This window comes from Streptomyces sp. PL-29 (assembly GCF_058344425.1).
The window spans coordinates 6,451,933-6,678,970 of sequence record NZ_CP136996.1 but is presented as its reverse complement, the minus strand read 5'-3'; the positions used below and the strand labels follow the sequence as shown (position 1 = coordinate 6,678,970).

Genomic DNA, 227,038 nt, shown 5'->3' with positions numbered 1-227,038 from the left:
GGTACGCACCGCGGAGGGCTGCCGCCTCCCTCGACCCTGTCGACGGCGCTCCGCTCGCTCCCGCGGGAGGCAACCGAGGCTGAGGATCCTGACGGTCGGCGCCGGAAGGGGAACCGATCCCGGCCGGGACCGGCCGCCCTGCCACCGAAGGTCCGCGAGCACCGGCGGGCCTCGGGACACCCCGCGGCCCGCCGCTCGGCCCCCGCGACCCTCACCCGGATGCCCCGTCAGGTGGGCATCCGGGCCGCCGGGCCGTTGACTGGAAGGCCCCGGAACACTCTTGGAGGCGTGGTGGCGACGGTCGTGTGGGCGCGTGGGGCGGCAGGGATGGTGCTGGCTGCGGCGGTGCTCGGCGCCGCGGGATGCTCGGGCGGCGACGGCAGCCCGTCCGGCGCCGTCTCCAGTGCCGCGTCCGCGGTGAGGTCGGCGGGCGAGGCCGTCTCCTCGGCCGCCTCGGAGGCGGCGAAGGCCGCCGAGTCCGCGGCCGCCGTCGCGAAGGACAAGCTCGCCGAGGTCAAGAACGGGGCCGACGCCAAGGACCAGGTGTCCCTGGGCACCGTGTCGACCGACGCGGACGGATACACGACGGTGCCGGTCACCGTGCGCAACACCGACGACGGCGCGAAGTCCTTTGCCGTGCAGGTGGAGTTCAAGGACGCAAGCGGCAACCTCGTCGACACGGTGGTGGTGACGGTCTCCGACGTGGCCGGCAAGGACACCGGGGAGGGCACGGCCCGCAGCACCCACAAGCTGTCCGGCACGGTGACCGCGCAGACTGGCGCGGCCCTGCGCTACTGAGCCACCGAGGCACCGAGGCACCGAGGCACCGAGGCACCGAGGCACCGAGGCACCGAGGCACCGAGGCACAGGGTGGCCACGCGGCCGCCGGAGCGCCCGCAGGGCGGGGAATCCCGGGCCTCCCGGCACGGCGCCGGCGGTGGCCCGGGCGGCCCGACCGCCGTTCGTCGGCGCGGGACCACACGGCCCGCTCCCGCCCATGCCCCCAGGCCGCTAGGGTCGGACCCATGGCTTCGACGGATGTCTCCCTGCGTCCTGTGCGCCCCGGCGATCTGCCCGCGTTCTTCCGGCACATGAGCGATCCCGAGTCGCATCGGATGGCGGCCTTCACCGCGCAGGACCCGACGGACCGGGCGCACTTCGACGCACACTGGAGGCGCGTCCTCGCCTCGCCTCAGATCGTCAGCCGCACGGTACTGGTGGACGGCGCCGTGGTCGGGCACGCGGCCGTGTACGGCGATCCGGGCGAGCGGGAGGTCACGTACTTCATCGATCGCCCCCACTGGGGGCGCGGCATCGCTACCGCGGCGCTGCGGGCGCTGCTCACCGAGGTTCCCGAACGCCCGCTCCTGGCCAGGGCTGCGGCGGACAACGTCGGATCGGTGCGTGTCCTGGAGAAGTGCGGTTTCAAGGTCGTCGGCGAGGACCGGGGTTTCGCGAACGCCCGGGGAGCGGAGATCGACGAGTTGGTGCTGCGGCTGGACGGCTGATCACCCGCGCCCCGGTCGTCTGCGAGCTCCACGTGATTCCGCGGAAGGTTCCCGGCCGGAGCCGCGGCGGAGGCAACCTCCCGGGCGCCCGCCACGTCCTCTCCTGCAGGACCCGCCGGCCCGGACGGCGCGTGCACTGCGGAGAGGACATCTGATGAGTGAGAAGGCCCGGCGGCTGTTCGACGCCCTCGACCTCGACCAGGACGGCACCCTGACACGGGCCGAGGTGATCGGTGCGCTGCGCTCCAAGGGACCGACCCTCGCCGCACAGGGGGCGATCCCCTTCTGGGGTGTGGGCGACACCGAGGCGTCCTCGGCGCTGTTCGACGCGGCGGACCAGAACGGCGACCGGGTGCTGAGCTTCGAGGAGTTCGCGGCCGTGGTCGACCGCCGCTTCGGCTGGTAGCCGCCGCACCGCCCGGCGGGCGGCCGTCCCGCGTGCGGCGCCCGCCGGGCGGCGGGAGAATGGCCTGGGCGGCGGGGCGCCCAGCGGGCGGTTACGGCCCCGGCCGGCCCGCGGCAGGGCCGACCGGACGGGGCGGACGAGTCAGGTGATCGCACATGTGCCGGTGGCTGGCGTATTCGGGAACCCCCGTGCTGCTCGACACCATCCTGTACAAACCCGCCCACTCCCTGATCGACCAGAGCCTCCACTCGAAGCTGGGTGTGGAGACGACCAACGGCGACGGCTTCGGTGTCGGCTGGTATCCGGACGGCGGCGGCGACGGAACGCCCGCCCTCATGAAGGACGTCGGTCCCGCCTGGAACAACCGCAATCTGCGGGAACTCGCCGACCACGTCACCTCCCCCGTGTTCTTCGCCCACATCCGGGCCTCGACGGGTACGGCGGTGCAGCAGACGAACTGTCACCCGTTCCGGTACGGCCGCTGGATGTGGATGCACAACGGGGCCATCGCCGGCTTCCACGCCATGCGGCGGGACCTGGCCATGCTCGTCGACCCGGCGCTGTACGGGGAGATCGAGGGCACGACGGACTCCGAGCTGATGTTCTACCTGGCGCTCACCCACGGCCTGGAAGAGGACCCTCCGGCCGCGGTCGCCAGGATGGTGGGCGTGGTCGAGCGCGTCGGCCGCGAGCACGGCGTGGAGTTCCCGATGCAGATGACCGTGGCCGTCACGGACGGAACGGCCGTGTGGGCCTTCCGCTACTCCAGCCAGGGCGCCTCCCGGTCGCTGTTCTACAGCAGCCGGGTGGACACGCTGCGCAGGCTGCACCCCGACATCCTCTTCCTGCAGGAGGCCTCCGACGAGACCCGACTGGTGGTGTCCGAGCCGCTCGGCGACCTGCCCGGCGCGTGGAACGAGGTCCCGGAGAGCAGTTACGGCGTAGTGCGGACGGGTGAGGATGGGCTGTACCCGTTCACCCCGCTGGCGGCCTGACGTCGGCGGCCGCTGCCGCGCCGGCCCGCATGCCGGACTCGGTGCGCGGCGACGGCACGGCGGCGGCGGTGACGACCCGGGGCAGGGCGTAGGGGTGCTTCTCGGCGAGCCAGGCGACCAGTCGCTCCCGTACCTCGCAGCGGGCGGTCCACAGCCGGTCCGGGTCCTTGGCGGTGACGATCGCCCGTACCACGATGGTGGTGGGCGTGGTGTCGGTGACGGAGAGGCCCCAGCCACGGCCGTCCCACGCCTCGCAGCTGTCCAGGATCTCCTTCAACTGCTCGCGCATGAGGGCGACGGGGGCGGTGTGGTCGCAGTGCAGGAAGACCGTGCCGGTCATCTGGATGCCGCCGCGCGACCAGTTCTCGAAGGGCCGCGAGGTGAAGTACGAGACGGGCATGGTGATGCGGCGCTCGTCCCAGGTCCGCACGGCGATCAGGGTGAGTGTCACCTCCTCCACCACGCCCCATTCGCCGTCGACGACGACCGTGTCGCCGATCCGCACCATGTCGCCGAACGCGATCTGGAATCCGGCGAAGACGTTGCCGAGGGTGGACTGTGCCGCGACGCCCGCGACGATGCCGATGAGGCCGGCCGATGCCAGTACGGACGTGCCCACGGCCCGGAAGGCGGGGAAGGTGAGCAGCATCGCGGCCGCCGCGACCACGGCGACGACGGCGGTGACGATCCTTCTGATGAGCGTCACCTGGGTACGGACCCGGCGCACCCGCGAGGGGTCGCGGGTGCCCAACGCGTAGCGGGCGTAGGAGGATTCGACGACGGCCGAGGCCACACCGACGACGCACCAGGCGCCCGCACCGATCAGGACGAGCGTCAGGGTCCGCCCCACGGCGGTCTCGTGGTCCCGCAGCGGCTGCCACGCGATCTGGCGGTAGGACCCGCGCAGCACCGCCGTGAAGAGCAGCACGCGAACCGAGGGCCCGCAGCGGCGCAGCATGTTCCACAGCGGTGTCTCGGGGTGGCGGGCGTCGGCCCGCCGCAACAGCATGTCGGTGAGGCGGCTCAGTACGAGGGTGAGCACGACGGAGCCGCCCAGGACGGCCAGCAGTCGCAGGAAACTGTTCATGACTCCCCGGTGTCCGGTTTCGGGAACGGTTGGGGGCGGCCGGGCTCGACGCAACATCCGGCCCGGCCCCCCGGGTCCTCGGACCGCGGGTCAGTCGTGCAGCATCTCCTCGCGCAGGCTCTCCAGCGTGCGGGCGAGCAGACGGGAGACGTGCATCTGGGAGAGGCCGACCTCCTCGCCGATCTCCGCCTGGGTCATCTCCTGGCCGAAGCGCAGCTCCAGGATGCGGGTACTGCGCTCGTCCAGGCCGGCGAGCAGGGGTGCCAGGGCCTGCCGGTCCTCGACGGCCTCCAGGGCGGGGTCGGGGCCGCCGACGGTCTCGGCCAGGGAGCGGGCGGGCTGTCCGCCCGCGGCGGCCCCGGTGCGGCCGGTGTCGGACTGCTGGGGCGCGTCGAGGGACTGGGTGGAGTAGCCGTTGGCGGCGAGCAGGCCCTCCCGGACCTCGTCCTCGGTGAGGCCCAGGTGGGTGGCGAGTTCCCCGGGAGTGGGGGCGCGGTCCGTCTCCGAGGTCAGTTCCTCGGTGGCCCTGGCCAGCACCAGGCGCTGCTCCTGGAGCCGGCGCGGGACCCGTACGGCCCAGGTGGTGTCGCGGAAATGGCGCTTGATCTCACCTGTGATGTACGGCATGGCGAGCGTGGTGAACTGGATGTTGCGCTCGGGGTCGTACCGGTCGATGGCCTTGATCAGGCCGATGATGCCCACCTGGACGATGTCCTCGTTCTCGGGGCCGCCGGGGCGGTCGCGGAACGGCCGTGCGGCGAAGTTCACCAGTGAGATGTTCATCTCGATCAGCGTGCCGCGCACGTACTGGTACTCGCGGGTGCCCTCTTCGAGGCTGCGCAGGCGCTCGAAGAACACCCGGGTCAGCTGCCGGGCGTCGCAGGTCGACAGCTCCCGCGGACAGGGCACGTCGGGCAGCCCGCTGAGCGCGGGTCCGGCCACGGCGCCGCCGTCGGGGGCGGCGGCCGCGGTGGGGGGCGTGGTCGGGGCCGTGGCCCCGGTCGTGGCCTCGGTCGTGGCCGTGGTGGTCATCGTCTTCGCTCCTTGGGCACAGGTGCTTGCGGCGCGTTGTGCGATTGCTCGCTCGTTGCTCGGTCGGTGCGGAAGTCCCCTTCCGCTCCCCTGCACCCTGCCCGGCGCTCGTACACACGTCAAGTTATACCGGAAAGACTTTTCGGGATTTGCTTTTCGCGAGTCTCCACTCAAGAATGTCGGGGTGGAGAACGAGCACACGGGGTCCCGCCGGAACCACTGGACCTTCCTGACGAACCACGCCCGGGTCCTGATCGCCATCGCGCGCGACCCAGGTGTCCGGCTGCGCGACATCGCGGCGGGCTGCGACCTCACCGAGCGGACCGTGCAGGCCATCGTCACCGATCTGGAGACGGACGGGTACCTCACCCGCACGCGGGACGGCCGCCGCAACCGCTACGCCATCGCCCCCGGTGCGCGCTTCCGCCACCCGGCGGAGGCGGGCCGCGAGATCTCCGGCCTCCTGGCCTTCCTCGCGGGGCCGCCGGACCCGCCGCCCGCCACCGGCTCCGCGGACGGCGCACCCGACCACGACGGGGTCCTGCCCCAGCGGTGACCCCGGTCTAACGGTCCGCGAGCAGTCCCTCGAAGAACTCCCAGTCCAGGCGATCCGCCTCCGCGCCGGCCGGGACGGCCGCCCACGTCCTCTCCAGCCAGGACGCGAGCCCCGCCCGGTTCAGCACGAAGAGGGCGTACGGCGGCGCCGTCCCCAGCCGCAGCAGGACGTGTGCCCCGCGGTCGGGCCCGGCGGTCGGCCGGATCCGCACCTCCCCCGTCCCCGCCAGGGTGCGCAGCCCCCTGGCCAGGAGGTCACGGCCGATCACCCAGGCCACGGGATCGGCGCCGACCGGGTGGAAGGTGAGCTCGACGTCCAGTGGGGCACGGGCGGACCAGTGGAACGTGGCGCGGAGGGGGAACCGCAACCGGTTCCGGACCTGGTGGATCCCGGTCGTCCAGGTCAGTTCCTGCTCGGGGCGGCGGGGCCGGTGGTCCATGACGACTCGTCTCTGCAAAGGGGCGGCGGGCGGCCGGGACGGGAGAGGATCGGTCCGGCCGGAACGGCACCGGCGACACCGGCTGCCATGGCTCGTCTGCTCCCCCGCCCGCATCCGAAACAGCAGTGCGGGCCATTGGAGGGAACGGCGGACGTGTCGGCCCGGACGGGCCCGGCCCCGCGCGGATAGTCGTACCGGGCACCCTCGGCCGGCCGCGGTCCGTTGTGGCATGCCCCAAGCGACAGCGCCGAAGAACGGGGCCGGAGATGAAGAAGTCCGTAGTGTTGTGCGCACTGGTGGCGGGCCTGGCGCTCGGCCCGTTGGGCGGCGTGAGCTGGGCCGCCCAGCAGCAGACCGCCGCTGAGCCCGACTCGGCCGCGCCCCGGGCCGCGTATCCGGTCGGCGAGGTGGTCTCGGACGCACCGCTCCACGTGCGCCAGAAGCCGACGGTGTACTCGGGCATCGTCAAGTCGCTGCGCCCGGGTCAGCGCGTGCTCCTCAACTGCCAGACGCGCGGCGGGTGGGTGGACGGCAACCCCGTGTGGTACCGCCTCCAGGGCTCCAAGGGCTGGGTCTCGGCCCGCTTCGTCCACAACCACCAGCCGGTCCGCCCCTGCTGACGCGCCCTCGGCCCACCGGCCCCGTCACGGCCCCGTCACGGCCTCGGCTCGCCGGCCTCCCGGCCGTCGACGTACGTGGCCACCACCTCGATGCCTCCGATCCGCGACACGTCGACGTGCCGCGGGTCGTCCCCCAGCACCACCAGGTCGGCGCGCTTGCCAGGAGCGAGGCTGCCCGCACTGTCCTCCCAGCGGCAGGCGCGGGCTCCGGCGACCGTGTAGGCGTACAGGGCCTCGTCGACGGTGATGCCCTCGCCCGGGCCGATCAGACGTCCCGACCCGGAGGCACGCTCCACCATGAACTGGACGCCGCGCAGCGGGGAGCCGTCCGCCACCGGGCGGTCGGAGCTGCCGACCAGCGGGATGCCGTGGTCGAGGAAGCCCCGGCCGCGGTACAGCCACGGCGCCCGCTCCTCGCCCGTGATCGCCGCGTAGTCGTCGCCGAAGCAGCGCAGGAAGTGCGGCTGGACCACCGCGCTGAGCCCCAGCCGGGCGAAGCGCGGGAGCTGGTCGGGGCGGATCAGGCCGGCGTGCTCGATGCGATGCCGGGCGTCGGGCCTGGGTCGCAGGCGCTGGGCGTGCTCCAGGGCGTCCAGCGCCACGTCGGCCGCGCGGTCGCCGATGGCGTGCACGGCGAGCTGCCAGCCGGCGAGGTGGCCGTCGACGATGGACCGTGCGAGGACCTCGGGATCGTCCTGCAGCCCGCCCGCGTGCCCCATGCCCTCGTACGGGGCGCTCAGGGCGGCGGTACGGGCCATCATCCCGCCGTCAGTGAAGATCTTGAGGGCCCCCACGGACAGCCAGTCGTCGCCGAAGCCGGTGCGCAGGCCGAGGTCGAGGGCCCTGGGGATGCCGTCGGCTTCGTGCGCACCGACCGGCCGCAGCACGTCGGCGGAGACCATCAGCTGAACCCGCAGCGGCAACAGTCCCTTGTCCCTGGCGAGTTGGTAGGCGCCCAGTTCGACCGGGGTGTGCCCGAAGAGGGCACCGCCGATGCCCGCCTCGGCGCAGGCGGTGACGCCCTCGGCCAGACAGGTGCGGGCCGCGCGCCCGATGGACTCGGCCAGCTCCTCCTGGGAGTACGGAAGCCGCAGCGCGCGGGCGGCCCCCATGGCGGCCTCCACGAGGAATCCGTTCTCGTGCGGGACGTCCGCGGCGAGCAGGTCCAGGACGGCGGTGTTGACGACGCAGCCGTGCCCCGAGTCGTGCAGCACGTACAGCTTGTGCCCCTGACTGACCTGGTCGAGCTCGGCGGCGGTCAGGTGGCGGCCCAGGGCCCGCTGGTCGTAGCCGACGACGCTCACCCAGGATCCGGGCGAGTTCCTGGCCGCGACCGCCCCGGCCACGACGGCGAGGGCGTCATCGATCCGCGTGCAGCCCGTCATGTCGGGGGCGTTCTGCCGGAATCCGGTCCAGGGCAGGTGCACGTGGGAGTCGATGAACCCGGGGAGCACCGTGGCGCCTTGGAGGTCGATCACCTCGCGGGCGGGCAGGGAGGCCACGGCCTCGTCCAGGCCGACGATGCGGCCCCGCCAGATGCCGAGCTCGCGGGCGAGCGGGCGGTCCGGGTCCATGGTGAGAAAGCGGGCGTTGGTCAGCCTGGCGCAGAGCATGATGTGGTGCCCCCGGAACGTGGTCGGTCGGCGCCTCCGGCATGCCGGAGGCGGGGGGAGGTCAGGCATCCATCGAGCGGGCGAGGGAACGGGGGCGCAGATCGGTCCAGTTCGCCTCGACGAAGTCCAGGCACGCCTCTCGGGTGTCCTCGCCGAGGGCGACCGTCCACCCGCCGGGCACGTCGGCGAAGGACGGCCAGAGCGAATGCTGGCCCTCGTCGTTGACCAGGACGAGGAATCGACCCTCGGCGTCGTCGAAGGGATTGGTGCTCACGGCCATCGCCTCCCCGGAACGTCAAGATTAGGTTAGGCTCACCTCATTGCGTGGAGCCTAGCCCCTCCCCTTGCCGCCCACAAGGAGGCCCGCATGCGCCGGACCGAGGACGTCTTCGCCGCCTACGGACTGCCGGGCGAACCGGGTTGCGAGGCGTTCTGGGCCGCGGCGGGGGCCCCCGCGTCCGTCCCTGCGCGGGACGGCGGATGGACGACCCTGTTCCTGTGGCGCGGCTGCCCGGCGAGCATCGGCTTCGAGAGCTGGTCGGAGCCGGTGGCGCTGGACCGGTGGGGCGAGACGGACTGCTGGTACGCGGAGGTCCCCATGCCCGCGCGGCTGCGGGTCACCTACCGGTTCCTCTCGGACGGCGCGGCTTTCGCCGACCCGCTCAACCCGATCGGGGCGGGCGGCGAGCGGTCCATCGCCGCGACCCCGGACGCACCGGCCCAGCCGTACTGGCCCGTCCTCGGCCCCGGCGCCGGCCAGGTGCTGCCGCTTCCGCGGACCCGGGTCCGCTGGACGAGCACCCGCCTGGGCGGGCGGCGCACCGTACGGGTCCACCCGGCGGGCGGCGGCGGACCGGTGGTGCTGCTGCTCGACGGGGACGACTGGCTCTACCTGCATCCCGCCATGGCGGCGTTCGACGCGGCGGTCACGGCCGGCGCGATGCCGCCCGTCACCCTCGTCTTCCTGCCGACCAGGGACCGGGAGGCCGAGTTCGGATGTCGGCCGGCATTGTGGGAGGCGGTACGGGACGAGTTGCTGCCGCTGGTCGCGCAGACGGGCCTGCCCGTCCGCCCGGACGGCCTGGTGGTCGCCGGACAGAGCCTCGGCGGGCTGAGCGCGATGTACGCGGCGCTGGAGTTCCCGGACCTGGTGTCCCGGATCGCCTGCCAGTCCCCGTCGCTGTGGTGGGCGCCCGGCGCCGAGGCCCTGCCGGACCCCCTGTCCGGCCCGCTCGGCGGCGCGGTCGCGGCGCGCCTGCGCGAGCGCGTGGACCTGTCGGGACTGCGCGTCGCCTTCGACGTCGGGGAACACGAGACGCGGATGCTGCCCCACTGCGCACTGGTGGAGGGCCTGACCGCCCGCGCCGGTGCGACCGTGCGCGTGTCGCGGTCCCCCTCGGTCCATGACCGCGCCTCCTGGCGGCACGCCCTGGTCCGGGACGTCGCGTGGGCGCTGGGTCACCACCACGATCCGGCGGACGTCGACTCCGGTCGCCCGCGCCGTACCTGACCGTTGGTCATGGTGCCCAGAGGTGCCCGGAGGTACCCGGCGGCATCCGCGCCCCGACCGTCCGGCCCGTCTGACGGCTCGGCGCCCTGGCGGCCCGCCGGTCGTCCGGCGACCCATCATCGGGCCACCGCCCGGCAGTAGTCCCGGTCGGTGGCGAGGAGGTTGCGGTGGGTGTCCTCGGCCGTGACGCGGCCGTCGTCCAGGACCAGGACCCGGTCGGCGGCGTCCAGGAGGGCCGGGCTGCTCGTGATCACGAGGGTGGTCCGGCCCCGGCGCAGCCGCGCGATGTTGCGCGCGATGAGCTGCTCGGTGACCGCGTCGACCGCCGTCGTCGGGTCATGGAGGACGAGGACGTCGGTGTCGGCGGCCAGCGCCCGGGCCAAGGACAGCCGCTGGCGCTGCCCGCCGGAGAGGTTGGCGCCGCGGTCACGCACGGCGTGGTCGAGCCCCTCGCGGTGCAGGGCGACGACGTCGGTCAGTACCGAGGCCTCGACGGCCTCCGGGACCGTCCGGCTGCGACCGGACGGGTCGATGTTCGTCCGGAGCGTCCCCGCGAAAATCTCCGCGTCGTACGGGTTCACCAGCAGGTGCTCGCGGACCGCCTCCACCGACAGCCCGGCGAGCTCTTGGCCGCCGAGCCGCACCGTGCCCTCGTAGGCACGGGGCGGGACCCTGACGGCCAGGACGTCGGCGAGATCTGCGGCGGCGCGCGGCTGGTAGGCGGCGATCGCCACGAACGCGCCCGCCGGGACGCGGAACGTCAGGCCGTGCAGGGCCCCGTGACGGATGCCGTCGACCTCCAGGCCGCCGTCGGCGGCCGGGCGCCGCGCCCCCGGTACCGCAACTGGGGGCGCGGTCAGCACCAGCGCCATGCGTTCGGCCGACGCCCGCGCCGTCATCACGTACTTGGGCATGTCCGAGAACATCCTGAGCGGCTCCATGATGAACTGTGCCAGCCCCACTGCCATCACGAGCTCGCCGAGGGTGATGCGGCCGTCGAAGGCCAGCCCGCCGGCCGTCAGGGTCACGGCGACGGCCAGGGCGGCGTTGAGGGCCGCGGCCGTGCCCGCGTACACGCCGTTCACCCCGGCCACCGTGACCGCCTGGTGCTTCGCCTCGGCGCTGACCTTCCGGTACGAGCGGAAGGCCGCATGGTTGCCGCCGAAGCCGTGCAGCGGGCGCAGGCCCGTGATCAGGTCGGCGACCTTCGCCCCCGCCCGGGCCACCCGGGCCTGCTGCTCGCGGGTACTGCAGCCGATCCGCCGGGACATCACCGACAGGACCGACAGGATCGTCACGGTGCCGACGATCACCAGGAGCCCGAGCCCGGGATCGGCGAGCCCCAACGCGACGGCGGCGACGAGCACCGCGACCAGCGAGCTGATCAGCAGGGGCACGACCTCGATGATGTCGGCGGTCTGGTCGGCGTCCTCGGTGGCGATCGTGAGCACCTCGCCGGACCTGAGGCCGGCGTCCCCGGCCACGGGCTGGAGGCCGCAGTCCGCGACCCGCACCCGCCAGCGGTGCGCCTCCGTGGTGTTGGCCTTCTGCAGGATGCGCATGCCGAAGCGCCACGACAGCGACACCGTCGTGATGATCACCGCCAGTGCGGCGATCGACAGGACCAGTGCTCCGGGGCCGCGGTCCCGCATCGTGTGCTCGACGATCAGGCCGAGGGCGATGGGGAAGGCGGTCTCGCCGGCCTGGTAGAGGCCCATGAGGACGGTGCCCCGGGCCATGGCGCCGACGTTGCGGCGCAGCGCGATGCGCAGGATGTCGGACCCCGAGCGGGGCCGCTGCGGGTCAGGAATCGTCATCGAGGTGGCGGGCAATCGCTTCCGGGGTGCGCAGGGTGAACAGGTCACGGATCGTGATCACTGGACCGTACTCCCGGCGGAGCAGGCCGATCAGCCGGACCGCCAGCATCGAGTGCCCGCCGAGGGCCACGAAGTCGCCGACCGCGCTCACCTCGTCGTCCTCCAGGTCCAGCGCCTCGGCGAAGAGCGCGCAGACGGCCGTCTCCGTCCCGGTCCGGGGGCGGCGCTCGCCCGCCGTGGTCAGCGTTCCCAGCGGACTGGCCTCCGGCAGCGCCCCGGTGTCGGCCTTGCCGTTCACCGTCAGCGGGATGGCGTCGACTTGGGCGTAGTGCGTCGGGCGCAGGAAGTCCGGCAGGGCGGGGGCCACTTCGGCGGCCACCGTCGCGAGGTCGGCGTCGCCGTCCAGTACGAGGTAGGCCGCCAGCCGGTGGGCGCCGTCGACCTGCGGATCGGACTGGGCGACCGCGGCGGCGAACCGGACCCGCGGGTGCGCCGCGAACGCGGCCTCCACCTCACCCGGTTCGACGCGGTGCCCGCGGATCTTGACCTGCCGGTCGGTGCGGCCAAGGTACGCCAGGTTGCCGTCGGACCGGCGCACCACCAGGTCTCCGGTGCGGTACATGCGCTCGCCGGGCGCGCCGAACGGGCAGGCGACGAACCGGTGCGCGGTCAGGGCGGCCTGCCCGAGGTAGCCGCGCGCGATGCCGATGCCCGCCACGTACAGCTCGCCTGGAACCCCGTCCGGCAGCGGGCGCAGCCACGGGTCCAGGACGTACGCGTCGGTGTTGTCGACGGCCACGCCCACCACCGGGTCCGCGCACTCGAAGGTGCCGACGCCGAGGGTGTTGATGGTGTACTCGGTCGGGCCGTACAGGTTGTAGCCGGCGGTGCCCTCGGTCTCGGCGAGCCGGCGCCACAGAGCGGGCGTGACGGCTTCGCCGCCCAGCAGGACGAGGGCGGGCCGCCGGTCGGGGTCGTCGAGCAGTCCCTCGGCCACCAGTTGCAGGGCGTAGGTCGGGGTCACGTTGACGACGTCGATGCCGTGGTCGGCGCAGTACTCGGCCAGCCGGGGGGCGTCGCGCCGCAGTTCCTCGTCGCAGACGTGCACCTCGTGTCCGTCAGCGAGCCACAGCAGTTCCTCCCAGGACATGTCGAAGGCGAAGGACACGGTGTGCGCGATCCGGAAGACCCGGTGGCCGTGCTCCGCCAGCACCGGCTCGAAGATGCGGCGCTGGTGGTTGATCAGCATGTTGGTCAGGCCCGCGTATGCAGTCACCACGCCCTTGGGCCTGCCGGTCGATCCGGAGGTGTAGATGGTGTAGGCGGCGTGCCGCAGCCGGTGCGGGTCGTCGGGGGTGAAGGTCGTGAAGGGCTCGGTCTCGGGCAGGGGCCGGTCCAGCTCGATCAGTTCGCCGGGCAGCCGGTCCAACCGGGGTGACACCGCGGCGACGGTGAGGATCACCTCCGGGCGGGCGTCCGCGACGATCGCGGCGATCCGCTCGTCCGGGTGGTCCAGCTCCAGCGGCACGTACGCGGCGCCGGTGCGCAATACGGCGAACAGTGCCACGATCGCGTCGGTGGAGCGCGGCACGGCGAGGCCCACGGTCGCCTCGGGGCCGATGCCGCGGGCGGCGAGTACGCCCGCGACGGCACGGCTGCGGTCGCGGAGGTCGGCGAAGGTCATGACGTGTCCGCGGGCGACGAGGGCGGTCCGGTCGGGGGCGCGGTCCGCCGCCCGGTCGAACCGGTCGACGACGGTGTCCGTGCCGATGTCGGTGCGCTCCGCCGGCACCGGCCACGGCCCGGGGCCGCGCAGGGCGCCCACCGGTCCCCTGCTCCGGGCGAGGTCGTCGAGCAGGCGCAGGTAGTCGTCCAGGAGCTGCCGGGCCGCCGGGGTGTCGTGGTGGCGGTACTCCAGTTTGACCGCGATGCGTTCACCGGGGGTGACCACCCAGGTGAACGGGTAGTGCGTGGAGTCGTCGGCGCGTACGGCGGTGATGCCGTGGCGGGCGTTCATCTCGGCGAGGGCTTCCAGGTCCAGGAAGTTCTGGAGCACGAACAGGTTGTCGAAGAGCGTGTCGTGTCCGGCGGCCCGCTGGATCTCCCCCAGCCCGATGTGCTCGTGCTCCATCGCCTCGACCCGGGACGCCTGCACGGCCGCGAGGTAGGCGGCGACGGTGTCGTCCGGCCGCGGCCGTGTCCACAGGGGCACGGTGTTGAGCAGGACGCCGACGATGCCGGACCGGCCCTCTCCCTCCCGGCCGGAGACGGTCACGCCGAACACGGCGTCGCCACGGCCCGTCCGGGCGCCCAGCAGGAGGCCGAAGGCGCCGGTCAGCAGGGAGTTCAGGGTGACCCCGTGGCCGCGGGCCGCGTCCCGCAGCAGCTGGGAGCGATCCGCGCCGAGCGTGTGCACGAGGGTACGCGGCGGGCCGTCTGCAGGGGCCGGGGCCGGTCCGGCCAGCAGCGTCGGGCCGGACAGGCCGGTCAGGTGCCGTGCCCAGAACAGCTGCGCCGGCGCGGAGTCCCGGGCGGCGAGCGCCCGGGCGTGGTCCTCGAAGCTCGGGGAGGCCGGGGCGGGTGCCGTCAGCCCGCCCCCGACGGCGGCTTCGTAGGCGGCGAAGAGGTCGCGGAGCACGATCTCCCGGGACCAGCCGTCCCACAGCAACAGGTGGTAGCTGAGCAGCAGGCCGTCGCGACCGTCGGGGCGGCGTACCACGGTGAGCCGGATCAGCGGCGGCCGACCCGTGTCGAATCCGGCGGCGCGGTCGCGGGTGAGCAGGTCCTCGACCTCGGCGTCCGTCGTGAGGTCCACCGTGCGGACGCCGAGGCGGCGCCCGGCCGCAAGGACCTGCACGGCGCTGCCGTCCTCGTCGGTGGCGAAACCGGCGCCCACCGCCGGGTGGCGTGCGAGCACCCAGGCCATCGCCTCGGCCAGGGCGCCGGTGTCCAGGCGCCGGTCGAAGGTGAACCAGCTCTGCGCGACGTACTGTCCGGCCGGTCCGGCCAGCTGGGCCTGGAAGAACAGGCCGCGCTGGAGCGGGGTGACCGGCGCGGTGCGCTCTGCGGTCGTGGTGGCCTGCGCGATGCGTTCCAGTGCGTCCCGCCAGTACCCGGTGATTGCGTCGGGGACGCCCTCGGCGAGGGTGAAGGCGGCGTGCAGGCTCCCGGTGGCCGCGTCCGTCCAGGCGTTGACCTCGACGGCGTAGGGGGTGCTCCGGTCGCCGCCGGTGATGTGCAGGGCCTGTGACTCGGCGCCCCGGCCGAGGTAGTTGAACAGCACCTGTGGGTGGGTGTCCAGCAGGGGGGCCGTCTGCGGGTCGAGGTGGCGGAGCCGGCCGTAGGCGCGGTGGGCGCGCTCGTCCGGGCGCCGTGCGGCGATCTCGCGGGCCGCCGCCACGGGATCGGTGTGCGCGGAGAGGCGTACGGGTGCGACGGAGGTGAACCAGCCGACGGTGCGGGTGTAGTCGTGATGGGGCAGTACCGGGTCCCGGCCGTGCCGCTCCAGGTCGACCGCGAGGTCGGTGGGTACGGGCTGGATGCGGGTCAGTGCGGTGCGCAGCGCCCCGCACAGCAGCTCGGTGAGGCCCACGCCGAGCGCAGCGGGCGCGGTGCGGGTGACGAGGTCGCCGATGCCGGGCGGGAGCACGACGGTCGTGTCGCGCGTCGCCCGGACGGCGGGCAGCAGCGCGGGCGCCCGGAGCGTGCCGATCCAGTGCCCGAGGCCGTCGTGGTCCGGGTGGGCCGACGGGTCGGCCAGCGCTCGCGCGTACGCGGCGTACGACGTGGTCGCCGGCGGCACGGGGGCTGCGCGCAGGGCCGCGTCCAGGTCGTCCAGCAGGATCAGCCAGGACACCGTGTCGACGGCGAGGTGGTGCACGGCGACCACGAGGGTGCGGGTCGCCTCCAGCCAAGCGAACGCGACGACTTCCCCCGTCTCGGGATCGAGACGTCCGGCGGCCTCGTCGGCCGCGGCCGACGGGTCGGTGGTGTCCGCGCGGACGACGGTCACCCGGCGGGGTGGTCCGATGCGCAGGGACCAGACGCCGTGCTCGACGCGCAGGCGCAGCCGCAGGGCCGGGTGGGCGGCCACGACGGCGTTCGCGGCGCGCTCGACGTCGGTGAGTCCGGCGCCCTCGGCGGCCGTCACCGCCCTGGCCTGGGCGAAACGGGCGAGCGAGCCGCCCAGACTACGCTGGCGCAGGACGATCGGGGTCACGGTCAGCGGGCCGTCCTCGGGAGCGGCGGGCCCGGTGGGGGGTAGCGGTGCCGCGCCGTGCGGGGTGGCCGCCGCCAGGTGTGCGGCGAGAGCGCGCGGGGTCCTGAGCAGGAACACGTCCCGCGGTGCGATCGTGAGGCCGCGGGCCCGGGCCCGGTTGACGACGGTGATGGCGAGGATGCTGTCACCGCCGGCGCGGAAGAAGTCGCAGTCGGCGTCCGCGGCGGTGCCGGGCAGCGTGTCGGTGAAGATGCCGACGAGGACCGCGAGTGCAGTGTCGGCGCCCGTCGCGGGCGCCTTGCGCGCCGCGTCGGCGGCGTGGGCGGCGTGGGCCCGTTCGGCCCGGGCCGCCCACTCGGTGAGGGCCCTGCGGTCCAACTTGCCGTTGGCCGTCAACGGCAGGGCGTCGACGGGCAGCACCCTCGCGGGCACCATGTGCGCGGGCAGCCTCGGGGCCAGCAGACCGGGGAGGTCGCCCGGCGGCCGGCCGACAACGTGCGCGACGAGATGGTCACCGCTGTCGGCGACGGTGACGACCGCGTCGACGACGCCGTCGAGTTCCCTGATCACGGCCTCCACCTCGGCCGGCTCGATCCGGAAGCCCTTGAGCTGGACCTGGTCGTCGGCACGGCCGGTGAACTCCAGGTCCCCGTCGAGGGTGCGGCGGGCGAGATCGCCCGTGTGGTACATGCGGGAGCCGTCGCCCGCGAACGGGTCGGCCACGAACCGGCCCGCGGTGAGACCGGGGCGGCCCAGATAGCCCAGCGAGAGCTGGCCGCCCGCGACGTAGACGGCGCCGACCCGGCCCGGCGGCACCGGCCGGAGCCGGTCGTCGAGGAGACGGACGGTCAGGCCGGGGATCGGGCAGCCGATCGGGACGGCTCGGCCGCTGCGCTCGAAGTCCCGGTCGGTCAGGGCCCGGTGGGTGACGTGCACGGTGGTCTCGGTGATGCCGTACATGTTGACCAGCTCGGGCGAGGCGGTGCCGTGCCGTTCAACCCAGCCCAGCAGCCGCCCGAGGTCCAGCGCCTCGCCCCCGAGGACGATGCGGCGCAGTGCGGGCAGCGGCTCACCGGAGTGCCGGTCGGCCTCGATGAACTGGTAGAAGGCGGAGGGGGTCTGGTTGAGCACGGTGACGGCGCGTTCGCGCACCAGCCGGTGGAAGTCGACCGGGGAGCGGGTCAGCGCGTAGTCGGGCACCAGCAGCTCACCGCCGTGCGCCAGGGCGCCCCACAGCTCCCAGACCGCGAAGTCGAAGGAATAGGAGTGGAACTGCACCCACACGTCGCGAGGCCCGAAATCCATGGCGGGGCGGGTGTTGGCGAGCAGGGCCACCACGCTGGAGTGCGGGACCACGACGCCCTTGGGCCGGCCGGTGGAGCCGGAGGTGTGGATGACGTACGCGGGATCGTGCGGGCCGGGAGGGGGTGCCGGTGCGGCGGGTGCCGCGGGGTCCTGCGGCAGCGGCTCCCCCTGGACGAGCACGCGGGCGGCGAGTTCCGCCCGGGCCACCAGCCGGGCCAGGCGGTCCCGTTGCCCCGGGGCGGCGAGGACCACCCGTGGAGCGGTGTCGGCGAGGACGTACTCCAGCCGGACGTCCGGGTGGGCCAGGTCCAGGGGTACGTAGGCGCCGCCCGCGGTGACGACGGCCACCAAGGCGGCGACCTGCTCCACGGAGCGTGGGACGGCGACGGCGACGCGCTCCCCCGGTCCGACGCCGGCGGCGCGCAGGGTGGCGGCCAGTGCGTCGCGTGCGGAGGACAGTGCGCCGTAGGTCAGCGAGCGGGTGCCGCCGTCGAGGGCGCACTGGGTGACGGCCGTGGCGTCCGGGTTCCGGCGGACGGCGGCGTCGAAGAGGGCGTCCAGTGTGGTCGCCGCGGCCCGCGCGACGGGGGCCGGGTGCCGGGTGAGGCCGGGTGCCGGGCCGTCGACCGGGGCGTCCGGACGGGTGAGGAGGCCGGTGAGGGTGTGGGTGAAGTCGGACAGGATCGCGCGGGCGCCCTCCTCCCGCAGGAGCGCGCCGTCGTGGATCAGGTTGAAGCGGGTCCGGCCGTCGGGCGCCCGCTCCACCACGAGGGTCAGCGGATAGTGCGGGGCGCCCTCGTTCACCACGCCGGTGATGGACAGCGGGCACCCGGGCACCCGTAGGGCGGCGGTGTCGGCCTCGATGTCGAAGACCACCAGGGTGTCGAACAGCGGGCCTGCACCGACGTGGCGGCTGATGCGAGCGAGTGAGACGTGCTGATGGTGCAGGACGGCGCCCTGGTGCTCGCGGACCGAGGCGAGCAGCTCGCGGGCGGTGGTGGCGGCGGTCCATCGGGCGCGGACGGGAACGGTGTTGATGAAGAGGCCGACCATGTTCTCGATACCGGGGACGTCCGCGTCGCGCCCCGACACCGTGGACCCGAAGACGACGTCCCGGCCGTGCAGGAGGCCGCCGAGGGTCACCGCCCAGGCGCAGTGCACGGCAACGCTCAGCGGCACGCCGGCCGAGCGGACCGCCTCGTCGAGACCGTCGTCCGCGTCCACGGCCGTGTCGGCGAACCGGTCCGACGGCAGGTGTCCGTCGGCGACCAGCGAGGGGCCGGGCAGATCGGCGAGCTGTTCGCGCCATACCCGGTCGCTCTCGCCGTCGTCGCGCGCGGCGAGCCGGCGCAGGTAGTCGGTGAAGGCGCCGACGGGGTGCACGGTGCCCGGTGCGTGGTATTCGGCGAGCAGCGCGCGGAGCATCGGCGGCACCGACCAGCCGTCGGCAATGATGTGGTGCACGGTCTGGACCAGGATGGTCCGGCCGGCTCCGGCCCGGATCAGCGTGTAACGCATGAGGGGGCCGGTGGCGAGGTCGAATCCGGCGCGGCGGTCCCGTTCGGCGTGTTCGCGGATCTCCCCGTCGGTGATGCCGGGCCGGTCCAGGACGGTGAACGGGGCCTGCAGGCCGCCGTCGAGCACGCAAACCACGCGGCCGTCGGCGAGGGGTGTGAAGCGGGCGGCGAGGTTGGGGAAGAGGGCGAGCAGGCGGGTGGCCGCGGCAGCGAGCCGGTCGGCGTCCGCCTCGCCCTCCAGGGTCAGCAGTTGCTGCTCGACGTAGCGGCCCGCGGAGTCGTCGTCGAAAACGGAGTGGAAGTACAGGCCTTCCTGGAGCGGCGTCAGGGGCAGGACGTCGCGCAGGGCGGGGCCGTCCAGTTCGTCGACGTCGGCCTGGGTGAGGGCGGCCAAGGGGGAAGTCGCCGGGCGAGTGGCCGCCCGTGCCGAGCGCCGCGATCGCGGCCAGGGCCTGCTGGAAGTACCCGCCGATGGCCGCGCCGTCCTCGTCGGTGAGCAGTCCCTGCGGCCAGGAGAGGGTGGTGACGAGTTCGTGGGCGCCGGTCGGGCCCGGTTCGGCGGCTGCGTTGAACTCCAGGGCGCGCGGGAGCCGCATCGCCGGGTCCCGGGTCTCCCCCAACTGACGGGTGGCTCCGCACGGTTCCCAGTCCCGTGCTGATCCTGAGTCGAGGCGGCCGAGGTAGTTGAAGAGCACCTGGGGTGCCGGTGTGTCGAACCGGGCGCCGGACAGGTGGCGCAGGACGCCGTGGGAGAGGCCGCCGCGCGGGACGCGGGCGAGGTCTTCCTTGACGGCCTTGAGGGCGGCCGTCAGGTAGCCGGGGTCGCCGGGATCGGCCGCCGTGCCCGGGTCGACGGTGACCGGGTAGAGGGTGGTGAACCAGCCCACGGTCCGGGCCAGTTCCGGTTCGAAGCCGGCTTCGTCCGCGACGAACCGGGACTCGCGGCCGTGCCCCTCCAGTTCGACGTGGGCGAAGGTCTGGTCCTGGCCCAGGTCTCGGCGCCACCGGGCGAGCGTGATCGCGAGCGCGGTCAGCAGCACGTCGTTGACGCCCGTGTGAAATCGCGCGGGGATGTCGCCGAGCAGGGCGGCCGTGGCCTCGGGGCCGACCGAGACGGTCGTCGTGCGCTCCCGGGCGACGGTGTCGTCCGCGCGGAGCGCGCGCCGGCCCACGGGTGCGTCCGGCCCCGGCAGGGCGCGCCCGAAGTGGGCGCGGTCCTCGTCGAAGGCGGCGCGCTCCAACAATTGGGTCCAGCGCCGGAACGAGGTGCCCACCGGAGGCAGTTCGATCGGTTCGCCGGACGCGTACTGCCGCCACGCGGTGGCGAGGTCCTCCATCAGGATCCGCCACGACACGCCGTCGACCACGACGTGGTGGGCGACGAGGACGAGTTGCCGGGCGGCACGGCGCCACACGGCGCGCAGCATGACGCCGCCCGCCGGGTCCAGCGCCCCGGTGGCGAGCGCGACGCACGCGTCGAGCGGCTGGTCGCTCTCCTGCCACCCCGCGGCGTCCCGGTTCGCGGGGGCCGGGACGTCGAAGCCCCAGCGGTCGCCGCGGACCAGTCGGGCCCGCAGCATGTCGTGGCGTTGCACGACGGCGGAGAGGACCGTGTCGAGGGCGACGGCGGTCAGGTCCGCGGGGGTGTTCAGCACGACGGACTGCACGAAGCCGTCGACCGCGTCGGTGGTCTCGCCGAGCCAGCGCACGATGGGCGAGCCCGTCACGGAGCCGGTCGCGACGTCGTCGTGGTCCTCGGCGGCAGCCTCGACGGGGCTCGCCACCGCGGCCAGCGCCCCGATCACGCTGTGGGTGAAGATCTGCCGCGGTGTGACGTGCAGGCCCGCCCCGCGCAGTGTGCCGAGCAGCGAGATGGCGAGCAGGCTGTCGCCGCCGAGCCGGAAGAAGTCCTGGTCGACGCCGACCCGGTCGAGCCGCAGGAGCGTCGCGACCGCCGCGCAGACCAGGCGCTCGTTCTCGGTGACGGGCGGAGCGAGCGGGGCCGGGCCTTCGCCGGGCTCCGGCAGCGCGCCCCGGTCGAGCTTGCCGTTGGCGGTGAGCGGGAACTCCTCCATGACGACGACGCGGGCGGGCACCATGTGCTCCACCATGTGCTCGGTGGCCCAGTCCCGGACCTCCTCCGCCCGCAGGTCCTCGCAGCCCGCGGCCGGGATCACGTAGCCGACGAGGCGGGTGCCGCCGGCGGCGTTCCGCTGCGCGACGACGCAGCTGTGGCGCACCCGCGGATGTTCCGCGAGGCCGGCCTCGACGTCCTCGATCTCCAGCCGCATGCCGCGGATCTTGATCTGGTGGTCGGCCCGGCCGAGGAAGTCCAGCGATCCGTCCGGCGCGTACCGGGCCAGGTCACCAGTCCGGTACAGCCGTGAGCCGTCCCGGGCGAAGGGGTTGGCGACGAACCGGGAGGCCGTCAGGCCGGGGGCGCCGGCGTATCCGCGGCCCAGGAGGAAGCCGCCGACGTACAGTTCGCCGCCGACGCCGACCGGGACCGGGCGCAGTTCGCCGTCGAGGACGTAGAGCTGGGTGTTGGGGTTGGCCCGGCCGATGGACGTGGAGAGGCGTTCCGCGGCACCCCGGTAGATGACGTGGGAGACACCGATCGTCGTCTCGGCCGGGCCGTAGCCGTGGTACATGGGTATGTCGAGTCGGGTGCGGAAGCGTTCGTACAGTTCCGGGGTCAGGACCTCGCCGCCGCACCAGACGTGCCGGAGGCTGTCGAGCCGGCCGGAGTCGCCCGTGATCTCCAGCAGCACGTCCAGCATCGACGGCACCAGGTAGGTGAAGGTCACGCGCTGGTCGGCGACCACACCGAGCAGGTGGTGCGGGTCGCGTTCGCCGCCGGGCCGCAGGACGACCAGCCGGCCGCCGGACACCAGCGGCAGGAAGATCTCGTTGATGGAGATGTCGAAGGACAGGGGTGCCTTGAACAGCGCCGCGTCGTCGCGGCCGAGGCCGAGGACCTCCCCGGCCTGCCACAGCAGGCGCTCGCTGATCGCCTCGTGCCGGATCATCGCTCCCTTGGGCCGGCCGGTGGAACCGGAGGTGAAGATCACGTAGGCGAGGGCGTCCCCGGGTGTGGTGACGCCCGGATCCCCGACGGGGTGGCACCCGTGGCGCCAGTCGCCGAGGCCCACGGCCACGGCGGCGGGTTCGCCCGGATCGTGCTCGCCCGAACCGTTGAGCTGGAGCACGACACCCGCGTCCTCGATGACGGCGGCCCTGCGCGCGGCGGGCCACTGCGGGTCGAGCGGTACGAATGCGGCGCCCGCCCGGAGCACGCCGAGGAGCCCGACGACCATGTCCGCGGAGCGCGCCAGCGAGATGCCGACGACCTGTTCGGCTGTGACGCCGCGGTCGAGGAGGTGGTGGGCCAACTGTCCGGAGAGCTCGGCGACCCGGCGGTACGTCAGGCTCCGGTGCTCGTCGACGACGGCGACGGCGTCGGGGCGGGAGCGGGCCTGCTCCAGGAACAGCTGCACGACGGTCGGGCGGATCCGGTCCGCGCCGGTGTCGTTCCACTCGGCCAGGGTCTCGATGCGCGCCGCCGCGCTGGAGGGGGCGATGGTGCCGAGGGGCCGGTCGGGGAAGTCGGCCAGGTCGTCGAGGGCGAGCTGTGCCTCGGCCGGCGGGACGCCTTGCGGGAGGGTGATGCTGCGGGCGTCCGCGCCGACCTCCCAGCCGGGCGCGCCGGGGCCGCCGCCGTCGACCCATCCGAGGACGTCGGTGAAGGCGGTGGAGGGCGTGAGTTCCACGCCGTCGGGGCTGCGGCCCGTCGCCCAGTAGGCCAGCCCGACCGAGCACGCCGAGGCGATGGTCCGGTCGCAGTAGTCGCCCGCTCTGCGGCGTACTGCGGCCAGGCGCGTGGGGGACAGCCGTACGAGACGAGCGATCGGTTCCTTCATCGACGACTCAACGCTCCTTCGGTGTCCGCGGGTCGGCCCACCCGGACCGGGTGGGCCGGGCCCAGGCCGTGTTCCGGCTTCCCTCGCGCCAGGCACGCCACAGGTGCGCGTACCGGCCGCCCAGGGCCACCAGTTCCTCGTGTGTGCCGTGCTCCACGACGCGGCCCGCGTCGAGGACGGCGATCCGGTCCGCCGCCATGGCCTGTGTCAGCCGGTGCGCGACGAGCAGCGTGGTGCGGCCGGCGCACGCGGCGAGCACGGCCCGCTCCAACCCGGCCGCTCCTTCGCTGCCGGCCTCGGCGGTGGACTCGTCGAGCACCACCACGGGCGAGCGGGCCAGGACCAGCCGGGCGAGCGCGATCTGGGCGACTTTGGTGGCGTCCAGGCGTTCGCCGCCCTCCCCGACCGGGGTGTTCGGGCCGTCGGGCAGGGCGTCCACCCAGCCGTCGGCGCCGACCGTGCGCAGGGCGTCCGCCAGTTCGTGGTCGGTCGCCTCCGGTGCGGCGAGCCGCAGGTCGTCGGCGAGCGGGCCGCAGAACACGTGCGTCTCCTGCGTCAGGATGCTCACCAGGGCGCGCGCGCCGGCCTCGTCGAGGCCGGCGAGGTCGGTCCCGCCGATGCACACTGATCCGGCCTGCGGGGTCCCGATGCCGGCGACCAGCGCGGCCAGGGTCGACTTGCCGGCGCCCGTCGCCCCCACGAGGGCGAGGGAACCGCCGGCCGGGATGGCCAGGTCGACGTCGCGCAGGACGGGCTGCTCGGAGCCGGGGTAGCCGAAGGTCAGGCCCTTCACGGTGACCGGATACGCCGCGTCGGCCGCCGGGGCGTCGGCCGGGACGCCGACGAGCCGGTCCTCGGCGTCCTCCCCGAGCACCCCGACCAGCCGGGTCAAGCTCGCGCCCGACTTCTGCGCCTCGTCGAAGGTGAACATGATGGATCCCAGCGGGGTGAAGAGCCGGTGGAAGAGCAGCGGGGCGGCCGACACCTCGCCGAGGGTCGCGGCCCCGGCCTCCAGCAGGGCGTACCCGGTCACGATGATGAGGACGAGTCCGATGTACTCGGCACGGTTCTCCCGGCCGACGAACCGGCCGAAGAGCCGGAAGACCTCGATGCCGAGCTCGCGGACCCGCCACGACTCGGTGGTGACCTTCTCCCGGAAGGCGTCCTCCAGGCGGTAGGCGCGGACCGTGTCGATCCCGTTCAGCCCGCTGATGAGCGCCTGTGCGCGGTCCGCCTGGACCGCCCGCTGCCGCCGGTAGAGCGGGGCGGAGCGGGGCAGGTACCAGCGCAGGGCCAGCGCGTACGCGGGCAGCGCCCCGGCTCCGGCCAGACCGAGCCGCCAGTCGAGGCCGAACATGCCGAGCGTGGCGATGACGACCAGTACGCCCGCCGAGAACACGGTGGGAACGGCCGTGCGGATGCCCCGGGACAGGACGGCGACGTCGTCGCCGACACGGGACAGCACGTCGCCCCGGCCGACCTGTTCGATCCGGGCGCTCGGCATCCCCAGCACCGCCCGGACGGCGCCTTCCCGCAGGCGGGCGAGGAGACCCGCGCCGAGCCGCCCGACCAGGTGGGTGGACAGGCCGGTGGCGGCGGCGCCGAGGAGCGCGGCGGCTGCCATCAGCGCGCCCGTGGTGACCAAGACCGAGCGCGGTCCGCCCGCGACCACCCCGTCGACGACCCGGCCGAGCAGCAGCAGCGGGAGCACCTGGAGCGCCGCCCCGGCCACTGTCGTCAGGACGGTGGCGGCCGTCAGCCAGGGCACCTCGCGGCAGTGTGCGGCCACCCAGCGGGCGGCCTCCCGTCCGGTCGTGGTGCGCAGGGCGACCGGGGCGGCGAAGGTGTCCGGGGCGCCCACCGTCAGCCGGCCGACGTGACGAGTTCGTCGATCGCGTAGGGCAGGGAGAGCAGGGTGCCCTGGGACATGGCCGCGCCGACGGCCGGGCCCTCGCTGTCCAGGAGGTAGGAGACCCGGCCGTTGCGGACCGCGTTCAGGTGGGTGAAGAGCTCGGACTTCTTCAGCGCTTCCTGGTCCGCCCGGTCGGCGATGACGAAGATCCGGTCGACGTCGACGAGGTCCATGCGCTCTGGGGAGAGCGTGGTGTAGAACCTGCCGTCGGCGATCTTGTCGATCTCGGCCTGGCCCTGGTAGCCGATGCCCGTCACGAGTCGGCCGCGCACGTCGGTGGTGGTGAAGGGGGCGACCGAGTCCTTGTACCAGGACAGTGCGACGGCGGTCTGGTGCGCGAACTCCGGGTGCGCCTTCCTGGCCGCGTCGAGCTTGTCCTGGATGCCCTTGACCAGTTCGGTTCCCCTGGCCTCCTGGCCGAGGGCCTTGGCGATGTGGACGGCGTTGTCCTGCCAGGGGGCGCTGAAGGGCTCCTTCTCGGCCCTGGTCCGGCCCACCGTCGGTGCGATCCTGGTGAGCTTCTCGTAGGAGGCCCGGTCGATCTCGGAGTAGACGGCGATGATCAGATCCGGCCGCAGTGCGGCGATCTTCTCGTAGTTCGGGCCGGCGTCGCCGTTGTTCATGACGACATCGGGGCGGGTGTCGCCCCACTTGGCCTTCGTCCAGGGCCACTGGGTGTTGAGGTCGGGACTCGTGCCGGGCGGGTTGGGGTACTGGTCGACCATGCCCACCGGCTTGATCCCGAGGGCGAGGACGGCCTGGTCGTCGGTGTAGCCGACGGAGACGACGCGCTTCGGGGCCCTGTCGATCCGCGTGGATCCGAAGGCGTGCTCCACGGTGACCGGGAAGGTGCCGGCTTCGGTGGCCGGGGTGTCAGGGCCGCTCCGTGCGGCCGGGTCCGCCGGGCCGGATCCGCAGCCGGCCAGGAGGCCGGCTCCGAGCGCCGCGGCGGACACGGCCGCGGCGGCCCGTGCCCGGGGACTGGTACGAGTCGTTCGATGGAGAAGCATCCGCAATCCCTTGCTTTCGTGCTGTCCATGGCACCCCGGCCCGAGGGCAGGCACACGATATCGCCCTCAAGTGAGGCTAGCCTAGCCTTACTTGAACCGAATCTTTGTCCGCCTGATCCGGCGTCACATGGGTGCGGCCGATCGGCACGACGAGGGGCCCGCCCCCCACCGGGTCGTCGATCACCCTGGCCCGCAGTCCGAAGGCCTCCCGGAGCAGACCGGCGGTGATCACCTCACGCGGGTGGCCCTGCGCCAGGATCGTTCCCGCCTTCATCACGACGAGGTGGTCGCTGTAACGGACGGCCAGATTCAGGTCGTGCAGCACCAGGACGACCGTGCATCCGGACTCGTGGAGGTCGTCCACCAGATCGAGCACGTCGACGGCGTGCGCCAGGTCCAGGTAGGTGGTCGGCTCGTCGAGCAGCAGCAGGTCGGTGCCCTGGGCCAGCGTCATGGAGATCCACACCCGCTGGCGCTGGCCTCCGGACAGGGAATCGACCGGGCGGTCTGCCAGATCGGACACCCCCGTCATGGCGAGCGCGCGCTCCACCACGTCGGCGTCGTCCGACGACCACTGCCGCAGCCAGCTCTGGTGCGGATGCCGGCCCCTGGCGACCAGGTCGGCCACGGTGAGCCCCTCCGGCGCCACCGGGGCCTGCGGCAGCAGGCCGAGCTTCCTGGCCACGTCCCTGGTCCGGAGCCGCGCGATGTCGTCGCCGTCCAGGACGACGACCCCCCGGGTAGGCCTGAGCAGCCGCGCCAGGGTCCGCAACAGGGTCGATTTGCCGCACCCGTTGGCCCCGATGATCGTGGTGATCACCCGGGGCGGGACGGCCACGTCGAGGTCGTCGATGACGACCCGGCCCCCATACCCGACCGTCACTCCCCTGGCCACCAGCCGCGCGGTGTCCGCGCCCTCGGCCGCACCCCTGGCCGCGCTCCCGGCCGCGCCCCCGGCGCCGTGTTCCTCGGCCACGCCTCCCCCTCGGTCCGTGCCTGCCCGAACATGTGTCGATCAACGAAGATTGGCCCGTACCAGGAGGTACACGAGGAAGGGACCGCCGATCGCGGCGGTGACCACCCCGACCGGCAGGGTGATCGGCAGCGCCGTACGCGCGACCAGGTCCGCGCCGGTCAGCAGCAGGGCCCCGGTCAGCCCGGAGGCCGCCATCGGCGGTGTCGGACACCTCGTCAGGCGCATCGCCACCTGCGGTGCCACCAGCGCGACGAAGGAGACGGGCCCGGCCGCGCTCACCGCGACCCCGGCCAGCAGCACCGCGCACAGCAGCAGGACGGCCCGCACGAGCGTACGGCGGACGCCCAGGCCCGTGGCCACGTCGTCGCCGAGATGCAGCGGCTTGAACTGGAACGAGGCCGACGCCACGACGGCCACCAGCGCGAGCGTGCACCAGAGCGCCACCCGCACGTCATCCCAGGAACGGCTGTCCAGGGAGCCGATCAACCAGGCCTGCGCCCGGGCCACGTCTCTGATGTCGGCGGTCACCAGCAGCCAGGTCGTGACGGCCTCCATCACCGCGCTCACGGACAGGCCGATGAGGACGAGCCGGAAGCCGTCGATCCCGCGCCGCCAGGCCAGCACGTACACGAGGAGCCCCGTGCCCAGACCACCCGCGAGAGCTGCACCGGACAGCCCCACGGAGTTGACGACGGCCGTGGCGCTCCCGCCCGACACCGTGACCAGGAACACCGCGACCGCGCCGGCGCCCCAGGTGATCCCGAGGATGTCGGGGCTGGCCAGCGGGTTGCGCGCGATGGACTGGGTGATCGCCCCCGACACGCCCAGGGCGACTCCCACGACGCAGCCGGCCAGGGCCCGGGGCATCCGAAGGTCCATGATCACGAATTCGTCGACCGGCTCGCCCCGGCCCAGGACCGTGGAGATCACCCGGGGCAGCGCGATGGGGAAGTCCCCGACGCCGATGGACACGCAGCAGGCGAGGAAGGTCGCCGCCGCCAGCAGGAGTGTGACGCAGACCAGCCAGGGCCGCCAGACGAACGACATCCCGCCGAGCCGCACACCCGGTGCCAGCGGAGGCTTCTCCCGCGGCCGGTGCGGGTCGGCGACGTCCATGCCGGGCCCGGTCATGCGCCCGTGAACTTCCCGCGCCACACCAGGACCGCGAAGAAGGGGGCGCCGAGGAGCGCCACGACGACACCGGCGTCCAGCTCGCCCGGCCGCACCAGCAGTCGTCCGGCCATGTCGCAGACCAGCAGGACGACGGCACCGAGGAGACCCGCGTACGGCACGAGCCAGCGGTAGTCCGGCCCGGTCAGGTAGCGGGCCAGGTGGGCCACCATGAGCCCGAGGAACGCGATGGAGCCGCACGCCGCCGTCGCGGCCCCCGCCAGCAGGGTGATGGCGATGATGCCGAGGGTCCGGTGGAGGGCGGTGTTGACGCCCAGGCCCCGCGCCACGTCGTCGCCCAGGTTGAGCAGGTTGAGGGCGGGCAGCGTGGCCGCTGCCAGCACCAGCCCGGCCCCGATGAAGGCGGTCACCGGCCTGATGACGCCGAATCCGACGCCGGCCACCGAGCCCGCGTTCCAGAAGCGCAGCGCGTTCAGTGACGCCTTGTCGGACAGCGCGACCGCCGTCGTCATCGCGGCGAGGAACACGGTGACCCCCTGTCCGGCCAGTGCGAGGGTCAGCGGGTTGCCGGCCCCTCGGCCGATGCCGGCCAGCCCGAACACCAGGACGCCCGCGACCACGGCCCCGGCGAAGGCGAACCAGACGTACTGGAAAGGGTTCGCGAAGCCGAGGACGGCGATCACCGAGACCACGGCGAACGAGGCACCCGCGTTCACGCCCAGCAGGCCGGTGTCGGCGATCGGGTTGCGCGTGTAGCCCTGGATGAGCGCCCCGCCCACCCCCAGGGCCACTCCGGCCGCGGTGGCGAGCACCGTGCGCGGGAGCCGTACCGTCCGCACGATGAGCTGGATCTCGGTCAGCCGGTGGTCGGCGCTCGGCCCGGCCGACAGTCCGTACCAGACCTCGGAGGGACTGAGCCCGCGCGCACCGACGCCCAGTGACACGGCCATCGCGATCAGCAGGATCACCGCGAGCGTGACCGAGCCGGCGACCCTCCGCCTGCGCGCCTGTGTCGTGCCCGTGGACAGGGGACGTTCCAGTGCCATCACGCCCATGTCGCCCTACCCCATCCCTTCCGTCCGCCGGTGGACTGGAGTCAGTGGAATCGGCGCCGGTCGGCGGGCAGCCGCACCGCCGGCGCCCCGGAGACCGTACGGGCCTGGCCGGAAGCGGATTGCGGACCGCGCCCGAGGAGCGAGTCGAGGATCTCGCCCACCCGGACGGCGGTGTTGGACAGCAGGGACGAGGTGATGCCGTGGGTGTGCTCCGTCCCGCCCTGCACGTAGATCCCGCAGCGCAGTGCGGGGTCCGTCGCGATGCGGTAGTCGCGCCGGACCCGGACGCGCCCCTCGCCGTCACGCAGGCACCGCCCGGCGGCTTCACCGAGCAGGCCGAGGGGGTCTGCGGGACGGTACCCGGTCGCGAAGACCACGACGTCGGCGTCCAGCGGGGTCTCTTCACCGGTGACGAGGGACCGCACGGTCACGCGAACGCCCGCCGAGGTCTCCCGGAGGGCCGCCAGCCGGGAGACGTTGAGGAAGCGGAGGCGCTCGGTGCCCAGCACCTTCTCCCGGTACATCCGCCGGTACAGGTCGTCGATCAGGTCGATGTCCACCACGGAGTAGTTGGTGTTGCCGTGGTAGTCCATGAGCCGGTGCTTGACGTCCTCCGGCGCGGCGAAGAACTCGCCCACGGCATCCGGGTCGAAGATCCGGTTGGCGAAGCCGCTGTCGTCGGCGGGGCTGTACCCGTAGCGGGAGAAGACGGCGCAGACCTCGGCCTCCGGAAAACGGCGGTGCAGGTAGGCGACGTTCTCGGCGGCACTCTGCCCTGCGCCGACGACGATGAATCGGGAGGGGGCGCCGCCGTCCAAGCCGTCGACCTTCGTCAGCAGATCCGAGTTGTGCCAGACGCGCTCGGTGCGTTCGACACCGTCCGGCATGAAGGGGCGCAGACCGGTGCCCAGCACGATGTTGCGGGCCCGGTGGAGGGCAAGTCCCTCCCCGGAGCGGACCGTGACGTCGAGGTGCTCCACCGCTCCGTCACGGGCGACGGGCGTGACGCCGACGACCTCATGTCCGTAGGAGACCAGACCGTCGACCTTGTCCGCGGCCCACTCGAAGTAGTCGTGGAACTCCACACGCAGCGGGAAGAGGTTCTTGTGGTTGATGAAGTCGACCAACCGTCCCCTGCTCTTGAGGTAGCACAGGAAGCTGAACTCGCTCGCCGGGTTCCGCAGCGTCACCAGGTCCTTGAGGAAGCTCACCTGCATGGTCGCGTCGTCGATGAGCATCCCGCGGTGCCAGCCGAAGCGTGGCTGCTGCTCGAAGAAGCGAGCGTGGACCGCCTCCCGTCCGCCGACGCGTGCGTTGTGCTCGCTGACCGCGATGGCCATGGCCACGTTGGACGGCCCGAAGCCGATTCCAACGAGGTCGTGGACCACCGGGGATTCGCCAGGACGAACCTGTGCCATGTCACTCCCATCTTGCGAGGACGGCCACCGAGCCGTGGGGACGCGCGGCCGCGGGCCGGACCCCGGCGGACGCGGAACTCGGGCACGCCGACGACGTCACGACCATGAGACTTAGGCAAGGCTAAGCTCATTTCCGGGACGCTGTCGATAGGCGGAGCGGACGGTCACCCTTCCGAGCGACCTTCAACTCCCTTGCGCACTAGGGCCATTGCACGCTTAGGCAAGCCTTGCTTTACTCGACGTGGCCAACCGCCTGCGCCGAGGAGGAACCATGCGGGTCGTCATGTTCGGTTACCAGACCTGGGGGCACCGCACCCTGCAAGCCCTCCTGGACTCCGAGCACGACGTGGTCCTGGCCGTGACGCACCCCCGGAGCGAGCACGCCTACGAGAGGATCTGGAGCGACTCCGTCGCCGACCTCGCCGCGGAGCACCACGTCCCCGTCCTGCTCCGCGACCGCCCCGACGACGACGAGCTGTTCACGCGTCTGGAGGCGGCGAGCCCGGACATCATCGTGGCCAACAACTGGCGGACCTGGCTGCCCCCGCGCGTCTTCGGCCTCCCCCGCCACGGCACCCTGAACGTCCACGACTCGCTGCTGCCGAAGTACGCCGGCTTCTCGCCCCTGATCTGGGCGCTGATCAACGGTGAAACCGAAGTCGGCGTCACGGCGCACATGATGAACGACGAACTCGACGCCGGCGACATCGTGCGGCAGGAGGCCGTCCCGGTGGGGCCGAAGGACACCGCCACCGACCTCTTCCACCGGACCGTCGACCTCATCGCGCCGGTCACGGTCGGCGCCCTCGGCCTCATCGCCTCCGGGCAGCGGGAGTTCGTGCGCCAGGACCGGTCGCAGGCCAGCTTCTTCCACAAGCGGTCCGTCGAGGACAGCCGCATCGACTGGACCTGGTCCGCGGAGGAACTGGACCGTCTGGTACGGGCCCAGTCCGAGCCCTACCCGAGCGCCTTCACCTTCCACCGGGGCAGGCGAATCGAGGTCCTGGCCGCCTTCGTGTCGCAGGGCCGCTACGGCGGCACGCCCGGCCGCGTCTTCTACCGCGAGGGCGACGGCGTGGTGATCGTCGCGGGCGCCGACGCCCGCTCCGGCCGCAACCACGGGCTGGCCATCACCCGGGTGCGGACCGAGGACGGGCGCGAGCTGCCGGCCGGCCGGTACTTCACCTCGATGGGCGGATACCTGACCGGGCGCCCCTGAGCACCGGCTCCTCCGACGCACCGACGCACCGGCCGGGGCGCGGCGACACCGTGGAAGGCCGTCGCCCGGCACCACTGCCCGGGTTCCGGAAGGCCGCCGCGCGCGTACGGCGAGAGCAGCGCCGTGGGGTGCGGCGGACACCACTCCACCGCACCCCGCTCACCGCGCGCCGCCGGGCCCCTCAGCCCGGCGGCGGACCAGGGTCCCTCATCGGCCCTGGTCGTACGTGTGGAACCCGCCTTGCGGCCCAGGAGGCCCGCCTGCACCATCCGCGACAGGAGCGGGGGCGGGGCGTAGAGGGGTTCCTTGAACTCGTCGTAGAGCGATTCGGCGATGGCGGCGACGGTGTCCAGGCCGATCAGGTCGGCGAGCCTGAGCGGCCCCATCGGGTGGGCGCAGCCCAGTTCCATGCCCGTGTCCACATCGGTCGCGGTGGCGAAGCCGGACTCGGTCATGCGGATCGCCGAGAGCAGGTACGGGACGAGGAGGGCGTTGACGACGAAGCCGGCCCGGTCGGTGGAGTGGACGACCGTCCTGCCCAGGACGTCACGGGCGAAGGCCTCCACGGCCCCGACGGTCTCCCGGGAGGTGTGGAGCGAGGAGACGACCTCCACGAGGGGGAGCGCGGGGACGGGGTTGAAGAAGTGCAGTCCCACGACCCGGTCGGCGCGGCCCGTGGCCATGCCCAGGCGCATGACCGGCAGGGAGGAGGTGTTGGTGGCGAGGATCGCCGCAGGATCCTCCACGATCTTGTCGAGGGCCGCGAAGGTCTCCGTCTTGATCGCGGTGTTCTCCGTGACGGCCTCGACGACCAGCTGCCGGTCGGCGAGTTCGTCGAGGCTACCGGCGAAGACCAGCCCGGCGAGGGCGTCTTCGGCGGAGATCCGGTCCAGCTTTCCGCCCTGGACGGCGCGTTCGAGGGACAGGGCGACCCGTTCGCGCGCGGCCAGGGCCGCGCCGGCGTCGACCTCGCAGACGACGGTGTCGAGTCCCGCGCGGGCGCAGACCTCGGCGATTCCGGCGCCCATCCGCCCGCCGCCGACGATGCCGACGCGGCGGATCGGGGCGGCGCCCGCGGCGTCCTCGGCCGGCCCCTGCGGGGCCGCGGTCCGGTGGCCGCGCGGGCTCGCATCGCAGTGCGGCGGGACGCCGCTGACGTGCGCGGGGAACACGTCGTGACGTTCGGCCGGTGCCGCGCGGGCCGGGTCCCGGGGCGTGGTCGCGGTGGTGGACATGCGGTCTCCTGACGGAGGCGGGACGGGAGTGGGTGGGCGGAGCGGGAAGGTGGAGGAGAGGACCGGGGAGCCGGGGAGACGGATCAGTGGAACTGCTCCTCCTCGGTCGAGCCGGCGAGCGCGGTGGTGGAGGAGTCCGGGTTGACGGCGGTGGAGACCAGGTCGAAATAGCCGGTGCCGACCTCGCGCTGGTGCCTGACCGCGGTGAACCCGTGCCGCTGGGCGGCGAACTCGCGCTCCTGGAGGTCCACGTAGGCCGTCATGCCGTGCTCGGCGTAGCCCCGGGCCAGGTCGAACATGCCGTGGTTGAGGGAGTGGAAGCCGGCCAGGGTGATGAACTGGAACTTGTAGCCCATGGAGCCGAGTTCGCGCTGGAACTTGGCGATCTGGTCGTCGTCGAGGGTGGCCTTCCAGTTGAAGGAGGGCGAGCAGTTGTAGGCCAGCATCTTCCCGGGGAACTCCGCATGGAGGGCCTCGGCGAACTCACGGGCCTGGGCCAGGTCCGGGGTGCCGGTCTCCACCCAGATGAGGTCGGCGTACGGGGCGTAGGCGAGACCGCGTGCGATGACGGGAGCCATGCCGTTGCGTATGCGGTAGAAGCCCTCGGCGGTGCGCTCGCCGGTGCTGAACCGTGCGTCCCGCTCGTCGACGTCGCTCGTCAGCAGATTCGCGGCCAGCGCGTCCGTACGGGCGATGATCAAGGTCGGAGTGTCCGCGATGTCGGCGGCGAGCCGGGCCGCGTTGAGGGTGCGGACGTGCTGCGAGGTCGGGACGAGGACCTTGCCACCGAGGTGGCCGCACTTCTTCTCGGAGGCGAGCTGGTCCTCGTAGTGGATGCCGGCCGCGCCCGCCGCGATCATCGCCCTGGTCAGCTCGAAGGCGTTGAGCGGGCCGCCGAAACCGGCTTCGGCGTCCGCGACGATCGGCGCCAGCCAGTCCGTCGCGTCGGCGCCTCCCTCGGCGGTGGCGATCTGGTCGGCGCGCAGGAGGGCGTTGTTGATGCGGCGCACCACCTGCGGGACGGAGTTGACGGGGTACAGGCTCTGGTCGGGGTAGGTGTGGCCGGCCTGGTTGGCGTCGGCGGCCACCTGCCAGCCGGAGAGGTAGATCGCCCGGAGGCCCGCACGGACCTGCTGCACGGCCTGCCCTCCGGTCAGCGCACCGAGGGCGTGGACGTAGTCCAGCTCGTGAAGCTGCCTCCACAGGCGCTCGGCGCCGCGCCGGGCCAGGGTGTGTTCCTCCCGCACGCTGCCGGAGAGCCGCACCACGTCCTCGGCCGTGTAAGTGCGCTCGATGCCCGCCCATCGCGGGTCCGTGGCCCAGCGCTGCGCCAGCCGCTGCGCCGCTGCCGTGGTCGTGTTCGCCTCTGCCATGACCGTCACCGTCTCCGTGAGTCGCTGGGGCTGCCAATGCTGTCGCCGGGCACGGCAAGGCATTGGCACTGTGTGCCCGAACCTTGGGTCGCGGCCGCCGGACCCCACCATGGACGGAGCTGAGCAATGCGCCGGGCGGCCGAGCCGGACTGCCGGAATATCCGACATCAGGGAGCGATTCACGCCCCGACCGCCCGTCTCGGCCGCCGGGGTCCGGCGGTCCGCAGGACGACTCTGACACTGGCACCGAGTGTCAACAAGGAGTGCTGTCTGCCAAGTTCTGCGCATCTTCCCGCCGGTTTCTGCCATGCTTGCGAAGGTTCGGGGGAGGCGTGGTCGCGCATGCCCCGGAGCCCGGCCGAAGGGCCCGAGGAGGGGGTGTGGGTGAGCAAGACCTACGCGGGGGCGCGCCTGCGGCGGCTGCGCGAGGAACGCCGGATGAGCCAGGCGGAACTGGCCCGGGCCCTCGGCATCTCGCCCAGCTACCTCAACCAGATGGAGCACGACTCCCGCCCGCTGACCGTCCCGGTACTGCTCCGGCTGACCGAGGCATTCGGCGTCGATCCCGGCTTCTTCTCCGAGCGTGACACCAGCCGGCTCGTGGCCGACCTGCGCGAGGCGCTCGCCGGAGAGGTCGCGCAGGCCCGGGTGTCCCCGTCCGACCTGGCCGAGCTGGCCCAGCGGATGCCGGCCGTCGCGTCCGTGCTGGTGGACCTGGGCCGGCGCAGCCAACTGCTCGCGGAACGGCTCTCGGAGACGGCGGACGGCAGGGACGGGGCGGGGGGCGTCGCGCCACGCTCGCCCCACGAGGAGATCCGCGATTTCTTCTACCGGCGGCAGAACTACCTGCACGACACCGACACGGCCGCCGAAGCGCTGGCGCGGGAGATCGGCATCGAGCGCGGGGACGTGCTGCGCGTGCTGGCGGACCGGCTCTCCGGCCGGCACGGGATCCGGCTGACGGCCGGCTCCGACCGCCTCCACCACTTCGACGCGGGCGCGCGGGTCCTGCGCCTGTCCGGCCGACTGCGGCCTGGCCAGCAGGCGTTCCGGATGGCCACCCAGCTCGCGCTGGTGGAGCAGGGAGCCGAGCTGGACCGGCTGGCTGCCGAGGACTTCCCGCCCGGCTCCCCCGCGCACGGCCTGGCCCGGATCGGCATCGCGAACTACTTCGCGGCCGCGCTGATCCTCCCGTACGGCGCCTTCCACGCGGCAGCCGAGGAGTTCCGGTACGACATCGACCGGCTCACCGACCACTTCGGCCTCGGCTACGAGACTGTCTGCCACCGCCTCAGCACCCTGCAACGCCCCAGGCTGCGCGGGGTGCCCTTCTCGTTCGTACGGGTCGACCGGGCCGGGAACATGTCCAAGCGGCAGTCCGCCACCGGATTCCACTTCTCCCGTGCGGGCGGTACCTGCCCACTGTGGAACGTCTACGAGGCCTTCGCCGCGCCCGGTCGCATCCACGTCCAGATCGCCGCCATGCCGGACGGGCAGCGGTACCTGTGGACCGCGCGTTCCGTGACCCGCCACCGCGGCGGCTGGGGCGAACCCGGCAAGACCTTCGCGATCGGCCTCGGCTGCGAGATCCGGCACGCCTCCCGGCTGGTGTACTCCGACGGCCTCGACCTCGGCAACGTCTCCGCCGCCACGCCCATCGGCATGGGCTGCCGCCTGTGCGAACGGCTCGACTGCCCCCAGCGGGCCGTCCCTCCGCTCGGCCGCGCCCTGGCGGTCGACGAGAACAGCAGCACCTTCATCCCCTACCCCGTGATCCGCGAGAAGGACTGATCCGACGGAGGGGGCGGGCGACCGATGGGAGATCCGCCGGAACCGGGCGGGGGCCGCAACCGACCACCTGACCGGAACCGGCGGGGCGTCGTCCCCGAGAGCGAATCCTCGGATCAGGGAATGTCGATGACCGAAGAACAGCAGTCCGCAGTGCAGGCGCCCGCGTCCACGCAGCGGTGGGGCCCTCCCCCGGCGCTGACCGGCTTCGCGGTGCTGCTCCTCGCGCTGTTCGCCCTCGCGTACGGGATCGGGGCGGCGGCCGGTCCGGTGGCGCCCGGCATGCGCAGCACCGTCGGCGACGCCGACCCCGCCGCGCCGGGCGGCATGGACGGCATGAGCGGCGGCGCGGCCGGCGTGCACGGCGGCGGGCGATGACGGCGGAAGGCGGCACGGTCGCCGGGGTGACCACCGACCTGGTCATCCGCGGCATGACCTGCGCGGCGTGCGTGAACCGGGTGGAGAAGCGCCTGTCCCGCATCGAGGGGGTGACGGCCTCGGTGAACCTGGCCACCGGCCGGGCCCGCGTCCACCACCCGGCGGGCGTCACGGCCGAGGATCTCATGGCCGCGGTCGAGAAGGCGGGCTACGAGCCGGAGTGGATACCGCCGCCCGTGCCCCGGGCCGGGACCGGCCCAGGCGCCCCGGGCGGTACGGCCCGCCCCTCGGGCTCCGCCGGTGCGGCCGGCCCGGAAGATCCGGACGATCCGGCAGGTCCAACGCGCGAGGAGGCCCGCAAGGACCGCGAACGCCTGCTGATCACCGCCTTGCTCTGCCTGCCCGTCCTCGTGCTGTCGATGGTGCCCGCCTTGCAGTTCCGCAACTGGCAGTGGCTGTGCCTCGTACTGGCCGCCCCCGTGGCCGTCTGGAGCGCCTGGCCGTTCCACCTGAGGGCGGCCCGCGGACTGCGGCACGCGGCGGCCACCATGGACACCCTCGTCTCGCTCGGCGTCATCGCCTCCTTCGCCTGGTCCCTGTACGCGCTGTTCCTCGGCGGGGCGGGCGATCCGGGCATGCGCATGCCGTTCAGCCTGCTCCCGTCGGCCGGAGCGGAGGTCGCGCACCTCTACCTCGAAGCGGCCGTGGCCGTTCCCCTCTTCGTACTGACCGGCCGCCATCTGGAGGCGCGTGCCCGGCGCGGCACGGGTGCGGCGCTGCGCTCCCTCGCCGGGCTGGCCGCCAAGGACGTCACCGTGCGCGAGGAGGGCGGGGAGCGCCTGCTGCCCATAGCGGAGCTGGTGCCGGGGCAGGGCTTCGTCGTCCGGCCCGGGGAGCGGGTCGCCACCGACGGCGTCGTGGTGTCCGGCCGTTCGGCCCTGGACCTGTCACTGATCACCGGGGAGAGCGACCCGGTAGAGGTCGGCCCGGGACGTCCGGTGGTGGGTGGCGCCGTCAACATGGGCGGACTGCTCCTCGTCGAGGCCACGGCGGTCGGCGCCGACACCCGGCTGGCCCGGATCACGCGCCTGGTCACCGAGGCACAGGCGGGCAAGGCCCGGGCACAGCGCCTGGCCGACCGGGTGGCGGGCGTCTTCGTCCCGGCGGTGCTGTCCCTGGCGGTGACCGTGCTGGGCTTCTGGCTCGGCGCCGGAGCAGATCCCCAGGCGGCCGTCACCGCGGCCGTCGCGATCCTCGTCGTGGCCTGCCCGTGCGCCCTCGGCCTGGCCACCCCGACGGCCCTGATGGCCGCCACCGGCCGGGGCGCCCGGCTCGGCATCCTGGTCAAGGGGCCGCGGTCCCTGGAGGCCCTGCGGCACGTCGACGTGATCGTCCTGGACAAGACCGGCACGCTGACCACGGGGCACATGTCCGTCGTACGGGTGACGGAGACCGCCGGTGGGATCGGCAGGGAGGCGGTCCTCCGGCTGGCCGGGGCGGTGGAGCAGGGCTCCGAGCACCCGCTGGGCCGCGCGATCGCCTGCTACGCGCAGCGCGCCACGGACCGGGGTCCGCTCCCGGAAGTCGTCGGTTTCCTGGCCGTGCCCGGCAGCGGCGTGACGGGGATCGTGGAGGGCCGCCGGGTGGAGGTGCGCACTCCGGGCGGCGGCCTGCCCGCCTCGCTGGCGCAGGCACTGGCCGATGCGGAGGCTGCCGCGCTCACCCCGGTCCTGGTCCGGGTGGACGGCTTCGACGAGGCGCTCATCGCGCTGGGCGACGTCCTGCGGCCCGGCAGCTACCGGGCGGTGGACCGGCTGCGGCACCTCGGCGTGGAGCCGGTCCTGGCCACCGGCGACCGGGAGGCCACCGCCCGGGCCGTCGCTCGCGATCTCGGCATTGCACGGGTGCACGCCCACTGCACTCCGGAGGGCAAGGCGGCGCTGGTGCGGGAGTTGCGGAGCGGGGGCCGCCGGGTAGCCGTGATCGGGGACGGGGTCAACGACGCCGCGGCCCTGGCGGAGGCGGATCTCGGCATCGCGATGGGCAGCGGCACGGACGTGGCCATCGGGGCCGCCGACGTGACCCTCGTACGGGGCGACGTCGAGGCGGTCGCCGACGCGGTCCGCCTCGCCCGCCGCACGCTGGCGACGATCCGCCTCAACCTCGTCTGGGCGTTCGGCTACAACGCGGTGACCGTCCCCTTGGCGGCGGTGGGGCTGCTGGCCCCGATGCCGGCCGCCGCCGCCATGTCCGCCAGCTCGGTCCTCGTCGTGGCCAACAGCCTGCGCCTGCGCACCTGGCAGCCCGCGCCGCGCCGGCCGGGCGCCCCCGTCGGAAGGGTTTCCCGTTGATCAACGACCTGCTGCGGAAGGTGAACGGGACGGTGAACGGGACGGTGGGCGGGACGGTGAGGCGGACGGTGCGCCGGGCCGCGGCCCGCGCGGTGAAGGCGGTCGCGGAACGCGGCGGCTCCGGCCGCCGGGGTATACGCGACGGGCTGTTCGCCGCCCTGGTTCCCGTGACGGCGTGTCTGGTGATGCTGGTGGCGCTGACGGCCTGGACCAGGACGGGAGCAGCCGGCAGCCCGGCCCGGATCGACGTCGGTGTCGGACAGGTCTTCCTCCCGCACGCCGGCGAGGAGCGCACCACGGCCGTCTTCCGGATCGCCAACACCGGTGGATCCGACGACCAGCTGGTCTCGGTGTCCTCGCCGACCGCCTACCAGATCGTGCTCAACCGGCACGAGCTCGGCGGGACCGGCGACGCGACGCGCGCGGTCGCCTCGGCGGACATCCCGGCGGGCACCGTCGTGCACATGACTCCGGCCACCCTGGACCTGACGGTCGCGGTGAAGACCCGCCGCGAGGTGGGCGAGCTCGTCCCGTTCGTCCTGCACTTCCGGCGCAGCGGCCCGGTGGACGCCGTGGCGTTCGTGGTGCGCCCCGCCGGCTGAGCCCGGTGGGACGGCCGCCCGCGGCCCGGCCAGGACAGGGCGGCCGGGCGGGCTTAGCGTGGCAGGTGGGAAGTCGGCCGCCGCCGGCGAACCGCGGACGTCACGGCAGGAGGGTCGGCCATGAGTACGGTGCACGGGCACGCGGATGCCTACGAGGTGGTCTTCGCGGCCGCGGACGGGGTCGGGCAGGACGTCGTCCGGATGACCCGCACCAACGCGGCGGGACCGGGCGGGCACCCCGTCTACGAGGACGCCACCGGCATCGTCCGGGCGGAGATCAGCAGCGGCGGCGAGGTCCGGGTCCTGGTGACCGGCGGGGGCCAGGATCCGGCCCGCGTGCTGCGGGCCCGGCCGGTGCCCTGAGGCTCGGTGCCGCCGCCCCGGACGCCCGCCACCACCGCGGATCCGGCGTGCGCCGAGGTCCACCTCGGTGGGCCGTGCGGGCCGGCCGGAGCGCCCCGTGGCGCTCCGCCGGCCCGCGATCGGCGTTTCAGGCCGTCAGGTGCTTCGCGCGGGCGGTGAGGCGTTCCCAGTTGCGGTGGCCGATGTCGGCCTTCTGCTCATCGGTGAACGGCGAGGTCTCCAGGAAGGAGCGGGCTTGGCCGTTGCTGGTGTCGACGTAGGGGAAGCCGCCGGGGCGGAAACCGTAGGTGAAGGGGTAGTCGGTGGAGTACAGCATCCGGTCGGTTCCCATCACTTCGGCGGTCCAGCGCAGGTAGCGGGGGCTGTTGGTGCCACTGCCGGCGACCCAGAAGTTCTGCTTGAAGTAGTCCGTCAGGGGCTGCCGCAGACCGCCTGCCTCACCGAAGAAGCCGGTGTGGTCGAGGTAGAACATCACCACTTCGCCCCAGTGTCCGGCGATCACCTGCAGGTCGGGGAACCGGTCGAAGACACCCGAGAAGATCATGCGCAGGTACTGGATGCCGAGGTCGTAGTACCAGCCGAGTCCGGCGCCGGCCAGCACGGGGCCCATGGGCTCGGGGAGGTGGGAGTAGTAGGCGTCGATGACGGGCTGGACCGGCGTCTGCGGATGGAAGTGCAGCGGCACGGCGAGCCGCTCGGCCATCGCGTACAGCTCGTCGTTGTCCGGGTGGTCGGCCGGCTTGTCCCCGGTGCGTCCGTACAGCATGGCCCCGGGAAAGCCCAGCTCGACCACCGCGCGCTCCAGCTCGGCCGCGGCCGCAGCCGGCGACTGAGTGGGAATCGCGGCGAACGCCTGGAAGCGATCGGGCCTGGAGGCAACGATCGCGGCAAGCTGGTCATTGGCCTCGCGCGCCACCATCACGGCGTCGGCCTCGGGCAGGTCCTGCACACCCGGAGATGACAGGGACAGCACGGCGACGTCGATGCCCTGGTCGTCCATGTGGGCCAGCCGCTGCTCTCCGACCTCGTGCAGGTTCTTCGCTATCGGGCTGTCCCCGAACCCGCGCGAGAAGACCTGGGGCGACCCGACCCGCCGGTACGCCTCGTAGACGGCCGGTACGACGACGGTTTCTTCCACCCCGATGATCCGCAGACGGTCGGACATGACGGTTCTCCTCGCGCTGATGTTTCCACTGAAACCCATAAAGTGACATCGACGATACTATCGATGACACCACGATACGGAGAACGTTGATACCCATGCCGCTGCGAGGAGGCTATCGTTGGTCCATGCCTGTTGAACCGACCCTCACTCGGCGCGCCGCGGAGCCCGGTACCGCCGCACGGGAGCAGACGCGCCGCCGGATCATCGAGGCCGCGACCGGCCTGCTGGAGAGCGGAGGTCGCGACGCGGTCACCACCCGGGCGGTCGCCGACGCGGCCGGACTGCAGCCGCCGGCCCTGTACCGGCTGTTCGGCGACAAGAAGGGGCTGCTGGACGCGGTGGCCGAGCACGGCTTCACCCGGTTCCTCGCAGCCAAGCAACAGATCGAACCCACACCGCAGGACCCGGTCAAGGAGCTGCGCGACGGCTGGGACACCGTGGTCGAGTTCGGAGTGACCAACCCCGCGCTGTACGCCCTGATGTACGGCGAACCCGCGCGGTCCACGACCATGTTCCGGATCGGCCTCGAACACCTCATGGACCGCATTCGCCGCATCGCCGGTGCGGGGCTTCTGCGCCTGGAAGAGGGGCTCGCGGCCCAGATCGTCCACGCCACCGCCAGCGGCGCCATCCTGACCTGGCTGTCCCTCCCCGAGCCCGAGCGCGACCCCGCACTCCTTGCCGCCCTGCGCAAATCCATGATCGCCACCATCACCACTCAGGAACCGGCTGTGGAGGAACCGGGGCCGGGCGGCGCCGCCCGCGCCCTGCACGCAGCACTGCCCGGCCAGAAGGCCCTCAGCCAGGCCGAACAGCACCTTCTGGCGGAATGGCTCCAGCGACTGTCCGCATGACGGGCCCCGCGCACGGCGTCAAGTCCGCGATCATCGACGTGGTGGCCACCGCTGCCGCTCACGGCTGACTTCCGCAGCCCCGGTCCAGACGCCGGAGGCGCGCGCTCGGCCGAGCAGGATCAGGTCGCGGTGCACCATCGGGTCGAGCCGAGCGGTGCCGCCGCCCGGTTCTCGTGCCCCGGCCTGGAGCGGGCGGCCGCGTCGATGCACTTCGCCGTCCGGAGCGCTTCAGTGCCTGCACACCGGACTCCGACGTACGGCTTCCACTCTTTGCAGATCGTTTCTCGTCGGGTGGGAGATCGTTCTGCGCGATCGGCGGCCGTTCGGCGGCGGACGCGTCCCGGTGCGGGCGGCGGACGCCGCCCGCACCGGTGCCGGCTCACGCGGAATGGGACAGGATCTGGGTCAGGACCCACACGGCCCACGCCAGGGGGATCAGGGCCAGGTAGGCGAGCGGCCGCCGCAGGACGGGCGGACCCGTGTCGAGGTGGGTGCGGCCCGGGACGGGCTCGGACGGTGCGAGCCCGCGGTACTTGAGGTACGCGACCAGGTTCCACACCAGGGTGAGGGGGTTGACGATGACCAGGGAGAGCGGCCCCCACCAGCCGAGGATGAGGGTCCGGTAGGTCATCTGCCGGACGACGGCCAGGCCGCAGTCCCGGCAGAACGGCCCGTCCAGGTGCTCGAACTTCATCATGATGAGGATGCCGGTGTGGGCTCTGACCTTGAAGTCGACGGCGGTCCGGCCGCCGCACGCGCGGCAGACCGCGGGCGGGGCCTGACCTGCTGGAACCGGGGGTCCGTAACCGGGGGCCGCGGCGGCGGGGTTGCCCCAGGGCTGCGGGTGGCCCTGGCCGCCGGAAGCCGCGTACGGGGTGCCGGTCGCGGGGCCGTGGCCGGCCGGGTGGTGCGGTGTTGCCATGGTGGAACGATTCTCCAAGTCTGCTCGTGGTACGTGGCCTGGGACGAGCCGACCGCGGAACTCGGTTCCACCCGACGGGCCGTGACGGTTCACGAGGGGCCGAGCCGGCACAGCGCGGCGGCGGTCAGCGCGCGGACTGCGGCCGGCAGGGCGGTCCGGGCGTCCGGGGCGAAGTCCGGCGCGTGGTTGGCGGGGAGGGCCGCCATCTTCTCCGCCGCGGTCGAGCCCGCTGCGCGGGACCAGGCGGCCGGGCCGGCCGTGCCCAGCATCCAGTAGCCGAGCCGGATGCCCCGCTCGCCGTGCACCTCCGCCCCGGCATCGCCGAAGAGGGCGAAGTCCTCCGTGGCGAGCGAGGGCGGCCACATCGCCACCCGCTCCGCCCCGAACTCGGCGGCGTGCGCCTCCCGTACGGCCGCCGTCAGCGCCGGATCCGGGTGGGTGACGGGGGAGGTGGAGATCCGGACGATCTCCGGATCCCGCGGGCAGGCCGCTGCGGCGCACTCGGCGCGCACGATCCGCTCCACGGCCGCGGCGGCCCGGGCCAGCGAGGCCTCGCTCACCGCCCGCACCGTGACGGCCAGTTCCGCGCGGTCCGGGATGACGTTGGCCCGCTCCCCCGCCCGGAAGGAGCCCACGGTCACCGCCACCTGGTCGGCCGGAGCGGCCTCCCGTGCCACCACCGCCTGGAGCCGGGTCACCACGTGCGCCGCCGCCACCACCGGGTCCACGGCGAGGTGCGGAGCTCCGGCGTGCCCGCCGCGGCCGTGCACCACCACCCGGAGCGTGACACTGCCCGCCGTCATGGGCCCGTATCCGTGGGCGACCATGCCGGCCGGCAGCGGCGCCGCGTGCTGGGCCAGGACGTCGTCGGGCCGGCCGCACCGCCGGTAGAGGCCGTCGGCGAGCATCGCCCTGGCCCCCTCCAGCGTCTCCTCGGCCGGCTGCCCGGCCACGACGAGGGTGCCGCGCCAGGCCCGGGGGGTCCGGGCGAGCAGCAGCGCCGTGCCCGCGGCCGCCGCGAGGTGCAGGTCGTGCCCGCAGGCGTGCGCCGCCTCCCCGCGGGCCGCGTACGGCAGTCCGGTCGTCTCCCGGACCGGTAGGGCGTCGAGTTCGGCCCGCAGCAGGACCGTGGGCCCGTCCCCGTTGCGCAGCACGCCGGCCACACCGTGCCCGCCGATGCCGCGCGTGGTCGTGTACCCGGCGGACTCCAGCCTGCCGGCGAAGCGGTCCGCCGTGCGCCGCTCCTCCCCCGACAGCTCCGGATCGTGGTGCAGTTCCAGGTACCAGGCCGTCAGGTCGCGCAGGTGCGCCCCGAGTCGGCTGAGCGGTGCGGCGGGCGGTTCGGGTGCGTGGCCGGTCATGGAGCCATGATCGGACGGCGGGCCGGAGGCGGCCCCGGCAGGGCGCTGACACTTCGTGACAGCGGAGTGTCAGCGCTGCGACGGGTCCGGTGACGGCGGTACCCGCTGTGATGGGAGCAGACCCGGCACGGCGCGACCCCGCGCCGTCCGCCCACCCGAAGGAGCCACCATGCAGAAGTCGCCCCTCGCCTCGCTCGCGGACGAGATCCTGGAGCTGGAGTCCGAGACGTTCGAGATCTCCGACTACTCGGACGCCAGCGAGGTCGTGCTCGCCGGTTCCACGAGCTGCAGCTCCACCTCGACCTGCTCGTCGACCACCAGCACCACCTCCTGCTCCGCCTGACCCGTCGGGCCGCGGACGCGGCGATGCCCCGGCCCCGCATCTGCGGGGGCCGGGGCATCGGCCGTTGCGGCCTCCTACGGGAAGGGGTGCGGGATCCTGCGGACGTCGGCGTCCGCGAGGTCGGCCGTGCGCATCCCCGCCCGCCGGGGCGCGGTGCGCAGCCGTGGCAGGTGGGGGGCGCGCTGCCGGGCCCAGCCGAAGTCGATCGGCAGCAGCCCGGGCACCACGGCGCAGACCGTGTGCAGGCCGATCCGCCGCTGCTCCGGGGTGGTCTGGTCGACGGTGACGACGTCGTGTCCGGCGCGTACCAGCTCGTCCACGACGCACCGCAGATCGTCGCGGAGGTCTCCGGTGCGGGGTCGTCCGTGCTCCGTCCAGGACCGGTAGAGCTCGTCCATCGTGCGTACGGCGAGCGGTTCCCGGTAGGGGCGGACGTGCTCCGCCATCGCGGGCAGCCCGTACAGCTGGGCGTGGTCCTTCAGGTGCAGCACCTTGTCGAAGTCGGCGGCCATCTCCTCCAGTTCGCCGCGCCGCTCCTCGACCTGGCGGGGCAGGTGCGGGATGTAGGTGAGCACCTCCGACAGGGCGGCCTCCACCGCCGCCGCCGGGTCGAGCGCGGCGCCCGCGCCGAAGGAGTACAGCCCGGGGCCGCCGTCGCGGCGCACCGCGAGCCCGGTGACGACCGGGACGGCCAGGTCGATGCGGTTGTCGAAGGCGTGCACGTCGTAGCCCTGGAGCGCGGCCCGGTCGGCCATCGCGCGCACGGCGGTCCCCGGCACGCTCGCCAGGTCGATCTCGGTCAGCCGCAGTCCGCCGTACCAGGCGAGCAGGAACGCGTCCCGCTCCACGAGTTCGAGCAGGGCGCCGAGCAGCGCCTCTTCCTCGCAGCTGCCGATGGCACAGCCGTTGGAGCACTCGAAGACGAAGTTGTCGGCGGCGACGCCGGCGCTGTAGTGCACCAGCCGGGCCGGGACCAGCACGGGGCGGTCGTCGCGCAGCGAGTGCCCGTACACCCACGGGATGGGCCGTTCGGGGTCGAAGGGGGACACCAGCGGGTCGTCCCGGTAGGTCTCGGCCGCGTAGAACCCGCACGCGGCCGGGTCCAGGGCCCGCTCGCCCAGTTCGGCGTACGCGGCGGTGAGCAGGGTCTTGCCGGTGCGGCGGTGGGTTCCGGCGTACCGCTCCAGTCCTTCCAGGTGGGCGAGGTCGCGGCTGGCGGCGAAGCTGTTGGCCTGCCCGCTCCACGTCACGTCCGTCAGTCCCGCGTACCCCCGCATGAAGACGCTGCCCGCAACCGGTGCGGTGGTGGGCGAGGTGACGTTCTGCCAGGTCCCCCCGCCCAGCACCCCCGTCACCGGATTGGCCAGCGCCGCGTACGGCATCGGGTAGGAGGACGCGGCGCGCAGCCGCTGGGCTTCGGGAGCGGGCTTGGGCCTGGAGGTGGGGGTGAAGGGGCGCGGTGCGTCGGCGCCCCGGGGCCCGCAGTCGGGGCACAGCGGATCGGCCAGCAGCGGATACGTCCGTACGCGCAGTGTCTCCAGGTCCAGCCGGGACACCTGGGGCAGGGCCCGGTCGGCGGCCGCACCGGCGGGTGCGGCGACCCGGCCGCCGTGGACCGCCTCGTGCAGGGCGTACACCGCGTCGTGCGCGTACGGGGACAGCCGGGGCCACTCGGAGCCTGTGGGCGTACCCGGCCCGCGGCCGGTCTCCAGCGCGTCGCGCTCGCTCCGGCTGCGCAGCCGCTGGCGGCGCATGGCCAGGCACTGGCCGCACGCCGGTGCGCCGCCGTCTCCGCCCCAGGGGCCGACGAGCACCTCCCGCGCGCTGAGGTGGACGGTGGCCCGGGGCCGGACGGCGGCGAACGGGTCGGCGGCGCGCGGCCCCAGGGCATCGTGCACGCCCAGGGTCACCACGACGGCGCCGAGCGGGACCAGCGCCTCGGCGAGGTCCCGCCGGGCGGATTCGAGGGGTGTCCCGTCGGGGGCGGGCGGACACGGCGGGGTCGTGGTCATGTCCGGTTGCTCCAGCGGAAGGTCTTGAGCCCGATCGCCCCGAACAGGACGGCGAAGCCGAGGAGCGCCGCGCAGCCGGTGCCGATGGCGGCCAGGGATCCGGTGCCGGTGAGCGCGCCGGTCGCCGCGTCGTTGAGGTAGCGCAGCGGCAGGACGCGGGAGACCGACTGCAGCCAGGCCGGCATCATGTCCAACGGCAGGAAGGACCCGGACAGGAACGCCATCGGCACCATCAGGCAGTTGGCGATGGCGGCGACGGCTTCCGGGGTGTTCGCGTAGCTTCCGACGATCACTCCGATGGCGAGGAAGGCGGTGATCCCGAGCAGCAGGGCAGGCAGTACGAGCGGCCAGCGGCCGTCCAGGACCAGTCCGAAGCCGGGGAGCACGGCCACCGCGACGAACACCGCGGCCTGCACTGCGCCCACGGCCAGGGCCAGTACGTACCGCGAGGCGAGCACGGTCGTCAGCGGGGTCGGCGTCAGCCGGATCAGCCTCAGCAGGTCGTCGCGGCGCCACTGCATGAGGGTGAAGGCGATCCCGAAGACGGCCGCGTTGGCGACGCCCCAGGACATCACTCCGGGCGCGATGTATGAAATGTACGGGCGGCCGGTCTCCTCGACGTCCTGGCCGCTGAAGATCAGGCCGAAGACGACCAGGAAGAGCAGCGGGAAGGCGAAGGTGAAGAAGAGGGTTGCCTTGTCCCGGACCTGCGCCCGGTAGCCGGCGGCGGTCAGGGCCGTGTATGCGCTCATGCCTGGTACTCCGTCTGCGGGTGGGGGCCGGCCTGCGGGCCGGGGTGTGCGGCTCCGGTGAGTTCGAGGTAGACGTCCTCCAGCGTCGCCGTGCGGGTCATCACCCCGTCCAGTCCGGTGAGCGCGTCGACGGCCTGGAGCACCTTGCCCGGCGTCGCGGTCTCCAGGACGAGGGAGCCGCCCTGGAGGACGGCCCGGTCCACACCGGGCAGCGCCGCCGCCTCCTCGACACCGAGCCGGCCGACGGGCAGCAGCAGGCGCGAGGGGGCGCCGGCCGCGGTGACCAGCCGGTGCGGCGAGTCGAGGGCGGCGATCCGGCCGCCGACGAGTATCGCGACGCGGTCGCACAGGGCTTCGGCCTCGTCGAGGTGGTGGGTGGTGTAGACGATCGTGCGGCCCTGGCTCTTGAGGGCGCGCAGTACCTCCCACAGGTCGCGGCGGGCCTGCGGGTCCAGGGCGGCCGTCGGTTCGTCGAGGAAAATCAGCTCGGGTTCATGGACGAGTGCGGAGGCGATGGCCAGCCGCTGGCGCTGGCCCCCGGAGAGGTTCTCCACCAGGACGTCGCGCTGCTCGGTGAGTCCGACGCTCTCCAGGGTGCGGTCCGCGGCAGCCGGATCACGCCGGTACAGGCCGGCGACGGTGGCGAGGTGCTCGCGCGCGCTCTGCCGCACGAAGAAGGCCGAGGCCTGGGTCTGTACGCCCATCCGGGGCAGCAGGGCGGTGTTGCGGGGCCAGGGGCTCTGGCCGAGGACGGTGACCGTGCCGCCGTCGGCCTGGCGGAGCCCCTCCATGATCTCGATGAGGGTGGTCTTGCCCGCTCCGTTCGGGCCGAGGAGCCCGAAGAACTCGCCGCGGCGCACCTCGAGGGAGACCCCGTCCACCGCCCGGCGGTCGCCGTAGCGTTTGTGGACGTCCTCAACGGCGATGGCCGGGGAGTCGGGCGGTTGGGTGCTGTCTGTCGTCATGGGTCGTGCGTCCCTCTGTGTCTGTCGTGTGTCTGTCGTGCAGTGGGTTCGGGCCGGGTGGGTTCGGGCTGGGTGGGTTCAGGCGGTGGCGGCGTACCAGACGGCTGTCGTGAGGCCTGCCGCCAGGAGCAGGACGAGGGCGGCGGAGCCGGCGGCGTAGCCGAGGTAGAGCCTCCTGGCGCGCGGCGGATAGGCGGCAGCGGCCGTCCGGTCGCGCATCCGGAGGCGGAGATACCCCCGAACTGGCGGGTGCCAGCCGTGTGACGCGCAGGCCGTGTCCGAGCATCGTGTAACCGTCCAGCGGGGGGCAGGGGGATCAGGTTGACGAGCGCCTGGGCGCTGCCGATGAGCAGCAGTGCGGCGAGGGTGCGCCGGACGGGGTCGTCGCCCGCGGGCAGCAGGGTCCACCAGAGCCAGAACGGCAGCAGGAACAGCAGGTTGGCGAAGGCGCCCGCGGCGGCGACCGCAAGTTGCTGCCGACGCCTCTCCAGGAAACGGTAGTTGTCGACGGTGCAGTACATGATGGCGACGGGCAGCCGCCAGCGCAGCCCGATCTCGCCCACGGTGCCGCCGACATGGCGGGCGGCCACCCCGTGCGCGAACTCGTGCAGGGCCGTGCTCAGCCACATGAGGGTGGCCACCGCCAGCAGCGGGACCGGTTGGCGCAGCAACCAGCCGAAGGAGGAAACGAGTTCGCCGGCGGACCGGACGAGCGCGGTCTCCATGGCGAGGCAGCCGAGCAGCAGGGCGCCGAGCACCGCCGGGTGCAGGAGCGGGCGCAGGACGCGGTGCAGCCGGGCCGTCGTGGCATCGGCGTCCGCGACCAGCCGCAGCGTACCGCGGAGCAGGCCGCCCGTGAGCGGTGGTCCGGCCGGGGCGGGCGCGGGGGGCGGCGGGCCACCGGCGAGCAGCCGGCGGCTGCCGAGGAGGGCCAGCAACTGCTGCCAGTTGGCCTCGCCGAGCCGCCGCCCGAAGGTCCGGCCGTACTCGGTCCCGATCTCCGCCAGGCTGCGGGTGCCGTCGAGCCGGGAGACGAGGAAGTGCTCCTTGGGGCCGATCTCGAACGAGGCCCCCGACACGGGGTCCTTGACCAGGTGGACGGTCGCCGGCCCGGCGAGGAGCGGAGGGGACAGCAGGACCTCCGGGCGCAGGGCGGGCCGGTGGTCCAGCAGCCCGGTCATGTGGCGACCGCCGGGCTGCCGGCCGGGACCTCGCCCTCGCGCAGCACCCGCCCCAGCAGGTGGGCCAGGTACGCCTCGTCGCGGATGGTGACGTGCAGCCGGTTGTTGGTCATGTGCATGTACGGGGAGAGCAGCAGGGGGAGCGCCTCGGCGGGGTCCGTCACCCGTTCGTCGCGGGTGCCGTCCCAGGAGCGGAAGACCAGTTCCCCGTCGGCGGCCAGCGCCTCGGCGCGCTCGCGCAGCTCGTGGCAGTGTTCCGCCCACCCGGCCAGGAAGGCGGGGAGCCGGCCCGTCTCGCCCGAGGCCAGCGCGTCGCGCACGGCGGCGAAACGGCGGCCGAGCCCGGGGGCGGTCTGCCCGTAGGTCCGGTCGTACTCCTGGGAACCGATGAACCCGGTGCCGGGGAAGGCCTGGTGCCAGAACTCGTAGTACCGGTCGAGGTATCCGGCGAGTTCGTCCCGGTCGGGCAGGAAGACGCCCGCCATGACCATCATCAGCTGGGCGGAGGTGCCCAGCAGGACGGTGCGCAGGTGCAGGTTCATGCGGTGCAGCGCGTCGATGACCAGGTCGCTGGAGCGGGCGAAGTGCCATTCGGCGAGTTCGACGCCGGCGGGACCGCCGTACTTCCCGAATTCGGGCTCGTACGGCTCGCGGGAGTACGAGTTGTTCGGGCGCAGGTTCATCCGGCCGTCGGGTCCCATGAAGGCCGCCCGGTCGCCCTCCGGGAACTCGATGTCGAAGAGCGTGTTGTAGAACTCGTTGAGGAATCCGGAGTCGACCTCGTAGAGGGCCGGCCGGGCCCGCAGGAAGGCTGCCACGGCCTCCTCCGCGCGGCGCCGCACCTCGGGTTCCGCCTCCGGAGTGGCCGGGCGCAGCCGCAGCCGCACGTGCGGTCCCTCCAGCCAGTAGTTGATGAAGAAGTGCCCGGCGAGGAGCCCGTCGGCGGTGAGGCCGGCGATCAGCGGCCGGACGCACTGCACCAGCAGCGGCTGCGGGTTGGCGGCGTAGAAGATGTGCAGGGCCTGCCAGGCTCCGCGGGTGTCGCCGGGGGCGCCGGTGGTGGACGGGGTCATCTCGGCCATCGCGTGCCGCCTTCCTGGTCTTCGGGGTCCGTTGCGTGCCGGTGGGTGGTGGTGAAGGTCTCGACGGCCAGTTCGGCGACGTGCGCGCCGTCCGCCGAGCGCACGTGCAGGCCTCCGGGGTCGGGGAGCATCTCCCGGAAGACGACCCGGTGGGCCGGATCGCGCAGCAGGGTCTCGAAGGCCGCGAGCGACAGCAGGCTCGCGAAGTCGACGTAGGTCGGTTTGGCCCCGGCTGCCGACGGGCCGGCCGACACCGTCGCGAACACCTGTTCCGGCAGTCCGTGGGCCCGGCGCCAGCGCTGCCAGTCCAGGAAGTTGCCCGCTTCCAGTGCCCCTCGGACGGGCAGGTCGCCGGCCGCGGTGGTCCAGCTGCGGCGGCTCAGCACGACATCGCCGTGGACCACTCTGGGCCGGGTGGTCACGCTGTCGCGGGCGGGGCCCTCGGGTACGCCGGCCCACACGTCGAGCGGTGACATCGAGGACGGGGACAGCAGCAGGAGCGTGCGCGGGATCGCAGGCAGGGCGAGCGGCACCAGGTAGCCGAGGTAGACGGGGACCACCTCGCGCCCGAGGCTGCGCGACCGCAGCACCACGCGCCCGGTGGCCGGCACGTGTTCGGCGTACAGGTCGTCCAGGTGCAGCTGGTGCTCCGGCGCGAGGGTGCCGCTCTCGCCGGGGCAGACGATCTCGTAGTCGGTCAGCCGGCCGTGCAGGTTCAGGTTGGTGGTGACCGGGCCGCCCGTCACCTCGGCGAGGACCGCGCCGGGCGGGGTGATCCGGTTCGCCGTGGCCCGCAGGGCGTCCGAGAGGCCGGCGCCCGTCCCGTCGTACACGTGGGTGAAGCGGCTGAAGGGGAAGGACAGCCCGCCGTACGAGCGGTTCAGCACGGTCAGCGGCGTGCCGTCGGCCGGGTCGCGGCCGAGCTGGAGGTGGTGGCAGCGCGGCGCGAACGGCGCTGCGATCGGGCCCAGTTCGTCCGCGACCGCCGCGAGGTCCGCCTCGTCGAGACGCAGGACGGCCGCCGTGTCACGGCCGTGCGCGTCCCCGTACGCCGTCCAGGCCCGCCGCATCCGTCCGGTGAAGGCACGGCGCGCCGCGTCCAGGGCGCGGATGCCGGGCAGGCCGAGCCAGTTCTCCTCGGGCACGTACTCGCCGCGTTCGTCGAAGGGTCTGCGCCGGGCGGTGAACGACAGGTACTGGTCGAAGAAGTCCTCGTGGAAGTCGTGCACCAGCCCGAGGAGGTCCTCGCAGCGGCCCCCGGCGCCGTAGCGGGCGGCGAAGAACCCTTCGAAGGTGATCCGCTGGGCCAGTGTGAGGTCGAAGGCGGGCAGGATCCGCTCGACCGACCGCAGCGCGGTCCAGTCGGGCGGCGGGCAGGGCAGTTCAGCGCCGGCGCTCACGTCCTCGTACAGCAGGGTCTGCGGCAGGGCCGCGTCCGGTGCCCCGAGCTCCTCCTGGGCGCGGCGCAGGCCGCTGCGCAGCACCCGCAGCAGTTCGACCCGTTGTGCGCGGTCGGCGGCCGGGTAGCCGGCCAGAGCGGCGGCGGGCGCTTCGAGCAGGGCGGCGAGCCGGTCCGCCCAGGGGCGCTCCAGCGAGGTCAGCGCCTGCCGGAAGGAGCTCAGCGGGTCGCCGCTGTGCACCTGGGTGTCCAGGCGGGGCGCGTGCACCATGCCGAGCTGGAGGAGGGCGGAGACGTACGCCTCGCACTCCTCGGGGCCGGCGGCGTGCTCGGCCGCCAGCCAGTCGGTCAGGTCCCGGTGGCGCAGCTCGGGACGCTCGGCGAACAGGCCGAGGAGCCGCTCCAGGGTGCCGCTGCGGCGCAGGAAGAACAGCCGGTCCTGGACCGCGTCGAAGGTGACGGCGGCCGCGTCGTCGCCCGCCGTGACCGAGCGCCGCACATAGCGGATCCGGTCGTCCTCGTGGCCCCAGCCGGAGGCCAGGCGCAGCGGCAGGTCCCGGCGGCGTTCCGGGTCGGCCTGGATCAGCTCGGCGATCCGGGCGAGGACGACGACGTTGAGCCGTACGCTGCTGCTCCACGCGTCGGCCACCCGCGTCCCGCCCGGTACGCCCCCGCCGGTGCTGTCGGTGAAGCGTCCGGTGGCGACGGCGGTGAGGGTGCTGAACGGGCTCGTCTTGCAGGCCGTGCGGTACACGTAGGACAGCAGGGACCGTTCGGCCTTGCGGGCCCGCCCGTTCGGCGCGTTCCCGGCGCGGGCGTATCCGTCGAGCTGCCCTTCGAGCACCGGTGAGGCCAGCAGCAGCCCGGCGCGCAGCCGCTCGTCGCGGACCAGGCCGCGCAGCGCGGACCGATTGCGGGCCAGGTCCGCGGTGAGCAGTTGCGGCCCTTCGGCCAGCAGTTTGTCCAGCAGGCGGCGCCGGTGCAGCCAGCCTGCCAGGTCTTCGGCGGCGGCCTCGTCCACGGCGGCGACGGCTTCGACGGCGGCTTCCGTCGAGGCGTCGGGCCGGGCCGGCAGCCGGTCGTTGTGGATCTGGCGGCGCAGCTTCAGCAGCGCGCGGCGCCGGGCCGCGCCCGGGCCGTCCGGGGCCGGGTCGGTGGCCCCGACGGCCGCGTGGAGCGCGTCTCCCAGTCGCGCGGCGCCCTGGCGCAGACCGGTCTCGGCGGTGAGGACCTCCTCGGCCCAGCCGCGGGTGCGGTCGGCGCGCAGGACGTCGACCGCGGACAGCGGGAGCCCTGCGACGCGCAGCATGAAGCGGTCGCCCGCGTGCCACTCGGTGGTGTTCATCGTGCCGCTCCCTTCAGGCGATCTCGTGACGGAAGTCGGCCGGCCGGGGACGTTCGTGGCCCAGCAGCATGATCAGCAGGGGAGCCTCGTCGGTGCCGGTCAGGCCCAGCTCCTCGATGTAGGAGATGTTGTCGAAGCCGAGGGCCACCCCGGCGCCCAGGCCGAAGGCCGCGGCCGTGGTGTAGAAGGTCTGGGCGACGGCTCCGACGGTGCCGCCCACGAGCCGGTAGCCGCGGTCGCCGACTCCGTCCAGCACTGCGGTGGTGCGGACCGTCGGGACGAGCACCGCACCGGCCTGCTCCAGGTTGTAGTTGGAGAGGAAGTAGGTGCGCTGCAGGAAGGGGCCGGGCGGTCCTGCCGTGATCAGCCGCAGGGTGTGCGCGGCCGGGTCGTAGGCGTACGCGCCCGGGTCGATGCCCCGGACGTGGTTGACGAAGGCGTACAGCGAGGTGAGGGAGGGGCCGCCGGGGCTCTCGGCCTCGGTCCCGTACCGGGTGGCCGCGCAGTCGGCGAGTGCCGCGGCGAGCTGTTCGGCGGCGACGGGCCGGGAGGCGTCGAAGCGGCCGAAGCTGCTGCGGCGTTCGCGTAGGGCGCGGGGGGCCGGGACCGGCGGCGCGGGGGGCCGGGGCAGCGCCAGCGGTTGCGCGCCGCGGGGCGGGTGGGCGGCCGCCGCGTCCAGCGCTCCGGGCGCCGGGCGGTCGGCGGCCCGCCCCTCGGTGGCCCGGTGGACGCGCCGCAGGGTCTCGAACTCCAGGACACGGCGCGAACGTTCGGCGTCCCGGTGCCGCGTGGTGGCGCCCGTCGCCCCGCCCGCACCGGGCTCGCGCCCGCCCTCCCAGGTCAGCGGGACGACGGCGAAGACGCCCTCCTCCTCGGGGGCCACGCCCAGCAGCCGGGCCAGGCGCTCCTCGTCGAACCACAGCACGGGGTCGATCCGCAGCCCGTACTGCGCCGCCCACAGCCGCCAGGTCTGTACGAGGGCGCCGACGTCCATGCTGACGGCGTGGAAGGAGAAGCTGTTGTACTTGAAGGCGTTCTGCCAGTACTTGACGCCGAGGACGAGGTACTGCGTGGCCCGTCCGGCCGGGCCCGCGCCCGGACCGAGGGCCTCCCGGACGTCGCCGGTGACGTCGCCGGCGAGCAGTCTGCGCAGCCCGTGCTGGTGGGGAGCGTAGTGGTAGAGCCCGGGTGTCAGCGGTCCGCCGGGTCCGGCCGCCCAGTGGACCGTCACCGGGTAGAGGCCGCCGCCCGAGGCGGTACCGCGCGACCAGTTCGCGTGGTGGTAGTGCGGGAGCGCCGCCAGGTCGGTGTTGGCCTGGACCGCGAGGCGCCGGCCGGTCAGCCCGTAGGAGTCCCGCAGCATCCCGGACAGCAGCGGCAGGGTGAAGCCCGGCAGGAGCCCCGGCGGCGTGTGCGGCGGCACCGGTAGGGGGAGCGTCTCGGCATCCGGGTGGAACTTGGCCTTGCGGGGCCGGTCGGCCCAGTCGGGGACGAAGTCGGCGGGCTCCATCGGCACCCGGCCGCGGTGCATGATCTCGTGGGCGTAGACATGGGCGTGGCCCATGGGTCCTCCTGCGTTCGGGTCGGACGCCGGCGGTGGCCGGTCAGGGGAAGGGGTGCGGTGCCGGGTTGAGGTCGCCGGGCTCCAGCGGGCGCTCGCGCAGCCCGGCGGCGAACAGGCCGGTCCGCATCCGCGGCATGCCGAGCGCCCGCTGCCGCGACCAGCCGAAGTCGATGGGGAGCAGGCCGGGGACGAGCACGCTCACCGTGTGCAGTCCGAGGGCTCGCTGCTCGGGCATCGTCTGGTCGACGAGGACGACGTCGAACCCCTCGGCGGTGACCGCCGACACACACCGCTCCAGATCGGTGCGCACGTCGTCGGAGGCGGTCGCGCCCTGCTGGTCGGGCCACCGCAGTTCGGCGACGGTCCGCGGGCGTTCGCGGCCGGAGCTGCGCAGCAGGAAGTCCGCGTGGGCTCCCATCTCCGGGATCCCGTAGACGAGCGGATGGTCGTGCAGTGCCGTGACCAGATCGAAATCGGCCGCCATGGCGCGCAGCCGGGCCTCGTCGCGCTCGGTGCGCCCGGGCAGGTTGACGGCGTCCGTGGCGATCTCGCACAGCGCCGACGCCAGGGCGGACTCCGGGTCGAGGCCGGCGCCCGCGCCGAAGCACATCCGGCCGGGTCCACCGTCGAAGCGTTCGGCGACCGCGGTCACGACGGGGACCGGGAAGGTGATCCGCGTGTCGAAGAACCGGGCCCGGTAGCCGTACATCGCCAGCCGGTCGACCATCGCGCGGGTGGTCGGGCGGGAACTGCTCGCCGGGTCGATCTCCGGGAGCGGCTGGCGTCCGTACCAGCTGAGCAGGAAGGCGTCGCGCTCGACGACCTCCATCAGGCCGAAGTAGGCCGCCTCGGCCAGACTGCCGCCCGAGGCGCAGCCGTTGGAGCTCTCCTGCACGAACCGGTTCTCCAGGCCGGGGGCGTGGTAGTACGTCAGGATCTCCGGGACCAGGCGGGGCGTCCGGTCGCGCAGCGACCAGCCCCAGACCCAGGCGATCTCCCGGTCCGGGTCGAAGGGGCGCACGCGCGGGTTGTCGCGGTGGAAGGCCTCGTCGTACAGCCCGACGTCCCTCGGGTCCACCGCGTCGGCGCCGAACCGGTTCAGCGTGCCGGTGACGCTCGTGGTGCGGGCCCGGGCCCGCATCCCCGCGTAGCGCTCCAGGCCCTCCAGGACGCCCACGTGCGCGCTGCGCGCGAAGGAGTCCGTGTGCCCGCCCCAGAAGGTCTCGCGCAGGTACGCACCCGAGCGCATGGAGAAGCAGCCGATGGTGGCGGAGGTGGAGGTGGAGGAGACGTCCTGGACGAGGGAGGGGCCCAGTGCCCCGCACAGCGGGTTGGCGAAGGCGGCCACGTCGATCCCGTACGACTCGACGGGCCGGGTGCGGAACACCCCGGGCCGGTGCTTCGGCGCGGGCGGCAGTTCGGGCACGGCCGCTGCGGCGGTGTCCTCCTGCGGGGCGGCGCAGACCGGGCACTCCGGGTCGGGCACCAGCGGGTAGCTGCGTACGCGGCCGGTCCGCAGGTCCAGCAGCCGGACGGCGGGGAAGACGCCGCCCGCTGCGGGAGCGCCGGGGCGGGGCTCCCGGGCGGCCGTGACGAGCGCGGCCAGAGCCGAGGCCGCGAAGGGGTGCGCGTAGGGCCAGTCCCCCGCGGCCCGGGTGGCGCCGCCGAGTTCGAGGGCGTCCCGGAGCGCCACGGACCGTACCGCCTGCCAGCGGCGTTCCAGGCAACGGGCGCAGCCGCCGGCCGGCCCGACGACCGCCTGGTGGCCGTAGAGGTGCACGGGCACGGTCGCGCCGTCGAGGGGCTCGGGCACGGGGCGGGTGAAGGCGTCGGCGAGACCGAGCGGGGTGAGCGTGACCGGGGGGCCTCCGAGCGCCGCGAGGTCGCGGTCGAGCCGGGCGGTGAAGCGGGCCGCCGCGTCGGGGCCGAGCGCGTCGGGGAGGCCGGGGAGGCCGGGGAGGCCGGGCGCCAGGGGCTCAGTGGTCATCGCCCGGCTCCTGAGCGGAGGTCAGCAGCACTCTGGCGGTGTGGAGTCCGGCCGAGGCCAGGTCCGGGGTGCCGGTGGACACGGCGTAGACGTCGCGGCCCGCCGACCGCAGCCGGTCGAGCACCTCGGACCAACCGTCGGCGGACCGGCCGTCGGCGGACCGGCCGTCGGTCGCGACGGTGAGCGTGCGGGCGTCGAGGTCGGCCAGCAGGGGATCACCCGTGTCGGCCGGTCCGCCGGGCGCATCCTCGTCCCGCTCGAACTGCACGGCGCCCAGCAGGTCCCGCAGCGCGGTCACCGTCGCCGTTCGTCGGTCCAGGCAGGCGCCCACGGCCCAGCGTTCCCCGGCCCGGGCCAGGAGCACCTGGACACCGGAGTGCGCGGCCTCGCCGAGGTCGAGGAGCTCGACGGCGAGCCCGAGCCGGTCCGCCGACCGTACGAGGAAAACGAGTTCGGCGTCGCCGGTGTCGTCGCTGCCGTCCGGCAGCGGCACCGGCAGGGCCGCCGCCCCGCGGACGGCCCGCAGCAGGGCGTCGTGGGCCAGGGCGGAGAGCAGGCCCGCGGCGGCCGCGTCGGCGGGCGAGGGTCCGGCGCCGGCGCCGGCGCGGGTCCGCTCGAAGAGCCGGTCGCCGTTGTGCGGGCCGAAGGGGCGTACGGCGCCCGCCGGCACGAGGGCGGGTTCCTTCGTGACCAGGGAGACGGCCGGCTGCCAGGCGGCGGCCGTACCGGGCAGCCCGGAAGCGATGGTCAGCGAGCCTTCCGCGACCGCGGCTTCGCCACGGGCGGCTACACCGTACGCGGGGACGACGTGCTCGGCGTAGACCACGGCCGCGGCGTCGAGCGCCCGCATCCGGGCCCCGGCGACGTGGTGGACGTCGAAGGCCGCGATCGCCCGGGAGGCCGCGGGTCCGGTGCCGAACTCGACCACGCTCAGCTTGAGGGGGATCTGGGTCAGCGGCTCGTCGGCGTAGCGCGTGAAGACGCCGGTGTACGGACGGACGAGCGCGGAGCGCCGGTTCAGCTCCTCCACCAGGGCCTCCGCCGCACGTGCGGTGTCCAGGGTGGGCAGGGCGGGGGTGCAGGTGGTACCGGCTTCGGCGAGGTCCACGGGGGCCGTGGCCCGGCTCGTCGCCTCTTCGTCCGGGGCGCAGAACGGGCAGCGCGGGTGGGCCAGGAGCGGTTCGGCCGTCACGTCCAGCGAAGCCATGTCCTGCACGATCACCTGGCCTGCGGTCTCGGCGGGCAGCGCCCCGCTGGTGGTGCGGAAGACCTCGTAGCCGAGGAGGTTGCCGATCATCGCGGCCAGTGGCCGCCCGGGCTCCGGGCCGGACGCGGTCGGCCCGCCCGGCAGGGCCAGGGCGCTCCAGAGCTCGGCCGCCGCGGCACCGTCGCGGCCCGCAGCCGCGCCGAGCCGGAGCGCGGCGCAGGCCCAGCAGCCGGTGGCGGTGGAGGTCATGAGCGGGCCGATGACGGCGTCGGCCCCGTAGGACCAGGCCGGCAGGAGGGTGCGGCCGGCCGGGATGCCGGTGCGCAGCAGCGGCAGCAGGCGTGCGGGCGCGGTGCGCCCGCCGGTGACGACCACGAGGTCGTACTCGGACAGTTCGGACCAGGAGGGCTGCCGGTCCGGGGCCGTCGGCAGGGTACGCAGCTCCACCGGGCAGCCGTCGGCGACGGCCTCGGCCCGCCTCGGCGTCGAGTTCGGGCGTGCCGGGCGGTGGGGTGCGCAGGGCCGGTGTCACACCGACGAGCGCGCAGCCGTTGCGTATCAGGCTCGATGCGCACCAGCGGGCGACGTCGTCGTCGCCGAGGACGGCCACGCGGGTGTCGCGGAAGCGCAGGAACCGTGCTTCGGCGTCGTCGGCGTAGTGGTCGGCGTAGGCGATCTGCGGGGCGTACCGGCGGGCCACGTCGGGGGCGGGCGCCGGCTGCCCGGCCGCGGATGCGTCGGGGGCGGCGACAGGACGGGCGAAGTCCCTTTCGTACAGGGTCCGCACGAGTTCGCCGACCATGGCCTGCTGTGCCTCGCCGAGACCCCGGCACAGGTCGGCGACCGAGTGCTCGCCGGTGAGGTGGGGGACGATCAGTGTTGCGAAGCGGTAGGCGGACTTGGCCGTGAGCCGGAAGCCGCCGTCCGCGTTGTGGAACAGCACGCCGTCGGGCGTCTCGGTGAACAGCACGTCCCGGCGGATCCGGGGACGGGTCTCGGCAACGGCGTGATAGCTGGCGTGGGCCATGGGGACACCCCTGGGTGCGGTCTGGGCGGGATCGGGGAGAGAACCTGAGCGGGAGGTGCGGGGGCAGGCGCGGCGGGGCTGCGCGAGCCGGGAGGGGTCAGCGAGGTGCGGCCGCGGCCGCCGTCTCGTGCGCGCGCAGGCGCCAACGCGCGTAGATGCGGAGCAGGCCGTGGAGGCGGTACGGGCCGGGCGGCCCGTCCTCCAGCAGCCCGGCCTCCACGAGCTGTTCGAGTACGGACTCGCTCTCAGCGGCCGCGGGGTCGGGGGCCGGCGGGCTTGCGTCCTCGGCGCGCCCGGCCAGCCGGAGGAACGCCTCCCGCAGCTCGGGGGCGAGCGCGTCGAGCGCCTGCCCCAGGACACCGGGCACGGAGAGCCCCGCGTCCTCCGCGAGCGCCAGGCGGGCGACGGGATCCGCCGCGAGCCAGGCAGCGCAGTCGGCGACCGACAGGCCGGGCCGGGTCAGCAGCCGTCCCGCGGCGATCCGCAGGGCGAGCGGGAAGTGGCCGCACACAAAGGCCAGTTCGCGGGTCGCCGCGGGCTCGGCCGCGATGCGTTCGGCGCCGACGAGCCCGGCGAGCAGGGCGTGCGCCTCGGCGGAGCGGAGCACGTCGAGCCGGTGCACGGCGCCGCCGTGGGTGGCGACGACGGCGGCCAGCTGGCGCCTGCTGGTCACGAGGACGGCGGCGCCGTCCGCGGCGGGCAGCAGCGGCAGCACCTGCCAGGCGCCGGCCGCGCCGTCGAGGACGATCAGGCGGCGGCCGGGGGCGGGCTCGGGCATGAGCCGCGCCGCCTCCTCGACGGCGACCGGGGTCCCATCGGGCCGGGTCAGCTGGAGGGTCGACACACCTCCGGGGAAGGACTCCTGGACCTCGTGCGCGGTCTGGCGGGCGAGCGCGGACTTGCCGATGCCCGGCGCCCCCGAGATGACGACCAGGCGCGGGCCGTCGGCGGCGGTGAGCCGGGCGGCCACGGCCCTGCGGTCGGCGTCGCGGCCGGCGAAGGCGGGTACGGGCGGCACCACGTGCGCCGTCCGGACCGGGGCGGACGGGCCGGCGGGCAGCGCGGCGGGCTCCGCCGCGGCCGCGGCGCGCGGGGGTTCCGGCGGGGCGGGCGAGAGCTCTTCGGCGCGCAGGATGGCCAGTTCCAGGCGGCGCAGTCCCGGTCCGGGGTCGATGCCGAGTTCGTCCCGCAGCCGGTCGCGGACCGTGCGGTACTCGGCGAGGGCTTCGGCCTGCCGTCCGGTGCGGTAGAGCGCCTCGACGAGCTGTTCGGTGAAGCGTTCGCGCACTGGGTGGCGGCGTGCGCTCTCGTACAGGTCGACCAGGACCTGATGGCAGTTGCCGGCGGCGAGTTCAAGGTCGCATACCCGTTCCAGCACCCGCAGGCGCTCCTGTTCCAGGACGGGTACCGCGTCCTCCTGGAGCAGGTGCGAGGCGACGTTGGCGAGGGGCTGCCCCTGCCAGAGGGCGAGCGCCTCGCGCAGCCGGTAGAGCTCCTCCCCCGGGTCCCCCGCCGATCCGGCCCGGGCCGCGAGTGCGCGGAACCGGACGAGATCGAGCGTCTCGGTGTCGCAGCGCATCCGGTATCCGCCGGGAACGGCCTCGATGACGGTGGCGGATATGCCGTACTTGGCGAACAGCCGGCGCAGCCGGAGGACGCACGTCTGCAGTGCGGCGCGCGCCGTGGCGGGCGGCTCTTCGTCCCATACGGCACGCAGCAGGTAGGCGGTCGAAACCACCGTGTTCGGGTGGAGCAGCAGTGCGGCGAGAAGGCTCGTTGGCTTGGACGGTTTGAGAACGACGGATTCCGGGCCGTGCGCAATGCTCAGGGGCCCCAAAAGCTGGAACCGGATGACTGATCCCCCGTGTCGGGACACGCATTCCCCCAATGGGGAGCGTGGGCGGGGGCGGTGGTCAGCCGGTTCTTCGGGTTCGCCACACGCCGGAAATAGTCCGGACCAATCCCGAAGTCGCCGTCCGCCCCCGTTGGGCGGTGAATAACCGGAACACTACATAGAGAATCTTGCGGAAGTCGAGCCGGCGGACACTCCTTTCCTTCCCGCAGGCCTTTTCTCCCTTCTCCGTAACCCGGACGCTTCACGCTGTTACCGCCGGTTCGTCAAAACCGTTAAGCGGTAAACGAATTACTGCCGCTGCGCCATCCAAGCATGATGCCGTGATCCAATTAAGGTGTATATCGCGCCACTGATATGGCCGATCCTTTACTCCTCTCCCACAGGAGCGGCCCGTGCCCCCGCGCCCGCGGTGCGATGGCGGGCAAGTCCCGTGGCAAGGACGGGCCATCGGGCCGATCGGAGCGGACCTGCGGTGACGGGACCGCGCGCCGCGACACCCCCGCGGCCGCCACCCCCCTCCGCCTCAGGCCATCTCCGGTCGGACACGCCCGTGTTCGATGAATGCGGCCCGGTCCGTGGACCAAAGGTCAGCCCGCTGGAGCTCCGGCGCGTACGGCCTGGCTGCCGTCTGCGCGCAGACGGTCCTCGGCACGCCGCCGTCACCCCGCGGGGACGCGGTCGGCGCCACCGTGCCCGCCCTCCTCGGCCGAGCGGGTCCCGCTCCGGCGCGCCGACGGCCCTCTCCCGCCCGGGAGCAGCCGCCGGCATGATCCTGGGCGCCGTAGCGGCCACCACCCACCGCGTCCCCCAGGAGTCCCGCCATGCCCGACCGCCCCGTCCTGGAGCCCGCCGCCCAGGTCTTCGCCGACGCCACCGCCGAGCCGCCGTTCCTCTACGAGATCCCCGTCGCCGACGGCCGCAAGGCCGTGGACGACGTCCAAAGCGGCGACGGCGTCACCCTGCCGCCCGTGGACGAGGAGTGGCTCACCGTCCCCGGCGGCCCGACCGGCGAGGTCCGCACCCGGATCGTCCGCCCGCGCGGCGCCACCGGCCCGCTCCCCGTGGTCCTCTACCTCCACGGCGCCGGCTGGGTCTTCGGCAACGCCCACACCCACGACCGCCTCGTGCGCGAACTCGCGGTGGGCGCCGGGGCGGCCCTGGTCTTCCCCGAGTACGACCTCTCCCCGGAGGCCCGCTACCCGGTGGCCATCGAGCAGAACTACGCCGTCGCCCGCTGGATCACCGCAGACGGCGGCCGGCATGGTCTCGACGGCGGCCGTCTCGCCGTCGCCGGAGACTCGGTGGGCGGCAACATGAGCGCCGCCCTCACCCTGATGGCCAAGGAGCGCGGCGACGTCCGCCTCGTCCAGCAGGTCCTCTTCTACCCGGTGACCGACGCCGCCTTCGACAGCGCGTCCTACCAGGAGTTCGCGGAGGGCTACTTCCTGCGGCGCGACGCCATGCGCTGGTTCTGGGACCAGTACACGACCGACCCGGCCCAGCGCGCCGAGATCACCGCCTCCCCGCTGCGGGCCGGCACCGATCAGCTCACCGGGCTGCCTCCGGCCCTGGTCATCACGGCCGAGGCCGATGTGCTGCGCGACGAGGGCGAGGCGTACGCGGCCAAGCTCCGGGCGGCCGGGGTGCCGGTCACCGCGCTGCGCGCGCTGGGGACCATCCACGACTTCGTCATGCTGAACGCCCTGCGGGAGACCGCGGCTGCGAACCTGGCCATCGGACTCGCCGTCGACACCCTGCGCGAGGCCCTGGCCTGAGCGCGCAACCCGGCCCGCCCGAGGTGGGCCTACGCCCGGCTCCGGGCCCGATGCCGGCACGCGTGCCGAGCCCGGCCCATCCGACCTCCGGACGGACGGCGGCCCGGGGCGGGTCCTCGCCCGCGGCGCGGCGAACGGCTCGACGGCCGCCGGACGGGCCCGGGCCCCGGGCCGGCACAGGACGAGCCGGCGCGTGCGTAGCGGCAGGGGCACCGGTCGGGGTGTCGGTCCCGGTCATGACGCGCAGCCCGTCCGCGGGCCGGTCAGTCCGGCCAGGTGCCCGTCAGGCGCCTGACGGCCACGGCTCCGCCTCGGTCGATCGCTGCCTTGACCGCGGCGAAGACGGCGCCCTGCAGGACCGCGGCGATGAGGACCTCCCGCCACGACCGGTCCTCGTCGGTGGCGTTCGGTGCGTCGTCCTCGTGGCCGAGCCGCTTCCACACCTGCCTGAACGCGATGCCGGCCAGCGCGCCTCCGAGGGCGCCGAGGGCCATCCCGGCGGGCTTGTACGCGACGGTCGAGGCCTTCATCGGTGCCTCCTCCGCGATTGCGGTTCCGCTTCTTCCTGCCCTGCGCCTGCCCGGTCCGGCGCACGGCTAACACGGGCCGGACCGGGCGTGCGCCCGCCGGTCGGCCGGATCACTCTCCGGTGGTGGAGGCGACGGGGCGCCGGGGCGAGGCCTCGGGCCGGTACGGGGCGGGGTCCGGGGCGGTGGTGGGACGTTCGGTCCAGAACGTGCCGGACGCCGCGCGCCGGACGAGCATCAGGAGCACTCCGACGAGGCTCAGCCCAAGGGCGATCACCAGCGGCGGACCCATGCCGAACCAGGGCGTTCCGCCGTAGGAGTTCGCCGGGTCCGCCATGTCGGCCACCGACTCCGCCAGCAGCCAGACCAGCATGCCCGCGCCGACGAGCGGCCCGACCCCGATGAGCAGGAACTCGCGCAGGCCCGCGGTGAGCCGGCGCCGGTGGTAGACCGCGCAGGCGATGCCGGTGAGGGCGTAGTAGAAGGCGATCAGCAGGGACAGGGCGGTCAGGGAGTCGGCGAGGGCGTTCTCGCTGATCCGGTGGATGAGCAGGTACCAGACGGTGGCCGTGCCCGCGACCCACCAGGTGCTGACGGCGGGGGTGCGGAACCGGGGGTGGATCAGGCCGAAGCGGCTGGGCAGGGCGTGCCGACGCGCCATGGACAGGGCGGTGCGCGACGCCGGAATGATCGTCGTCTGGGTCGACGCGAGCGCCGAGGTGGCGACGGCCAGGAGGACGATCCAGTCCCAGCCGCCGAGGGCCTCGCGGGCCAGGGAGGCGAAGACGGCCTCCTCGTCGTCGGCGTGCGCGGCGAGGTAGCCGGTGCCGGCGTAGGCGACGACCGCGAAGGCCACGCAGACGTAGGTGGCCAGGAGCACCACGGTCGACCAGATGCCGGCCCGGCCCGGCGCCGAGGAGGGGTCCTTCGTCTCCTCGGTGAGGTTCACGGCCGACTCCCAGCCCCAGTAGACGAAGACGCCGAGGAGCAGGCCGCCGGTCAGTGCCGTCCCGCCGGCCCCGAACGGGTCGAGCCAGTCGGCGGCCGGACGCAGGGCTCCCGGGGAGGCGGTGCCGGCGTGGACCCGGTAGAGGGCCACGCCCGCGAAGACGAACAGGCAGGCGGTCTGCAGGAGGACCAGGACGTTCTGCAGCCGGGCCGCGGCCTGCGTGTCCCGTACGCACAGCGCCGCCATCACCACGATCACGAGCACGGTCAGCGCCTGGCGGATCACGGTGTCGCCCGCCCAGCCGTCCAGACCGACGGCCAGCAGCCCGAAGGTCACGGCCACGTCCGCGAGCGAGCCGACGACCAGGACCCCGGTCATCGTGATCGCCCAGCCGCCCAGCCAGCCGGCCGTGGGACCCAGTGCGCGGGTCACCCAGGAGAAGGTCGTGCCGCAGTCGGGGTCGGCGCGGTTGAGGTAGTAGAAAGCGGATGCGATGAGAACCATCGGTACGAACGAAGCGAGCATCACCCCGGGAGCGTGCACGCCGACCAGCGCGACGATCGGCCCGATCACCGCGGCCAGGGAGTACGCCGGCGAAGTGGCGTTGAGCCCGACGGCGAGCGCGTCGACGAACCCGATCGCGTCTGGTCTGAGCGTGGCGGCCTGCGGCGTCCGCGGGGTGTCTTCGACCATGGTCCCTCACTGGTGCGGTGTGAACGGGGCGTGAATGCGATGAGGAAACCCGTGCGTCACCCGGAAGGTCAATGGTGTTGGCATAAGAGTTCCGGCCCATGTCCGACCCCAGGCGCCCCTCCGGACCCCGGCCGCCCGGACCCAAGCGCCCCTCCGGACCCCGGCCACCGCGCCGGCTCAGCCGCGGGCATCCGCCAGCTGCCGCTCCGCCGTGTCCAGCAGCATCTCCAACGCGACGGGGTAGGCGCTGTGCGGCATCCGGGCGGCGAGCAGCCCTGCGGTGGCGGCGATGTTCGGGTAGGCGTCGGCCGGCAGACGGGCGTACGTCGACTCCCAGCGTTCCTCGTCCGACGCGCGCGCCTCGGCCGACAGGGCGAGCGGGCCCGCGTCGAGGGCCGCGAAGGCCAGGCTCTGGTCGATGTAGGCGTGGTAGATCCGCACCGCGTCCTCGTCCGCGAAGCCCGCTCCGCGCAGGATGCCCAGGATCGCCTCGTCGGCCGCGATCTCACGCGGCCGTCCGGTCACCCGGCTCGCGGTCAGCAGGGCGGCCTGCGGGTGGGCGAGATAGGCGCCGTGGATCCGCAGGCCGAGGGTGCGCAGGTCGTCGCGCCACCTGCCGGTCGGAGCCCAGCCGGCCAGTGCCCGGCCGATCAGCTCCTCGCCGATGGCGAGGGTGAGGCCGTCCATGCCCTCGAAGTACCGGTAGAGGGTGCTGGGGTCCGCGCCCAGGGCGGCGCCGAGCCGCCGGGCGGACAGGCCCGCGCTGCCGTGCTCGCGCACCATCCGCAGCGCCGTCTCGACGATCAGCCGCTCGGAGAGCACCGTCCCCTGCCGGGTTGGCCGCCGTCGCCTGCGCGCCTCCTCGGGAACCACGTCCTTCGCCATCGCCGCCCGCCTCCGCATCCAGTCGGTCTTATGCCAACACCATTGACCTTAACTCGGAGCGACCGGTTCCATCAGCCCTCAGAGGCGGACGCCTCGCCGAGAAAGGACCAAGACATGCGTGTTCTGCTTGTGGGTGCCGGCGGTGTCGGAAGCGCGATCACCAAGATCGCCGCTCGCCGCGACTTCTTCGACCACTTCGTCGTAGCCGACTACGACCTGGCCCGTGCGCAGGCCGCGGTCGCCGCCCTGGGTGCCGACGAGAAGCGCTTCGGCGCTTGTCGCGTCGACGCCTCCGACGAGGCGGCGGTGACCGCGCTGCTCGCCGAGCACGCGTGCGACGTACTGATGAACGCAACCGATCCGCGCTTTGTGATGCCCCTGTTCAACGCCGCATTGGCGGCGGGCAGCCACTACGTCGACATGGCCATGTCCCTCTCCCGCCCGCACCCGGAGCACCCGCACAGCGAGTGCGGGGTCAAGCTCGGCGACGAGCAGTTCGAACAGGCCGCGCAGTGGGAGAAGTCGGGCCGCCTGGCGCTCGTCGGCATGGGCGTCGAGCCCGGCCTGTCGGACGTCTTCGCCCGCTACGCGGCCGACGAGCTCTTCGACGACATCGAGGAGATCGGCATCCGCGACGGCGCGAACCTGACCGTCGAGGGCCATGACTTCGCCCCGTCCTTCAACATCTGGACGACGATCGAGGAGTGTCTGAACCCTCCGGTGGTCTACGAGAGCGAGCGCGGCTGGTTCACCACCGAGCCGTTCAGTGAGCCTGAGGTCTTCGACTTCCCCGAGGGCATCGGGCCGGTCGAGTGCGTCAACGTCGAACACGAGGAGGTCCTCCTCGTACCGCGCTGGGTCGGCGCCCGCCGGGTGACCTTCAAGTACGGCCTCGGCGAGGACTTCATCGGCAAGCTCAGGACGCTGCATGCCCTGGGGCTGGACTCCACCGTCCGGGTGCCGGTCCGCGGGGAGGACGGCGCAGAGGTCCGGGTCTCGCCGCGCGACGTGGTGGCTGCCTGCCTGCCCGACCCGGCGACGCTCGGGGACCGGATGACGGGGAAGACCTGCGCCGGGACCTGGGTCAAGGGCACCAAGGAGGGCCTGCCGCGCGAGGTGTACCTCTACCACGTGGTCGACAACCAGTGGTCGATGCGCGAGTACGGTTCCCAGGCCGTCGTCTGGCAGACCGCCGTCAACCCGGTGGTGGCCCTCGAACTGCTCGCGACCGGGGCGTGGTCCGGTTCCGGTGTCCTGGGCCCCGAGGCCCTGCCGCCGCTGCCGTTCCTGGACCTGCTGACGGCGTACGGCTCCCCCTGGGCCCTGCGCGAGCAGGACTCCGCCCCGGCCGCAGGCCACTGACCCGGCCGGCGCACGGAACCGAAATGATCTCCTTTGGCGTCCTTGTCACCACGTGACCGTCCAAGGAAGAGGAGAGGCGACGTGGAGCAGACCCGTCGTGCCGTACTGACTCTGGGAGCCGGGGTGGCGCTGAGCGCGGCGCTGCCCGCGGGAGCGGCTCGCGCGGCGGCGCCCGGAGGGGGTGGGGAGGCCGTCCGACGGCTGCGCGCACTGGAGCGCGAGTACGGCGCGCGGGTGGGGGCGTACGCCCGGGACACCCGCTCGGGCCGGACGGTGCGGTATCGGGCGAACGAGCTGTTCCCCATGTGCTCGGTGTTCAAGACGCCGGCCGTGGCGGCCGTGCTGCGGGACCTGGACCGAGACGGCGGGTTCCTCGCCCGGCGGATCCACTACACGCAGGAGGACGTCACCTCCGCGGGCGGCGGCTTGGTGACCGGCCGGCCCGAGAACGTCGCCGGCGGTCTGACGGTGGCCGAGCTGTGCTCGGCCGCCATCGCCCAGAGCGACAACGGCGCCGCGAACCTGCTGCTGCGCGAGCTGGGAGGGCCCACGGCGGTCACCCGGTTCTGCCGTTCCCTCGGGGACCGCACGACGCGACTCGACCGCTGGGAGCCGGAGCTCAACTCGGCCGAGCCGTCGCGGGTGACCGACACGACCACTCCGCGGGCCATCGCGCGCACCTACGGGCGTCTCGTGCTCGGCGACGCGCTCGTTCCGCGGCACCGGGAGCTCCTGACGCGGTGGCTGGTGTCGAACACGACGAGCGACGAACGGTTCCGCGCCGGCCTGCCCCGCGACTGGGTGATCGGGGACAAGACGGGCGCCGGGTCGTACGGGACCAACAACAACGTGGGCATCGCCTGGCCTCCCGGGCGGCCGCCCGTGGAGCTGGCGGTGCTGACCACCCGGCCGGACGCCGCCGCGCCGCACGAGAACGCACTGGTCGCCAGGGCCGCCGAGGTGCTGGCGGCGGCGCTCTCCTGACGGAGGGGTCGCTTCGGTCCGTACCGCGGGCGGGCCCGCGGTACGGCAGCCGGCCTCCGCGCCGGGCTCCCCGCCCGAACGGGGCCCCTGAGGTGTGCCGGACCTCGTGCGGGGCAGGCGGATGGCATGACCGTGTACGTCGGCACGTCCGGTTGGCAGTATCGGGACTGGTCGGGTGTCCTCTATCCGCCGGACCGGCCGCGGCGCCTGTGGCTGGAGGAGTACACCGGTCATTTCCGCACGGTGGAGATCAACGGCGCCTTCTACCGGCTGCCGTCGCCGGAGACGTTCGCCCGGTGGCGCGCCCGCACCCCGCCCGGTTTCGTGATGGCGGTCAAGGCGAGCCGTTTCCTGACGCACGTCAAACGCTTGCATGAGCCGGCCGAGCCGGTCGCCCGGCTCATGGCACACGCCTCGGCCCTGGGCGACCGGCTCGGGCCTATCCTGCTCCAGCTGCCGCCGACCCTGCGCGCGGACCCGGCCGCACTCGACGCGTGCCTCGCCCGCTTCCCCGCCGACGTCCGTGTGGCGGTCGAGCCCCGGCACGCGTCCTGGTGGACGCCCTCCGTGCGCTCGGTCCTCGCCGATCACGGTGCGGCCCTGTGCTGGGCCGACCGCGGGTCGCGGCCGGTGACCCCGCTGTGGCGCACCACGGACTGGGGGTACGTGCGGTTCCACGGGGGCCGTGCCCGGCCCGCGCCGCGCTACGGCCGGACGGCGCTGCGCACCTGGGCGGCCCGGATCTCGGACACCTGGCCCGGGGACGGCGACGGGACCGGGGACGGGAACGTCTTCGCGTACTTCAACAACGACCAGGGCGGAGCGGCCGTGGGCGACGCCCGGACGCTCATCCGGCTGCTCCGGGCACGGGCATCGTCCCAGTTACCCGACCGGGGTACCGACGCCGCCGCGGCGGCCGCGCACCCGAGCGGCTTCTCCACCTCCAACCAGGCTACGCGGCAAGGATCTTGACGGTACCGTGCTGCTCCAGCGGGCTGACGCGGCGCCCATGAAATGCCACGATGGTCCGTGCTTCAACCGTGTGCCTTTTTCGGGACGCTACGAGAGCGGCGCCGGCGCGTCCCGGAGGGCAGCCCTACCCCACGAAAGGGCGGACTCCCCATGCGCGTTGCACCGTTCGCATCTCCGTTAGGCGGCGACCGCGGATCGGCCGCGGAGGACCCGGTGCGGCTCTACTACAGCCGCAAGACAGAGGAGATACTGCACAAGTACGGTCCGGGACCGCGGGTCCACTTCCATGTGGGGCTGTACCCGGACGGCCCACCGGACACCACCGTCTCCCAGGACACGCTGCAACAGGGCCTCTTCCGCTCGCAGGAACGCATAGTCGAGCACGCGGCCCGCACCTGGGGCGCGTACGGGACGCCTCCCCGGCGGCTGCTCGACATCGGCTGCGGACTGGGCGGCACCTCGCTCTACTGGGCGCAGGAGCACGGGGCTTCGGTCACCAGCCTCACCGTCGCGCCCGAGCACCTGCCCGTCGTGCGGCGCTTCGCCCGTGACGCCGGGGTGGCCGAGCGGGTGAGGCCCGTACTGGCGGACGTCCACGACCTGGACGAGACCCGCGCCTACGATGCCGTCTACGCCAACGAGAGCAGCGGCTACACCGACCGGACCCGCCTGTTCGAGGTCGTCGCCAAGGCCTTGGTTCCGGGCGGCTGGTTCGGGATCCAGGAACACTTCGCGGGTGCTTCCGCCTGGCGGGAGTTCATGGACGGCTACTACAGAACACGGCTCGGCCGGCGCGGGGAGTACCTGGCCGCGGCCGAGGCGGCCGGCTTCGAGCTGGTGCAGGACGAGGACGTGACGGAGTCGGTGGCGGAGTTCTGGGTGCAGTCCATGGCGTGGAACACCGCCGAACTCGACCGGCTCCGTGCGGACCCCGCCGCCCGGCCCGGCGCCTGGACCGACGACCGGCTCGAACAGTCGACGATCGCCCACAGCAGGTTCTTCCGGCTCTGGCGGGAGCACGCGGTGGAGACGCGGCTGCTGCGCTTCCGGATCGGCGGTGGCCGATGACGGCGCCGCCCCGGCCTTCACTCCTCGGTCCGGAACTGCCTCCCTTCTACTGCCCCCTGCCGCGCGATCTCGTCCATCCACAGGCCAAGGAGGTGGAATCCAGGGCGGTCGAATGGCTGGACGCCTTCGGCATCTACCCCGATCCCATCGAACGTGCCTGGGGGCTGGCCACCCACAGCGCCGACTTCTCCTGCCGCATCATCCCCGACGGGGACGTGGAGGCCGTCCTGCTGTTCACCCAGTGGAACTACTGGGCCAACGCCGTCGACGACTGGCAGGACTCAGGGTCCGATGAGGTGGGAACGGCAGCCGTCGTCGAACACGGGGTGCGGCTGCTGCGCACCGTCGAGGACCCCGGGGCGTCCGTCCTGCCCGACGGACCCATGACCCGCGCCCTGCTGGACCTGGTGCACCGCACCCACGCAATGCTCGGCCCCGGCGAGCTGCGCAGGTTCGCCGAGGGGACCCGGGACTGGCTGCTCGGCGCGGCCTGGCGGGCCTCCCGGACGGAGGCGGGGTCGATGCCGGGGCTGAACGACTTCGTCGCGATGGGGCCGCTGGCGAACGGCACCCGGTTCTCACTGACCTGGTCCGAGGTCGCGCGCGGGGGCGGGCTGCCGGCCGACGTCCTCTGCTCCCCCGCCCTGACGGCCCTCACGGACGCGGCCGGATTCGTCGTCAGCGCGGACAACGACCTGTTCTCCTACGACAAGGACGACCACCTGGAACCCCGCGAGATCAACCTCGTCAACGTCCTCGCCCATCAGGAGAGCTGTTCCCCCGCCGAGGCGGTCCCGCTCGCCGTGGGCCTGCGCGACCGGGTGATGGCCTTGTTCACCGGGGTGCGGGCACGGCTGGAGGACGACGCGGGCGACGAGGACGTCGCACTGCGCCGCCACCTGGCGGGGCTGGGCCACTACGTGGCCGGCTCCATCGCCTGGCAGGCCCGGGCACCCCGGTACGCCAGTCCCCGCAACCGATACGAACTGCCGCTCGGCGAGGCCGGGTTCATGATCCGGTACGCCGAGAGGCCCAGCGCCAGCGACACCGAGCCGCCGGATCTTCCGGCCCTGGCGTCCTGGTGGCGGCACCTGCGTGACTAACGGGAAGGGACTGGGGTCCCCGGCCGGTACGGCCGGGGACCCCGGCACGAGGGTGCCGGCTCAGCGGCGGCCGAGCAGCCGCCGCCACCAGCTCACGCCACGGCGCCTGCGGCCGTCTGCGACCGGGGGCGGGGGCGCCGTCGGCTGCGGCGGGACCACCGGGTGGACGGGGTGCCCGGCCGGCTGCTCCACCGGAAGCTGCGGGGCCGGGGCGGGGGCCGGGGCGGAGCGCGGTGCGAACCGCACGGGCAGCGACAGCAGGTGACGGGACATCAGAGTGCCCCGCCACTGGAGCTCGCTCGGGTCGACCGCCAGCTGGAGGTCGGGCAGCCGGTCCAGCAGGACCTCGATGCCGGTGTCCGCGATGGCACGCCCGATGTCCTGGCCGGGGCATTCGTGCGGGCCGCTACTGAAGGCCAGGTGGGAGCGATTGCCGTGGACGGACACCGAGGGGTCGGGCCGGATCTGGGGGTCGGCGTTGCCCGCCGCGAGGGCGAGCAGGAGCATGTCCCCGGCCTTGATCTGCCGGCCGCCGAGCACGGTGTCCCCGGTGGCCCAGCGCCCGATGATCGTGTTGATCGGCGGGTCGTCCCAGAGGACCTGCTCCAATGCGTCCGGCAGGGTCATGTGACCGCCGGAGAGGCTGGCCCGGAAGCGCGGGTCGGTCAGGACGGTGCGCAGCGTGTTGGCGATCAGGTTGGCGGTGGTCTCGTAGGCCGCGATCAGCACGACGCGCAGGTGCATGAGGACTTCGGTGTCGGTCAGCTCCGCGGGGTGCTCGATCAGCCAGGAGGCGAGGTCGCGGGCCGGCTTGGCCTTGCGCTCGACGACCAGGTTCTCCAGCGTGGTCGTGACGTAGCGGTCGCTCTGGAGGGCCGTTTCCGTCCCCTGGAGCATGTCGCGCGCCGCGTTGACCAGCAGCGGCCCGTGTTCGTCGGGGGCCCCGATGAGCTGGGTCATGACCAGCATGGGGAGCTGGTCGGAGAAGGCGGACACCAGGTCGGCGTACCCTTGGGCCGCGATCTGGTCGACGAGTTGGTTGGCGAACCGCGTCACGTAGCGGCGGATGCCGCGCTTGTCGAAGCGCTCCAGGGACTCCACGACGGCCGCGCGCAGCCGCTCGTGGACGGGGCCGTCGGTGAAGTTGCACACCGGTACCCACGTGACCATGGGGCCGAGCGGTGTGTCGGCCGGCACCCGGCCCTCTCTCATGTCGCGCCAGCCGCGGGGGTCGCGGGCGAACCGCGACGAGGTGCGGGCGACGTCCAGGTTCTCCCGGTGACCGAGGACCAGCCACGCCGGCAGGTCCCCGCTCACGAGCACCGGGGCCACCGGGCCGTACTCGGCCCGCAGCTTCTCGTACAGGGCGAAGGGGTCCGCCTGCGCTTCCGCCCCGTGCAGGCGGTACAGGCCGCCCGGGGCCGCCGCGGCGTGGGCGGGGCACCCGGGCGGTGGGGTGGGGGTGGTGCTCACATTGCCTCCTGGGTGGCTGCCTGGGAGTGCAGGTAGCGCATGAGGGTCAGCAGGACGTCGCGGGAGGAGTCCCGCCTTCTGGCGTCGCAGACGAGGATGGGGACGGCGGGGGGCAGGTCGAGGGCCTCGCGCAGCTCCTCCAGGGGATGGTCAGGTGCGCCGGGGAAGGAGTTGACGGCCACGACGAAGGGGACGCCGCGCTCCTCCAGGCGTCCGATGACGTCGAAGCTGATCTCCAGCCGACGGGTGTCGAGGAGCACGACGGCGCCGAGCGCGCCCTCGAAAAGCCCGCGCCACAGGAACCAGAAGCGCTCCTGGCCCGGTGTCCCGAACAGGTACAGCACGAGCTCGTCATTGATGCTGATGCGGCCGAAGTCCATGGCCACGGTCGTGGTGATCTTGTGGGAGACCCCCCAGGTGTCGTCGACGCCGACGCCTGCCCGGGTCATCGTCTCCTCGGTCGTCAGCGGTTTGATCTCGCTCACCGCACCGACCATCGTCGTTTTGCCCACGCCGAACCCGCCGACGACCACGACCTTCACGGCCGCCGCGGCCGTCTGCGGCAGTACGTCCGCCTCGCGCGGCCCGGAGGGCGGGTCAGAGCTTCTGAAGTCCATCGATCACTGCCTCGATCAGAGCAAGGTCGGGTAGCTGCGCGGCGGGGACGGGCGGGCGGACGTGCACGCGCTGGGCGGCCATCAGGTCTCCGACCAACACGGTGACGACGCTCACGGGCAGTCCCACGTACGCGGAGATCTCGGCCACCGACAGCGGTGACTGGCACATGCGCAGGATGGAGGCCTGCTCGGGCTGCATCTCGGGCCGGGGAGGTCCTTTCGCCACCACCAGGGTCACGAGGTCCAGGCGGACGGAGGTGGAGGGCCCACTTCGTCCGCCGGTGATCACGTAGAGCCGTTCGGGACTGCTGTCCTCCCAGCTCACGGGCGGCTCTTTCACGCGGGCTGCCCGTCGTGCCGCGGCGGGCTGCTCAGGTGGTCCCCCATTCGGGTCACCAGGTTGCGCATCTGCGCACCCATCAGGCCCGCGTCGACGCCCTCGTCGGCGAGGACCGCGAGGTAGGAGCCGTCTCCGGCGGCCATGAGGTAGAAGAAGCCTCCGTCCATCTCGATCACGACCAGCCGCATTCTGCCCTCGGAGCTGGGCAGTTCGGCGGCCACCGCTCCGGCGAGGCTCTGCAGGCCCGCGCACGCGGCCGCCAGGCGGTCGGCCGTGTCCGTCTCGGCTCCGTACTGCGCCACGCACAGCCCGTCCGCCGACAGCACGATCACGTGCCGCGTCTGCGGCACTCCGGCGGCCAGGTCCTTGAGCATCCAGTCCATGCTGCTTCGCTGAGTCATCACTGTTTACGCCCCTTTGGTCGCTGAACCCGACGCGTCCTGGCCGCCCGGCGGGTCCTCGCCGGGCTCACCCGACAGCCCGCTGTGGAACGCCTCCAGCCACATCCCCGGGCCGTTGTCGTGCGTCGGCTGCGGCCTCGCGGCCGGCCGGACGTCGGAGGTGGTGACACGGTCCTTCCGGCGCCGTTGCGGCAGACCGGTCGCCGTGCGTTCGGTGGTCGGCCCGCCGTCGGCGGGCATCGGGCCGGACAGGGGTCCGGGTGCCGGAGCGGGCCGGGGCACGGACGGGCCGGCCGACGGTGCGTCGACGGGGTGCTCACGCGGTATGGCGGACACCGCCCTGGGACCCGAGGAGGAGCCGATGCCGTGGGCGAGACCGGTCGCCGCGGACGCCGTGGTGATCAGGTGCTGCGGCACGATGACCACCGCGCGGACACCGCCGTACGCGGAGGAGCGCAGGGAGACCTGGAACCCGTACGCCTGCGCCAGCCGGCCGACTACCGCCAGGCCCAGCCTCGGCGTCTCGCCCAGGTCGTTGAGGTCGATGCCGGACTGCGCCTGCGCGAGCATCTTCTCGGCCCGCGCACGGGCCTCCTCGCTCATGCTCAGGCCGCCGTCCTCGATCTCCACGGCGATGCCCGACTGCACCTCGACGGCGGTCAGGTGGACCCGGGTGTGCGGCGGGGAGTAGCGGGTGGCGTTGTCCAGCAGTTCGGCGAGGGTGTGGATGAGCGGCTCGACGACCGGGCCGAGGACGGCGACCTCGGTGACCGAGTGGAGCTCGACCCGCTGATAGTCGATGATCCGTGACATCGCGCCGCGCATGACGCTGTAGAGGGTCACGGCCCTGCTCCACTGCCGGCCGGGGCGCGCGCCGCCGAGGACGGAGATGGAGTCGGCGAGCCGGCCGATCAGGGCGGTGCCGTGGTCCAGACGCAGGAGGTCGCCGAACACGTCCGGGTTGCGGCCGTGCCGGTCCTCCATCTCGCGCATCTCGTGGGCCTGCTGATGGACGATCGCCTGGACGCGGCGGGCGACGTTCACGAAGGCCCGCTGCGCCGAGTCGCGCAGGCTCTCCTCGTTGTCGACGGCGTCGATGACATGGGCCAGTACGGCTTGCAGGGCGGCCCTGAAGCGGGGGGTGAGCGCGGCGTCGCTGCCCCAGCGGTTACCGTTGCCGGCACGGCCGCCCAGGGAGGTGAGCACCTCCTCGGCCGCCTCGCCCCGGCGCAGCCGCTCGATGGCCTCGGGGAGCACCACCGCGGACAGGCGGGTCGCCTCGGTCTCCTGCCGGGACAGGGTGTGCTGGAGCGCGGCGATCTCGGCGGTTCGGGCAGCGAGCGCGCGGCCGCGCCGTAAGGCTTCGACGACGACAGCCGCGGTGCACAGGCCGCCCGCGGCGATCAGGATCGTGCCGACCGGTTCGGAGGAGGAAACAAGCGCCCCGACCAGGCAGACGGCGGCCAGGGACCCGATCACGGGCAGCGCCCGGCTTGCCCCCGCCTCCGGACGGGCTGTTTTGGGCGGAATGTCTCTATGCTCCATCGGCGTCCTTGAATTATCGGAAAAGGGTCACCTTCTGACCGGTCGGCGGGAGCATAACTACGCCCAACTGCCCGTACGCGCACTTTCGTTGGAGTTCATCGGACCGGAGGAACCGTTATGCGCCATCGACGGCGACGAATTCCGGCCCCCCTGATGGGCACCCCCGGACAGTCGGCGGCGTAACAGGAGGTCGAAGGCCCGCCGACGCCTCGGCGGCATGAGCCTTCACCCCTCGGCACCCTCCGGCACCCGGCGCGCAGCGCGGCCACGAGGTGGCGCCGCGGACCCGAATGCGCTAGGGGCCTGTCCGGCGGATCGCGGCCAGGGGCCGACCCGGCTCCGCAGGACAGGCCCCGAGCGACACCGACGGGGTCACCGTTTCGAGCGGTCAGGCACCGGGCCGTACCGCGCCGCCGCCGGGGGCGGCGAGGCCGGTGATCAGGACGTCGAGGGCGAGGTCGGTCGCCTCGGACAGCGGGGTGCCCTCCAGGAGGGAGCCGACCGCCAGGGCCGCGAGGCCGTGGACGGTGGAGAAGGCGACCTGGGCGAGACGGTCCGGCTCCCCGGCCCGCACGACGCCCTCCCGCTGCGCGAGGGCGACGAGCCCGGCGGCGATGTCCAGGCTCTGATGTCCGAGCTCGCGCAGTTCGGCGCTGGAGTCGTCGGCGTGCTTGACCGTGAACATCAGGCTCAGCAGCGGGGCGTTCGCCACGGCGAAGGCGATGTAGGCGCGCCCCATGCCCGCGAGCCGGGCGGTGACGGGGCCGGGTGCCTCGACGGCGGCCCGCAGGTCGTCGTTGAGGCGGGTGAAGCCGCCCACGGCGAGCGCGTCGAGCAGCGCCTGCCGGTCGCGGAAGTGACGCCCCGGCGCCGCGTGGCTGACGCCGAGGTCCCGGGCGAGGGCGCGCAGGGACAGGCTGTCCGCCCCCGACGCCGCGAGGACCGCCTCCGCGCGCGCCAGCAGCGCTTCCCGGAGGTTGCCGTGGTGGTAGGGCGGATCGGTGTCGGCCAAAGCGGCCTCCCCTCGCTCGATGTTGTCATTGACAACAATGTTTACTCTGTCTACATTCACGGTATCGCCCATCAACCTGACCACAGGAACGGAACGCCAACCGTGTCTATGACATACCGCGGAACCACAGCCCTGATCACCGGGGCCAGCGCCGGCCTCGGCGTCGAGTTCGCCGAGCAGTGGGCCGCGCGCGGAGCGGACGTCGTGCTCGTCGCCCGCCGCGCCGACCGGCTGGAGCAGATCGCGGCGGACCTCCGGAGCCGGCACGGGGTGCGGGCCCGCGCGGTCGCCGCCGACCTCGCCCGGCCGGGCGCCGCGGCCGGGCTGCACGCGGAGCTCGACGCACTCGGGCTGCGCGTCCAGACACTGGTCAACAACGCGGGGTTCGGCAGCCACGGGTCGTTCGCCGACCAAGACCCCGCGCGGATCAGCGAGATGATCCAGCTCAACGTAACGGCGCTGACGGAACTGACCAGGCAGTTCCTGCCGGACCTGGCGGCCGACGGCCGGGGCGCCCTCGTCACCGTCGCCAGCTCGGCCGCGTACCAGCCGACCCCTGCGATGGCGGTGTACGGGGCCACCAAGGCATTCGTCCTGAACTTCACCGAGGCCGTCGCCTACGAGACGCGCTCCTCCTCGCTGCGGGTCCTCGCCGTATCGCCCGGCCCGGTCAGCACCGAGTTCTTCGACGTCGTCGGCAGCCGGGACGCCGCCGTCGGGCGGATGGCCACCCCCGAGCAGGTCGTCACGGCGACCCGCCGGGCGCTGGAACGCGACAGGACACCGCCCAGCATCGTCGTCGGCCTCCGCAACCGGCTCTCGGCGACGGCGTCCACGCTGGCTCCGCGCCGCCTGGCCCTGACGGTGGCGGGCCGGGTCCTCAAGGCCTGACCCGCCCGGCTCGTCCGGGCGGGCCTGCTGCCGCACACTGGGATCCGGAGACCCCGACGGCGGGGTGCCCGGATCCCGGCGGGTGCGGGGAGGCTCGACATGGTCATCAGTCACCACATCGCCGATGGAACGCTGCGGGTACGGATCCTGCACGAGCTGCACGTCACCGACCGGGCCGCGGCAGCCCTGCAGATCGAGTCCCTCGTGCACACGCACCGCCCGACTCGGGTCACCGTCGAACTGCCCAGCCGGTCCCCCTCCCCCATGACCCTCAGCGCGCTGGCCCGCGCCCGGCGGATGTGCCAGAGCCTGCACATCCCCCTCACCGCGACGGGACCCGGCGAGCAAGCTCCCCTGCCCCTCTTCGGCCGCGAGGCCGGCGCGGACGGGCCCCGGCCGATGGAGCACGGCGCGCGCCACGACCACTGAGGCCCGCTGACCGGCCGGCCGCACACGGGATCAGCCGAGGGGCTCCAGCGTCATGAAGGCCTCCCGCGGATCGGCCTCGTGCACGAGCGACTCGTGGGCGCCCACGTCGTCGAAGGCGAAGCCGTACGCCCTGCCGTCGGCCATCTGCGCGTGGATGAGGCGGGAGTAGTGGTTGGTGACGGCGTCGCGGTAGAAGCCGGATCCGTTCACGTCGGGCTGGTTCGGGTTGGTCAGGAGCGTCGAACGGTTGAAGCCCGCGCACAGGGTGCGCGAGATCGGGCCGCGTACGGTGTCGTTGGGGGCGTCGAGGAGCTTGTAGCAGCCGAAGACACTGTCGGAGTCGGGCTTGCGGAAGCTGGTGACCACCGCTCCCGAACCGTTGGTGACGTTCATGACGCCGCCCGAGACCCGGCCGTAGTAGGTGGTGCCCGGTTCGTTCGCGAACGGCTTCACGGTGAGCGTGGTGGAGCTGTACTTGCTCCAGACGCGGTCGATGTAGTCGTTCATCACTCCAGCCGGGATTCCACCCGCCTCGATGCCGTGGCCGGGCGCCAGCGCCCGCAGCGGGGTGCCGTCGGCGCGGCTCTGGATCAGGCCGCCCCAGCCGGCCGCACGCAGCCCGCCGAAGACGGCGTCGTAGCCCCCGGCCTTGAGGCGGCCGGTGGTCTTCACCGTGCCGTCGGCGGCCTTGGCGCCCACCGCGTAAGGGGCGGAGAACATGTCGACCTGGGTGCTGTTGATCCACAGGCCGGCGTCGTTGAGCGTGTACTCGGACCAGTTGAACAGGATGTCGTGGTTGGGGTCGGCGGGGTTCTGGACGGCCGGCTGCACCAGACCGCCGGTGGTGAGCCGGAAGACGAGCTTGCGTCCGACGGAGAAGTAGACGCGTCCGGAGAACTTGGGCATGCGGATCGTCCTGGTCTGTCCGTCGGCCGGACCCGCGATCGACGCGTCGGGGGCGGGGGTGGGCGGGTTTCCGCCCGCGGGCCAGGGGTGGAAGGTTCCGTCGGCGTCGGCCCAGCCCTGCCGGCCCGTCGCGAGCTGTGTGCCCAGGTTGTAGATGTAGACGGGCTCGCCGCGTCCCGAGGTGTTCTTGACAGTGAGCGGGATGGTGGCCGGAACGGCCCCGGCGGACGGCGGCGGGCCGAAGAACAGCACACCGGCGCCGACGGACAGGGCCGCGACGCCGAACGCCAGCACTCTCGACAAGCGCAACACTCTCTCTCCTCCTTGCGTGTGGGGGGACCTGCCGACGGAGAGGTGTGGGCAGGGGGTGCGTTCATTGAAGCCTGAGAGCGCTCTCAGCGTCCGATCGTGTTCGACTTCTGTCAATGTGCTTGACACCGGCGCCCGGTCAGAAGGCGTACCGGATCCGCAGCCACGGGGCGTGTGCCGCGACGAGGTCGCGCATCGCCAGGACGGCCCCGGCCTTGACGCCGCTGCGGTAGCGGACGTTCCAGCTGCCGTTCTCCGAGCGCTTCGGCTCCTGGAGACGCGGCTGCCACAGGACGTCCTCCGCGCGGGGGTGCCAGCCCAGGTTGAGCTCGTGCAGGTCCTTGTTGTGCGTCAGCATGATGACCTCGGCGGCCGCCTGTGCCTTCACCCGCGCGGGCAGCACATCGTCCATGTGCCGCAGCAGCAGGGACCAGTCCCGTTCCCAGCCGGGCCGCAGCACGACCGGCGAGAGGTTGAAGTGGACCTCGTAGCCCGCGTCCAGGAAGTCCGAGGCGGCGGCGATGCGGCTCTCCACCGGGCTGGTACGGATGTCCAGCAGCCGGGAATCGCTCTGCGGCATGAGGGAGAAGCGCACGCGGGTCCGGCCGCGGGGCTCCAGGCGGAGCAGGTCCGGGTTGACGAACTTGGTGGCGAAGGACGCCTTGGCGGCGGGCCATCCCGCGAAGGCGTGCACCAGGTCGGCCACGTTGTCGCTGATCAACGCATCGACGGAGCAGTCGCTGTTCTCGCCGATGTCGTAGACCCAGGCGGTCGGATCGCACTGGTTGGGCTCGGGTTTGGGGCCGAGGCGCACCAGGTGCCGGGAGAGGTGGGCGATGATGCGCTCGATGTTGGTGAAGACGGTGACCGGGTTGGCGTAGCCCTTGCGGCGCGGCACGTAGCAGTAGGCGCAGGCCATGGCGCAGCCGTTGGCCGGACCGGGGGCGATCCAGTCCGCGGAGCGGCCGTTGGGGCGGGTGGTGAGCGTCTTCTTCTCTCCCAGGACCAGGGTCTCGGTCTTGATGCGGACCCAGCGGTCGACGTTCCCCTCGTTCCCGTGGAGGTCGGGGATCCGCCAGTGTGAGTCGACGGGGACGATCTCGGCGTCCGGGTACCGGGCGAGGACCTGCCTGCCGCGTGGCGAGGCGGCGGCCGCGGGCTCGGCGAAGACGGCCCGTACGGACAGCAGCCGGCGGGCGGTGGGGCTGTCGCGGAACAGCGGACCGGCGTCCGCCGGCGCGCGGGAAGCCCGCCCCGGGTCGATGTCCTCCAGGCCGAACAGGGCGTCTGCGCTGTCGTCCGGTCGGCCCGCGGACGGCTGGGCTCGCATGTCGGTCTCCTGCGGATCGCGGAGGGTCCACTGTAGGGCAGTCGGCGGGGCGCCGGAGGAGGACTCCCGGCGGGCGGGCGCACAAGACGGCCGTCTTCGAGCGCGCCGCCGCCCGGCCCGGATATCGGGCTCGGCCGGCCTCCGGGCCGCTCACCGGCCCGGCCGACCCGCACACCCGGTGGAGCAAGGACTCTGCCTTAAGCTGCTGCCGTGCCCGGCAAACCGATGATCCGCCCCGGCGGCCGCAGCGCCCGCGTCCAGGAGGCGGTCCACACGGCGGTGCGCGCACTCCAGGCGGAGGCGCGCCGGACCGAGTTGACCATTCCGCTGATCGCGGCGCGCGCCGGTGTCACCCCGTCGACGGTGTACCGGCGCTGGGGCGGCCTCCAGGAGCTGCTGTCGGACGTCGCCGTGGAGAAGCTGCGGCCGGACGCACCGCCGCGGGACCACGGCAGCCTGGCCGCGGACCTGCGGCACTGGGCCGAGCAGTTCATCGAGGAGATGGCCTCGCCAGTCGGCCGCGCCTACCTCCGCGACGCCCTGCTCGGGGCCCCCGACGGCGCCAACGCCGCGCGGTGCTCGCAGTACGCGGCGGAGCAGATCGAGGTCGTGCTCGCCCGGGCCGCGGTGCGCGGCGAGGACGCCCCCGGGGTGGAGCTGGTCCTCGACCGGGTCGTGGCGCCCATGATGTACCGCATCCTCTTCCGCTCGGGGAACCCCGCGGAGCGCGTGGATCCCACAGATCCTCCGGGTCTCACCGCCGCGTACGCGCGCACGCTCGTGCGGGACCTCCTGGACGGCTTCGACGCCCCCCGCCGGGCCGCCGCGCCGTCCCGTACCGCCGCCCGCTCGGCACGTCAGGACGCGGCGTCCGCCGGCCGGCCGGGAACGGGTTCGAGCCGGTAGGCGCCCCCGTCGGTGACCACGCGGCCGGCGGTGGGCGGGGGGAAGTGCGTACCGAGGAGGAGTGCGTCCGTGTCGGCGAGCGAGGCGAGCAGCGAGCGGCGCGTCGCCTCGGCCAGCTCCGGGTCGATGTCGACACAGCTGCCGATCTCCGGCCGCGCCAGCTGCACGGGGTGGTGGATGCAGTCCCCGGTGATCAGGGCCGTGGCGTCACCACTGGTCACCCGTACGGCCACGTGGCCGGGCGTGTGGCCCGGAGCCGGCACCAGCTCCAGGCCGGCGGCGACGGTGACGCCGCCGGCGGGCACGTCCACCGCTTCCAGCAGCCCCGCGGCGTCGACCGGGTGTACGGAGTCGCGGAACATCGCCGCCCGCGCCTCGTCCATGTCGCGGGCCGCCCAGAAGTCGTATTCGGCCTTCGAGGTGAGGTAGCGGGCGCGGGGGAAGGTCGGGACCCAGCCGCCGTCGACCTCGCGCGTGTTCCAGCCGACGTGGTCGGTGTGCAGGTGGGTCAGCAGGACCAGGTCGACGGACTCCGGCGGGAACCCCGCCCGCGCGAGGCGTTCGAGGTAGTCGGTGCGCAGGTCGTGCCAGGCCGGGTTGGCCCGCGTCTTGCCGTTGCCGATACCGGTGTCGACGAGGACGCGCAGCCCGTCCACGACCATCGCGAAGCTGTGGCTGTCCAGCCGCAGGACACCGTCCCGGCTCGCGAAGTCGGGCCGCAGCCAGTCCCGTTCGGAGACGACGCCGGCAGTGGCGGCCGGCAGGAGCCACGGGCCGGTCTGCGGCGGCAGGGGGATCTCGTCGATGCGTCGGACGACGACGGAGCCGACCGTCCAGGACGGTGCGACGGCGGGCGGTGCTGGGTGCACGGGGGAAGCCTTCCTTGTCGTCCACGGAGGGCAAGCGCCCCCTAAAAGCAATTGATTTGCTTTTAGGGACGATAGGCTCTGCCGCCGACCCACGCAAACCACCGGCTCGCGGCCGCGGCGCACGTCCATCACCCCCCGCTCCGGGACCCGTTCACGACGGACGTCCGTGCGCACCCCCCTCGTCCTGCGGAGCCGAGGTGCCCCGCCGGCGGGGGCGGAGCTCAGCCCGCGCCCCCCGGGGCGCCACCGCGTCCGGCGGACCGCTGCGGGCCGCGCGCTTCGTGCGCCCGGGCGCCCTCGCGGGAGTGCAGGGCGTCCAGCAGGGCCAGTTCGGCCGTCGACAGGCACAGGGCGCCGGCGGCCACATTGGCCGCGAGGTGCTCCGGGTCGCCCGTGCCGGGGATCGCCAGGACGTGCGGTCCCCGCTGCAGCGTCCAGGCCAGCCTGACCTGAGCGGTGCTCGCCCGGTGCGCCGACGCGACCTCGCGCACCTCGGCGCTGTCCTCCCCCGACGCGCCGGCCTCTCGTCCGCCGCCGGCGATCGAGTAGAACGGCACGAAAGCGATGCCCTGTTCACCACAGGAGCGCAGGAACGCGTCCTGTCCGGGCTGTACCCCCAGGCCGTACATGTTCTGCACGCACACCACCGGTGCGATGGCCAGTGCCTCGGCCAGGTGGTGGGGCCGTACGTTGGACAGCCCCAGGTGCCGGACGAGACCGGCCTGCCGCAGCTCCGCCAGCACTCCGAAGCGTTCGGCGATCGAATCGGCGCCGACGATCCGCAGGTTCACCACGTCCAGGTGGTCGCGGCCGAGCTGCCGGAGGTTCTCCTCCACCTGACCGCGCAACTGTTCCGGCCGGGCGTGGGGCGTCCATTCGCCCGAGGGATCACGGCCGGGCCCCACCTTGGTGGCGATCACCAGGTCCTCGGGATACGGGGCCAGGGCGCGGTTGATCAGCTCGTTGGCGGAGCGCAGCGGGGAGAAGTAGAACGCCGCGGTGTCGATGTGGTTCACGCCGAGGTCCACCGCGCGGCGCAGGACGTCCACGGCCTGGCCGCGGTCGCGCGGGACGGCGTCTTTGACGAGGGCCTCGCCGCTCTGGGCCAGGCGCATCGCGCCGAAACCGATCCGGTGGACCGTGCGGTCGCCGAGCTTCCAGGTGCCTGCCGCTGTGATCGTCTGTGAGGTCATGCACCGGATGATCGTCGGCGGGTAGGCTGCCTGCCCATCGGTTCGGACATGTGTGAATCCTCGGGGTGGCGGTGCGGGCTGAACTGGCGTTCTCGGTGGGCGACCTGGCGCGGATGAGGTTCGCCGTCTCACCCATGTGGGAGGTCGGGCCCAGCATGCGCCTGCTCCGGTCGGGGCACGAGCACGCCGTGCACCGGGCCTGGACCGCGCAGGTGCGGCCACGGCTGGCGGCCGCGGGGCTCGACCGGGGCCGGCTCGCCGAGCTGGTACCACCCTCGGGGTACGTCCCCGACTTCCTCAATCCCGCGCCCACCGGGCCGTCCCCCACGCTGGAGGAGGAACTCGCGGCGATCCGGACCACGCCCGCCGACCGGGTACGCGGGGAGCTCGACCGGCTGTGGGGCGAGCAGGGCCGTAGCGGCCCCGGGCTCCGCGGCCTGTACGACGACGTGCCGCGCCTTCTGGAGCGGGTCGCGGAGGAGATCGAGGCCTACTGGGCCGTCGCTCTGGCGCCCTACTGGGTGCGGATCCGGGCGGTGCTCGACGCCGACGTCTTCCACCGGGCCCGGCAGGTGGCCGAGCACGGCGCGGGGCGCCTCCTGAGCGAGCTCCACTCCTCGGTGAGCTGGGACAACAGTGCCCTCCGGCTGGCCGGCCGGCGCGCGCCACTGTCCCGGCAGCAGGCCGGCGCCGGCTTACTGCTGATCCCGTCGGTGTTCACCGGGCCGGTCCCGTTCACCCGCCTGGCGCCGCCGGACCCACCGCAACTGGCCTATCCGGCCCGCGGGATCGGCTCCCTGTGGGAGCCCCGTACGGCCGCCCGGGACGGCGTCCTGGCCGCCGTACTCGGCCGCTCGCGGTCCCTGCTGCTGGCCGAGTTGGACTCGCCCGCCACCACGACCGAACTCGCCGGCCGTACCGGGTTGTCGGCGGCGGGAGTGTCCCAGTGCCTCACCGCGCTCCGCGACGCCGGCCTGGTCAGTGCCCACCGGACCGGCCGCTTCGTGCTGTACGCCCGTACGTCCGTGGCCGAGGCACTGCTGACCGGCGGGGCCCCCTGACAGCGCCCCGTGCGCGGCGCGCGCCCGGGGCGGCCCCGCCGCCGGTCCGGATCGGCTGGCATGGGCGGGCTCCTGCTTGACCGATGAACCTGCGGCAACGTACCTTCGACCGCACCCCGCTCGTGAGCTGCTGGAAGGAGGCGAAACCGGATGTCGACCGTCTCCGCGCTGATTCGCCTCGCACACCAGATCGCCTGGGCTCCGGGTCGTGTAGCACACGGCTGCTGAGCAGCCCCCTCGCCGGCGTGCCGATTGCGGCCCCGGCGTCTTCTCATCTATGTCACCCCTTACGGCACGCCGTCGCGTGCCGACCCGTCGCGCTGCGGTACCACGGTGTGCCCGGCTGCGACCACGGAAGAGAAAGCACCTGACATGGCGACTTGGACAGTCCGATCGACCGTGCGCCGGAATGAGGCCGCGCGATGGTAGCGGCGCGCATCACCGTCAACGGGAAAGAAACCCCGATTTCACCGGCCCCACCCCACACCACGGCGCTCGACTTCCTCCGCGAGCGGGGCCTGACCGGTACCAAGGAGGGCTGCGCCGAGGGCGAATGCGGCGCCTGTTCCGTCCTGGTGGCCCGTCCGGGGGTGGACAAGCCCACCGACTGGGTGGCGGTCAACGCCTGCCTGGTCCCGGTCGCGGCGCTCGACGGCCAGGAGGTCGTCACCTCCGAGGGCCTCGCCGCCGCCGACACGTCCGGAGCCCCGGCCGTACTGCACCCCGTACAGCAGGAGATGGCCGTCCGCGGTGGCTCCCAATGCGGTTACTGCACACCGGGGTTCGTCTGCAGCATGGCCTCCGAGTACTACCGGCCCGGCCGCTGCGCGCACGCCGGGTCGGCCGACGGCACCGGCTCCGAGCACGGCCCGAACGGCTTCGATCTACACGCGCTGAGCGGCAACCTGTGCCGCTGCACCGGCTACCGCCCGATCCGCGACGCCGCGTTCGCCGTCGGCATGCCCGCCGAGGACGACCCCCTGGCGCAGCGCCGCGAGCAGGCGCCGCCGGAGCCGGCCGCCACCGCCTACACGCAGGGCGACAGCACGTTCCTGCGGCCGGAGACCTTGGCCGACGCGCTGCGGATGCTGCGGGAACGGCCGGACGCGGTGGTCGTCTCCGGCAGCACCGACTGGGGTGTCGAGGTCAACATCCTCTCCCGCCGGGCCCCATGCGTGGTCGCGGTCGACCGGCTGCCCGAGCTGCGCGCGCTGCACGTCGGATCCGACCACATCGAGATCGGTGCCGCCCAGACCCTCACGGAGATCGAGCGCCGCCTCGACGGCAGCGTCCCGCTGCTGGCGGAGCTGTTCCCGCAGTTCGCCTCCCGCCTGATCCGCAACAGCGCCACCCTCGGCGGCAATCTGGGTACCGGATCCCCCATCGGCGACAGTCCGCCCGTACTCCTCGCGCTGAATGCCTCGTTGGTGCTCTCCGGCGCCGACGGCGAGCGCGAGGTCCCCCTCCGCGACTACTTCACCGGCTACCGGCAGAGCGTGCGCCGTCCCGGTGAGCTGATCCGTGCGGTGCGCGTTCCGCTGCCGCTGTCGCCCGTCACCGCCTTCCACAAGATCGCGAAGCGGCGCTTCGACGACATCTCCAGCGTGGCCGTCGCCTTCGCCCTCGACATCGAGGACGGGATGGTCCGCACGGCACGGATCGGCCTGGGCGGTGTGGCCGCCACCCCCATCCGCGCCCTCGCCACCGAGGCCGCCCTGGAGGGCGAGCCCTGGACGGCAGGGACCGTCGAGGCCGCGGCCCGGGTGCTGCGGGAAGAGGGCACGCCGATGGACGACCATCGGGCCAGCGCCGGGTACCGCTCCGCGATGCTCGGGCAGAGCCTGCTGAAGCTGTACGCGCGAACCACCGAGGCGGTGTCGTCATGAGCCAACTGTCCGAACGCCCCGAGGAGCCCGTCGTCGGCCTTCCGCTGCCGCACGAGAGCGCCGGTCTGCACGTCACCGGCGCCGCTCTCTACACCGACGACCTGGTTCACCGCACCAAGGACGTCCTGCACGCCTATCCGGTCCAGGTGATGCGGGCCCACGGCACGATCACCGCGCTGCGCACCGGACCCGCGCTCGCCGTGCCCGGCGTGGTCCGCGTACTGACCGGAGCGGACGTGCCCGGCGTCAACGACGCCGGGATGAAGCATGACGAACCGCTGTTCCCCGACACGGTCATGTTCCACGGCCACGCCGTCGCCTGGGTGCTCGCGGAGAGCCTGGAAGCGGCGCGGCTGGGTGCGGCGGCCGTCGAGGTGGACCTCGACGAGCATCCCTCCGTGATCACGTTGCGGGAGGCGATGGAGGCCGGGAGCTTCCACGGCGCCCGGCCCGTGATGGAGACCGGAGACGTCGACGCCGGCTTCGGCGACTCCGCGCACGTGTTCACCGGCGAGTTCCAGTTCTCCGACCAGGAGCACTTCTACCTCGAGACGCACGCGGCGCTGGCCCACGTCGACGAGAACGGGCAGATGTTCGTCCAGAGCAGCACCCAGCACCCCTCGGAGACACAGGAGATCGTCGCGCACGTCCTCGGCCTGCACAGCCACGAGGTGACCGTGCAGTGCCTGCGCATGGGCGGCGGCTTCGGCGGCAAGGAGATGCAGCCCCACGGGTTCGCGGCCGTCGCCGCGCTGGGTGCCAGGCTCACCGGCCGGCCGGTCCGGGTACGGCTCAACCGCACCCAGGACCTCACCATGTCCGGCAAGCGCCACGGCTTCCACGCCGCGTGGAAGATCGGCTTCGACACCGAGGGCCGCATCCAGGCCCTGGAGGCGACCCTGACCGCGGACGGCGGCTGGAGCCTGGACCTGTCGGAGCCGGTCGTGGCCCGCGCCCTGTGCCACATCGACAACACCTACTGGATCCCCAACGCACGGGTCACCGGCCGTATCGCCAGGACCAACAAGGTCTCCAACACCGCCTTCCGCGGCTTCGGCGGACCGCAGGGCATGCTGGTGATCGAGGACATCATGGGCCGGTGCGCGCCGCTGCTCGGCCTGGACCCCATGGAACTGCGCGAACGCAACTTCTACCGGCCGGGCCACGCGACGCCATACGGACAGCGGGTCCTGCACCCCGAACGGATCTCCACCGTCTGGCACCAGGTCCGGGGCGACGCCCGGATCACCGAACGCCAGGCCGGGATCGCGGCCTTCAACGCCGCTCACCCGCACACCAAGCGGGCGCTCGCGGTCACCGGGATCAAGTTCGGGATCTCCTTCAACCTCACCGCCTTCAACCAGGCCGGCGCGCTGGTGCTGGTCTACAAGGACGGCTCGGTCCTGATCAACCACGGCGGCACCGAGATGGGACAGGGCCTGCACACCAAGATGCTGCAGGTGGCGGCGACCACGCTGGGCATCCCGCTGCACAAGGTGCGGCTGGCCCCCACCCGCACGGACAAGGTGCCCAACACCTCCGCCACCGCGGCCAGCGCCGGGGCGGACCTCAACGGCGCCGCGGTGAAGAACGCCTGCGAGCAGATCCGCGAGCGGCTGCTCCAGGTCGCCGGTACCCGGCTGGGTGCGAACGCCTCGGACGTGCGCATCGTCGACGGCGTCGCGCGCGTCCTGGGCGGCGACGCGGAACTGGACTGGGACGACCTGGTACGCACCGCCTACTTCCAGCGCGTCCAGCTGTCGGCGGCAGGCTTCTACCGAACCGAGGGCCTGCACTGGGACGCCAAGGCGTTCCGGGGCTCACCCTTCAAGTACTTCTCCTACGGCGCCGCCGCGGCCGAGGTGGAGGTGGACGGGTTCACCGGCGCCTACCGGATCCGGCGGGTGGACATCGTCCACGATGTCGGCGACAGCCTCTCCCCCCTGATCGACGTCGGTCAGGTCGAGGGCGGCTTCGTACAGGGCGCGGGCTGGCTGACGCTGGAGGACCTGCGATGGGACGCCGGGGACGGTCCGCACCGCGGGCGGCTGCTGACCCGGGCGGCCAGCACCTACAAGCTGCCGAGCTTCTCGGAGATGCCCGAGGAGTTCAACGTCAGGCTGCTGGAGAACGCCACGGAGGAGGGCGCGGTCTACGGGTCGAAGGCGGTGGGCGAACCCCCGCTGATGCTGGCCTTCTCGGTGCGGGAGGCACTGCGGCAGGCCGCTGCGGCCTTCGGGCCCGCCGGGGTCAGCGTGGAACTCGCCTCTCCGGCGACGCCCGAGGCGGTGTACTGGGCGGTCGAGTCGGCCCGCCGGGGCGGCACACCGTACGGCGGGCCGGCACCCGACGCCCGCCCGCTCGCCGTCGGGGCGGGTGCGCCGAGCGATGCCTGACACGGGCTGGGTGGCCGCGGTCGCGCGGTTGCGGGCACGCCGGGAGCCCGGCGTGCTGGTGACCGTCGCGGCGGTGCGCGGCCACGCCCCGCGCCGGGCCGGTGCCAAGCTCGTCGTGGGACGCACCGAGACCTGGGGGTCGATCGGCGGCGGCAACATCGAGGCCGTCGCCATCGACCGGGCACGCGAGCTGACCGGTGCGGCCCGCCCCGAGCCGGAGATCCTGGAGTTCGCCCTCAACGACAAGGTCACCGGCCCGCACGGGGTGCAGTGCTGCGGCGGCTCCGTCACGGTGCTGCTCGAACCGCTGCCGGTGGTCGAGGCGGTGGCGGTCTTCGGCGTCGGGCACGTCGGGCTGGAGCTGGCGCGCATCCTGGCCCGCCACGACCTCGATCTGCACCTGGTCGACACCCGCCCGGACATGCTGTCCGGCGAGCGGCTCGGGGTGCTCGCGGACGCGGTGGCGCAGATCCGGGTGCACCACACGCCGCTGCTCCCGGAGGAGGTCCTCGCCGAGCTGCCGCCCGGTGCGCACGTGCTGATCATGACGCACGACCACGCCGAGGACGCCGCGCTGTGCGACGCCGCACTGCGCACCGCCGGCCTCGGCTCGATCGGTCTGATCGGCTCCTCGGCGAAGTGGGCGCGGTTCCGGCAGCGCCTGGCCACCGAGGGCGGTCACGCCCCGGATGCCATCGACCGGATCAAGACCCCGATCGGGATCCCCGGGATCGGCGGGAAGGAGCCCGCCACGATCGCGGTGAGCGTGGCGGCGGACCTGCTCCGCAGCTTCGAACAGGACAGCGGCATCTGAACGTCCTGGGCCGCTACAGTTTCACCGCATCTCAGCTGGTCGACGGCCTGCGCCCGCTGCGCGACCCGGATGCCGTCGGCCTCGACGACGATGACGATGACGATGACGATGACGATGACGATGACGATGACGACGGCAACGACGAGCGAGGTGGATAGGGACCGCTCCGTCCGTCTCCTCGATGTGCTACTCGGCAGACACGGAAGTCGGGGCAGCCCAGAATGCGCACGAACTTGGTGGAGTCCAGCGGGTAGGGGATGGTTTTCCCGAGGTCGTGGAACCCGATGCGTCGGTAAAAGGCCATGGCGCGGTGATTGTCCTCGCGTACCCCCAGGGTGAGCCAGGTGTAATCGGTGTGCTCGCGTGCGAAGTCGATTGCCGCTTCCATCAGCGCCCGCGCCGGACCGTCCGGACCGCGGTGCGCCGGGGCGACATAGACGGCGTGCACGTGTGCGGTGTCGGGGATGCCGTCCAGGGGTGCGACCCCGGCGGTTCCGGCCCAGGAGCCGGTCTCGTCGATGGCCACGAACAGTGCGTCGTCGGCCGCCGCCGCGGCCCTTTCTGTCTGCTTCCGCCACGTGCGGTCGGAGAGCGCGACAGCGTCGGCGTGACGGACGCCGAAGGCGTCGGGCGAGTTCAGCAGGGACTCAAGTCGTATCGCTCGCAGCTCGCGCCACTCCTCCGCCGCGATCCGGCGTATGACGTACTTCATGGTTCTCGCTCTGTTCGGGGCGGTCAGGGGCGGCGTGCGGGCACGATGTCCTTCGTCATGAGCGTGTTGCCGGACTAGCAGAGCCGGTAGAGGTCCACTTCGCCCAACAGATCGCGGCCCGAACGGTAGAACTCGCAATATGTGCCGGGCGGTCGGGATGCGGAACGGGCCTGGTCGGACGGGTAGGGATAGGCGCGGGCCGGCAGGAGAGCGGCGAGTTCGACGCGAGGCCGGCCGGTGGTCAACTCCTCGTACCGGGAGGGCGGCAGCACGCTCGTGGTCAGTTGCCAGGCCAGGTAGAAGGCGGATGGTACGAAGAAGACGGCTGCGACGACAGGTGCCACGAGGGCGACGGCGGAGCGGCGACGGGCGTCGCTCCGTACGGAGGCGAGCCGCTTGGCGGACTCCGGTACGACGGTGCCCGGTGCTGCGTCTGTCTCCGGGTCCAGGTGGGGAGCGGATTCGGACGTCGACGCGGGCCCTCGGTTCCCGACCGGCGTTCCATCCGCCGATCCTGGTTCTGGCGCCGGCGTCCCGCGACGGGCGGTGGCAGTGGCCTGATGCGGGAGGACAGCGGTGACGTGGAACCCGCCTTCGCCGGGCCCGGCGCGCATCGAGCCGCCGAGGACCGTCACCCGCTCCCGAAGCCCCGTCAGCCCCCGGCCGCCGACGCCGCTTGCCAAGCTCTCACGTGCGTGTGACGGTCCGCCAGCCGACGGAGCGGCGTTCACGACGCTCACGACGGTACGGTCGGGCTCATGGGTGATCCGCACCCTGATCGAACAGTCCGGCGCATGTTTCACCGCGTTGGTGAGGGCCTCCTGCACCACCCGGTGCATCCCGCGTTCGACGAGAGGGGACATCTCGGGCACCGCCCCGCGCCGCTCCCATTGCACTGGCACCCCGGAAGCGGCCGCCCGTGAGAGGAGATCCTCGACGGTGCCGTTGACGGGCAGCACCGCATCCTTGTCCGTGCCGGGCGGGTCGTGCAGGACGGCGACGGTCTCCCGCAGTTGCTCCACCGCATCCGCGATCGTCCTGCGCAGCTCGGCGAGGTCGGCGCGGTCGCGGTTGGTGAGGTCGGGCGAGAGTTCCAGGGCCCCGGCCCTCAGGGCGACCAGGCTCAGGGCGTGGCCGAGGGAATCGTGCATGTCGGCCGCGATATCCGCGCGCTCTGTCAGCCGCGCCCGCTCCGCAACCAGATGCTGGCGCTCTTCCAGGCTTCGGGCCAGCCGCCAGCCCTCCCTCACGAGATCCCGCCGGCCACGCCAATGCCGTCCAACCAGCCAGGGCAGCAAAAGGGCTGCGGGGAGCACGGTCATCGCGTAGAGCCACCATACGGGAGGCGTTCGCAGCACCGCGCATGTCGCGAGATCGACCGCTGCGCACCCGGCGAGCACCAGGAGCGGGCGCCATGCCGCGGCGACCCGGGCACCCAGCAGACAGCTCACGGCGACCAACGACAGGACGTGGGCATTGCCGGGAGTCGCGGAGTCGGACAGGCCCAACACGCACAGCCCGTTGACCAGCACAACGGCGGCTGCCGGCTGGCGGCGGGACCACGGCACCGCCACCACCAGCACGGCCAAGGGGAGGAACAGATCCAGAACCAGGGAGGCCGAACCCGCGTCCCAGAACCCGAAGCCGGTGGCGGCTGCGAGCACACCCCACAGAGCCACGTCGCCGAACACGGGCCTGGCTGAGGTGATACGCGTGTGCAGCATGGCGCGTCGGCCGTCCTTCCGCTGGATGTCCTCACCGGTCAGGGGCGATTCTGTGGGACGAACCCGGACGCCCGACGCGGGGGGGGGACACGGTGAGGGCGTTCGGCCGGTTGCGCCGCTGTTCAGGCGTCACGCCGTCGCAGCACGAAGAGACCGGCCCCCTGCGCGATGACTGCCCACACCAGCAGGATCAGCAAGCTCACGACATCCGGGAACGGGGCTTTGCCATCACCCAGCATGAAATAACCACCCACGGTTTGCGGCATGTACTTGTTGATGGCCAGCAGCACCGGGCCCCCCAGTCCGACCAGCATGCTGGGCAGCGCGGAGACCACGAAGAAAATCATGGCCACGGAGCCCGCCGCCGTCCGCAAGGCGAACGACACCCCCACCGTCATCACACAGACGAGGGCGGAATAGACGCCCATGGCAACGGTTTGGTACACCACCTTTGACAGCGCGAAGCTGGCGTGACCCTGGAAGGGCCCCCAGGCCAGGGCGATGCCCAGCACAGCCCATCCCACTGCGGTGACGAAGCCCACCAAGGCGCTCAGGAGCGCCTTGGCCAGCTGCACGCGGGGCCTGACCGGCACCCACAGCAGCGAGGTGCGCATGCTGCTCGTGGAGTACTCGCTCGTCACCATCGTCATCGCAAGAATCACCAGGGCGAACTGGGTGAGGATGACCGAGGACACCGAGGCGTTGCCGACCGGCTGGATCGGCTTGTCGTTGATCCGAGCGATCGACCCGTAGTAAAAAGTGAAGATCGCAGTCACGATCAGGCCAACCAGCAGGCAGACGTACGGCGTGCGGATGGTCCACAGTTTGGTCCACTCCGAGGTGAACGCGCCAACGAATCCGCCACCGGTGTGGCCGGAGACCATGCGCCCACGGCGGCCGTCTCTCACGTCAGCCGATATGGTGCTCATGCTCCCGCTCCCTGCGTCTCCTTGGAATTCGTGCCACCGAACACAGGGGCGCCCGATGCGTACTCCACGCTCTGCGCGGTCAGTTCCATATAGACCTGTTCCAGCGAAGCGGAGACGGTCCGCAGTTCGTGCAGCCGCAGCCCCAGCCGGTAGGCCAAGTCGCCTATCTGCTCGACACTACGGCCCTTCACGACAAGCTCGTCGGCCGCGGGCGACTCCACGTTCACGTCGCCGTCCTTCCGGAGATGGTCGATCAGCGTGCGCAGGTGTGCCACGTCCGGGGTGCGCATCCGCACCGACGACAGCGAGCTGCTGGCCAACAGGTTGGCCATCGGCGTGTCGGCCAGAAGCTTGCCCCGTCCGATAATGACCAGCTGGTCGGCGGTCAGCTGCATCTCACTCATCAGGTGACTGGACAGGAAGACCGTCCGGCCCTCTGCGGCCAGGGACCGCACGAGTTCACGCACCCAGCGGACACCGTCGGGGTCGAGGCCGTTGACCGGCTCGTCGAAGATGAGTACCTGTGGATCGCCGAGCAGCGCGCCCGCCACGCCCAGCCGCTGGTACATACCGAGGGAGAACGCCCCAGCGGAGCGCCGCGCAACCTTCGCCAGGCCGACCGTCTCCAGCACCTCGTCCACCCGGCGCAGCGGAATGCCGTTGCTACGCGCCTGCGCCACCAGGTGGCTGCGTGCGGAACGGGCCGGGTGCAGCGCCTTGGCATCCAGAAGCGCGCCGACCTCGCGGATCGGGTGGCGCATCGAGGAGTACGGCTTGCCATCGATGAGCGCCTCACCCCCGGACGGATGGTCAAGGCCGAGAATCATGCGCATCGTGGTCGACTTTCCGGCACCGTTGGGCCCCAGAAAGCCAGTCACTTGCCCACTCTTGATGTCAAGACTCAGACCGTCCACGGCGATGGTCTCGCCGTAACGCTTGGTCAGTCCTCGAAGGGTGATCACGAAACTCCTTCGTGTCGGTCGCCGAACGCGGAAGCCGACGGCGGCGCGCACCGACCGACGCATGGTGCGCAGCCCTGGGCGGCCACCGCGCTTCCTGTACGAGAGCGACGCTAGAAGCCCGCGGCGCCGGCGCCCATGGGTCGAACGACAGCAGCGTCCTGCCGTTCGTCAGGGGTGTGCCCGGACTCGGGACTGAATCTGTGGAGCCCGCCCTTCGCACGGCTGTGCGTCGGCCGTAGGCTCGCCGCGTGGAAAAGACAACACCGGGCAGTCGGCCGGTCCGGGTCCTGGTGGCCGACGACGAGGCGACGGTCCGGGCGGGGGTGCTGGCCATCCTCGCCCGGGACGAGCACGTTGAGGTGGTCGCCGAGGCAAGCGACGGGCATGAGGCCCTCGCGCTCAGCCGCCTGCACCGGCCGGACGTGGTCTTGCTGGACATCCAGATGCCTGGCCTGGACGGGCTGACGGCAGCGGCGCGGCTCCACCGGGAGTCGACAGCGATCGGTGTGATCATGTTGACGACCTTCGGCCAGGACGAGTACGTCACCCGGGCCCTGGAAGAGGGCGCCGACGGCTTCCTGCTGAAGGCGGACGACCCGAGAGAACTCCTCAACGGGGTAAGGGCGGTGGGAGCCGGCGGGGCCTACCTGTCCCCGCGGGTCGCTGGCCGGGTCATCGCCGGGCTGCGCGCCCACCGGGCTGCGCACCCTCACCGCTCACTGGAGCGGCTCACCGAACGGGAGCGCGAGGTGCTCGCCGGACTCGGGACGGGACTGTCCAACGCGGAGATCGCGAGTCGGCTGCACCTCGTCGAGGGCACGGTGAAAGCACACGTCAGCGCGGTATTTGCGAAGCTGGGCGCACGCAACCGAGTGGAGGCGGCCATCTCCGCGTACGAGGCAGGCCTGGTCCCGTCGGGCCCCCGCTGGCCAGGGGCCGGCAACCCCGGTACAGAGTGATCGTGTCCCATCAAGCAACGTTACCCCTGTCGACGACGGCGCACAGGCGCCGTGTACGAGATGAAGCGGCTCGGCCGCGACGCCGCCGAACTCACGGCGCTGGCCGACCACCTGACCGCCCACGGCCTGGCCTTGGAGATGCTGGCCGGCCCGCTGCCCGGCATCTACGACCCGTCCGGCCCGCGGCCGGATGCTGTTCGGGTTCTTCGCCGCGATGGCCGAGACCGAGCGCGAGAGCATCCGTGAAGCCACCCTCGAAGGGCTCGACGCCGCCTCCCGCAAGGGCAAGCACGGCGGCCGGCCCCCCGTCATCACCGACGACATGCTGCACACCGTGCTGCGGCGCCGCGCGGCGGGCGAGTCCGTCGAGAAGATCCGGCCCGACCTGATCACCCCACTGGCAAGCGCAAGGGACAGAACCCCGGCCTGGCCAGCATCTACCGGGCGCTCGCCGAGCACGAGAAGCGCCAGGCGTACCCCGAAGCCGTCGGAGCGGCCCACGCCGACTTCGCTGCCCTCCATGCCGAAGGCGCCGACCGGTCGCTCTGAGCTACTGGTCACTTCGCCGGACCTTTGGGAGGACAGGGCACAAGGCCGGGGTACGAGCGCCTCCTCGACGAGGCGAAGGCCGAGCTGCCGGCCGAGCCCTGCGCGGAGTGCGCGTATCCCAAGCCGACATCGACGAGGGTGGGCAGTCGTGACGACCGGCATACCCCGGAGGCGGGTTGAAGGACCGCCGAGCCGGAGACGGGGACGACCCGGTTCCTGGGCTCATGGATGGTCTTCAGGGACGAGGCCGGGCAGCACCTGAAACCCGCCAAGGGGCGCACCCGGTCGGGGTGGAGCCGCACTCCGCCGGCCAAGGGCGAAGCGGGGGAGCGTGCGTTCCAAGCGCTCGCGGTCACGCTCGGGGCGACTGAGGGTCATGTCCCTTGACGTGGTGTAGCTGATCATTCGGCTGTGCCGTGATACGCGTACCTGCCGCACCAGAAGAAGAAGCCCGACGACCCCTACATCCGCACGGTCATGGCGCAGATGGGCGCGATCGAGTCCACCCTGCAGCTCCTCGCCAACCTGGAGTGAACCCCGGAAAGGCAACGGGCCGCGACCGCCCCGCAGTTGGCCCCTTCTTCAGGTCGCGGCCCGGCACCCCGTCGTGCCACTGTCCCGCTACCGCTACCCCTCCGACACCAGCGACATCGAATGGGCCCTCCTGGAACGGCTCCTGCCCACCCCCGCCTGCCGGACCCCGAAGGGCGGGGCCCCGGAGAAGTGGCCCCGCCGGCGCGTGGTCGACGCCATCCGCTACATCACCGACAACGGGACGAAATGGCGTGCGTTGCCCGCCGACTTCGGCATTCCATGGCGCACGGTGTTCGGGTATTTCGCCCGCTGGGCGAAGGCCGGCGTGCTGCGGCACATCCTCGACCAGCTCCGTCGGCGGTTGCGGCTGTACCGCCGGCGGTGTCCCTGGCCGGTCCGGGTGATCGTGGACTCGCCGTCCGTCAAGGGCGCGGAGACCGTGTCGAAGGCGACGCGCGGCTACGACGCGAACGAACACATAAATGGGCGGAAGCGGCACCTCCTGGTTGATCAGGACGGCCTGCTCGTCGACCTGCTCGTCACGCCCGCCGACGTCCAGGACCGGGACGCGGCCCGCGTCCTGCTGACCCGCCTTCACGCCGAGCACCCCGAGATCGTCCTGGTCTGGGCGGACAACGGCTACGGCGGAGACGAGTTCAGCACCTGGGCCCAGACCACCCTCGGCATCACCGTCAAGGTCGTCTCCCGGCCCAAGGACGCCAAGGGCTTCGTCTTGTTGCCCAAGCGCTGGGTGGTTGAGCGGTCGAATTCGTGGACGATGCGGGCCCGCCGCAACGCGAGGGACTACGAACGCCTCATGTCCCACGCCGAAGCCCACATCCAGTGGGCCTTCATCACCCTCATGACCCGCCGCCTCACCCGCTCCCGCCGCCAAGCCAAGGCGTCGACGGTCAGCCTCGCCGCCGACTGACGACCAACGCGCTGCCGCTGCCGTTCGGAACGGCGACCATCGACGCCCAACCGAACGGCAAGCCGGAGAACCACCATGCTCCATGGCGCTGTGACCTGAGGAAAGGAGGTGTGACGCAGCTTCTTAGGGGCGGAGCATGTCGGTGATCCACAGGAAGGGTTGTGAGTTGTTGGCGGAACCGCGATAGCCAACCTTGACGTAGGACTGTTCGTCGCCCGGCGTACACGATGTCGGATCGTGTCCGACTCTAGCCCGTACCACTGCCACCACACGCGGTCCGAGCGATGTGCTCACTACCAGCGGACCGCCGCTGTCGCCGTAACAGACAGCAGTGTCGGGCCCGGAGGCGAACAGTGTGTAGTGGTTGTCCCGGAGGTCCACGATTTTGACATGAGCCCTTTTCAGAGACCCACTGGACTGAGTGGACGTCGACGACGTGAAGCCGTATCCGTAGGCCCGGGCGGCAGTTCCCTCATTCCACTCGGACAGCACCCGGCTGTCGGCGAGGTCGAGGTCGGGTTGCGTCGAGGCCGTGCTGAGTTTGACCAGCGCGACATCACACAGTTCCGGTCTGTCCGGGGGGCAGTAGCCGCCGTAGTCCCACATACGACGAGTGTCCGCCACGGTGCGCTTCTCGCCCCCTGTGGAAGCCAGACGCCCACGGCCGATGGTCACAGTGTCCCCGATCTTCGGCTGACAGTGCGCGGCGGTGAGCACCCACTCCGGCTTGATCAGCACACCTGAGCAGTAGGTGCGCTGTTCCACAGGCGTCCCGTTGTTTGGCCTGATCAGGGCGGCGGCCCACGGGTAGTCGACTTCCTCTCCCCCGACGATCGCCACTGCCGACGGCGCGGATGCGGTGAACAACAGCGCCGAAATACATGTGACCAGCAGACGTTTGACTCTCAAGACGGGTCTCTCCCCAGGGCGGCATTGCGGTGATGCTCCGAAACGGTGCGTCACCATGTCACGCACCGTTGAAATCAGAGGCTATGCAGCGGCATCCGGCGGAGGAGGGGAACCGCCCCACTCGCCACCGATTGGGTGAACTAGCCGGGTACACCGTTGACACCTGTACATCCCCCTGCGGCCGCACGATCACCCGTCCATCGACGCCCAACCGAACGGCAAGCCAGAGCACCGTGCACTTCCCAACGCTGCTACCTGCAGAAAGAGGATGTGACACAGCTTCTTACCGTCGACGCCGTCGTACTTGGCCAGCAGCGCGAGCGCGTCCATCACCGGCCGGTAGGCGGTGTGGTCGCACCGGAAGCCCAGCGTGTTCAGCAGCGGCGGCAGCATCTGCCGGTAGTACGAGCTGTACGACGACCGGAGCGTGGTGCGGACCTTGGCCTTGAACACCTTCTCGTTCGCCTTCGCCTCGGCCACCAGCTCCCGCAGCGTCCTCTCACCCACCACCGGGAACAGGGCCCGGCGTACGACCTCGTCGGGGTTGTCGACGGCGGCCGTCGACAGCTTGAAGAGGATACCCTCCTTGCCGCGGACCTTCTTCAGCTCGGCGGTGAGCTGCTTCTCCACCCGCCGCTCGGCGCGGGCATTGATCTTGTGGACCAGGGCGACCAGCAGCTCGACCAGGGCGTCGGTGATCTCCGCCTGCCGCGACCAGCACAGCGCCGCGAGCAGCGTGATCCGCACGCCCTGAGCCGTGTCGCGGAAGTCCGAGGGGTACATCTTGATCGCCCGCGCCCGCCAGGCGGCCACCAGCTTCTCCGAGCAGTCCGCGAACAGCCCGTCGGGCGCCCCGAGCTTGCGTACATCGTTGGGCTTGGTGATCTCGGTGAGCAGGGAGTCCAGGCCGACCGCGCCCGGGTCGCGCTTGAGCGCGGCCAGCAGGGCGGTGCCCTCCTCGTTGTCCTGCGCGACCAGGGACAGCGGCCGGGTCGTGCCCGCCTCGCCCAGGCGCTCGATAACGCGGGCGCAGAACGTCGCCTCCCACCGGCCCCGGGCCGCGACCAGCATCTTCTCGACACAGGTCCGGCCCGGCGGCTCGATCTTCCGCGCCCGGTACTCGACCAGCAGGGCATCGCACTGCCGGTCCTCAACCAGCTCGACCGGGTAGACCTCCGCGGCCAGCCACCTGGTGAGTGCCTCCTCGTCCGCGAGCGCAACCGGCCGGAACCCGAGCGCCTCGCGGATCTGCCTGCGGTGCCGCTTCGCGCCCGCCAGGTCGTACTTCGCAAGCTCGGCCGCCGGGACCTTCACCAACCCGGCGACGTACTCCACCGCCGGCTGCGGGAACTCCTCGACGAACTCCGGGAACCTGGCCTCGATCTCGAAGAACTTGAGCATGAGGCAGAAGCCCAGCCGGGTCGGACCCGACTTGTTCGCGACCAGCTCCCCGTCACCATCCACCAGGGTCCAGCACGCCACCACGTCCTCTGGTGACCACTCCTGCCGCACACAACCCCCTCGCCGTCGGGCCCCCCACGGGCGTTCACCCGCTCAGCTCAACGAGAGCGCAGGGCGCCGGGAAGCGGCGCGTGCGGACCTCCCAGGAACTACCGGCGGGTTACTTGTTCCCCGGTGTCTGCGCTAGGAGTTCGGGCACAATCAGGGAGATCGAACTGGGTGCCGTCCAGGGCGCGGAGCCGCAGACCAGTCGCGCAGGTAGGAGGCGACGCCGCTGCTCGGCCCGGCTGTGCTTGGCTATCGCCGCGTCGACCAGCTCGATGGTGAACACCTTCGTCAGAATCCCGATGCGCACCCGCTGCCCTGCCCTGCCCCCGTCACACCCGGGGCAGCGTCCTCCGCGCCCCACAAGCAACTGCATGGGGCGGAGGCGGCCCTTGGCCCCGGACCCGGGTCGCGTCCCCCGGTGACCGCCGCCGGTGTGCCTGCGGTGTGCGGCCCGGGGGCCGGGCCGCGCGCCGGGTGGCGGTGTCGGCTCCGACCCCTGCCGTACGCGACGCCGGGACACGGTCGGGATCTTTGTGGCTTCTGCCAGTACGGAGGCGGGCCCGGGTCCGTAGAGACTTCCCCACACGGGCCGCGGCAGCGCGCACCCGGCACGGGGGTCGCGGCCGTGGAATGTCGCAACGGGGAGGACACCACCATGAGCGCACAGCAGCAGTACGACGAAATCGGCGAGGCCTACGAGGGGTTCAAGGCCCTGCCCCTGGAACAGTACGTGGTGATACCCAGCTTCCTGAGTCTGGTCGGTGAAGTCTCCGGAAAGTCGGTCATCGACCTGGCCTGCGGAACCGGCTTCTACAGCCGGGAGTTGAAGCGGCGCGGCGCCTCAGAGGTGCTCGGTGTCGACATCTCCGGTGAGATGATCGCCGTGGCACGGCAGTTGGAGGACGCCGATCCGCTCGGTGTGCGCTACCAGGTCGGCGACGTGGCCGAACTACCGCCCGTCGCACGGGCCTTCGATGTCGCCCTGGCCGTCCAGCTGCTCAACTACGCGCCGGACATGGCCACCACGGAGCGCATGTGCCGCGCACTGCACCGCGCATTGAAGCCCGGCGGCGAGCTCTTCCTGCTCAACCAGTCGCCCGACTTCCGCTTCGACGGGCCCAGCCCGGAGCCCTACGGTTTCCGCAGCGAGCTCACAGGTGTGGAGGTGGAGACCGGGCCGCAGGTGCGGACCACGGCGCTGCTCGACCCGCCGGTCTCCTTCATCGCCAACCGCCCGCGCCGCGAGGTGTACGAGAAGTGCCTGCAGGCGGCCGGATTCAGCGAGCTGGCCTGGGTGCCGATGGCGGTGTCGGCGGCCGGTGAGCGCGCCTTCGGCGCGGAGTTCTGGGCGGACCACCACGCCAACCCGCCGCTGGAGATGCTGCACTGCCGGGCCTGACGGCGACGTGGCGGCGCGGCCCCGCCGCGGGGGGACGGGGCCGTGCCGCCACGTCGCCGCGCCGCCGGTTCAGTCCGCGCATCGCGCGGCGACCGTGCGGGCGGCCGCGGGGGTCGGCGGCGTCCGGGCGCCGTCGACCCCACGCCGTCACCGGCACGGCCTCGACGGCCGGCCTTCACACCGTGGCCGGCTCCTTTCGGACCTGCTGGACCTCCCGGGCCTCCCGGGCCTCGCCGCCGCCGCGCGACAGTCGGGCGTGCAGGACGGGACCGCCGAGGGTCACCGCGGCGAACAGGATCCCGGCGGTGATCAGCGCCGGGTCGGAGAACCACAGGCCGACCACCTGGTCGACGACCAGTGCCACCGCCACCAGGAGGACCTTCGCCGCCGCCAGGCCGAGGAAGAGGCGCCGGTCGAGCTGCGCCCTGCCGCTGCGGGCGAGGCGGCGGCCGACGAGACGGCCGACGACGCTGACGCAGAGCACCAGCACGAGGACGCGCAGCGCGTGCTCCCACGCGGGGGTGTCCCCGCCGAAGGCCCACACCACGCCCATGGCCGCGCCCGCGGCGGCGTAGGCGATCAGTGCGCGTAGGGACCCGGCCGTCGTGCGCCGTTCGCGGACAGGGCTGTGCCCGGCACACGCTCGGGCGCTGTAGACGGACATGTCTCGCCTTTCCTTACACAGATCACATATCTTGATGAACAACGCAAAACAACTTGCACTTCGAGTGTCATATGTTCGGGGGCGGCCGTCAAGCCCCTCCCTGCGTCCGCCGTCGTTTCTGCCGCGGTCAGTCCCCCTCGGCGGCGGCCTCGGCCTTGTCGGCCAGGTCCTCCAAGACCGCCTTCGGGTCGGCGTCCGGGGCGACGACACGGCCGATGTTGCGCTTGATGGTGTCGCTGACCGCCACCCACGACGGGTCGTCCACCGGGTAGAGGCGGGCCGTACGCAGCGCGCTCAGGAAGTCCTCGTCCGTCGCGCTGAGGCCGCCGCCGGCCGGGGTGCGGGCGGCGGAGACGGTGGCCGGCAGCAGGTGGTAGCGCCCCACGAAGTCCGACAGGTTCTTGTCCTGGTAGACGAACTCCAGGAAGCTGCCGATCTCCGCCCGCTTGTCGTTCTGTTTGAACGCCACCATCCAGTCCGCGACGCCCACCGTCGGCGGGGCCTCCTCGCTGCGCAGCGCGTCGGAGACCGGCATGGCGACGGTGCCGACACGGATGCCCTTCGCGGCCGCGTCGTGGGCGAGTGACGGATAGCCGTTGAGCATGCCGACCTCGCCCCGCAGGAAGGCCGCGAACGCGTCGGCGCGGTTCATCTCGGACGGGGCCGTGGGCCCGACGAGGCCGGGAGCGACCAGGTTGTCCCGGACCCACTGCCAGGTACGGACGTTCTTGTCGGAGGCCAGGCTGTAGTTGCCGCTGCTGTCGGCGTAGCCGCCGCCGTTGCTGAGCTCCCAGATCAGCGCCTCGGCGTGGGCCTCCTCGGGCCCCAGCGGCAGGGCGTACGGGTACGTCACCCCCTTCTCCTTGAGCGCCTTGGCGGCGGCCTTGAGGTCGGACCAGGTCTTGGGGGCCCCCTTGACGCCGGCCTTGGCGAACAGCGCCTCGTTGTAGAAGAGGAGGCGGCTGCTCGCCACGAAGGGCAGGCCGTACAGGCGGTTGTCGAAGGTCCCCGCCTCGGCGAGGGGCGGCAGGAAGTTCGCCTCGGCTCCGACCGAAAGGAGTTCCTCGGCGGAGTAGAGCTTCCCCTGCGCGGCGAAGTCCGAGTAGGAGCCCATGAGCGCCACGTCCGGCGCCTTGCCGGCCTTGACCATGCGGGACACCTCGCGGTCGATGTCGGCCCAGGGCAGCAGCTGGACCTCGACCCTGAGGCCGGGGTGGGCGTCGGAGAACGCGCCGGTCACCTTGTCCCAATAGGCCTTGGAGCTGGTCGCCGGGGTGTCGCCGTACTCGGCGGCCACCAGGCGGAGCGTGCCGCCGCCGGCTGCCCCGCCGTCCGCGGCACCGCATCCGGAGAGTTGCGGCAGGAGGCCGAGTACGACCGCGGTGGCGGCCGGCCCGAAGATCTTTCGTCGCACGAGCGTATTCCCCTGGTGTCACTTGGATGTCGCCGCGCACGGCGCACACCCTTGCGGAGGGATGCCCTGCGGCCCGGTGGCCGGAATCATCTCCCGGGATGGGAGTGATTGATTCCGCCCTGACGGCAGGTGTGGCCGATGATCCAGTCACAGACGTGCCGAGTCGTCTGTTCCCACGAGAACCCGGCCGTACGGACGCGCGTAGAGCCGACCGGGGGCGACCGGGCCTGTTCGACGGCACGGCCAACGGACCAGTCCGGGGCGGCGGCTCGTCCGGGCGAGGCCCGGTGTTCACGGTGCCCGACGGCCTTCTCCGAGGGCATGCCGCGGCCCGGGGCTCTCCTGATGCGCGTCGGGCGGGTGGCCGCCGGCGAGACGGGGCGACGCGCCCCGTCTCGTGGGCGGTGACGACGAACTGCCCCCGGCCCCGGACGCCCCGTGTGCCGAGCAGCCCCCTGCGGCCGCGCCCGCCGAAGGGTTAAGGCGGGGTCAACGCAGTCTTAAGGATCTGCCGAGCGCGGTCCGCCGCGCGGCGTCCCGGACGGCCGGCACGGGCTCCGTACACGTCGGCCACCCCGAGCGGCAGGGCTCCCACCTGCGGCTTCGCGCGCAACCCGGAAGCCCGGGGGCGTCCCGGCGTGCCGTTCGCAGCAGCACGGAAGCCTGTCCCCGTCGGATTTGTAAGACGGCGACAAGAACCGGACCCGCCCGCGACCGGGGGCGTATGCAGGACACGGGGAGCCAGTGACCATCGGATCGAGGAGTGTCCATGTCCCGGAAGCGGACTATGAGTCCTACGAAGAAGCTCGTGCTTTCCGTCACCACGGGTGCCCTGGTGGCAGGCGGGGCGATCGTCACGATGGCGACGGGCAACGCGTCCGTTCCCGACGCCGTGTGCCAGGGCTCGACGGTGACGCTGTCGGGCGAGGCCGGTCCCCCGGCAGCCACCAGCGGCACCTTCCCCACCGGCACCAAACTCAAGGTCACCAACCTCGACAACGGCCAGGCCACGACCGTCACCGTCAACGGCCCCTCCGGCAGCTGCGTCCTGCTCAACAACGCCGCCTTCGACCAGGTCCGCGAACCCGGCAAGAACCTCATCCGACGCGCCCGCATCGAACGCGTCGGAGGCGGCAACGCTCCCGCCACGGAAGCCGGTCCGGCCGGGCCCGCCGCCGCGGCGACCGCTCCGGCGGGTGGGCAGGCAGGCGCGCCTGCCGCCGGTGACGTGGTCTGCCCGGGCTCGACGGTGACGCTGTCGGGCGAGGCCGGTCCCCCGGCAGCCACCAGCGGCACCTTCCCCACCGGCACCAAACTCAAGGTCACCAACCTCGACAACGGCCAGGCCACGACCGTCACCGTCAACGGCCCCTCCGGCAGCTGCGTCCTGCTCAACAACGCCGCCTTCGACCAGGTCCGCGAACCCGGCAAGAACCTCATCCGACGCGCCCGCATCGAACGCGTCGGCTGACCTTCCGCAAGGCCCCGTTCGGGGCCGGTCGGTGCTCTGGCGGGACACGGCGCCCGCCGCGTCCCGCCAGAGCACCGCCCCCTGCCCTACCGAAAGGGCCCGCAGTACCCCGGCCCGGCGCCGCACCGGCCTCCGTACCGGCCCGGCGTGTCGGCGGGTGCCGTTAGGCTTCGTGGATGGCCCTTCCGGACACATTCCCCGACGCCTCCGCCGCTCTGCAGGTACTGCACCGCGTGTTCGGATACAGCTCCTTCCGCGGCGAACAGCAGGAGATCATCGAGCAGGTGATCGACGGTGGCGACGCGCTCGTGCTGATGCCGACGGGCGGCGGCAAGTCGCTCTGCTACCAGATCCCGGCGCTGGTCAGAGAGGGCACCGGCGTTGTGATCTCGCCGCTGATCGCGCTGATGCAGGACCAGGTGAACGCGCTGAACGCGCTCGGTGTACGGGCCGGCTTCCTCAACTCGACGCAGGATCCGTACGAGCGGCAGGCCGTCGAGCAGGCCTTCCTCGCCGACGAGCTGGACCTGCTGTACCTCGCCCCCGAGCGGCTCCGCACCGAGAGCGCCCAGCGGCTGCTCGACCGGGGCAGGGTGTCGGTCTTCGCCATCGACGAGGCGCACTGCGTCTCCCAGTGGGGCCACGACTTCCGGCCCGACTACCTCGCGCTGTCCATGCTGCACGAGCGCTGGCCGAAGGTGCCGCGGATCGCGCTGACCGCGACGGCCACGGAGGCCACCCACGCCGAAATCGTGGCGCGGCTGGGCATGGAGGACGCCCGGCACTTCGTCGCCAGCTTCGACCGGCCGAACATCCAGTACCGCATCGTCGGCAAGAACAACCCGCTCAAGCAGCTGCTGGAGCTGATCCGGACCGAGCACGCCGGGGACGCCGGGGTCGTCTACTGCCTCTCCCGGGCGTCCGTGGAGAAGACCGCGGCCTCCCTGGTGGAGCAGGGCATCGACGCCGTGCCGTACCACGCCGGTATGGACGCCCGGGCCCGCGCGGCGAACCAGGCGCGGTTCCTGCGGGAGGAGGGGGTCGTGGTGGTGGCCACCATCGCCTTCGGCATGGGCATCGACAAGCCGGACGTCCGTTTCGTGGCCCACCTCGACCTCCCGAAGTCGGTCGAGGGCTACTACCAGGAGACGGGCCGTGCGGGCCGCGACGGCGAACCCGCCACCGCATGGCTGGCCTACGGCCTTCAGGACGTGGTCCAGCAGCGCAAGCTCATCGACGGTTCCGAGGGTGACGAGGCGCACCGCCGCTCCCTGGGCATGCACCTGGACGCCATGCTGGCGCTGTGCGAGACGGTCGAGTGCCGCCGCGTCAGGCTGCTGGCGTACTTCGGTCAGGCGGGGACGCCCTGCGGGAACTGCGACACCTGTCTGGCGCCGGCCGAGTCCTGGGACGGGACCGTCGCCGCGCAGAAGCTGCTGTCCACCGTGTGGCGGCTGGCGAAGGAGCGGCGGCAGAAGTTCGGCGCCGGCCAGATCATCGACATCCTGCAGGGCAAGAAGACTGCCAAGGTCATCCAGTTCGACCACGACGCCCTCTCGGTGTTCGGTGTGGGGGCGGACCTGGGCGCCGCGGAGTGGCGGGGCGTCGTGCGCCAGCTGCTGGCCCAGCGGCTGCTGGCAGTGGAGGGCGACTACGGCACGCTGGTGCTGACGGAGGACAGCGCGGAGGTGCTCGGGGGGCGCCGCAGCGTCCCGATGCGGAAGGAGAAGGCCCCCGCCGCGCCCTCCCGCAAGGCGTCGGGGTCGCGTACGGGGAAGGGCGCCCGTGTGCCGGTCGACCTGCCGGCCGCGGCCGAGCCGGTCTTCCTGGCCCTGCGCACCTGGCGGGCGGAGACGGCGAAGGAGCAGGGCGTCCCGGCGTACGTCGTCTTCCACGACGCGACGCTGCGGGAGATCGCGACGCTGCTGCCCGGCACGGTGGAGGAGCTGGGCACCGTCGGCGGCGTCGGCGAGGCCAAACTCGCCAAGTACGCCGAGGGCGTCCTGGACACCCTGGCGTCGTGTGACGCCGGTGCGCCGGGCCCCGCCTCCGCACGCCCGTCCGAGTCCGGCGCTCCGACTCGCCCAGGTCCGGCGCACCCGGCGTCCTCGGCGTCGGCCCGGTCCGCCGCACCGGAGGACGACGAACCCCCCTTCGACCTGGACGAGATGGATCCGCCGCCGTGGGACGAGGATGGGCGGTAGCCGCACGTCGGTCTCGACGGTGTCGGGGGTTGCCAGGGATCGACAAGGAGGAACAGGCGATCATCATTCCGGTGTCGCACACGTGCCAGCAGGGGGCGCCATGAGGTACGACCTGTCCGAGCGGCTGGTGATCGGGATCGCCTCCAGCGCCCTGTTCGACCTGTCCGACTGCGACGCGGTGTTCCGGGAGCAGGGCGAGGACGCGTACCGGGCCCACCAGGAGACCCATGTGGACGACGTCCTGGCCAAGGGCGTGGCCTTCCCCTTCGTCCGGCGCCTGTTGTCGCTGAACGACCTCGCCGATCCCGCGGATCCGCTGGTCGAGGTCATCATCCTCTCGCGCAACGACCCGGATAGCGGGCTGCGCGTCATGCGCTCGATCGCCGCGCACGGCCTGCCCATCAGCCGGGCCGTCTTTCGGCAGGGCCGGTCGGCACACCGGTTCATGCGCGCCCTCAACATGTCCCTGTTCCTGTCGGCCGACGGGGCCGACGTCCGGCAGGCGGTGGCGGAGGGGCTGCCCGCCGGGCACGTGCTGCAGACGGCGCGGGTCGACGACGAGAGCGACCGCGAACTCCGCATCGCCTTCGACTTCGACGGTGTGCTGGCGAGCGATTCCTCCGAGCGCATCTTCCAGAACGCCGGCATCGACGGCTTCCGTGCGCACGAGGTGCTCAACGCGGCCACCCCGCACGATCCGGGCCCCTTGAGCGAGTTCCTCGCGGGCATCAACCGCATCCAGCGCCGCGAGGAGGACAGGCGGCGCGAGGACCCCGCCTACCGGCTGCGGCTCCGGGTGTCCCTGGTCACCGCCCGGGACGCCCCCGCGCACGAGCGTGCCGTGCTGAGCCTGAAGAGGTGGGGGCTGCGGGTCAACGACGCGTTCTTCCTGGGTGGTATCGACAAGGCCGCCGTGATGAGCACCCTCGATCCGCACATCTTCTTCGACGACCAGGTCGCCCACCTGAACGGCACGGCACCGGCCACCCCCAGCGTGCACGTGCCGTTCGGCGTCGTGAACACCGCCGCACCGGCCCCCGCACCCCCGTCCGCCCCCGGGTGAGGAGCGCTCCCGGGCCGTCCCGGCACCGGCCGTAGGCGCGTGGCGAGGCCTGCCGGACGCCGGGGGGCGTCAGGCGGCCCGTACCGCCGGCCGGGCGCGCGGGGTGAGGGCGGCGTACTTCAGGGGCGCGGACGGGTCGATCGACACGTCGAGGGGCGCCGGCTCGGCACCGGAGCGGAACAGAAGGGCGCCGACCGCGGCGATCATCGCGCCGTTGTCGGTGCACAGCGTCATCGGCGGGACCCGCAGCTCGATCCCCGCCGAGGCGCACCGCTTCTCCGCGAGGGCGCGGACGCGGGAGTTCGCCGCCACGCCCCCGACCACGATCAGCGTCCTGACGCCGTACGCGCGGCAGGCCGCGAGCGCCTTGCGGGTGAGCACGTCGGCCACGGCCTCCTGGAGGGCGGCCGCGCCGTCGGCGACGGGTACCGCCTCGCCGCTCCGGGTGTGCTGCTCGACCCAGCGGGCGGCGGCCGTCTTGAGACCGGAGAAGGAGAACGCGTACGGGTCGTCGGAGGGCCGGGTCAGCGGGCGCGGGAACGCCACGGCCTGCGGATCACCGTCCCGGGCGGCCCGGTCGATGGCGGGGCCGCCCGGATACGGCAGGCCCAGGATCCTGGCGACCTTGTCGAAGCACTCCCCGGCCGCGTCGTCGAGGGTGTCGCCGAGGTGGAGGATCGGCTCGCGCACGAGGTCCCGTACGAGCAGCAGCGAGGTGTGGCCGCCGGAGACGATCAGCACTACGCACGGCTCGGGCAGCGGGCCGTGCTCCAGGGTGTCGGCGGCGACGTGCCCGGCCAGGTGGTGGACTCCGTACAGCGGCACCCCGGCCGCGTAGGCCACGGCCTTCGCCCCGGCCAGCCCGACCTGGAGTGCCCCGGACAGCCCGGGGCCGGTGGTGACCGCGACGGCGTCGATCCCGCCGATCCGCAGCCCGGCCCGGTCGAGGGCTTCCCGGACCACCGGGTTGAAGGAGTGCAGGTGGGCACGGGCGGCGATCTCCGGCACCACGCCGCCGAAGCGGGCGTGCTCGTCCATGCTCGACGCCACCACGTGGGCCAGCAGTCTGCCGTCCTGCACGATGCCCGCCCCGGTCTCGTCGCACGACGACTCGATCCCCAGTACCACCGGTCCGGCCATGGCCCCACTCCTTATGCGATCATTCAGTATCTGCAATATATGTGCAACAAGGGTGCAGGGGCGCCGCCCCTCCTGCCGCACGTCCGGACCGGTGCGCGGCCCTGTCGTCCACGGTGTCCGCCCGCCCAGCCGCCCCCGGTCATCGGCGGCCACGCCGCCCAGCCGTCGGTCGCCGGGCTGTCGGCAGACGCCGGCGGCCTCAGGAGATGAGCGAACGGCCGGTGGGTGCGAGGCGCAGGGTCCGAGGAGCGGACGCCTGTTCCCGCTCCAGCGCCGGCAGCACTTCCTCCCGTGCGACGCGGTGTGCGCGCAGGGCGGCCAGGTGCCGCCGATGAGCGTCCTCACCGGGGTGGGAGGTGAGAACCACGACCGCGTTCTCCCCGGTGCGGACCGGCAGCCGGGAAAAGGTGTTGGGTGCCGTCTCGGTGGCGTACACGGCGAGCGGTGCCGCTCCGGTGCCGCGGAGCAGCGGGAGGAGGCCCTCTCTGATCAGCCCGGCCCCGAAGCTCCGTCCGGGCGGGAAGGACCACACCGTCGCGGACACGAAGCGCTCGGGCGCCGGGGTCCCGGGGCGCGGCCGCTCGGCTGGGGCGGCATGAAAGCCGCTGCCCTCCGTCAGGGGGCGCAGGAGGAGGACGTCGTCGGAGTCGGTCATGGCGGCATTGGCCTCGGTACGGTGCCGCGCCCAGACGGGGCCGCCGTAGAAGGACGTGAGCGCGTCATGCCGTGCCGCCATGTCAGGGAAGCCGCGCAGCCAGACGAAGCGGTCCGGGTCGTCGAGGTCGCGGAATTGGCCGAGGACGACCATCCCCTGCTCCTCCTGCGATTCGACCAGCTCCCGGTCGAAGAGATCGATGAGGCCGTCGCGGCGGCCGGGACGCAGCGTGTACTGGCGGAGCTCGATCACGGCGAGGTGGCGGGCCGGGTCGATGGGCGGCACGGCGAACTCTCCTTCTGCTCGGTCGGTGGCGGTCCGGTGCGGTCCGGTGGGCGACGTCGCCTTGCCCGGTGTCCGGCCGACGGTAGACCTCGCGCGTGCCAGGTGCTGTCAGGGTTTCCGGGGAGAATGAGCCCATGTCTGCCGGTCGCCTCCTGTCGGTCCTGCTGTTGCTGCAATCGCGCGGCCGCTTGTCCGCACGGGCGATTGCCGAGGAGTTGGGCGTGTCCGTGCGGACGGCCTACCGTGACGTGGAACGGCTGCAGGGCGCCGGGATACCGGTGTACGCGGAGCCCGGGCGCGCGGGCGGCTACCGGTTGCTCGACGGCTATCGCACCCGCCTGACCGGTATCAGCGAGGGTGAGGCGCGGGCGTTGCTCTTCGCCGGGCTGCCGGACGCGGCCGCCGATCTGGGGCTCGCGGAGGAGGTGTCGGCGGCGCGGCTGAAGCTGCTGGCCGCGCTACCTGCGGGGCCGCGGGAGGAGGCGGCGCGGACGGCGGCGGTGTTCCATGTGGACGCCCCGGGCTGGTACCGGGAGCCCGAGCGGACCCCGTACCTGCCGCTGTTCGTCGACGCGACGCTCACCCGGCGGGTCGTGCAGGTGCGCTACCGGCGCTGGCGCGCACCGCAGGAGGTCTCCCGCCGTCTGCACCCCTACGGCCTGGTCCTCAAGTCCGGCGTCTGGTACGTCGTGGCCGCCACGGAGGACGCAGCGGCGCCGTACCCGACGACGGCGACCTACCGGGTCGCCCAGGTCCTCGACGCGACACTGGGCGACGAACGCTTCGACCGGCCGCGGGAGTTCGAGCTGGGCGCCTACTGGGCCTCCTACCTCGCGGACTTCCGGGCGCGCCGCTACACGGGGACGGCCACGATCCGGCTGTCCCCGCGGGGACGCCTGCGCCTGCCCGACAACGTCGCACCGGAGGTGGTGCGGGCGGTGGACGCCACCGCGACCGCCGTCGGCGGGGAGGGGTGGGTGGATGCGGTCGTACCGACGGAGAGCACCGCGCACGCGTGCGGCGAACTGCTCCGACTCGGCGCGGACGTGGAGGTCGTCGCACCGGCCGAACTGCGCCGGGCCATGACCGACACCGTGGGATCGCTCGCCCGGACGTACGGCCTCACCGGCCCGGCCTGACCTCGTCGGCACGGCCGGCCGCGCTGCGACCGGGGAGCGGTCGGCGCCGCTCCCCCGGAATGTATCGGCCGGGGCATCACCTCGGCACCGGCGTGACGCGGACGCTCTCGCGCACGGTCACCTGGTCGATGTCGGTGGTGCGCACCGTGATGTTCAGGATCCACTCACCGGGCATGGGGATCTGCAGGTCATAAGCAGCCCAGTACCCCTTCTGGTTCTTGAGCCGGGCGTCCAGGGGGCCGATCCCGAGGTCGTCCTGGGTGAGGGTGAGGCGGAGTTCCGGGACTGCGGCGAGACCGCCGTCGGCGGTGAAGACGACGGCTTCGACCGTGTTCTCGCCGACCTGACCAGGGGTCAGCGTGATCTGCACCGTGCCGCGGTGATGAGGCTTTCCCATGTCGAAGGGGACCGTGACCACCTTCACCCGCGGCTCCTCCGCGGAGGCCGCCGGGCTCCCCCCTTCGGCGGCTCGGCCGGGCTGGGTACCCGTGAGCAGCGTGGTGATCGCCAGGATCAGGACACCGAGTGCGGCCTCGACCGCGACCGTGCGGCGCAGGCCGCGCCGCTCGGTTCCGGCCTCCTGTGCGGGCGGTTCCGGTTCGTCGCCCCGCCGGTCCCGCTGCGGCGCTTCGGACGCGGGTCCGGGCCCCGTACCCGCCGGAGACGAGGTTGCGCCGACCGTGTGAGCGGCGGGAACCCGCTCGGGAAGGGCCGGGGTCGGCGTCCGCCCGGTCGCCGCCTCGCGGACCAGGCGGGCGGTCCAGCGGCGGGAGAAGGAGGCGACCCACAGCGTCAGGACCACGACAACCGTCTTCACGACCAGGGTCTTGCCGTAGGAGGTGGTGGTCAGCGCCTCCCAGGACCCGACTTGCCGCCAGGACTGGTACGCCCCGGTGCCCACCAGGACGGCGACAGCAGTGCGAGCGAGCCGGGAGAAGCGGCCGATCCCGGCCGCCGGGATGGCCGGACCGCCGGGTGCCCGGCTGCGCAGGAGGAGCAGCAGCGTGAGCAGACCGCCCAGCCACACCCCCATGGCCAGGAGGTGTACGACGGCGACCGGCATGGCCAACGCCACCTGGAGGCCGGTGGATGCGTGTTCCGCCGAGGCCCAGGTGAAGGCGAGGGCCACAGCCAGGAGCACACAGGCCAGGCGGAGCCGGGCGGAGGGACCGCGGGCCGGTGGCGCGTCGTCGAGGAGGCCGAGCCGCGAGGCCGACCGCTTCAGCAGCACCGCGGCGAGGACCAGGAGCGCGAGCCGCGCGACGAGCGCGCCGCCCGGCCTCCCGGAGACGGTGCGGGTCAGCTGGGCGGGGTCGAACACCGACGTCACCGCGTCGGCCGTCTCGTACGGGCCGCGCAGCAGCACCAGGGCCACCGTGGACGCCGCCAGAGCCGTCCACCCGATCACCAGCAGCCTGCGCACCGGACGGGCCGCGCCCGCCGCGGGCCTGCACACGAGGACGACCGCGGCAGCTCCGACGAGGAGGGCCATACCGCTGTAGGCGACGTAGCGGAAGATGCCGTACAGGCGGCCGACCGCCGTGCCGTCCGGCGATCCCGCCACCAGCACCGCCGACGTCTCGGACGGCTCTCCGAGAGAGAAGGTGAACGCGCCGGAGATCGGGTGGCCGTCGGCGGAGACGACCCTCCAGGCCACCGTGTAGGTGCCCCGGGGCAGGTCGTCGGACAGCTCCACCCGGGCGGTGTTCTCCTTGCGGTCCACATGCTGCGCCGGGCGGGGGTTCACCCGCTCGTTCCGCGGCGACAGCACCCGCAGCGAGTCTTCGACGAAGCCCACCGACTCCGTGAAGGTGAGCGTGACGTACCGGGGGTCCGTGGTGAGGACGGCGCCGTCGCCGGGGTCGGATCCGCTCAGCCCGGCATGCGCGCAGGCCGGTCCGGCCCCGCCGAGGAGCAGCGCGCACAGGGCGGCGAGCAGCGCCAGGACGGTCGACGGCCTCCTTGCGGAAGATGATCCACTGGGCATGAAGGCACGGCCTCCGGAGCGACAGTCGCGGGTGGTGGCACCACCGGCGGGAGTCCGTTCGGTGGGGGGAGTTGTGGACGATAGTGCCGCTGCCGAAGGGGCCGGACGGATCTAGCAACTTCGGCTAAAGACAGCGCGGACGGCGCGCGCCGGGCCGCTCCCCCTTGTATGGCCCCTCCCCTGCGTGGCCGCCCCGGTAGCGGCCACGCAGCCGTGCTGTCGCCGGCCTCAGCAACCGCCGGAGGCGGCAGGCGCCGCGCCGATGCTCAGGGTGGCCGGGGTTCCGCAGCATCCGCCGCCGGCCTCTTCCGTTGCTGCGGGCTCGTCGAAGAGACCCGCGCCGCCGCAGACCCCGGTCTCCGGGAGGGTGAGCTCGACGCGCTCCGCCGCCTCGCGATCCCCCGCGAGGTGCGCGGCGATGGAGCGGACCTGCTCGTAGCCGGTGAGGGCGAGGAAGGTGGGGGCGCGGCCGTAGGACTTCATGCCGACCAGGTAGACGTCCTTCTCCGGGTGGGAGAGCTCGCCCACACCGTGGGGGTAGACGGTGCCGCAGGAGTGCTGGTTGGGGTCGATCAGTGGCGCGAGCTCGACCGGGGCCTGGAGGCGCTCGTCGAGACCGAGACGGAGCTCGTCCAGGAAGTCGAGGTCGGGGCGGAAGCCCGTGAGGACGATGACTTCGTCCACCGGTTCCAAACGGCGGCCGTCCTCCCCGACGAGAACCAGGCGGCCGTCCCCGTCTCGCTCGAAGGCGTCGGTGCGGAAGCCGGTGACCGCGTCGGCGTGGCCGCCGTCGACCGCGGCCTTCGCCGCCAGCCCGAGGGCGCCGCGGGCGGGCAGTTGGTCGGCCTCGCCACCGCCGAACGTGGAGCCGGAGATACCCCGGCGCAGGATCCACGTCGCGTGCGTGCCCCGGCCGTCGTCGGCCTCGGCGAGGGCGGCCAGGGAGGCGAGGGCGGTGAAGGCGGAGGCGCCGGAGCCGATGACCGCGGTGCGCTTCCCGGCGTAACGGGCACGGGCGGCGGGGTCCTTCAGGTCCGGGACGCGGTAGGTGATGCGGTCGGCGGCGGCCTTCTCGCCGAGGGCGGCCAGTCCGCTGCCGCCGGCGGGACTCGGGGTGGACCAGGTGCCGGAGGCGTCGATGACCGCGCGGGCGAGGAGGCGGTCTTCGTGGCCGTCGGCGTTCTCGTAGTGGACGACGAAGGGCTGGGCTTCACGGTCGGCGTCGACGATGCGGTCGCGGCCGGTGCGGGAGACACCCGTGACGCGGGCGCCGTAGCGGACCCGCTCGCCGAGCACGTCGGCGAGCGGTTGGAGGTAGCGCTCGGCCCAGTCACCGCCGGAGGGGTAGGAGTCCTCGGCGGGCTTGGTCCAGCCGGTCGGGGCGAGGAGCTTCTCCGCGGCCGGGTCGACGACCTCGCCCCAGCGGGAGAACAGCCGCACGTGGGCCCACTCGCGCACCGCGGCCCCGGCGACGGGGCCGGCCTCCAGGACGAGGGGGGTGATGTCGCGACCCAGGAGGTGGGCGGCGGCTGCGAGTCCGGCGGGGCCGGCTCCGATGACGACGACGGGCAGCTCGGTGGTGGTCTCGCTCATGGCAGATCTCCGGTCTTCGCGCAGGCGGACGGACGGATGGGTGGGAGTCGCGGGCGGTCAGCAGCAGCGGGTGCGACAGCAGGGCGCGAACCGGTCGGGAGCAGGGGTGACCGGATCGTTCATGACGACTCCCGGTTGTTTCGACGTTCGTCAATGGCTTGTGCGGTCAGCATGACACCTGCATCGACAGACGTCAACATAGACATTTATCGAATTAACAGGCCGAGCCGACCCCCTCCACCCTTGGTTCGATGTGTGTCAACATAGATGTATGTCGAATGCGAAGGTTCTGCCGCTACTGGAGCCCGACGTCGTCGCAGCCTGCTGCCCGCCCCTGACCGAGCGCCCGATGTCGGCCGGGGAGGCCGAGGTCGCGGCGAGGATGTTCAAGGCCCTCGGCGACCCCGTGCGCCTGCGCCTGTTCTCCGCCGTCGCCTCGCACGAGGGCGGCGAGGCGTGCGTCTGCGACATCTCCGACGTCGGCGTCTCCCAACCCACCGTCTCCCATCACCTGAAGAAGCTGAAGGAGGCCGGCCTACTGTCCTCCGAGCGCAGGGGGACGTGGGTGTACTACCGGGTCGAGCCGTCGGTGCTCGCCGCCATGGGCGCACTGCTGACAGGCGCCGCGAAGACGGCATGACAACGGCGCGGCTCGGGCGGCCGCCGCCCGAGCCGCGCCGAGTGGGCCGAGCAGCCGCCGATCACCGCCACTCCCGTACCCCGCGTCACTCCGGGGGCGCCGCGCCGTCCCCCGTGCCGCGCAGGAAGATGACCGCCACCAGAGCCAGGCCCACCACGGCGCCGACGAGCTGCACGGCGACGAAGCCGGGCACCGAGGCCGGGGCGATGCCCGCGAACGTGTCAGTGAAGGCACGCCCGATGGTGACGGCCGGATTGGCGAAGGAGGTGGAGGAGGTGAACCAGTAGGCGGCGCCGATGTACGAGGCGACCGCGACGGGAGCGAAGCGCAGCCGGTCCGTGCGCGCCAGACCGAAGATCAGCAGGATCAGACCGGCCGTGGCGACGACCTCACCGAGCAGGAGGTTCCCGGCGGAGCGGTCCTGGGTGGACCATTTGACCAGCGGTTCCCCGAACATCGCATCCGCGAGGATCGCGCCCGCGATGGCCCCCGCGACCTGCGAGGGCAGGTAGACGGCCAGCTCGCGGGCGTTGACGCCGGCGCCGCCACGACGGGCGGTCCACCACTCGGCCAGCGTCACGGCGGGATTGAAGTGGGCACCGGAGACCGGGCCGAGGAGTGCGATCAGGACGCCGAGCCCGAACACCGTCGCGGTGGAGTTGGCCAGCAGCTGCAGGCCCACGTCCTGGGTGAGTCGCGCGGCCTGGATGCCCGAGCCGACGACGACCGCGACGAGGGCCGCGGTGCCGACCAGCTCGGCGGCCGCGCGGGAGATCAGCGGGGTGCGGGGCGGGGTCGCTCCGGGGGCGGGCCGGGGCGGGTCGGCAGGTATCGAGGTGCCGACGGGCTGGGTCGCGGTCAAGACGGTGTCTCCTCGGGCAGTTGAGGCGGGGCGCGAAAGCTACGGGCAGGACCGCTTGACGTTCGCCTCTGCGGTCGCTCGCGCGGTCCGGGCGAGGTCGGCGAACCGGCCGGCGAGGGCTTCGATGACTTCCGGGCGCAGGCGGTAGTAGATGTACCGCCCGCACGGCTCCGTCTCGACGACCCCTGCTTCCCGCAGCACCCTCATGTGGTTGGAGAGGTTGGTCTGCTTGGCGCCCGTCTCCTCCACCAGGTGGGTGGTGCAGAGCGTCTCACGTGCGAGCAGGGTCACGATCCGGAGCCTGAGCGGGTCGGCCAGAACCCGGATCAGATCAGTGTCGACTGACGTCATCATGGGCTGATACTGTCACATCAGCCGAGGCTGACACCAGCTTGAACTGACCCTGCCGGCCCCTTGAACTGGCTCACGCGCCCGGCCCGGCCGACACCCGGGCCGGGGCCGCCGACGCCGTCGACACCCGGATCGCCGAGGGGTTCGACCGGCCCGCGCGCCGAGACCCCACAGCTCCGCAGTTCCGCAGTTCCGCAGTTCCGCAGCCCGACGGCTCCCCACCGCGGTCGCCTCACCCGAAGGAAGAACAGATGCCCTCCGCTCCTGCCGCCTCCGTCCTGTTCGTGTGCATCCACAACGCCGGCCGCTCCCAGATGGCGGCCGGGTTCCTGCGCCACCTCGCAGGCGACCGCGTCGAGGTCCGCTCGGCCGGCTCCATGCCCGGCGAGCAGATCAACCCCTCCGCCGTCGCCGCCATGGCCGAGCTGGGCATCGACATCTCCGACCAGAAGCCGAAGGTCCTCACCCCCGAGGCCGCCCAGGCCTCCGACTACATCATCACCATGGGCTGCGGGGACGCCTGCCCGTACTTTCCCGGCAAGACCTACCTCGACTGGCAGCTCGAGGACCCCGCCGGACAGGGAGTCGAGGCCGTACGCCCCATCCGGGACGAGATCAAGGGCCTCATCGAGGGTCTGATCAGCGAGATCGACGCCACGTCGAAGGCCTGAGGCGCCCCCGCCCGCGGCCACCGGCTCCGGGGCACCCTCCAGCGCGCGAGACGGAGCCGGCTCGGGGCCACTCGGACCCCCGTCGTGGGCCACAGGGCCCTGCTCAGGCATGCGCTCGGGTGCTGAGATGGGGACAGGGTCCCATCCGGCCTCCACGCCCCACGGGGCGAGCGGCGGCACCCGTGACCGAACGCTGTGAAGGAGCTGGTCATGCCTGCATCGCGCTACACCGTCAGCGACGTCATGACGCACACCGCCGTGGCCATCGGCCGGGAGGCGTCCTACAAGGAGATCGTCGAGCTGATGCACGAATGGAAGGTGAGTGCGGTCCCCGTCCTGGAGGGGGAGGGCCGGGTCGTCGGAGTCGTCTCGGAGGCCGACCTGCTGCCCAAGGAGGAGTTCCGCCGTGCGGAACCCCTCCTGCCGGACCAGCTCGACGAAGCCGCCAAAGCCGGCGCCGTCCTCGCCGAGGACCTGATGTCGAGCCCGGCGGTCACCGTGCACCCGGGCGCCACCACCGCCGAAGCGGCGCGCATCATGGCCCGCAAGCACGTCAAGCGCCTGCCCGTGGTGAACGACGTGGGCATGCTGGAGGGTGTCGTCAGCCGCAGCGACCTGCTGAAGGTGTTCCTGCGACCGGACGAGGAACTGGAGGAGGAGATCCGCCGGGCCGTATTGGACGAGCTCGCGCCGGGTGTACCCCTGCGCTTCTCCGTGTTGGAGGGTGTCGTCACGCTCCGGGGACCGCTCCACGACCGCGCCCTGATTCCCCTGCTGGCCCACGCCGTCCGCGCGGTCGAGGGCGTCGTCGACGTCCGCATGGAAGTCGACGGTGCGGTCTCGGCCGTCGCCTGACCGGCGCGGACACCGCCCTCGCCGGCGCTCCGGCCCGCCGTCGACCGCATGGGATCCAGGGGAAGGAGCCGGACGATGAAGGTGTCCGCATGCATGTCGGCGCCCGCCGTGTCCGTCGAGGTCGCGACGACGATCGGGGAGGCGGCCCGTCGCATGGACCTCCACGGCGTCGGCTGCCTGGTCGTGACGGAGGGAGGCGCGCTGCGCGGCATCGTCACCGACCGTGACATCGCCGTGCGCGCCGTGGCCGGAGGGCTCGACCGCGACGCCCCGGTGGGCGCGGTCATGACCACCCCGGCCGTCACCGTCGACGCCGCCCAGGACATCCACGCGGCGTACCGGGCGCTCCGCACCCGTGGCGTCCGGCGCCTGCCCGTCCTGGACGGGCATCGGGTCGTGGGCATGCTGACCGTGGACGACCTGCTCATGGACGTCTTCCGCAGGGTCGCCGACCTGCTCGGCCCGGTCGCCTGGAGCGTCCTCGAGGAACCCCCCGGCCCCCAGGACGAGATCGGCCCGCGCGGGCGCACGGGCGAAGAGGGGCGGACGGGCGAACAGGATCCACCGGCTTCCCGTGCCCGTGCGTCCTGAGCATGCGGTGCACGGCCGTCGGCCGCGGCCCCGACGGCATCGGCGGTGACGGCGGCGGCCGGCCTCGCCGCCCGCGCGGCTACTCAGCGGGCGCCTCCGGCCGGACGATGGTGACCGGGCAGGGAGCGTGCTGTGCCACCTGCTGGCTGACCGAGCCGAGCAGGGCCCGCCGGAATCCGCCGTGGCCTCGGCTGCCCACGACCAGCATGTCGGCGCCTTCTGCCTGGTCCACCAGAACCTCGGCGGGGTTGCCGCGCACCAGGCGCTCGTGCACCTGGGTGGCGCCGCGCTCGCCGAGGACCGTCCGGACCTCCTCGACCAGACGCCGTTCGGCCTCCTCCTCGTCGAAGTCTGCGTCCACCGCGGGGGCGGACCACGAGCCGGCACCGGGCAGGTCCCAGGCGGTGACCGCGTCCACTCTCCCGCCCACCAGGCCTGCGTACCGGACCGCCCAGCGCAGCGCGGCCTGGGACGAAGGCGATCCGTCGACACCCACTACGACGCGCGGAGCCTCAAGCTGGCTGTCCATCCCGACTCATCCTTTCGACGGCTGTACCTCCACAGTGTGCGAGACCGGCATGCCCCGCCACGCGAAGCGGCCGGTCACCGGCACCTGTCACCGGTTCGGGCCGCCGGGTGCGGCCCGCCCCCGGTCACGGTCGTCCGGCAGCCGGAACCACCTCTCTTCCCCGGCGGTGACGCTTGCCCGCCTGTCTCCGGGCAGGACGAGGGGCACGGGCCCCAGCCGGGACGGCGGAACCCGGATTCCGATCCGGCCGGGTCGGAAGGTGATGCGGATGTTCCGGTGCCCGAGGTAGCAGACCGGGAAGGTGGAGGCCGGCACTTCGGAGAGGGGCACCGGATCGACGTGCAGGCCGTCGGTTCCGGGATCGAGTCCGACGATGCCGCGCTCGACGAGGTCGAGCGTGCCGCCCATGGCACCGAGGTGGATCCCCTCTCCGGTGGTGCCGCCCTGGACATCGGCGATGTCACTGAGCAGGGCCTCCTGGCAGTAGCGCCACGCGCTCCCGCCCTGCTGCCGGGCGAGCACCCAACCGTGGACGAGGCTGCTGAGCGTCGAGCCGTGGCAGGTGCGCCGCAGGTAGTACGCCACCGTCCGCCGCCAGAGCTCGTCGTCCAGGCGGTAGCCGAGCCGGGCGAAGAGACGGGCGAGCTCCGAGGGCCGGAAGAGGTAGCCGAGCATGAGGGTGTCGGCCTGTTTGGACGCCTGGTAGCGGTTGGGCGTGTCCCCTTCGGCCTCCAGGATCCGGTCCAGCCGGCGGATGTCGTGGTAGCGAGCACGGTAGGCGTCCCAGTCCAGCTCGGCGAGGTCACCGTAGCCGTGGAACTGGCTGATCACGTCAGCGTGGAACGGCACGTACAAGCGGTGCGACACCTCCTCCCAGTGGTGCAGGTCGTCGACGCCGATGCCCAGGTGCGCACGGAGCTCCGCGCGTCTGGCGTTCGGGAGCTCTTCGTACAGGTCGAGGGCGCGGGCGAGCACCCATGCCGCTGCGACATTGGTGTACGCGTTGTCGTCGATGCCGGGGGCGGGGGCGTCCGGGTAGGCGTCGTGGTACTCGTCCGGACCGACGGCGCCGCGGATGCGGTACCGGCCGAAGCCGGCGTCCCACGTCGCGACGGCACCCCAGAAGTGGGCCACGTCCAGGAGGAGTTCGGCTCCGGGTCCGTGCATGAATCCGGCGTCGCCGGTGGCCCGTCCGTAATGCCACACGTTCCAGGCGACGGCGGAGCCCACGTGGTGGTGGAGGTGGGAGTGGTCGGGCAGCCAGCGGCCGGAGTGCGGGTTGAGGTGCAGCCGCTGGGTCTCCTCCGCTCCGGAACTACCGCTCTGCCAGGGGAACATCGCTCCCCGCACACCGGCCCGGCGGGCGGATTCCCGGGCTGCGGGGAGACGCCGGTGCCGGTACATCAGCAGGGCCCGTGCGGTCTCGGGAAAATGCAGGGAGAGATAGGGCAGGACGAAGAGCTCGTCCCAGAAGACATGTCCGCGGTACGCCTCCCCGTGGAGGCCCCGGGCCGGAACGCCGGCGTCGATCTCCGCGGTGTGCGGGGAAAGCGTCTGCAGGACGTGGAAGGCGTGCAGGCGCAGGATCCGTCCCGTCTCGCCCGGGGCTTCCACTTCGCCCTGGTTCCAGAGCAGTTGCCACGAGGCCCGGTGGGCGGCCAGCAGGGCGGCGAAGTCCCGAGCGTGGACCACGTGCTCGATACTGCTGCTCAGCGGATCGCCCCAGGGGCGGTCGAGGGAGATGAAGAGTGCTGCGGTCTTCACGACCACGACGTGCTCCGCGCGCCTGATCGGCAGGACCAACGTCTGCCGGACGCCGGTGGCCGTGCAGGCACTGCGCACACCGGCCGGGGTCCGGGCCCGCAGGCGTACGGCGAGCCCGACCCTCAGGTGCGAGTCAGCGGTGGCGCAGGACAACCACGCGACGTCGTCCGCCCCCAACCCGGCCCGGTGGTCGACGAGGTGCTGTCCGGCCAGGTCGCGGTAGCGGTCGACGCCCGTGTTCGCGATGTCTCCGTCCAGCACGGCCTCGATCTCGACCCTGCCGCGCCAGCCGTACGCGGTGAGGACGGTGCGCTGCGCCGCGAGACGCGGGTCACCGGCGTGGACGAGACGGGTGTGGGTGACACCCAGGCGGCGGCCCTCGGCGTCGTGGAACAGCATGCGGCGGGTGAGCGTTCCCGATCGCATGTCGAGCGAGACGGAACAGTGGCGCAGGGTGGGGTGGTCGGGGGTGAGCCAGTCTCCCGGGGCCGCACCTTCGGGCAGGCAGCGGTAGCGCAGGGCGGTCCAGTCCGGCAGGCGGACCACGTCCTCGTTGGAGATCTTCCGTCCGGCGACCGTGGAAGTGAGCCGGTCGTAGCAGCCGGCGAGGTACGTGGCCGGGTAGTGGACGGCGTCGGCGACGGTCTCCGGGGATGAACCCCTCGTGGCGAAGCGTCCGTTGCCGAGGGTGCACAGGGACTCGACCAGCCGCTCGGCCTTCGGGTCGTAGCTGCGGTACTCCCACCGCCAGGCGGTGTTCACGGGCGACCGCCCTGGAGGACGGCGGGCAGTTCGGTCAGACCGCGCAGGACGAGGTGGGCGCCGTGTGCCAGGAGGGCCTCGCGCAGGTGCGGATCGTCCTCCCGGTCGAGTCCCACGACCAGCCGGAATCCTCCGCGGCGCGCGGCTTCCACGCCGACGAGTGCGTCCTCCACCACGGCCGCCCTCGCCGGGGCGGTACCGAGGCGGGCGGCGGCTTCCAGGAAGAGGGCGGGGGCGGGCTTTCCGGGCAGGTCCAGCGCGGCGGCGTCCTCACCGTCCACCAGTGCATCGAACGAGCTGCCGAGGTGCGCGGCTTCCAGGAGGGCGCGGGCGTGGCGGGACGCCGAGACGGCCGCGCACCGCAGCGACCTCTCGCGCAGCTGCCGGAGGGTGGGCGGGACGTCGGCGAAGGGCCTGACGTCTTCGGTCCGGAGAGCCTCGGAGAAGATCTGCTCCTTGCGGGCCGCCACGGCGTGGACGGTTCCGCAACCCGGTGGATCCTGCGGGGTCCCGGCGGGAAGCGCGATCCCGCGGGAGGCGAGGAAGGCGCGTACCCCGTCGAGGCGGGCCCTTCCGTCCACCAGCTCCCGGTAGTCGCGCAGTGCGTCGAAGGGTCGTGGTGGCCTCCCTTCGCGCCCCGACTGCCATGCGGCGAGGCAGCCGTCGAAGGCCTCCTTCCAGGCGGCCGCGTGACGGGTTTCGGTGGCGAGAAGCACTCCGTCGGTGTCGAAGACGACCGCTTCCGGACCGTTCATGACGCGCGCGTCACGCGACGGCAGGCGGGCCGGACCGTCCGCGGGACCGTGACGCGTCCGTGGGGGGCCTGGCCACCGGGTCCGGGAGCTTCTGCCGGCGGGTCTGTCGGGGGCCGCGGAAGACGAGTCCTTGCATGGCGGTCCTCTCATGGTGGGCGCCCCTGACTGCTACGGGGGTGCGGTAGACGTCGGGCTGCGCATCCGCGGCTCCTCCGCGCTTGGGCCGGTCGGCCCCCGCCGGGGGGACCGGTCGGGTCTGGCCCGCGGGCCCGGTGACTGCGACGGTGGGATCGGACACCGTCCCCGAAAGGAGGGCCCATGTCCGGGTCGACCCCGCCTTCCGTCGGCCGCCCGGCCCTGCCGGACGTCCCCGGCAGCCTCCGGACGGTCACCGTCGTCGGCTGCGGGCTCTTCCAGGGTGGCGCGGACCCGCGCCGCCGCAACCGGAACCTGCCGCGCCCCGTCCGTCACGGCTTCCGCGGCCCGATCCCGCCCGGCGCCCCCGCGGCCCGGCCCCGCCCGGCGCCGGGCGCCCGGCGAGAGCGTGCCCCTCGACGGCGCACACCGCCGGCAGCGGAACCCCGCTCGCCCACGCACCCGAGGACCACACCATGACCTCCACCCCGTACACCGTCGCCGACGTGATGACCACCCAGGTCGTCGCCGTCACGCCCGACACCGGATTCAAGGACATCGCCGCCGCGATGAAGCGGTGGAAGGTGACCGCGCTCCCCGTCGTCGAGGGCGAGGGCCGTGTCGTCGGAGTGGTCTCCGAGGCCGATCTCCTGCCCAAGGAGCAGTTCCACGAGCACGGCCCGGGCATGATCGACCGGATGCGGCGCCTCGGTCACGACGCCAAGGCCGGATCCACCCACGCCGAGGACCTCATGACCAGCCCCGCCGTCACGATCCGACCCGACGCCGTCCTGCCCCGGGCCGCTCGCCTGATGGCCGACCGCCGCATCAAGCGCCTCCCGGTGGTCGACGCGGACGGCACCCTCAGGGGCATCGTCAGCCGCGCCGACCTTCTCAAGGTCTTCCTCCGCACGGACGAAGAGCTCACCGAGGAGATCCGCCGCAGCGTCATAGAGCGCCTCTTCCCGGTCTCCCACGGCAGGGTCACGGTCACCGTCGCGCGGGGGACCGCCACCCTGACCGGCAGCGTGCGCGACCCGCACCTGATTCCCATGGCCGAACGACTCGCCCGGTCCGTCGAGGGCGTCGTCGACGTCCGCTGCCGGCTGGAGGCGCGCGGCGCGGCGTGAGCTCGGTCCTCCCGTCCGGCCGGGCGGGTGCCAGGCGTCGGGGCTTCGGCGACAGGGGGCGGAGAGGAGGTACGCGATGACCGCCGCAGGGGACGTGGCGCGACCGGGTGCCGGGAGCGTGCAGCAGGGCGAAGCCCGCGGGGACGCCGCAGGGCCGCCCGTCGTCACCTTGACGATGAATCCCGCGGTCGATCTCTGCTGGGAGGTCGACCACCTGGAGGAGATCGGAAAGAACCGCGCGCGGGTCAGGTCCGTGGCCGTCGGCGGCGGAGGGATCAACGTCGCACGTCACGTCGTCCGCTTCGGAGGACGGGCCACCGCCGTCCACACCGCGGGAGGCGAGGTCGGCCTGCGCCTCAACCGGCTGCTGGAGGAAGAGGGCATCGACCACGTGTGCGTCGACATCGAGGACGACACCCGCGAAGCACTCGTACTCTTCGATGCCGCGTCGCGTCGCAGCTACCACGTCGTGCCTCCCGGCCCACGACTGCACGCACGGGAGGGACAGCGGGGCCTGGAGGTGCTGGCGCAGGCTGCCGCCGGCAGCCCGTACGTCGTGGCCAGTGGAAGCCTGCCGGGCGGCCTGTCCGACGACTACTACGCGGCCGTCGCCCGCCAGGTCAGGGAAGCCGGGTCGCGACTGGTGCTGGACACCTCCGGTCCTGCTCTTCGGGCAGCGCTCACGGAGGGCGTGTTCCTGTTCAGGTGCAACCGGACGGAGGCCGCCGGGCTCACCGGCCGGGCCGTCAACGGCTTCGACGACGCCCGAGCCCTCAACGAGCACCTGCTCGAATCGGGGGCCGCCGAGATCGCCGTCACCACGCTCGGAGAGCTGGGCGCCCTGTGCTCGACCCACCTCGGCCACACCGAGCTCCACGCACCGCCGCTGCCCGGCGAACCCCTGAGCGATGCGGGGGCGGGAGACAGCATGGTCGCCGCTCTCACCACGGAGCTGGTCGCCGGAGCGGACCCCGTCAGCGCCTGCGCCCTGGGCGTGGCCACGGCCGCCGCAGCGATGCTCACCCCCAGCACCGAACCCTTCGACGTGGACGTGGCGCTGGCGCTCCGCTCGCAGGTGAGGACCGCCGGTGCCTGAGGGGCCCCACCGTACCCCGCCCCGGCACGGACTCCGCCTTCGCCCGTCCCGGGACCGGTGGAGGACGGCGGGCAGGCCCTTCGCCCGGACCACGTGCGTCCCGCCGGCGGCGCCGTCAGCCCCATCGGCGCGGAGGCACCTCGTCCAGGCGGACGAACGGAATCTGCCGGCCCGCTGCCCGGAACGACTCCGGGTCGTGCGTGGGCTCGCCCAGGGCGAGCCAGCGGCACAGGACCCGTGCGGCGCGCGGGTGCCGTGCGGAATAGTCGGCCATGACCTCGCCGCCTTCGTCCGCCGTGAGGAAGTGCGCGCTGACCGGATAGACCTTCCGACCGACCTGGATGGTCACCTTCGGAACGTGCCGCAGGTTCCGGTACCACTGGGCCTGGGCCCCGAATCCCGAGGCGACGGTCCAGCTCCCCCGGGCCGGATCGTGAGCCACCACCTCCAGACAGACCTCGCGGGGCTGCCCGGACACGCGCCCGATGTGCCGGAGGAGGAGCATCCGCCTGCCGAGGAGCGCGCCGAGGCCGATGCGGTACAGGCCGATCGGCAGCCGGGCGACTGCTCTGCGCCAGCCCGTGGGCGCTTGCGGGCGCTGTCGTGGGCTCACCGTGCCGCCCCCGGCTCCCGCGTCATGGCGCAGCCGCTGCCGACAAGTACGTAACAGTCGCATCGCGGGGTGATTTGCTGGATAAACTTTTGCATAGTCTAAACGTGACACGCGGCGGGCCCTCCGATCAACAGCCGCTTCCGTGTCGATGGACAGGAATGGGCGCTGCTGTCCGCACGCCGACGAGGACCCGGGAGTACGACGTGGATCTCCATCGCTCCGGGAGCGTCCCCGGCAAGCGCGCGCTGCTCGCGATCCCCTATGCGGTGATGGCCATCGTCGCGGTGGCGGACGTCACCGCGGGACCGGGAGTGGGACTGCTGCCCCTGGTCTCGCTCGGGCCGGCCTTCGCCGGCCTCGCGGGCAGTTGGCGCCGTACGGCCGCCATCGGCGCGGCGGCGATGGCCCTGTGCTGCGCTCTGGGTCTCTACGACGGCCTCTTCCAGAACCGCCGCGGCTACACCGCCTTGACCGCGGTCGCCGGGGTGACCGTCGCCGGCATCGCCGCGGCCCTGGTCCGCGGACGTCAGGAGCGCGAGCTCGCAAGCGTCCGCACCATTGCGGAGGCGGCTCAGCGGGTACTGCTGCGGCCGGTGCCGCGCAGCGCCGGGCACCTGCGCGCGGCGGTCTCCTACACCTCCGCCGTCGCGGAGGCCCGGATCGGCGGGGATCTGTACGAGGTCGTTCCGGTGCCCGGGGGTGGCGTCCGTGTGATCATCGGCGACGTCCAGGGCAAGGGGCTGGAGGCGGTCGAGACGGCGGCGACCGTGCTCGGCGCATTCCGTGAAGCCGCGCACGACGAGCCGCACCTGACCGGTGTCGGCGCCCGGGTGGACCGGGCGGTTCTGCGCACCCTGGGAAGCGACGGTTACGGAGAGAAGTTCGTCACGGCGCTGCTCGCGGAGATAACGGAAGCCGGCGGGGTCGTCTTCCTCAACTACGGTCACGCGCCGGCCATGCTCCTGCGGCCGTCGCGCCCCCCGGCCTTCCCCGAACCCCCTCAGCCCGCTCCGCCGCTCGGCCTGGCCTGGAGTGCCGCGGACGGCCCCCAGCCCTACAGCATCGACTTCGGCCCTGGAGACCAACTGCTCCTCTACACGGACGGTGTCTCGGAGGCCCGCGACACCGATGGCGTCTTCTATCCCTTGGGGGAGCGGAGTGGGCTGCTGTCGGACCCGGATCCCCAGCAGGCTCTCGACGCGCTGCGCGAGGATGTCGTGGCCTACGCCGGCGGGCCCCTGCACGACGACGCGGCCATGCTGTTGCTGCGGTGCCGGCAGGACGCGGGCGTCGGACCGGTGGGCCGGTCTGACGAGGCACCGGCGCCGGCCTGACCGTAAGGGCCGGTGCGGCGCTGCCGGCCGCCCCGGGTGCGCACGGCGTCCGTCCCGACGGGCGCGAGGCTTCGGCGTAGCGGCCCCTGGGGGCCGTCACCGCTTCCTAGGCCGACTTCCCATCCCTGCGGCCGGATGTGTCGCTCCATCCGAGAGGGAAAAGCGGCCTGTCCCCTTTGGACACGGACGGCTCTCCCCCGGCGGCGTTGAACGCGGTGAGCGCGCTGACCAGTGCGGTGCGCTGACCGGGGTCGATACGCGCGGCGATGGCCGCGATCTCCTCCCTGCGCCGGGCCGTGACCTCTTCCACGAGCCGCAGTCCGGCCGGTGTCGCCGTCAGTATCGTCTCGCGGCGGTTCTCGGGATTGGGCCGCCGGTCCGCCAGTCCCGCCGTGATGAGCCGATCGACCATGCGCATCGCCGTCGAGGGATTCACGCCCAGGGCGTCCGCGAGCACCACCAGCTTCGCCGCCCCGCGCGTGGCCAGCACCACCAGCATCCGGAACTGCGCGAGCGTGACCTTGTCCTCGGCGGCCGCCAGTGAGCGGGCGGAAACCGCCACGAGGAGCCGCGAGGCCGTCAGCAACGCCCGGGTCACGTCGTCCACGTCATCGGTGTCATCCACGCCGAACGGAGAAGCTTCGGCGCGCGGGAGATCGGTCATACCCCTTTCTACCGCCTGCGCCCCCCGGCGCGCTGAACGGGCCCACTCCCGCTCAGCGGGCCGGCCTGCGGAGCACCCTGCCCGCTTCGGCGGGGCCGTCGCTCACCGCCGCCCCGGCTTCCGGATCGGGGAGGACGGCGGTCTCGATCGTGCCCCTCCGTCCCCGGGCGCACCAGCAGTACCGAAGGGCGTCTATATCCGCCCAGCAGCCGACGAAACCCCCGGGCACCCGGCGAAGCCATAACGTTCAAGTGGCAAATTTGGCACAGAGCAAAGACGTTGCACGCTCGTTATAAATCAAGGGTGGTGGGGCAAATATCCGACTTTTTCCTACCCAAAGGCTCGCACTGTTCACCCTCAGCAGCTCCAGAAGCGCCTCGCCTTCTATCACGAACAGGTGCATCTTCGTAACCCTCTAGGGCCATGCGATCTAGTCCGGTCATGGGTAACTTCGGCCCGCATGACCGCCCATGCAGAACTGGCCTCATACCGAAAGCCCCTCACATCCGCTTCTGTCAGCTCCACCGTGCACATCGACCGCCCCCGCCCGAGCGACGGCACCGCCCTGTGGCGCCTCGCCCGCGACTCCAGGACCCTGGACCTCAACTCGTCCTACAGCTACCTCCTCTGGTGCCGTGACTTCGCCGGCACGTCCGCGATCGCCCGCGATCGGGCCGGCCGGGCCGTCGGGTTCGTCAGCGGCTACCTGCGGCCGGACCGCCCCGGGACCCTGTTCATCTGGCAGACCGCCGTCGACGAATCCGTCCGCGGGCTGGGGATCGCCGGGGCCATGCTCGACAGCCTCTCCGCCCGGGTCGCCGCGGAACACGGACTGAGCTTCCTGGAGACCACCATCACCCCCGGTAACCACTCGTCGGAAAGGCTCTTCGCCTCGTACGCCGAGCGTCACGGCGCGGCCCTGGAGCGCGAGGTGCTGTTCCCGGCCGACGCCTTCCCCGGGGGCGGGCACCAGCCCGAGGTGCTCCACCGCATCGGGCAGCTCCACTTCTGACCCGGTCGCCCGCCGCCCGTACGCCGAACACCGAACACCGAACACCGACTGGAGATCCGCCTTGACCATGACCGAGCCGGTACTGTCCGTCTTCGAGACCGTGGAGTCCGAGGTGCGCAGCTACTGCCGCGCCTGGCCCGTCGTCTTCGAGCGCGCCAAGGGCAGCCGGCTGTACGACGAACACGGCCGCAGCTACCTGGACTTCTTCGCCGGCGCCGGGTCCCTGAACTACGGCCACAACAACCCGGTCCTGAAGCGGGCCCTGCTCGACTACCTGGAGCACGACGGCATCACGCACGGGCTCGACATGTCGACCACGGCCAAGAGGACCTTCCTGGAGACGTTCCGCTCCCGCGTCCTCGAACCCCGCGCACTTCCCTACAAGGTGATGTTCCCGGGGCCCACCGGAACCAACGCCGTCGAAGCGGCACTCAAACTGGCCCGGAAGGCCAAGGGTCGCGAGTCGGTGGTCTCCTTCACCAACGCCTTCCACGGCATGTCACTCGGTTCCCTCGCCGTCACCGGCAACGCCTTCAAGCGGGCCGGGGCCGGCATCCCCCTGGTCCACGGCACGCCGATGCCCTTCGACAACTACCTCGGCGGCAGGACCCCCGACTTCCTCTGGTTCGAGCGCCTCCTGGAGGACCAGGGCTCCGGCCTCAACCAGCCGGCGGCCGTCATCGTCGAGACGATCCAAGGCGAGGGAGGGATCAACGTCGCCCGCGCGGAGTGGCTCCGCGCCCTCGCGGAACTGTGCCGACGCCGCGACATGCTGCTCATCGTCGACGACATCCAGATGGGCTGCGGCCGCACGGGCGGGTTCTTCTCCTTCGAGGAAGCGGGCATCACGCCCGACATCGTCACCCTGTCCAAGTCCATCAGCGGCTACGGACTGCCCATGTCCCTCTGCCTGTTCAAGCCCGAGCTGGACCTGTGGGAGCCGGGCGAGCACAACGGGACATTCCGCGGCAACAACCCGGCCTTCGTCACCGCGGCCGCCGCTCTGGAGGCCTACTGGAGCGACGGGTCCCTGCGCGAGCGCACCCTCGTCCACGGCGGGCGCGTCGAGAGCGCCCTGCGGGAGCTGTGCGCGGAACACGGCCGGCTGGGCGCGACGTACCGGGGTCGCGGACTGGCCTGGGGCATCGAGTTCACCCAGCGGGAACGCGCGGCGGCGGTCTGCCGCAAGGCCTTCGAGCACGGCCTGCTGGTCGAGACCTCCGGTCCCGAGGACGAGGTCGTGAAACTGCTCCCGCCGCTCACCATCACCGACGAGGAACTCGACGAGGGCCTGGCGATCATCGCCCGCGCCGTCCGTGAAACCGCCTGACCGCACGGCACCGACACCACGAAGGACAGCACCATGATCGTCCGATCGTTCAAGGACATCGAGGGAACCGACCGTCACGTCAGGGCGGCCTCCGGTACCTGGGAGAGCAAGCGCATCGTCCTGGCCCGGGAACGCGTCGGCTTCTCCCTCCACGAGACCGTCCTGTACGCCGGCACCGAGACGTCCATGTGGTACGCGAACCACGTGGAGGCCGTGGTCTGCACGGCCGGAGAGGCCGAGCTCACGGACGAGGAGACCGGAATCACCTACACGATCACGCCGGGAACCATGTACCTGCTCGACGGCCACGAGCGGCACACCCTGCGCGTCCGCCAGGAGTTCCGCTGCCTGTGCGTCTTCAACCCGCCCGTGACCGGTCGCGAGGACCACGACGAGAACGGCGTCTACCCGCTGCTCACCGAACCCGACCACCACTGAACGCGCAGAAAGGAGAGACAGGTACCACCATGAACCACGCCACCACGCGAACCGTGCGCGACCTGTATCCGACCCGCGGCTCCGAGGAAGTACTGATCGGTCGCAAGGACCCGGTCGTCTGGTCCGAGCCCGGCACTCCGGGCCCGATGTGGGCCCACGAGCTGGAGAGCTACGAGCGCGACGGCTTCCTGGCCGTGGACCAGCTGATCACGCCCGAGGAGGTGGACGTCTACCGGACCGAGATGGACCGGCTGCTCCGTGACCCCTCGACGCTGGCCGACGACCGGTCCATCGTGGAGCCCAAGTCCCGGGAGGTGCGCTCCGTCTTCGAGGTCCACCGGATCAGCGAGGTGTTCGCGGGCCTCGCCGCGGATCCGCGCGTCGTCGGCCGCGCACGTCAGATCCTGGGCTCCGACGTGTACGTGCACCAGTCCCGGATCAACGTCAAGCCCGGTTTCGGCGCCAGCGGCTTCTACTGGCACTCCGACTTCGAGACCTGGCACGCCGAGGACGGCCTGCCGAACATGCGCACCGTGTCCGTGTCCATCGCCCTGACGCAGAACCACACCACCAACGGCGGGCTGATGATCATGCCGGGATCGCATCGGAGCTTCCTCGGCTGCGCCGGTGCGACGCCCGAGGACAACTACAAGAAGTCCCTCCAGATGCAGGACGCCGGCACCCCGTCGGACGCGGCACTGACCAAGTTCGCCTCCGCGTGCGGGATCACGCTCTTCACCGGCGCGGCGGGCTCCGCCACCTGGTTCGACTGCAACGCGATGCACGGTTCGGGCGACAACATCACGCCCTACCCGCGCAGCAACGTGTTCCTCGTCTTCAACAGCGTGGAGAACCGTCCGGTGAAGCCGTTCGCCGCCCCGGTGCGCCGCCCCGCCTACATCGCCTCACGGGACTTCACCCCCGTCGGCTGACACCTCCGACCGGCCGGTCCGGCGCAGCGCGCCGGACCGGCCGGTCCCCCCTGCCCGCAAGGCCACCGAAAGGAATCAGATGCCCCAGCACAAGGACCTCTCCCGGAGAGGGTTCCTCTCCCGGACCGCTGCGCTCGGGGGCGCGGTCCTGGCGCCGGGCCTGATCACCGCGTGCAGCCGCACCGAGGTGGGGTCCGGAGCTCCCGCCGACGACGGCGAACTGCTGGCGAAGCTGCGCGGGCAGGGGTACGTCCGCGTCGGGTTCGCGGGAGAGGCTCCCTACGGCTTCCAGGACGGCAACCAGCTGGCGGGCGAGGCCCCCACACTGCACCGGGAGATCTTCTCCGCACTCGGGGTCCGTGACATGCGCCCGACGCTGACCGAGTTCGGGGCCTTGATCCCGGGTCTGCTGGCCGGACGCTTCGACGTCGTGAGCGCCGGAATGGCCATCACCCCCGAGCGGTGTGCCAAAGTCGCCTTCTCCGAGCCAGAGTTCGTCTCGCCCACGGCGCTCATGGTGCCCAAGGGCAACCCCCGGAAGCTGAGCGATCTGGATTCGGTCGCCGGCGGCGGCGCCACGGTCGGGGTGCTGACCGCCGCCGTCGAGGCGACGTACGCGCAGGGGGCCGGCGTGGCCGCTTCGTCGGTCAAGTCCCTCGCCAAGCAGCAGGACGGCCTCGACGCGCTGGTGGCCGGGCGGATCGACTGCTTCGCGCTCACCGGCATCTCGCTGCGCTGGCTCGCCCGGACGAACTCCGACGCGCCGGTCGAAGTCCTGGAGCCGTTCCTTCCGAAGCTGAACGGGACACCGCAGTACAGCCCCGGAGGCGCAGTGTTCCGGCCCGGGGCGACGGCGCTGCGGGACGCCTTCAACGGCGAGCTGGCGAAGATCACCGGCGACCCCGCCCGCTATGTCGCGCTGATCGGCAAGTACGGGTTCACCGAGGCGGAGGTCCCCCCGGCGACGCTCCGGACCGCCGGACTGTGCGCGCAGTGACGAGAACCTCGACATGACCGACTTCTTCCACGAGTTCACCCGATCGCTGCCCGGCATCGGCGAGGGCATCGGGGTGACCCTGCTGGCCACCGCGCTCAGCGCGGCGGTGGCCCTGCTGGTGGCCTTCGGCTTCGGACTCATGACGCGCTCGCCCCGGTTGCTGGTACGCGGACCGGCCCGGTTCGCCGTCGAGTTCTTCCGCGGTACGTCGCTGTACGTGCAGTTGTTCTGGCTCTTCTTCGCCCTCCCCGTCCTCGGTATCCGGCTGGAACCCATGGCCTGTGCCGTCGTCGCCTTCGGCCTGAACTTCGGTGCGTACGGCTCCGAGGTCGTGCGCGGCGCGCTCGGCTCCGTCCCGCGCTCCCAGTGGGAGGCCGCGCTCGCGCTCGGGATGAGCCCGCGGCAGCGCTTGACCCGGGTGATGCTGCCCCAGGCGTGGGTGCAGATGGTCCCGCCGTTCGGCAACCTCCTCATCCAGCTCCTCAAGGCCACTCCCCTGCTCTCCTTGATCACCATCGCCGACCTCACCTTCGAGATGGACCAGCTCAGGTCGCTCACGGGCAGCACCGCAGAGGCCTACCTCGCCATTCTGGTGATCTACTACGCCATCGCCGCAGCACTGAACTCCTTGATGAAGGCAGTGGAGTCGTCGGCGAAGACCCGGCTCGGCCAGGACGCGGGGGGCTCCTGATGTGGTCCTGGGAGACGGCCCGGGAAGGGCTGCCGGTCATCCTGAGCGGGTTCCGCACCACCCTGCTCGCCACGGTGCTGGGCTCCGCGCTCGCGATGGCACTGGGTCTGGTGATGGCGGTGCTGCTGCGCAGTCCGACGCGCTGGGTGACCCTGCCCCTGCGCCTGGCCGCCGACTTCGTGCGGTCCACGCCCGTGATGATCCAGCTGTTCGCCGCCTGGGTGCTCATCCCCGGACTCGACGCGCTGACCCTGGGCATCGCCGTACTCGGCGTCCACTACGCCTGCTACACGTGCGAGGTGTACCGGGCGGGCATCGACGCGGTGCCTGCGGGCCAGTGGGAGGCCTGCACCGCGCTGTCGCTGCCGCGGCGGCGGGTGTGGTGGGCGGTGGTCCTCCCGCAGGCGGTGCGCAACGTCCTGCCGGCGCTGGGCAACTACGTGATCTCGATGTTCAAGGAAACCCCGTTCCTCTCGGTGATCGCCGTGCAGGAGATGGTGCAGCGCGCGAACGAATACGGCAGCGTCCACTTCGCGTATCTCGAGGCCTTCACCCTGGCCGCCCTGCTCTTCCTCATCGCCGGCTACCCCGCCTCCGTGCTCATGAGACGACTGGAGAAACGCCTTGCCCAGTGAGATTCCGACCCCGGCGGCGGAGATGGTCCGCTTCGACGGGGTCGTCAAACGCTTCGGCGAACAGACCGTGCTGGACGGGCTCGATCTGAAGGTCGCCCGCGGCGAGAAGGTCACGCTGATCGGGCCCAGCGGCTCCGGCAAGACCACCATCCTGCGTCTGCTGATGACGCTGGAGCGGGTCACCGAGGGAACCATCCATGTGGACGGAAAGCCCTTCTCGCACATGCCGGACCGCCGCGGGGGCGGGCTGGTGCCCGCCGACGAGAAGCACCTCGCCGTAGCCCGCCGGCGCATCGGCATGGTCTTCCAGCAGTTCAACCTGTTCCCGCACATGAAGGTGCTGGAGAACGTGATGGAGGCCCCCGTCCACGTACTGGGCCTGAGCAAGGACGAAGCGGCCGAGCGCGCCCGGGAGCTCCTGGACCTGGTGGGGCTCGACGACAAGCACGGCGCGCACCCCGTACGCCTCTCCGGCGGCCAGCAGCAGCGGGTGGCCATCGCGCGCGCCCTGGCCATGCGACCGGACATCCTCCTCCTCGACGAGGTCACCTCGGCACTCGACCCGGAGCTGGTGGCCGGGGTCCTCGACGTCCTCAGGGACATCGCACGGACCACGGACATCACCATGCTCTGCGTCACCCACGAGATGGGCTTCGCCCGGGACGTATCCGACCGGGTCCTGATGTTCGACCACGGCCGGGTGCTGGAGTCAGGGCCTCCCGAACGACTCTTCGAAGCACCCGCCCACGAGAGGACCCGGTCCTTTCTCGGCGCCGTCCGCTGAGCCGGACAGCACACCCAGGCACCGCACCCGGTGCCGTCCACACGGAAACAGAAGGCCGTCAGCACTTGTCGACTCAGAGAACCATCCACATCGCCGGCACCTGGCGAGGCGCCCACTCCGGCGACACCCGCCAGATCATCGACCCGGCGGACGGTCAGCCCTTCGCCGTGGTCGCCGAGGGCGGCCCGCAGGACGCGGACGCCGCGGTCACCGCGGCGCGCGCCGCCTTCGACGCGGGTACCTGGCCCGGCACGCCGGTCCCCGAACGGGCCGCGCTGTTGCGCCGGACGGCTTCCCTCCTGATCCGGGACCGCGAGGAACTGGCCCTCCTGGAGAGCCGGGACGCGGGCAAGACCGTCGAGGAAGGACGGGCGGACGTGGACTGCGCCGCCGACGCCTTCCGCTATTTCGCCGACCTGGTCATCGGTGAAGGCGCCGGACGCGTCGTCGACGCCGGCACCGAGACGGTCCACAGCGTGGTCGTGCACGAGCCGGTCGGGGTCTGCGCGCTCATCACCCCGTGGAACTATCCGCTGCTCCAGGTGAGCTGGAAGGTCGCACCGGCACTCGCCGCCGGCAACACCTTCGTCGTGAAGCCGAGCGAGCTCACCCCGCTCACCACGGTCGCCCTCGTCGCGCTGCTCGCGGAGGCGGGACTACCGGCCGGCGTCGCGAACGTCGTGACCGGACCTGGCCACACCGTGGGGGCCCGTCTGGCCGAGCACCCCGACGTCGACCTGGTGTCGTTCACCGGCGGTGTGACCAGTGGCGTGAAGGTGGCGGAGGCGGCCGCGCCCGGCGTCAAGAAGGTGGCACTGGAGCTCGGCGGCAAGAACCCCAACGTCGTCTTCGCGGACTCGTGCGAGACGCCGGAGGGCTTCGACACCGCGGTCGACCAAGCGCTCAACGCCGCCTTCATCCACAGCGGGCAGGTCTGCTCCGCCGGTGGCCGCCTGATCGTCGAGGAGTCCCTGCGCGAACGCTTCGTCGCCGAGCTGAGCCGCCGGGCCGGTCGCATCCGGCTGGGCAGGGGAACCGAGAAGGGCGTCGAGTGCGGGCCGCTCGCGTCGCTCGCCCAGCTGGAGCGGACCGAGGCGTACGTCGCCTCCGCCCTGGCCGACGGCGCGGTGCTGCGCAGCGGCGGGGCCCGGCCGAAGCCGAACGGAGTCCTTCCCGAAGGCGGGTACTTCTACGAACCGACGGTGCTCGACCGGTGCCATCGCCAGATGCGCGTGGTGCGTGAGGAGGTCTTCGGTCCCGTGCTGACCGTGGAGACCTTCCGCAGCGAGGACGAGGCCGTAGCGCTCGCCAACGACACCGACTACGGGCTGGCCGGAGCCGTGTGGACAGCCGATGCCGGCCGCGCCCGGCGGGTCGCCGCGAGGCTCCGCCACGGCACGGTCTGGATCAACGACTACCACCCCTACCTGCCCCAGGCCGAGTGGGGCGGCTTCGGCAAGTCGGGCATCGGCCGCGAACTCGGCCCCACCGGGCTCGCCGAGTACCGGGAGACCAAGCACGTCTACCACAACCTCGCGCCGCGTCCCGTGCGGTGGTTCTCGGGATGACACGACGACCGGGCTGCCCGCGCCCCGGCAGCGGCCCGGTCCACGGCGCGACCCGCCGACACCCGCACCGACAGCACCACCCGCATCACCCGCATCACCTGGAGAAACACGTCATGCCCGACCACATATACGACTACGTCATCGTCGGCGGCGGCACCGCCGGCTCGGTGATCGCCTCCCGTCTCACCGAGCAGCCCGGGGTCACCGTCGCCGTCATCGAGGGCGGACCCAGCGACGTCGACCGGCCCGAAGTCCTCACCCTGCGCCGCTGGATGGGCCTGCTCGGCGGGGAGCTCGACTACGACTACCCCACCACCGAACAGCCCCGTGGGAACTCCCACATCCGGCACAGCCGGGCCCGCGTCCTCGGCGGCTGCTCGTCCCACAACACCCTCATCGCCTTCAAGCCCCTCCCTTCCGACTGGGAGGAGTGGGTGGCACACGGCGCGCAGGGCTGGGACGCCGCCGCCATGGAGCCGTACTTCGCCAAGCTCCTGAACAACGTGGTGCCGGTGGCCGAGAAGGACCGCAACGCCATCGCGCGCGATTTCGTCGACGCCGCCCACCGCGCGCTCGGCGTGCCGGTCGTGGAGGGCTTCAACGCGGAGCCCTTCCATGAGGGCGCCGGCTTCTTCGACCTGGCCTACGAGCCCGAGGGCAACCGGCGCTCCTCCGCGTCGGTCGCGTACCTGCACCCCGTCTTGGACCGCCCGAACCTCCACCTGCTGCTGGAGACCTGGGCCTACCGGCTGGAGTTCGAGGGCGACCGGGCGACCGGAGTCCACGTCCGCACCAAGGACGGCCAGGAGATCCTCGTACGGTCCAGGCGGGAGGTCGTCGTCTGCGCCGGGGCCGTGGACACTCCCCGGCTGCTGCTCCACTCCGGGATCGGTCGGCGCGAGGACCTGGACGCCCTCGGCATCGAGGTGCTCCACGATCTTCCCGGGGTCGGCGAGAACCTGCTCGACCATCCCGAGTCCGTCATCGTGTGGGAGACGCGGGGACCGATACCCGACAACTCCGCGATGGACAGCGATGCGGGGCTGTTCGTCCGGCGCGACCCGGACTCTGCGGGGCCCGACCTGATGTTCCACTTCTACCAGATCCCCTTCACCGACAATCCCGAACGGCTCGGCTACGAACGGCCCCGGCACGGCGTGTCGATGACTCCCAACATCCCCAAGCCCCGCAGCCGGGGGCGGCTCTACCTGACCAGCTCCGACCCCGCGGTCAAACCCGCCCTGGACTTCAGTTACTTCACCGACGAGGACGACTACGACGGCCGGACCCTGGTGGACGGGATCAGGATCGCCCGGGAGGTCGCCACGACCGAGCCTCTCGCTTCCTGGCTGGTCAGAGAGGTCTGCCCCGGCCCGGAGGTCACCGGTGACGAGGAGCTGAGCGAGTACGCGCGCCGTGTCGCCCACACCGTGTACCACCCCGCCGGAACCTGCCGCATCGGCGCGCCGGACGACCGCCTCGCGGTGGTCGCACCCGATCTGACGATCAGGGGGCTCCAGGGCATTCGCATCGCCGACGCGTCCGTCTTCCCCACCATCCCCGCCGTGAATCCCATGATCGGTGTGCTGATGGTCGGCGAGAGGTGCGCCGACCTCCTGGTGTCGGCCGCCGCGCCGGAAAGGACCGTCTGATGGACACCACCAGCGATCCCGTGTTCTCCGTGCGAGGGCTGTGGAAGGTCTTCGGCCCGAAGGCCGGACAGATTCCGGGCGACACCCGGTGGGCGGGACTCACCACCGAGGAGATCCGTGCCCGTACCGGCTGCACCGCCGCCGTCCGGGACGTGTCCTTCGACATCGGCAAGGGCGAGGTCTTCGTCGTCATGGGCCTGTCCGGCTCGGGCAAGTCCACCCTGGTGCGCTGCCTGACCCGGCTGATCGAGCCCACGGCCGGATCACTCGCCATCGACGGCGAGGACGTCCTCGCCATGGACCCGTCCCAGCTGCGCGAACTGCGACGGCACCGTGCCGCCATGGTCTTCCAGCACTTCGGTCTGCTCCCGCACCGCACCGTCCTCGACAACGTCGCCTACGGGCTGCAGATCCAGGGGGTCTCCAGGGCCGGGCGCCGGGCCCGCGCGCTGGAGGTCATCGAGAAGGTCGGGCTCACCGGTCTGGAGGACCGCCGCCCCGACCAGCTCTCGGGCGGTCAGCAACAGCGGGTCGGTCTGGCGCGGGCCCTGGCGGCAGACCCCGAAGTGTTGCTGTTCGACGAGCCGTTCAGCGCCCTCGACCCCCTCATCCGACGGGACATGCAGGAGGAGGTCATCCGTCTGCACCGGGAAGAGGGCCGCACGATGGTTTTCATCACCCACGACCTCGCCGAAGCGCTCAAACTCGGCGACCGCATCGCCCTCATGCGCGACGGCGCCGTCGTCCAGCTGGGTACGCCGGAGGAGATCGTGACCCGCCCCGCCGACGACTACGTGCGGGAGTTCGTCCGCGACGTCCCGCGCGAACAGGTCGTGACCGTGGCCCGGGCCATGCGCCCCGCCCGGCCGGAGGAGACCGGCGCCGGCGCGGCCCTGGCCCCCGACGCCACGGTCGCGGAGGGCATCACGGCCGTCGCCCGGGACGGTGTGCCCGCCAGGGTGATGGCCGGGGACCGCCTGCTCGGTGTCGTCGACCAGGCCGCGCTTCTTGCGGTCGTCGCCGGACTGGAGCCGCGCGCCGCCGACGCGGGCGTGGTGACGGCATGAGCACGACCGCCCCGGACCCCGTCGTGGAGGCCGATGCGCCGGAGGTCCAGCAGCAGGGCCTCTCGTCGTGGACGGCCTGGCGGCCCTCGCCTCCTTCCGCCCGGACCCTGCTCCTGGCGTTCGCCCTGCTGCTGCCGGCCATCGCGCTGCTCGGCGACGCCGGCTGGCCGCAGGCCCTGCGCATCGATCTCGTGCCCACCCTGGACTCGTTCGCCGACTGGGTGGTGGACAACCGGGACACCCATCCGGTGTTCCTGTACTTCCTGCTGCACCTGTCGAACACGGCCACCGCATCGGTGGACTGGGTACACGGGCTGCTGACCTCCGCCGGCTGGACCGGCCTGCTGGCCGTCTCGGGAACGCTCGCCTGGTACGCGGCCGGCGCGGGCCGCAACGGCCTGCGGCACGCGGCCGTGGCGTTCGGGGCCCTGGCGGGATGCGGGCTGCTGGGGCTGTGGGAGCCGGCGGTGGAGACCCTCGCCCTGATGCTGGTCGCCGTGGCAGTGGCGGCGGCGCTCGGCCTGCTGCTCGGGCTGGCCGCCGGCCTGTCGGACACCGCCCAGCGGGCGCTTCGCCCCGTACTGGACACGATGCAGGTCCTGCCCTCGTTCGCGTACCTGCTGCCACTGGTCCTGGTCTTCGGCATCGGCACCCCGTCCGCTCTGATCACCACGGTCGTCTACGCGACCCCGCCCATGGTCCGCATGACCGCGCTGGGTCTGCGGGGGGCCGACGCGTCGGTACTGGAGGCCTCCCGCTCGCTCGGTTCGACGAAGTGGCAGCGGCTGCGCACCGCGCGGCTGCCGCTCGCCCGGCACCAGCTGCTCCTGGGACTCAACCAGACGATCATGATGGCGCTGTCCATGGTGGTCATCGCCTCCGTGGTCGGCGCGGGCGGTCTGGGCGAGAGCATCTACCAGGCCCTCAAGACCCGTGACTTCGGACAGGGCCTGACCGCGGGCCTGGCCATTGTGATGATCGCGGTGTGGCTGGACCGGACGACGGCCGCGGCCGGAGCCCGTACCGGCGCGCGGCCCGGGCAGCGGGCGGCCGCGGTCGCCGCCGTGGTGGCCGTCGTGGGCCTGTTGTCGGGGCAGTTCCTGGCGCGGGGCTGGCCCGAAGGCCTGACCGTGGACTTCGCCGCCCCGCTGAACACGTCCATGGACTGGATCGTCGGCCACTTCTACCAGGACGTTCCGGTCCTCGGCGGCACGGACGTCTGGGCGGGGGGCATCACCACATGGGTGCTGAACCCGCTCAACGACGGACTTCAGGCCCTTCCTTGGTGGTCGCTGCTGATCCTGGCCGGGCTGACCGCGCGCGCCGTGGGGACCTGGCGGGGCGCCGTGACCGCCGTGCTCGCGCTCGCGGCCGTCGGGGTCCTCGGCATCTGGGGCAAGTCGCTCTACACCCTGTCCCAGGTCCTCGTCGCCGTGGCGCTCACGCTGCTGCCGGGCTTCGCCCTCGGCGTGCTCGCCGCCCGGGTCGGGCGGGTCGAACGGCTGCTGCGGCCGGTCCTCGACGCAATGCAGACCCTGCCGCAGTTCATCTACCTCATCCCGGTCGTCCAGCTCTTCAACGCCGGCCGGGTCGCGGCGATCACCGCGGCGGCCGTCTACGCCCTGCCCGCCGTCGTGCGGATCACGACCCAGGGCCTGAAGCAGGTGGACCCGGCCGCTGTGGAGGCGTCGCGCTCGCTCGGCGCCACCACCTGGCAGCAGATCCGCCAGGTGCAGTGGCCCCTGGCCAGGCCTGCGCTCTTGGTCGCCGCGAACCAGGGGGTCGTACTCGTCCTCGCCGTCGTCGTCATCGGCGGCCTGGTCGGCGGCGGCGCTCTCGGCTTCGACGTGGTCAAGGGCCTGACGGGCGGTGAGCTCGGCACCGGGCTCGTCGCCGGCGCGGGCATCGTCTGCCTGGGTCTGATGCTCGACAAGCTCACCCAGCCGAAGACGCCGTCGGCGTCCGCGGCGCCGGCGGCCCGGCACTGAGGCCGGGCCGCCTCGACCGTTCCCCCGTCCCCTCCCCTCGTTCTGTCCCCTCCCCCCTTCCCCTTGTGAAAGGCATGCTGAAATGATCACCACCATCCGTCACCGCGCTTCCTTCAGAACCGGGGTCGCCGCCGCGGGCCTGCTCGCGCTGCTGACCGTCAACGCGTGCAGCGCGGCCGAGACCACCAGCAGTTCCAAGGTCGTCAACCTCCACACCCCGTCCTGGGTGGGCGCGGAGGTCAACACCGCCGTCGCCGCGTACCTCCTGGAGCACGAGCTCGGCTACACCGTCAAGACCAAGCAGATGGACGAGACCCCGGCCTGGGACGCGATGAGCCAGGGCAAGATCGACGCCATCCTGGAGGACTGGGGCCACCCGCAGGAGGAGAAGCGGTACGTCGAGGGCAACAAGAGCGTCGTCGCGGCGGGCGATCTCGGGGTCACCGGCCACATCGGCTGGTTCGTTCCCAAGTACGTGGCCGATGAGCACCCGGACGTCACGGACCACAAGAACCTGAACAAGTACACCGATCTCTTCAAGACCCCGGAGAGCGGTGACCAGGGCCAGTTCATCAAGGGCGACCCGTCCTACGTGTCCTACGACAACGCTCTGATCAAGAACCTCCAGCTCGACTACAAGCCGATCGAGGCCGGTGCCGAGGCGACCCATCTCGCGCAGCTGGAGCAGCTGTACAAGAACAAGAAGCCGTTCCTCACCTACTGGTGGACGCCGCAGTGGATGAACGCGACCCTGGACCTCGTCGAGGTGAAGCTTCCCGAGTACAAGGAGGGCTGCGACCAGGACAAGGACGCCGTGGCCTGCGCCTATCCCGACGTACCGCTCAAGAAGTGGATGAACGCGAAGTTCGCCGCGGAGGACAGCGACGCGGCGAAGTTCCTGAAGAACTTCCAGTGGACGACCGAGCAGCAGAACCTCGTCGCCAAGTACGTGGCCGCCGACAAGATGACCTCCGAGAAGGCCGCCGAGAAGTGGGTCAAGGAGAACGAATCGGTCTGGAAGGCCTGGCTGCCGAAGAAGTAGCGCACGCAACGGCCGGCCCTGCCCCACTCGTTCATGAGGCAGGGCCGGCCGATGGCGCCACCGGGGTGGCGCGGCCCCGTCGCGTCACCGGTGGCCGGACAGAGTTGATCCGCCGGGTGTACCGGCGGCAGCACTGCCGGGAAGCGGCGGCGCGGGTCGCGGACTCCGCGCGGTCCAACTGCCCAGCAGCCTCAGCGCCTCCTCCGCGTCCGCGTCCGGGGCGGTGAAGACGACCAGTGTTGTGTCGGTGTCACCGGCCAGCGCCATGGTCTCGTAGTCCAGCTCGAGGCAGCCGATCAGAGGATGACGGAAGCGCTTCGTCCCATAGCCCTTCTCGCGCACTTCCTGCGACGCCCACAGGTCCCGGAACTCCGGGCTCCGGCTGCTGAGCCCGACTACCGTCTCGGCCAGGTGCGCGTCCTGCGGACGGCGGCCGGCCGAGAAGCGCAGGAAGGCGACGGTCTGGCGGGCCACGTCATCCCACTGGGGGTAGAGAGCCCTCGCCTCAGGGTCGAGGAAGACGTGGCGCGCGAGGTTCGGCGGACCGGTCGAGGCTCGGGCGAGGCCGGTGACGAGCGCCCGGGCGAGATGGTTGGCGGCGAGGACGTCCATCGCGGCGTCCAGCACGTACGCCGGGACCGCGCTCACAGCCGCCAGCAGACGGTGCACCTGATCCCTGACCGCCCCGCCGGGCGCATCGCCGGTACCCCCCGCGCCGACGCCTCCCCGGGGAGCGGAGGAGGACGCCTGATCGCCAAGGCGCTGCGCAGGGCCCTGCACGGGCACGCCCCCGCTCGAAGGCGCGGCGCGGCGGGTGAGGTCGTACAGGTGGGCGCGCTCCGTCGCGTCGAGGTGCAGCACCCGGGCCAGCGCGTCCAGCACCGCGTCGGACGGGTGCCGGGCGCGCCCCTGTTCGAGACGCGTGTAGTAGACGGCGCTGACGCCCGCGAGTTCGGCGACTTCCTCGCGGCGAAGACCCGGGACCCTACGGGGGCCGAAGACCGGGATGCCGGCGTCGGACGGGCGCACCCGGGACCTCCGGGACACGAGGAAGGATCCGAGCGGGTTGGATGAGTTCACGCGAGCCAGTATGCGCGCGCACCGGTGCCGCCGCCTCTCCCTGCCAGTACCCCCCTTCGCCTGCGGCCCGCGTCCCGTCCGTGCCCCGCCTGGTACTCACGAGGTAGTGGCTGTGCCGGCGCCGGACCGCCAGGGTGATCACAGGTGCACGACCGCACCGCGCCGCGGCCCGACGCACTCGATCGTCCGGGCGGCAGCACACCGATGTGAGACAGGACAGGAGCGACTTCGATGCGCGCAGTGGTCTTTTCCCGGTACGGCGATGAGAACGTCCTTGAGGTCACGGAGCGGCCCGCCCCGGTTCCGGCGGAGGGTGAGGTACTGGTGAGGGTCCTGGCGGCCGGGGTGAACCCGGTCGACTGGAAGCACCGCGCCGGCGAGGTCCGCAACGACCGGCCCTTCCCCCTGGGGATGGGCTGGGACGTCGCGGGCGTCGTGCTGAGCACGGTGCCCGGCGGCCCGGCCGTCGGGGAGGCCGTGTACGGGATGCTGCCCCTGCCGTACGGCGGCGCCTACCAGGAAATCTGCGTCCTCCCGGCCTCGGCCGTAGCACCCAAGCCGGCCTCGTTGTCCTACACGGAGGCCGCTGCGGTCCCGTTGGCCGCTCTGACGGCGTGGCAGGCTCTGGAGGCGGCCGGGGTGCGGGACGGCCGGCGCGTACTGGTCCATGCGGGTGCGGGCGGCGTGGGGCACTTCGCCGTACAGTTTGCCCGGCACTTCGGAGCGCATGTCACCGCCACCGGCTCCGCCCCCAACCTGGAGTTCATCACGCACCTCGGCGCCGATCGCGCCCTGGACCGGGCGGAGACCGATCTCTCCTCCGCGGGACCCTTCGACGCCGTTGTCGACACCGTGGGCGGCGCGGTACAGCGCGCGTCGTGGCGGCTCCTGCGCCCCGGTGGCACGCTCGTCACCCTGCCCGAGGACGTGGACGAGACTCACCGCGTTCCGGGGGTCGACGCCCGGCGCATCATCGTCTCGGCCGACGGCACCGCACTGCGACGGATCGGTTCGCTCATCGACGCGGGCTCGGTACGGGTCGTGATCCAGTCGGTCCTCCCCCTGGAGGACGCAGCCAGTGCGCACCGGATCAGCAAGGAGGGCCGGGTGCGCGGGAAGCTGGTCCTCAGCCTCTGACCGGTCGGCCCGCGCCGGGACCGCGAGGCTCGGGCGGGTGCCCAGGTGCGCGGTGCCCAGGTGCCCCGGCGGTCACTTGGGTATCGAAGAGGCGACGTCGTCCAGCGTGGCGTCCGTCACGAGCCCGGTGTCCTCCAGGACGTCCATGTGGTCCTGGACCGTGATGTTGGCCTGCGTGGACAGCCTCCTGACCGTGGGGCTCTTCGTGGACGCGCGGACCTCGCCGATGGTGATGAAGACCTTGCCGTGGGAGGCCCGGAGCAGATCCACGAAGAGCCGGTCGAACGCCGGCCCCTGGGCCCGCTTCAACTGGTCCACCCAGCCTTGCTGTTCGGCGGTCGCCTGGTCGGGGATCGGGACGTTCAGCGCGAGCGCGTCCTCGCGGACCAGTTGGTCGAGTTTGCTGTGCCCGTCGAGAAGGTGCAGCCCGGCCCGTTTCACCGCTTCGCTCGACGCGCGCGTCTGGGCGAGTCGGCCCGCCGGGATCTCCCACAGTCCGGCCTGCCTGACCTTCGTGAGGAAGGTCTTGTCCAGGTCGGTGAGGGCGCCGGTATCGGCCACGTCCGCTGCTGGGCCCGTCGCCGCCGCGGGGAGTTCGCCGGACACCACCTCCACCCGCGAGTCGTTGCGCTGGGAAAGCCACACGCTGGTGGTGGCGATGGCGGCGACGAGAACGACGACCACAGCGGTCAGACGCCCGCGGCCCCGGTTTCGACGGAATGAGCGCCGGTTGCCGGCGTGAGATTTCATCATGCCTCCTCAGGTGCCCGTCGGTCCGATGTGCTGTGGTGGCACCCGATCCCGCCGAGGCCCTGGCCACGCTAACCTTTGCCCTGGGCAAACGATTCGATTCAGCAATGATGCTCAAAAGCCCGGGACCTGCGGCGGCGGTCGGATATGCTCCCCGCCCTTCGGGCCGGGTCGGCACGCGGCCCGAAGGGCGGGCGATCCGCTCCCGCCCGCGGAGGCGGACGCCAGGGGACCTCCGGACCCGGCGGCCGCGCTGCCCACCCGATTCCCCTCGGGATAATTGGGTAAAAAGGATAAAAGCTTTCATTTCATCGCCCTCCGCCGGGCGGGAGGTGTGCGCCATGGATCCCTGGCTGGTCTGGCTGATCACCGCGGTGGTCCTGTGCGCGGCGGAGATCTTCACCCTGACCGCCTCCCTTGCCCTGCTCGGCGGCGCGGCGCTGATCACGGCCGGCTTCGCCGCGCTCGGGCTCCCGCTTCCCTGGCAGTTCCTCCTCTTCGCTGCGGTGTCGACCGCCGGCCTGGTCTTCGTGCGCCCGGCGGCACTCCGCCGCCTCTCCCCGCGGGCCGAAGAACGTTTCGGCGTGGACGCCCTCGTCGGTGGCGCCGCCTACGTCACCTCGGAGGTTTCGAAGCTGGGCGGACGGGTCCGTGTCGGCGGCGAGGAGTGGACCGCGCGCTCCTACGACGAGACGCTCGTGATACCGCCCGGCACGACCGTGGACATCCTCGAGATCAAGGGCACCATCGCACTCGTCTACCCACGGGAGTGAAGCATGGAGATCTCCGCGTTCCCCGTAGTCGGCCTGCTGGTGGCCCTGCTGGCGGTGTTCACCGTGGTCCGGGCGGTGCGGATCGTCCCGCAGGCCCGCGCGCGCAACGTCGAACGGCTGGGCCGCTATCACCGGACCCTGAAGCCCGGGCTCAACGTCGTCATCCCCTACATCGACCGCGTGTATCCCGTGATCGACCTCCGCGAGCAGGTCGTCTCCTTCCAACCACAGCCCGTGATCACGGAGGACAACCTCGTCGTCGAGATCGACACCGTCCTGTACTTCCAGGTCACCGATCCGCGCGCGGCGGCCTACGAGATCGCCAACTTCTTGCAGGCCGTGGAGCAGCTGACGGTCACCACCCTGCGCAATGTCGTCGGATCCATGGACCTGGAGAAGACCCTGACCTCGCGGGACACGATCAACAGCCAGCTGCGCGGGGTGCTCGACGAGGCCACCGGCAAATGGGGGCTCAGGGTCAACCGGGTGGAGATCAAGGCGATCGACCCGCCGCAGTCCATCAAGGACGCGATGGAGAAGCAGATGCGGGCCGAGCGGGACAAGCGGGCCGCCATCCTCGGGGCCGAGGGGCAGCGGCAGTCCCAGATCCTGACCGCGGAGGGGGACAAGCAGTCCGCCGTCCTGCGCGCCGAAGGCAACCGGACCGCCGAGATCCTCCGGGCGGAGGGCCAGTCCCGGGCCATCGACGAGGTGTTCCAGGCCGTCCACCGCAACGACCCCGACCCCAAGCTGCTCGCCTACCAGTACCTCCAGATGCTGCCGCAGCTCGCGCAGGGCCCTGGAAGTACCTTCTGGGTGATCCCCGGCGAGGTCACGTCCGCCCTCCAGAACGTCACCCGTGCCTTCAGCGAAGTCCTCCCCCAGTCGACCGCCACCCGCGAGGCGTCCTCCGACGGACTCGCCGTCCAGGCGGCCAACGACGCGGCGAAGGCCGCGGAAGCCGCCGCCGAAGCCCTCGCCGACGCCGCGGAGGCGGACAGCGAGGCAGGCAGCGTGCTCGCGGCACGGCCCCGGGCCGCCGAGCAGGGCGGCGACGCAGCCCCGCTGTCCGGTTCTCCGGACTGACTCCCCTGCCCGGACCAATCCGGGCGGCGGCGGGGCGGGCACCGGCGGAAAGGGCTCCTCCCCGCCGCGGCCCTGTCCGTCAGCCGCGCTCCGGTACGTAGGCTCCCGCCTCGCGCTGGTAGATGTCCGGGATGCCATCGGCGTCGGCGTCGATGTTCTCCTCCTCGCACAGGCGCCGGTACAGGGCGTTGCGCCGGCGCAGGAGGACGGTCGCGATCAGGGCCGCGGCGACGGACGCGATCAGGACCGCCGCCTTGACCTGCTCCCCGACGCCTGCGCCGGGGAAGGCGAGTTCGCTGATGAGGAGGGCGACGGTGAAACCGATTCCGGCCAGGACGGACAGGCCCAGGACGTCGGCCCAGGCGAGGTCCGGGTTCAGTTCGGCCTTGGTGAAGCGGGCGGCCAGGTAGGTGCCCAGGAAGATGCCGAGGACCTTGCCCACGACCAGGCCGATGACGACACCGAGCGGTTCGGGGGTGGTGAACACCGCCGCCAGCGCCGGGCCGGAGACGGTGACGCCGGCCGCGAAGAGGGCGAACAGCGGCACCGCGACCCCGGCGGAGAAGGGGTGCATGAGGTGCGAGACCCTGGCGGCCGGAGAGGCCTCCTCGCCCTTGTCGCGCGTGGTGCGCAGGATCAGGCCCATGGCGACGCCCGCGACGGTGGCATGCACGCCCGCGTTGTACATCAGGACCCAGATGGCGATGCCGAGGGGGACGTACCACCACCAGCCGCGCACGCGGAAACGCTGGAGGGCGTAGAAGATCACGAGTCCGGCGAGCGCACCGCCGAGCGCCCAGAAGTTCATGTCGGACGTGAAGAAGACGGCGATGATGAAGATCGCGCCGAGGTCGTCGACCACGGCGAGCGTGAGCAGGAAGGCGCGCAGAGCCGCCGGCAGGTGGGTGGAGATGACGGCGAGGACGGCGAGGGCGAAGGCGATGTCGGTGGCCATGGGCACGGCCCAGCCGTCCATGCTGCCGCCGCCCGCCCAGGCCGTCGCGGCGTAGAGCACGGCGGGTACGGCCATGCCGCAGACCGCGGCGATCACGGGCAGGGCCGCCGTGGCGGGGGTACGCAGCTCACCCAGGACGAGTTCTCGTTTGAGTTCGATGCCGGCCACGAGGAAGAAGACCGCGAGGAGTGCGTCGGCGGTCCAGTGTCCGACGGAGAGGTCCAGGCCGAGCGCGGGTATGCCGAAGTGGAAGTCGCGTATCGCCTCGTACGCACCGCTCCACGGCGTGTTGGCCCACACGAGGGCGACGACGGCGGCGGCCAGCAGGACCAGTCCGCCCACGGTCTCGGTCCGAAGGGCCGAGGCGATCGCCTGCCGCTCCGGCCAGGGCACGAGTCCGAACACGATACGCGGGCGCGGGCTGCTCATGATGATTACCTTCCGGGGCGTCGGCTGAGAACGGGCACACGGCCCCTATCGCCGACCAGACTTCCCGGCACACCCCGCGTCCTTCATCCGTACGGATGGGTGCATTGACGCGTTCTTTACACCCTATCGGCGATTCCGCGAACCCGCCAGAGGGGTTCCCACCTGCTGAAACACCAAAAAGCGGGGGCCGTCCACACCAAGGCGCAAGGTGTGGACGGCCCCCGCGGGAACCGGGCCGCCGGGGCGACGGTCAGACGGTGGTCTTCACCGGTTCCTGGTCGTCGTCCCCGTCCTCTGCGGTGTCCTGGCCGGCGTCGCGGCGGCGGACGTAGTCGAGGAAGGAGCTCAGCTCCCGCTTGACGACGGGGGCCAGCAGGTACAGGCCGATGATGTTGATGACGGCGAGCATGAACAGCACCGCGTCGGCCATGTCGATCAGGGTCTGCAGGGTCAGCAGGGAGCCGGCGACGGCGAACAGGGTGTAGAAGACCTTGAAGGTCAGCTCACTGGTGCGGCTGCGGCCGAAGAGGTGCGTCCAGGCCTTCATGCAGTAGTAGCCCCAGGTCAGCACGGTGGAGATGGCGAAGAGCATCACCGCGATGGTGAGGATGTAGGGGAACCACGGCATGACGGTGCCGAAGGCGTCGGAGGTGATCGTCACGCCGCCGATGGACTCGCCGTTGCGCGCCTCGCCCCAGCTGGCCGGGTTGGCGATCACGATCGTCAGCGCGGTCATGGTGCAGATGACCACGGTGTCGATGAACGGCTCCAGCAGGGCGACGAGGCCCTCGCTGGCGGGGTGCTTGGTCTTGACGGCGGAGTGCGCGATCGGGGCGGAGCCGAGGCCCGCCTCGTTGGAGAACGCGGCCCGCTTGAAGCCGATGATCAGCGCGCCGAGGACACCGCCGGCGACGCCCTCGGGGTTGAAGGCGCCCTCGATGATCGTGGAGATCGCGGCGGGAACCTCGGTGACGTTGACGCCGATGACGACCAGGCAGGCGACGATGTAGATGCCGGCCATCGCCGGGACCAGCTTGCTGGTGACCGAGGCGATGGAGCGGATGCCGCCGAGGAGGACGATGCCGACGATCGCGGCGATGAGGATGCCGAAGAACAGGGCGCCTGCGGAGGAGCCCATCATGCCGCTCTCGCCGCCGGTGACGGAGACGAGCTGGGCGTAGGACTGGTTGACCTGGAAGAGGTTGCCGCCGAAGAGGCCGAAGAAGAGGATCATCGCGGAGGCGAGGACCGCCAGGACCTTGCCGAGGGTCTTGCCGCGGGCGCCGAAGCGCTCCGTCAGGCCCTTGGGCAGGTAGTGCATCGGGCCGCCGGAGACGGTGCCGTCGGGGTGCACCTCGCGGTACTTCACACCGAGCGTGACCTCGACGAACTTCGTCGCCATGCCCAGGAGGCCGCAGAGGATCATCCAGAACGTCGCACCGGGACCACCGATGGACACGGCGACGGCGACACCGGCGATGTTGCCGAGGCCCACCGTTCCGGAGACGGCCGCCGTCAGCGCCTGGAAGTGGTTGACCTCGCCGGTCGAACCCTTCTCGTCGTACTTGCCGCGCACCACGTCCACCGCGAGGCGGAACTTGCGTATCTGGACCAGCCCGAACCAGCCGGAGAAGACCAGGCCGGCCACGACGAGCCAGGCGACGATCAGCGGAAGCTGGGTCCCTCCCACAGGGACGGAGTAGAAGACGATGTCCCCGAGCCATTTGGCGATGGGCTCGAAGAAGCCGCTGACGGCGTCGTCTACGGCGTTGGTGATGGTGTCGAGTGACATCTGGCTTTACCTCGATGCGCAGAACCGGCGCAGTGCGGTGCGTCGGTGTGAGTGCGGGCTTTGAGCGAACGCCGCCGTCCGGGCGGCGACCCTGGGCGTCTCGGTCCGCGGACGTGGACCAAGGCCTCCCAGGCCGTGCAGAGCCGGTGCGTGCCGGCACTCCGTTGTCCGGTGAGGGGTGGGCCGAAAACGGAGTTGCGCATTCTTAGCACGGCCTTTATCGATTACTTAGTGACGTGGATCACTCCCCCGGGCCCGCACCCCGGAATCCCAAGGGCCGGTGATGCGATCGTTATCCGGATTTGAGGTTCCGATGAGCGAACTGCCCTGTCCGGTCTGTTGCGGTTCGGCCAGCCGGACCGGCGGGCGAACGGACCATGGCGGGCAGGAGGAAGTCCAGTGAACTGGCTGGTCAACACCGTCGGAGCGGCCTGTGTGCTGTTGGTCCTGAGGGACGTCTTCCACACGCTGTGGCATCCGACGGGCCACGGCGGCCTGAGCAGGCTCGTCATGACGGGCCTGTGGCGGCTCTCCGCCGCAACGGCACCGCGCCGCCGCGCGGCCGGACTGGTGGGACCGATCGCGATGGTGGTCGTCGTGGTGATGTGGGCATTGATCGTGGTCGTGGGGTGGGCGCTGATCTACTGGCCGCACATGCCGGAGGCCTTCGCCTACGCACCCGGGCTGATCCCCGCCGAGCACACGTCCTTCACGGACGCGCTGTACATCTCCCTGGTCAACATCTCCACGCTCGGCCTGGGGGACATCGCACCCGCCGAGGGGTGGCTGCGCATCGTCGCCCCGCTGGAGGCCGTCGTGGGCTTCGCCCTGCTGACCGCGACGGTGTCCTGGACGCTGGGCATCTATCCGGCCCTGGCCCGCCGCCGGGCGCTGGCCCTCCGCCTCTCCCACCTCGCGCGGACACATCCCGCGGCGGAGCAGATCGACACGGACTCGGGCGCGGCGATCCTCGACAGCCTGGCGGCCGGGATCTCGGTGCTCTCGGTCGACTTCATGCAGTACGCCGAGTCGTACTACTTCCACGACGGGGACGATCGCACCTCCCTCGCCTGCCACCTCGGCTACGTGTGCGACCTGGCCGACCGGGCCGCCGGCGCCCGGCACGCCGATGTGAGGCTGTCCGCCGCGGTCCTGAACGCCGCCCTGGAAGACCTCGCCGCCATCCTCGACCAGCGCTTCCTCCGCACCCGCGGCACCCCGCGGCAGATTTTCCGGGCCTTTGCGGACGATCACGGACGCCGGTCCGGTACCTGACGCGCCCCACCCCTGCCTCCGCCGCCCGGAGAAGCCGCGGGCCGCGTACGGGGCCGGGCGCTGCGCCGCGGGCCTACTCCTCGCCCCCGCGGGGCGCGGGCCCGCCGCCGGCGCGGCGGGGCAGGTCTCGGGGGCCGGTGGCTCGGGTGATGGCGCTCTCGACGGCGGCCACCCGGTCCGCGAGCAGACCGAGGGCGGCCACCGCACGGCTCACGGAGTCCTCGCCGGAACCGCCGAGCGCCTGGCTGCGGACGTACGCCGCGGTGATCTCGGCCCAGCGCGCGGCCGGGCCGTCGGTGAGGGTGCCGCGGAGGGCGGCGAGCTTGAGGAGATCCGCCTCCGCACCCGTGGTGAGGGTCTGGGCCTCCGCCGAGTAGTGGTCGTCGATCAGCGCGGACAGCTCCGCGTCGTTCATGGCCGGAGAGATCCGGGCCGCGATCTTGTTCATGTTCCGGTACGAGCCCTGGAGCCGGAAGGGAGGTTCGGTGCGGCTCGTGCCGCTCCGGGCCGCCGAGGCCATGTAGGCCCCGTTCACCGCGAGGACCGTCCGCCGGGCGGTGAGCAGGTGCCGGAGGACCACGAGGATCCGGTCCAGTTCGGCCGCCTGGAACGGGTGGGTGAGCCGGTCTCGGCGCGCGGTGGGGTCTTCGGCCGCGAGGCGTACCAGCAGCTCCAGATCGGCCCGCTCCCGTCCGGCGAGCGGAGCGAGGACGGGGTTGGAGGTGAGGGCGTTCTCGACGAAGCTGAAGGCGAAGGCGTCTTCCTTTCCGTTCAGCACGTCGCCGAGGTTCCACACGTCGGCCCGGTTCGCGAGCATGTCGGGAACCCGGAAGCGCTGCCCCGACTCGGTGTACGGGTTGCCGGCCATGCAGACGGCGAAGCGCTTCCCCCGCAGGTCGTGTCCGTCCAGCGTGCGGGTCGCGTCGCACAGCGGAATGAACTTCTGGAGCAGCTCGGGCGAGGTGTGCTGGATGTCATCCAGGTAGAGCAGGACGTTGTTCCCGGCGGCGAGCGCGAAGGCGATCTTCTCCAGCTCGCGGCGGGCGGCGGCATCCGGCGCCTCGGCGGGGTCCAGGGAAGTAGTGCGACCGAGGGCCGGACCGTCGACCTTGACCAGGAGCAGCCCGAGGCGTTCGGCGACGTATTCCATGAGGGTGGTCTTGCCGTAGCCCGGCGGTGAGACCAGCAGGAGCAGGCCGTGGCTGTCGGTGCGCTTGGCGTCTCCGACCGCGCCCAGCTGCTTGGCGAGGTTGTCGCCGATGAGGGGCAGGTAGACCTCGTCGACGAGCCGGTTGCGGACGAAGGAGGACATGACCCGGGGCCGGTACGCGTCCAGGCGCAGCTGTGCCCGCTCGGCTGCGAGCAGGCCGCTGCGGCGCTGCTGGTAGGCGCGGAAGCCCGGGACGGCCTGGGCCGCGAAAGCCGCCGTGCGGGTGAGGAACTCGTCCAAGCGCACGTCCATGGCACGCCCGGTGATCCGGGGATGGGCGCCGAGCAGGCCGGTGACGGTCGCCGTCGTCGCGCCCGTGGCCTCATAGCGGTCCAGGGCCGGGCACAGTTCGACCGCTGCCGCCTCGGCGATGTCCCCCGCGTCGATGTCCTCGCCGCACGCCGTCGCGTAGGAGGTGAGCCAGCCCTCGACGAGGTGCCGTCGTGCCGCCAGGTCGGGGAGGACGGCGAGGTCCTCGTCGTACGGTGAACTCCCCACGGTCCGGCGGAACGTGTCGAGCAGGGTGTGGGCCGCGGCGGAGAGCGCGAATCCGTCGGGGCCGGTGGTCAACTCCTCGAAGAGGTACGCGGCGGCGTGCGCGGCATCCGTTTCCCGCTCGATGGACCGGGAGATCTCCGAGGCGAGTTCCGCCCGGAGGCCTTCGATCGCCGGCGCGAGCCCGAAGGTTTCGCGGGCCCGGACCAGGGACATCGCCCGCCGGACGAAGGCATCGCGGAAGTCCGCCCTCGTGCCGTGGGCCCAGAAGAGTACGGCCGCCGCCCGGACGTGCGGCGGGTAGCGCAGCAGGCCGGCCTTCTCGTGCAGCCTGAGCACCGCGTCGAGGATCACGGTGGCGTCGTGATCGTGGACGCCGCGTTCGTAGCCCTCGTCGTACGCGGCCTCGGCGGCCCGCCGTACGACCGCCGGCAGGTCGGCGTCGGCCAGGGCGGCGGCGCCGTGGTCGGCCAGCAGCCGCGCGGCCAGGTGTTCGGCCCGGTACACCTCGGGGGACTCGGACGGCAGCAGCCGGTCCCAGTAGGGACGGGTGTCGGCGAAGTCCGGGTCGGTGACCGGACGGCGGTAGTCGGTGCCGGTCAGGGCGAAGGCCTGGCCGTCGCGGTGCGGTACGAGGGTCAGCTCGGGGCTCTGGCGCGTGACGGCGAAGCGGTGGCGGCCCAGGCGGATCGTGTCGCCGCCGTCGCCGAACAGCTCCCCGCGGTCGCGCAGGGCGCGCCCGGCCTCCTGGCGGGCGGCCAGCAGCCGGCCTTCCAGCTCTTCGGCCCGCACGGCGTCGCCGAGCTGCCTCAGCTGGTCGGCGGTGCGGCGGACCTTGTCCGCCATGGGGTCGGAGGTGAAGTAGGTGTTGATCTCGTCGAGGCTGGCGAGTCCCGACGTGCGGCGGGCGACCGCTTCCAGGACACGGCGCGCGGAGTCGGAGAGGGCTTCGGCGCGCCGGGCCCGGGCGTCGCGCAGGGTCTGCTGGCGGGAGGAGAACGCGTCGTGGACCTCGGTCCGCTTCTCGGTGATCTCGGCCAGGAACCCGTCGTGCTCGGCGAAGCGCGACTCCAGGTTCTCCAGCTGGAGCAGCAGGCGCGCGAGCTGGGCCTCGCACTCCTCGGGCGTGGACGCCGTGGCCAGGGCGCCGGTGACGGCCTGGCCGAGCAGCGCGAACTCGGCCGCGAACTCGGCCCGTCCTTCACGGTCGAGGAGCTCCCGGCGGCGGGCGGCGAGCGTGGCGCGGGCCCGGTTGACGGACCCGAGGACCTCGGCGATCCGCTCCAGGATGGTCGTGCGCACGGTCGCGTCACCGATGTCGAGGCCCGCGACGACCTCGACGAGGGTCTGGAGGCCGAAGGTCCGCTCGGCCAGCCGCTCCTCGACGGGGACGGCCTCGGCGACGGTGGTGATGGCCTCGGCTTCGGCGGTGAGCCGTTCGGCCTCGACGTGATGGGCGGTGAAGGCGTCCTCGCGGTGCAGGAAGGCGACGGCACGCCGGGCCGCGGCGGTGATGTCGCCTTCCACGCTCGCGGCCAGGGCCTCGATGCCGTCGGTGTCCGCGTGGCGCATCTCCTTGAGGGTGACCAACCGGCCCTGTGCCCGCCGCAGCTCGGTGATGCGGTCGATCCACTCCTCGGCGGTGGCCGGGGCCTCGCCGCGGATGCGGCGGACCAGCCGGGCGATCGTCCGGGCGGCTTCGCCGAGGGCGTCGGCGGCCTGACGGGTGAGGGCCTGGACGCTCTCGAACTCCTCCAGTACCTGCGCGGCCGTGGACCGTACCTCCTCCAGGGGGCCGCGCAGGTCTCCGGTCTCCGCGTCGCCGAGCCAGGGGAAGCGGTCGGCGGCGCGGACACAGGCGGCGAGCAGCGTCTCGTAGGCCGCCCCCACCGGAGCGGCCCCGGTCTCCATGGCCTGCCGGGCGATGGAGAGGCAGTCGGCGATGCCCCGCACCAGGTCGGGGTTGCCGATGCGGGCGAGTGGTCCGTCCGCGGACGAGGGGACGTGGGTGTCGGACGTGTAGGGCGTGCGCCAGATCTGTACGGGGTGCATCCGCGCGGGCTCGCCGGAGCCGGCGCGCAGCACGACGAGTGTGCCGTCGTCGAAGAGGGCGTGGCCGTGGCAGGAAATCGGGGCGGCGACCTCTTTGCGGATCAGGTTGTAGGACAGCAGCAGGCCGCGCCCACCGGAGCCGGCGTGGAAGGCGAAAAGGACGTCCTCGCCATGGGGAGAGCGCACGGCCTTTTCGAACGCCAGGTCCGTGGTGTCCGTGTCGAAGGTCTTCACGGTGCCCGAGGCGAGGCAGTATCCGCCGGGGAAGACGATGCCCTCGTCGTCGGGCAGCCGGCGGCAGGACCGGCCGATGCCGTCGAGGCGGACGACCGTGTTGGTGACGGTGTTGTAGACCAGGTGGCGCCTGGTCTCCTCCTTGTAGGGGCGGACGCGGAGCAGGATCAGCGCGCCGACGGTGGCGTGGGCGATCTCGGCGTCGGCGAGGGACTGGAGGGGCTCGTCGACCGGCTCGCGGTGAATGCCCTCGCCGGTCTCGGTGTCGTTGTCGGTCTTGACGACGAGGGCGCCTCCGACCGTGGAGACGAAGATCCGTCCGTCGACGGATGCGTGCGGGTACCGGCCCGGGACGTGGTCGTCGCGGGTGGTCTCGCACCACTCGACGTCGTGGGCGGGCGGGAAGACGTGGTCGCGCTCCCCCAGTGCGTCCAGGAACCTCGCCTCGCCGTCCTGGGTGAGGGACCAGCGCAGGACGCGGATGTCCTCGGCCTGCTCCCCGGTCCGGAAGACGGCCAGCAGCCTGCCGTCGGCGTGACGCAGCCGCAGCAGGCGCGCGCCCTGGTAGTAGCGGTGCAGCGCCCCGAACTCCCGGGTGAAGGCGGGGTCTTCGAGGAGGCCGGGCACGGCGGCGGCGGGCAGCGGGTTCAGGTCGCGGTCGTACAGGGCGAGCACATCCGCGACGGACGTCTCCTGGCCATGGCCGGCGGCGCCGTGGTAGCCGAAGAGCAGTGCGTCCCCGATGGCGACGATGTCGCCGGGCACCCGGCTCTGCTCGGTCCGCAGGCGCTCGGAGCCCGAGAGCGTGAGCCCGGCCCCACCGAACTCGGCGGTGCGGGCGGCGTTGAGGGCCTCCGCGCGCCGGGCCAGCTCGCCGGCCTGCGCTGCCAGGCGGTCGCGCAATACCTCGTACGTACCCGCGTCCAACAGCGTCGTCATCTGCTCCAGCTCCCTCGCGTACAAGATGGTGTGCGGTTGCGGAGCCGCCACTACTGCGGCGGCTCCGCAACCTTGACCGCACCCCCGTGGCGGTCAGTTCTTGGCGGCGCCGTTCAGGACGGCACCGCTGGACCCGGCGAGTCCGCTCACCGGCAGGTCGGCCAGGCCCAGCTGTCGGGCTCGTGCCAGCAGCTCGTCCAGCTGCCCGGATCCGGCCGGCATCAGCTTCATGAGAAGGGCAGAGACGGTCAGGTTCTGCACGTCGGACGTGGACAGCGAGCCCAGCATCTTGGTGAGGTCCTCGGTGAAGGAGGAGGCTGCGCCGTCCAGCCAGGGCCCGGCCAGGGTCCGGGCGGTCTGCGAGTGCTCCATGAACCCGTCCACCGCCCGGCCCATCGACATCGCGCCCACGATCCGGTCGAAGAAGGCCGCCTCACCGCCGACGATGCTGATGTCGGCGCTCTCCAGTCCCGTCGCCAGCACGGTCGCCTGGGCCTCGGCCACCTGCCGCTGCATGTCGAGCCCGGCGAGGCGGACTTCCTTCTCCGCCTCCAGCCGCAGCCGGTACTCCTCGTGGCCGCGCGAGGCCTCGTCGAGGGCGGCCATGGCCGCGGCCTTCTCGGTGAGGCCCTCGGCCTCCGCCTTCAGCTTCTCCCCGATCGCGGCCGCCTGGGCCAGTGCCATTTCGCGGGCGCCGTCCGCCTCGGCCCTGAGACGTGCCGTGGTGGCTCCGGCCTCGGCCAGGCCGGTCTTCTCGATCGCGTCCGCTTCCTTCTCCCGTACGGCGACGGCGGCCAGACCCTCGGCGGCTGCCTCCGCCTGAATTCCTTCAGCGAGCCGGATCTTGGCCCGGGCGTCGAGGTCGGCGGTCTTGTTCCTGGCCTCGGCGAGGGTGAGCTCCTCCGCCGCCCGGTGCACGGCCGCCTGCTCGGCGGCCTCCGCCGCCTTGATGTCCTTGACCAGCTTCTCCTGCGCCTGCGCCTCGGCGGCGATGACGACGGCCTGACGCTCCCGCTCGGCCTCTTCCACCGTCCGCAGCCGCTTGATGGACTCCTCCTGCTCGGCGACGGTACGGTCGACCGCGATCCGCTCCCGCACGACCTCGGCGATGTCCCGCTTCTCGGTCTCGACCTCCTTGTCGGCGGCGATCCGGGTCAGCTCGGTCTCCCGTTCCCTCGCGATGACCTCCAGCAGGCGGTCCTTCTCGATCCGCTCGTTCTCGATGGCGATGACCCGCTCGCGGTTCTTCTGTGCGACGGCGACCTCACGGGCCTGGTTCTCACGCTGGATGCCGAGCTGCTCCTCGGTCTTGAGGAAGGCGCTCTGCGCCCGCAGCCGCTCCTCCTCCACCACACGGGCGGTTTCCGCCTCCTCCCGGGCCCGGACCGTCTCGATCTCGCGGCGCTGCTTGATCTCGGCGTCGGCCTGCCGACGCTCGAGTTCCAAGATGGCCTCGCGTGCGTCGACGTTCTGCCGGGTGAGCTCCTTCTGCTCGTGCTGGCGGAACTCGTTGGTGCGCACGCTCTCGACGGCCGTCAGCTCGGTGATCTTCCGGATGCCCTGGGCGTCCAGGATGTTGCCTGCGTCCAGCTGGGCGAGCGGGGTCTGCTCCAGGTAGTCGATCGCCGCGTCCTCCAGGCTGTAGCCGTTCAGATCGGTGCCGATGACGTGGATGATCCGGTCGCGCAGTTCGTCGCGCATCGTGTAGAGATCGGTGAAGTCGAGTTGCTTGCCGACCGTCTTGAGCGCCTCGGAGAACTTGGCGTTGAACAGCTCCTGCAGCGTCGCCTTGTCCGAGGCCCGCTGGGTGCCGATGGCCTGGGCGACCTTGATGACGTCCTCGACGGTCTTGTTGACCCGGACGAAGAAGGAGATCCGGATGTCGGCGCGGATGTTGTCCTTGCAGATGAGACCGTCGCGCCCGGTGCGGGAGATCTCGATGGTCTTGACCGAGATGTCCATGATCTCGGCCTTGTGCAGCACGGGCAGCACCACCTGGCCGGTGAAGGTCACATCGACCTTTCTCATCTTGGAGACGATCAGGGCCTTGCCCTGCTCCACCTTGCGGAACAACCGCGTCAGCACGATGAGGGTGACGACCGCGAGAACGAGGACGACGATGACGAGCGTGCCAAGGCCCAAAGAGATGGCATCCATGAGGAATCCCCACGTGAGAAGTCGAAGCCGGTAGGCCCGGAGGCCGGGAGGGGCGGCGGGTCAGCCGCGCGGGTCGAGCGCCGCGTCGAAGGGCGCGACCCAGAAGAATTCGCCCGCGTCGTCGTACGCGTACAGCAGCGCGGTGCTGCCGAGCGTGAGCGGATCACTGCCGTGCTGGCGGACCTGGACGATCGCGGTGGCGCCGTCACCTGCCGCGACTTCCGCCTGACCGAAGCCCTGGTCCACCCGCCCGGTGCGGATGACGCAGGTCAGGCCGACGAAGTCCAGCCGGGACGGCCCGGGTTCGTCGGGGAAGAGCTTGACCAGCGGCCGCAGGAGGTGTCGGGTGACGCGCCACGACAGCAGGAGCGAGGCGAACAGCAGGGCGGCGCCGAGGAAGTTCTCCACCCCACCCGGCCATCCCGTACGGGCGAGGAGCACGGAGCCGGCAAGGCTGGTGAACCAGGCCAGGCCGATCAGCACCGACGCCGACACGGTGACGGGCACGCCGCCGAGGCCGAGGACACCGCCACCCGAATCGGCGGCGTCGTGGTCGGCGGCCCCGCACAGCACGAGCAGCCAGAACCCGAGGACGACGGCCAGGGCCGATGTCAGCAGCACCGTGGGAAAGCCGAGAGCGGCCCCGATGAACTCGTCCACGTCTCCCCCTCCCTTCCGGCACCCGGCATCAGGTGCGTGGGCCGGTGCGGCCTCGCTCCATCCTGCCCCGGAGGCAGCCCCACGCACATTGCCGACCATCGGCAATCTTTACGCCTCTTTCACGCCGACCGCAGGATGGCCGGGCGACGAGCATTGGCGTTAGCATCTAACTAAAGTTAGCGACTAACGAAAGGTGGAGGCATGCTGTCGACGACGGTGGTGGTGGCCGGTGCCGGGCCGACCGGATTGGCGACCGCCTGTGGACTGCGCGCCGCGGGCGTTCCCGTCCGGGTGCTGGACATGGCGCCGGGACCGGCGGCGACCTCGCGGGCCCTGGGCCTTCAGCCGCGCGGTGCCGAGGTGCTCGACCGACTCGGCGCTCTCGGCGACCTGGCCGAGCGATCGGTGCGGATCTCCCAGGTCCTGACGTACGTCGACGGACGCCCCTTGGCGAGACTGCCCGTCGGGCGGCCCACCAGGCTGGTCACCAGGCCCGGCCTGCTCATGTCCCAGGCCGAGGTCGAGGCCCGGCTCCGGGACCGGCTGGCCGGGCTCGGCGTCGAGGTCGAATGGGGCCGCGAGGTGCTGGACGTACGCCAGGACCCGGAGCGGGTCGTCATGCGCCTCGACCACGGCGAGGAGGAGGCCGGCTGGCTGGTGGGATGCGACGGCGCGCACAGCCGCGTGCGCAAGGCCGCCGGGATCGCCTTCCCCGGCGTGCCGGTGGTGGAGCGCTTCCTGCTGGCCGACGTGACGGCCGGCCTGCCGGTCCCCCGGGACACGGTGGCGGTCTGGCTGCGCGGGGACACGATGCTCGGGGCGTTTCCGCTGCCGGGAAAGGACCTGTGGCGCCTGATGGCGCCCGCCGCACCCGGATCGGCGGCGGACCCGGCGGACAGCCTGGCGGAGCTCCTGCGGCGGGAGGCCGGCGTTCCCCGCACCGCGGTACGGGAGGTGCACTGGACCTCCACCTTCCGGATCAACCGGCGTCTCGCCTCGTCATACCGCAGCGGCAGGCTGCTGCTCGCCGGTGACGCCGCGCACATCCACAGCCCCTTCGGCGGTCAGGGCATGAACACCGGCCTGGGCGACGCGGAGAACCTGGCCTGGAAGCTCGCCCTGGTCGCCACCGGGCGGTCCGACGACGCCCTGCTGGACACCTACGAGGCCGAACGCAGACCGGTCGCCCGCGAGGTGCTGTCGTCTACCACCGCCATGACGGGCGTGGTGCTCGGCCGGAGCACGTGGGCCCGGGCCCTGCGCGACCACGTCTTCGTCCCCCTGCTCGACCGGCCCACCGTGCAACGCCGGCTCTGGGAGAAGTCCTCCCAGCTGACCCTCAGCTACCGCAGGGGCCCCCTCGGCACCCTCCACCGGCTCCCCAGGCCCCTCCCCGGACCTGCCCCGCACCCCGGCGACCGCGTACCGGACGGGCCCTGCATCCGTCAGGACGGCAGCACCACGCGCCTGTACGAGGAACTGCGCACGGGCTGGGCCCTCCTCAGCCCCGGGGCGCCTCCCTCCGCCCAGGAGGCCGTCGCCTTGCGGCACCTCGGTGCGGACGGGGTGACCGCACTCACCGTGCCGGGCGGCTCCCGGCACACCCTGCTGGTACGGCCCGACGCCCACCTGGCCTGGCGCGGAACGCGGGCGACCGCTCTGGACCGGGCGCTGACACGCATACTCGGGAACGGCACAGGACAGTGAGCGAGCACCGAGAACGCCCGGAGGCGGTAGTTCCATGAGTACGTCCCCCACGCCGGTTCCCGGCCTGCGCGAACGGAAGAAGGCGCAGACGCGCCGGACGATCCAGGAACAGGCCCTGCGCCTGTTCCTGGCCCAGGGGTACCAGAACACCACCGTCGAGGAGATCTCGGCCGCGGCGGGGGTCTCGCACATGACGTTCTTCCGGCACTTCCCCACCAAGGAGGCCGTGGTGGAGTCCGACGACTACGATCCGCTGATCGCCCGGCTCATCGAGGAGCGGCCGCGCCACGAGGACAGCCTCACCGCCCTGTGCAGCGCCCTGAGCCAGGGCCTGCGGGCGGTGTACGCCGACGGCAAGGACTCCCTGCTCGCCCGTACCAGGCTCATCCTCGGCACGCCCGCCCTGCGCGCCCGGACCTGGGACAACCAGTACGCCACCCAGCGGCTCTTCGCCGACGCCCTCAGATCGCGCCACCCCGGCGAAAGCGACCTCTCCGCCCGGGTCGTCGCGGCGGCCGCCCTCGGGGCCGTGACGACGGCACTCGCCGCCTGGGTCGAAAGTGACGGCGCCCTCGACCTCCCCGCCCTGGCCGACGAGGCCTTTCGCGCCCTGCGCCCGTCATAGCGGCCACCGCCCCCGCGGGCGGTCCCCGGCCCGGTCCGTTGCCGCCACGGGCTCCCTGCCGACCCTCCGCCGAGGACCCGCCGTCCCCTACCGCTCCACGTCCTGCCCGCCCAGAGCCATCACGACTCCGGTCAGGAACAGGCTCAGGCCGATCACCACGAAGGGGAAGCCGGGACCCGGCAGGACGTACATCACCGCTCCCAGGCAGGTGACGGGAAGCCCCGCGGCGGCGAGTACGAGACCGAGACGGCGCTCGGCCGTGACCCAGCGGTAGAGGGCGGCGCGGCAGGTTCGGAACCGCATCAGGCCGCCCTCCGGACGGTGCCCGTCATCGGGGGAACGGCATTCGGGGGAACGGCACCGGGCAGATCGGCACGGCACGGCAGCGGCACCACCGCCGGCATGAGCAGCGGCATCGTCGTCCTGCCCAGCGCTGTCGCGTGGATCATGTGCTTCCATTCGTGGGCGCCGTTCCGGAATGAGGCGCTCACCTTACCTGGACCATACGTGGCGTGTTCATGCCGGTGATCGGCAACGAAGAAGGCCGAGCACTGCCGCCAGGGGCCCGTCAGAACCGCGTAAGGGATCCGTAAAATCCATAGCGGTGTGCCGGGAAGCCTGGTCGGCGGTCAAGGGGACACCTCTCACTCGCCGATCGGGGGCTCGTTTTCCATGGTGCTCGTCGCTGTCTTCGGGGTCGTGCTGCTCATCGCGGTCCTGCTGTCCGGGCTCGCCGCCCGGACCGTCCTGTCCACCTCACTCCTCTTCCTGCTCGGCGGCGCTCTGGTCAGCGACGGCTTCCTGGGCCTGATCCACGTCACACCGGACAGCGAGATCGTCGCGGTGACCGCGGACCTCGCGCTGTTCGCCGTGCTGTTCACCGACGGCATGCACGTCTCGTTCCCGGCTCTGCGCCGGAACTGGCGGAACCCGGCACGGGCCCTGGGCCTGGGCATGCCGCTGGCCCTCGTCGGCATGGCGCTGGTCACCCACTACCTCGTGGGTCTCGACTGGACGACGTCGTTCCTGGTGGGAGCCGTTCTCGCGCCGACGGACCCGGTGTTCGCCTCGGCCATCGTGGGCCGCAAGGAGGTGCCGGCCAAGCTCCGGCAGCTGCTGAACGTGGAAAGCGGGATCAACGACGGACTCGCCCTGCCCGTCGTGCTCGTCCTGATCGCCGCCGCCGGTCCCACGTCCGGGCATGCGGAGGCCTCGCTCGGCAAGATCGGGCTGGAGCTGCTGCTGGGCCTCGTCTTCGGTGTCGTACTGCCGCTGCTGCTGGCGGGCCTGGTCCGGGTACGGAACCTGGGCGCCGAGCCCCGGCTCCAGCCGCTGCTGCCGCTGGCCACCGGGATCATCCTGTACGGACTGTGCCACCTCACCCACGCCAACCCGTACCTGGCGGCCTTCTCCGCGGGCGCCGTCATGGCGAGCGTCTCGCCGACGGCCAAGGAGGTCTTCGAGCCCCTGGGAGAGGCGGTGGCGGAACTCGCCAAGTTCGCCGCCCTGCTGGTGTTCGGCGCGCTGCTCACTCCGGCGCTCTTCGGCGACCTGTCGTGGGGCGGGTACGCGGCCGTGGTACTGGCCATCGTGCTCATCCGGCCCGCGTCCCTGCTGGTGTCGCTGCTGGGCACGAAGTTCGAGAAGCGGGAGAAGCTGGTCGCGGCGTGGTTCGGCCCCAAGGGATTCGCATCGGTGGTCTACGGTCTGCTGGTCCTCCAGGCCGGTATCCCGCAGGGCGAGACCGCATACACCCTGATCGCGGTCTGCATCGCCTTCTCCATCGTCGCCCACAGCAGCACGGACGTTCCGGTGGCCCGCCTGTTCCACATCCAGGGCGACGCCGGCGTGCCGAGCGGCGAGCTGCTCACGGCGGCTGCAGCGGCACCGGCCGCGGAAGCCGCACCGGCCGCAGAAGCCGCACCTGCGGCCGAGGCGTACGACCGCGCGGAGAAGGCTCCGCGACAGGAGGGCCGTGTCCGGAGCTGAGACGGAACGCCCCGCTCGCCGGGGCATACGCAGAGAGGGCCGGCGCCCGGTCGGGGGAACCCTGGCGGGGCTCGGCGGCCTGGCCTCGCTCGGCTCGGCCGCGGTCGCCTTCGCCGCTCTCCGGGCGGACGTTCCGCACGAGCCGGGCGAGCGGACCTATGCAGCGACGCTGCCCGCCGCCGACGAGTTGAGCGCGTACGCGGCGCAGGCGGACATCTCGGGCGGCGGGTCGAGCGACTTGGCTCCGGCCGTCGTCTCCCTGTCGACCGAAGGCCCGCTCTACTCCGTGGCCCTGGCGCTCGTCACCCTGGTGATCGGCGCGCTGGGCCTGTTCGCCTGCTGGTGTCTGGTCGGCCCGCCGGGGCGGATGTCCTGGGGTCGGTCGAAGAGCCTCACGCTGGCCGCATGGGCCGCCCTGGCCCTGATCGCCGACGCGTTCCTGATCCTGTGGCTGCTGGTCTGGCTCGGCGGGCCCTACTGGCTGCATCCGACGCTCTGGCTGCTGACGGTGCTCCCCGCCGCCGTGTCCGCCGTTGCCCTCAGGACGAAAGGCGCACGTACATGACCTCGACACGTACCGTACGGGCCCTGGCCGGGGCGGCGGCCTGGTGGGGCCTGGTGACCCTGGTGCTCTGGCTGGTCGGTCTCCTCCTCGGCCAGTCGGCTCCCCTGTCGGGATGTGCTCTCGGCGCCCTGGCCGTCATCGTGATCGGCGAGATCGGCGACCGCGTCCGCAGGGCCTGGAAGCACATGCGGCAACGATCCCTCTGATCGCCCCGAGGGCCTCTGACCGCATCGACTCCTTCGGGAAAGGTAGGACGACCTCATGAAGACCCGCGACTCCGACGGCGTCGGGGACCGCCGGTGAACGACGAACCCGTCTTCGTACGACACGCACGGACCCGCCGGTACGTCTACAACCCCCGCAACCCCGTGGGTCGCGCCTTCATCGTCATCGCACCGCTCGTCACGATCGGCATGCTCTCCTCGCTCTACGCCGGCTGGCACTGGAGCGAAGGCGAACTGCGCACGGCCGTCCGCCAGGCCGCCGACGCACTGAACGCCAGGCCCCACTACGCAAGCGGCACCACGGCCCAGGACGACCTCGTCCGCAGCGCCGTCAAGGAGACCGGAACGGGTCCGGGCCACGGGCTGACGGTCCGGGGAAACGGCGCCACCGGCTACACGATCTCCACGGACGACACCACAACGGAGTTCTGCATGCACGTGACCTTGACCCCGGTCGCCCCCGACGAGCCGTATCCCTCGGCCTTCGAACTCCACCACGTCACCGCGACCGTCGACGAGGGCGCCTGCCGGCAGCCGTGACGGGGAACCGGCCTTCGCCCTTGGAGGACGGCGAGCGCCGCTGGACCGTCCCAACCCACGACGCCGGCGGGCGGTGTTGCACGCGCGTCGCCGGGCCCCGATCGTCACTGCTCCTGCTGCGGCCAGTCCAGCAATCGGGCTCCGATGACCGCGGTCTGCAGGGTGTAGCGGTGACGCGGATCACCGGGGTCGGCTCCCGTGAGCTTGTGGATGCGTTCGAGTCGGTAGGTGAAGGCGCGCACGCTCAAGGACAGCGCGCGGGCCGCATCGGTGGCCACACAGCCCGCGTCGAAGTAGGCGTGGAGGGTGTCGATGAGCGGCCTGGCACCGCCCCGGGCCTCCTGGAGCGGGCCGAGAACCGTACTGACCAGATCGGCCATGGCCTGCCGGTCGCGCCCGAGGACCGGGTAGACCAGCAGGTCCGCCGCGTGCAGGACCGGGCCTTCCAAGGCGATGCTCCGGGCGAGGTCGAGGGCGTTGAGGGCCTCCTCGTACGAGTGGACCACTCCCCCGGCGCCCGCGTGCGCCCTGCCGATGGCCACCAGGCCGCCGTCGGTGGCCGCGTAGGCCCGTTTGGCGAAGTACGCGAGGACCTCCGGCCGGTCACCGGGGGCGACGCAGATCAGCCGGCCCTCTTTCGTGGTCAGCAGGATGCTGCGGTTTCCGAAGCGGGCCAGGACGGCCGCTTCTATGCCCCGGACGATGCTGTAGCCGTCCCCGTACGGTTCCGGCCCCTGGGCCACCGCCACCGCGTGGGCCTGGGAGAGGCGCAGCCCGAACCGTTCGGCGCGTTCCGCGAGCCGGCCCAGGTCGCTGCCGCCGTACAGCAGGTCGTCGATGAACTCCCGGCGCGCGGCCTCCTGCTGCCGCACGGCCTGCTGCTGGGCCCGCTCGTAGCCCTCGGCGAAGGCGTCGACCGCATGCTCCACCGCGCCCAGCAGATACGGCAGCTCGCCTGCGGGAAGCTCCGACTGGATGTCGCGGGCGAGGGCCAGGTGGGCCCGCACGAGAGCCCGCAACCCGATACCCGCCTCGGCGGCCCGTTCTCCCGCGTCGCGGCGGGCCTCCAGCTCGCCGCGGGTGAAACGGCGTCCGGTGGCGCAGGCTTCGCGCAGGAGGTCGGCACTGCCCTCCAGGTACTCGTCCGTCATCCGCTGCTCGTCGCTCAACCTTCGCCCCGCCCCTTCGTGCATGTCACTGGCCGGGGGCCAGCCTGCCATGCCCGGGGCCCACGGGGCCGCGCAGGTCAGGCCGCGACCACAGCCGGGCGCCGGGAGTGCACCGGGTGGCCGTCGGCGTGTGCGAGAACGGGACGCATGCGCCGCGAGGACGCGCCGCGCCGGAGCGCGGCCGACATCCGCTACGCCCCGGCGAGTTCCGCCGCCCCGAAGGAGACGTCGAAGCGGTCGCACCAGATCGCCACGCTGGAGTAGTCGGCGAGGTTCACGTCCGCCGGGATCTCGTAGTTCTGGTCGCCCTTGTTGCCCTTGAGCTTGCCCAGGCTGACGTACTTGCCGTCGTCGAACACCCGCCAGCCCGCCACCCCTTCCTTCACCGGGGCGTCGGTCAGCCACACCCGCAGGTCGGGCCCGTTGCTCGTGTCGAGCCCCTCCAGCCGGAGCACGTGGGAGCCGTCTGCCAGCCGGACGACCTTCGCCGTGCCCTTGGTGTCGTGTTCGTGGCTGATGAAGGAACCCTGGCTCAGGGTCCGGGGCGTGGCGGGCGCCGCCGGGGCGGCGGACGCGGACTCCGAAGCGGAACCGCCGGGTGCGCTCGGCGCGCTCGGCGCTGCGGTGGGCAACGCCTCGCTGACCGTCTCGTCCTGCCACAGCTTCCACGGCTGGAACAGGTACAGCCCCACGGCCAGGGCAGCCGTCACCAGCACGGCGACACCCGCCGCCAGAGGCCCGCGCCGACCACGACTCAACTTCATTCCACAACTCCCTGTTCCGCGCCCGACGGGCGATGTACCTACCGTGCGCATTCAACTGGATGCCGGGCCCGCAAACCATTACGCCCGCATTACGGACGCGGGGATGCGCCGCGCGCGGCCTTGCTGCCACGCGCCGGGCGGGAGCGGTCCCTTGCGCACTTAGAGACTCCCGGAGGGCTTCCGCCGGCGGTGGTGGAGATCCTCGACCGGGGAATTCATGGCGAGGCGACCTCCCGTGCCGCGTCCCCGTACTGGTGTGGCCCCGTGGCCCCCGGTGCGTCGTCGAGCATCGAGTGCTGGGCCGCGTGGGGTTTCTCCCCCGTCAGGCCGGCGACGAGTCCGCCGGGGCGGCGCAACGGGGTGGCCGTCGGCCGGGCCGTCGCGTCTGACCTGCGTCGCGGCGCCCCGGCGGGGGCGCTCAGGGGTCGCAGGCGTCGTCGGCGGGTTCTAGCGTGGAGTGAGGGGTGTCGGTTTCTCCCGGCTGAGAGGAGTGGTTGACATGGCGGGCCGCACCCGGAGCGAAGTCGAGTCGGAGATCAAGGAGACCTTGGGTCTTGTACCTCATTTCTTCTCCCGCATCCCCGACGAGTTGCTGGACCACGAGTGGGAGATCTTCAAGAGGATCGAGCTCGGGGAGACGCTCATCCCGAACAAGTACAAGGAGCTCATCGGGATCGCGTTGCACTCGGAGACGAAGTGCCGTTACTGCACCCTCTTCCACACCGAAGCGGCGAAGCTGTTCGGTGCCACGGACGAGGAGATCCAGGAAGCCGTCCACTACGCGAAGAACAGCCTCGGCTGGAGCGGCTACCTCAACGGCATCCGTGAGGACTACGACGACTTCGAGCAGGAACTCGGGCAGATCAAGGAATACCTCGCGTCGAAGGGCTGATCATGCAACTGGAGTGGGCCCGGCCCGGAGTCCTGAAGGCGACCGCTCACGCCGTCGAGTTCGCCGCGCTGGTGGCGGCCGCCCGCTTCGTGGCCGAGTCCGCTCCCCCCGACATACCCGAGGAGTCGCTGCGGCAGCTCCGGCACATCCTGCGCGACTACGACGCCCAGGCACGCCGTCTGCGGGACGCGCCGTCTCCCCCGGGGCCGCACGGCACGGGGCGGCGGTGAGGACGCCGTGAGCAGGCCGCCCTGAGCGGCGGCTGCTCCGCGACGCGCACCCTGCCGCCCGTGCGGCGAGGGTCCGGCCGGTCAGGCTCCCCGGCGGCTCCGCTCCCGCACGTCGGCCATGAGCCGGTCGAGGAACTCCGCCGCGCCGAGGGCACCGACGGCCAGGGCCGCGGCCTGGCCGGCCCACAGGCTGCCGAGGTCCGCCTGCCCCTGGACGCCGGCCTCGTGGCGGACGGGCTGCATCAAGGCGCTCTGCACGGGGTACCGGGGCACGGTCTCCTCGTACGGGGCCATGTCGCGGACGAACCGGTTCACGATTCCGCGGGCGGTCCGGCCCGTGAAGAGACGCGTGAGGACGGTGGTGCGCGCCTCCGGTGAGCCCAGGGCGCGTTTGTGGGCCTCGCTCGCCCCCGATTCGCGCGTGGCGAGGAAGGCCGTGCCGATCTGGACAGCGTCGGCGCCCAGGCCGAGGGCCGCGGCGACTCCCCGGCCGTCGGCGATCCCGCCGGCGGCGATGACGGGGACGCGTACGGCGTCGGCGACCTGGGGCACCAGCGAGAACGTCCCCACGAGCGACTCCCGCACCGGCCGCAGGAAGGCGCCCCGATGCCCACCGGCGTCGGCGCCGGAGGCCACGACGGCGTCAACGCCCGCCTGCTCCAGTACGACGGCCTCGTCCACGGTGGTGGCCGTGCCGATCACCGCGATGCCTCGGCGGCGGGCCTCGTCCATGACCCTGCGGGGCGGGACACCCATCACGAAGCTGATGACCGGGGGCGCGGCCGCGAGCAGCGCGTCCACCTGGGCGTCGAAGTCCGGCCCCGGCCTGACGTCCTCGGCCGCGACCGGGCGCAGCCCGAGTTCGTCGTAGTAGGGGCGCAGCCGCCCGATGTGGGGGGCCAGTGCGGCAGGGTCCGGCCACGGTCCGGCCTCGCCCGGCTGGGGGACCCAGAGGTTGACGGCGAACGGGCGGCCGGTGCGGGCCTTCAGCTGCCGGACGAGGTCCGTGATCTGCTCCGGGGCCAGGACGTGCGCACCGTAGGAACCCAGCCCTCCCTTCTCGGAGACCGCCGCGGCCAGGGCGACCGAGGACAGCCCCCCGCCGAACGGGCCCTGCACGACGGGCAGCTCGACGCCCAGCAGGTCACCGAGGCGTCCGGCGTTCACGCGGTCACCGCCAGGGCTTCGACGGCCCGGCGGCCGTGGGCGAACTGCAGTGCGGTCCGGGCGACGTGTTCGCCGAGATGCCGCGCGGTGCGCAGATCGGCCTCCGCGGGCGACTCCTGCGGACCGAGATCGGAGGGCGACTGCGCCATGGCGCCCACGAACGAGCCCAGCCGGTTGAGGTCTTCGGGGCTGCCGTCGGAGCTGTAGATCCAGCCGGGCGGCAGGCCCAGCGGAACCCAGTGCATCCCGTGCTGCGCCGCCAGGACCGTGAGTGACAGCAGTGCGTTGTCCTTGTTGCCGTTCGCCCCGGCCGAGTTGGTGAACCCGGCGGCGAGCTTGCCCTGCCAGCCGCGTGCGGCCCAGACGGGGGCGCCGGCCTCCGCGAAGCGCTGGAACGCCGCCGAGGTGGCGCCCATGTACGTGGGGGAGCCGAAGACGATCGCCTCCGCCTCGGCCAGGGCCGCCCACAGGCCCTCGTCGAGGGTGGAGACGTCCCGCAGGTCCGCCCGGACTCCGGGCACCGCAGCGGCGCCCTCCGCCACGGCCGCGGCCTGCCGGGCGGTATGCCCGTGGCCGCTGTGGTAAGCGATGACGACAGAGATGGGTGCGGACACGGCGGCCCTCCAGAAAGTGGTGTGCCCCGGGGACGGGGTGAACGGTCGGCCGGACGCGGGGACCGGCTTCGAGAACACCATAGACGACCGGTCAACTAAAACACCACCGGTGGCGGCGCCGAGGAGTTGACCGACCGTATACTCCGGCCATGGGACGGATCAGCACCGCGCGCGAGCGGCTCCTCGACGCCACGGGCGAACTCATGCAGCACCGGGGGTACAGCAGCCTGGGCGTGGCAGAGATCTGCGCCGCGGCCGAGGTCAAGAAGGGCAGCTTCTACCACTTCTTCGCCTCGAAACAGGACCTCACCCTGCAAGCGGTCAACGCCTACTGGGAGGACCAGCGCCGCGTCTGGACCGCCGAGCTGAACAGCCCGGATCCCGCCCTGGTCCGGCTCCGCCGGCTGTTGGAGGGCATGGCGCAGGCCCAGCGGCACCGGAGGGAGAGCTGCGGCACGGTCGACGGCTGCCTGCTGGGGAACCTCGCCCTCGAACTGAGCACCCAGGAGCCGGACGTCCGCGCCAGGCTGGAGGAGATCTTCGACGAGCAGACCGCGCTGATCTGCGCCCTGCTCGGTGAGGCCGCGGACGCGGGCGACATTCCGCGCGAGCGGGCCGACGCGTCGGTGGCGCGCGCGGTGATCGCCCACCTGGAGGGCCTGGTGATGTTCGCCAAGCTCAAGAACGATCCCGCGGTCCTCGACCCCCTCTGGCCGCACACGCTGCTGCTGGTCACCGCCGCGAGGCCGTAGGGAGCCCCGGCCCGCACCAGGGGCGGCCCCGTCAGCCCATGTCCATCTGCTCACCGGAGGGGCTCAGGCCCGGCACCAGGGCGTCCTGGAAGAGGCCGAGGGCCGTCACGACGGCCAGGACCACGAACAGCACACCGACCACGTTGGCCAGGACCGGCCCTCGGCTCCAGAGCTTCTCCACGAAGATGACCACCGAGACCGCCGCCATCGCCGCGATGTTCATGGCGCCGAGCGGCACGAGGACGAGCATCAGGCCCCAGCAGCAACCCACGCAGTACAGACCGTGGTGGATCCCCACCCTCAGGTCCCGGGCGACCGGGCGGAAGGCCGCGTAGCGTACCAACTGGGCCAGCGGACTGCGGCAGTGACGCAGGCAGACGTCCTTGAGCGGACCGAGCTGCTGCAGCCCGGCGAGCAGGAAAGCGGCGGCACCGATCCAGCGGCCGACCGCCGGATGCGCGTCCACGGCGTCCCCGGTCAGCGCGAGAACGCCGTAGGCGATCAGTCCGAAGAGCGTCCACGCGACCAGGTAGCCACAGGCGAACTGCGCGACCCGGGCCGCCCGCCCCCACCCCGACGCCTGGCGCCCGATGGACCGGGCCCAGGTCACGGCGACCGGTGCCACGGAAGGAAACATCATCGCGGCCATCATGACCGCCCACAGCAGCAGGAAGAGCGGGAGAGCCATGCCCATCGTCCCCGCCGAGACCCCCATGTCACCGGACTGGGCCACGATGACGAGCCAGCAGAGCAGGGCGATCAGGGCCATCACCGACCAGGCGACGGCCATCGTGCGTGCCGGGAGAAGATTGCCGGGCCGCAACGGAGGCAAGCTACGGGCCGCGTCACGCGCCATGGCTACAGCGCAGCACACGAACACGCGGCGCGCACGCCGGCAGCGGTGCCACGGAATGCGATCAACGGTCCGGGCGAGAAGGATGGGATCCAGAGCCCGGCATGCCGGGTAGGCACAGGGCTGGAACCTCCCCCTCCCACCCGGTCGACCGGTGGCCGTGGCCGGTACCCGCATCACCCGGGTCCGGGCGCGAGGAGGTGGCGGCATGACCGAGACGACACAGACGATTCCCGCCTGGCACGTGTCCGGCGACTGGTTCGACACCTGCAGGTGCGACATTCCGTGCCCGTGCTCGTTCGCCCAGCCCCCCACCTACGGGGAGTGTGACGGGGTGCTCGCCTGGCACGTCCGCGAGGGCCACTACGGGGACGTCCGACTGGACGGGCTCAACGTCCTCATGGTGGCCTCCTTCGTCGGCAACGTCTGGGCCGAGCACTCCGACGCGTACGGGGCGGTCTTCCTTGACGAGCGGGCCGACGAGCAGCAGCGCGAAGCCCTTCAGATGATCTTCGGTGGGCAGGCGGGCAGCTGGCCGCAGCAGATGCTCACCATGTTCGCGGGCGAGATGAAAGGTATGGACGTCGCCCCCATCGCCTTCGAGGCCGACGACGACCTCGGCGGCTGGCGGGTCTCCGTACCCGGAAAGGTCGAGGCGAGCGCCGTCGCCCTCACCGGCCCGACGACACCCGAGGGCGCGCGAGTGCAGTCGACCAACCTGCCCGGTTCCGAGACCGGCCCCGGCCAGGTGGCGACGTGGGGCCGCACCACGGTCAACCGCGCGGACGCGTTCGGCTTCCGGTGGGACCGCGAAGGCCGGTCGAGCAAGCACATCACCTTCGACTGGACCGGGCCCGACTGAACCCGTCCGGTGCCCGGTCGTCACCGGCCACCGGCCACCGGCTCGGGGTGAGCGCTGCAGAAGGCCCGGACGGCCAGGCCGAACTCCTCGGGCCGTTCCAGGTTGCTGACGTGCCCGGCGCCCGGAATCACGACGAGTTCGGCCGCCGGGATCGCCTGCCGGAACTGCCGCGCGACGGACAGCGGCGACCGTGCGTCCCGCTCTCCCCAGAGCAGGAGGGTGGGCACCGAGACGGTGGCCAGCACGTCCCGCAGGTCCGCCTCGGCCATGAGGGCCAGCTGTGTCCGGAAGGTCCGCGGCCGCACGGCGGCCGCCAGCTCGGCCAGCAGGGACAGGTAGGCGGCGGGCGGCTCGCCGGCGAACAGGCCGGGCAGGGTCGGATCGAACGCGTCGCGCGGCGCGGCCAGCATCCGGCGCACGCCGGCGGCCCGGGCCCGGACCTCGTCCGCCGGAAGGGAGCCCGCCCAGCCCGCGTAGGTGTCGGCGAGGATCAGCGTCCTCACGAGGTCCGGACGGCGGCGGTAGAACTCCAGGGCGACCGTGCCGCCCCAGGAGAGACCGGCGACGTGCGCCGGACCCAGCCGCAGGGCCTCGACCACCGCCGCCAGACAGCGGGCGTAGTCGGCGAGCCCGAAGGACTCCGGAACGTCGCCGGAGCGGCCCGCTCCCGGTTCGTCCCAGGCCACGACCGTGAACGCGTCCGCCAGCGCTTCGACCTGCGGCCGCCAGACACGGGCGTCCTCTCCCGCGCCGTGGAGGAACACCAGGGGCGGTCCCTCGCCGGCCCGGTCGTACGCGACCTCCACCCCGTCGACCCGCACCGTCGCCATGTGCTTCAGGATAGGCCCGTCCCTCCTCCGCGGCGCCGAACACCGGCCGCGGCCACGGGCGGAGCGCGCTCCGGCCGCCCCCGGCGGACCCGGGCGGCACCGATCCCCGCTCCGCCGTCACGGTATGGTGTCTGGTGGTGCGGACGGCCCGGCGGTCGTCCCGCCGGCTACCGTGCCGGGGCCTATGGCGCCCCCGGCGAGTTCCGATCCGTGCAGGAGGGAAGCGTGGGCGAGCGCATGACGTTCGACGCCGCCTGCCCGCCGTGACGCTCCGCACCCGGTAGCACCCCCCGTACTCCTCGCCCGCAGGGGCAGACATCCTTCCCCGGCATGCCCGCTCCGGGCCCGTCGGAGCCGCCCGCCGGGTTGCCCCGCCGCCCGGCGCCCTCCTGCCCGCCCCGTCCCCCGCCGGGCAGGCTGCCCCCGAACACGACAGGTCCCGTCTCCTTTGTCTTCTGCCGCCACTGCTGTGTCCCCGGCCGCCCGTCTGCGCGGCCTGAAGCCCGACTGGATCTCCGACCCGAAGGTCTGGCGCACCGAGGTGCTCGGCGGGCTGGTCGTCGCGCTGGCCCTGATCCCCGAGGCGATCTCCTTCTCGATCATCGCCGGCGTCGATCCGGCACTCGGCCTGTTCGCCTCGTTCACGATGGCCGTCGTCATCTCGATCGTCGGCGGTCGGCGGGCGATGATCTCCGCCGCCACGGGCGCCGTCGCACTTGTCATCGCCCCGCTGAACCGCGAGCACGGTCTGGGTTACCTCATCGCGGCCGTCATCCTGGCCGGCGTCTTTCAGATCGTGCTCGGCGCGCTGGGGGTGGCACGGCTGATGCGGTTCATCCCCCGTTCCGTCATGGTCGGCTTCGTCAACTCGCTGGCCATCCTGATCTTCATGGCCCAGGTGCCCGAGATGCTGGACGTGCCCTGGGCCGTCTATCCGCTGATCGCCGCCGGCCTGGCGCTCATGGTGTTCTTCCCGAGGGTCACCACCGTGGTCCCGGCCCCGCTGGTCTCCATCGTCGTCCTGACCGTGATCACCGTCGCGGCCGCCATCTCGGTGCCCACGGTGGGCGACAAGGGCGAGCTGCCCTCGTCCCTCCCGGTGCCGGGCCTGCCGGACGTGCCGTTCACCCTGGACACGCTGTCGACGATCGCCCCGTACGCCTTCGCCATGGCCCTGGTCGGCCTGATGGAGTCGCTGATGACGGCGAAGCTGGTCGACGACATCACCGACACCCATTCCGACAAGACCCGCGAGTCGATCGGCCAGGGCATCGCGAACGTCGTCACCGGCTTCTTCGGCGGCATGGGGGGCTGCGCCATGATCGGCCAGACGATGATCAACGTGAAGGTCTCCGGCGCCCGTACCCGCCTGTCGACCTTCCTGGCGGGCGCGTTCCTCATGGTGCTGTGCATCGTCTTCGGCCCGGTCGTCTCCGACATCCCCATGGCCGCCCTGGTCGCGGTCATGATCATGGTGTCGCTGGCGACGTTCGACTGGCACTCGGTCGCGCCGAAGACGCTCCGGCGGATGCCCGCGGGTGAGATCTCGGTCATGGTGATCACCGTCGCGTGCGTGGTCGCCACCCACAACCTCGCCGTCGGCGTCGTCGTCGGCTCCGTGACCGCCATGATCATCTTCGCCAAGCGTGTCGCACACCTCGCCGAGGTCACCGCGCTGCCCGACCCCGACGGGAAGAGCGTTGTCTACCGCGTCACCGGTGAGCTGTTCTTCGCCTCCTCCAACGATCTCGTCGGTCGCTTCGGCTACGCCTCCGACCCCGACCGGATCGTCATCGACCTGAGTGAGGCGCACATCTGGGACGCCTCCTCCGTCGCCGCCCTGGACGCGATCGAAACCAAGTACGCCCAGCGCGGCAAGACCGTCGAGATCACCGGCCTGAACGACCCGAGCTCCGACCTCCACGGCAAGCTCACCGGGGAACTCGCCGGCAGCCACTGACACGGCGCGCGGACGGACGACCGGAGCCCCGGCCCCTGCGGCCGGGGCTCCGTCCCGTCCGCGCCGCCCCGTCCGGGCCGGTGGGCGGGGTCCGGGCCGGGCCCGGTCCGATCGGGTGGATCCGCCCCGCACGGCGCAGTGCGGGCCGGCCCCGCGGCTAGAGATGGGACGTGATCGTCCACGACCCCGAAGGATGGAACAGCGGCCCCTACGCGGCGGCGATCCGCACGCAGCAGGGTGATCTTTCGCTGCGGGACGCCGAGGGCTGGTGTCTGCCGCTGGACGTCGAGCGGTGGTGTGCACGGGCGGACGTCGGCGATCGTGCCGTGCTGCGGCGGTGCCGGGGCCGGGTGCTGGACATCGGCTGCGGGGCCGGCCGGCTCGTGGAGGCGCTGACGCGCCGCGGGCACACCGTGCTCGGCATCGACGTGTGCTCGTCGGCGGTCAGCTCCACGGTGGGCCGAGGAGGCGCCGCGCTGCGCAGGTCGGTGTTCGACCCGCTGCCCGACGAGGGCGGATGGGGAACGGCTCTGCTGATCGACGGGAACATCGGCATCGGTGGTGATCCCCGCAGGCTGCTGCGCAGGATCAGGGGTCTGGTGCACGGACAGGGGCTGCTCCTGGTGGAGACCGCCGCGGCGGACGTGGACGAGCGCCGCCGGGTCCGCGTCCACGCAGGCCGCCACCCCGCGGGCGCCGTCTTCCCCTGGGCGGCCGTCGGCGCCTCGGCGCTGGACCGTCACGCCACCGCGTCGGGGTGGACGGCGACCGAGCGGTGGTCCTCCGCCGGGGGCCGTCACTTCGTGGCCCTGCGCGCCCGGGCCTGAGCCCGCGCGGCGCGCCTGCCGGCCCTGGTGCCGTGCCACATCCGTACGAGGAGGACGGCCGCCGAGGCGGCGAAGAGAGCGGCCGTGATCAGCAGCCAGCGCGTCAGGAAGACGTCGGCGGGAAGGGCCGTGGCCGCCGTGAAGTGGTCCACCCGGCGCAGGACGAGCGGCCACCAGACGAGCAGCAGGACACCGGCGACGAAAGCGGGGACCCGCACGTAGTTGACGCTCACCCGCACCGCGCCATGCCCGGCGCCCGAAGGCCCGCACCAGGCCTGCACCGCCCGGTCCGTCACCGAGTACAGCGGCAGCAGCACCAGGTCGTGCACCAGCGCCGCTCCGACGAACCACAGGGCCACGCCGATGCTGTCTCCCCTGAGGAGTCGCACGCCCGCGTAGAGGGCGAGAGCGAAGGAGGCGAGGACGAGGAGGAGGTGGAGCGGGGAGGCGCCGTAGCGGCGGCGGAAGGCGAACGTGCCCGCGAGCGGGAGGCGGAATGTCATGCCTGCTCCCCGAAGGTGAGGCGGGTGACCCACTTCGTGTTGTGCACACCGGGTGCACCGGGGACGATCACGCGGGCCGGGTAGCCGTGGTCGGCGGAGAGGACGGCACCGTTGACGCGCACGGCGAGGAGCGAGCGCGCGTCCCTGGCCTGGTTGTCGCGCAGGACCACGGAGCTGAACGACCCGCCGCGCTGCACCGACTCCACCAGGACCTTCGGGGTGTCCGTGCCGAGCCCGACAAGAGCCGCCAGGTCGGTGAGGCGGACCCCGGCCCAGTCCTGGTCGGATGTCGACCAGCCCTCCACGCAGGCGATCGGCAGGGACGATCGGCTCTGGGGCAGGGCCAGCAGCTGGCCGTAGGTCAGGTCCACCTGTCGGCCCGCACCGCGGACGGTCAGCCGCCAGGCGGGGCCGATGTCGCTGGGCCGGATGCCCACGGAGGCCGCGGTCTTGTTGATCTGAAAGCCGTTGGGCCCGGAGCCGGGCTCCTGTCCGTGCGGGGCGAGCAGCGCCGTCTGCCGGAACCAGCCGCCCACGCTCTGGCCGGCCGTGACCACCAGCAGCGCCAGTGATCCGAGCCCGACCATGCCCAGGGCGCCCCGGCGGGAGATCGTCGGCGCCGCCGGGCGGGGCGAGACCAGTCCGGCCGCCTCGGGCGCACCGGCCGCCGGCTCCCGCCCCCGGCGCCGCACCGCGCGCAGGGCCCTCGGCAGGCGGAAGACGACGTGGACCACGAAGGCCCCGATGAACACCCAGGCCCCGTAGAAGTGCAGCACGTAGAAGGAGCCCGGGAAGATGTAGTGCAACTGGACGTTGAGGATGCCGGTGACGAACTCGAAACCGGCGCCTCCGACCAACAGGAGCAGGGACAGCCGCTCGATGCCGTGGGCGACCGACCGCACCGGGGGCCACTCGAACAGCTTGGGGATCACCGACCACAGCTTCGCCAGGAGCACCGGTACCAGGACCACGCCGAGCGTGACGTGCACCCCCTGCGTGACCCGGTAGAGCCAGTACGGGGAGGTCGGCCAGGAGAACAGGTAGAAGCCGAGCCACCCCTTGTCCGGGGTCTGGTCGTTGCGGACCGCCAGGTCCGGGTTGTACGCCGCGTAGGAGACCAGCCCCGTCACGAACAGGACGGTGATCCCGGCAAGGAGGACCAGCCCGAGCACCGAGGTCAGCCACGGGCCGCGCAGCGGGCTGCGCCAGAAGGCCGGACGCGAGGGTCCGGGCGGCGGACCGGCCGTCCGCGCGGCCTCCAGAGCCGATCGGAACCGCTCCGGCAAGCTGGGCCTGGACTCGTCCGGCTCCCCGCCCGCCGGGCGTGTCGACGTGTCCGCTTCGCCGTTCTCCCGCGGTCCCGAATGCCCTGGCCCCCTTGATTCCGGCGAGGGCCGCGGCGCCTCCTCGGGACCGTGCTGCCCGCTACCGCTCGCGCCCAAGGGACACCTCCGCAGACTCCCGCAATCGAGGGGTTCGGGACATCGCCCGCCGAGGAGAAGATGCCGCACCGGGGCCCTGAGCGCCCTCGTGACACGCCAGACCCGGGAGCGAGTCGCCACGGGTGTGGTCCCCGGCTCCCGCCCGGCGGGACGGTGCGGTGCGCCGGCCGCGGTGGCGCCGGCCCCGCGGTGTCAGCGGGCGCGTCCGCGTACGGTCACCGCCTCCCCTCCGGATCCGGGCGACGGCCGCGCGCCGCGGCCTGCAGGAAGAACACCGCGGCCACGACGCCGAACGCCACCCCGATGGCCGTGCACGCCGTGGTCAGACCGGCGGGGGCGTCCAGCATGCGCGGCACGGTGTTGAGGCATGCCTGGGCGTAGAGGCCGAGCATGGCGTAGGCGTAGGGCCTGGCCACGACTCGACTGTGGAGCCTCGCCGGAGTCCACCCGCGCAGGAGTGCGACGGGGAGCGGAAGCAGGAGGAGCGTCGCCGCCGCCAGAAGGGCGGCGGGGACGGCCGGATGTGCGTTCATGGGTACCTCTCTGGTGCGGCTGCCCACACTAGGTCCGGACCACCTGCCGGCCCCATGCCGGAGTCCGGCAGTCTCGGCGCCCTGTCACTGCCGCCGGTCACGGCCGCTGGCCACGGCCTCCCGGACGCTGCTGCCGCACGCCGGCCGGAGGAGCCGGCTCAGGTCCCGGAGGCGGAGACGGCGCCGCGGCCGAGCAGCTCGGCCAGTCCCCGGCGGGTGGCCGCCAGGACCACCCGGTCCTGCGCCTTGAGGACGTACCCGGGGTGCAGGTCCCAGACCAGGCCCGCCTGGGTGAGCCGGCTGTCCTCGGGTGCCGCGGCCAGGTCGGGACGCCGGTCCTCGGGGGCAGTGGTGTCCAGCGCGATCACACGCCAGGCACCGGGCCGGAAGGACTCCGCGATGGTCCGCCCCTCCAGCTGTGGATGGCCGGCCACCACGAGCGCGGCGAACAGCAGCACGCGGCGCTCGACCGGGATCGCCCCCAGGACCTGCCGGCCCATCATCGCGCCGGCGAAGGCGGGTGCCGCCAGGTGGGTCACGCTGCGGCTGCGGGTGAGAGCGGCGGGGTGGGTGGCGCGCAGGGTGCGGTAGACGGCGGTGGCGAAGTCGTCCTCGTACAGGCGCATCACGACACGCAGATCGGGCCGGACCGCCCGCGCGTACAGGGCGGCCTCCAGGTTGGTGATGTCCGCACTGGTCAGGGCGAGCAGGGAGTGCGCCCTGCCGACCCGTGCCGCGTCGAGCACCCCCTCTTCGGTGACGTCGCCGAGGACGACCGGTACGCGCAGCCGGCGGGCGAGTTCGATACCGCGGGCCTCCGGATCGGATTCCACGCACACCACGGGGATCTCCAGCTCCCGCAGTCGGGCCAGCACCCGTGTCCCGATCTTGCCGAGCCCCAGCAACACGACATGGCCGGAGGTCCTGCGGGCCGGCCGGCGCAGCGCGGTCGCGGTCCGGAAGGCCCCCAGGCCCTCAAGCGCCGCCGCCACGAGGACCGGCAGCAGGAGCAGGCCCACGAATCCGGCGAGGATCTGCAGCGTCTTGCGCTCGGGCGGCTCGTCCACCGCCGGGTCGTTGATCGCGAAGATGTCGAGGAGGGTGATGTAGGCCCCGTGCAAGAGGTGGTCCCCGGTGGTGATCCAGGACGCCACCGCCAGTGCGGCCACGGCCGCGAGTATCCCTGCCAGGGACCAGCGCAGCCGTCGGGAGAACAACGAGGCGACGGGCAGGGACGCCCCCGCCAGACGGCCTGCCGCCATGGCGGGGCCGATGGGGGACACCGCTTCCAGGGCCACGATCCCGCGGCCGGTCGCGCCGGCGACCGCCCGGTCGTCGGGCAGCAGTTGCGGTCCGCGGTCACCGCTGTGTTCCGAGCCCTCCGTGCCGGCCGGGTCGCCCGTGGTCGCCGACAGCAGGGCGAGGGTGCACAGGCCCGGGTCCGCGACCTGGCCCGGGCCCGGCGGCGTGCGTTCGACCGCCCTCAGCAGCAGGCCGTCAGCCTGCACGATCTTGCTGGTGCCGGCGACGGCAGAGGCGGCCAGGGCCGGTGCGGCGGTGTCGGCGTCGGACAGGACCGTGGTCGACACGTCCAGTTCCTGCGGGTCCAGTCCGGGCTCGGCGATGATCGCCGCCTGGTCGAACAGCTCCTCCAGGTGCTGTCCCAACTTGCGGTTGTAGAGCCTGATCACCAGCCGGAGCCGGGGGTTGAGGCGTCGGGCCACCAGCGCCGCCCGTACGTTGGTCTCGTCGTCCTCGTACACCAGCGCCAGGGCGGCGGCCCGCCGCACTCCGGCCTCGGCCAGCAACTCCTCGTCCGGTTCGGCCCCTTGCACGACACGCAGGTACGGTTCCGTCTGCTCGGTCCCCGGCAGACGGGAGCTCCGGGCCACGGGTACCCGCCCGAGCAGTCCGAGGGCCCGCCCGGACCGCCGCCCCACCGCCGGCTGCGGTGCGCGGGCCTCGGGCACCACGAGCGTCACCCGCTCGCGGTAGACGTCGCGGAGTTCGCCGGCGAGCCGCCTGGCCAGACCGTCGTCGCCGCAGACGACCATCCAGCCGCCGGGCGTGGGAAGGGGGGACCGAGAGAGATTCGACACCGCCCAAGAATGCCTCGTCAGGAGGGCAGTTGTCGCCGCGGGTCCGGATCATGCGCCGGTCGCCGCAGGGCCATGCCGGCCCCGGTAACGGATCCGCCGGCTGCCCGCGCCGGACCGCCTTCGGCCGGGCGGGCAGCCCCCTGCCCATGGGGCTGCCCTACTTGGGCGGCAGTCGGGGATAGCGGAACGCCCCCTGCGAGCTCTGCCGGGGCAGAGCGGCGTTCACCCACACGAGAGTGCGGCGCCGCGGCGGCCCCGGGTACGGCTACCGTGGGGCCCGGGCCGGAACCGAACCAGTCCGCGGTGTCCGGCCCACCGGCGGGGAACGGCCCCGAACCGTGCCCCGGCGGCGTGGCCCCGGCGGCGAGCCGGGGCCATCAGCGGCTGCGCGACCGCGTCCCCCGACCGGCCCCGCACCGCGGGCGGATCCCCGGCACCCGTATGACGGAACTCTTACGTCCGCGCGTGGGAGGTGCCCCGGCGGCCCCGCACTGCGTAGCGTCCGGAGCATGCGCGTACTCGTCACCGGAGGGGCCGGGTTCATCGGCTCCCACATCGTCACCGCCCTCACCGACCGTGGGCACGAGCCCGTCGTCCTCGACGCCCTGCTGCCCGCCGCCCACCCCGGTACCCCGCCCCTGCCCGAGGCCGAGTTCGTCCACGCCGACGTACGGGACGCGGACGCCGTCCGGGTAGCGCTGCGCGGAGTGGACGCGGTGTGCCACCAGGCGGCGATGGTCGGCCTCGGCAAGGACTTCGCCGATGCCCCCGCGTACGTCGGCTGCAACGACCTCGGCACGGCGGTCCTGCTGGCCGAGATGGCGGGGGCGGGGGTCCGGGAACTCGTCCTCGCCGGGTCGATGGTGGTCTACGGCGAGGGTCGGTACACGTGCGAAAGGCACGGAACGGTGCGCCCCGGAGCACGCCGGACCGAGGACCTGGCGGCCGGCCGGTTCGAACCCCGCTGTCCCGACTGCGGGGCCGAGCTGACGCCGGGTCTGGTCGGCGAGGACGCGGCGACCGATCCGCGCAACGTGTACGCGTCGACGAAACTGGCGCAGGAGCACCTGGCGGCGTCCTGGGCCCGCTGCGTGGAGGGCCGTGCGGTGTCGTTGCGCTACCACAACGTGTACGGGCCGGGCATGCCCCGCGACACCCCGTACGCCGGCGTCGCGTCCTTCTTCCGCTCCTCTCTCGCCCGCGGCGAGGCCCCGCGGGTCTTCGAGGACGGCGCCCAGCGCCGAGATTTCGTCCACGTCCGGGACGTGGCCGCGGCGAACGCGGTGGCGCTGGAGGCCGCCGGCACCCGGCCGGCGGGTGCCCTGACGGCGTACAACACCGGCAGCGGGGATCCGCACACGGTCGGCGAGATGGCCGCCGCGCTGGCCTCGGCGCACGGCGGACCGGCCCCGGTGGTCACGGGCGAGTTCCGACTCGGCGACGTCCGGCACATCACCGCCGACTCCGCACGGCTGCGCGAGGAGCTCGGCTGGCGCCCGGTGGTCGACTTCACCGACGGCATGGCCGAGTTCGCACGGGCGGGTCAGCGCGCATCGGCCGGCCTGCCCGGCTGATGCCGGAACCGGCCGGCGCGGCCGGCCGGTTCCGCGCCCGCCGGGCACCGTGGGCGTCCGGCCGCCGGCGTCGAGGACGTTCGGCCGCGCGTCGCCGGTACGCGGGCGGTCCCGTGATCCCCGGCGGGCTCGGGCGTGCTCGGGGGCGGGCTCCGCAGGGTTCCGGCGAAGCCCCTCCCGCTCCCGCCCGGTGCGCTCTACGCGGGGGCCGGGAGGGTCAGTTCGAAGCGGCACCCGCCGGGCACGTTGTGCACGTCCGCGTGGCCCGAGTGCGCCTCCACGATGCCCCGGACGATGGCCAGACCGAGGCCCGCGCCCGAAGGGGGCGTACGCGCCGGGGAGCCTCGCCATCCGGTGTCGAAGACGCGGGGCAGGTCCTCCTCGGGGATGCCGCCGCAGGCGTCGGTGACGGACAGCACCACCGCGTCCGCGCGGCGTTCGGCGGCGACGGCGACCGTCCCGTCGGCCGGGGTGTGACGGATGGCGTTGACCAGCAGGTTCGACAGCACTCGGGTCATCTCCTTGCCGTCGACCTCCACCGGCAGCGGGGCGACGCTGCCGCCGGCCAGGCGCACCCCGTGCTCGCGGGCGAGTGCGTCCGCGCCCGCCAGCGCGTCACCGACCAGGTCGTACAGGGACATGCGGGTGGGGCTGAGGGAGAGCGCGCCGGCATGGATCCGGGACAGCTCGAAGAGGTCGGTGACCATGGAGTTGAGGCGCTCCACCTCGGCGCGCATCTGCTGGTGGTAGCGGGCGGGGTCGGCCACCACTCCGTCCTCCAACGCCTCCGACATCGCGCGCAGCCCCGCCAGCGGGGTCCGCAGGTCGTGGGAGATCCAGGCCACGAGCTCACGCCGGGAGGTCTCCAGGGCCCGCTCGCGTTCGCGTGAGGCCAGCAGCCGGTCACTGGTGAGGGCCAGTTCGCGGCTCAGCGCGGCCAGTTCGGCGGGGGCCGGCACCAGGGGGACCCGGAAGGTGCCTTCTTCTCCGAAGTCGCGAGCGGCGCCGACGAGTTCCCGACAGCGCAGCACCACCTGGCGGCCCAGCAGCAGCGCCGTTCCCAGCGATACGGCGGCGGCCATCGCGACGACCGTGGTCACCACGGCCAGGTCGTGGGAGGACAGGAACATGGCCCACGCCACCATGAGGGTGCCGGCGAGCATCGCGGACACCGCGACCGCGGCGACGACCGCGAGGGAGACGGCGACGCTGCGCCGCCGCAGTATCCGCAGCGCGAGGGCGCCGAGGAGTCCCGCGGCCGCCGCGCCGAGGAAGGCGTACAGGGCTATCAGCAGCAGGTCACCCACGGCCGTCCTCCGTCCGGGCCGGGTCCGGCGCGTCACCGGACGGACGAGGTCCCGCCTCGAACCGGTATCCGGCGCCCCATACCGTCCGGATCAGCCGGGGGTCGGCCGGATCCTTCTCGATCTTGCTCCGCAGTCGGCGGACGTGCACGGTCACGGTGGAGAGGTCGCCGTAGTCCCAGCCCCAGACCTCGCGCATCAGCCGCTCCCGGTCGCAGACCTGGCCCGGGTGCCGCAGGAAGTACACGAGCAGGTCGAACTCCCTCAGGGTCAGCGCCAGCTCCCTTCCGTCCCGCGTCGCACGACGGGCCGCGGGGTCCACGGTGAGGCCCGCGACCACCAGCAACGGTTCGTCGGCCGGAGCGGTCGAGGAACTGCGGCGCAGGACCGACCGCACGCGCAGGACCAGCTCCCGCGGGCTGAAGGGCTTGGTCACGTAGTCGTCCGCACCCACCTCCAGGCCCAGGATCCGGTCGTCCTCGTCGCCGCGCGCGGTGAGCATGACCACGGGGACGGAAGGCCTTCCGCTCCCGCTCGCACGCAGCCGGCGGCAGACTTCCAAGCCGTCCATACCGGGCAGCATCAGGTCCAGGACGACCAGGTCGGGACGGTGACGCGCGGCGCTCTCCAAGGCGGCCGGGCCGTCGTCGGCACGGTGCACGGTGAATCCGGCCCGCTCCAGATAGCCGGCCACGACCTCGGAGACGGTCGGATCGTCGTCCACGACCAGGACGCGGCCCGTGCCGTCACCGGGGCCGGGCCCGGTTTCGTTGCTGATTGCCATGCCCCCAGGGTGCACCACGCCGCGACGTCCGGAGCCGGGCCGTCCGCCGTACGGCACGGCGTCCGCGTTTCGTAAGGTCTTCGGGCGCCTTTGGGCGCCTTCCGGTTCCTACGGTGTGGAGGGTGACTCCTTCTGCTCGTCCGCCCCGCGCGGACCTCGTACTTCCCTGCCTCGACGAGGCCGAGGCACTGCCCTGGGTTCTGGCGCGGGTGCCGTCCGGCTGGCGGGCCATCGTCGTCGACAACGGCTCCTCCGACGGCTCGGCCGACATCGCCCGTTCCCTCGGCGCCACCGTCGTCCACGAGGCCCGGCGCGGTTTCGGCGCCGCCTGCCACGCCGGGCTGCGTGCCGCCCGCGCCGAGTTCGTCTGCTTCTGCGACTGCGACGCCTCCATGGACCCCGGCCTGCTCGCCCCGATGGCCGAGCGGGTCGCCGCCGGCGAGGTGGACCTGCTGCTCGGCCGCCGCCGCCCACAGGGACGCGGCGCCTGGCCCGCGCACGCGCGGGCCGGAAACATCGCGCTGTCCCGGATGCTGCGCCACCGGACCGGCCTGCGCCTGCACGACCTCGGCCCGATGCGGGTCGCGCGCCGCGAGGCACTGCTCGGCCTGGAGCTGACGGACCGGCGCAGCGGCTATCCGCTCCAGATGGTCGTACGGGCCGCCGACGCCGGCTGGCGGGTGGCCGAGACCGATGTCCCCTACCTGCCGCGCTCCGGCAAGTCGAAGGTGACGGGGACCTGGCGGGGCACCTGGCACGCCGTGCGCGACATGCGCCGGGTCCTGGCCGAGCCACCGGTCACCCACGGCGCACCGACCGAGGGGATCTCCGCATGAGCACCGTCCTCGTCATCGCCAAGGCTCCCGTCCCCGGGCGGGTGAAGACCCGGCTGACCGCGCAGTTCACCCCGCAGCAGGCCGCCGACCTGGCGTGTGCCGCGTTGGAGGACACCCTCGCGGCGGTCCTGGCGACGCCGGCCCGGCGCCGCGTCCTGGTCCTGGACGGAGAGCCCGGGCCCTGGGTCCCGCCCGGCATCGAGGTCGTCCCCCAGTGCACGGGAGGCCTGGACGTGCGGCTGGCGGCAGCCTTCGCCCTGGCGGCGGGGCCCGCCTTGCTGATCGGGATGGACACCCCGCAGGTGGCCCCCGGCCTGCTCGCGCTCGGGCTCGACTTCGCGGAGGCGGACGCCTGGTTCGGGCCCGCCGACGACGGCGGGTTCTGGGCGCTCGGCCTGGCCGCACCCGACCCGGCGCTCCTGCTCGGCGTCCCCATGTCGGCGGCTCACACGGGTGAGGTGCAACGGCAACGGCTGACCGGCGCGGGGCTGACCGTACGGGACCTCCCCGAGCTCTGCGACGTGGACACCCCCGACGACGCGCAGCGGGTGGCCGCGGCCGCGCCGGGGACCCGGTTCGCCGCGCTGCACGCCGGACTGTGTGCGGTGACACGATGACCGCCCAGCTCACCGAGCCGGCCGCGCGGGCCTGGCAGGCCGACCCGTACGCCGACGCGCTGCGCGCCGGGCAGGGCCCGCTCTACCTCCGGCGTCACGACGGCTGGCTGCTCCCCCTGGACGTCGAGCGGTGGTGCGCCGAGCCCGACGCGGCCGACCACACCGTGCTGGCCCGGTGCACCGGGCCCGTCCTCGACATCGGCTGCGGACCGGGCCGTCTGGTCGCCGCGCTCGCCGGACTGGGACACACCGCGCTCGGTGTGGACGTCACTCCCGAGGCGGTGACGCGCACCGTGCGGGCGGGCGGCAGCGCGCTGTGCCGGTCCGTCTTCGACCCGCTTCCCCGTGAGGGCGGTTGGGGCACGGTCCTGCTCATGGACGGCAACATCGGCATCGGCGGCGACCCGGCCGCCCTGCTGCGCCGGGCGGCCGAACTGACCGCGCCCGGCGGCTCCCTGCTGGTCGAGGCGGCCTCCTCCGACGTGGACGAGCGCGTGGAGGTCTCCGTCGAGGACGGCGCGGGCGGCCGCGGTGCTTCCTTCTGGTGGGCGCGGCTCGGGACCCGCGCCCTGCGGGCAGAGGCGGGGGCTGCGGGCTGGACCCCGTACGACACCTGGCAGGTGGCGGGCCGGCATTTCGTGCACCTGACGCACTGACCGGTGGACCGCAGGGGGAAGCCGGGGGCGGAATCCGCAGTGGTACGGATTCCACCCCCGGTTTCTCCGCGCCGGCCGGTCCTCAGCGGCCCGCGCGGCGGACCCTGCCCACCATGGCGCGCACACCGGTGTACGCCGCGGTCAGCACCGCGATGGCCGCCATGAGGAGGAGCCAGTTGCGCAGGTAGTCGAGCGGGAGCACGGTGGGGTTGGCCACGCCTGCCGGACGCAGCAGCGGGGGAAGCGCGATCGCGGTCAGGGAGCCCGCGACGATCAGGGCTCCGCGCACGACACCGCGCAATCGCAGCCCGACCGCGCCGACGAGTGCGGCGACGGCCAGCACGAGCGGCGCGACGAGTCCGTCGTGCACCACGACCGCTCCCCCGAGCCACACGGCGATCCGCCACGGCTCGCGCTGCTGGAGCAGCAGCCAGCCTCCCCAGGCCGCACACATGGCCCCCGAGACTCCCACCGCGTACCGGATGCCCATCACACGACCTCCAGCCGGCCGACCCACTTGGTCTGCAGAACACCGGGCCGGTTCGGGGCGATGATCCGTGCCGGATAGCCGTGGTCCAGGGACAGCACCTCGCCGTTCAGCCGCAACGCCAGCAGGGTGAGCGGATCCTGCGCGTAGTGCCGGCCCATCTCCATGACCCGGTAGGCGCCCGCCTCCTCCACCGAGACCACGCGGGCCCGCGCACCGGGGCCACCGCCGGCCCTCTCCAGGAGGTCCCGTACCCGTACCCCGGTCCACCGCGCGGACTTGCTCCAGCCCTCGACGCAGGCGATGGGCAGGGTCGCGTGGTGCTGGGGCATGGCGCGCAGTTCCTCCAGCGTGAGGGTGTACGGGCGCGGCCCGTCCACGGTCAGCCGCCAGTCGGCCAGCGAGGCCCGGGAGACGCGCGCGGCTGCCGCCGTCCGGTTCACGGGCAGCCCCTGCACCCCGTGGGCGGGGCTGCGCGGGCCGAACAGCTCCAGTGCGCCGAGTGCGGTGACGGACTGTCCGGCGGTGGTGACCGTCACCGCTCCGACCGCGGCGGTGACACCGAGGAGGAGCTGGCGCCGGTCCGGACCGTCGGCGGCGGGCAGGGCCAGAGTTCCGGGGGATCGACGGGTGAAGTGGTCGCGGATCTGCGGCCATCGCACGGCCAGGTGCAGGAGCAGCGATCCGAGCAGGAGCCAGGCGACCGCGTAGTGCACGGGAACGAAGTTGAAGGGCCAGGGGTACCACTGGAAAGTGTTCAGCAGCCCGGTGAACAGTTCGAACAGTGCGGCCGCGACGAGGACGGCCACGGAGATCCGCTCCAGGGCGTGGCGCAGCGAGCGGACCGGCGGCCACGCGAACAGCCGCGGGTAGACGGCCCACAGCTTCGCCAGCAGCAACGGGACGGCCGCGATCCCGGACGCCACGTGGAGTCCCTGGGTGAGCCGGTAGCCCCAGTACGGGCGGCTCGGCAGCCGGTCGGCCAGCCAGCCCGGCGGGTGCTGAAGGTAGTGGCTCAGCACACCGGTCGCGAAGCAGACGACCATGGCCAGGCCGAGCCAGCGGCCGATCGCGGTCGCGGTACGGGCATCGTGCAGGCGCCCTTTGAAGGTGACGGGCGGCCCGGAATTCAAAGTCCAACGCATGCCCCCATCACACCCCCGGCGAGGGCCGCGCAGGTGGCCGGAACACCTTACGAAACACGGACGTCCGAGGTGGCGAGGCCCCCGGACGGGCCGATACCTGGAACGCTTCCGCAGGTGAAACCCCTTACCGCCATCTCCTCTCGCGCCGCACTCGTGACCACCGCCCTCGCCCTCGCCGCACTCACGGCGGTGCTCGCCCTCACCGTCATGTACGGGGGCTACTTCAGCAATCCCGGCGGACTTTTCGGGTGGTACGCGGTCTGCTGGGCGCTCTTCGCGGTCGCTCTGCTCGCGCTGCGCCGGGTCCCGCCCCGCCGTGTCGCGGGGCTGATTCTCGCGGGGGCGGTCGCCGTCACGGTGACCGGCCTGCTGGCTCCCCCGCGGACCAGCACCGACTCCTACCGCTATGCCTGGGACGGCCGTGTCCAGTCGGCCGGCGTCTCCCCGTACGACCATCCTCCGCAGGACCCGGCTCTCGCCCGGCTGCGCGACCCCTGGCTCTTCCCCACCGGGGCCGCCTGCCAGGGCCCCGACCTCGCCCGCATCCCGTCCGCCGAGGGCACGGGCCACTGCACGCGCATCAACCGACCCGCCGTCCACACCATCTACCCGCCCGTCGCCGAGGCGTACTTCCTGGCCGTCGACCGGCTGTCCCCCGAGGGCGCCCGGCACAAGCCGCTCCAGACCGGTGCCGCCCTGATCTCCCTCGGCGTCACGGGCGCCGTCCTCCTGGTCCTGCGACGGCGCGGCGACGACCTGCGCACGGCGGCGTACTGGGCCTGGTGTCCGGCCGTTCCGCTGGAGGCGGTCAACAACGCGCACGTGGACGTGCTGGGCGTGCTCCTCACGGTCGCCGGACTCGGCCTCGTCGCGTCCCGGGCCCTGGCCGGGCGGGCGGCGGGCGGCGTGCTGATCGGCGCCGCGGTCGCGACGAAGCTGATGCCTGCCGTCGTCCTTCCCGGTGCGCTGTCGGGGGTCCGGCGCCTGCGCGACGCGGTCGCGGTGCTGCTGCCGGTGGCGGCGTTCACCCTGCTCTCCTACCTGCCCTACGTCCTGCTGTCGCACGGCTCGGTCTTCGGATACCTCGGCGGCTACGTCGAGGAGGAGGGCTACGACGACCCCTCGGCCGGATCCCGCTACTCGCTCCTGCGACTGGTCCTGCCCGACAGTTGGGCGTTTCCCGTACTGCTCGTCATCGTCGCGGCCGTGTCCCTCCACGTCATCCGGCGCGGCGATCCGCAGCGCCCCTGGAGCGGCGCCCTGCAGGTCACCGGCTGGTCCTTCGTCCTCCTCACTCCGGGCTACTCCTGGTACGCGCTGCTGCTGATCGCCCTCGTCGCCCTCGACGGCCGCTGGGAATGGCTCGGCATCCCCCTGGCGGGCGCCGCCGTCTACGTCCTCGGCCCGACCTTCGGCTACCAGCCGGCCCTGAGCAACATCGCCTACGGAGCGGCGACCGTCCTCGTTCTCGTGAGGGGCCGCATCCGACGGCGGCCGTGCCCACCGGGGGCCGGCGGGTCCGAGCCGCTGCCCTCGCCCGGTGCCGCCCGCTCCCCGCGCTGAGGGGCGGGCCCGCACGGTGGCACCCGCCGCAGGTGGTCGGCCGCATGCGACGGCGGTCGGGGACCGGCCCGCGGGTGTGCGAGCCTCCGACGGGCGGTCCGCACCCCCGCGGGCCGGCGGGCGCTCGTGCCGAACGATGGCCCCCGCGGAGCCGACCGCTGAGGTCGGGCGCACGGGGCACCGCCTCCGCTCGCGGGTCGCCGGCCCCTGGTGGCTGCTCAGTTTGCCGGGACGGCTGGGTCGGTGATCCGATACCCCACGCCGGGCGTGGTGGCGATGACCGGAGGGGCACCGAGTTTGCGGCGCAGACGGCTGATGGTCACCGTGACGGTGTTGGTGAACGGGTCGGCGTGTTCGTCCCAGACCTGTTCGAGGAGGTTCTCCGTGCTGAGGAAGGCGGGGCTTGCGTTCAGGAGGGCTTCGAGCACCGCGAATTCCTTGATGGAAAGGTCGAGTTGGCGGCCGTCGCGGCTGGCGGTGCGGCGGGTCGGGTCGAGTTCGATGCCCGCGCTGCTCAGGGTGCGGGAGCGGGCGGCGGGCCGGCGGCGGGCCAGGGCGCGGATGCGCAGGACGAGTTCGGGAAAGTGGAAGGGCTTGGCGAGGTAGTCGTCGGCGCCCAGGGTCAGGCCGCTGACGCGGTCGCCGGGCGAGTCGGCGGCGGTCAGCATCAGGACCATCACGCGACCGTCCCGCTCGGTGATCATTTGGCAGAGGGTGTCGCCGTGGATGCCCGGCAGGTCGCGGTCGAGCACGACGACGTCGTACGCGTTGACGTCCAGTTTGGCCGCGGCGTCGAGCCCGTCGTGGGCCATGTCCACGGCCATGCCCTGGTCGCGCAGTCCCTCGGCAATGACTTCCGCGAGGGGGCGGGCGTCCTCGACCACCAGGACTCTCACCGCACCACTCCCCTCTCCGTGTGGGGAGTTTCCGCCGTCGCCCTGCCGTCCGTACGGGGGAGGGTGACGGTGACGCGCAGGCCGCCGTCGGGGCGGGCGCGCAGGTCCAGGGTGCCATGGTGGGCCCGGGTGATGGCGGCGACGATGGAGAGGCCGAGGCCGCTTCCCCGGCCGCTGCCGGTCCGGTCGGCGCCAAGGCGGCGGAAGGGCTGCCCGAGGTCCGCCACTCGCCGCTGGTCGAGGACCGGTCCACTGGACTCGACGACGAGGGACACTGCGCCTGCGCCGTCTCCTTCGGCCCCTACCGCGACACCGATCCATCCCCCGGGGTCGTTGTGCGCGATCGCATTGTCGACCACGTTGTCGACCGCACGGCGCAGCAGCGTCTGGCTGCCCCACACCCACGCGGAGCCGTCGATCCGGTTCTCCCGCACGGTCAGGTCCTTGGCCGCAATGTCCTTCGCCCGGCCGGTCAGGGCAGTCAGCGCTAGTTGGCCGAGGGGGAGGCGCGCCGAGTCGGTGAACTCGCCGTGCTGGGTGCGAGCCAGGACGAGGAAACCCTCCAGCAGCCGGTCCACCTGGTCGAGTTCGGCGCGCATCCGGGCGGCCAGCGTGGCCGTGGTCTCGGGCACCGGGCCCGGCTTGGCGAGGGCCACGTCCAGGGAGGCCCGCATCGTGGTGAGCGGGGTGCGCAGCTCGTGGGAGGCGTTCGCGACGAAGAGGCGCTGCGCATCGAAGGAGTTCTCCAGGCGGCCGAGGAGATCGTCGATGGTATCGGCGAGGTCCTTCACCTCGTCGCCGGGGCCGCCGATGGCCAGGCGTTCGTGCAGGCTGTCGGCGGTGATCCGGCGGGTGGCCGCTGTCATCACCCGCAGCGGGCGCAGCACCCGGCCTGCGACGAACCAGCCGAGGCCGACCGAGATCACCGCCATGACGCAGAGGGCGATGGCGGAGCCGAGCAGGATCTGCCGGGACTGCGTGTCGTGCGCCTGGGCCAGTTGCTGCTCCAGGCCGTCGATGCGGGCCTGGGCCTGTGCCGCCGTGGCTCGCTGATCGGTGCCACCATCGGGGGCGGTCTGACTGGAGCGCGATCCGCCGGATGCCACCAGGGCCGCGATGGCGAGCAGCCCCGTTCCCGACAGCAGGAACAGCGTCGCGTACAAGGCGGTGAAGCGGGTGCGGACAGTGCCACGGCGCAGGCCGAGCCGGGCAGTCAGGCCCGCGAGCCGTCGGGGCGGACCCCAGTTCATCCGTATGCTCCCTCTCGCCACTGCACCGGGACACGTACCGGGCCAGGCTAAGCCGAGGCACCTAACAGCGAGATGACAGAGGCCGTTCGGCCGCTGTCACGCGCTCCGTCGCAGGGTGGCGTCCATGAGCGATGAGAGTACGAAGGCGACGATCGAGGTCATCGGTCTGCGCAAGCGCTTCGGGCCGCGGCTGGCTCTGGACGGGATGACGTTCACCGTGCGGCCCGGACGGGTGACCGGCTTCGTCGGCCCGAACGGCGCGGGCAAGTCCACCACCATGCGCGTGATCCTGGGCCTTGACGCAGCTGAGGGATCGGCCCTGGTCGGCGGGGTGCCGTACCGCACCCTGCGGCGCCCGCTTCGACATCTGGGGGCACTGCTCGACGCCTCCGCGCTGCAACCGAGCCGCACCGCCCGTAACCACCTGTTGTGGCTGGCCCACTCACAGGGCGTGCCGGCCCGGCGGGTGGACGAGGTCATCGATCAGGCCGGCCTGGGCACAGCGGCCCGGCGCAAGGCCGGCGGCTTCTCGCTGGGCATGCGCCAGCGCCTGGGGATCGCGGCGGCGCTGCTCGGTGACCCGCCGGTGGTCATGTTGGACGAGCCGTTCAACGGCCTCGACCCCGACGGCATCGTGTGGATGCGCGGCTTCCTGGCGGAGCTGGCCCGGCAGGGCCGCGCCGTCCTGGTCTCCAGTCACCTGATGAGCGAACTCGAAGACACCGCGGACCATCTCGTGGTGATCGGTCGCGGCCGGGTCGTCGCGGACACCAGCGTGTCCGACCTGCTCGCCGAGGCGTCCGGCGGCCGGGTCACCCTGCGTACCTCCGCACCTGCGCGCGCCGCTCAGGTGCTGCACGGCGCGGGCGCCGCCGTCCTCACCACCGGCCCCGACACCCTCGGCGTCACGGGCCTGCCCGACGAGGAGATCGTCGCCCTGCTCGCCCGGAACGGGGTGCCGTTCTCCCAGGTGTCCGCGCACCGGGCGACGCTCGAAGAGGCGTACATGGAGCTCACCCGGGACGCGGTGGAGTACCGGGGCATCCCGGCGGGGGAGGCCGCGCGATGACCGCCGCCCTCACCCCTCGCCCCCCGGCCACGGAGCGCGCCGAGCGGGGCGGGTTCCTCAGAACGCTGCACGCCGAGTGGACGAAGTTCCGTACGGTACCCGGCTGGGTTCTCGCCATGGCGGGGGCGCTCCTGGTGACGATCGTGGTCGGCCTGCTCGGCACGGCCGCCCCCGCTCCCGGCGGTCGCGGCGCCGACTCCGCCTCGTATCCGAAGGGCCCCGGCGGCGAGGCCGTCAATGACAGCTTCTACTTCGTCCACAGGACACTCACCGGTGACGGCGCCCTCACCGTTCCCCTGCGGTCCCTGACCGGTGCGGCCGACACCGGGATCGGCGCGACGGTCCAGGGCGCCCAGCCCTGGGCGAAGGCAGGGATCATCGTGAAGGAAAGCCTCACCCAGGGATCGCCGTACGCGGCGGTCATGGCCACCGGTGGTCACGGTGTGCGCATGCAGTACGACTACACGCACGACACGGCGGGCCCGTCCGACGGGGTCACCCCGGAGTCCCCGCGCTGGCTTCGGCTGGTCCGCTCCGGTGACAGCCTCACCGGTTACGCCTCCACCGACGGCTCCCAGTGGACCTGGGTCGGCCATGCGAAGCTGCCTGGGCTTGCGCGCACCGTGCAGGCCGGGCTCTTCGCCACGTCACCGGAGGCGAAGCAGGACACCGCGGCGGGTACGGGCTTCAGCCCCGCCGTGGCCACCGCCGCCTTCGGCCGCCCCGGCCTCACCGGGCGCTGGTCCCCGGGTGCGTGGAGCGGTACACAAGTGGGCGGCGACGCGGGCACGTCCGGCAGCTACACGAACACCACTGAGGGCGGCTTCACGCAGACCGACGGCGGCGGGTTCACCGTGACCGGGGCCGGTGACATCGCGCCGGTCGTCGGCGGGCCCGTCATGGGCGTCGGCTTCTCCGTCGAGAACTTCCTCGTCGGCACCTTCGCCGGGCTGATCGTGGTGATCGCCGTGGGCACGGTGTTCATCACCGGCGAGTATCGGCGTGGTCTGCTGCGTACGACCGTGGCGGCAACTCCCCTGCGGGGCCGGGTGCTCGGCGCCAAGGCGCTGGTGGCCGGGGGCATCGCGTTCGCCATCGGCCTGGTGGCCGCCGCGATCACCATTCCCGTCGGGGAACACGGCGCACGCGGCAGGGGCTTTCGAGTCTTCCCCGTCACATCGGCGATCGAAGCGCGCGTCATGATCGGAACCGGCCTGCTCTGCGCAGCCGCCGCCGTGCTCGCTCTCGGCGTCGGTGCCGTGCTGCGGCGCAGCGGCACGGCGGTCGCCCTGGTCATCGCTTCGATCGTGCTGCCCTTCCTGCTAGCCACCTCCGGGGTACTGCCCCCGGGTGTCTCGGAGTGGCTGCTGCGGGTGACCCCGGCTGCGGGCTTCGCCGTCCAGCAGACGCTGCCGCAGTACGCGCAGGTGCTCAGCGTGTACGAACCGTCGACCGGCTACTACCCGCTGTCTCCGTGGGCCGGCCTCGCCGTGTCGTGCGGATACGCCGCGCTCGCCTTCGGTGTGGCCGTGGTGCGACTGCGGGGGAGGGACGTATGAGCCTCATGGGCGGTGCACGACGCGCGCGTGCGGCGGACGGCTCGTGGCGAGGGGGCTTCGGCCGCGCCCTGCGCGCCGAGTGGACAAAGCTGCGCACCGCAGGGGAAACGGGCAGGTTGCTTCTGCTCGCCGTCGCACTGACCGTGGCCGTCGGCTGCGGCACCGCCAAGGCCGTGACGTGCCCGGACGCGGGGTGTGGCCAGGACGCCGTCAAGCTCGCCCTGACCGGCGTCACCGTCGGGCAGGCGGTCATCGCCGTTCTCGCGGTGCTGGCCGTCAGCGGCGAGTACGGCACCGGGATGATCCGCACCACGCTCACTGCGGTGCCGAACCGGATCACCGTACTCGCCGCCAAGGTGACGATCCTCACCGCGGTCGTCCTCGCCTCCGGGACGCCTGCCGTCCTGGTCTCCCTCCTCGCCGGCCGCTCCATCCTGCCCGGCAACGGATTCACCGAGGCGCACGGCTATGCCCCGCTTTCCCTGGCCGACGGCCCGACCCTGCGCGCGGCCGTGGGCTCGGTCCTCTACCTCGTCCTGATCGCCCTGCTCGGCCTCGGCGTGGCGACGGCGGTACGGGAGGCGGCGACCGCGATCGGGATCGTGCTCGGGCTGCTCTACCTCTTCCCGCTCGTCACCCATGTGGTCAACGACCCGGCGTGGCAGCGGCACCTCCAGCAGATCTCGCCCATGACCGCCGGACTCTCGGTCCAAACCACCGTCCATCTGCACGAGCCGCCCATCGGCCCATGGGCCGGCCTGGGCGTGCTCGGGGCGTGGGCCGCGGCGGCGCTGCTGGTCGGCAGCCTGCTGCTGCACCGGCGCGACGGGTAGCCGAAGGGAGCCGTACGCGAGCACGGTGGCTTCTGGCCCCTCCCCGGCCCGGGCGCCTCACCCGGGCGCCTCGCCCGGTCGACTCGACGCGGACAGCCGCCTGCACGGGAAGCATGTCACCGCGGTGGGCGCCGCCTTCCCACCGGCCGAGGCCCTGGCCTCGCAGCTCGCCACGCCGCCCGGGTGAGCCGGCCCGCACCGCGCCCGACTGCCCGACGGCCCGACCGTCCGACGACCCGACGACCCGACCACCCGACCACCCGACCGCACCGCATCACCGGCAATCCGCCCGGCCCTCGGCTGCGAAGTACGGGTGAACCAGCCGCTCACCAGCGGCGTGTCGAGTGGCGGGAGCGGCAGTGGCGGAACACCGGAAAGCGGCGGACACCGGCGGGGCGGGGCCGGCCGCCGCCGGCGTGTGGACGATCTCGCGCGGGAGGACCCCGTACGGGGCGGGCGGACGCCTCGGCAGCCGGGCCCACCGGCGTGCGCTTCCCCGCCCCGCGGGGCGGGCCAGGCTCTCCCGTGCGGTCGCCGGCGGCGCCCGCCGGCCCCTCCTCGCCGCAGGAGACCACCGATGAAGCCCGCGGCCGAACGCCTGACCGCTCTGATGGGCCACCTCTTCACCGGCCCCCTCCCGGTACGGCTGCGCGACTGGGACGGCGCCGAGTCCGGACCCGCCGACGCGCCCGTGGTCGTGCTGCGCTCCCCCGACGCCCTGCGCCGACTGCTCTGGCAGCCCGGCGAACTGGGTCTGGCCGAGGCCTACATCAGCGGCGACCTCGATGTCGAGGGCGACCTCGCCGGCGCTCTCTCCCAGGCCCGTCGGGCTGTCCGCGACCAGGGCATCACACGACCGCGGCCGGCCCGGATGGCGTCGGCCGCAGCGCTCGCCGTCTCCCTGGGCGCGGCCTCTCTGCCGCCGCGCCGACCCGACGGGCGCGCACGGCTGACCGGCCGCCTGCACAGCTCTTCCCGGGACCGCGCCGCGATCAGCCACCACTACGACGTGTCCAACGACTTCTACGCGCTGCTGCTCGACGAGTCGATGGCATACTCGTGCGCCTACTGGGCCCGGCCCGCGGACGCCTCGTACGGCCTGGCCGAGGCCCAGCGGGACAAGCTGGAGCTGATCTGCCGCAAGCTCGGGCTGGGGGCCGGCGACCGGCTGCTGGACGTCGGGTGCGGCTGGGGCTCCCTGGCCGTGCACGCCGCCCGGGAACACCGGGTGCGCGTCACCGCGGTCACCCTGTCGCGGCAGCAGCGGGACTTCGTCGCCGCGCGGGTCGTGCGCGAGGGCGTGGCCGGACTGGTGGAGGTCCAGCTGCGGCACTGGCGCCACATCGACGGCGGGGGCCACGACGCGGCTGCCGCCGTCGAGATGGGCGAACACGTGGGCGACACCGAGTACCCGGCCTTCGCCGCCAAGCTGCACGACGCACTGCGCCCCGAGGGCCGGCTCCTGATCCAGCAGATGTCGCGCGGAGCCGACGCACCCGGCGGAGGGCCCTTCATCGAGACCTACATCGCGCCCGACATGCACATGCGCCCCGTCGGACGCACCGCCGACCTGTTGGAGGCAGCGGGTCTGGAGATCCGGTCCGTCGAGTCCCTGCGCGAGCACTACGCGGCCACCATCGACGCCTGGCGCACCCGTCTGGAAGACCGCTGGTCCGAGGTGGAGAGCCTCGTCGGCGAGACCACCGGCCGGGTGTGGCGCCTCTACCTGGCCGGCGCCTCCCTGGCCTTCACCGAACGCCGCATGGGTGTCGACCAGCTGCTCGCGGTGCGCCCCACCCGCGACGGCGGATCAGGCATGCCCGCCACGCCCACCGCCTGGTACCCGTCGGCGGGCCGCCGGTGAGCGGCCGGCGCTCGGCGCGCGCCCCCGGGGGGCGCTCACGCCGGGCGCCGGCCGACACGGGTCTCCAGCAGCCACAGGTTGCCGTGTTCGATCGTGAACTCGATGTCGCACACGTCGCGGTAGTGCTCCTCCAACTGCTGCGCGTACGTGCACAGGCGATCGAACGCCGCCGGGTCCAGCGTGGCCAGCTCCCGAAGCGGCAGGCTCTCGCGGGCGCCCGCGACGACCTCCTCGCCCTGGGCGTTCGGGAGGTACGTACCGTACGGCCCGGGGCGGCCGTCGGCCGGACCGCCGCAAGACACGACGCCGCTGCCGGAGTCGGCTCCGGAATTGCCGAAGACCATGCTCTGAACGGTGACGGCCGTCCCGGAGCGCAACGCGTTGAGGACCGCCTGCCACAACTGCTCGGCCGGATCCTGCGGAAACGCCCTGCCGGTACGTTCGAGAACGAGGTCCTTGAACGTTTCCACGACCCGGATGAGGTCGCAGGCGTCCAGCCGGGAGTCGTCCGCGACGCGGTGTTGGACCCTGATGCGCCGGAGCGCGTCCTCGAACGCGGAACTCTCGACGCCCATGACCGTGCTGCCGAACATCTGAACGAGACGCCGGTAGGAATCCCAGCCGAACCTCTCCCGATCGGGCATCCTGGCCAGCCCCAGCACGGACAGGTCGTTCAGGCCGATGTCCAGGATCGTCTCCGGCACACCCGGCACGGAGTGCCCGGCCCCCGCCCTGACCGACAGCAGAAGCGGCTTGTCCACCTGTCCCAGCCGCTTGCCGGCAGCCCGCTCCAGCGCCGCCAGGTGCTCGCCGACCTCCTCTTCCAAGCCCTCCGGCGGCTCGCCGGTGGCCAGGAGCACGGCGCCGGCTTCGGCGGTGATGGTGAAGCCCGGCGGTACGGGCAGGCCCATGGCCGCCATCTCCGCGAGGTTCGCGCCCTTGCTTCCGAGAAGCTCGGCCATGCCCCGGTCGCCCTCGCTGAAGTCGTACACATACACGCCCATGCCTGCCACCGGCTTCTTCACCCACTCCTGCCCGTCGGGTCGCTGATCACTCAGGCGCGGCAGAATGCCGCCTTCCGGTTTCCTCTTCTGTGCGGCGGGTGCCGACGCCGGGCCCGCCCCGCCCCGCCCCGTACCGGTGGGATCGGTTCAGCTCTCTCTCGGTCCCGGTCGCCCTCGGCTCGGCCCGTGCGCGCGCAGCGTGTCCAGACGCTGTTCGTACTCCTCTTCGTCGATCTCCCCCCGGGCGAACCGATCGGCGAGCACCTGCTGGGCGGACGGCGTGGCCGGAGGCCGCGCCGGGCCCGAAGCGAGACGGTCGACGCTGCGAAGGAGCAGGACGACTCCCGCGACGGCCAGGGCCGCGACGAGGACCATGCCGAGCGACATGGCGACCCAGCCCCATCCGCCCATTCCGTGGTCGTACCAGAACATGGCTCACGCTCCCTGTGCGGTGGCCCGGGACACGACCGGCAGGGCGTGTCCCCCGTGCCCTCACTGTCACCCGGCGCGTGCCGTCCGGGCATGGGCCGGTCGGGTCCCGGCCGGGGACGACAGGCCCATCGCGCTCGCCCCGTCTCCCCGTCCGGGGAGCGGGAGACGCGCACGGTGGTGGGCAGGGGCGGGGCTGATCGGTCCCACATGGGGCCACTCGGCCCCTGCTCGGTCGGCGCGCCGCGGGTGACGCTGGAGGAGAGCCGCTGGTCCGCGGCACCGCGAGGAGGTTTACGTCATGAAGCACCATGTGACCGTCGGCATCGACGGCTCGCCCGAGAGTCGGGCGGCGGCCCGGTGGGGGGCGCGGGAAGCGGCCCTGCGGGACGTACCGCTGAGGCTCGTCCACGCCGTCGACTGGCTCATCAGCCCGGCGGTGCCACGGCCGGGCCGCGAAGTGGCCGACCGCTGGGCCGACGAAGCGCTCGCCGAGGCGGTGGAGGACGTGCGACGTCGGCATCCCGGGCTGGACGTCTCGACGAGATGCCTCTCCGGCAGGCCCGCGGCAGCCCTGGCCGCGGAGGCGGCCGACGCCGGACTGCTCGTCCTCGGCTCGCGAGGGGTGGGAGGCCTGGTCGGATTCCTCATCGGTTCGGTGAGCCTGTCGACACTGGTGGCCACCGAGACGCCGGTGGTGCTCGTACGCGTGTCGGACACGCCGGAGGAGGCCCGGCCCACCCGCTACGGGGAGATCGTCCTAGGCGTCGACATCCACGAGGCGGCGGACAGGGTTCTGGCGTTCGCCTTCGAGGAGGCCGAGCGCCGCGGCTGCGCCCTGCGTGCGATCCACAGCTGGCAGATGCCGTCGATGTACCGGTACGCACCGTTCTTCGACCCGGAGAACGAACGGGAGGTCGGCCGGAGTGTCACCGTGATGCTCGACGACATGCTGATGCCGTGGCGCCACAAGTTCCCGTCCGTGAGCGTCACCCACGAGGCGTTCGAGGGATCCGCGGGTGAGCGGCTCGTCCAGGCCGCGGCAAGGGCGGACCTGGTCGTCGTGGGCCGACGCCTGCGCCGCTCGCCTCTGGGCGTGCATCTGGGGTCCGCTGCCCACGCGGTGGTGCACCACGCCGCTGCGCCCGTCGCGGTCGTCGCCCACGACTGACGGCCCCTCACAAGGAGATCGGACCATGTCCCATCGCACTGTTGCAGACGTCATGACCCGGAACGTGGCCACGGTGAGCCCCGAAGCGCCCCTCAAGACAGTCGCCCGGAGCCTCAACGACCACGAGGTCTCCGCCCTGCCCGTCGTGGACCCCCGCCGCCGTCCGGTCGGCATCGTCTCCGAAGCCGACCTGCTGCGCAGGCAGGCCGGGCTGCCCGATACCGAAGGGCGCGACGCCCTGCACGCCACGGCATCCGCGGTCCGGGCCCCCATGGAGGCCCGGACCGCCGGCGATCTGATGTCCGCCCCCGTCCTGACCGCCCGGCCGGAATGGGGCATCGTCGAGACGGCCCGCTTCCTGCACGAGCGAGGCGTCAAGCGTCTGCCCGTGGTCGACGAGACCGGAACCCTGGTGGGCATCGTCAGCCGCACCGACCTGCTGCGCCCCATGCTCCGCCACGACGACGCCATCCGCGACGAGATCGTCGACGACGTGCTGGGCCGTACCCTCAGGATGACCCCGGGAGGGGTTGCGGTGACCGTGAGCCAAGGCGTCGTCTCGTTGAGCGGGCGGGTCGAGGAGCGGTCGGCCATTCCGATCGTCGAACGACTGTGCCAGTCGGTCGACGGGGTCGTCAGCGTGGACCAAGCCCTCGGCTACGCGGTCGACGACCTGTCCGGGGTCGCCGCCCCTCGCCGTGCCGCGCAGTGAGCGCACAGGACGAAGGGCGGAAAGAGCCCGCCCGCTTCTCGCGGAACCCGATCGTGCGGTGCACGGCCACCAGCCGCTTCTCCACATCCTCTCGGGAACTCTTTCCGCCCCTTCCATGACAGCACGCCCGGTTTCGGGAGAACAGGGCCGACCGGTCCCGGACGGCCCCCTGACGGCCCTACCTCCGACGGGCACGGGGGTCCATGCTCGAACCTGCCGGGACGCCGCGCTGGAGGCATCATGAAGCACCTTCGCACCGTCGAGGACGTCATGACCCACGCCGTCATCTCCGTCGATCGCAGAACACCGTTCAAGGAGGTCGTGGGGGCCATGCGGCAGTGGCGAATCAGCGCTCTGCCCGTCCTGTCGGAGGAAGGACGGGTGGCCGGCGTGGTCTCGGAAGCGGATCTGCTGCTCAAGGCCCAGGGTGCGGACGAGTCCCGCGCCGTCACTGCCGGGCAGCTGATGACCGTACCGGCGGTCACCGTGACCCAGGACGCCACCATCGCCGGCGCCGCCCGCCTGATGGCCCGCGGCCACCTCAAGCGACTCCCGGTCGTCGACGGCGACGGCCGCCTCATCGGCGTGGTCAGCCGGGGCGACCTCCTCAAGATCTATCTCCGCCCCGACGCCGACATCGCCGAGGAACTCCGGGAGCTGATCGTGGCGAAGCTCATCCCCGCGGGATCGGCCGTGGTGCAGGTCCACGTGGCCGACGGCATCGTGCACCTGCGCGGTTCCGTCCCCGACCCGGCGCTGAAGGACGTGCTGGTGCGTGTCGCACGGACCGTACCAGGCGTCGTGGACGCCACGGCCGTGCATCTCGACACCGAAGTCCGCGCGTGAGGGAGGGCGCAATGAGGCACCGCAGTGTCGCCGACCTGATGACCCCGACAGCGGTCAGCGTCCAACGGGGCACTCCGTTCAAGGAGATCGCCAGGCTCCTCAAGGAGTTCGACATTTCCGCGGTGCCCGTGGTCGACGAGGCCGAACGTCCGGTGGGCGTCGTCTCGGAAGCGGATCTGCTCCGCAAGCGGGGCCCCGGCAGCGGCACGAACACCGCCGCCGAGCTCATGACCAGCCCCGCCGTCACGGCCCGGACCGAATGGAGCGCCGTCCGGGCGGCGCGGGTCATGCGGGGGCGGCAGGTCAAGAGACTGCCCGTGGTGGACGCCGCCGGCCGGCTGGTCGGCATCCTGAGCCGCAGCGACCTGCTCCAGCTCTTCCTGCGCAGGGACCACGCGATCCAGGAGGAGATCCTCGAAGACGTGGTGACCCGCACCCTCGGGCTCAGCCCGTCGTCCTTGACCGTCGAGGTCGACGACGGGCTGGTGACCCTCAGCGGCACCGTGAGCCGGCGCAGCCTGGTCCCGATCGTGCTGCGTCTGTGCCAGAGCGTCGACGGCGTCGTCGACGTGGTCAACCGGCTCGACTACGCGCAGGACGACGTGTCGGTCGGCGCCCCAACGCCCTCCGAGCGGTAGGAGAGGAACATGAAGCATCGTGAAGTCCGCGAGCTGATGACCCGCGAGGTCGTCACCGTCCCCAGCAGCGCTCCGTTCAAGGAGGTCGCGCGCACCCTGACGGAGCACGGGGTGTCGGCCGTTCCCGTCGTCGACGCGGCGGGGCGGCCGCTCGGCGTGATCTCGGAACGGGACCTGCTACCGAAGTCCGCCGGCCAGAGCGACTACTTCCGGTCGCTTCCCGCACGGGAGGCCTGGGAGGAGGACAAGGCCGCGGGTACGCGCGCCGAGGAGCTGATGTCCTCGCCGCCCGTGTGCGCCCGACCGGACTGGACCGTCGCCGAGGCCGCCAGGCTGATGGAGGCCCAGGGAGTCAAGCGGCTCCCGGTCGTGGACGGCTCGGACGTGCTGATCGGGATCGTCAGCCGCCGGGACCTGCTGCGGATCTTCCTCCGCGACGACGAGGACATCCGTCGCGAGATCATGGGTGAGGTGCTCGGACTCGGCGTGCGCCAGAGCCCCTCGGCCATCACCGTGACCGTCACCGACGGCCGGGTGGAACTGGACGGGACCGTCGGCCTCAGGAGCCTCATCCCCCTCGTCGAACGCCTCTGCCGAACCGTGGACGGTGTGGTCTCGGTGACCCAGCGTCTCGGATACTCCACCGACGACACGAATCCGGTCTGAGGGAACGCCGCGCCACCTGTGGCCGGCCGGCCGCGCCGGGGCGTCGTCAGTGGGTGCGTTGGATGTCCAGTTCCAGGAAGTGGGCCGAACACGAGATGCACGGGTCGTGGTTGCGGACGGCCCGCTCGCACAGCCGCGTGAGCTCGGCCTCGGAACCCTCACCGCGGTCGAGCCCTGCCTGCACCAGCCGACGCAGGTCCTCCTCGATGGCGCCCTGGTTCTGGGCGGTCGGCGGCACGATGCGGGCACCGGTGACCCGGCCCCCGCCGTCGAGCGCGTAACGGTGGTAGAGCAGGCCGCGCGGTGCCTCCGTGGCACCGTGCCCGGTGCCGGCCCGGGGCGGTACCTCTGTGTACGGGCGGGCCGGACGCTCGTACTCGGCGATGATCCGGAGCGCCTCTTCCACCGCGTACAGGACTTCCACCGCCCGGACGAGGATGCTGCGGTAGGGGTTCCTGCAGGCCTCCCCCCGCCCCGTGCCCGCGCGCGACGGGGGGTCGCCGAGGCCGGCCGCCCGTGCCGCTTCCAGCGCCAGCGGGGACAGCAGATGGCCGCTGACCGCCCAGCGGGCGAGCGAGCCGGTGAGGTGCCTGCGGCCGTCCAGCCGGGAGTGCAGGGCTGTGGAGTGGGGGACCTGCTCCTCGGCCACGTGGGCGGTGAAGTCGCGCAGGGGGAAACCGTACGGCGGGGGCGTCGCGGCGTACGGGAGCACGGTGGGGACGCCGGACTCGATGGCGTAGGTGCCGGGCTCGGCGAGGGCGAGCAGGTCGGCGTCGCACTCGGCGTCGGGGAACTCGAAGCCGGCGACCCAGCGCACCGTGTCCCACGCGTCGTCGAGGGCGGTGCGCAGCCGCTCCTCCAGGGGGCGGAGCTCAGCACGGGTCGGGGCGCGGTGAAAGCCTCCGAGCCGGACGTTGACGGGGTGGATGGCCCGTCCCCCAAGCAGTTCGACCACGGCGTTCCCGGTCTGCTTCAGGCGCAGTCCGCGCCTGACGTGCTCCAGATGGGAGCGGGACAGACCGATGACATCATCCTCGCCGAGGAAGTCCGGTGCGTGCAGCATGTGGATGTGCAGCGTCTGGCTCTCGATCCATTCGCCGCAGTACAGCAGGCGGCGCAGGGCGGCCAGTTGTCCGTCGACGACCACGCCGCACGCGTCCTCGATGGCGCGGCAGGCACTCATCTGGTAGGCGACGGGACAGATCCCGCAGATCCGGGAGGTGAGATCGGGTGGTTCCGTGTGCGCCCTGCCCCTGAGGAAGGCTTCGAAGAACCGCGGCGGTTCATAGATGCTGAGCCGCGCCTCGGTGACGGTGCCGTGGCGGATCCTCAGGTGCAGCGCGGTCTCGCCCTCGACACGGGCGAGGGAGGGGATGCGGAGCTCCCGGGCGGGGGGCGTGGGCTCGCTCATCCGGGTCCTTCCGCGTCGGCCGTGCCGGGTTGCGCCTGTTCCTCCACGGCGGTGAAGGCGGTCACGTTGAAGGTGTGCAGGAACCTGGCGATGTCCTCCTCGCCCATCCCGTCACGCTGCATCAGCGGGACCAGCGCGGGCAGGTTCGTGGTTCCGGCCGGCCCGAAGCAGCCGTAGCAGCCGCGCCCGTACGTCGGGCACAGGGCTCCGCAGCCCGCGTGGGTGACGGGGCCGAGGCAGGGCGTGCCATGGGCGACGGTGACACAGACGTTGCCACGCCGCTTGCAGGAGAAGCAGACGCTGTGGTTCGCGATGGCGGGCTTGCGCCCGGCGAGGAACGCGGTGATGACCTCGACGAGCTGACCGCGATCGATGGGACAGCCGCGCAGTTCGAAGTCGACCGGCACGTGGGCCGAAACCGGCGTGGACGTCGCGAGCGTCTCGATGTATGCGGGGCGGGCGTAGACGGCCGCCAGGTACCCCTCGACGTCGGCGTAGTTGCGCAGCGCCTGCACGCCGCCGGCCGTGGCGCAGGCGCCGATGGTGACAAGGTGGCGGGCATCCGCGCGGATGCGACGGATACGCTCCAGGTGCTCGGGCGTACTGACCGACCCTTCGACCAGGACGAGGTCGTAGGGGCCGGGAGCGATGTCGCCGGACGCTTCCAGGAAGTGGGCGATGTCCAGTTCGGCGGCGATGCCGAGCAGTTCGTCCTCGCAGTCGAGGAGGGTGAGCTGGCAGCCGTCGCAGGAGGCGAGCTTGAACACGCCGAGTCGGGGGCGGGCGGGAGGCTGGGGTGGGGTGGGGGTGCTCATCTCACAGTTCCCGGACGGTGAGCAGGGGTTCGGCCTGGTCGTAGCGGACGACCGGGCCGTCGCGGCAGAGGAGGAGGGGCCCGAGCTGGCAGTGCCCGCAGTGGCCGGTGGCGCAGCGCATGTTGCGTTCGAGGGAGACCTGGATGCGGTCGGGGCGTACCCCTCGGTGGATCAGTGCCCGTGCGGTCGCGCGCATCATCACCTCGGGACCACAGACGAAGGCCACCGTGTCCGACGGCGTGAACCGGGCCTCGCGCAGCAGGGTGGTGACCACGCCGACCCGGCCGGTCCAGCCGCTGGAGGGCCGGTCGACGGTGACGGCGCCGAACGGCCTCTCCCAGCCGGGGAACTCGTCCGTGTACAGCAGATCGGCGGGGGTCCGGGCCCCTGCGAGGACGTTCAGCCGCCCGAAGGCGCGGGGGTCGGCCAGAACGGTGTCGACGAGGGGACGCAGTGGGGCCAGCCCGATGCCGCCGGCGATGACGAGCAGGTCGTTGCCGTGAGCGGCGGCCGTGTCCCAGGCGGTGCCGAAGGGACCGCGCACGCCGACCCACCCGCCGCTGCGCAGGCCGTACAACGCGCGGGAGACGGCTCCGACGGCGCGCACCGTGTGCGCCAGCCGGTTGCCGCCCTCGATCCGGGATACGGATACCGGGATCTCGCCGACGCCGAACGCGTACAGCATCGCGAACTGGCCGGGTGCGAAGGGATCCAGGGCGTCCCCGGCAGGCTCCACCACGAGCGTGACCGTGTCGTGCGTCTCGTCGCGGCGGTCCACCACGCGGCAGGGAACCGGTGCCGACGTCACGGTGCGGCTCCGCTTCCCCGCGGTCCCGGCGGTCCCGGCGGTCCCGGCGGTCCCGGCGGTCCGTAGAGGTCCAGCAGCCGGGTCCGGGTGGCCCGCAGCCGGTCGCCGATGGTCTCGGCGACGGCGGTGACCAGCGACAGGCCCAGTGCCGTGTCCTCGGCGCACAGGTCCTGGACGGCGTCGGCATCGAACTCCCAGGCGCGGACGGGCTCCCGGGTCTCGGCCGCCAGGTGCCACTGGCGCGGGGGACACAGCCAGGACCAGCCGAGCAGGCTGCCCGCGCCGACGGTCTCGACGACCGCACGGCCCCGACCGGGCACGTGGATGTCGAGCGCGACCGTGCCCGAGCGAATGATCCAGAAGCGGTCGGCCTCCTCCCCTTCCTCGAAGATCCGGGTGCTGCCCGGAAGGGCGACGTCACGGGCGAGGGCCATCAGCCTCCCGCGGTGCTCCGCCGTCAGCGCGGCGAGCACGCCCTCGCCGGGAGGCCCACCCGGATGCGCGGTCACGGCGTGTCCTCGCGCCGCGCGGCCTCCTGGTGCAGGGCGTGGGCTTCCTCGGTGAGGTCGATCCCCGTGGGACACCACACGATGCACCGGCCGCAGCCGACACACCCCGAACTGTCGAACTGGTCGTGCCAGGTGCCCAGCTTGTGGGTGAGCCACTGACGGTAGCGGCTGCGGGGAGAGGACCGGACGGGGCCGCCGTGCAGGAGCGAGAAGTCCAGGTCGTAGCAGGAGTCCCAGAGGCGCCAGCGCTCGGCGTGATCGCCGGTCAGGTCGGTCACGTCCTCCGTGGTGGTGCAGAAGCAGGTGGGGCAGACCATGGTGCAGTTGCCGCAGCTCAGGCAGCGGGCGGCGACGTCGTCCCAGCGATCCGCCTCCAGATTGTCCCGCATCAGGGTGCGCAGGTCCACCGGCGGCATGGAGCGGCCCATGCGTTCGGCGGCGGCGCCCACGGCCCGGACCGCGGCCGTCCGGGTGGCGTCGTCGGGGCTCCGCCGCGGCAGTTCCGCGAGGACCGCGGCGCCCTCCTCGCTCCCGCTCCGACACAGGAAGCGGTGGCCCGCATCGTCCACGATCTCGGTGAGGGCGAGGTCATACCCGGCGTCGGCGGCCGGCCCCCCGCCCATGGAGACGCAGAAGCAGGTGGCACCCGGCTCGGTGCACTCGGCCGCGATCAGGAAGGCACCCGTCCGCCGGGACAGATAGGTGGGGTCCCGGTACCTGCCTGCGCCCATCACCCGGTCCAGGATCCGAACGGCGCGCAGGTCGCAGGGCCGCACGCCGAGGAACGCGTACGACGTGCCCGGCCGCTCCTCCTCGCGGACGACGGGAGTACCGTCCGGACCCCGGTCCGCGGACCACTGGCGGACGCGCTGCGGGTGCAGGAACGACTTCCACGACTGGGGTCCCGCGCTGTGCGCGAAGGCCGCCCCGTCCTCGCGGGGGCGGAGCCGGTACCGCCCGGCCTCCAGCTCGACCCCCCAGCCGTAGGGGAGTGCGTCGGCGGAGTCCAGTTCGTCGAGGACGATCGCGCCGTCGCGGACGGTCGGGCCGATCACTGTGCGGCCGCGCCGCTTCAGGACACGTACGAGGGCGTCCAGCCCGTCGCGGTCCAGGACCGCCTCGGCCTGATGGTCGGGGACGGCTCCGGCGTCCGAAGCGTCGGTCATGGTGCACCTCTCGGTTTCCACGTGCCTGGATCCGGCAGCATGTCAGACCTGCGGGCTCAGGCGGTCGAACCCGGTCCGGCGAGTCCGATCGCCGTGCCGGTGGGCGTCCGCCTCGATGCGTCGGGCCAGCAGCGGCAGGGCTCCCGCCACCGCCGGGGTGAGCCCGGGGCCCAGCGAGCGGTCCGCCCCCTCGACCGCGTACACGATGAGACGGCCGGGGCCCCGCCCGACGCGCTCGGCGAGGACCAGGGCCTCGGCGAGCCCCAGGCCGTGGGTGCTCTGCCGGCCCGCGGCGGCCGGGTGGGGCGTCCCACCGGGAGTCGCGCACCACCGGTGCGTCCGCCCGGGCTGCGCCGCGGGCGGGAAGCAGGCGTCGACGACGACGGCGAGGGCCCTGCCTTCCCACAGGCCGATCAGCCGGCCGGGATCTCCGTCGCACTGTGCGAGCTCGGTGCCGGGAGGGAGGGGCCGCCGCGCCCTCCGTGCGCGCAGCAGCGCGATCGTTGCCCACCCCGCGCCGTCATCACGTCTGAACTCGTTTCCGATCCCGATGATCGCCGTACCGGCGAGGGGCTTCATGGGTACCCGCTTTCCTCTTCCGGGTGTCTGCGGGCACAGCCTGCCCTGCGCGCGGGACGGTCACCTGCGCCACGGGCCGAACGGCGTACGGCGCGGGCACCGGGTCGGGGGACGGGCCTGCGGGTCGGGCCTCGACGGGTCGGGCCTCGACGGGTTGGCCCTCGACGGTGGCGGCCGTGGTCAGGATCCGAGGCGGAAGCCCGTGACGAGTTCGGACCGGATGCGCAGGACGTCGGCCATCGGTCGGTCCCTCCACGGGTCGAGCAGGGCCGCCAGCCGTTCGGCTTCGTCGCGGTTCACGATGAGCTCGGCGTGACCGATCACGACGACGCTCCAGCCGAGATGGGTGCAGGCGTCGATGGCGTCGGCTTCGTAGCCGAGGACGAGACCGGGTTCGCCGGGCGTGGGCGCCAGTGACGCGCGTGAAACGCCCTCGTCCACCCCGACGAGAACGTCCTCCCCGTCGACGTGGTGGCTCGTCGGCCGGATGGCCGGCAGCGCCCGGTGGGTGAAGACGAGGCGGCCGAGCGAGACGGTGGCCAGGAGCCGCAGCGCCTCGGTACGGTCCAGTTGCCGTGTGGGCCGCACCCGGTTCGCCGCGGGGCCGTCGGCCGGTCTCCTGCTGGTTTCCTGATCCATTCCGCGGCCCTCCGCTCCGGCCCCGTGACCTCGGCCTCGGCTCCACCCAGCGTCCGTTCCGTTCCGTACCCCGGGCCAGGGCCGAATGGGCCCCTGTCCCGGGGAACCGGGGGCCGGTCGGCCCATCCCCGCCGCCGGCGGTACCGCCCAGACTTGAACCGGAACCGACCGGAGGCCGCCATGAGGACCACTCCCCCTACGAAAGTCGCCGGTGCGCTGCCGGCTGAACACCGTTCCCGGCTGATGGGTGTTGCCCGGGAGGTCAACTTCCCCGAGAGCGCACGCCTCTTCGACGAGGGTGGGCGCGCGGACAGGTTCTGGATCGTCCGTACGGGCCTCGTGGCCTTGGACGTGCCCGTGCCCGGCAGACCGCCTGCGGTGATCGAAAGCCTCGGACCGGGTGAACTCGTCGGGTGCTCGTGGATGTTGGAGCCCCGTTCCTGGAGGCTGGGGGCCGTGGCCACGACGCCGGTTCGCACCTACGAGTTCGACGCCGCCGCCGTGCGCACGATGATGGACGCCGACCCTGCCTTCGGCTCCGCGATGGGCCACTGGGTCGCGCAGGTGCTCGCACACCGGCTGCACTCCGCCCGGGTACGGCTGCTCGACCTCTACGCCCCGCACGGCAGCGGCAGCCGTGTCTGACGGCCGTAGCCGTGTGACGGCGGGCAGCACTCACCCGGAAGGCGGGCGGTGTCCCACGGCGTCCAAGGGGACCCGCCAGCGCAGCGTCGTGCCCTGACCGTTCGGCCCGGGCACGGACACCGAGAGTTCGCCTCCCAGGCGTTCGGCCCGTTCCGCAAGGTTGCGGAGCCCGCTGCGGCGGCCTCCCTCCGCCATCCCGACTCCGTCGTCGCCGACCAGTACGGTCAGGACTCCTTCGGCGGCCGAGATCGAGACGTCCGCCCGGCGCGCCTTGGCGTGCCGGGCGACGTTGGTGAGCCCTTCCGTGATCACGGCGAGCACCTCGTCGGCGGTCTCGTCGGACACCTCGGTGTCGATCAGGCCCTCCATCCGCAGGGCCGGGGTGAAGCCGAGTACCGGGGCGGCTTCCTCCACCGCCCGTACGGCGCGGACGCGCAACTTCGGAGGACCTCCGGGAGCCTCGTGTTCCCGGAGCCCGAAGATCGTCGAACGGATGATCTTGATGGTGGCGTCCAGATCGTCGATCGCCCGCGCGAGGCGCTCGGAAGCCTCGGGGTGCTCCACGAAGCGCTGGGCGCTCTGGAGGGTCATGCCCGTGGCGAAGAGCCGCTGGATGGCGAGATCGTGGAGGTCGCGGGCGATGCGGTCGTGGTCCTCCAGCATGCTCGTCTGCTCGGCGTCCCGGCGGCGGGCGGCGAGCTCCAGCGCCACCGCGGCCTGGCCGGCGAACCCGGGCAGTGCCGCGATCTGCGCGCGGGCGAACCCCGGGCGACCACGCCTGCGGGCCAGGGTGAGGACGCCGCTCACCCGCTGCCTGGTGCCGAACGTGACGACGACGGCGGGGCCGAATCCCCGCCACCGTTCCGGCTGCACGGTGATCCGGTCGTCGGCCTCGACGTCGGCCACGGCGATCAGTCGGTCCTGCTCGCCGAGGGCGACGGCTGCCAGTGTGCCGCCGCTGCTGGGCAGCACGACGCCGCGGTGCGCCTCGGCGCCCTCCCCCACGGCCAGCGAGTCGCGCAGTTCACCGCTCTGGCCCACGACGGAGAAGACACCGAGGTCGGCGCCGGTGATGTCGCGGGCACGCTCCAGCATCCCTTCCAGCACCTCCGTCTCGGCCGAGCCGGAGAGCAGGGCACTGGTGAATGCGGAGCTGGCGGCCAGCCAGCGCTCCCGGAGGCGCACCTCTTCGAAGAGGCGGGCGTTCTCGATGGCGATGCCGGCCGCCACCGCCAAGGTGGACAGAACGCCCTCGTCCTCCTCGTCGAAGGCCATGCCCCCGCGCTTCTCGGTCATGTAGAGGTTGCCGAACACGGCCTCGCGGACCCGGATGGGAACCCCGAGGAAGGAGTGCATCGGGGGGTGGTGGGCCGGGAAGCCGTAGGAGGCGGGGTGATCGGACAGTTCGGCGAGGCGGAGCGGCTCGGGGTGGCGGATGAGCTCGCCGAGGATTCCGTGGCCGGAGGGCAGGTCGCCGATCTCGGCCCGGAGGTCGTCGCCGATGCCGACGGGGAGGAACTGGGCGAGCTTCCGGTCGTCGCCGATGACCCCCAGCGCTCCGTACTCCGCGTCCACGAGCACGACGGCGGCTTCGACGATGCGCCTCAGGACCTGCGGCAGGTCCAGCTCCCGGCCGACGGACATCACGGCGTCGAGGAGGCCGTTGAGACGGTCCCTCGCCCCACGGACCTCGTCGATGCGGACCTGGAGCTCCGCGAGCAGTTCGTCCAGCCGCAGCCCCGGGAGCCCCGGGCGCGCGGGATCCCGCTCGTCCCCGCCCATGCGCACCTCCAAGCGACGCCCGGGGAAGTCCGGCCTGCCTCCTCACCGTATCCCCGCCCCCGCGTTCCCGCTCAGGCCGTGGGCGTCATGCGGAGTCGTCCGGGCCCAGATGCCGGATGTGGGCGTCGGGCCCGGGGAAGTACAGCGTCGTCCTGCCGGTGTCCGACCAGCGGACGTCGTACGGCGGAGTGCCGTCGTCGTGGTGCAGGCCGACGACTTCGCCGTCCCGGCCCGGCTTGCCCACCGTCGGCCCTCCCACGACTATCTCGTCGCCGAGACGGGCCCGGGTGCCGTGCCCTGACATGCGCTTCTCCATGACCATCAGCTCCTTCGGAATGCGTGCCTCACCAGTCGGGCCGCCGCGAAGCCGCTCAGGAGAGCGGCTGCGGCCAGGGCCGTACCCCGCAGTCCCAGAGGTTCGGTCTCCAGGACCGACCGCAGCAGCGGAAGGTGCAGCGCTGCCGCCCCGAGCAGCGCGGAGGCGAGGACGGACAGGGGCAGGAAGAGGTTCTCCCGAGTCAGCAGGCGCGTCCGCAGTCCCAGCACGACGCCGAGCTGCCCGGCCAGCAGGGAGAGGAAGAGGACGCTCTGCCAGGGCAGGCCCCAGGCCCGTGCGATGGTTCCGGCGGTGAGGCAGGACGCGGTGACCACGGCGGCGAGCACGAGGAGCCTCTGCCACGCGCCCGCGCCGAGGATGTGCTGGCCGGGCGGCCTCGGTGGCTTGCGCATGGCGTCCGGCGCCACCGGCTCGGCGCCCATGGCCACCCCGGTCAGGCCGTGGGTCAGGAGGTTGATCCACAGGATCTGGCCGGCTCGGAGCGGCAGCGGGAGGCCCAGCAGGGGGCCGATCAGCATGACGAGGATCTCGGCGGCACCCCCGGCCAAGCCGTAGACGAGGAAGCGGCGGATGTTGTCGTAGACCCGCCGGCCCTCCTCGACGGCCGCGACCACGGTCGACAGGTCGTCGTCGGTCAGCACGAGGTCGGCCGCCTGGCGGGCGACCTCCGTGCCCTGCTGCCCCATGGCCACCCCGATGTCGGCGCGGCGCAGCGCGGGCCCGTCGTTGACGCCGTCTCCGGTCATGGCGGTGACGGCTCCCCGGGCCCGCCAGGCGTCGACGATGTCCAGCTTCTGCTGCGGGTCCGTCCGGGCGAAGACGCGTGCGGCGGTGAGGTCGGCTACCCGGCCGGCCGCAAGATCGGGTCCGCTGACCACGGCTTCGCCGTCGGCGTCCCGGCCGACCAGGCCCACCCGGGCGGCGATCGCGCGAGCCGTCGCCGGGTGGTCTCCGGTGATCAGGACCGGGGTGATGCCGGCCTCGTGACACGCGGCGAGCGTGGCGGCTGCCGCGGGCTTGGGCGGGTCGCTGACGGCGACCAGCCCCAGGAGCCGCAGTCCTGCCTCGGCCGCCTCGGCACTGTGCGGCCGCTCGGCGTGTTCGGCGGATGCCACGGCGAGCACCCGGTATCCGCGGGAGGCCAGGCTCGCCGCCTGCTGCCGGGCACCGGCCACCAGATCTGCGCGGTCGGCGAGAACCGCTGGGGCGAGCACCACCTCCGGGGCACCCTTCAAACACACGAGGGCACCACCGGACGGCAGACGATGGACCGTCGTCATGCGCTTGCGTCCGCTGTCGAACGGCACCTCCCACGTCCTGGGGTGCGTGCGCCGGAGCTGCTCCGGCTCGCCGCACCCGGCCTTGACGGCCGCCGCCAGGAGGGCGGCCTCCATGGGGTCGCCGACCGCGGTCCACCGGTCCTCGTCCGGCGGCGTTGCGTGGGGCGGCCGCAGGGAGGCGTCGTTGCAGAGCGACGCGGCCGTCAGCAGGTCCCGCACGGGGCCGAGCTCGGCCGCCGTCGGCGACCGCCCCTCGACCCGGACGTCCCCCCGCGGTTCGTACCCCACTCCGAAGAAGTCGGCCGCGACCCGGGGGGTCCACACGTGCTGGACGACCATGCGGCCCTCGGTGAGGGTGCCGGTCTTGTCGGTGGCGAGGACCGTGACGGACCCGAGGGTCTCCACCGCGGGGAGCCGCCGGATGAGGGCGTGCCGGGCCACCATCCGGCGGGCTCCCAGGGCGAGGGCCAGGGTCACGACGGCCGGCAGGGATTCGGGAACCGCCGCCACGGCGAGGCTGATCGCCGTCACCGCCATGATCCCGGGCGGCAGGCCCTGTACCAGCCCGAGGGCGAAGACCAGCAGGCACAGCACCAGGGTGACGACGGCCAGGACACGCCCCAGCGAGGCGAGACGGCGCTGCAGGGGTGTCGGCTCCCGCTTGGTGTCGAGAAGGGCGGCGATCCGGCCGAGAGCGCTGTTCGGTCCGGTGGCCCTCACCGTCGCCACGCCGCGGCCCTTCACGACCACGGTCCCCGCGCTCGCGGTCGAAGCGGCCGTCTTGTCCACGGGTACGGACTCCCCCGTGAGCATGGACTCGTCGATCGTGAGGGCGGACGCCTCGTCGACCTCGGCGTCGGCCGCCACGATGTCCCCCTCGGCGAGCAGCAGGACGTCACCGGGCACCACGGCGGCTGCGGGGATCTCGCTCGGGGCTCCGTCCCGCAGGACCCGGGCGTTCGGTGCCGACATCGCGGAGAGGGCGGCCACGGCGTGGTCGGCGCGGATCTCCTGCACGACGCCCACGGTCGTGTTGACGACGATCACCACGGCGATGACCACCGCGTCGGGGTGGTCGCCGATCGCGATCGTGAGGACCACCGCGCCGAGCAGCACCATGATCAGCGGGTCGCGCAGCTGAGCCAGTACGCGGGCGTACCAAGGGGTCGGCGGGGCGGGCGGGATCTCGTTGCGGCCGTGGTCGGCGAGCCTGCGTTCCGCCTCGCGGCCGGTGAGTCCGCCGGGCGTGCGAACCAGTGCGTCTGTGGTGGCCGGGGTGATCGCCATGGGGGTCCTATCCGGCGGGAACCGTGATCACCGGGCAGACCGCCCGGTGCAGCAGTCCGTGGACGACGGAACCCAGGCGCATGCCGGTGTAGCCTCCCTGTCCGCGACGGCCCACCACCACGGCCAGGGCGTGCTCGGCGGCCCGCGCGAGCTCTTCCACCGGATGCCCGATCGGCACCTCGTGGGAGACCACCACGTCCGGGTACTTCTGCGACCATCCGGCCGTGGTCTCGTACAGCATCCGCCGCTGTGCCCGCAGCGCGACCTCCTCGTCGTGGAGGAGGAAGACCGGCGGCTGCCACACCGCGACGGCACGCAGCACGGCGCCGCGCAGATCGGCCTCCTCGTAGGCGAGCGCGAGCGCGGCCCTGGAGGACTCGCTGCCGTCGATGCCCACGACCAGTGAGGGTGGCTGCCGGGTGGTGTCCTCGGGGTTCGCGACCACGACGACGGGGCAGGGCGCCTGGGCCGTGACCGGGACCACCGTGGAGCCGGCGCTGAGGATCTCCGCGGTCCGGCTCAGACGGCGCGATCCCAGCACGAGCATGCGGGCCCGGCGGGACATGCGGCCGATGGCCGGGACAGGAGGTCCTTCGATCAGATCGGCGGCGACGTCCGCTCCCGGGTGGCGTTCCCTCGCCCAGTCGGAAGCGGCCGCGAGGGCTTCGGAGCCCTCGCGGCGCCGAGCCTTCACTCGGGGGGTGTCGTCGACCTGTCGCGTGTGGGGCGGCGCGGGGACCGCCACGACGAGCCGGAGCCCAAGCCCGCGGCGGTGGGCCTCGTCCGACGCCCAGGCGAGGGGCAGGTGCCAGTCCCTGGCCGGGTCGATGCCGACGGCGATCTCGCGGTGTTCGGCGGGTGCCCTCACGATGCGCTCTCCTTCTCGTCCTTGTGGCGCGGAACGAGCAGCACCGGACAGTGTGAGTGGTGCACGAGGCTGTGGGTGTGCCGCCCGAGGGTGGGGCCCAGGTACGCGGACGCCCTCCGCCCGCCCATGACCAGCAGGTCGGCGTGCCGGGAGGCCTCGACCAGAGCGGCGGCGACGGACGTGCTCTTCTCGGCGTCCGCCCGGACGGTGAGGTCCGGGAATTCCCGGCGGATCTGCTCGGTCACCGCCGTCAGGTGCCGGACGTACTCGTCGGCGATCTCCGTGAGGTCGTCCATCATGGTCACGACGTCGCCGACGGACTGGAGCACGTTCCACACGTGGAGCAGCCTCAGCTCGGCCTTGCGGAGCTCTGCCTCGTGCGCCGCGTGGCGCACACAGTCCAGATCGTGCGCGTCGCGGACCCCGGCGAGGACCGTCCCGTTCTCCGGGCCGCTGCCGGTTCCCCTGACGACGATGACGGGCGTCCTCGCACCGGCGGCGACCTTCAGGCCCACCGAACCGAGCATGAGGGAGCTGAACCCTCCCAGCCCCCGGTTGCCGACCACGATGGTGCCGCGGAGACCGGCGGCCCGGTGCAGGCCGGCCGCTGCGTCGCCCCGACTGAGTTCCGTGGTGACCACCAGGCCCGGGTACGTGTCCTTGACCGCGACCACGGTTTCGTCGAGCAGTTCGCGGCCGGCGGCACGGACGCGCTCGATGGTCTCGGCCGATGCGTAGAGGGCCCGGCCGTCCGTGTCGGCGCCGTACACGATGCGCAGGGGGCGCCCGCGACGCTCGGCCTCTCCGGCTGCCCAGAGCGCGGCCTGACGGGCGGGCTCGGAGCCGTCGACACCGACGACGACGGGGCCGGGCTCCGGGCCGCTGACGGTGTTCTTCATGATTCCTCCTCGCCCGGGGCCACTGAGGGTGTGACCTCACGCTGTCACCACGGATCGTGCTGCGAAGAGGGCCGCTCAGGACCCTCCTGGGGGCCGAAGGTCCCGGTCGGACCCCCTGCGTGCGCACGCTTCGCTGTCCGGCCACCCGCGGTACGCGGTGCGGGAGGCCTCCGGACCGTCGCGACGTCCGTGGTCCGGCGGGTCCGCCGGGCCCAGCGCCGCAGTTCGTCGGTGCCCCATACGAGAACCGGGAAGGTCGCGATGAGCGCGACGACGTCGGGGGAGAGGGCGGCGGTGCCGAACAGGTCCTGCAGCGGCGGCGCGTAGACGAGCGCTGCGGTGAAGGCGAGCTCGAAGGCGATGCCCGCCAGGAGCAGGCGGTTGGTGAACAGGCCGATCTCGCGCAGGGCTGCGTGGTCGGTGCGGGCGGCCATCGCCGTGCCGACCTGGCAGGTGACGATGCCGGCGAACGTGGCCGTGGTCGCAGTGACGTACGCGTGGTGGAGCGGGGTGCCGGGGCCCGTGGGGTCGCCGGGGTGCCATCCCGCCCGCCACAGCACGGAGAAGAACGCGGTCATGACCAGGGCGGCGGACACCGTCCCGAGCCATCCCCAGCTCCGGATGAGCATGTCGCGGGAGATAACGCCCTGCGAGCTCGGCCGGGGCGGTCGGCTCATGACGCCGGGCTCGGCGCGTTCCCGGCCGAGGGCGAGGGCGGGGAGGGTCTCGGTGCCGAGGTCGATGGCGAGGATCTGCAGGACGGTCAGGGGCAGCGGGACGGCGCCGGCCGAGAGCGCGAACACCAGGAACGGAACGACCTCGGGGGTGGTGTGGGCGAAGATGTAGACGATGAACTTGCGGACGTTGTCGTAGACGCGGCGCCCCGACTCGATGGCGGCGACGATGGTGGCGAAGTTGTCGTCGGTCAGCACCATCGTGGCGGCCTCGCGTGCCACGTCCGTCCCGGAGCGTCCCATCGCGACCCCGATGTGCGCGCGGTGAAGCGCGGGGGCGTCGTTGACGCCGTCGCCGGTCATGGCCACGATCTGCCCGTGTGCGCGCAGGGTGTCCGCCACGTGCAGCTTGGTCTCGGGCGAGGAGCGGGCGAAGACGACTTCGGCATCACCGGGTGCCAGGAGCCGGTCGAGTTCCTGGTCGCCCACCGTCTCGGCCTGCGCCACCAGCGCGAGGCCGGGGACGCCGATCCCGACCTCCCGCGCGACGGCGGCCGCGGTGGCGCCGTTGTCACCGGTGACGACATGGACCCGGACGCCCGCCTCGTGGCATCGGCGGACGGCCTCCGCGACCTCGGGCCGCGGAGGGTCGTACAGGCCGACGAGCCCCAGCAGGCGCAGGCCGCTCTCCGCTTCATCGCGCCGCGCCGGTATGACGGCCCCTTTCGTCAGGTCGCGCACGGCGACGGCCAGCACACGCATGCCGTCGTGGGCGAGCCGGTCCGCGGCGGCGAGAGCGGCGTCGCCGCCCCCGGCGTCGCCCTCTCCCCCGGCGTCGAGAGCACGCGCCACCGCCTCCGGTGCGCCCTTGACGACGACGCGGGCGCCGCGTGGCGCCGTCTCCTGCACGACGGACATCAGGCGCAGCCGGGGGTCGAACCGGAAGACCGCCCGACGGCCGGAGTCCCGGTCGGCGAGGTCGACTGGGGCGCCGCGGGCGGCAGCTCCCTCGACCAGGGCCACCTCGGTCGGATCGCCGTGCAGGTGACCCTCGGCATCCCGCGTGACCGTGGTGCACAGGGCACCGGCGCGGGCGAGTTCGGCTGCCCAGGGACCGTCGTCCGTACCGTGTCCAGGTGTCCACACGGTCTGGAGCCGCATGCGGTTGCGGGTGAGGGTGCCGGTCTTGTCGGTGCAGATCACGTTGGTGGACCCGAGCGTCTCCACGGCGCTCAGCCGCTTGACCACGGCTCCCTGGCGGGCGAGGGACCGTACCCCGACGGCGAGGGCGAGGGTGATGATCGGCAGCAGGCCCTCGGGCACATTGGCCACCAGCAGGCCGATGGCGAAGACCAGCGAGTCGGTCAGCGGGAGTCCCACGGCCATCCCTGCCAGGAGGAACACCACGCCCATGGCGCCCGCGACCGCGGCGATCAGCCAGGCGACCTTCTTGACCTGCCGTTCCAGGGGGCTGGGGTCGCGCCGGGTGCGCTGGCTGAGCGCCGCGATCCGTCCCAGCTCGGTGTGGCCGCCCGTGGCGAACACGATTGCCCTGGCCTGCCCTTCGGTGCAGGTCGTACCGCTGAAGACGAGGTTCGGCTCCTGAAGCGGCGGTGCCCCTGCGAGGCCGGGGCCGGCGACGCGTTCGGCGGGGGCGGACTCCCCGGTCAGCATCGACAGGTCGACCTCGATGCCGCCGTCGGTCAGGCGCGCGTCGGCGGGCACTTTGGCACCCTCGTCGAGGACGATGAGGTCGCCTGGCACGAGCTCGCGCGACTCGACGGCCGACGGTTGTCCGTCGCGGATCACCCATGCGCGCTCGGGCAGATACCGGGCCAGGGTCTCCACCGCCTGCTCCGCCTGGCGCTCCTGCAGGAGCGCGAAGGCGGCGTTGACGACGACCACGGCGACGATGGCGCAGCCGAGGACGGGCGTGTCCGCCACGAAGGCCAGTGCGGCAGCCGCCCAGAGCAGCAGGGCGAGCGGGTGGACGAGCTGGCGGACGAGTTCGCGGCCCAGGGAGGTACGGGCCTTGCGGTGGACCTCGTTGGGGCCGTACACGGCGAGGCGGCGGGCCGCCTCGCGTGCGGACAGTCCGCTCGGCCCGGTACCGAGTTCGCGCCGCAGGAGCGGCAGCGGTTCGAGAGGGTCGGGGCTCGGGGGCGGACCATCGGCCGGAAAGCGGGGCCGGCCGGCCGGCTCAGTCATCGCCGGGGCCCTGCTCGCGCCGCAGCCGGCCGGACCAGCGTGGCTCCACGGCCTCCCACTCGTGCTCCCACCCGGCCAGGCTGCGGGCATCGGCGAGGAGCAGGCGCAGGCGGACCGTTGCCCCCGAGGCAAGGACGAGCACGCCGAAGGAGCCGGCTCCGGCGACCGCGGCCGTGAAGACGCGCTGGGCGCGGGACGCCGGGGGCTTCGCTTCCATGCCCGCGTCATCGACCCAGACCGTGACCGTCCGGCCTGGCGGTGTGCCCGGCGGAACGGAGACCGTCCCGGTGTGCCGTTGGGCGGCCGGGTACTGCCAGACGGCCGGCGCAACCGTCCCAGAGGCGGTGCCGGAGCGGTCGGAGACGGTGTGCTCCGCAGCGCCTACCGTCGTCGCTTCGATCCGGTGGCGATGGCGGGCGGCTTCCCGCGCCGTCCGGTCTTCCGCGTCGTGGACGGCCGTGGCCACGGCGACGCCGCAGGACAGGGCGATCAGGAAGGACAGCACGAAGGCGATGTGCCACCGGCGCCGGGTCCGGTCGACCGGACGGCGCAGCGCGTTCGCGCGTCCGCCGAGCAGTCGGCGGACCCGGCCGCCCGTCGCCGGACGCGCTCGTGCGGGCCCGTCTCCGGGTGTGCCTGCCTCGGGCATCGTGCACCTCCGCGCTCGGACGCCGTCCGGCCGCTCAGTGGGGAGCGGCGAGTTCGGCGCTGATGTGGTGGGCCCACGTCCGAATCCGTTCGGGATTGCGGAAGTCTCCTCCCTTCCCCGCCCGGACCATGGCCCGGGCGATGAACCCCGGGGTACTGGCCGTGACGCTGCCGCCGAAGGTGACGTGCTCGCGTGCACCGAGGCGCTCCATCTCCCGGGCCACCGCGGGCACCGGCGCAATGTCGTGCGTCTCGGCGGAACGGTCGACCGGGCCGCTGCTGAACAGGTAGACCGGGCGGTGCTGGAGATCACCGGCGTTGCGCTCGGCGCAACGCCTGGCCTTCCCGCTCCAGTGTCCCGCGTACAGGGCGCCGCCGAGCACCACGGCGTCGTAGCCGCGGACGTCCTCCACGTCGTCGGCCGGGACCACGACGGCGTCGAGGCCGTCCTCACGCAGGGTCTGGCCGATCTCGGAGGCGATGCCGGCGGTGGCACCGTGCTTGGTGCCGTAGGCGACGAGGACACGCTTGGACGTCATGACGACTCTCCCTTGCCGTCTGCCGCGGTACGTCGGACGGGGATGCTGCGCCTGGACTCCTCGGGCGCGGCCGGCATGGGCACGCGCACGGTGAGGATGCCGTCCTCGTACGCCGCCTCGACGTCGTCGGAGGGGATCGGCCCGGGCAGCCGGACCGTCCTCTGGAAGGAGCCGTAGCGGAACTCCGAGTGGTCCTTCTCCTCCTTGCTCTCGGTGTGCTCGGCGCTGACGGTGAGGGTGTCTCCCTCGACCGTGATCCGGATGTCCCGGTCGGGGTCCATCCCGGGAAGTTCGGCGCGCAGCGTGTACCGGCCCTCCTTGTTGGTCACCTCGATCGGGATCGGGAGGGTGTCGAACGAGGACCGCCACAGCGGGAACCGGGGGAAGTCGGTGCCGAACCAGTCCCTGAAGTCGGGGAACGGGCTGCGCCTGCGCTCCAGGTGCGTTGCTGACATGGTGTGCTCCGTTCCGGCGCCCGGTCAGCGCCTTCATGCGTCGTCTCCCTTCACTGTCCCGAGGGGGAGGCTGCGCCGCTTGAGACCATCGGGTCCCCGATGGGGCCGTTCGGCCCTCCCTGGGCCGGTTCGGCGGCGGCGACGTGCTGCTTGACGGCGGCGAAGCTGTCCGGGGCCACGGAGATGGAGTCGACCCCGGCCCCGACCAGGAACTCGGTGAAGGCGGGGTCGTCGCTGGGACGCTGGCCGCAGAGGCCGACGGGGCGGCCGGCGGCCCGGGCGCGGTGGACGAGGGTTTCGATGCTCCGGGTGACCGCCGGATCGGTCTCGTCGAAGACGTGGGCGAGGGCTTCGGAGTCGCGGTCGACGCCCAGGGTGAGCTGGGTCAGGTCGTTGCTGCCGATGGAGAAGCCGTCGAAGCGTGCGGCGAATTCCCGGGCCAGGATGACGTTGGCCGGGATCTCCGCCATGACGTAGACCTTCAGCCCGTTCTCCCCGCGCCGGAGGCCCTCCTCCGCCATGACGCCCAGCACCCGGTCGGCCTCGTCGAGGCTCCGGCAGAAGGGAATCATGACGATGACGTTGGTCAGGCCCATCTCGTCGCGGACCCGGCGCAGGGCCCGGCATTCGAGGGCGAAGCCCTCCCGGTATCCGTCGCTGTAGTAGCGGCTCGCGCCGCGCCAGCCGATCATCGGGTTGGCCTCGGCCGGTTCGAACGGCCCGCCGCCGACCAGGCGCGCGTACTCGTTCGTCTTGAAGTCGCTGGTCCGTACGACGACCGGGGCGGGCCACCGGGAGGCGGCGATCCGGGCGATACCGTACGCCAGGCGGTCACTGAAGTACCGCGTGCGGTCGAGGTGTCCCCGTGTCAGCCGGTCGACGGCGGCACGGTCGGCGGCGTCCAGGCGTTCGGGGTGCAGCAGGGCCATGGGGTGGACCTTGACCTGGTGCGCCACGATGAACTCCAGCCGGGCCAGGCCGACGCCGTCGGCGGGCAGGCGCCACCACCGGAAGGCCGCGGAGGGATCGGCGAGGTTGAGCATGACGCGTGTCCGGGTGGCGGGGATGTCCGCGAGGTCGGTCTCGGTCTCCTCGTAGGCGAGAAGCCCGTCATAGACCATGCCGCGTGCGCCTTCGGCGCAGGAGACCGTCACCTTTTGACCGTCGTGCAGGGCGTCGGTCGCACGGCCGGTGCCGACGACGGCGGGGACTGCGAGTTCGCGGCTGACGATCGCGGCGTGGGAGGTACGGCCGCCGTGGTCGGTGACGACGGCGGAGGCCCGCTTCATGATCGGTTCCCAGTCCGGGTCGGTGATGCCGGTGACGAGCACCCCGCCGGCGGGGAAGCGGTCGAGATCGACGGGCGAGTCCAGGACGACGACCGGCCCGCTGCCGATGGCTTCGCCGACGGCGATGCCGTCCACGACGGGGGCGTCGGGCACGGCCGTCAGGCGGCAACGGCGCAGGGTGGAGGCGGCACGACGGGACTGCACGGTCTCGGGCCGGGCCTGCACGATCCACAGCTCTCCGGTGAGGCCGTCCTTGGCCCATTCCAGGTCCATGGGGCAGCCGTAGTGTCCTTCGACCGCCAGTGCCCACTCGGCGAGGAGCCGTACCTCGGCGTCGGTCAGCACCCGCTGCGAGCGCTCCTCGGCAGTGGTGTCGACGGTCCGGGTCAGGCCGTGTTCGGCGTAGACCGCCTTCCGCCGCTTCGCCCCGACGCGGACGTCGATCAGCGGGTCCAGCCGGGGGGCCTTCAGGCTCGGCTTGAAGACGGTGTATTCATCGGGGTCGACCTGCCCGCTGACGACCGTCTCCCCCAGTCCGTACGCCGCACTGATGACGACGACCTCGGGGAATCCGCTCTCCGGGTCGAGGGTGAAGATCACCCCGGCTCCGGCCAGGTCCGACCGGACCATGGCCTGGACACCGACGGAGAGGGCGACCTGGAGGTGGTCGAAGCCCATCCGCTCCCGGTAGTCGATGGCACGGTCGGTGTACAGGGAGGCGTAGCAGCGGTGCACCGACTCCAGCAGCCGGGCTGCCCCGCGCACGTTCAGGTACGTCTCCTGCTGGCCGGCGAAGCTCGCCTCCGGCAGGTCCTCGGCGGTGGCACTGCTGCGTACGGCGACCTCCGGATCCTCCCTGCCTTCGTCGCGCCCCAGCTGCTCGTAGGCCGCGACGATCTCGGCCCGCAGCGCCGGGGGCAGCGGCTCGGCGAGGGTCATCGACCGGATCGCTGCCCCGACCTCGTCGAGCGCGTCGCCTTCGCGCAGGCGCGCGATCTGCTCCTCGATCCGCCCCCGCAGTCCGTGCCCGTCGAGCAGCTCTCCGTACGCGTCGGCCGTCGTCGCGAACCCGGGGGGCACGCGCACGCCGGCACCGGCCAGGTGGGCCGTCATCTCCCCCAGTGAGGCGTTCTTGCCCCCCACACTGCCGACGTCCTGCCGGCCGATCTCCGCGAACGGGACGACACGCCGGGTGCTTGCCATGACGACCTCCGGGCTCAATACGGGAGCGGGCGGCCGGACGGGGTGCGCAGGTCCGGCGGCGCGGGCTCGATGGGCTGCTTCGGGCGGGACCGGATCCGGATGTTTCGCTGCCCGCTCACTGCCTGACCACCCGGCGCCCGGTGATCCGGATCGCGGTGACCTTCATCCAGTGGGTCCGCGGACCGCCGGCCCAGGGCAGGGAGTACGCGACGGCGTCGAGCCGGGCGAGCTCCTCCGCATCCGTGACCCCCTCCGCCTCGCCCACGGCCAGGACGCTCCAGCCCAGGCGCGTGACGTCGTCCACATGGTCGACCTCGAAGGCCACCTCGGTGCCGGCGGCCCGCGCGAGCACCGCCTCGCCCGAGGTCCGGAACGCGATGTCGCGGCCCGCCACGACGTAGTTGACCGGAAGTATGGCCGGGCCCTCCGGCGTGAAGACGGCGACCCTGCCCACACCGTGCGTGGACAGCAGCCGCCGGCACTCGCCCTCGGACAACTCGACCAGCCTGGCATCCGACATGGCCGTCCCCCGACCCGGCGGGAATTCCGTCGTCGCGCCCGAGAGTTCGGCGGCGGTCGTCCCCAGCGCATCGGCGAGTCGCAGGAGGGAGCCGATCGCCGGCGCTGCCGCGTGCTCCTCCAGGTAGGTGATGTAGGCGCCGTCAGCCCCGCAGCGCTCGCCCAGTTCGTCCCGGGTGAGGCCGAGTTCCTCACGGCGCAGGGCGATCCGCCGCCCGAGGTCGGTACGTCCGGCCGGCGCCTCCGCGGCACCCGGCCCGTGCTGGGTTCTGCTCATCGTCTTCCCGTCCTCTCGGAGTCGCAGTTGTGTGGGGTGGCCCGGACCGTCGCAGCGCGTGCTGCGGCCGGGGAGACCGGTGGTCACGGTGGGTGCCCGTCCGATGCGTCCCGTGCCGGCCACGACGGCGGGGGCCTCGGGCCGACGTCCCCGTTCAGGACCCGGCCGCGCACGGTGACGGCTTCGGCGCGGACGACCGCGTCGGCTGCGGTCCGTCCGGAGTCCTGGAAGACGACTGCCTTCACGACACTGTCCTCCTGACTCACGTGCCTCGGGAGTTTTCACCGCCAGGCTGGGCCGGGCCCGACCGCCCGCACATGGGCCGGTCGGGCCCCTGGACGGGCCTGTCGGCCCCCTGCACGTCCGTGCGCGCGGTGCCATGGTGGAAACCGGACCCCCTCACCGAAGGGAGGGCGGGTCATGTCCGGGACAGCCCCGCGCCCCGCTGCCGCGTCGCCCAGACCCGCACTCCTGCGGTTGCTCGGTGCGGTACGCACGGTCACCGGTAGCAAGTTCCTCGTCGAGAGCGACCACGCCCGCGTCCTGGTCGACTGCGGGCTCTTCCAGGGTTTCGCGGATCTGCGCCGGCGCAACTGGGACAAGCCCGGATTCGATGCCGCGGACCTCCGCGCCGTCGTGGTGACGCACGCCCACCTGGACCACTGCGGCTACTTGCCGCGGCTGGTCCGTCACGGCTTCCGCGGTCCGATCCTCAGCACCCCCGGAACGGCCCGCCTCGCCGAGATCGTGCTCCGCGACAGCGCGCGCCTCCAGATGGAGGCCGCCGAGCACGCCAACAGCCACGGCTGGTCCAAGCACCGCCCCGCAAAACCGCTCTACGACGACACGGACGTCGAGAACACCTTGAAGTTCTTCGACCCGGTCGAAGTCGGCGGCGAAGTCGAGATCATGGCCGGAACGAAGCTGCGGCTGCACCACGGGGGGCACATCCTCGGTTCCGCCTGGGCCCGCCTCACGCTGGAGGACGGCCACACCCTGGCCGTCAGTGGCGACCTCGGCCGCCCCGGACACCCCCTGCTGCTGCCTCCGGAGCCGTTCACCGGTGCCGACGTGCTGCTGCTGGAGTCCACCTACGGCGACCGCCACCACGACCACGAGACGGCTCGGCGCGAGTTCGCCGGCGTGATCACCCGCACGCTGGCGCGGGGCGGGACCGTGGTCATCCCGGCGTTCGCGATCGACCGGACCGAGGTGGTCCTGCACGAGCTGGCCGCGCTGCGCCGGGAGGGCACGCTGCCGCGGAGCGTACCGGTGTACGTGGACAGCCCCATGGCGCTGGCCGCCCTGGACGTGTACCGCGCCGCCCTGCGCTCCCGCGCTCCCGAGCTGCGGCCCGAGATCCTGGCCCAGGGCGAGGCGGCGCTCAGCCCGGAGCCCTTCCTGGCCGCCCGTACCGTCCAGGAGTCCATCGACATCAACAGCACCACGGGCCCCGCGGTCATCGTCTCCTCCGCCGGCATGGCCACCGGCGGCCGGGTCCTGCACCACCTGCACCGGCTCCTGCCTGACCGCCGCAACGCCGTCGTCATCGTCGGCTTCGCGGCCGCCGGCACCCGGGCGCGTGACCTCGTCGACGGCGCCCGCACGCTGAAGATGTTCGGCGAGTACGTTCCCGTACGCGCCGAGGTGGCCGACGTACCCCACTTCTCCGCCCACGCGGATGCCGACCAGATCATCGACTGGCTGCGCTCCGCACCGCCACCGCACACCACCTACCTCGTCCACGGTGAGGAGACGGCCGCCGAGACGCTCCGGGACCGCATCGACCGCGAGCTGGGCTGGACGGCCGTCGTGCCCAAGCCCGGGGAGGCCGTCCTGGTCCGCTGACCGGGGCGATACGGACCCTGCCCCACGCACCGCACGCACCGCACGCACCGCGGACACCCCAGACACCGACTAGGGAGCCAGGTCCCGCCTCTTCAGCAACACGTGGCCCAGGGCGAATCCCACCACTCCGACTCCGACCAGGACTCCCAGCTGCGCCCACAGCGGGTGGCCCTGTGCCAGCGCGTCACCCGGCGTGTAGTAGTGGAAGGGGCTGACGAACCGCAGGGGCGCCGCCGCGGACCAGGCCAGCGCGATGAAGTTCACCGCGAAACCGACCGCGCCGAAGGCGATCGTCGCACCGATCACCTGGGCGCGCCGGCTCCCCCACGCCGACACCGCCAGCGCCGGTCCGGCCAGGCACAGTGCGAAGCCGAAGCCCATCAGCCCCGCGGCGAAAACACCGCCCAGCGGCACGTCCCGGTGGATGTCCGGCGACAGCCAGACGCCCGCCGCGACCGTCAGCGTCGCCGCGGCGTTGAGGGCGAAGGCGGCGATCACCACGGCGGCCGTCCGCTCGGCGAGGAGTCGGCTGCGGCTCACCGGGCGCACCATGACCAGCTCGATCGTCCCGGATTCCACGTCGGCCGCCACCGCGGCCGCGGCCAGCGCCCCGATCGCGGTCAACTGCATGGCGATCCAGAACGGATGCACCAGTCCGGCCCCGAGCAGCCCGGGATAGCTGGCGATCGAAACGGCACCGCCCGACCCGCTGAACGCCCGGTACGCCGATGGCGGACCCTTGCCCCCCGCCGAGAACAGCTGCCCCGGCGCGATGGTGTTCGCCACCACCACGATCAGGGCCTCGAAGACGACCATCCCGGCCAGGAGGGCCAGCAGCATCCGCCGGCGCCGGTGCAGCGCCAGCCACAGCAGGGGCCACCGCGTCGTCACGGCGCGGCCCCCTCGGCGCTGCCCTTGCGGTAGAGGTCCAGGAACGCCTCGTCCAGCCCCGCCTCCTCCACGATGACGTCGGCCACTCCCGAGGCCAGCAGGGCACGCAGGGCTTCCACCACTTCGCTCGGGGGGACGAGGAGCTCCACCCGGTCGCCCTCCCAACCCAGCACCCACCGGTCCGCGCTCCCGAGCGGGCGCGCCCCTCTCCCGTCGTCGAAGGCCAGCCGGATCCGGCGTGCCCGCGCCTCGCGGAGGGCAGCCACGCTCTCCACCGTGACCAGGCGTCCGTCCCGGACGATCGCCACGCGTCCGCAGGCCCGCTGCACCTCCGGCAGCACGTGGCTGGACAACAACACGGTACGGCCGTCGGCCGCGGCCTCCTCCATCAGCTCGAAGAAGGTCTGCTGCACCAGGGGGTCCAGCCCCTCGGTCGGCTCGTCGAGGACCACCAGCCGCGGATCGTGCTGCAGCGCCTGCACCAGGCCCAGCTTCTGCTTCATGCCGCGCGAGTACCCGCCCACCGTGCGCCGCAGGACCGCGGGCGTCAGGCCCAGCCGCTCGCACAGTTCCGCTCGCCGGGAGCACGGACGGCCCTGGAGCGCGCACAGGAGGTCGAGGGTCTGTGCTCCGGTGAGCTCCGGGTACAGCCGCAGCTCGCCCGGGAGGTAGCCGAGTTCCCGAGCCACCCGGCGGTGATCTCCGAGCGGGTCCATCCCCAGCACCCTGACGTGCCCGGCGGTCGGACGCAGGAATCCCGTCAGGCACCTGAGCGTCGTGGTCTTCCCCGCCCCGTTCGGCCCGAGGAAGCCGAACACCTCGCCGGGGCCGATGCCGAGGGTGAGGTCCTCCACCCCGACCACCGTTCCGTAGCGCTTGGTCAGTCCCCTGAGCTCGATCACATCCACGGTGCCCACCCCACCAGTCTGTGCCCTGGCCCGGACCGACGCGCGTGCGGCATCCCGGCGGGTGCCCCGGCACGGGTGCGCCGGTGGGTGTGGCTCCCGTCCCGGGCCCGGTGCGGGAAGCCGGCGCCCGCTCCGCTGTCGGCCGTCTTTCCCCGCAGTGGTGGCATGATGCCGACCGGCGGGTTGTCATGAGCCATGCTTCCAGACCGATCGGTTGACCGCGGCATCCCCGCGGAAACGACGAGCCTCGTGGGACGGAGCCATGACCTGGCCCTGGCCCGCCTGCTCCTGACACGGACACGCCTGCTGACCGTGACGGGGACCGCCGGCATCGGCAAGACCCGTGTCGCCCGCCGGGCAGCGCGCGACCTCCAGTCGTCCTACCCGCACGGGGTCTGTCCGGTGGACCTCTCACTCGTCCGGGACGGCTCCCTTCTCGTACAGGTCATCGCCCAGGCCCTGGATCTCCGGTGCCCGGACGCCGGCCGGGAGGGCTCTTTGACCGAGTACCTCGCCGACCGCCACCTGCTCCTGTTCCTCGACAACTGCGAACATCTCGCCGCCCACTGCGCACCGCTGGTCGGCGCCCTGCTCGCGGCAGCCCCGGACCTGAGGGTCCTGGCGACCAGCCGACACCAGTTGGGGGTGTACGGGGAGCACATCCTGGACCTGCGTCCGCTGGCCACCCCCGACCCGGACCGGTTGCCCGCGCCCGATTCCCTGCCCCGGTACGCCTCCGTGCAGCTCTTCGCCGAGCGTGCGGCGGCAGCGTCCGGAGGATTCCCGCGCCACCACGACGACTGGACGGCGGCCGGGCTGCTCTGCTCCAGGCTCGACGGCATCCCGCTGGCCATCGAACTCGCCGCCGCCTGGTTGCGCGTCCTGCCGGTCCGGCAGATCCTCGACCGCCTCGACCAGTGCACCCGTCTGCCCGCGCGGTCGGCCCCCACCGGCTCCGCCAGGCACCGGACGCTCCACGACGCGATCGACTGGAGCTTTCAGCTCTGCACCCCCGACGAACGCCGCATGTGGACCGAACTGTGCGTCTTCCACGGCGGGTTCGGGCTCTGTGCGGTGGAGGCGGTGTGTTCCGTGGCCGGCCCCGCGCGCCACCACACGCTCACCACCCTCGCGGCGCTGGTCGACAAATCCCTGCTGATCCGGGAGGACCATCCGGATGAAGCCCGCTACCGCATGCTGGAGACCATTCGCTGCTACGGCCTCGGCCGACTGCGTGCGGACGGCCGTGAAACACAGACCCGTCGACGCCACCTCGATCACTACCGCAGCCTCGTCGCGGACGGCGAGACGGACTGGTTCAGCCCCCGGCAGAGCGCCTGGTTCGCCCGCCTGCACCGGGACCAGGCCAACCTGCGGTCGGCCGTCGAGTTCGCGCTGACCGCTCCGGGTGAGGGAGAGGATGCCCTGGAACTGGTCGCCTCCCTCTGGAGCCACCACCTCGGCAGCGGCAGCCAGGAAGAGGAACGGCACTGGCTCGCACGCGCTCTCGCCCGCCACACCGCTCCGACTCCGGCGCGGGCCAAGGCCCTGTGGGCCGACTGCTGGCTTGCCCTGCTACGGGGCGACACGTCCACCGTCACCACCCGCATGGCCGAGTGCCTGGCTGTCTCCGAGGACCTGGGCCACGCGCCGATCCGGGCCCATGCGCGGCAACTCAGCGGCCTGCGCGCTCTATTACTGGACGATCTGAGCGGCGCGGTCGCCTCTCTCGAAGAGGCTCTGGAGCTCTACGCGACCGCAGGCGACCACGGCAACCAGTGGACGACC

Annotated in this window: 194 protein-coding genes and 6 pseudogenes (2 of these 200 running past the window's edge); 92 read left to right on the top strand and 108 right to left on the bottom strand. The window is 72.6% G+C overall.

All coding sequences use genetic code 11. The annotated features are described in order from the left end of the window. The 5 genes from R4Z63_RS30375 to R4Z63_RS30355 form a co-directional block, all read left to right on the top strand. Positions 1-83 carry the 3' end of a DMT family transporter gene (locus R4Z63_RS30375; RefSeq protein ID WP_491522612.1) on the top strand. It extends 874 nt beyond the left edge of the window, so only the last 83 of its 957 coding nucleotides appear in the window; its start codon lies off the left edge, out of view; its stop codon occupies positions 81-83. A 205-nt stretch (positions 84-288) separates the two neighbouring features. Next, positions 289-798, top strand: a complete 510-nt coding sequence (locus tag R4Z63_RS30370) for a hypothetical protein (RefSeq protein WP_236647478.1) — start codon at positions 289-291, stop codon at positions 796-798. 227 nt (positions 799-1,025) lie between these two features. Beyond that, the gene (locus R4Z63_RS30365) at positions 1,026-1,508 is read left to right on the top strand and encodes a GNAT family N-acetyltransferase (protein WP_384449258.1); all 483 of its coding nucleotides are present in this window, start codon (positions 1,026-1,028) and stop codon (positions 1,506-1,508) included. 103 nt (positions 1,509-1,611) lie between these two features. Beyond that, positions 1,612-1,914, top strand: a complete 303-nt coding sequence (locus R4Z63_RS30360; RefSeq protein WP_370466667.1) for an EF-hand domain-containing protein — start codon at positions 1,612-1,614, stop codon at positions 1,912-1,914. Between the two features lie 155 nt (positions 1,915-2,069). Beyond that, complete coding sequence (locus R4Z63_RS30355) at positions 2,070-2,909, top strand: class II glutamine amidotransferase (protein ID WP_037917053.1); 840 nt, start codon at positions 2,070-2,072, stop codon at positions 2,907-2,909. On the opposite strand, the gene R4Z63_RS30350 is transcribed toward R4Z63_RS30355, so the two are convergent. Together R4Z63_RS30350 and R4Z63_RS30345 are read right to left on the bottom strand one after the other, a co-directional pair. Next, entirely contained in the window at positions 2,890-3,996 is a 1,107-nt protein-coding gene (locus tag R4Z63_RS30350) for a mechanosensitive ion channel family protein (protein WP_078555932.1), read from the bottom strand. The two genes, R4Z63_RS30355 and R4Z63_RS30350, sit on opposite strands and share 20 nt — an antisense overlap. A 90-nt stretch (positions 3,997-4,086) precedes the next feature. Then, positions 4,087-5,028: a SigB/SigF/SigG family RNA polymerase sigma factor gene (locus R4Z63_RS30345; protein ID WP_078555930.1), complete on the bottom strand. Its 942-nt coding sequence runs from the start codon at positions 5,026-5,028 to the stop codon at positions 4,087-4,089. 184 nt (positions 5,029-5,212) lie between these two features. On the opposite strand from R4Z63_RS30345, the gene R4Z63_RS30340 reads away from it, so the two are divergent. Next, entirely contained in the window at positions 5,213-5,584 is a 372-nt protein-coding gene (locus R4Z63_RS30340) for a helix-turn-helix transcriptional regulator (protein ID WP_037917051.1), read from the top strand. A 7-nt stretch (positions 5,585-5,591) separates the two neighbouring features. Here the strand turns inward: R4Z63_RS30340 and R4Z63_RS30335 are convergent, their stop codons facing one another. Further along, the gene (locus R4Z63_RS30335; protein ID WP_384449253.1) at positions 5,592-6,023 is read right to left on the bottom strand and encodes an SsgA family sporulation/cell division regulator; all 432 of its coding nucleotides are present in this window, start codon (positions 6,021-6,023) and stop codon (positions 5,592-5,594) included. A gap of 266 nt (positions 6,024-6,289) precedes the next feature. Here R4Z63_RS30335 and R4Z63_RS30330 point away from each other — a divergent pair, with 266 nt between their 5' ends. Next, complete coding sequence (locus R4Z63_RS30330) at positions 6,290-6,643, top strand: SH3 domain-containing protein (RefSeq protein ID WP_384449250.1); 354 nt, start codon at positions 6,290-6,292, stop codon at positions 6,641-6,643. Between the two features lie 35 nt (positions 6,644-6,678). Here the strand turns inward: R4Z63_RS30330 and R4Z63_RS30325 are convergent, their stop codons facing one another. Both R4Z63_RS30325 and R4Z63_RS30320 read right to left on the bottom strand, forming a co-directional pair. Then, positions 6,679-8,256, bottom strand: coding sequence for an amidohydrolase (locus tag R4Z63_RS30325; protein WP_384449247.1), 1,578 nt, complete (start codon positions 8,254-8,256; stop codon positions 6,679-6,681). A 61-nt stretch (positions 8,257-8,317) separates the two neighbouring features. Further along, positions 8,318-8,530, bottom strand: a complete 213-nt coding sequence (locus R4Z63_RS30320; protein ID WP_037918340.1) for an MbtH family protein — start codon at positions 8,528-8,530, stop codon at positions 8,318-8,320. A 93-nt stretch (positions 8,531-8,623) separates the two neighbouring features. Between R4Z63_RS30320 and R4Z63_RS30315 the strand changes: the two genes are divergently transcribed. Then, the gene (locus R4Z63_RS30315) at positions 8,624-9,766 is read left to right on the top strand and encodes an alpha/beta fold hydrolase (RefSeq protein ID WP_384449244.1); all 1,143 of its coding nucleotides are present in this window, start codon (positions 8,624-8,626) and stop codon (positions 9,764-9,766) included. A gap of 116 nt (positions 9,767-9,882) precedes the next feature. Here the strand turns inward: R4Z63_RS30315 and R4Z63_RS30310 are convergent, their stop codons facing one another. The 8 genes and pseudogenes from R4Z63_RS30310 to R4Z63_RS30275 all read right to left on the bottom strand — a co-directional run bounded on the left by R4Z63_RS30310 (position 9,883) and on the right by R4Z63_RS30275 (position 30,046). Then, the gene (locus tag R4Z63_RS30310; RefSeq protein ID WP_384449241.1) at positions 9,883-11,583 is read right to left on the bottom strand and encodes an ABC transporter ATP-binding protein; all 1,701 of its coding nucleotides are present in this window, start codon (positions 11,581-11,583) and stop codon (positions 9,883-9,885) included. Then, positions 11,570-22,544: pseudogene (locus R4Z63_RS30305) on the bottom strand (non-ribosomal peptide synthetase). Before R4Z63_RS30305 ends, R4Z63_RS30310 begins: the two are co-directional and overlap by 14 nt. Positions 22,545-22,551: 7 nt before the next feature. Continuing rightward, complete coding sequence (locus R4Z63_RS30300; RefSeq protein ID WP_384449234.1) at positions 22,552-24,405, bottom strand: ABC transporter ATP-binding protein; 1,854 nt, start codon at positions 24,403-24,405, stop codon at positions 22,552-22,554. A 2-nt stretch (positions 24,406-24,407) separates the two neighbouring features. Further along, the gene (locus R4Z63_RS30295) at positions 24,408-25,466 is read right to left on the bottom strand and encodes an iron-siderophore ABC transporter substrate-binding protein (protein ID WP_384449231.1); all 1,059 of its coding nucleotides are present in this window, start codon (positions 25,464-25,466) and stop codon (positions 24,408-24,410) included. 76 nt (positions 25,467-25,542) lie between these two features. After that, positions 25,543-26,364 (bottom strand): ABC transporter ATP-binding protein, encoded by an 822-nt coding sequence (locus R4Z63_RS30290; RefSeq protein ID WP_384449306.1) that lies wholly within the window; start codon positions 26,362-26,364, stop codon positions 25,543-25,545. Positions 26,365-26,481: 117 nt separating this feature from the next. Continuing rightward, on the bottom strand, positions 26,482-27,573 hold the full coding sequence (locus R4Z63_RS30285) for a FecCD family ABC transporter permease (protein ID WP_384449228.1): 1,092 nt from the start codon (positions 27,571-27,573) through the stop codon (positions 26,482-26,484). After that, a complete protein-coding gene (locus R4Z63_RS30280) occupies positions 27,570-28,628 on the bottom strand; it encodes a FecCD family ABC transporter permease (protein ID WP_384449225.1) in 1,059 nt (352 codons plus the stop codon). Before R4Z63_RS30280 ends, R4Z63_RS30285 begins: the two co-directional genes overlap by 4 nt. Before the next feature lie 41 nt (positions 28,629-28,669). Next, positions 28,670-30,046, bottom strand: a complete 1,377-nt coding sequence (locus R4Z63_RS30275; protein ID WP_052030121.1) for a lysine N(6)-hydroxylase/L-ornithine N(5)-oxygenase family protein — start codon at positions 30,044-30,046, stop codon at positions 28,670-28,672. A 271-nt stretch (positions 30,047-30,317) separates the two neighbouring features. Here R4Z63_RS30275 and R4Z63_RS30270 point away from each other — a divergent pair, with 271 nt between their 5' ends. Further along, positions 30,318-31,265 (top strand): methionyl-tRNA formyltransferase, encoded by a 948-nt coding sequence (locus R4Z63_RS30270; RefSeq protein WP_384449220.1) that lies wholly within the window; start codon positions 30,318-30,320, stop codon positions 31,263-31,265. 290 nt (positions 31,266-31,555) lie between these two features. On the opposite strand, the pseudogene R4Z63_RS30265 reads toward R4Z63_RS30270, so the two are convergent. Both R4Z63_RS30265 and aceA read right to left on the bottom strand, forming a co-directional pair. Next, positions 31,556-32,293, bottom strand: a pseudogene (locus R4Z63_RS30265) (3-hydroxybutyryl-CoA dehydrogenase); the annotation flags it as partial. Positions 32,294-32,583: 290 nt separating this feature from the next. Beyond that, positions 32,584-33,873, bottom strand: a complete 1,290-nt coding sequence (gene aceA / locus R4Z63_RS30260) for an isocitrate lyase (RefSeq protein WP_037917040.1) — start codon at positions 33,871-33,873, stop codon at positions 32,584-32,586. Between the two features lie 384 nt (positions 33,874-34,257). Between aceA and R4Z63_RS30255 the strand changes: the two genes are divergently transcribed. The 5 genes from R4Z63_RS30255 to R4Z63_RS30235 all read left to right on the top strand — a co-directional run bounded on the left by R4Z63_RS30255 (position 34,258) and on the right by R4Z63_RS30235 (position 39,355). After that, positions 34,258-35,664 (top strand): short-chain fatty acyl-CoA regulator family protein, encoded by a 1,407-nt coding sequence (locus R4Z63_RS30255; protein ID WP_384449217.1) that lies wholly within the window; start codon positions 34,258-34,260, stop codon positions 35,662-35,664. 126 nt (positions 35,665-35,790) lie between these two features. Beyond that, complete coding sequence (locus R4Z63_RS30250; RefSeq protein ID WP_384449214.1) at positions 35,791-36,039, top strand: hypothetical protein; 249 nt, start codon at positions 35,791-35,793, stop codon at positions 36,037-36,039. After that, positions 36,036-38,390, top strand: a complete 2,355-nt coding sequence (locus R4Z63_RS30245) for a heavy metal translocating P-type ATPase (RefSeq protein WP_384449211.1) — start codon at positions 36,036-36,038, stop codon at positions 38,388-38,390. The genes R4Z63_RS30250 and R4Z63_RS30245 overlap by 4 nt, the downstream gene beginning before the upstream one ends. Then, the gene (locus R4Z63_RS30240; protein WP_384449208.1) at positions 38,387-38,992 is read left to right on the top strand and encodes a copper chaperone PCu(A)C domain-containing protein; all 606 of its coding nucleotides are present in this window, start codon (positions 38,387-38,389) and stop codon (positions 38,990-38,992) included. The genes R4Z63_RS30245 and R4Z63_RS30240 overlap by 4 nt, the downstream gene beginning before the upstream one ends. A 120-nt stretch (positions 38,993-39,112) precedes the next feature. After that, complete coding sequence (locus tag R4Z63_RS30235) at positions 39,113-39,355, top strand: DUF6296 family protein (RefSeq protein ID WP_037917032.1); 243 nt, start codon at positions 39,113-39,115, stop codon at positions 39,353-39,355. A 127-nt stretch (positions 39,356-39,482) separates the two neighbouring features. Here the strand turns inward: R4Z63_RS30235 and R4Z63_RS30230 are convergent, their stop codons facing one another. Then, positions 39,483-40,520 (bottom strand): amidohydrolase family protein, encoded by a 1,038-nt coding sequence (locus R4Z63_RS30230; RefSeq protein ID WP_384449204.1) that lies wholly within the window; start codon positions 40,518-40,520, stop codon positions 39,483-39,485. 125 nt (positions 40,521-40,645) lie between these two features. On the opposite strand from R4Z63_RS30230, the gene R4Z63_RS30225 reads away from it, so the two are divergent. Next, complete coding sequence (locus R4Z63_RS30225; RefSeq protein WP_384449201.1) at positions 40,646-41,374, top strand: TetR/AcrR family transcriptional regulator; 729 nt, start codon at positions 40,646-40,648, stop codon at positions 41,372-41,374. Between the two features lie 379 nt (positions 41,375-41,753). Here R4Z63_RS30225 and R4Z63_RS30220 read toward each other — a convergent pair whose 3' ends face one another. Beyond that, on the bottom strand, positions 41,754-42,296 hold the full coding sequence (locus tag R4Z63_RS30220) for a hypothetical protein (protein WP_384449198.1): 543 nt from the start codon (positions 42,294-42,296) through the stop codon (positions 41,754-41,756). A gap of 89 nt (positions 42,297-42,385) precedes the next feature. After that, positions 42,386-43,657, bottom strand: a complete 1,272-nt coding sequence (locus R4Z63_RS30215; protein ID WP_384449195.1) for an amidohydrolase — start codon at positions 43,655-43,657, stop codon at positions 42,386-42,388. Between the two features lie 169 nt (positions 43,658-43,826). Here R4Z63_RS30215 and R4Z63_RS30210 point away from each other — a divergent pair, with 169 nt between their 5' ends. Beyond that, on the top strand, positions 43,827-44,000 hold the full coding sequence (locus R4Z63_RS30210; RefSeq protein WP_037917023.1) for a thiazolylpeptide-type bacteriocin: 174 nt from the start codon (positions 43,827-43,829) through the stop codon (positions 43,998-44,000). Between the two features lie 74 nt (positions 44,001-44,074). On the opposite strand, the gene R4Z63_RS30205 is transcribed toward R4Z63_RS30210, so the two are convergent. From R4Z63_RS30205 to R4Z63_RS30160, 10 genes and pseudogenes are all read right to left on the bottom strand, one after another. Next, a complete protein-coding gene (locus R4Z63_RS30205) occupies positions 44,075-46,012 on the bottom strand; it encodes a TOMM precursor leader peptide-binding protein (RefSeq protein WP_384449192.1) in 1,938 nt (645 codons plus the stop codon). After that, entirely contained in the window at positions 46,009-46,764 is a 756-nt protein-coding gene (locus tag R4Z63_RS30200) for an ABC transporter permease (RefSeq protein WP_037917017.1), read from the bottom strand. Before R4Z63_RS30200 ends, R4Z63_RS30205 begins: the two co-directional genes overlap by 4 nt. Continuing rightward, a complete protein-coding gene (locus tag R4Z63_RS30195) occupies positions 46,761-47,729 on the bottom strand; it encodes an ABC transporter ATP-binding protein (RefSeq protein WP_384449188.1) in 969 nt (322 codons plus the stop codon). The genes R4Z63_RS30200 and R4Z63_RS30195 overlap by 4 nt, the downstream gene beginning before the upstream one ends. 78 nt (positions 47,730-47,807) lie before the next feature. After that, a pseudogene (locus R4Z63_RS30190) lies at positions 47,808-48,910 on the bottom strand (peptidase M50). Continuing rightward, positions 48,907-49,983: a lantibiotic dehydratase C-terminal domain-containing protein gene (locus R4Z63_RS30185; RefSeq protein ID WP_384449303.1), complete on the bottom strand. Its 1,077-nt coding sequence runs from the start codon at positions 49,981-49,983 to the stop codon at positions 48,907-48,909. The pseudogene R4Z63_RS30190 and the gene R4Z63_RS30185 overlap by 4 nt, the downstream one beginning before the upstream one ends. Next, positions 49,980-52,736: a lantibiotic dehydratase gene (locus tag R4Z63_RS30180; protein ID WP_384449185.1), complete on the bottom strand. Its 2,757-nt coding sequence runs from the start codon at positions 52,734-52,736 to the stop codon at positions 49,980-49,982. The genes R4Z63_RS30185 and R4Z63_RS30180 overlap by 4 nt, the downstream gene beginning before the upstream one ends. Positions 52,737-52,749: 13 nt before the next feature. Further along, a complete protein-coding gene (locus R4Z63_RS30175) occupies positions 52,750-54,300 on the bottom strand; it encodes a SagB family peptide dehydrogenase (protein WP_037917005.1) in 1,551 nt (516 codons plus the stop codon). A 40-nt stretch (positions 54,301-54,340) separates the two neighbouring features. Next, positions 54,341-56,287, bottom strand: coding sequence for a TOMM precursor leader peptide-binding protein (locus tag R4Z63_RS30170; protein WP_384449182.1), 1,947 nt, complete (start codon positions 56,285-56,287; stop codon positions 54,341-54,343). Then, complete coding sequence (locus R4Z63_RS30165) at positions 56,277-57,941, bottom strand: TOMM precursor leader peptide-binding protein (RefSeq protein WP_491522611.1); 1,665 nt, start codon at positions 57,939-57,941, stop codon at positions 56,277-56,279. The genes R4Z63_RS30170 and R4Z63_RS30165 overlap by 11 nt, the downstream gene beginning before the upstream one ends. A 677-nt stretch (positions 57,942-58,618) precedes the next feature. Continuing rightward, positions 58,619-60,259, bottom strand: coding sequence for an AfsR/SARP family transcriptional regulator (locus tag R4Z63_RS30160; protein ID WP_384449176.1), 1,641 nt, complete (start codon positions 60,257-60,259; stop codon positions 58,619-58,621). Between the two features lie 938 nt (positions 60,260-61,197). On the opposite strand from R4Z63_RS30160, the gene R4Z63_RS30155 reads away from it, so the two are divergent. Continuing rightward, positions 61,198-62,151 carry an alpha/beta hydrolase gene (locus R4Z63_RS30155; RefSeq protein ID WP_384449173.1) on the top strand — a complete coding sequence of 318 codons (954 nt, stop codon included), beginning with the start codon at positions 61,198-61,200 and terminating at the stop codon, positions 62,149-62,151. Positions 62,152-62,414: 263 nt separating this feature from the next. Here the strand turns inward: R4Z63_RS30155 and R4Z63_RS30150 are convergent, their stop codons facing one another. The 3 genes from R4Z63_RS30150 to R4Z63_RS30140 all read right to left on the bottom strand — a co-directional run bounded on the left by R4Z63_RS30150 (position 62,415) and on the right by R4Z63_RS30140 (position 65,205). Continuing rightward, entirely contained in the window at positions 62,415-62,681 is a 267-nt protein-coding gene (locus R4Z63_RS30150) for a DUF4235 domain-containing protein (protein WP_037916998.1), read from the bottom strand. A gap of 109 nt (positions 62,682-62,790) precedes the next feature. Next, positions 62,791-64,320 (bottom strand): APC family permease, encoded by a 1,530-nt coding sequence (locus tag R4Z63_RS30145; protein ID WP_384449170.1) that lies wholly within the window; start codon positions 64,318-64,320, stop codon positions 62,791-62,793. 177 nt (positions 64,321-64,497) lie between these two features. Then, the gene (locus tag R4Z63_RS30140; RefSeq protein ID WP_037916995.1) at positions 64,498-65,205 is read right to left on the bottom strand and encodes a TetR/AcrR family transcriptional regulator; all 708 of its coding nucleotides are present in this window, start codon (positions 65,203-65,205) and stop codon (positions 64,498-64,500) included. A 114-nt stretch (positions 65,206-65,319) separates the two neighbouring features. On the opposite strand from R4Z63_RS30140, the gene R4Z63_RS30135 reads away from it, so the two are divergent. From R4Z63_RS30135 to R4Z63_RS30115, 5 genes are all read left to right on the top strand, one after another. Next, positions 65,320-66,567: a saccharopine dehydrogenase family protein gene (locus R4Z63_RS30135; RefSeq protein WP_384449167.1), complete on the top strand. Its 1,248-nt coding sequence runs from the start codon at positions 65,320-65,322 to the stop codon at positions 66,565-66,567. An 81-nt stretch (positions 66,568-66,648) separates the two neighbouring features. After that, a complete protein-coding gene (bla, locus tag R4Z63_RS30130; protein WP_384449164.1) occupies positions 66,649-67,551 on the top strand; it encodes a class A beta-lactamase in 903 nt (300 codons plus the stop codon). A gap of 126 nt (positions 67,552-67,677) precedes the next feature. Next, positions 67,678-68,523, top strand: coding sequence for a DUF72 domain-containing protein (locus R4Z63_RS30125; RefSeq protein ID WP_384449161.1), 846 nt, complete (start codon positions 67,678-67,680; stop codon positions 68,521-68,523). A 150-nt stretch (positions 68,524-68,673) separates the two neighbouring features. Then, positions 68,674-69,591, top strand: coding sequence for a methyltransferase domain-containing protein (locus R4Z63_RS30120; protein WP_384449158.1), 918 nt, complete (start codon positions 68,674-68,676; stop codon positions 69,589-69,591). Between the two features lie 92 nt (positions 69,592-69,683). Further along, positions 69,684-70,694, top strand: a complete 1,011-nt coding sequence (locus tag R4Z63_RS30115) for a terpene synthase family protein (protein ID WP_384682586.1) — start codon at positions 69,684-69,686, stop codon at positions 70,692-70,694. Between the two features lie 60 nt (positions 70,695-70,754). On the opposite strand, the gene R4Z63_RS30110 is transcribed toward R4Z63_RS30115, so the two are convergent. The 6 genes from R4Z63_RS30110 to R4Z63_RS30085 form a co-directional block, all read right to left on the bottom strand. Next, the gene (locus R4Z63_RS30110) at positions 70,755-72,167 is read right to left on the bottom strand and encodes a cytochrome P450 (protein ID WP_384454696.1); all 1,413 of its coding nucleotides are present in this window, start codon (positions 72,165-72,167) and stop codon (positions 70,755-70,757) included. Next, on the bottom strand, positions 72,164-72,784 hold the full coding sequence (locus R4Z63_RS30105) for a GTP-binding protein (RefSeq protein ID WP_384454699.1): 621 nt from the start codon (positions 72,782-72,784) through the stop codon (positions 72,164-72,166). The genes R4Z63_RS30110 and R4Z63_RS30105 overlap by 4 nt, the downstream gene beginning before the upstream one ends. Next, a complete protein-coding gene (locus R4Z63_RS30100) occupies positions 72,765-73,109 on the bottom strand; it encodes a DUF742 domain-containing protein (RefSeq protein ID WP_384454702.1) in 345 nt (114 codons plus the stop codon). Before R4Z63_RS30100 ends, R4Z63_RS30105 begins: the two co-directional genes overlap by 20 nt. Positions 73,110-73,120: 11 nt before the next feature. Beyond that, positions 73,121-73,525: a roadblock/LC7 domain-containing protein gene (locus tag R4Z63_RS30095; RefSeq protein WP_030031532.1), complete on the bottom strand. Its 405-nt coding sequence runs from the start codon at positions 73,523-73,525 to the stop codon at positions 73,121-73,123. Positions 73,526-73,531: 6 nt separating this feature from the next. Then, positions 73,532-75,070, bottom strand: coding sequence for a sensor histidine kinase (locus R4Z63_RS30090; protein ID WP_384454706.1), 1,539 nt, complete (start codon positions 75,068-75,070; stop codon positions 73,532-73,534). A gap of 388 nt (positions 75,071-75,458) precedes the next feature. Further along, positions 75,459-76,082, bottom strand: a complete 624-nt coding sequence (locus tag R4Z63_RS30085) for a TetR/AcrR family transcriptional regulator (protein WP_384454709.1) — start codon at positions 76,080-76,082, stop codon at positions 75,459-75,461. Positions 76,083-76,184: 102 nt separating this feature from the next. Between R4Z63_RS30085 and R4Z63_RS30080 the strand changes: the two genes are divergently transcribed. Beyond that, on the top strand, positions 76,185-76,973 hold the full coding sequence (locus R4Z63_RS30080) for an SDR family NAD(P)-dependent oxidoreductase (protein WP_201773395.1): 789 nt from the start codon (positions 76,185-76,187) through the stop codon (positions 76,971-76,973). 99 nt (positions 76,974-77,072) lie between these two features. Continuing rightward, complete coding sequence (locus R4Z63_RS30075; RefSeq protein WP_384454714.1) at positions 77,073-77,402, top strand: hypothetical protein; 330 nt, start codon at positions 77,073-77,075, stop codon at positions 77,400-77,402. A 30-nt stretch (positions 77,403-77,432) separates the two neighbouring features. Here the strand turns inward: R4Z63_RS30075 and R4Z63_RS30070 are convergent, their stop codons facing one another. Continuing rightward, the gene (locus R4Z63_RS30070; protein WP_384454717.1) at positions 77,433-78,620 is read right to left on the bottom strand and encodes a glycoside hydrolase family 64 protein; all 1,188 of its coding nucleotides are present in this window, start codon (positions 78,618-78,620) and stop codon (positions 77,433-77,435) included. 136 nt (positions 78,621-78,756) lie between these two features. Further along, positions 78,757-79,947 carry a spore photoproduct lyase family protein gene (locus R4Z63_RS30065; protein WP_384454720.1) on the bottom strand — a complete coding sequence of 397 codons (1,191 nt, stop codon included), beginning with the start codon at positions 79,945-79,947 and terminating at the stop codon, positions 78,757-78,759. A gap of 225 nt (positions 79,948-80,172) precedes the next feature. Here R4Z63_RS30065 and R4Z63_RS30060 point away from each other — a divergent pair, with 225 nt between their 5' ends. After that, positions 80,173-80,853 (top strand): TetR/AcrR family transcriptional regulator, encoded by a 681-nt coding sequence (locus tag R4Z63_RS30060; RefSeq protein WP_384454771.1) that lies wholly within the window; start codon positions 80,173-80,175, stop codon positions 80,851-80,853. On the opposite strand, the gene R4Z63_RS30055 is transcribed toward R4Z63_RS30060, so the two are convergent. Both R4Z63_RS30055 and R4Z63_RS30050 read right to left on the bottom strand, forming a co-directional pair. Continuing rightward, on the bottom strand, positions 80,805-81,722 hold the full coding sequence (locus tag R4Z63_RS30055) for an MBL fold metallo-hydrolase (RefSeq protein ID WP_384454723.1): 918 nt from the start codon (positions 81,720-81,722) through the stop codon (positions 80,805-80,807). The genes R4Z63_RS30060 and R4Z63_RS30055 overlap by 49 nt on opposite strands. A 221-nt stretch (positions 81,723-81,943) precedes the next feature. Then, the gene (locus tag R4Z63_RS30050) at positions 81,944-82,915 is read right to left on the bottom strand and encodes an oxidoreductase (RefSeq protein WP_384454726.1); all 972 of its coding nucleotides are present in this window, start codon (positions 82,913-82,915) and stop codon (positions 81,944-81,946) included. A 71-nt stretch (positions 82,916-82,986) separates the two neighbouring features. Between R4Z63_RS30050 and R4Z63_RS30045 the strand changes: the two genes are divergently transcribed. From R4Z63_RS30045 to xdhC, 4 genes are all read left to right on the top strand, one after another. Continuing rightward, entirely contained in the window at positions 82,987-83,976 is a 990-nt protein-coding gene (locus R4Z63_RS30045; RefSeq protein ID WP_384454728.1) for an ArsR/SmtB family transcription factor, read from the top strand. 422 nt (positions 83,977-84,398) lie between these two features. Next, complete coding sequence (locus R4Z63_RS30040; RefSeq protein WP_384454731.1) at positions 84,399-85,862, top strand: xanthine dehydrogenase small subunit; 1,464 nt, start codon at positions 84,399-84,401, stop codon at positions 85,860-85,862. Further along, positions 85,859-88,258: a xanthine dehydrogenase molybdopterin binding subunit gene (gene xdhB, locus R4Z63_RS30035; RefSeq protein WP_384454734.1), complete on the top strand. Its 2,400-nt coding sequence runs from the start codon at positions 85,859-85,861 to the stop codon at positions 88,256-88,258. Before R4Z63_RS30040 ends, xdhB begins: the two co-directional genes overlap by 4 nt. After that, a complete protein-coding gene (xdhC, locus tag R4Z63_RS30030) occupies positions 88,251-89,072 on the top strand; it encodes a xanthine dehydrogenase accessory protein XdhC (protein ID WP_384454738.1) in 822 nt (273 codons plus the stop codon). Before xdhB ends, xdhC begins: the two co-directional genes overlap by 8 nt. A 31-nt stretch (positions 89,073-89,103) precedes the next feature. Here xdhC and R4Z63_RS30025 read toward each other — a convergent pair whose 3' ends face one another. From R4Z63_RS30025 to R4Z63_RS30010, 4 genes are all read right to left on the bottom strand, one after another. Continuing rightward, entirely contained in the window at positions 89,104-89,784 is a 681-nt protein-coding gene (locus tag R4Z63_RS30025) for a GNAT family N-acetyltransferase (RefSeq protein ID WP_491522610.1), read from the bottom strand. A 74-nt stretch (positions 89,785-89,858) separates the two neighbouring features. Beyond that, positions 89,859-91,508, bottom strand: a complete 1,650-nt coding sequence (locus R4Z63_RS30020; RefSeq protein WP_384454743.1) for a sensor histidine kinase — start codon at positions 91,506-91,508, stop codon at positions 89,859-89,861. 122 nt (positions 91,509-91,630) lie between these two features. After that, positions 91,631-92,437 (bottom strand): ABC transporter permease, encoded by an 807-nt coding sequence (locus R4Z63_RS30015; protein WP_384454746.1) that lies wholly within the window; start codon positions 92,435-92,437, stop codon positions 91,631-91,633. Further along, on the bottom strand, positions 92,434-93,399 hold the full coding sequence (locus R4Z63_RS30010) for an ABC transporter ATP-binding protein (protein ID WP_384454749.1): 966 nt from the start codon (positions 93,397-93,399) through the stop codon (positions 92,434-92,436). Before R4Z63_RS30010 ends, R4Z63_RS30015 begins: the two co-directional genes overlap by 4 nt. A 248-nt stretch (positions 93,400-93,647) precedes the next feature. Between R4Z63_RS30010 and R4Z63_RS30005 the strand changes: the two genes are divergently transcribed. From R4Z63_RS30005 to R4Z63_RS29990, 4 genes and pseudogenes are all read left to right on the top strand, one after another. Next, positions 93,648-94,358 carry a response regulator gene (locus tag R4Z63_RS30005; protein ID WP_384454752.1) on the top strand — a complete coding sequence of 237 codons (711 nt, stop codon included), beginning with the start codon at positions 93,648-93,650 and terminating at the stop codon, positions 94,356-94,358. Positions 94,359-94,409: 51 nt separating this feature from the next. Next, entirely contained in the window at positions 94,410-94,604 is a 195-nt protein-coding gene (locus R4Z63_RS30000) for a hypothetical protein (RefSeq protein WP_384454755.1), read from the top strand. Then, positions 94,549-95,169: a hypothetical protein gene (locus R4Z63_RS29995; RefSeq protein WP_384581645.1), complete on the top strand. Its 621-nt coding sequence runs from the start codon at positions 94,549-94,551 to the stop codon at positions 95,167-95,169. The genes R4Z63_RS30000 and R4Z63_RS29995 overlap by 56 nt, the downstream gene beginning before the upstream one ends. A 351-nt stretch (positions 95,170-95,520) precedes the next feature. Beyond that, positions 95,521-96,327, top strand: a pseudogene (locus R4Z63_RS29990) (IS5 family transposase); the annotation flags it as partial. A gap of 168 nt (positions 96,328-96,495) precedes the next feature. Here the strand turns inward: R4Z63_RS29990 and R4Z63_RS29985 are convergent. From R4Z63_RS29985 to R4Z63_RS29975, 3 genes are all read right to left on the bottom strand, one after another. Then, positions 96,496-97,281, bottom strand: coding sequence for a S1 family peptidase (locus R4Z63_RS29985; protein WP_384454759.1), 786 nt, complete (start codon positions 97,279-97,281; stop codon positions 96,496-96,498). 189 nt (positions 97,282-97,470) lie between these two features. Continuing rightward, positions 97,471-98,793 (bottom strand): DUF4158 domain-containing protein, encoded by a 1,323-nt coding sequence (locus tag R4Z63_RS29980; protein WP_384454762.1) that lies wholly within the window; start codon positions 98,791-98,793, stop codon positions 97,471-97,473. 109 nt (positions 98,794-98,902) lie between these two features. Then, positions 98,903-99,163 carry a transposase domain-containing protein gene (locus tag R4Z63_RS29975; RefSeq protein WP_491522609.1) on the bottom strand — a complete coding sequence of 87 codons (261 nt, stop codon included), beginning with the start codon at positions 99,161-99,163 and terminating at the stop codon, positions 98,903-98,905. 282 nt (positions 99,164-99,445) lie between these two features. Between R4Z63_RS29975 and R4Z63_RS29970 the strand changes: the two genes are divergently transcribed. Continuing rightward, complete coding sequence (locus R4Z63_RS29970; RefSeq protein WP_384454768.1) at positions 99,446-100,189, top strand: class I SAM-dependent methyltransferase; 744 nt, start codon at positions 99,446-99,448, stop codon at positions 100,187-100,189. A 175-nt stretch (positions 100,190-100,364) separates the two neighbouring features. On the opposite strand, the gene R4Z63_RS29965 is transcribed toward R4Z63_RS29970, so the two are convergent. Both R4Z63_RS29965 and R4Z63_RS29960 read right to left on the bottom strand, forming a co-directional pair. Continuing rightward, positions 100,365-100,853, bottom strand: a complete 489-nt coding sequence (locus R4Z63_RS29965) for a hypothetical protein (protein WP_384456658.1) — start codon at positions 100,851-100,853, stop codon at positions 100,365-100,367. A 127-nt stretch (positions 100,854-100,980) separates the two neighbouring features. Then, positions 100,981-102,267 carry an extracellular solute-binding protein gene (locus R4Z63_RS29960; RefSeq protein WP_384682838.1) on the bottom strand — a complete coding sequence of 429 codons (1,287 nt, stop codon included), beginning with the start codon at positions 102,265-102,267 and terminating at the stop codon, positions 100,981-100,983. A gap of 787 nt (positions 102,268-103,054) precedes the next feature. Between R4Z63_RS29960 and R4Z63_RS29955 the strand changes: the two genes are divergently transcribed. From R4Z63_RS29955 to R4Z63_RS29945, 3 genes are all read left to right on the top strand, one after another. Further along, entirely contained in the window at positions 103,055-103,738 is a 684-nt protein-coding gene (locus tag R4Z63_RS29955; RefSeq protein ID WP_384456234.1) for an RlpA-like double-psi beta-barrel domain-containing protein, read from the top strand. Between the two features lie 176 nt (positions 103,739-103,914). After that, positions 103,915-105,942 carry a DNA helicase RecQ gene (gene recQ, locus R4Z63_RS29950; protein ID WP_384456237.1) on the top strand — a complete coding sequence of 676 codons (2,028 nt, stop codon included), beginning with the start codon at positions 103,915-103,917 and terminating at the stop codon, positions 105,940-105,942. A 100-nt stretch (positions 105,943-106,042) separates the two neighbouring features. Then, the gene (locus tag R4Z63_RS29945) at positions 106,043-107,005 is read left to right on the top strand and encodes a 5'-nucleotidase (RefSeq protein ID WP_037916918.1); all 963 of its coding nucleotides are present in this window, start codon (positions 106,043-106,045) and stop codon (positions 107,003-107,005) included. Between the two features lie 69 nt (positions 107,006-107,074). On the opposite strand, the gene tsaD is transcribed toward R4Z63_RS29945, so the two are convergent. Together tsaD and R4Z63_RS29935 are read right to left on the bottom strand one after the other, a co-directional pair. Next, positions 107,075-108,145, bottom strand: a complete 1,071-nt coding sequence (gene tsaD / locus R4Z63_RS29940; RefSeq protein ID WP_384456240.1) for a tRNA (adenosine(37)-N6)-threonylcarbamoyltransferase complex transferase subunit TsaD — start codon at positions 108,143-108,145, stop codon at positions 107,075-107,077. Between the two features lie 199 nt (positions 108,146-108,344). Further along, entirely contained in the window at positions 108,345-109,085 is a 741-nt protein-coding gene (locus R4Z63_RS29935; protein ID WP_384456243.1) for an NIPSNAP family protein, read from the bottom strand. Between the two features lie 134 nt (positions 109,086-109,219). On the opposite strand from R4Z63_RS29935, the gene R4Z63_RS29930 reads away from it, so the two are divergent. Next, a complete protein-coding gene (locus R4Z63_RS29930; protein WP_384456246.1) occupies positions 109,220-110,224 on the top strand; it encodes a helix-turn-helix transcriptional regulator in 1,005 nt (334 codons plus the stop codon). Between the two features lie 76 nt (positions 110,225-110,300). On the opposite strand, the gene R4Z63_RS29925 is transcribed toward R4Z63_RS29930, so the two are convergent. Beyond that, positions 110,301-112,211 carry a copper resistance CopC/CopD family protein gene (locus R4Z63_RS29925; RefSeq protein ID WP_384456249.1) on the bottom strand — a complete coding sequence of 637 codons (1,911 nt, stop codon included), beginning with the start codon at positions 112,209-112,211 and terminating at the stop codon, positions 110,301-110,303. Positions 112,212-112,439: 228 nt separating this feature from the next. Continuing rightward, positions 112,440-113,804 (bottom strand): NAD(P)-binding domain-containing protein, encoded by a 1,365-nt coding sequence (locus R4Z63_RS29920; protein ID WP_384456252.1) that lies wholly within the window; start codon positions 113,802-113,804, stop codon positions 112,440-112,442. Positions 113,805-114,075: 271 nt separating this feature from the next. Here R4Z63_RS29920 and R4Z63_RS29915 point away from each other — a divergent pair, with 271 nt between their 5' ends. After that, complete coding sequence (locus R4Z63_RS29915) at positions 114,076-114,444, top strand: ArsR/SmtB family transcription factor (protein ID WP_037916904.1); 369 nt, start codon at positions 114,076-114,078, stop codon at positions 114,442-114,444. A gap of 85 nt (positions 114,445-114,529) precedes the next feature. Here the strand turns inward: R4Z63_RS29915 and R4Z63_RS29910 are convergent, their stop codons facing one another. Both R4Z63_RS29910 and R4Z63_RS29905 read right to left on the bottom strand, forming a co-directional pair. Next, the gene (locus R4Z63_RS29910) at positions 114,530-115,306 is read right to left on the bottom strand and encodes an aquaporin (protein WP_037916901.1); all 777 of its coding nucleotides are present in this window, start codon (positions 115,304-115,306) and stop codon (positions 114,530-114,532) included. A gap of 39 nt (positions 115,307-115,345) precedes the next feature. Further along, on the bottom strand, positions 115,346-115,660 hold the full coding sequence (locus R4Z63_RS29905; protein ID WP_037916898.1) for an ArsR/SmtB family transcription factor: 315 nt from the start codon (positions 115,658-115,660) through the stop codon (positions 115,346-115,348). A gap of 248 nt (positions 115,661-115,908) precedes the next feature. On the opposite strand from R4Z63_RS29905, the gene R4Z63_RS29900 reads away from it, so the two are divergent. From R4Z63_RS29900 to R4Z63_RS29890, 3 genes are all read left to right on the top strand, one after another. Beyond that, entirely contained in the window at positions 115,909-116,328 is a 420-nt protein-coding gene (locus tag R4Z63_RS29900; protein ID WP_384455944.1) for an arsenate reductase ArsC, read from the top strand. A 210-nt stretch (positions 116,329-116,538) separates the two neighbouring features. Further along, positions 116,539-117,183 (top strand): CBS domain-containing protein, encoded by a 645-nt coding sequence (locus tag R4Z63_RS29895; RefSeq protein ID WP_037916892.1) that lies wholly within the window; start codon positions 116,539-116,541, stop codon positions 117,181-117,183. 75 nt (positions 117,184-117,258) lie between these two features. Then, on the top strand, positions 117,259-117,774 hold the full coding sequence (locus R4Z63_RS29890; RefSeq protein ID WP_384455941.1) for a CBS domain-containing protein: 516 nt from the start codon (positions 117,259-117,261) through the stop codon (positions 117,772-117,774). Between the two features lie 79 nt (positions 117,775-117,853). On the opposite strand, the gene R4Z63_RS29885 is transcribed toward R4Z63_RS29890, so the two are convergent. The 3 genes from R4Z63_RS29885 to R4Z63_RS29875 all read right to left on the bottom strand — a co-directional run bounded on the left by R4Z63_RS29885 (position 117,854) and on the right by R4Z63_RS29875 (position 121,584). Then, positions 117,854-118,303 (bottom strand): universal stress protein, encoded by a 450-nt coding sequence (locus R4Z63_RS29885; protein ID WP_384455938.1) that lies wholly within the window; start codon positions 118,301-118,303, stop codon positions 117,854-117,856. A gap of 87 nt (positions 118,304-118,390) precedes the next feature. Beyond that, a complete protein-coding gene (locus R4Z63_RS29880; RefSeq protein WP_491522608.1) occupies positions 118,391-120,829 on the bottom strand; it encodes a glycoside hydrolase family 65 protein in 2,439 nt (812 codons plus the stop codon). Beyond that, positions 120,826-121,584, bottom strand: a complete 759-nt coding sequence (locus R4Z63_RS29875; RefSeq protein WP_384455932.1) for an HAD family hydrolase — start codon at positions 121,582-121,584, stop codon at positions 120,826-120,828. Before R4Z63_RS29875 ends, R4Z63_RS29880 begins: the two co-directional genes overlap by 4 nt. Positions 121,585-122,195: 611 nt before the next feature. Between R4Z63_RS29875 and R4Z63_RS29870 the strand changes: the two genes are divergently transcribed. Further along, positions 122,196-122,849 carry a CBS domain-containing protein gene (locus R4Z63_RS29870; protein WP_384455929.1) on the top strand — a complete coding sequence of 218 codons (654 nt, stop codon included), beginning with the start codon at positions 122,196-122,198 and terminating at the stop codon, positions 122,847-122,849. A gap of 76 nt (positions 122,850-122,925) precedes the next feature. Then, entirely contained in the window at positions 122,926-123,945 is a 1,020-nt protein-coding gene (locus R4Z63_RS29865) for a 1-phosphofructokinase family hexose kinase (RefSeq protein WP_384455925.1), read from the top strand. Positions 123,946-124,060: 115 nt separating this feature from the next. Here the strand turns inward: R4Z63_RS29865 and R4Z63_RS29860 are convergent, their stop codons facing one another. Continuing rightward, positions 124,061-124,558, bottom strand: a complete 498-nt coding sequence (locus R4Z63_RS29860; RefSeq protein ID WP_384455922.1) for a nitroreductase family deazaflavin-dependent oxidoreductase — start codon at positions 124,556-124,558, stop codon at positions 124,061-124,063. Positions 124,559-124,827: 269 nt separating this feature from the next. Here R4Z63_RS29860 and R4Z63_RS29855 point away from each other — a divergent pair, with 269 nt between their 5' ends. Beyond that, positions 124,828-125,892, top strand: coding sequence for a PP2C family protein-serine/threonine phosphatase (locus tag R4Z63_RS29855; RefSeq protein ID WP_052030227.1), 1,065 nt, complete (start codon positions 124,828-124,830; stop codon positions 125,890-125,892). A 106-nt stretch (positions 125,893-125,998) separates the two neighbouring features. Here the strand turns inward: R4Z63_RS29855 and R4Z63_RS29850 are convergent, their stop codons facing one another. Beyond that, entirely contained in the window at positions 125,999-126,556 is a 558-nt protein-coding gene (locus tag R4Z63_RS29850) for a MarR family winged helix-turn-helix transcriptional regulator (RefSeq protein WP_384455919.1), read from the bottom strand. A 460-nt stretch (positions 126,557-127,016) separates the two neighbouring features. Between R4Z63_RS29850 and ectA the strand changes: the two genes are divergently transcribed. The 13 genes from ectA (at position 127,017) to R4Z63_RS29785 (ending at position 140,692) form a co-directional block, all read left to right on the top strand. Then, complete coding sequence (gene ectA, locus R4Z63_RS29845; protein ID WP_052030105.1) at positions 127,017-127,568, top strand: diaminobutyrate acetyltransferase; 552 nt, start codon at positions 127,017-127,019, stop codon at positions 127,566-127,568. A 61-nt stretch (positions 127,569-127,629) separates the two neighbouring features. Beyond that, a complete protein-coding gene (ectB, locus tag R4Z63_RS29840; RefSeq protein WP_037916866.1) occupies positions 127,630-128,898 on the top strand; it encodes a diaminobutyrate--2-oxoglutarate transaminase in 1,269 nt (422 codons plus the stop codon). Between the two features lie 33 nt (positions 128,899-128,931). Next, complete coding sequence (locus tag R4Z63_RS29835; RefSeq protein ID WP_037916864.1) at positions 128,932-129,336, top strand: ectoine synthase; 405 nt, start codon at positions 128,932-128,934, stop codon at positions 129,334-129,336. 29 nt (positions 129,337-129,365) lie between these two features. Further along, positions 129,366-130,268: an ectoine hydroxylase gene (gene thpD, locus R4Z63_RS29830; protein ID WP_037916860.1), complete on the top strand. Its 903-nt coding sequence runs from the start codon at positions 129,366-129,368 to the stop codon at positions 130,266-130,268. Between the two features lie 79 nt (positions 130,269-130,347). Beyond that, positions 130,348-131,265, top strand: a complete 918-nt coding sequence (gene ehuB / locus R4Z63_RS29825) for an ectoine/hydroxyectoine ABC transporter substrate-binding protein EhuB (RefSeq protein ID WP_384451538.1) — start codon at positions 130,348-130,350, stop codon at positions 131,263-131,265. Positions 131,266-131,278: 13 nt separating this feature from the next. Then, positions 131,279-131,956, top strand: coding sequence for an ectoine/hydroxyectoine ABC transporter permease subunit EhuC (gene ehuC, locus R4Z63_RS29820; RefSeq protein WP_384451541.1), 678 nt, complete (start codon positions 131,279-131,281; stop codon positions 131,954-131,956). Further along, the gene (gene ehuD, locus R4Z63_RS29815; protein ID WP_384451545.1) at positions 131,956-132,591 is read left to right on the top strand and encodes an ectoine/hydroxyectoine ABC transporter permease subunit EhuD; all 636 of its coding nucleotides are present in this window, start codon (positions 131,956-131,958) and stop codon (positions 132,589-132,591) included. Before ehuC ends, ehuD begins: the two co-directional genes overlap by 1 nt. Positions 132,592-132,613: 22 nt before the next feature. Continuing rightward, complete coding sequence (ehuA, locus tag R4Z63_RS29810) at positions 132,614-133,375, top strand: ectoine/hydroxyectoine ABC transporter ATP-binding protein EhuA (protein ID WP_384451619.1); 762 nt, start codon at positions 132,614-132,616, stop codon at positions 133,373-133,375. 65 nt (positions 133,376-133,440) lie between these two features. Beyond that, the gene (locus R4Z63_RS29805) at positions 133,441-134,943 is read left to right on the top strand and encodes an aldehyde dehydrogenase family protein (RefSeq protein ID WP_037916852.1); all 1,503 of its coding nucleotides are present in this window, start codon (positions 133,441-133,443) and stop codon (positions 134,941-134,943) included. Between the two features lie 113 nt (positions 134,944-135,056). Beyond that, positions 135,057-136,595 (top strand): GMC family oxidoreductase, encoded by a 1,539-nt coding sequence (locus R4Z63_RS29800; RefSeq protein ID WP_384451547.1) that lies wholly within the window; start codon positions 135,057-135,059, stop codon positions 136,593-136,595. Continuing rightward, positions 136,595-137,662, top strand: a complete 1,068-nt coding sequence (locus tag R4Z63_RS29795; RefSeq protein ID WP_384451550.1) for a quaternary amine ABC transporter ATP-binding protein — start codon at positions 136,595-136,597, stop codon at positions 137,660-137,662. Before R4Z63_RS29800 ends, R4Z63_RS29795 begins: the two co-directional genes overlap by 1 nt. Continuing rightward, positions 137,659-139,650 carry an ABC transporter permease subunit gene (locus tag R4Z63_RS29790; RefSeq protein ID WP_384682728.1) on the top strand — a complete coding sequence of 664 codons (1,992 nt, stop codon included), beginning with the start codon at positions 137,659-137,661 and terminating at the stop codon, positions 139,648-139,650. The genes R4Z63_RS29795 and R4Z63_RS29790 overlap by 4 nt, the downstream gene beginning before the upstream one ends. 82 nt (positions 139,651-139,732) lie before the next feature. Continuing rightward, positions 139,733-140,692 carry an ABC transporter substrate-binding protein gene (locus R4Z63_RS29785; protein WP_172671259.1) on the top strand — a complete coding sequence of 320 codons (960 nt, stop codon included), beginning with the start codon at positions 139,733-139,735 and terminating at the stop codon, positions 140,690-140,692. Positions 140,693-140,776: 84 nt separating this feature from the next. Here R4Z63_RS29785 and R4Z63_RS29780 read toward each other — a convergent pair whose 3' ends face one another. Beyond that, entirely contained in the window at positions 140,777-141,772 is a 996-nt protein-coding gene (locus tag R4Z63_RS29780; RefSeq protein ID WP_384448634.1) for a helix-turn-helix transcriptional regulator, read from the bottom strand. Between the two features lie 231 nt (positions 141,773-142,003). Here R4Z63_RS29780 and R4Z63_RS29775 point away from each other — a divergent pair, with 231 nt between their 5' ends. Continuing rightward, on the top strand, positions 142,004-142,909 hold the full coding sequence (locus tag R4Z63_RS29775) for an NADP-dependent oxidoreductase (protein ID WP_384448631.1): 906 nt from the start codon (positions 142,004-142,006) through the stop codon (positions 142,907-142,909). Positions 142,910-142,981: 72 nt separating this feature from the next. On the opposite strand, the gene R4Z63_RS29770 is transcribed toward R4Z63_RS29775, so the two are convergent. After that, positions 142,982-143,593 (bottom strand): DUF4142 domain-containing protein, encoded by a 612-nt coding sequence (locus R4Z63_RS29770; RefSeq protein ID WP_491522607.1) that lies wholly within the window; start codon positions 143,591-143,593, stop codon positions 142,982-142,984. Positions 143,594-144,000: 407 nt separating this feature from the next. Here R4Z63_RS29770 and R4Z63_RS29765 point away from each other — a divergent pair, with 407 nt between their 5' ends. Together R4Z63_RS29765 and R4Z63_RS29760 are read left to right on the top strand one after the other, a co-directional pair. After that, positions 144,001-144,432, top strand: a complete 432-nt coding sequence (locus R4Z63_RS29765; protein ID WP_037916845.1) for an NfeD family protein — start codon at positions 144,001-144,003, stop codon at positions 144,430-144,432. Positions 144,433-144,435: 3 nt separating this feature from the next. Further along, a complete protein-coding gene (locus R4Z63_RS29760; protein WP_384448624.1) occupies positions 144,436-145,518 on the top strand; it encodes an SPFH domain-containing protein in 1,083 nt (360 codons plus the stop codon). Between the two features lie 79 nt (positions 145,519-145,597). Here R4Z63_RS29760 and nhaA read toward each other — a convergent pair whose 3' ends face one another. Together nhaA and R4Z63_RS29750 are read right to left on the bottom strand one after the other, a co-directional pair. After that, positions 145,598-146,902, bottom strand: coding sequence for a Na+/H+ antiporter NhaA (gene nhaA, locus R4Z63_RS29755; protein ID WP_037916842.1), 1,305 nt, complete (start codon positions 146,900-146,902; stop codon positions 145,598-145,600). Positions 146,903-147,152: 250 nt separating this feature from the next. Continuing rightward, positions 147,153-148,694: an alanine/glycine:cation symporter family protein gene (locus R4Z63_RS29750; RefSeq protein ID WP_384448621.1), complete on the bottom strand. Its 1,542-nt coding sequence runs from the start codon at positions 148,692-148,694 to the stop codon at positions 147,153-147,155. 399 nt (positions 148,695-149,093) lie between these two features. Here R4Z63_RS29750 and R4Z63_RS29745 point away from each other — a divergent pair, with 399 nt between their 5' ends. Further along, positions 149,094-149,969, top strand: coding sequence for a potassium channel family protein (locus R4Z63_RS29745; protein WP_384448618.1), 876 nt, complete (start codon positions 149,094-149,096; stop codon positions 149,967-149,969). Positions 149,970-150,042: 73 nt separating this feature from the next. On the opposite strand, the gene R4Z63_RS29740 is transcribed toward R4Z63_RS29745, so the two are convergent. The 3 genes from R4Z63_RS29740 to R4Z63_RS29730 all read right to left on the bottom strand — a co-directional run bounded on the left by R4Z63_RS29740 (position 150,043) and on the right by R4Z63_RS29730 (position 157,716). After that, complete coding sequence (locus R4Z63_RS29740) at positions 150,043-154,899, bottom strand: DNA repair ATPase (protein ID WP_384448615.1); 4,857 nt, start codon at positions 154,897-154,899, stop codon at positions 150,043-150,045. 93 nt (positions 154,900-154,992) lie between these two features. Further along, complete coding sequence (locus R4Z63_RS29735) at positions 154,993-157,056, bottom strand: flotillin family protein (protein ID WP_384448612.1); 2,064 nt, start codon at positions 157,054-157,056, stop codon at positions 154,993-154,995. A 60-nt stretch (positions 157,057-157,116) separates the two neighbouring features. After that, positions 157,117-157,716 carry a hypothetical protein gene (locus R4Z63_RS29730; RefSeq protein WP_384448610.1) on the bottom strand — a complete coding sequence of 200 codons (600 nt, stop codon included), beginning with the start codon at positions 157,714-157,716 and terminating at the stop codon, positions 157,117-157,119. Between the two features lie 201 nt (positions 157,717-157,917). Between R4Z63_RS29730 and R4Z63_RS29725 the strand changes: the two genes are divergently transcribed. After that, complete coding sequence (locus tag R4Z63_RS29725; protein WP_384448607.1) at positions 157,918-159,423, top strand: FAD-dependent monooxygenase; 1,506 nt, start codon at positions 157,918-157,920, stop codon at positions 159,421-159,423. A 34-nt stretch (positions 159,424-159,457) separates the two neighbouring features. Continuing rightward, positions 159,458-160,048 carry a TetR/AcrR family transcriptional regulator gene (locus tag R4Z63_RS29720; protein WP_037916823.1) on the top strand — a complete coding sequence of 197 codons (591 nt, stop codon included), beginning with the start codon at positions 159,458-159,460 and terminating at the stop codon, positions 160,046-160,048. An 87-nt stretch (positions 160,049-160,135) separates the two neighbouring features. On the opposite strand, the gene R4Z63_RS29715 is transcribed toward R4Z63_RS29720, so the two are convergent. Further along, entirely contained in the window at positions 160,136-160,351 is a 216-nt protein-coding gene (locus R4Z63_RS29715) for a hypothetical protein (protein ID WP_037916821.1), read from the bottom strand. Between the two features lie 369 nt (positions 160,352-160,720). Between R4Z63_RS29715 and R4Z63_RS29710 the strand changes: the two genes are divergently transcribed. From R4Z63_RS29710 to R4Z63_RS29695, 4 genes are all read left to right on the top strand, one after another. Beyond that, positions 160,721-162,037: a cation:proton antiporter gene (locus R4Z63_RS29710; protein ID WP_384448603.1), complete on the top strand. Its 1,317-nt coding sequence runs from the start codon at positions 160,721-160,723 to the stop codon at positions 162,035-162,037. Further along, positions 162,024-162,602, top strand: coding sequence for a hypothetical protein (locus tag R4Z63_RS29705; protein WP_384448600.1), 579 nt, complete (start codon positions 162,024-162,026; stop codon positions 162,600-162,602). The genes R4Z63_RS29710 and R4Z63_RS29705 overlap by 14 nt, the downstream gene beginning before the upstream one ends. Then, on the top strand, positions 162,599-162,808 hold the full coding sequence (locus R4Z63_RS29700) for a hypothetical protein (RefSeq protein ID WP_384448598.1): 210 nt from the start codon (positions 162,599-162,601) through the stop codon (positions 162,806-162,808). Before R4Z63_RS29705 ends, R4Z63_RS29700 begins: the two co-directional genes overlap by 4 nt. Before the next feature lie 93 nt (positions 162,809-162,901). Next, positions 162,902-163,366, top strand: a complete 465-nt coding sequence (locus R4Z63_RS29695) for a hypothetical protein (RefSeq protein WP_384448595.1) — start codon at positions 162,902-162,904, stop codon at positions 163,364-163,366. 104 nt (positions 163,367-163,470) lie between these two features. Here R4Z63_RS29695 and R4Z63_RS29690 read toward each other — a convergent pair whose 3' ends face one another. Next, positions 163,471-164,517 carry a PucR family transcriptional regulator gene (locus R4Z63_RS29690; protein WP_037916814.1) on the bottom strand — a complete coding sequence of 349 codons (1,047 nt, stop codon included), beginning with the start codon at positions 164,515-164,517 and terminating at the stop codon, positions 163,471-163,473. Between the two features lie 209 nt (positions 164,518-164,726). Further along, a complete protein-coding gene (locus R4Z63_RS29685) occupies positions 164,727-165,299 on the bottom strand; it encodes a DM13 domain-containing protein (RefSeq protein ID WP_052030099.1) in 573 nt (190 codons plus the stop codon). A 499-nt stretch (positions 165,300-165,798) separates the two neighbouring features. On the opposite strand from R4Z63_RS29685, the gene R4Z63_RS29680 reads away from it, so the two are divergent. Both R4Z63_RS29680 and R4Z63_RS29675 read left to right on the top strand, forming a co-directional pair. After that, the gene (locus R4Z63_RS29680) at positions 165,799-166,191 is read left to right on the top strand and encodes a carboxymuconolactone decarboxylase family protein (RefSeq protein WP_037916811.1); all 393 of its coding nucleotides are present in this window, start codon (positions 165,799-165,801) and stop codon (positions 166,189-166,191) included. A gap of 2 nt (positions 166,192-166,193) precedes the next feature. Further along, positions 166,194-166,421 carry a hypothetical protein gene (locus R4Z63_RS29675; protein ID WP_037916808.1) on the top strand — a complete coding sequence of 76 codons (228 nt, stop codon included), beginning with the start codon at positions 166,194-166,196 and terminating at the stop codon, positions 166,419-166,421. 81 nt (positions 166,422-166,502) lie between these two features. Here R4Z63_RS29675 and R4Z63_RS29670 read toward each other — a convergent pair whose 3' ends face one another. Both R4Z63_RS29670 and R4Z63_RS29665 read right to left on the bottom strand, forming a co-directional pair. Continuing rightward, positions 166,503-167,588, bottom strand: coding sequence for an NAD(P)H-dependent flavin oxidoreductase (locus R4Z63_RS29670; protein ID WP_384448591.1), 1,086 nt, complete (start codon positions 167,586-167,588; stop codon positions 166,503-166,505). Further along, entirely contained in the window at positions 167,585-168,202 is a 618-nt protein-coding gene (locus tag R4Z63_RS29665; RefSeq protein ID WP_384448588.1) for a flavodoxin family protein, read from the bottom strand. Before R4Z63_RS29665 ends, R4Z63_RS29670 begins: the two co-directional genes overlap by 4 nt. 149 nt (positions 168,203-168,351) lie before the next feature. Between R4Z63_RS29665 and R4Z63_RS29660 the strand changes: the two genes are divergently transcribed. Next, a complete protein-coding gene (locus R4Z63_RS29660) occupies positions 168,352-168,954 on the top strand; it encodes a TetR/AcrR family transcriptional regulator (protein ID WP_384448586.1) in 603 nt (200 codons plus the stop codon). 31 nt (positions 168,955-168,985) lie between these two features. On the opposite strand, the gene R4Z63_RS29655 is transcribed toward R4Z63_RS29660, so the two are convergent. Beyond that, complete coding sequence (locus R4Z63_RS29655; protein WP_384448583.1) at positions 168,986-169,810, bottom strand: DUF2182 domain-containing protein; 825 nt, start codon at positions 169,808-169,810, stop codon at positions 168,986-168,988. A gap of 205 nt (positions 169,811-170,015) precedes the next feature. Between R4Z63_RS29655 and R4Z63_RS29650 the strand changes: the two genes are divergently transcribed. Beyond that, positions 170,016-170,669, top strand: a complete 654-nt coding sequence (locus tag R4Z63_RS29650) for a DUF1326 domain-containing protein (protein ID WP_384448580.1) — start codon at positions 170,016-170,018, stop codon at positions 170,667-170,669. 20 nt (positions 170,670-170,689) lie between these two features. On the opposite strand, the gene R4Z63_RS29645 is transcribed toward R4Z63_RS29650, so the two are convergent. Beyond that, positions 170,690-171,499 (bottom strand): alpha/beta fold hydrolase, encoded by an 810-nt coding sequence (locus R4Z63_RS29645; protein WP_384448577.1) that lies wholly within the window; start codon positions 171,497-171,499, stop codon positions 170,690-170,692. A 469-nt stretch (positions 171,500-171,968) separates the two neighbouring features. Between R4Z63_RS29645 and R4Z63_RS29640 the strand changes: the two genes are divergently transcribed. Together R4Z63_RS29640 and R4Z63_RS29635 are read left to right on the top strand one after the other, a co-directional pair. Further along, the gene (locus R4Z63_RS29640; RefSeq protein WP_384448638.1) at positions 171,969-173,459 is read left to right on the top strand and encodes a SulP family inorganic anion transporter; all 1,491 of its coding nucleotides are present in this window, start codon (positions 171,969-171,971) and stop codon (positions 173,457-173,459) included. Between the two features lie 170 nt (positions 173,460-173,629). Then, the gene (locus tag R4Z63_RS29635; RefSeq protein ID WP_384448574.1) at positions 173,630-174,286 is read left to right on the top strand and encodes a class I SAM-dependent methyltransferase; all 657 of its coding nucleotides are present in this window, start codon (positions 173,630-173,632) and stop codon (positions 174,284-174,286) included. On the opposite strand, the gene R4Z63_RS29630 is transcribed toward R4Z63_RS29635, so the two are convergent. From R4Z63_RS29630 to R4Z63_RS29615, 4 genes are all read right to left on the bottom strand, one after another. Continuing rightward, positions 174,256-174,789: a hypothetical protein gene (locus tag R4Z63_RS29630; protein ID WP_384448571.1), complete on the bottom strand. Its 534-nt coding sequence runs from the start codon at positions 174,787-174,789 to the stop codon at positions 174,256-174,258. The genes R4Z63_RS29635 and R4Z63_RS29630 overlap by 31 nt on opposite strands. Beyond that, a complete protein-coding gene (locus R4Z63_RS29625) occupies positions 174,786-176,075 on the bottom strand; it encodes a molybdopterin-dependent oxidoreductase (RefSeq protein WP_078555893.1) in 1,290 nt (429 codons plus the stop codon). The genes R4Z63_RS29630 and R4Z63_RS29625 overlap by 4 nt, the downstream gene beginning before the upstream one ends. Positions 176,076-176,446: 371 nt before the next feature. Next, positions 176,447-176,764 (bottom strand): hypothetical protein, encoded by a 318-nt coding sequence (locus tag R4Z63_RS29620; RefSeq protein ID WP_384448567.1) that lies wholly within the window; start codon positions 176,762-176,764, stop codon positions 176,447-176,449. A 158-nt stretch (positions 176,765-176,922) separates the two neighbouring features. Next, positions 176,923-178,818 (bottom strand): NAD-binding protein, encoded by a 1,896-nt coding sequence (locus R4Z63_RS29615; protein WP_037916789.1) that lies wholly within the window; start codon positions 178,816-178,818, stop codon positions 176,923-176,925. 554 nt (positions 178,819-179,372) lie between these two features. Here R4Z63_RS29615 and R4Z63_RS29610 point away from each other — a divergent pair. Beyond that, on the top strand, positions 179,373-180,437 hold the full coding sequence (locus R4Z63_RS29610) for an NAD-dependent epimerase/dehydratase family protein (RefSeq protein ID WP_037916786.1): 1,065 nt from the start codon (positions 179,373-179,375) through the stop codon (positions 180,435-180,437). 197 nt (positions 180,438-180,634) lie between these two features. Here R4Z63_RS29610 and R4Z63_RS29605 read toward each other — a convergent pair whose 3' ends face one another. Both R4Z63_RS29605 and R4Z63_RS29600 read right to left on the bottom strand, forming a co-directional pair. Further along, positions 180,635-181,744, bottom strand: coding sequence for a sensor histidine kinase (locus tag R4Z63_RS29605; RefSeq protein WP_384448564.1), 1,110 nt, complete (start codon positions 181,742-181,744; stop codon positions 180,635-180,637). Continuing rightward, positions 181,737-182,525: a response regulator transcription factor gene (locus R4Z63_RS29600; protein WP_384448561.1), complete on the bottom strand. Its 789-nt coding sequence runs from the start codon at positions 182,523-182,525 to the stop codon at positions 181,737-181,739. The genes R4Z63_RS29605 and R4Z63_RS29600 overlap by 8 nt, the downstream gene beginning before the upstream one ends. Positions 182,526-182,647: 122 nt before the next feature. Between R4Z63_RS29600 and R4Z63_RS29595 the strand changes: the two genes are divergently transcribed. The 3 genes from R4Z63_RS29595 to R4Z63_RS29585 are packed head-to-tail and all read left to right on the top strand — an operon-like array spanning position 182,648 to position 184,634. Next, entirely contained in the window at positions 182,648-183,361 is a 714-nt protein-coding gene (locus R4Z63_RS29595) for a glycosyltransferase family 2 protein (RefSeq protein ID WP_037916780.1), read from the top strand. Continuing rightward, positions 183,358-183,978 carry a TIGR04282 family arsenosugar biosynthesis glycosyltransferase gene (locus tag R4Z63_RS29590; protein ID WP_384448558.1) on the top strand — a complete coding sequence of 207 codons (621 nt, stop codon included), beginning with the start codon at positions 183,358-183,360 and terminating at the stop codon, positions 183,976-183,978. Before R4Z63_RS29595 ends, R4Z63_RS29590 begins: the two co-directional genes overlap by 4 nt. Then, complete coding sequence (locus R4Z63_RS29585; protein ID WP_384448555.1) at positions 183,975-184,634, top strand: class I SAM-dependent methyltransferase; 660 nt, start codon at positions 183,975-183,977, stop codon at positions 184,632-184,634. Before R4Z63_RS29590 ends, R4Z63_RS29585 begins: the two co-directional genes overlap by 4 nt. 82 nt (positions 184,635-184,716) lie before the next feature. Here the strand turns inward: R4Z63_RS29585 and R4Z63_RS29580 are convergent, their stop codons facing one another. Next, a complete protein-coding gene (locus R4Z63_RS29580; protein ID WP_037916776.1) occupies positions 184,717-185,124 on the bottom strand; it encodes a hypothetical protein in 408 nt (135 codons plus the stop codon). Next, entirely contained in the window at positions 185,124-186,266 is a 1,143-nt protein-coding gene (locus tag R4Z63_RS29575) for a molybdopterin-dependent oxidoreductase (protein ID WP_052030094.1), read from the bottom strand. The genes R4Z63_RS29580 and R4Z63_RS29575 overlap by 1 nt, the downstream gene beginning before the upstream one ends. A gap of 114 nt (positions 186,267-186,380) precedes the next feature. On the opposite strand from R4Z63_RS29575, the gene R4Z63_RS29570 reads away from it, so the two are divergent. Then, positions 186,381-187,829, top strand: coding sequence for a glycosyltransferase 87 family protein (locus tag R4Z63_RS29570; protein ID WP_384448551.1), 1,449 nt, complete (start codon positions 186,381-186,383; stop codon positions 187,827-187,829). Between the two features lie 218 nt (positions 187,830-188,047). Here R4Z63_RS29570 and R4Z63_RS29565 read toward each other — a convergent pair whose 3' ends face one another. Both R4Z63_RS29565 and R4Z63_RS29560 read right to left on the bottom strand, forming a co-directional pair. Continuing rightward, positions 188,048-188,725, bottom strand: coding sequence for a response regulator transcription factor (locus R4Z63_RS29565; protein ID WP_384448548.1), 678 nt, complete (start codon positions 188,723-188,725; stop codon positions 188,048-188,050). Then, on the bottom strand, positions 188,722-189,975 hold the full coding sequence (locus R4Z63_RS29560; RefSeq protein ID WP_384448546.1) for a HAMP domain-containing sensor histidine kinase: 1,254 nt from the start codon (positions 189,973-189,975) through the stop codon (positions 188,722-188,724). The genes R4Z63_RS29565 and R4Z63_RS29560 overlap by 4 nt, the downstream gene beginning before the upstream one ends. A gap of 124 nt (positions 189,976-190,099) precedes the next feature. Between R4Z63_RS29560 and R4Z63_RS29555 the strand changes: the two genes are divergently transcribed. From R4Z63_RS29555 to R4Z63_RS29535, 5 genes are all read left to right on the top strand, one after another. Continuing rightward, positions 190,100-191,044 carry an ABC transporter ATP-binding protein gene (locus R4Z63_RS29555; RefSeq protein WP_384448543.1) on the top strand — a complete coding sequence of 315 codons (945 nt, stop codon included), beginning with the start codon at positions 190,100-190,102 and terminating at the stop codon, positions 191,042-191,044. Beyond that, positions 191,041-192,603 carry a DUF1349 domain-containing protein gene (locus R4Z63_RS29550; protein ID WP_384448540.1) on the top strand — a complete coding sequence of 521 codons (1,563 nt, stop codon included), beginning with the start codon at positions 191,041-191,043 and terminating at the stop codon, positions 192,601-192,603. The genes R4Z63_RS29555 and R4Z63_RS29550 overlap by 4 nt, the downstream gene beginning before the upstream one ends. Continuing rightward, positions 192,600-193,436 carry an ABC-2 transporter permease gene (locus tag R4Z63_RS29545; RefSeq protein WP_384448538.1) on the top strand — a complete coding sequence of 279 codons (837 nt, stop codon included), beginning with the start codon at positions 192,600-192,602 and terminating at the stop codon, positions 193,434-193,436. The genes R4Z63_RS29550 and R4Z63_RS29545 overlap by 4 nt, the downstream gene beginning before the upstream one ends. 25 nt (positions 193,437-193,461) lie before the next feature. Continuing rightward, a complete protein-coding gene (locus R4Z63_RS29540; protein WP_384448535.1) occupies positions 193,462-193,623 on the top strand; it encodes a hypothetical protein in 162 nt (53 codons plus the stop codon). 390 nt (positions 193,624-194,013) lie between these two features. Continuing rightward, positions 194,014-195,300 (top strand): class I SAM-dependent methyltransferase, encoded by a 1,287-nt coding sequence (locus tag R4Z63_RS29535; protein WP_384448532.1) that lies wholly within the window; start codon positions 194,014-194,016, stop codon positions 195,298-195,300. Between the two features lie 38 nt (positions 195,301-195,338). Here R4Z63_RS29535 and R4Z63_RS29530 read toward each other — a convergent pair. After that, a pseudogene (locus R4Z63_RS29530) lies at positions 195,339-196,304 on the bottom strand (PEP/pyruvate-binding domain-containing protein); the annotation flags it as partial. 147 nt (positions 196,305-196,451) lie between these two features. Next, on the bottom strand, positions 196,452-196,736 hold the full coding sequence (locus R4Z63_RS29525; protein ID WP_037916767.1) for an SHOCT domain-containing protein: 285 nt from the start codon (positions 196,734-196,736) through the stop codon (positions 196,452-196,454). 298 nt (positions 196,737-197,034) lie between these two features. On the opposite strand from R4Z63_RS29525, the gene R4Z63_RS29520 reads away from it, so the two are divergent. The 5 genes from R4Z63_RS29520 to R4Z63_RS29500 all read left to right on the top strand — a co-directional run bounded on the left by R4Z63_RS29520 (position 197,035) and on the right by R4Z63_RS29500 (position 200,766). Next, positions 197,035-197,904 (top strand): universal stress protein, encoded by an 870-nt coding sequence (locus R4Z63_RS29520; protein ID WP_384448529.1) that lies wholly within the window; start codon positions 197,035-197,037, stop codon positions 197,902-197,904. A gap of 25 nt (positions 197,905-197,929) precedes the next feature. Next, the gene (locus tag R4Z63_RS29515) at positions 197,930-198,616 is read left to right on the top strand and encodes a CBS domain-containing protein (protein WP_384448526.1); all 687 of its coding nucleotides are present in this window, start codon (positions 197,930-197,932) and stop codon (positions 198,614-198,616) included. 240 nt (positions 198,617-198,856) lie between these two features. After that, complete coding sequence (locus R4Z63_RS29510; RefSeq protein WP_384448523.1) at positions 198,857-199,462, top strand: CBS domain-containing protein; 606 nt, start codon at positions 198,857-198,859, stop codon at positions 199,460-199,462. A gap of 11 nt (positions 199,463-199,473) precedes the next feature. Continuing rightward, complete coding sequence (locus R4Z63_RS29505; RefSeq protein ID WP_384448520.1) at positions 199,474-200,100, top strand: CBS domain-containing protein; 627 nt, start codon at positions 199,474-199,476, stop codon at positions 200,098-200,100. Between the two features lie 9 nt (positions 200,101-200,109). Then, positions 200,110-200,766 carry a CBS domain-containing protein gene (locus tag R4Z63_RS29500; RefSeq protein ID WP_384448517.1) on the top strand — a complete coding sequence of 219 codons (657 nt, stop codon included), beginning with the start codon at positions 200,110-200,112 and terminating at the stop codon, positions 200,764-200,766. Positions 200,767-200,812: 46 nt separating this feature from the next. Here the strand turns inward: R4Z63_RS29500 and R4Z63_RS29495 are convergent, their stop codons facing one another. The 7 genes from R4Z63_RS29495 to R4Z63_RS29465 all read right to left on the bottom strand — a co-directional run bounded on the left by R4Z63_RS29495 (position 200,813) and on the right by R4Z63_RS29465 (position 206,693). Beyond that, a complete protein-coding gene (locus R4Z63_RS29495) occupies positions 200,813-202,177 on the bottom strand; it encodes a Ni/Fe hydrogenase subunit alpha (RefSeq protein ID WP_384448514.1) in 1,365 nt (454 codons plus the stop codon). Then, positions 202,174-202,992, bottom strand: a complete 819-nt coding sequence (locus R4Z63_RS29490; RefSeq protein ID WP_384448511.1) for an NADH-quinone oxidoreductase subunit B family protein — start codon at positions 202,990-202,992, stop codon at positions 202,174-202,176. The genes R4Z63_RS29495 and R4Z63_RS29490 overlap by 4 nt, the downstream gene beginning before the upstream one ends. A gap of 1 nt (position 202,993) precedes the next feature. After that, the gene (locus R4Z63_RS29485; RefSeq protein ID WP_384448508.1) at positions 202,994-203,800 is read right to left on the bottom strand and encodes an FAD/NAD(P)-binding protein; all 807 of its coding nucleotides are present in this window, start codon (positions 203,798-203,800) and stop codon (positions 202,994-202,996) included. Beyond that, the gene (locus R4Z63_RS29480; protein ID WP_384448505.1) at positions 203,797-204,309 is read right to left on the bottom strand and encodes a cyclic nucleotide-binding domain-containing protein; all 513 of its coding nucleotides are present in this window, start codon (positions 204,307-204,309) and stop codon (positions 203,797-203,799) included. The genes R4Z63_RS29485 and R4Z63_RS29480 overlap by 4 nt, the downstream gene beginning before the upstream one ends. Continuing rightward, entirely contained in the window at positions 204,306-205,475 is a 1,170-nt protein-coding gene (locus R4Z63_RS29475) for a 4Fe-4S dicluster domain-containing protein (RefSeq protein WP_037916745.1), read from the bottom strand. The genes R4Z63_RS29480 and R4Z63_RS29475 overlap by 4 nt, the downstream gene beginning before the upstream one ends. Before the next feature lie 42 nt (positions 205,476-205,517). Beyond that, entirely contained in the window at positions 205,518-206,054 is a 537-nt protein-coding gene (locus R4Z63_RS29470; protein WP_384448502.1) for a hydrogenase maturation protease, read from the bottom strand. Positions 206,055-206,234: 180 nt separating this feature from the next. Beyond that, positions 206,235-206,693, bottom strand: coding sequence for a pyridoxamine 5'-phosphate oxidase family protein (locus R4Z63_RS29465; protein WP_384448499.1), 459 nt, complete (start codon positions 206,691-206,693; stop codon positions 206,235-206,237). Positions 206,694-206,873: 180 nt separating this feature from the next. Here R4Z63_RS29465 and R4Z63_RS29460 point away from each other — a divergent pair, with 180 nt between their 5' ends. Continuing rightward, entirely contained in the window at positions 206,874-207,338 is a 465-nt protein-coding gene (locus R4Z63_RS29460) for a Crp/Fnr family transcriptional regulator (protein ID WP_037916736.1), read from the top strand. Positions 207,339-207,368: 30 nt separating this feature from the next. Here R4Z63_RS29460 and R4Z63_RS29455 read toward each other — a convergent pair whose 3' ends face one another. The 12 genes and pseudogenes from R4Z63_RS29455 to R4Z63_RS29400 all read right to left on the bottom strand — a co-directional run bounded on the left by R4Z63_RS29455 (position 207,369) and on the right by R4Z63_RS29400 (position 221,848). Further along, on the bottom strand, positions 207,369-209,120 hold the full coding sequence (locus tag R4Z63_RS29455) for a GAF domain-containing sensor histidine kinase (protein WP_384448496.1): 1,752 nt from the start codon (positions 209,118-209,120) through the stop codon (positions 207,369-207,371). Between the two features lie 106 nt (positions 209,121-209,226). After that, positions 209,227-209,424 (bottom strand): annotated as a pseudogene (locus tag R4Z63_RS29450) (DUF1918 domain-containing protein); the annotation flags it as partial. 17 nt (positions 209,425-209,441) lie between these two features. Beyond that, a complete protein-coding gene (locus R4Z63_RS29445) occupies positions 209,442-212,024 on the bottom strand; it encodes a cation-translocating P-type ATPase (protein ID WP_384448493.1) in 2,583 nt (860 codons plus the stop codon). A 7-nt stretch (positions 212,025-212,031) separates the two neighbouring features. Next, positions 212,032-212,892 carry a universal stress protein gene (locus tag R4Z63_RS29440; RefSeq protein ID WP_384448490.1) on the bottom strand — a complete coding sequence of 287 codons (861 nt, stop codon included), beginning with the start codon at positions 212,890-212,892 and terminating at the stop codon, positions 212,032-212,034. After that, a complete protein-coding gene (locus R4Z63_RS29435; protein WP_037916727.1) occupies positions 212,889-213,791 on the bottom strand; it encodes a universal stress protein in 903 nt (300 codons plus the stop codon). Before R4Z63_RS29435 ends, R4Z63_RS29440 begins: the two co-directional genes overlap by 4 nt. Positions 213,792-213,835: 44 nt before the next feature. Next, entirely contained in the window at positions 213,836-216,673 is a 2,838-nt protein-coding gene (locus R4Z63_RS29430) for a cation-translocating P-type ATPase (protein ID WP_384448487.1), read from the bottom strand. Next, entirely contained in the window at positions 216,666-217,322 is a 657-nt protein-coding gene (locus R4Z63_RS29425) for an Rv1733c family protein (protein ID WP_052030093.1), read from the bottom strand. Before R4Z63_RS29425 ends, R4Z63_RS29430 begins: the two co-directional genes overlap by 8 nt. 34 nt (positions 217,323-217,356) lie before the next feature. Continuing rightward, positions 217,357-217,860 carry a flavodoxin domain-containing protein gene (locus tag R4Z63_RS29420; RefSeq protein WP_037916724.1) on the bottom strand — a complete coding sequence of 168 codons (504 nt, stop codon included), beginning with the start codon at positions 217,858-217,860 and terminating at the stop codon, positions 217,357-217,359. Further along, on the bottom strand, positions 217,857-218,315 hold the full coding sequence (locus tag R4Z63_RS29415) for an Hsp20/alpha crystallin family protein (RefSeq protein ID WP_037916722.1): 459 nt from the start codon (positions 218,313-218,315) through the stop codon (positions 217,857-217,859). The genes R4Z63_RS29420 and R4Z63_RS29415 overlap by 4 nt, the downstream gene beginning before the upstream one ends. 50 nt (positions 218,316-218,365) lie before the next feature. Next, a complete protein-coding gene (gene ppsA, locus R4Z63_RS29410) occupies positions 218,366-220,807 on the bottom strand; it encodes a phosphoenolpyruvate synthase (protein ID WP_384448482.1) in 2,442 nt (813 codons plus the stop codon). Positions 220,808-220,922: 115 nt separating this feature from the next. After that, on the bottom strand, positions 220,923-221,603 hold the full coding sequence (locus R4Z63_RS29405) for a helix-turn-helix domain-containing protein (RefSeq protein WP_037916720.1): 681 nt from the start codon (positions 221,601-221,603) through the stop codon (positions 220,923-220,925). Positions 221,604-221,686: 83 nt separating this feature from the next. After that, positions 221,687-221,848, bottom strand: a complete 162-nt coding sequence (locus R4Z63_RS29400) for a hypothetical protein (RefSeq protein ID WP_384448479.1) — start codon at positions 221,846-221,848, stop codon at positions 221,687-221,689. Between the two features lie 175 nt (positions 221,849-222,023). On the opposite strand from R4Z63_RS29400, the gene R4Z63_RS29395 reads away from it, so the two are divergent. Continuing rightward, the gene (locus tag R4Z63_RS29395; protein WP_052030091.1) at positions 222,024-223,451 is read left to right on the top strand and encodes an MBL fold metallo-hydrolase RNA specificity domain-containing protein; all 1,428 of its coding nucleotides are present in this window, start codon (positions 222,024-222,026) and stop codon (positions 223,449-223,451) included. Positions 223,452-223,520: 69 nt separating this feature from the next. Here R4Z63_RS29395 and R4Z63_RS29390 read toward each other — a convergent pair whose 3' ends face one another. Together R4Z63_RS29390 and R4Z63_RS29385 are read right to left on the bottom strand one after the other, a co-directional pair. Then, positions 223,521-224,342: an ABC transporter permease subunit gene (locus R4Z63_RS29390; RefSeq protein WP_384448476.1), complete on the bottom strand. Its 822-nt coding sequence runs from the start codon at positions 224,340-224,342 to the stop codon at positions 223,521-223,523. Next, on the bottom strand, positions 224,339-225,259 hold the full coding sequence (locus R4Z63_RS29385) for an ABC transporter ATP-binding protein (protein WP_384448473.1): 921 nt from the start codon (positions 225,257-225,259) through the stop codon (positions 224,339-224,341). The genes R4Z63_RS29390 and R4Z63_RS29385 overlap by 4 nt, the downstream gene beginning before the upstream one ends. A gap of 240 nt (positions 225,260-225,499) precedes the next feature. Between R4Z63_RS29385 and R4Z63_RS29380 the strand changes: the two genes are divergently transcribed. Next, positions 225,500-227,038, top strand: the 5' portion of a protein-coding gene (locus tag R4Z63_RS29380) for an ATP-binding protein (RefSeq protein ID WP_384448470.1). It continues 756 nt past the right edge of the window; 1,539 of the gene's 2,295 nt are visible here — the first part of the coding sequence; its start codon is at positions 225,500-225,502; its stop codon lies beyond the right edge, outside the window.

What these genes read in the sequence shown, in the direction of transcription:
- R4Z63_RS30330 (WP_384449250.1), top strand. Translation starts at nt 6,290, where the DNA reads ATGAAGAAGTCCGTAGTGTTGTGCGCACTGGTGGCGGGCCTGGCGCTC.
- R4Z63_RS30075 (WP_384454714.1), top strand. Translation starts at nt 77,073, where the DNA reads ATGGTCATCAGTCACCACATCGCCGATGGAACGCTGCGGGTACGGATC.
- R4Z63_RS30220 (WP_384449198.1), bottom strand. Translation starts at nt 42,296, where the DNA reads ATGGCAACACCGCACCACCCGGCCGGCCACGGCCCCGCGACCGGCACC.
- R4Z63_RS29930 (WP_384456246.1), top strand. Translation starts at nt 109,220, where the DNA reads ATGTCTGCCGGTCGCCTCCTGTCGGTCCTGCTGTTGCTGCAATCGCGC.
- R4Z63_RS30315 (WP_384449244.1), top strand. Translation starts at nt 8,624, where the DNA reads ATGCGCCGGACCGAGGACGTCTTCGCCGCCTACGGACTGCCGGGCGAA.
- R4Z63_RS29430 (WP_384448487.1), bottom strand. Translation starts at nt 216,673, where the DNA reads ATGACTGAGCCGGCCGGCCGGCCCCGCTTTCCGGCCGATGGTCCGCCC.
- R4Z63_RS30200 (WP_037917017.1), bottom strand. Translation starts at nt 46,764, where the DNA reads ATGAGCGCATACACGGCCCTGACCGCCGCCGGCTACCGGGCGCAGGTC.
- R4Z63_RS30125 (WP_384449161.1), top strand. Translation starts at nt 67,678, where the DNA reads ATGACCGTGTACGTCGGCACGTCCGGTTGGCAGTATCGGGACTGGTCG.
- R4Z63_RS30060 (WP_384454771.1), top strand. Translation starts at nt 80,173, where the DNA reads ATGATCCGCCCCGGCGGCCGCAGCGCCCGCGTCCAGGAGGCGGTCCAC.
- R4Z63_RS30285 (WP_384449228.1), bottom strand. Translation starts at nt 27,573, where the DNA reads ATGACCGGGCCCGGCATGGACGTCGCCGACCCGCACCGGCCGCGGGAG.
- ehuB (WP_384451538.1), top strand. Translation starts at nt 130,348, where the DNA reads ATGCCCCAGCACAAGGACCTCTCCCGGAGAGGGTTCCTCTCCCGGACC.
- R4Z63_RS29610 (WP_037916786.1), top strand. Translation starts at nt 179,373, where the DNA reads ATGCGCGTACTCGTCACCGGAGGGGCCGGGTTCATCGGCTCCCACATC.
- aceA (WP_037917040.1), bottom strand. Translation starts at nt 33,873, where the DNA reads ATGGCAGAGGCGAACACGACCACGGCAGCGGCGCAGCGGCTGGCGCAG.
- ehuA (WP_384451619.1), top strand. Translation starts at nt 132,614, where the DNA reads ATGGTCCGCTTCGACGGGGTCGTCAAACGCTTCGGCGAACAGACCGTG.
- R4Z63_RS30230 (WP_384449204.1), bottom strand. Translation starts at nt 40,520, where the DNA reads ATGTCCGACCGTCTGCGGATCATCGGGGTGGAAGAAACCGTCGTCGTA.
- R4Z63_RS30040 (WP_384454731.1), top strand. Translation starts at nt 84,399, where the DNA reads ATGGTAGCGGCGCGCATCACCGTCAACGGGAAAGAAACCCCGATTTCA.
- R4Z63_RS29620 (WP_384448567.1), bottom strand. Translation starts at nt 176,764, where the DNA reads ATGAACGCACATCCGGCCGTCCCCGCCGCCCTTCTGGCGGCGGCGACG.
- R4Z63_RS29465 (WP_384448499.1), bottom strand. Translation starts at nt 206,693, where the DNA reads ATGGATCAGGAAACCAGCAGGAGACCGGCCGACGGCCCCGCGGCGAAC.
- R4Z63_RS29865 (WP_384455925.1), top strand. Translation starts at nt 122,926, where the DNA reads ATGACCGCCGCAGGGGACGTGGCGCGACCGGGTGCCGGGAGCGTGCAG.
- R4Z63_RS30145 (WP_384449170.1), bottom strand. Translation starts at nt 64,320, where the DNA reads ATGGTCGAAGACACCCCGCGGACGCCGCAGGCCGCCACGCTCAGACCA.
- R4Z63_RS29585 (WP_384448555.1), top strand. Translation starts at nt 183,975, where the DNA reads ATGACCGCCCAGCTCACCGAGCCGGCCGCGCGGGCCTGGCAGGCCGAC.
- R4Z63_RS29890 (WP_384455941.1), top strand. Translation starts at nt 117,259, where the DNA reads ATGAAGGTGTCCGCATGCATGTCGGCGCCCGCCGTGTCCGTCGAGGTC.
- R4Z63_RS30120 (WP_384449158.1), top strand. Translation starts at nt 68,674, where the DNA reads ATGCGCGTTGCACCGTTCGCATCTCCGTTAGGCGGCGACCGCGGATCG.
- tsaD (WP_384456240.1), bottom strand. Translation starts at nt 108,145, where the DNA reads ATGGCCGGACCGGTGGTACTGGGGATCGAGTCGTCGTGCGACGAGACC.
- R4Z63_RS29785 (WP_172671259.1), top strand. Translation starts at nt 139,733, where the DNA reads ATGATCACCACCATCCGTCACCGCGCTTCCTTCAGAACCGGGGTCGCC.
- R4Z63_RS29505 (WP_384448520.1), top strand. Translation starts at nt 199,474, where the DNA reads ATGAGGCACCGCAGTGTCGCCGACCTGATGACCCCGACAGCGGTCAGC.
- R4Z63_RS30105 (WP_384454699.1), bottom strand. Translation starts at nt 72,784, where the DNA reads ATGGACTTCAGAAGCTCTGACCCGCCCTCCGGGCCGCGCGAGGCGGAC.
- R4Z63_RS30215 (WP_384449195.1), bottom strand. Translation starts at nt 43,657, where the DNA reads ATGACCGGCCACGCACCCGAACCGCCCGCCGCACCGCTCAGCCGACTC.
- R4Z63_RS29715 (WP_037916821.1), bottom strand. Translation starts at nt 160,351, where the DNA reads ATGCGGTTCCGAACCTGCCGCGCCGCCCTCTACCGCTGGGTCACGGCC.
- ehuD (WP_384451545.1), top strand. Translation starts at nt 131,956, where the DNA reads ATGTGGTCCTGGGAGACGGCCCGGGAAGGGCTGCCGGTCATCCTGAGC.
- R4Z63_RS29790 (WP_384682728.1), top strand. Translation starts at nt 137,659, where the DNA reads ATGAGCACGACCGCCCCGGACCCCGTCGTGGAGGCCGATGCGCCGGAG.
- R4Z63_RS30355 (WP_037917053.1), top strand. Translation starts at nt 2,070, where the DNA reads ATGTGCCGGTGGCTGGCGTATTCGGGAACCCCCGTGCTGCTCGACACC.
- nhaA (WP_037916842.1), bottom strand. Translation starts at nt 146,902, where the DNA reads ATGAGCAGCCCGCGCCCGCGTATCGTGTTCGGACTCGTGCCCTGGCCG.
- R4Z63_RS29835 (WP_037916864.1), top strand. Translation starts at nt 128,932, where the DNA reads ATGATCGTCCGATCGTTCAAGGACATCGAGGGAACCGACCGTCACGTC.
- R4Z63_RS30295 (WP_384449231.1), bottom strand. Translation starts at nt 25,466, where the DNA reads ATGCTTCTCCATCGAACGACTCGTACCAGTCCCCGGGCACGGGCCGCC.
- ectA (WP_052030105.1), top strand. Translation starts at nt 127,017, where the DNA reads ATGACCGCCCATGCAGAACTGGCCTCATACCGAAAGCCCCTCACATCC.
- R4Z63_RS30225 (WP_384449201.1), top strand. Translation starts at nt 40,646, where the DNA reads ATGCCTGTTGAACCGACCCTCACTCGGCGCGCCGCGGAGCCCGGTACC.
- R4Z63_RS29795 (WP_384451550.1), top strand. Translation starts at nt 136,595, where the DNA reads ATGGACACCACCAGCGATCCCGTGTTCTCCGTGCGAGGGCTGTGGAAG.
- R4Z63_RS29800 (WP_384451547.1), top strand. Translation starts at nt 135,057, where the DNA reads ATGCCCGACCACATATACGACTACGTCATCGTCGGCGGCGGCACCGCC.
- R4Z63_RS29970 (WP_384454768.1), top strand. Translation starts at nt 99,446, where the DNA reads ATGAGCGCACAGCAGCAGTACGACGAAATCGGCGAGGCCTACGAGGGG.
- R4Z63_RS30025 (WP_491522610.1), bottom strand. Translation starts at nt 89,784, where the DNA reads ATGAAGTACGTCATACGCCGGATCGCGGCGGAGGAGTGGCGCGAGCTG.
- R4Z63_RS29525 (WP_037916767.1), bottom strand. Translation starts at nt 196,736, where the DNA reads ATGTTCTGGTACGACCACGGAATGGGCGGATGGGGCTGGGTCGCCATG.
- R4Z63_RS30185 (WP_384449303.1), bottom strand. Translation starts at nt 49,983, where the DNA reads ATGACCCCGTCCACCACCGGCGCCCCCGGCGACACCCGCGGAGCCTGG.
- R4Z63_RS29700 (WP_384448598.1), top strand. Translation starts at nt 162,599, where the DNA reads ATGACCTCGACACGTACCGTACGGGCCCTGGCCGGGGCGGCGGCCTGG.
- R4Z63_RS29955 (WP_384456234.1), top strand. Translation starts at nt 103,055, where the DNA reads ATGAGTCCTACGAAGAAGCTCGTGCTTTCCGTCACCACGGGTGCCCTG.
- R4Z63_RS29920 (WP_384456252.1), bottom strand. Translation starts at nt 113,804, where the DNA reads ATGAGCGAGACCACCACCGAGCTGCCCGTCGTCGTCATCGGAGCCGGC.
- R4Z63_RS29965 (WP_384456658.1), bottom strand. Translation starts at nt 100,853, where the DNA reads ATGTCCGTCTACAGCGCCCGAGCGTGTGCCGGGCACAGCCCTGTCCGC.
- R4Z63_RS30065 (WP_384454720.1), bottom strand. Translation starts at nt 79,947, where the DNA reads ATGCGAGCCCAGCCGTCCGCGGGCCGACCGGACGACAGCGCAGACGCC.
- R4Z63_RS29460 (WP_037916736.1), top strand. Translation starts at nt 206,874, where the DNA reads ATGAGGACCACTCCCCCTACGAAAGTCGCCGGTGCGCTGCCGGCTGAA.
- R4Z63_RS29510 (WP_384448523.1), top strand. Translation starts at nt 198,857, where the DNA reads ATGAAGCACCTTCGCACCGTCGAGGACGTCATGACCCACGCCGTCATC.
- R4Z63_RS29675 (WP_037916808.1), top strand. Translation starts at nt 166,194, where the DNA reads ATGCAACTGGAGTGGGCCCGGCCCGGAGTCCTGAAGGCGACCGCTCAC.
- R4Z63_RS29900 (WP_384455944.1), top strand. Translation starts at nt 115,909, where the DNA reads ATGCCCTCCGCTCCTGCCGCCTCCGTCCTGTTCGTGTGCATCCACAAC.
- R4Z63_RS29420 (WP_037916724.1), bottom strand. Translation starts at nt 217,860, where the DNA reads ATGACGTCCAAGCGTGTCCTCGTCGCCTACGGCACCAAGCACGGTGCC.
- ehuC (WP_384451541.1), top strand. Translation starts at nt 131,279, where the DNA reads ATGACCGACTTCTTCCACGAGTTCACCCGATCGCTGCCCGGCATCGGC.
- R4Z63_RS29545 (WP_384448538.1), top strand. Translation starts at nt 192,600, where the DNA reads ATGAGCCTCATGGGCGGTGCACGACGCGCGCGTGCGGCGGACGGCTCG.
- R4Z63_RS30210 (WP_037917023.1), top strand. Translation starts at nt 43,827, where the DNA reads ATGCAGAAGTCGCCCCTCGCCTCGCTCGCGGACGAGATCCTGGAGCTG.
- R4Z63_RS30365 (WP_384449258.1), top strand. Translation starts at nt 1,026, where the DNA reads ATGGCTTCGACGGATGTCTCCCTGCGTCCTGTGCGCCCCGGCGATCTG.
- recQ (WP_384456237.1), top strand. Translation starts at nt 103,915, where the DNA reads ATGGCCCTTCCGGACACATTCCCCGACGCCTCCGCCGCTCTGCAGGTA.
- R4Z63_RS29455 (WP_384448496.1), bottom strand. Translation starts at nt 209,120, where the DNA reads ATGGGCGGGGACGAGCGGGATCCCGCGCGCCCGGGGCTCCCGGGGCTG.
- R4Z63_RS29630 (WP_384448571.1), bottom strand. Translation starts at nt 174,789, where the DNA reads ATGACATTCCGCCTCCCGCTCGCGGGCACGTTCGCCTTCCGCCGCCGC.
- R4Z63_RS29915 (WP_037916904.1), top strand. Translation starts at nt 114,076, where the DNA reads ATGTCGAATGCGAAGGTTCTGCCGCTACTGGAGCCCGACGTCGTCGCA.
- R4Z63_RS30140 (WP_037916995.1), bottom strand. Translation starts at nt 65,205, where the DNA reads ATGGCGAAGGACGTGGTTCCCGAGGAGGCGCGCAGGCGACGGCGGCCA.
- thpD (WP_037916860.1), top strand. Translation starts at nt 129,366, where the DNA reads ATGAACCACGCCACCACGCGAACCGTGCGCGACCTGTATCCGACCCGC.
- R4Z63_RS30155 (WP_384449173.1), top strand. Translation starts at nt 61,198, where the DNA reads ATGCCCGACCGCCCCGTCCTGGAGCCCGCCGCCCAGGTCTTCGCCGAC.
- R4Z63_RS29710 (WP_384448603.1), top strand. Translation starts at nt 160,721, where the DNA reads ATGGTGCTCGTCGCTGTCTTCGGGGTCGTGCTGCTCATCGCGGTCCTG.
- R4Z63_RS29560 (WP_384448546.1), bottom strand. Translation starts at nt 189,975, where the DNA reads ATGAACTGGGGTCCGCCCCGACGGCTCGCGGGCCTGACTGCCCGGCTC.
- R4Z63_RS30150 (WP_037916998.1), bottom strand. Translation starts at nt 62,681, where the DNA reads ATGAAGGCCTCGACCGTCGCGTACAAGCCCGCCGGGATGGCCCTCGGC.
- R4Z63_RS29580 (WP_037916776.1), bottom strand. Translation starts at nt 185,124, where the DNA reads ATGGGCATCCGGTACGCGGTGGGAGTCTCGGGGGCCATGTGTGCGGCC.
- R4Z63_RS30020 (WP_384454743.1), bottom strand. Translation starts at nt 91,508, where the DNA reads ATGCTGCACACGCGTATCACCTCAGCCAGGCCCGTGTTCGGCGACGTG.
- R4Z63_RS29615 (WP_037916789.1), bottom strand. Translation starts at nt 178,818, where the DNA reads ATGGTCGTCTGCGGCGACGACGGTCTGGCCAGGCGGCTCGCCGGCGAA.
- R4Z63_RS30245 (WP_384449211.1), top strand. Translation starts at nt 36,036, where the DNA reads ATGACGGCGGAAGGCGGCACGGTCGCCGGGGTGACCACCGACCTGGTC.
- R4Z63_RS30270 (WP_384449220.1), top strand. Translation starts at nt 30,318, where the DNA reads ATGCGGGTCGTCATGTTCGGTTACCAGACCTGGGGGCACCGCACCCTG.
- R4Z63_RS29685 (WP_052030099.1), bottom strand. Translation starts at nt 165,299, where the DNA reads ATGAAGTTGAGTCGTGGTCGGCGCGGGCCTCTGGCGGCGGGTGTCGCC.
- R4Z63_RS29495 (WP_384448514.1), bottom strand. Translation starts at nt 202,177, where the DNA reads ATGAGCGAGCCCACGCCCCCCGCCCGGGAGCTCCGCATCCCCTCCCTC.
- R4Z63_RS30345 (WP_078555930.1), bottom strand. Translation starts at nt 5,028, where the DNA reads ATGACCACCACGGCCACGACCGAGGCCACGACCGGGGCCACGGCCCCG.
- R4Z63_RS29875 (WP_384455932.1), bottom strand. Translation starts at nt 121,584, where the DNA reads ATGAACGGTCCGGAAGCGGTCGTCTTCGACACCGACGGAGTGCTTCTC.
- R4Z63_RS29590 (WP_384448558.1), top strand. Translation starts at nt 183,358, where the DNA reads ATGAGCACCGTCCTCGTCATCGCCAAGGCTCCCGTCCCCGGGCGGGTG.
- R4Z63_RS29395 (WP_052030091.1), top strand. Translation starts at nt 222,024, where the DNA reads ATGTCCGGGACAGCCCCGCGCCCCGCTGCCGCGTCGCCCAGACCCGCA.
- R4Z63_RS29645 (WP_384448577.1), bottom strand. Translation starts at nt 171,499, where the DNA reads ATGGCGACGGTGCGGGTCGACGGGGTGGAGGTCGCGTACGACCGGGCC.
- xdhB (WP_384454734.1), top strand. Translation starts at nt 85,859, where the DNA reads ATGAGCCAACTGTCCGAACGCCCCGAGGAGCCCGTCGTCGGCCTTCCG.
- R4Z63_RS29975 (WP_491522609.1), bottom strand. Translation starts at nt 99,163, where the DNA reads ATGCAGTTGCTTGTGGGGCGCGGAGGACGCTGCCCCGGGTGTGACGGG.
- R4Z63_RS30250 (WP_384449214.1), top strand. Translation starts at nt 35,791, where the DNA reads ATGACCGAAGAACAGCAGTCCGCAGTGCAGGCGCCCGCGTCCACGCAG.
- R4Z63_RS29945 (WP_037916918.1), top strand. Translation starts at nt 106,043, where the DNA reads ATGAGGTACGACCTGTCCGAGCGGCTGGTGATCGGGATCGCCTCCAGC.
- R4Z63_RS29905 (WP_037916898.1), bottom strand. Translation starts at nt 115,660, where the DNA reads ATGATGACGTCAGTCGACACTGATCTGATCCGGGTTCTGGCCGACCCG.
- R4Z63_RS29515 (WP_384448526.1), top strand. Translation starts at nt 197,930, where the DNA reads ATGTCCCATCGCACTGTTGCAGACGTCATGACCCGGAACGTGGCCACG.
- R4Z63_RS29550 (WP_384448540.1), top strand. Translation starts at nt 191,041, where the DNA reads ATGACCGCCGCCCTCACCCCTCGCCCCCCGGCCACGGAGCGCGCCGAG.
- R4Z63_RS29885 (WP_384455938.1), bottom strand. Translation starts at nt 118,303, where the DNA reads ATGGACAGCCAGCTTGAGGCTCCGCGCGTCGTAGTGGGTGTCGACGGA.
- R4Z63_RS29425 (WP_052030093.1), bottom strand. Translation starts at nt 217,322, where the DNA reads ATGCCCGAGGCAGGCACACCCGGAGACGGGCCCGCACGAGCGCGTCCG.
- R4Z63_RS30350 (WP_078555932.1), bottom strand. Translation starts at nt 3,996, where the DNA reads ATGAACAGTTTCCTGCGACTGCTGGCCGTCCTGGGCGGCTCCGTCGTG.
- R4Z63_RS29995 (WP_384581645.1), top strand. Translation starts at nt 94,549, where the DNA reads ATGCTGTTCGGGTTCTTCGCCGCGATGGCCGAGACCGAGCGCGAGAGC.
- R4Z63_RS29870 (WP_384455929.1), top strand. Translation starts at nt 122,196, where the DNA reads ATGACCTCCACCCCGTACACCGTCGCCGACGTGATGACCACCCAGGTC.
- R4Z63_RS29600 (WP_384448561.1), bottom strand. Translation starts at nt 182,525, where the DNA reads ATGGCAATCAGCAACGAAACCGGGCCCGGCCCCGGTGACGGCACGGGC.
- R4Z63_RS29490 (WP_384448511.1), bottom strand. Translation starts at nt 202,992, where the DNA reads ATGAGCACCCCCACCCCACCCCAGCCTCCCGCCCGCCCCCGACTCGGC.
- R4Z63_RS30175 (WP_037917005.1), bottom strand. Translation starts at nt 54,300, where the DNA reads ATGGGCCACGCCCATGTCTACGCCCACGAGATCATGCACCGCGGCCGG.
- R4Z63_RS29500 (WP_384448517.1), top strand. Translation starts at nt 200,110, where the DNA reads ATGAAGCATCGTGAAGTCCGCGAGCTGATGACCCGCGAGGTCGTCACC.
- R4Z63_RS30310 (WP_384449241.1), bottom strand. Translation starts at nt 11,583, where the DNA reads ATGACGATTCCTGACCCGCAGCGGCCCCGCTCGGGGTCCGACATCCTG.
- R4Z63_RS29535 (WP_384448532.1), top strand. Translation starts at nt 194,014, where the DNA reads ATGAAGCCCGCGGCCGAACGCCTGACCGCTCTGATGGGCCACCTCTTC.
- R4Z63_RS30095 (WP_030031532.1), bottom strand. Translation starts at nt 73,525, where the DNA reads ATGACTCAGCGAAGCAGCATGGACTGGATGCTCAAGGACCTGGCCGCC.
- R4Z63_RS29680 (WP_037916811.1), top strand. Translation starts at nt 165,799, where the DNA reads ATGGCGGGCCGCACCCGGAGCGAAGTCGAGTCGGAGATCAAGGAGACC.
- R4Z63_RS29575 (WP_052030094.1), bottom strand. Translation starts at nt 186,266, where the DNA reads ATGCGTTGGACTTTGAATTCCGGGCCGCCCGTCACCTTCAAAGGGCGC.
- R4Z63_RS29760 (WP_384448624.1), top strand. Translation starts at nt 144,436, where the DNA reads ATGGAGATCTCCGCGTTCCCCGTAGTCGGCCTGCTGGTGGCCCTGCTG.
- R4Z63_RS30335 (WP_384449253.1), bottom strand. Translation starts at nt 6,023, where the DNA reads ATGGACCACCGGCCCCGCCGCCCCGAGCAGGAACTGACCTGGACGACC.
- R4Z63_RS30235 (WP_037917032.1), top strand. Translation starts at nt 39,113, where the DNA reads ATGAGTACGGTGCACGGGCACGCGGATGCCTACGAGGTGGTCTTCGCG.
- R4Z63_RS29520 (WP_384448529.1), top strand. Translation starts at nt 197,035, where the DNA reads ATGAAGCACCATGTGACCGTCGGCATCGACGGCTCGCCCGAGAGTCGG.
- R4Z63_RS30050 (WP_384454726.1), bottom strand. Translation starts at nt 82,915, where the DNA reads ATGACCTCACAGACGATCACAGCGGCAGGCACCTGGAAGCTCGGCGAC.
- ppsA (WP_384448482.1), bottom strand. Translation starts at nt 220,807, where the DNA reads ATGGCAAGCACCCGGCGTGTCGTCCCGTTCGCGGAGATCGGCCGGCAG.
- R4Z63_RS30170 (WP_384449182.1), bottom strand. Translation starts at nt 56,287, where the DNA reads ATGACCACTGAGCCCCTGGCGCCCGGCCTCCCCGGCCTCCCCGGCCTC.
- R4Z63_RS30015 (WP_384454746.1), bottom strand. Translation starts at nt 92,437, where the DNA reads ATGAGCACCATATCGGCTGACGTGAGAGACGGCCGCCGTGGGCGCATG.
- R4Z63_RS29655 (WP_384448583.1), bottom strand. Translation starts at nt 169,810, where the DNA reads ATGGCGCGTGACGCGGCCCGTAGCTTGCCTCCGTTGCGGCCCGGCAAT.
- R4Z63_RS30195 (WP_384449188.1), bottom strand. Translation starts at nt 47,729, where the DNA reads ATGACGACAGACAGCACCCAACCGCCCGACTCCCCGGCCATCGCCGTT.
- xdhC (WP_384454738.1), top strand. Translation starts at nt 88,251, where the DNA reads ATGCCTGACACGGGCTGGGTGGCCGCGGTCGCGCGGTTGCGGGCACGC.
- R4Z63_RS29765 (WP_037916845.1), top strand. Translation starts at nt 144,001, where the DNA reads ATGGATCCCTGGCTGGTCTGGCTGATCACCGCGGTGGTCCTGTGCGCG.
- R4Z63_RS29775 (WP_384448631.1), top strand. Translation starts at nt 142,004, where the DNA reads ATGCGCGCAGTGGTCTTTTCCCGGTACGGCGATGAGAACGTCCTTGAG.
- R4Z63_RS30325 (WP_384449247.1), bottom strand. Translation starts at nt 8,256, where the DNA reads ATGCTCTGCGCCAGGCTGACCAACGCCCGCTTTCTCACCATGGACCCG.
- R4Z63_RS30180 (WP_384449185.1), bottom strand. Translation starts at nt 52,736, where the DNA reads ATGAACACCACCGAGTGGCACGCGGGCGACCGCTTCATGCTGCGCGTC.
- R4Z63_RS29725 (WP_384448607.1), top strand. Translation starts at nt 157,918, where the DNA reads ATGCTGTCGACGACGGTGGTGGTGGCCGGTGCCGGGCCGACCGGATTG.
- R4Z63_RS29475 (WP_037916745.1), bottom strand. Translation starts at nt 205,475, where the DNA reads ATGACCGACGCTTCGGACGCCGGAGCCGTCCCCGACCATCAGGCCGAG.
- R4Z63_RS30280 (WP_384449225.1), bottom strand. Translation starts at nt 28,628, where the DNA reads ATGGGCGTGATGGCACTGGAACGTCCCCTGTCCACGGGCACGACACAG.
- R4Z63_RS29925 (WP_384456249.1), bottom strand. Translation starts at nt 112,211, where the DNA reads ATGCCCAGTGGATCATCTTCCGCAAGGAGGCCGTCGACCGTCCTGGCG.
- R4Z63_RS30275 (WP_052030121.1), bottom strand. Translation starts at nt 30,046, where the DNA reads ATGGCACAGGTTCGTCCTGGCGAATCCCCGGTGGTCCACGACCTCGTT.
- R4Z63_RS29415 (WP_037916722.1), bottom strand. Translation starts at nt 218,315, where the DNA reads ATGTCAGCAACGCACCTGGAGCGCAGGCGCAGCCCGTTCCCCGACTTC.
- R4Z63_RS29405 (WP_037916720.1), bottom strand. Translation starts at nt 221,603, where the DNA reads ATGAGCAGAACCCAGCACGGGCCGGGTGCCGCGGAGGCGCCGGCCGGA.
- R4Z63_RS29470 (WP_384448502.1), bottom strand. Translation starts at nt 206,054, where the DNA reads ATGAAGCCCCTCGCCGGTACGGCGATCATCGGGATCGGAAACGAGTTC.
- R4Z63_RS29660 (WP_384448586.1), top strand. Translation starts at nt 168,352, where the DNA reads ATGGGACGGATCAGCACCGCGCGCGAGCGGCTCCTCGACGCCACGGGC.
- R4Z63_RS29555 (WP_384448543.1), top strand. Translation starts at nt 190,100, where the DNA reads ATGAGCGATGAGAGTACGAAGGCGACGATCGAGGTCATCGGTCTGCGC.
- R4Z63_RS29650 (WP_384448580.1), top strand. Translation starts at nt 170,016, where the DNA reads ATGACCGAGACGACACAGACGATTCCCGCCTGGCACGTGTCCGGCGAC.
- R4Z63_RS29445 (WP_384448493.1), bottom strand. Translation starts at nt 212,024, where the DNA reads ATGGCGATCACCCCGGCCACCACAGACGCACTGGTTCGCACGCCCGGC.
- R4Z63_RS29850 (WP_384455919.1), bottom strand. Translation starts at nt 126,556, where the DNA reads ATGACCGATCTCCCGCGCGCCGAAGCTTCTCCGTTCGGCGTGGATGAC.
- R4Z63_RS30135 (WP_384449167.1), top strand. Translation starts at nt 65,320, where the DNA reads ATGCGTGTTCTGCTTGTGGGTGCCGGCGGTGTCGGAAGCGCGATCACC.
- R4Z63_RS30205 (WP_384449192.1), bottom strand. Translation starts at nt 46,012, where the DNA reads ATGACCACGACCCCGCCGTGTCCGCCCGCCCCCGACGGGACACCCCTC.
- R4Z63_RS29740 (WP_384448615.1), bottom strand. Translation starts at nt 154,899, where the DNA reads ATGACGACGCTGTTGGACGCGGGTACGTACGAGGTATTGCGCGACCGC.
- R4Z63_RS29720 (WP_037916823.1), top strand. Translation starts at nt 159,458, where the DNA reads ATGAGTACGTCCCCCACGCCGGTTCCCGGCCTGCGCGAACGGAAGAAG.
- R4Z63_RS29690 (WP_037916814.1), bottom strand. Translation starts at nt 164,517, where the DNA reads ATGACGGACGAGTACCTGGAGGGCAGTGCCGACCTCCTGCGCGAAGCC.
- R4Z63_RS29435 (WP_037916727.1), bottom strand. Translation starts at nt 213,791, where the DNA reads ATGAAGAACACCGTCAGCGGCCCGGAGCCCGGCCCCGTCGTCGTCGGT.
- R4Z63_RS29750 (WP_384448621.1), bottom strand. Translation starts at nt 148,694, where the DNA reads ATGTCACTCGACACCATCACCAACGCCGTAGACGACGCCGTCAGCGGC.
- R4Z63_RS30090 (WP_384454706.1), bottom strand. Translation starts at nt 75,070, where the DNA reads ATGGAGCATAGAGACATTCCGCCCAAAACAGCCCGTCCGGAGGCGGGG.
- R4Z63_RS29895 (WP_037916892.1), top strand. Translation starts at nt 116,539, where the DNA reads ATGCCTGCATCGCGCTACACCGTCAGCGACGTCATGACGCACACCGCC.
- R4Z63_RS29735 (WP_384448612.1), bottom strand. Translation starts at nt 157,056, where the DNA reads ATGGATGCCATCTCTTTGGGCCTTGGCACGCTCGTCATCGTCGTCCTC.
- R4Z63_RS29855 (WP_052030227.1), top strand. Translation starts at nt 124,828, where the DNA reads ATGGCCATCGTCGCGGTGGCGGACGTCACCGCGGGACCGGGAGTGGGA.